The organism is Paenibacillus sp. JT22N15 (assembly GCF_059383755.1).
In genome coordinates this window covers 1-171,902 of the sequence record NZ_JBXENV010000017.1, presented here as the reverse complement: position 1 = coordinate 171,902, position 171,902 = coordinate 1, and the positions used below count along the sequence as shown (strand labels likewise).

The following is a 171,902-nucleotide window of genomic DNA, read 5'->3' as shown; positions in this document are numbered from 1 at the left end:
CGATACCATTCCGCCATAGCCGTAGCCTTGCGTCTCTGCCGGCGATACCATTCCGCCATAGCCGTAGCCTTGCGTCTCTGCCGGCGATACCATTCCGCCATAGCCGTAGCCTTGCGTCTCTGCTGGCGATACCATTCCGCCATAGCCGTAGCCTTGCGTCTCTGCCGGCGATACCATTCCGCCATAGCCGTAGCCTTGCGTCTCTGCCGGCGATACCATTCCGCCATAGCCGTAGCCACTGCTCATACCGCCTATCGGATACATCCCAGGAGGACACGGATTATAGCCTCCTCCTTGGCTCACAGGGCTGACCATAGTTGGCTGCTGCCAATGACCGTAACCGCCTGTTTGTGCAGGTGATACCGTTGTAGGCATGCTGTAGCCTCCGTATTGCGGCAAAGAAGGAGCCGTTGCAGCGGGCGATACAACTGTTGTCGGGTAAGTCGATGAAGCTTCTACCGCAGGTGTACCGTATTGCATAAACAAGTCAACGCTTTGCTGATGATGGGAATAAACCGGGTACGTCTTTTTCTCCACTGGCTTCTCAATCGGCAGCGGTTTTGGCTGCGGTACAGGTTTTGCCTCCGGTAGCGTAGGTGTCACAATAGGAGCAGTTGGTGTCTTCGTTATTGGCGCAGTTGGCGTCTTCGGAATCGGAGCGGTTGGCGTTTTTTCGGTTACTGGCGCAGTTGGCGTTTTGCCAGGAATTTGCCCTGTCGGCTTTTTACCGCCAACCCATTGCTGCACGCCTTGCATGACCGACAGCGGATGAAGAGCATGATGTCCTGTATGACCGCCTGTTCCCGCTGCCGTCGTCCCCATTCCTGCTGCAGTTCCCGTTCCTGTAGACGGTGTAGTCGTCATATGGCCCGCTTTAGGCACATTGACGATTTCGCCCGTCATGAGCACATTGGGATTTTTAAGTTGAGGATTCGCTTTGATCATATCGGCGAGTGGAACTCCCCATGCTTTGGACAGCTTCCACAGCGTATCCCCCTGCTTCACCACGTATTGGTGCATAATGTCCATTCCACCCGTTTCATGGGAAGAAGACGGGATTTTAATTTTCATCCCCACCTCAATGACGTCTGGATTCGTAATGGAAGGATTAAGCTTCAAAATCTCCTCAACCGTAACATGGTGCTTCTGACCGATTAAGTAGAGGGAATCGCCTTTCTTCACTACATAAATTTTCACTTGCCGACAACCTCCTGTCACGTTCTTTAAATAACTAGCATGATTGCTGCCGTGCATGCATGCTTGCTATCAATCTTTATATTCTATGCAGCACATGGGCAGGTGTCCCCAACTTTGAAAAAAAAATAGCGAGCCGCAGCCAGCTTACCAGAAGCTGTGCGTCTCGCTATTAGCAAAATACAATACCATCGGCCTAATCCTGCCGTTTAAACTAACCTTACAATCAGTATGACATGTGTTAATTTGCCGCATATCCATTAGTTACCCATTCGACTGCTGAAGCTGCTCGTACGTAAAGCTTGGATAACAACCAAGCACGCGCACCTGACAACCGATCGCTTCAATTTCAGCAATCGCTGCCGGCAGCAGCACCGTATCAAGCGACATCTCAATGTCGATATAAAAATAAGAATTGCCCAGCTTCTTCTTCGTCGGACGCGATTCAATCCGCGACAGATTGATGCGGCGCCATGCGAACGCTGACAACACCTGATGCAGCGCACCTGGATAGTCATCCGGCAAATTCACCAAAATACTCGTCTTCTTGAAATCAGAATGCCGCGCGGTATAAGGCTGCTCGCCAACGAGCAAAAACCGCGTATAGTTGTTGCTGTGGTCGGTAATGCTCGCCTGCAAAATATCCAGCTCATTGTTCGCCGCCGCTCTTGAAGTACCTATTGCCAGCCAGCCTGCTCCCGGGTTGTCGCGTACGATACGCACCGCTTCAGACGTACTGCCGACATGCTCCGTCTCAGCATGAGGGATTTCGCTTCTAAGAAACTGCAAGCACTGCGCCATAGCAACGGGATGGCTGATTACTTTTTTCACACGGGAATAATCTACGGTGCCATACTCATTCGTCAGCTCCGAACGCCGGCCGATTAAATTTTGTATCGAAGGATATACCCATTCGGCCTGAATCGGCAAGTCCACTTCATGAACCATCCAGTCCATATGCAGGCTAACCGAGCCTTCAATGGTGTTCTCGATCGGGATAATGCTATAGCCGCTTTCCCCTTTAACCGTCGATAGGAACACATCGGCAATGAGCCGATGATGCTTCCACACTACTTCTTCTCCTGCAAAAAGCTGCCGTGCCGCTTCATCTGATACAGAGCCTGCCGGCAGCAAAGCAACTGATTTTGTCGTACTCATACGGCCTCTCCTCTAATCCGCTCAAGCAAACCTAGCGATTTTGTGCCAGCCTTTGCCTGCTCTATAGTCACGCTCGGTCCTTCCGCACATGGCTTCAGCCATAGCGTCTGGGCCTCAATTCCTTCCTGCTTCAACGTCTCCAGCAGAAAATGCTCCAGCTCCTGCTTGCGAGGGCTGTCCGACTCTACAAAAGCGATCAGCGTCGGGCCTGCGCCGCTTAAAGCGGCCCCCAGCGCGCCATAATCGGCTGCTTTGTCCAAAATCTCAGCCATGCCGGGAATAAGCGCTGCCCGGTAGGGCTGATGCAGGCGATCCCGCATCGCATGGCGAATGAGCCCAAGCTCGCCGCTGGCAAGAGCCGCAACGAGCAGCGAGCTGCGGCTCACGTTAAAGACCGCATCCTGCATGCTGATTTGTTTCGGCAGCGCATGGCGCGCCTTCTCCGTAGACAGCTGGAAGGAAGGAATCGCAACGAGCGCCTCCAGCTTCTCATGCGGCTCCAGACGAACATAATCTGCCCGCTCTCCATCCCGCCAAGCGGATACGACAATGCCGCCGAACAGCGACGCGCCTACATTGTCCGGATGGCCCTCCAGCGCTGTTGCCATCTGAAACAGCTTATCATCCGACAGCGGACTGCCGATTAACGCATTGGCGGCAACCAGCGCACCAACGATAGCTGAAGCGCTGCTGCCAAGTCCGCGTGTAAGCGGAATATTGCTGTACATCGCAATGTCCAGTTCTGGTACTTGTACGCCCGCTTCCTTGAATACAAGCTGCGCCACTTTATAAATCAAGTTTGACTTATCCTCAGGGATACCTGTCATTTCGTCTCCGTACAAGCGAAAAACCGTATGCTCAGCAACCGACATTTCAACCCAAGCATACAGGGAAAGCGCCATGCCCAGCGTATCGAAGCCTGGACCCAAATTAGCAGTGCTCGCAGGCACCTTTACGATTACACGACGGTTATTCATAACGTTATAAAGCTCCTTCGATTGCTAGTGTTGGCTTAACCTTCAACGCGATACACGCTTTTCACCTTGCGGATAACATCCAGCTCTTCAAAGGTTTGCAATACCTTCTGCATCGCTGCTTTATTCGCATCATGCGTAATGACGATAATTTCCGCCTCTGGATTGACAGGATTCGGCTGTTGCAGAACCGATTCCAAGCTTACCTCAAAGTCTGCAAATACTTGAGTAATGCGCGCTAGCACGCCTGCGCGATCTGCTACATGGAGAAGCAGGAAATATTTTGAGGAGATTTGCTCATCGGTTTTGAGCTTCTTCTCCTTATAGGTCATAATATTTTGCTTGCCGTTAACGCCAAGCTTCAAGTTTTTCACAACGGCAACGAGATCGGCAACAATCGAGGTAGCCGTAGGCATGCCGCCAGCGCCCGGACCATAAAACATCGTTTCTCCAACCGCTTCGCCATGAACATATACGGCGTTGAATACGCCATTGACTGACGCGATAGGATGCGAATGCTTAACCATCGTTGGCTGTACGCTAATGCTGAATTCGTCATCTTGACGCTCTGCGATGCCAAGCAGCTTAAGCTCATAGCCCAGGCGCTTCGCATATTGGATGTCTTCACGGCTGACCGATGAAATCCCTTGAACGGATACATCATCCAAGGCCACATTGGCACGGAAGCCAAGCGTCGCCAAAATCGTCATTTTGCGCGCAGCATCCAGTCCCTCAACGTCAGAGGTCGGATCGGACTCCGCATAGCCGAGCGCTTGGGCTTCCTTAAGCACATCGGAGTACGAAGCGCCTTCCTGGCTCATCTTCGTCAAAATATAGTTCGTCGTGCCGTTAACGATACCCATAATTTTAGTTATCCGGTCGGAGGAGAAGCCTTCGATTAAAGTGCGGATAATCGGAATGCCGCCAGCTACGCTCGCTTCATAAAGCACATCGCAGCCGTACTCCTGAGCAACAGCCAGTATTTCCGTTCCATGCAGCGCCATCAAATCTTTATTGGCAGTCACTACATGCTTGCCGCGCGATAAAGCTTCAATAATATATTGCTTCGTCTGTTCAATTCCACCCATTACTTCGACGATCACATCAATGTCCGGATTGTGGATAATTTCCCAAGGGTCCTCTGTCAGCTTGGACGGGTCGATCGAAATGTCGCGCGCTTTGCTTTTGTTGCTGACCAGCACCTTCGCAATTTCAATTGCCGAACCGGTCTGGCTTTGCAGATCCTCCTGATGTCCTTCCACGATGCGGACGACACCTGTTCCTACTGTTCCAAGCCCTAACAAACCTACTTTAATTGGTTTCATATGATTCCCTCCATTTATCCTTCAATAATATAACGTTCTATTTCATCAGCCTTGCCCGATTACGGCGGCTTTACGTACGCCCTGCTGGCTGCGAATAACATCCATTAAAGAGTCCAAATCCCCGCTGAGCTGGGAAACGTCAACTGAAATGACCACATGGGCAAGTCCTTGCAGGGGAATGCTTTGGTTCATAGTCAGCACATTGCCTTCATGCGTCGCCACGAGCGACAGCACCTTTGACAGCACGCCCGAACGATGCTCCAGCTCCATAGAAATCGTCACCAGCCGCTCACGGTTAATCTGATGCATCGCATAAACGCCATCCTTATACTTATAAAAAGCGCTCCTGCTCAGGTTCGCCTTCTCGGCTGCCTCATGCACCGTTGCCGCTTCGCCTCTGGCAAGCATTTCCTTTACCTGCAATGTCTTGAGAATGGCTTCCGGCAGCATATCCTCCCGTACAGCAAAATACCGCTGCGTCACTTCCGTCCCCCCTAAAAAGACATTTGTTCTTCTATAAAGGACATTATAGCGGAATCATAAGGCTGGGGCAATAGGTTTAAATGATAATCCGCTTTTAAACGGGAATAGTATTCAAAAAAAAACGTTCCCTGCAAAGACAAGCTTCGCAGGGAACGGATTCAATTACATATAACGGGCCGTTATCACGGCAAAGCGTCTGGCTCGCATGCAGCGCGGTCTACTGCTCTGTCCAACTTACAGTCAGCTCGGAAACTCCTTCTTCTGAAGCTAGTTTACCGCCGATGATTGAAATAAATTCGGAGCCGGAAATCGTTCCTTGAATAATAATATTTTTATCATCGATCGTCTGGGCGCCGTCCTCCAGCCCTTTTTCATTTACATAATCTTTATAGGATTGGCCTAGCTTGGCGAAGTCTTCCTTCGTCTTGAAAACAAGCAAAACCGATTTTTTGCCGTTATCGATATTTTCAGTCGAATTTGTAATAACCGCATCATCGGGAATCGGGAAATCGGCAGGCAAATAATCGGGTCTTGCACTTGCAGACGATTCTCCGTCACCCTTTGTTTCTGTCTTTCCCTCATCTGAAGGAGCTGGTGATGCAGCAGCATCGCTTGGCGTCGCTTCCGCTCCAGGGCTTGCGCTTTCCGCTGTATTTCCCGGCGCTACGCTCGCTGTTTCCTGTGGAGCTGTATTGGTTCCACCAGCAGCATTATTGCCGCAGGCGCTTACGACACCCGCTATAATAACAACAGACAATAAAGAAAACCATCTATTTTTTTTCATGTTTTAACATCCTCTCATTTCATATGAAAATCTTCATGACAGCAGCAGCTTCCTGTTTAAAATAAGCATGACAATAAAATCGTTAAGCTCATTAATGGCGAGCAAAAGCAATATTACCACATAAAGCAGGAGACGGCCAGCATTCACCATTTCCAAATATATCAATGACGCGGTTTCAGCCAGTCCTCGTAGCTGAGGCTCAACGCAGTCAATTTTCCGACCAGGTCACCGTAATTTGTGAAACGCCGGCTTCTGAAAGTGTCGTACCCAACAGCCAAATGGAATCTGTTTTATCGATTGAGCCCTCAATCATAAGCTTCGAATCTGCAAACGTCACACTGCCGTCTTCCAGCTTTTTATCTATCGCATAAGCTTGATAAAGGTCAGCTAGCTCATCCATCGACTTTTTCGTCGTAAAATTGAACAATATCACTTTTTTTCCCTCATTTACCGATTTCGAGGAAGTCATGAAAACAGCATCATCGGGAATCGGAAAATCGCTTGGCAGATCAGCCGGTCTCGCAATAGCCGAAGACGGTTCACTGCTCGCTGGCAGCTCGTCTGCCTCCGGCTCCGAAAGCGCTTCTTGTGGAACGGCTGCTGCCATCTCGGGCCATGTCTGGTCCACTGAAGCTGGGGCACTGCTCCCTCCATCCCCCGCCTCCTCGCTGCAAGCTCCAAGCCATACGGAAATACTCACCATTGTAATTAAGGAGAGTACTTTGCTTCTTTTCATTACGTTTAACATCCCTTCAACTGCTATTTTCCTTGGCATCGCAGCTTCTGCTGCCTAAGCCATGCATTCTACTGATTCAGCATACCTCCCAACACTTTTCTCTACTTGCATATGCCTCATTTACGCCGAATCAATATGTTGCTCTGTATAGCTATTACACCTTTTTGAGCAGGTTGTAACAGCTTTAGCGCCAATTTCTGAAAATACAGCTCAATGTGCACAAAAAAAGACGGCTTGCGCCGTCTCCTTGTGCCAATATTCGATTAAGCCATATAGTCGCTGCCTTCGAAAAATTCAAAGGTGAAATCGCCGATTTGCACCGTGTCGCCATCTTTGGCGCCATGCTTGCGCAGCGCTGCATCCACACCCATTTTCCGCATAATTTGGGCAAAACGCATGACCGAGTCATACGAAGTGACCTTCATACGCTTCAAATATTTCTCGATGCTTTCGCTCTCGACAACGTACAGCTCGTTCTCCTTGCGAATCGTATAGCTGGATTCCTCGCGTTTCTCGAACGTAAACACCTTGCGCTCGGTAACATCCTTCACTTCTTCGATTTCCAGATCATCTGGAACCGACTCCAGCGTATCCATCGCCTTGTACAACAGCTCCTGAACACCCTGCTTCGTCAAAGAAGACATCGGCACAATAAGGTATTCCTTCTCGCCGCGCACTTCATCCAGCTGCTGCTTAAACATCTCCAAGTGCTCGGCCGCTTCCGGCATATCCATCTTGTTAGCCGCAATAATTTGCGGTCGGTCGGCCAGCTTCTCATTGTAGAGCACCAGCTCTTCATTGATTTGCAGCCAATCCTCAAACGGATCGCGCCCCTCAGAGCCGGACATATCCAGCACGTGGATGATTACGCGAGTACGCTCGACATGGCGTAAAAACTCATGCCCCAGACCTACGCCCTCATGCGCTCCTTCGATTAATCCCGGTAAATCCGCCATTACGAAGCTGCGGTCATCACCAACGTCTACAACCCCTAAATTCGGCGTTAGCGTTGTAAAATGATACGCGCCGATTTTCGGCTTGGCCCCGGATACGACCGACAGCAAGGTGGACTTGCCTACGCTTGGGAATCCGACCAGACCTACGTCTGCCATTACCTTAAGCTCAAGCACAATCCAGCGCTCTTGGCCTTCTTCACCCGTCTCGGCAATATCCGGAGCCGGGTTGTTAATCGTTGCAAACCTTGTATTGCCGCGTCCGCCGCGTCCGCCCTTTGCTACAATAATTTCCTGGCCATGGCGTGTCATGTCGGCAATGATTTCCTGCGAGTCATCGTCAATAATGATCGTGCCGGGAGGAATGCGTACGATCATATCATCCGCACCTGCACCATGCATGCTCTTCACTTTGCCGCGCTCGCCGCGCTCGCCTTTAAAATGCTTCTGATAGCGGAAATCCATCAGCGTGCGCAAGCCTTCATCTACACGGAAAATAATATTTCCGCCTTTACCGCCATCGCCACCGGCAGGTCCGCCCTCCGGTACGTATTTCTCACGACGATAGGAGACGATGCCGTCGCCGCCGTTGCCGCCTTTTACAAATATTTTCGCTTTATCGACAAACATGTTGTGCCCCCGTTCAAGCGCGCTTTTCCGCCTTAAGCCGTATTTCCTCCTGCGGATGTTCAATATCGACCGCCTGCAGAGTCGCGCCTTTCAACTGCTGTTTTATTTGATCCTTCAATTGTTGCTCGTCAATTAGCTCGCCTTCCAGATCGAAAGCAACGTGGAGCTGCTGCCCGTCCCAATCCAGTGCCAGCGTAAGTACGGCGACTTCGCCAAAACCAGGCTTAACCGCCAGACGATAGCCATTCATTATGCCAATTAATGCTTCGGAGATTTCGGTGCTGGCAAGCGGCAGCTCAACTAAATTCAAATCCTGCTCAATGTCCACCTTCAGCTCAAGCGAGCTTGTCAGTGTACGAAAGCCCTGGATGTAGCTGACGAGTGCTGGCTCCCCAAGCTTTGAAATTTGGCTCTCCGTAAGCATCTTTGCCCTTATTTTCTCCACATATTCCACCGTTTTATCCGGTTTCTGCATCCGTGTGTAGCCATATAGCACTTGCAGGTCGTTCATCCAGTCATGCCGATGATGGTTAAGCGTCCTCATCCCCGCGGCCTGCAGGCTGTGTATCGTAAGCGCGAGCTGCTTCGCGTGCTCACGCCGCTCCGAGCGAATCCAGATGGCTGCAACAGCCGCAAACCAAAGCATGAAAAGCACAAGCAGCCAGACTGACGAAGGCCATACAAGCATAGCCACAGCCGGAAGCACAATAGAAAAAGCCGCGATGTGCTTTGCCGATTTAATGCGATCCATTCATTGATCCCACTTTCTTCCGCATGTTTCCCAGCTAATTCAGTATAACATGTCGCTGCATTAGCCGATAGGTCTTTAAGCAGCAAATGCCCCGGCCTACACGCGAGGCCGGGGCATTTGCTGCTATTATGCTTCTACTGCTGCGGCTACTGGAGCCAGGTCCACTGGATACACGCTCACTTTTTTGCGATCGCGTCCCCAACGCTCAAACTTCACAACGCCTTCGACTTTCGCATAAAGCGTATCGTCTTTGCCGATGCCTACGTTAGTTCCTGGGTGAATTTTTGTTCCGCGTTGGCGGAACAAGATGCTTCCAGCAGATACGGTTTGACCGTCAGCACGTTTAGCGCCAAGACGCTTCGATTGACTGTCACGTCCGTTCTTTGTGGAACCTACACCTTTCTTCGAAGCGAAAAGCTGAAGATTCAGTTTCAACATGAGATTTCCCTCCCTCATTCAAGAGATTGTTGTTTAATCACAACATATTTTCCGTAGGACTCTGCAATCGTATTAAGCATCACGATCATCGACTCCAGCAGCAGCTGCACCTTAAGAGTGGTTTCCTGATCAGCTAAAACCGGAATATCCGATGATAGCCATCCATTGTCCATTGCATAAGGAAGCTTCACCTCTGCCAGAGCTTCAATCGAATTGACCGTACCGACTGATACAGCCGATACGCCAGCGCAGACAATGTCTTTGCCGAGCTTCGCATACTTCGCATGACCTTTAATCTTAAACGATGTAATCCGCTTGTCAGCATTTCGTACAATCGTAACCGTGATCATAATAATCCTCTTACGCTTGGATTTTGCCGATCGTTACTTTTGTGTACGGTTGACGATGACCTTGCTTACGACGGTAGTTCTTTTTGGCTTTGTATTTGTAAACGATGATCTTTTGGCCTCTGCCTTGTTTTTCAACAGTAGCAGAAACAGTAGCGCCGGAAATAACTGGAGTACCAGTTACAAGACCGTCAGCACCGGATACAGCCAACACGCGATCAAACGTTACGCTTTCGCCTGCATTGGCGTTCAGTTTTTCGATGAAAAGCACATCGCCTTCCTGAACTTTGTATTGCTTGCCGCCAGTTTCGATAATTGCGAACATTGTGAGTGCACCTCCTTATTGTCGAAGACTCGCCTAATCCAGGTGAATGGCAGCATGGGCTGCTATTGCTTGTACCCGATCGGAGCGGTATCTGCAAGTCCGCTGTATATAACAATCAGACATACTTGAACATTTTAGCATACAAAATAGAATCAAGCAACCTCCTTTCTCCGCAAATGTCTAGCAATAAAACGATTTCTCCCGCTTCATTGTCCCAATAATTTTAATTTTGTATAATGAGGCCAGTCTTATCGAACGCTTTTTATGCAAAAGCATCTGTCTGAGGCGAGCACGCAATGACAGGCAGACGGCTCATCGTTCATGCTACCATTTAAAAGCAAAGGAAGGTTTTGCGGCATGGATGCCATACTTCGAATGAAAGATGCGCTCGACCTCATGGAGCAAAAAATGGAGGAGCGCCTCGACATCGCCGAAATCGCCAAAGCCGCCTATGTATCGCCATTCCATTTTCAGCGGATGTTCCACATGCTGACGGGAATGACGGTAGCGGAATATATTCGCAGGCGCAAGCTAACACTCGCGGCACAGGAGCTGACGTCAAGCGCCATTAAAGTCGTAGATGTTGCTTTAAAATACGGCTATGATTCCCCAGAATCATTTTCCAAGGCGTTTCGCCGCATTCATGGCATTTCGCCGTCGGAAGCGAGAGCACTAGGCGTTTCATTGAAAGCCTTCCCCCGCATTTCATTCCAGCTATCATTGAAAGGAGACAAGGACATGGATTATCGGATCGTGGAAAAAGAAGCTTTTCAAATTGTCGGCTTGTCCTATGAAGTAAGCTGTAAGAACGGACAAAATTTCATCGACATCCCTAAACTATGGGAGGCATTCAACCATAGCGACGCGCCCGCCGAGCTGTACTCCAAAGGAGACGGGGCTATTATCGGTGTCTGCCTGGACGGCCAGCCCGATAAAGAAACCTTTACCTATATGATTGCCACTAAAGTGACGCCTGATGAAGCTGATTCTGAAAAGAAATATACTGCCCGCACCGTTCCTGCGGCTACATGGGCCATATTCACTTCGACCGGTCCTCTGCCGGATTCGCTTCAAAACGTATTCCGCCGGATATTCCAGGAATGGTTTCCCGCAACTGGCTATGAGCATTCTGGAGGCCCGGAGCTGGAGGTTTATTTCGAAGGCGATACTTGCGCCGAGGATTACCACTGCGAAGTGTGGATTCCGATTATGAAAAAATGATCCGCTCAAAATGAGCGAATCACTAGTTACCGCGTGTACTAGTCATTGCGCGTTATGCTTCCAGGTGAACAACCAAATTAGCTTCAGCCTGCTGAAATCAGCAAAAGCGACCACTGGAGGGGAGGCCCTCCTGTGGTCGCTTTCTTCATTTGCACATACCATCTTCATAATGTTATTTCATGCTTAAGCCTGCGACTTCCTGCCGCTTCCTCCGCAGCACGGGCAGCGCTCTGTCAGCTGGCCCGCCGCACCCTCCCGCGCCTTTTTGCGGGTCACTTCCATAAGCCCTAGCCTTGTCCAGCCAACGACCGAGCATTTTGTCCGGTCCCGCCTCGCCCATTCATTCAGGCGCGCCATAATCCGCTCACGGTTTGATTCATTTTCCATATCGATAAAATCAATAATAATGATGCCGCCCACATCACGAAGCCGCAGCAGCCGGGCAATCTCATCAGCCGCCTCTAGATTCGTGCGGAAAACCGTATCTTCTAAATTCGTAGCACCTGTAAATTTGCCCGTATTCACATCAATAACAGTTAAAGCTTCCGTCTCTCCCCATATGAGAGAGCCGCCGCTTGCGAGCCGAATATTCGGCTGGAATGCTTCATGGACCTGCCTAGTGACGTCAAAAGCGTCAAAAAGCGCAAGCGAGGCATTCTTGTCATACAGCTTGAGCCGTTTCTCGAGCTGGGGTGTCATTTCCCTCAGCAGCGCAGCTGCTTCCTGCAGACGGGATGCATCATCAATCCATACCTCTTCCACTTCCATATCCAGCGTATCGCGGACAATTCGCCGCAGCAGCCCGGCTTCCATATGAAGGCCCATTGGTGCTTTGGCTACCTCTGCCTGGGTTATTATACGTTCCCAGTTAGCGCGAAGCTGGGCAACATCAGCGGCAAGCGACTGCTCGGTTTCTCCCGAGGCCGCTGTCCTAAGGATGATGCCTTCCTCGCCTTGCAGCAGCTGTTCGCCAACATTGCGCAGTCTGGCACGCTCGCTGTCGGCAGCAATTTTTCTCGAAACGCCTACATATCCAGCCTGCGGCATGAGTACCAGCCAGCGCCCCGGCAATGTAAAATGGGTCGTCACCCTGGCCCCCTTGCCGCCAAGCGGCTCCTTCATCACCTGTACAATAAGCTCTTGACCTGGCCGAACGAGCTCTTCAATCGAGGGTTTCGTTTCTGGCTGCTTTTCCAAATTGGGATGCAATAAATCATCTATATAAAGAAAAGCATTTTTGCCAAGGCCAATATCTACGAATGCCGCCTGCATGCCAGGCAATACGTTAATGACACGCCCTTTGTAGACATTGCCTACGAGGCCGCTTTTCTCCGACCGTTCCATAAAAAATTCCATGAGCCGGCCATCCTGCAAAACAGCTGTTTGAAGCATTTCTCCGTCACTGTGCATCAACATTTGCTTCATCTCTCAAACATCACCCGCCAGCTCTCACGTTTTCTTTTATATTAACACAAGTCGCGGCGACAGTTCCTTATCTGTTTTTGGATTCCTTAAGGCAGCAGCTCAATAACAGGCCGGTTCGGGTTGCGCTCAAGCAAATAACGGTCCACAATACGCTGCTCCGGAGCCACCCTGGCTATGCTGGAGCCGCGCTCCATTATATAAAACAGGTGATACCGCTCGCGCCACAGCAAACGAACGGCATAAACCGCAGAGTGCCTGCCATCCACCACGATAGGGCTGGCAAGCACGCCTTGCGCCATTTTACGGATGGCTACCTGGTCCCGATGCATGAGAAAGCGAAGGAATAAATACGGGATGCTCCGATTATAGGTCCAGTTCGTCATAAACAGAAACGTTCCAATGACGAGCAGATTCATTTGAATACCGCCGCCGGGACGCAGCAGCCCCAGCAGTGAAACGCTGATCATCAAGCTGCTGAGCACAAGGCTGATGCGTGCCGTCCAGCGCATGACGCTGTAAAAGCTCAAGCTATAGCTAAGGGCAGCCTGCAGCAGCTTCCCGCCATCAAGCGGATAAATCGGCAATAAATTGAATAAGCCAATCATCATATTGGCATTAACGACATAGGCCGACCATTCGGAATCCCACAGCCCCAACTGGCCGAAACCCCAGGCAGCTAGTCCCATCCATACATTTTGCAGCGGTCCGGCTATCGCTACGAGTGCATCCTCTCCTGCTGGCAGGCTGCCCGCATCCTCCACTTCAGCCACACCGCCGAAAGGCAGCAGCTTAACTTCACGAATATGCCAGCCGAAATAACGCGCTACCAGCACATGACCAGCTTCATGGACAATAACGATTGAAAACAAGGTAAACAGCTCGACAAAATAACCTGTTAATACCGAGGCCGCCATTACCAGCACAAACAACGGATGCACCGACCAGCGAATGCCCCTCCATTTAACCAAGCGGGATCACGCTTACCGGATCAATATAGCGGTCGTTTTGCTTAATTGCAAAATAAAGCAGGCTCGGCTCCTCGCCGCTTGCTCTGCGCAGGCTCCCGACCTGGTCGCCCGCTTCCACCCAATCATTCACGCCAACCGATGCATATCCTAGCTTGCCATATACGCTGACTCGTTCATCCGCATGCTGAACTACGACGGTTACTCCATCATCCGATGGCTCCGAGACTACAAGCACTCTGCCCGTTTCCACCGCATTTACTGCTTCCTCCGATGACCCTGCAAGCTCAACACCATTCAGCAGCTCGGCAAATGTACGTACGATAGCACCGCCCTCAAGCGGAGCAACGATAGGCAGCTTGACAGTCCCTTCGGCAGCCGTTGCCTCCTTCTGCTCCTCTTGAAAAATCGGAATAAACGTCGGCGCTCCTGCAAACGTTTCTTTATACCATTTGGCCGCACTTGCAAAATCCAGCTCATCATGAAGCGCCTGTGCCACATATGTTCGGCTCTCCAATGCCCACTCCTCATCGGTCTGGTATAAGCCCCATATGCCGGCGAACAATACAGCAGCCGCAATCATTTTCCAGCGCAGCTCACGAAAAAATGGATGTGGTCGTCCCCCTTTTGGCGGTTCCGCATACGGCGGTTCTCCCGGCTCATTTCTGTATCGATAATCGATACGGCTCGTCCGGCTTCGCTGATCATCCTGTATCTGCGTCCAGCCATCCCAAGGATTTGGGCTCTCTTTCCACAATTTCTCCGGATCCCTCTCCTCCTCATCCAACACGGGATAGGACGGCGGCACAGCCGGCACACTGTATTCCACTCTTGAAAGCCGCTCTTGCATGAATCCATCCCGAACGGGCTGCTCCATCAATCGTCTAATTTTCTCTTCTCGGCGCTTACGCACCGCTTCCTTCGTATCCATCATCCGTTCCTCCCCCTCTCGCTTGTCAGAGAGCTTGTTTCCTTCTACATCCTTATGAGGAAACACGGACAAGTATGCAAATCCAGCAGGCAAAAAGAAAAAGAACGCCGCCTTCTCTTCACAGAGAATGGCAGCGCCCTTCCAAGCAGCAGCTTATGTGGTTATTCAGCCAGCTCATACACTTCCTGATGGGCCTTTATACTGAATACGATACCAATACAAATCATATTCAGCAGCAGTGAAGTGCCGCCGTAACTGATGAATGGCAGCGTGATGCCGGTAATCGGCATTAGGCCGATCATCATGCCGATGTTTTGGAAAATCTGGAATACGAACATCGACGCGATGCCTATCGTCATATAGGATGCCCGTAAATCATGACATTTGAAGGCGATTATTATAATTCGATAAATGAGCAGGAAATACAGCAGCAATAATACAGCTGCCCCCTGAAACCCAAACTCCTCGCCGATGACAGCAAAAATGGAATCCGAATACGGGTAAGGAATGAACTTCCCATTTTTCATCTCGCCCTGAAGATAGCCATCCCCCGTAAGCCCGCCGGAGCCTATTGCAATTTTAGCATTTTGGGATTGATAGCTTGCATCAGCAGATGCTTCCTCAGGATGCATAAACGTATTAATCCGATTATACCAGTGCGTTAATTCTTTTTCTTTCAAATAAGTATATATTTCCGTATTGAACATATTAAACAGCGTCATGAACAAGATCAAACCGCCGACAACGACAGCAAGCCCTACAAGAACATGCTTATATTTAACATTTCCAATCCAAAGCATTCCGAGCACAATAACCAAATAAATAATCGCATTTCCTAAATCGGGCTGCATCATTACAAGCGCAAACGGCAATAGGGAAAAGGCTGCTATCGGTAATAAATCTTGAGAAAAGCCTAATCTATCGCCTTTTCTTCTTCCCATAATGTAGGCAATACCGATAATCAAAAAGATTTTCATGATCTCTGCCGGTTGAAAGGAAAAACTGCCGAGCTTAAACCAGCCTTTCGCTCCATTGATGACAGAGCCGAAGAAATATACCATTATGAGCAATGTAACACCAAATCCGTACAATATATGCCAGGTTTTCAGTAAAATACGATAATCAAACAATGCGGCAAAAATAGCAATAAAAAAGCCTACTGCATAAAATATCATCATTTTATTTTCTGAACCAGCATAATTCGTATCATGAAAAGTTGCACTATGGATAACAAACAAACTAATAACCATCAGACAAACCAGGATTGCAATAATACCCCAGTCAATTTTTTTGAATTTATTTAGCACAAGGCAATCATCCTATTCCCAAAAACTTGCGGAACCGTTTGAAGGCGCCTGCCTTCTCGTCTAGCAGCATGAGCGGAACCATATCACCCAAAATGCGGCGGGCAATGTTGCGGTAAGCAATCGCCGCGCGCGAGGAAGGGTCCATTACGGTGGGCTCCCCCGTATTTGCGGATTTAATAACCTTCTCATCGTCCGGCACGATACCGAGCAAATCAACGGCAAGCACCTGACAAATTTCATCAATATCGAGCATCTCGCCGCTCTTCACCATGTTCTGGCGAATGCGGTTAATGATGATTTTAGCGGCAATGCCTTCTTTCTCAAGCAGGCCAATTACCCGGTCTGCATCGCGCACGGCAGCATTTTCTGGTGTTGTAATGACAATAGCGCGATCCGCACCAGCAATGGCATTACGGAAGCCCTGTTCAATTCCGGCTGGGCAATCAATAATGACATAATCAAATTCCTTCTTTAGCTCCAGCACCATGTCTTTGACCTGTTCGGGCGATACATCATTTTTGTCCTTCGTTTGGGCAGCTGGCAGCATGTACAGCTCGTCAAAGCGCTTGTCCTTGATCAGCGCTTGATTCAAGCGGCAGCGGCCTTCTGCCACATCGATAAGATCATAAATAATGCGGTTTTCCAGTCCCATAACAACATCCAAATTACGCAGTCCGATGTCGGTGTCAACCATACATACCTTCTTGCCAAGCAGAGCCAGTGCCGTTCCCAGATTAGCGGACGTAGTCGTCTTGCCAACGCCGCCTTTTCCAGATGTGACAACAATCGCTTCTCCCATAAGTTACACCCCTCTTAACATAATCGGATTATTGCGTAAACGGTATAATTGCGAAATTTTATCCATTTGCATCGTTCCCTCATTCAAAAAAGCAAATTCCATCGCCGGATCGCCCGACATCCATTCCTCCGGCGGCCTGCTAATAATATCTGCTATGCGCAATTGCGTCGGCCGCATCAGCGATGCCGCAATAATAACATCCGTTCGGCCGTTCACACCCGCATGAGCAACGCCGCGCAGCGCGCCCATCACATAAATATCGCCGGTGCTTATAATCGTTCCTCCCGGGTTTACATCCCCCGTCAGCAGCAAATCGCCTTCACGCTCCATCGTTTGGCCCGATCGAATAATTCCGCTAATGAGCTGAATACCCGGCGACGCTTGCGACGGCTGGCTGCCTGCCGCGGACTCCGATTCCACCGATTGTACAATCAGATTGCCCTGCGCGCGAATGACCGATCGAATCCGTTCTTTATCCTCATCGCCGAGCTGTCTAGTTCCCAGCTTGACATGGACGTGTACGAGCGGGCCGGTGAGCAGCTGCTGATGGGTTTTCTCAAGCTTGTAGTGCAGCTCATCAAGTAATAAATCAAGCTCACAACTATCGTCGAGAAGGAACACGAGACCTTCCTTGACGCCTTTAATCATAATATGCTGCTTTTCGGCCACGATTGTCCCTCCCCAACGTATTGCATTCTTTTCGAAACAATCGAATTCCTGCTTTTTCCTCCAATTTATTCCTCATCCTGGTCCTGATTAAGCTTCGCATCCTGCTCATACAGCTTTCGAACAGGCACATAAATAATCAAGGCAAAGGCAAGCTGCAAAAATAAGCTAGGCAAAATATGATCCAGCAGCGCGTATGCATACGACTCCTCCGTCAACCGGAAAAGCGAATAAATGAAATAAACGGCTGAATCGTATGCGATGCATGCAAAGCCAATGACGGACAGGCAAGTGAGCAGCGTGCTGCGGCGGCGATCGAACAGCAGTCCGGCAAAATAGCCGATCAGCCCCATCATAAACGTATGAACACCGAGCAAATGACCGTAATAGACGATATCCTGAATAAGTCCGATACCTAAACCAAACAGCAATGCGCGATGGCGGCCACTATACAGAGCAGCATATAAGATAAAGACAAAACTGAAATGCGGGATAATTTTACTCGAATAATCCGCCGGAATGATCCAGGGCATAACGCTGCCTTCTATAATAAAAAGCAGAAACAACAGCAGGATAAGCCGATTTGTGCTCATCATACTCATTTGCCCGCATCCTCCGATGCAGTGACCTCGACGACAAACACCTCTTTAAGCTGGTTAAAATTAGCTGCCATCTCAATAGAAGCCGTATATGTCAAGCCAAAGTTGCCTTCTTCCTTCGTCTCTACTGTTCCAATTACAAGACCACGCGGATAAACGCTGTCGCTCCCTGAAGTAACAACCAGGTCACCCACAATCATTTTGTCGTTCTCGGCGATTCTCGTCATAATTAACCGCTGCGTCTCATCATCATAGCTGGTAACCATGCCGAAAGAGTCGCTTTTGCCGAGAATAGTCGCCGCAATCGCATTGGAAGTCGGCGACTTGTCATCCAGCTCCGTAATCGGCATGACGGTTGCCGTATTCGGCCTTACTTGGCTGATGATACCGATAATGCCATCAATTGTCGTAACCGCCATATCCTGCTTTATGCCATTAAGCGAGCCTAAATTAATTTCCAGCGTCTTGCTGTATGGATTATTGTCAATGGCAATGACATGGGCAATCCGGTAGTTGTATTGGTTTATTTTTTTCTGCTGCTCTGTAAAATTCAGCTTTTTCTGCAAACTCTCATTTTCTTCCTGTAAAAAGTTATAGCCGATTTTGTCGCGGGCGTAAGCAGCTGCTGTCAGTCTCAGCTGTTCATTCTCCTCATAAATCGTCCGGAGTTTGCCAATATCCTCAAAGAAACCCGCTATTGAAGCAGCGGGCACATAAAACCATTGCTGAACGAATCCGACTGAATCTCCGATAAACTTCTCCGGCATACTCAGCTCCTTACGGTCACTTAGCGAGAAGCCGATGACCACAATGAACAGAATAAACCCGAACATAAGCATAAACATGCGCTTATTTCTAAACAGCTTAAACAGCTCGATCACCTGCCTGTTCTAATCACATTTTCATTTTTGCCTAATGGACGGAAAGCTCTCCTAGCGTCTCGAACGACCGCCTGAGCCACCTCTGCTCTTGAACAAATGAATATGGTCAAGCGAACGGCCGGTACCTATAGCTACGCAGTCAAGCGGGTTGTCCGCAACAATGACCGGCATGCCTGTCTCGCGCTGCAGCAGCTTGTCCAGATTGCGAAGCAGCGCTCCGCCGCCCGTCAGTACAATGCCGCGATCCATAATATCCGCAGATAGCTCTGGCGGGCATTTTTCAAGTGTAATTTTAACAGCATCTACGATAGCTGTCACCGTATCCGCAAGCGCTTCGCTTACTTCATCCGATGTTATCGCAAGCGTCTTAGGCAGGCCGGATACAAGATCACGGCCTCTAATTTCCACCGATTCCGGCGGATCAAGCGGCATTGCTGTACCCAGATCCATCTTAAGCTGCTCCGCCGTACGCTCCCCAATCATCAAATTGTAAAAGCGTTTAATATATTGGATAATCGACTCATCCATTTCATCCCCAGCGACGCGAATCGAACGGCTTGTTACAATGCCGCCAAGCGAGATTACTGCAACCTCTGTCGTTCCGCCCCCAATATCAACGACCATGCTGCCCGTCGGTTCCCAAACTGGCAGATCAGCGCCAATCGCTGCAGCGAACGGCTCTTCAATTGTATAGGCTTCGCGGGCACCTGCTTGCTTCGCAGCATCTTCAACAGCACGCTTCTCAACTGCAGTAATGCCAGACGGCACGCAAATCATGACGTTCGGATGGCGCGGAAACAAAGATTTCTGCTTTTGCGCTGAACGGATAAAATATTTAATCATCGTTGCTGTCGTTTCAAAGTCGGCAATTACGCCATCTTTCATTGGACGTACTGCGCGAATATTGCCCGGCGTTCTGCCGATCATTTTTTTCGCTTGCTCGCCAACTGCTTCTATCGTTTTCGTATCGGTACGCAGGGCTACCACAGACGGCTCCCTCACGACAATTCCTTTTCCTTTTACGTATACAAGAGTATTAGCTGTTCCCAAGTCAATGCCAAGATCTTTCGATAAACCACCAAACATGTTAGTGCTCCCTTCTGAAATGCCACAATCCTTCTTATTATATTACATGTAGCCTTGTTCCTTCAAACTAATAAACCTTCCATCACCAATCACCAAATGATCCAGCACTTCAATGCCTACCAGCTCGCCAGCAGAGACGAGCCGCTTCGTCAGCGCAATGTCTTCAGCACTGGGCGTAGGATCGCCGCTCGGATGGTTATGCACGCAAATGAGCGAGGCGCTGCTGCATTTAATAGCCGCACGAAATACTTCTCGCGGATGAACGAGCGACGCATTCAGCGTCCCCATCGATAGCGTCTCTTGGGCGATAATGTGATTTTTCGTATTTAGAAAAAGACAGACGAAATGCTCCTTTTTCAAATGACGAAGCTCATCCATGACATAATTCGCCGCATCCTCTGGCCTCCGCACCGTAACAACGTCGCCATTGCCTGTACGAGACACTCTGCGTCCGAGCTCAAGTCCTGCGCGCAATTGAATCGCTTTCGCCGGGCCAATGCCGCGAATCGCTGTCAGCTCTTCCAGACTCATATCCATCAAGTTGCGCAAATTGCCACATTCCTTCATGATATTACCCGCAAGATGGACAACTGATTCCTTTTTTGTACCCGTTCGCAAAAGAATGGCCAATAATTCCGTGTGACTGAGCGCTTCGGCCCCATATTTAATTAATCGCTCTCTTGGACGTTCTTCCTGTGGGACATCACGAATAAATTGGCGCTGCGACTCCATGCCCATCCCTGCTTTCGTAAGTTAGCTTGAAGTACGTGGATCAAAATACATGTATGCGATACGCCGCCAGCATATCTGACAGCAGTGACAACGGCAACCCGACAACGTTGAAATAACAGCCCTCGATCCGCTCAACAAGCGTAGCCCCATAACCTTGAATACCATAAGAACCGGCTTTGTCATGCGGCTCTCCAGTAGCTATATACCGATTAATCTGGTCTTCCTTAAGGGGCCTCATATGCACCTTCGTCATGCGATGAGCCGAGGATTGTTCACCATTATGCGTTAAAACACAAGCTACACCTGTATATACTTCATGAGCTCTGCCTTGTAGGCTGCTCAACATCGCAAAAGCATCTGCCTCATCTGCTGGCTTGCCCAGCACATGGCCATCCACAACGACAATCGTGTCCGCGCCAACGACGATAGAGGGTTCCGTATTCCCCTGCATCCGCAAAAGCTCAGCCGTTGCCCGCGCCTTGCGCAAGGAAAGCTGTTCTACAATTTGCTCGGGGCTCCAATCGGAGGGCACACTTTCGTCCGCTTCCGAGGACAAAATATAAACCGGCAAGGAAAGGTCAAGAGAGGCGACCAGTTCCTTCCGGCGCGGAGACGACGATGCCAGCACGAACTGGCTGATCGGATTCATAGGTATAGCGCTCCTTCGTTTAAACTTACAGTTTGCGATAAAGCCATATAGCCACTATAACACCAATAATACTGAATAAGCTAATTTGGAAGTTAATCGTCATTGTAAAGCTCAGTACATACAAATCAACGGCAGGAGACCACGAAGCCTCAATCGCTTTGGTCAAGAAAGTTATTCCCGGTATCGACTCCAGCCAGCGTGCCACCAAGGCCCCCGCAAGCAGACCGAGCACTAGGAAAAGCAATAACATCCAGCCGTTTTTCTTCATTGTTCAACGCCTCTCGCCAAGTAATGACAACTGCTCTCTATTATACCTTAGTATGATTTCCGTTTACAATGCGCGTATAGTCTCAAACCACGATTTTTGTGTCAGGATCGCTTCCATTAGAGCTCGCTGCACCGACCACAAGTGCGCCTGAGAAGGATTTTTATCATATTCCGTAAGCGACGAAGCCGCTGTATTTACCGCTTGAACAACCGCACCCATCGACGCTTTACCCGCCTCGTCTTGAATCCCAGACTCCATCGCCTTTATGCTGAGCGTCCATTTTTGATGCTCCGTCCGCCAAGCCTTCACCGCATTTTCGCCAAGCGGCGCAAGAACCGGCTGCTCCAGTTGGGCCAGCGCCAAATCATCCAGCATGCTTATCAAGGCATTCGTCTGCTCAAAAAAACTGCTTGCAGTTGCCGCCTTCCCCGTAAAAGGAAACTGCTCTGGTGCCTGAACAATAAGCTCTTTCACATATACCTCGGTACCAGGCAGCATTTTGCTCAGCGCATTTGCCCTGCTGCGATCGCCCGCCATCCCCGCATATACCCGAAAGTCGTCTGCTGTTGTCGCAGCAGCAGAAGCAAGTCCCCTGCTAGCCAGCTCCTCCATTGCGGCATCTCTGCCCTCTGAGTTGCTAAATACGCCATATTGCAGCAAATGGTAGGCCTGTGGCTGAATGGCCAGTTCCACCGTTTCAAGCGGCGCAGCTGAGCTTCCGCTATTTCCCGCACCTGCTCCCGTGCCCAAGCCATTTCCCGCATTTTGCGATGCTGGATTCCCGCTGACCGCGCTCGACTGCCCGCCCGCTGGATTAGAAGAGCTAAGCGAGGAGGAATCCAAAAATAAAGACAACAGCAAATAACCGAATAAGGCTCCCGTTGCCAGCGCCCCTGCTACCGATAAAAAAACATTGATCCAAGATGGCGAATGTCCAAGCCTGCGTATCGAGCGAACCGGACGGTTGCCTAAATCAAGCTCAGGCGAATGCCGCTGGCCGTCATCAGCCCATCCATAGCGGGTATTTTCTGGCCCATGCTCCATTGCATCGCTATTGCGTTTAGAACCGCCGAGAGAAGGCACCTGCTGTTGAAGGTCATTAAATACTCCCTTCTCCTCCACTCTTTGCTGCTCTTCAGAAACGAAAGCAGGCGGCTCATTGTCTGCGACATGTCTGGATGTTTTCGATGCTATGGACGAATCGGCAGGCGAATAGGTACGATTAACAGTCACTGTATTAGATTCGTCAGGCAAGTGATGATCCGACTCGCGAATCAACTGCTCCAGCTGATCCATCTCCTCATCGACCTGGGTGCTCCATGGACTGAACTGCGCATCTGAATAAGAGGCTGTATTTTTATATAAGGGGATGACTCTCGCAAAATCTCCCTGCTTCGAAGCACTAGGCTGCGCAGCAGCAGCTGGAACTTCCACAGCTGACTCCGCTGCGGCCATCTGCTTGTTTTCGGAGCGCGAAGCTTGTCCGGCTTGGTCGAAACGGTACGTAATGCGGTTTTTTGAGTTCATGTCATTCTCTCCTTGTCTCATTCTTCTATTCCTACTCTATGAGACAATTAAGAGATTTATGATTATGAACAAACGGATACGTAAATAACATTCGCAGCTTACCTCAAGTTTCGTACAGTCGACAACCTTTTTTGCTATAAAAATCTAAGGGAATTGTATCCAGCCCCTCAATGCTGCGCTAGCTCATTGGAAAACTTTATTTAAATGGCGTCAAAGACATTGCCATCGTTTGGGTGCAGCTCCTTCTTATTACGCAACAAAAAACGCTGGAAAACGATTTTCACGTTTTCCAGCGTTTAATGGAGCTGCCTCATGCAGTGGATACCTGCTTTATTTACGGCCTGCCTTTAACCATTTAGCCAAAGCATCCGCTGTTTTCCAAATATCGCCGGCTCCCATCGTGATGACAAGATCGCCAGCCGAAGCAGCTGTCTTCAAATACTCCAGCACTTCTTCCTTGGTTGCAATAAAAGTCGTATTCGCATTGCTGTTCGTCTTAATAAGCTCAACCAGCTTCTGCGAGTTGACGCCCTCAATTTGCTGCTCGCCAGCTGGCGAATAAATGTCGGTAATGATGACCTCGTCCGCTTCCGGAAACGCCCGGCTGAACTGGTCGAGAAGGAAATAGGTACGCGTGTAGCGCTGCGGCTGGAACACAGCTACAATCCGTTTGCCCGTCGCTTTGGCAGCACTGATCGTCGCGCTGATCTCGGTTGGATGATGGGCATAGTCGTCAATAACGAGAATGTCCTCTACTTCGCCGAGCACTTGGAAACGACGCTTGGCCCCAATGAATTCACGAATAGCGCCCGCAATTTGTGCAAATGGCAGCCCTGCTTCCAGACAGGTAATAATAGTAGCCATCGCATTATATACATTATGTTTACCTGGTACAGACAGTTCAACCTCGCCCAAGAGCTTCCCTAGATGGGTTAATTGGAACGATACTTTACGGTCACCCAGTACGACTTGCTCCGCTTTGTATTGGGCCTCGCCATCAATGCCGTAAGTAACGAGCTGAGATGGATCGAGCGATTGACTTGCATACAGCTTGCTAATGATCTCGTCAATATTGTCATCGTCAGCACATACGATAGCTTTGCCATCCGGCTTTACCTGCGACAGAAATTGAACGTAGGCATCTTTCAGCTTGCCAAAATCACCGTCATAATTTTCCAGATGATCCGGCTCAATATTGGTTACAATCGCAATCGACGGATGGTAATGCAGGAAAGAGCCATCGCTCTCATCTGCCTCCGCTACTACGTATTCGCCGCTTCCGGCTTTTGCATTCGTACCCACGTTTACGATCTCGCCGCCAATAATGTAGGTTGGATCCGTTCCGCAGTTTTCCATCACAAGGGCAATCATCGACGAGGTCGTCGTCTTGCCATGAGCGCCTGCAACGGCAACGCCTTTGCCTTCATTCATCAGCTGGGCAAGCATTTGGGAGCGATGCAGCACCGGAATATTTAGCGCCTCCGCTGCGCACCGCTCTACATTGTCTTTGGTCAGTGCTGTGGAGTAAACAACAAGCTCCGCACCTTTAATATTTTCCGGTTCATGACCGATATAGATTTTTGCGCCTTTCGCCACCAGCTTCTCTGTGAGTTCCTGACGAGCGACATCAGAACCAGTTACCGTATAGCCCTTCTCCAGCATGACGCGGGCGATAGCACTCATCCCGTAACCGCCTATTCCGATGAAATGAACATGTTTTGCTGTATTCAAAGACGGTTCACCAACCTTTTTCAGAATCCGAGTTGTACAATAAGCGGGCGCGAACGTCCGCTATTAAATAAAGCGTTCCGGTCACAACCCCAAGGTCTGTTTCCCCGGTCAAATGCTGCAGCTGCTGAAGCGCCGCTTTCCAGTCAGGCTCTACAATCAGCTCAAAAGCCTCTTTCCCCTGCACAGAACGTATGAGATCAGCCAGCGCCTGCGCATCTTTTTTGTTGCGAAAATCAGGCTCGGTCACAATTAGCGTATCTACTATTGGCAGTATATGCTTCATAACCTCACGATGATTCTTATTATCCAGCATACCCATCATTAGGATTAAACGATCATAGCGATAGGTTGTTTTTAGCGCAGCAGCAAGCGTCTCCGCCCCTTCAGGATTATGCGCTCCATCAATGAGAATACGCGGGGAATGCGACACCATTTCCAGACGTCCAGGCCATGCCGCAAGGCGCAGCCCCTCCTCCAGCGCATCATCCTCCACGATGAGAGCCGCATATTGGCGAAGCACCTCAAGCGCCATCACTGCAACCGCTGCATTCGTGCGCTGATGGGCGCCGTTCAGCGTGATCGTGAGCGGATGGATAGGGCGGAAAAGCCCATCGAAACGGAACGTTTGCTCATCCTCGCGAACCGAAAGCGCCGTCTCGCTGAACTGCTCGCCTAATAAATACAGCGAGCTTTTGCTATCAATCGCCTTTTGCCGAATAACTTCGATCACTTCTGGCTGCGTAACCGCACTCACGACAGGAACGCCAGGCTTAATAATGCCCGCCTTTTCCGCCGCTACCTTCTCCAGCGTATCGCCAAGGCGATCCATATGGTCATGCCCGACATTGGTAATGATGGAGAGAACGGGCGTCACAATATTTGTAACGTCCATTCGTCCGCCGAGCCCCGTTTCCCATACGACATAATCGGGATACGTTACCTTCGCGAAATACAAGATGGCCAGCGCCGTAGACACCTCGAACATCGTCGGAGAGCCCTGCTCGGTTGCCGCAATTTCCTCAACGACAGGCTTTAGCACATTCGACAGTTCAAGCAGTGTCTGCTCTTCAATATCAGCGTTATTATATTGAAAACGATTCGTAAACTTCGTAATGTATGGCGATGTAAACGTACCTACATCATAACCGCATTTAATAAGCGTGCTCGTCAAAAAAGCACAGGTAGAGCCTTTGCCGTTCGTTCCAGCCACATGGATAAATTTCAGTCTGCGATGTGGATTACCCAGCCGCTCCATTAAGAGCAGGACTCGCTCAAGACCAGGCCTTATCCCGAAAGGAATAAGACCATTTATCCAATCTACTGCTTCCTGGTACGACTGCAGCCCGCCGCTTTCCGGCTGGCCCGAGAGCTGATTCGTCATCGTAGAAACGCCTTCTTTCTTCCCGGTGTCTATCCGCGTAAATCCGCGATTCTTGCTTGAACCTTATCGCGTTTGTCCGCATAATCCTTCATTTTGGAGCGTTCCTCTTCGATGACCTTCGCAGGAGCCTTCGCTACAAAGCCCTCATTGCCGAGCTTCTTCTCAATGCGGGTTACTTCGCCGTTCAGCGTCGCAAGCTCTTTCTCAAGGCGGGCAATTTCCTGCGAAATATCAATCAGCCCTGCTAGCGGGAAGTACAGCTCTGCGCCCGTAACAATACTGCTCATCGCCTTATCCGGAGCTGCTAACGCAAGACCTGCCTCCAGCTTCGAGGTTCCGCAGAACCGGCGGACAAACTCATCATTGCGGGTCAAAATGATCGCCTCGGCTTCGCTCGTCGGCTTAATCATCAGTTCGATTTTTTTGCTCATCGGCACGTTTACTTCCGCGCGAACGTTACGCACCGAACGGATAATATCCATCAGCAGCTCCATTTCCTTCACCGCTTCAGGCGCTTCCAGCGCAGCATCGTATTCCGGCCATGCTGCAAGCGTAATCGTCTCGCCTTCATGCGGCAGATGCTGCCAAATTTCCTCACTGATGTAAGGCATAAACGGATGAATCAGACGCTGCGTGCGATCAAGCACATAAGCGAGTACCGATTTAGTCGCTTGTTTCGCTTCTTCATCGCTGCCATAAAGGTTAAGCTTCGCAAACTCGATGTACCAGTCGCATAGGTCATCCCAAATGAAGTTGTACAACTGGCGGCCCGTTTCTCCGAACTCGTAGTTGTCCATCAAGCGGGTTACTTCGCGAACGGTTTCGTTAAGACGGTGCAAAATCCAGCGATCCGCCGTACCCAGCTTGCCGGTAATATTAATGTCGCTTGCGGTGAAGCCTTCCAAATTCATCAGTGCAAAGCGCGACGCATTCCAAATTTTATTGGCAAAGTTGCGCGACTGCTCCACCTTTTCAAAGCGGAAGCGCAAATCCTGCCCCGGTGTACTGCCTGTCGATAGCATATAACGCATCGCATCTGCGCCGTACTGTTCAATGACTTCGAGCGGATCGACGCCGTTGCCAAGCGACTTGGACATTTTATTGCCGTTCGCATCGCGTACAAGACCATGAATCAGCACGTCCTTAAACGGCTTTTGATCTGTGAACTCCAGTGCAGTAAATATCATTCGAGATACCCAGAAAAAGATAATGTCATAGCCCGTCACCAAAACATTCGTCGGATAGAAGCGTTTTAAGTCCTCGGTTTGCTCTGGCCAGCCAAGCGTCGAGAATGGCCATAGACCCGAGCTGAACCATGTATCCAAAACATCCTCGTCCTGGCGCAGCTCCGTGCTGCCACAAGAAGAACAGCTCGTTACGTCTTCGTCGGAAACATGCATTTCACCGCAAGCGTCGCAATACCAAGCAGGGATACGGTGTCCCCACCACAGCTGGCGGGAAATACACCAGTCATGTACATTTTCAATCCATTGCAAATAAATTTTCTCAAAACGGTCTGGAACGAAGTTTACGCCTTCGCCGGATTTTTGCGCATTAATCGCCTGCTCCGCGAGCGGCTTCATTTCAACGAACCATTGCGTGGACAAATACGGCTCAACGACCGCACCGCTGCGCTCGCTGTGGCCAACCTGATGCACGTGATCCTCGATTTGAACGCACACGCCCTGCTCCTGCAAATCCTTCACGAGCTGCTTGCGGCAGTCGAAACGGTCCAGTCCCGCATAAGGGCCAGCTTCCGCATTCATCTTGCCGGACTCGTCCATAACGATAATTTGCGGCAAATCATGACGAAGGCCAACCTCGAAGTCATTCGGATCATGGGCAGGCGTAATTTTTACAGCGCCGGAGCCAAATTCCTTGTCAACGTATTCGTCGCCAATAATCGGAATCTCGCGTCCAATGACCGGCAATACGATCATTTGACCAATGAGGTGCTGGTATCGCTCATCTTCAGGATGAACGGCAACCGCGCTATCGCCCAGCATCGTTTCCGGACGCGTTGTCGCAACCGTAATATGCCCTGAGCCGTCCTTCAAAGGATATTGCAAATGATACAAATGACCGTTCAGCTCTTTATGCTCAACCTCAATATCGGACAAAGCCGTTCTAGCAGCCGGATCCCAGTTGATGATTTTTTTGCCGCGGTAAATGAGGCCCTTCTTGTAAAGCTGTACAAACACCTCGCGCACAGCCTTCGACAGCCCCTCATCAAGCGTGAATCGTTCGCGCGAATAATCAAGCGACAGCCCCATTTTTGCCCATTGGCCGCGAATCGTTCCCGCATATTGCTCCTTCCAATCCCAGACCTGCTCCAAAAAAGCCTCGCGTCCCAGATCGTAGCGGGATTGTCCTTGCTCGCGGAGCTTCTGCTCCACTTTCGTCTGTGTCGCAATGCCTGCGTGGTCCGTTCCTGGCAGCCACAAAGCATCAAAGCCCTGCATCCGCTTAAAGCGGATGAGAATATCCTGCAAAGTGAAATCGAGCGCATGCCCAATGTGCAAAATTCCCGTTACATTCGGCGGGGGAATAACGATCGTATAGGTCTTGGCTTCCGGGCGCTTGCCCGCTTCAAAAAATTTTCCATCCATCCAGAAGTCATACCACTTCAGTTCAGCAGCTTTCGGGTCGTAGGTCGTCGGCATCGCCGGCGTCGTTTGATTTTCAGACATAAGCTCCATCCTCCACATATCGCATAATGGCATCATTACTTTAATTTTGAATACAAAAAAACCTTCCGCCCTTATAGCAAAGGACGAAAGGTTAGCTTCCGTGGTACCACCTTTGTTCCGCGCGTCTTGCAGCTGCACGGCACTCAAACAGATAACGGCTGTGGCCGGCTTGAATTAACGAATAACAATCCGCTTGATTCAAGCAACTCCAGGGCGACTTGTACGAGTAAAATCCTGCGGAACTCTCAGCACTAACGGCTCCGCTCTCTGAAGGCTTGGCTGCGTACTCTTCCCCTTCAACGTCGTTCGTTGACTTTAAGACATATTTATTTAATAATACCCTCTTTGTGAAAAAAAGTCAAACAACAAGGCACATTCAAGCTCTTTTATACTTGCTGGGCACATAAAAAAGAGCTTTGACTGTTATTTCACAGGTCAAAGCTCCTTTTATTTAACAGCCTGCTGCTACGGAATATAAAGCAGCTGCCCTTCCGATACCGCCGACTCATTCAAGCCGTTGTACAGCAAAATCTCACGCGGGTTCAAGCTGTAGCGCACTGCAATGGACTCCAGCGTCTCGTCGCGCTGCACGATGCATACCCGGATTTTACGGAATTCATGCTCATCGGATTGCTTCAAAAATAAATTGCGCCACTCGATTTCATCGCCTGCCGGCTGCTGAGCCTTCGTCTGCTCAAGCGCATAATCCGCCGCCTCCTGCTCAGCCTGCCGCGCTAATTGCTCGCGCTTGCTCGTTTGCAGCAGCGTCACAAGCCCGACGCCTGATGCAGGAGCTCCAGTTGCTTCCGGCGCCTTGCTGCCAAAGGCAATGCGCATCTCCTGCTTCTCCGGCTCCGCTTGCTGCTCCGCACCAGCTTCCTCCGCCTCCTGCCATTCGTTCAAACGCTCCAGCTCGCTATCCTGCCACGGGGATGTGTCGTAGCTGCTTTGCTCTGCCCCCGCCGGAATGTAAGTTTCCTCTGCCTGCTGCGGTTGTCCCCCTGGGCTCCAGCCAAAGTCCTCCGCCTGTTGATAGGCAGAAGCTCCCTGCTGCCTTTCCTGCGCAATGCCATGACCAAGCCCAGTTACGGCTGGCTGCTGTGCAAAAGCAGGCGGTGGATTGAAATTAGCGTTAAAGTTCGGCTGTGCCCCGGAATGATCCTGCCCCTGAAACCACTCTGCTGCTGACCAGCCTGCGTCACGCGGCGAAGGCGAGATCGTAACGCCAGCCTTCGGCCCTTCTGCTTCCTCGCTTTCATCAGCCGCTTCATACGTCCGCTCATTATATGCATTACTAGCATTGTAAGCCTCAATCTCGGATTCAGACTCAGCGAACTGTTGAGCCCCAATAAACACTTGAGCCTCATTATACTCTTGTGCCTCATTATACTCTTGTGCCTCATTATAACCTTGATTCTGTTCCTGCTCCCCCCTGAAAGGCAATTGTCCTTCCTGTCCAGCAAAATAGGGTTCAGCTTGCAGCCCATAAGCGGCCTGGTCCGCCACCTGCGCCTCGTCAGCAGCAAATGGTTCGCCGCCGCTACGCTGAAGCTCCTCATCGTACGAAGCCTGGCTCGTATCTACGCGATCATGGACGACGGTGAATGGCTCCTCGCGCCACGCTTCCTCCACTTCCTGCTGCGGCTCCACAAGAATGCCGCGCAGCGACAACACACCGGTAATGTTAAGCGTTCGCGAGGAAAGCAAATCCACGTCAAAATTATCAATTTCCACCGTCACATCGTCCAGCCGTGAAATCCGGTTCATCGGCATCGTAATTTCGACGGGAATGAAATGCTCCAATGCCTGAAGCGGAGCGGCTTCGTTCGTACTGCGATATACCCCGCTTAGTAGCAGCTGGCCTTTCAAAACCGCATGGTCCCCCTGCTCAACAACCTGAATGCGAGGCACAAGCTCAATTTCTTCCAGTTCATCGATATCGGCAACTTCATCCGACAGATGCACGCGTTCATACACGTCAAAGCGCAAGCCTTTCGTTTGATCCGTCACGCTCAAGTCCTCCCTCCCTATACTGACCCATTTCGTCGCAGTCTCTTAGACAATGCTTGGGCTAAAAATGCTACTCTCACTAATTATCTATATGGGCAAAGGGGGGAGAGCATGACTATCTTTTGCAGAGGCTATAATTTAGCTCGCAATTCGGGAAGCCAAGCGGGCTCTGGCGCCGCAACTTCCACAGGCGAATCTGTCCACGGGTGGGCAAAAATAAGGCGTTCGCCATGCAGCGCCTGCGTCTTCAGCAGCTGCACAGAGCCGCCATAAAGCGAATCCCCAATCAGGGGATGGCCCAAGTGGCTCATATGGACGCGTATTTGATGCGTACGTCCCGTCTCCAGCTGCAAACGGACCAGCGTCGCTCCGGCATACATCTCGGCCGTTTCATAATGGGTAACAGCGGCATCGCCGCCCTGGGTCACACGCCGTCTGGAGCGATGATGGCGGTCCTTGCCAATCGGAGCGTCAACGGTTCCCGCAGGCGGACGCAGCCGTCCTTGAACAAACGCCATATAGCGGCGGTCGATCGCCTTGCGGCGCATCGCTTCGTCCAGCTTCCACTGGGCGAAATCATTTTTGGAATAAAGCACGGGGCCCGATGTATCATCATCGAGACGATGGATATGACGGACAGGCAGCGGATCTCCTTGCAGCAGCATATGACGAGCCGCCGCTTCATCCAGCGTTCCCGCCTGATTGGCACCTGTGCCATGCACAGGCATCCCTGCCTCCTTATAAAGCACGAGGCAAAAATCATCCTCGAAAAGAACGGTTGGAACGGGATTGCCTTGCGACAGCCTCGCTTGACGATACAAGGGATCGCTAAGCGGGTCCGCAGCGGGAAAGGCGAGCAAGCCCAGACGCTGCCCATCAAAGCGGATTCCGCCAACGGAGAACAGCCGATTGATCCATTTTTCTGGAAAAAGAGAACGGGCCAGCAGCCACTGCCGCACTTGATGCGGATGACTGCCGGCCTCTAATGTTCCGGTGCGTTCTCCAGGTTGCCCGTCATAATTTGGTGCAGACCATGAGCCTTCTGACAGCTGCTGCCAATCGAGCTCAAGCCACTCCCCCGCCCGCTTATAGTGAAGCATTGGCATGGAATGAAACCTCCTATTTTCGAATGCAATCGCCTAAATTGCTGCTTGCTAGAACTACAACCTGCTCAAAGCAGCCCTGTTTGCAGCAATCGTTGCATCAATATCTTCATCGGTATGGACAGCTGACACAAACATGCCTTCGAACTGCGATGGAGCGACGCTCACGCCAAGCTCCAGCATAGCGGCAAAATACACCTTGAAGCGCTCTAAATCCGCTGTTTTGGCTGTATCGTAATTAATGACATGCGTTTCGGTGAAAAACGGGCAAACCATCGAGCCGACACGGTTGATCGTGGAAGCAATGCCAGCCGCCTGCGCATTCGCTTCAAAGCCGCGCTGCAATCGGACCGCTTGGCGCTCCAGCAGCTCATACGTTTCCGGTGTCAGCAGCTTGAGCGTCGTATAACCAGCAGCCATCGCCAGCGGGTTGCCTGACAGCGTGCCCGCCTGATAAATCGGACCGCTCGGCGCCATAAGCTCCATCAGATCGCGTCTGCCGCCGTATGCGCCGACAGGCAGTCCGCCCCCAATCACCTTGCCGAAGCAAGTGATATCCGGCTTAATGCCATACAGACCTTGCGCACTGCTGTAGTGGACACGAAAGCCCGTCATCACTTCATCAAAAATAAGCAGGCTGCTGTATTGCTCCGTAATGTCGCGCAGTCCTTGCAGAAAGCCCGGAAGCGGCGGGACAACGCCCATGTTTCCGGCAATCGGCTCGACGATGACACAGGCAATTTCCTCGCCGTACTTTTCAAATACGAGCTTGATCGACTCGATATCATTGTAAGGCACCGTAATCGTCTGGGAGGCAATGCTTTCCGGAACGCCGGGACTGTCCGGCAAGCCAAGCGTCGCCACACCGGAACCCGCTTTAATGAGCAGGCTGTCGGCATGTCCGTGGTATGAGCCTTCAAACTTGACGATTTTGCTGCGCTTCGTAAACCCGCGAGCGAGACGCAAGGCGCTCATTGTCGCTTCCGTGCCGGAGTTGACCATCCGGACCACATCTACCGAAGGCACACGCTCGCACACAAGCTCCGCCATCAGCGTCTCCAGTTCCGTTGGCGCCCCAAAGCTGGTGCCTTTTTCCGCGGTACGCTTGATCGCTTCAACGACCTCTGGATGCGCATGGCCCATAATGAGCGGTCCCCATGAAGCAACATAATCGATGTAGCTGTTGCCGTCGATATCAAATACGCGGCTGCCTTGGCCGCGCTCCATATAAACCGGATTCAATCCTACGGATTTAAAAGCGCGAACCGGACTGTTCACGCCGCCCGGAATCACTTGCTTGGCCCGCGCAAATGCCTCGCGTGAGCGAATATCGCTTCTGCCTGAAGATGAATGACTCATCAACTATTCAGCCCCTTTCAACCAACGTGCAGCATCCTTCGCATGGTACGTAATCAAAATGTCCGCGCCCGCGCGCTTCATTCCGGTCAGCGTCTCCAATACGACAGCGCGCTCGTCAATCCAGCCATTTGCCGCTGCCGCTTTTACCATTGCATATTCGCCGCTCACATTGTACGCCGCCACTGGCAGATCAAAATGCTCCTTCAGCAGGCGAATAACGTCCATATACGCAAGCGCTGGCTTAACCATCAGCATATCCGCTCCTTCAACGACGTCGGACTCCGCTTCCCGCAGCGCTTCGCGCGCATTGGCAGGGTCCATCTGATACGTCTTGCGGTCGCCGAATTGCGGTGTTGAATGTGCCGCTTCGCGGAACGGGCCATAAAAAGCTGAAGCATATTTGACCGAGTAGGACAAAATCGGAATATGAGTAAAGCCCGCTTCATCCAAACCTTCGCGAATAGCGCCAACGAAGCCGTCCATCATGTTGGACGGAGCGATCATATCCGCGCCTGCCTCAGCTTGTGAAACCGCTGTGCGAACGAGCTGTACCAGCGAAGCATCGTTATCGACCTCTGCATTGCCTGTACGCTCATGCACATGGATAAGGCCGCAATGACCATGATCAGTAAATTGGCATAGGCAAGTATCTGCTACAACGAGCAGCTCAGGCGCCCAGCCCTTTACAGCACGAATAGCCTCTTGCACAATACCGTCAGGAGCAAATGCGGAAGTGCCTTCGCTATCCTTCGCAGCAGGAACGCCAAACAGCATGACGGATGGAATGCCTAGAGCAACAACTTCCCTGATCTCCTCTTCCAAGCGGTCTAATGAAAAATGATAAACGCCCGGCATCGATGTGATTTCTTCCTTCACGTTCGTGCCCACCGTCACAAAAATCGGATAAATAAAATCATTAGCAGAAAGCGCCGTTTCCCTCACCATACTGCGAAGAGCGGCGGATTGCCGCAATCTCCGATGTCTTACGACAGGAAATGCCATCTTCCATTCCTCCTCCAACTGTTTTGTGAAGCTTGTGTCGCGCCAATTACAGCTTGTGCCCTTGCCTCAACTTATAAATGCTTATATTAAAATAATAATGCCTTATCCCCGTTCCGCGCTGCGGAACTTAATCATCGCATCGATAAGCGATGGTATAGTCGCCTGCTCGGCCTCTGCGGCTACACGCAAGCCTGCTTCCTTCATCGTAGCTGACGTCAGCGGCCCTATGCTGATCGCCGGAATGTCCAATATCGCCTGTACAGGATCGCTAATGCCGCTGCGGCGCAGCTTCTCCAGCAGATTCGTTACGGTCGAGGAACTGGTGAACGTAATCATATGAATCTGCTTCTCGTCGATCCATTCCAGCACCTGATCATCCTGCGTATCGGCAAGTACCGTCTCGTACACGTCGATTTCCGTTGGCAGCAGCCCCTTGGCCGCCAATTCGCGCGGCAGCACCTCGCGTGCCAAATCACCGCGCGGCAGCAGTACCCGCTCGCCAGCTTGCAGCTCTCCTGCAAGCTGCTCCAGCAGCCCTTCTGCCTGAAACTTGGCCGGCAGCAGCTCGGCAGTCAGCCCGCGATTTTCCAGCGCTTCGGCTGTTCTCGGGCCAACGGCCGCGATTCTAGCCTTATGGAAGCGCCGAATATCGATTCCGAAACGCCGCAGCCAACGATAGAAATAGTCCACGCCGTTTACGCTCGTGAACATCAGCCAGCTATATTGCTCCGCTTCCGAAAGCGCAGCGCGCAGCGTAGCGACCGCTGCGGCCTCCTCAGGCTCGCGGATATCAATGACAGGGTATTCGCATGGCTCACCGCCCAGCTCATCTACCAGGTCAGCCAGCTCGCTTGCCTGTGCTCTCGCTCTCGTCACCAGTACGCGCGTACCGAACAGCGGCTTGCTTTCGTACCACTGCAATTGCTCGCGCTGCAGCACGACATCGCCAACGACAATGACAGCCGGCGGCTGAAAATTCGCCTCGCGCACAATTTGCTCGATCGTAGCAAGCGTGCCGACAACCGTCTGCTGCTCGACCCTCGTTCCCCAGCGCACCAGTGCAACTGGCGTTGTGTCAGGCTTGCCATGCTTCATGAGCTGATCGGCAATATAACCAATCTTGGCTACGCCCATCAGAAAAATAAGCGTTCCTGTCGCATTCGTTACTTTGTCCCAATAAATCGAGCGATCCAGCTTATCGGGGCTTTCGTGTCCCGTTATGATCGAAAGGGAGGATGCAAAATCACGATGCGTAACCGGAATGCCAGCATAAGCAGGCACAGCGATCGCCGAAGTAATGCCCGGCACGATTTCAAAACCTATGCCGTTTTCCTTAAGCAGTCCCGCTTCCTCGCCTACGCGGCCAAAAATCGTCGGATCGCCGCCCTTAAGCCGCGTCACCACCTTGCCTTGCAAAGCAAGGTCCACAAGCAGCTGGTTAATTTCCTCCTGCTTCATCGTGTGGCGATCGGGAAGCTTGCCTACGTATACTTTCTCGGCACCCGGCTTCATATGCGCAAGCAGCCTTGGGCTTGCCAAGCGGTCATAGACGACAACATCGCTTTTCTTCAAATATTCCAAGCCGCGCAGCGTAATCAGCTTGGCGTCACCCGGACCCGCCCCAACCAAATAAACGATACCTTTCCCCATCACTACGATCCCCCGATTTCCGCTAAAATGCGGTCCGCTCCTCTTGCTATGAGCGCTGCGGCCACTTCCTTGCCCAGCACCTCTGGATCGCTGCCTGTCTTGATTTCCTTCAGCAGCACTGCTCCATCCGCCGATCCTACAATTCCCGTCAGCTCCAGCTCAGCGCCTTCCAGCGTGCCGTCTGCCCCTTTATGCACAACCGCATGGGCGCCAATCGGAATTTGGCAGCCGCCATTGAGCGCGCCGAGAAAGCTCCGCTCGGCCCGAACCGCATAAGCGGTTTCGCTGTCATTAAATAAATCAAGCAGCTCACGAATCTGCCCGTCATTCCCCCGGCATTCAATGCCAAGCGCGCCTTGCCCAACAGCTGGCACAGACACCTTTTCCGGCAAAAAGGCAGATATGCGGTTTCCCCAGCCCATTCTGCTAAGCCCGGCTGCAGCTAGAACGATCGCATCGAAGCCTTCCGTTTCCAGCTTGCGAATCCGGGAATCAATGTTGCCTCTAATGGATTCCACGACTAGGTCAGGGCGCAAGTTTTTGAGCTGAGAGGAACGGCGCAGACTGCTCGTCCCAACCTTTGCGCCTTGCGGCAAATCAGCGAGACTTTCGCCCTGCTTCATAATGAGGCAATCCCGCGGATCCACGCGTTTCGGAATCGCACCATTCATTAATCCCTCAGGCAGCTCGTACGGCATATCCTTCATGCTGTGAACCGCCATATCGATTTCGCCATCCAGCAGCGCTTGCTCGATTTCCTTGACGAATAATCCTTTACCGCCAACCTTCGATAAGGTCACATCAAGAATTTGATCGCCTTTTGTGACGATTTTTCGAATTTCAAACGAATAGTCAAAGCCATGCTGCTCGCTGATTCGTTTCAGCTCGTCAATCACTTGTCCCGTTTGCGTAAGCGCGAGTGCGCTTTGGCGGGTTCCGACAATAATGGTACGCTTATCCTTATTGTTTGCTGCCATTTATGTATTCCTCCTGTCAGTTGCTGCGATGAGCCGCTCAATCCATACGTCTATATCGCCGTCTTCCTCGCTTTGTCTTGGAGCTTCGCACGCCGCAAGCTTCAGTACTTCGCTGCGCAGCCTGCGGTCGCCAATGGTGAGCTTCACCCGTTCACGAAGCTCTTTCAGCCTAGCTGTGCTGCCGATATATTCCGGACCATACTGCCGCGCCAGCTCCTCCCGAATACGTGAGGACAATGCCGGGCTAGCCCCGGATGCCGACACGGCAACGACCAGCTCGCCGCGCCGCACAACCGACGGATTAATAAAAGTTCCAGCCGAGGCCTCATCTGCCCGATTAACCCAAATGCCCGCCTGCTCGCCATCCAGCGCTATTTGGCAATTCAGCTCCGCCTGATCAGTAGCGGCAAACAGCAGCCGCGCCGCCTTCGCGTCCCCGCTCGCATAAGCTCTTGCTTTTGTCTCGATGTGGCCGCCACGTGCAAGCTCCTCCAGCTGAGGAGTGAAATCAAGCGCAATGACCGTCACCTGATCGGCTCCCGCTTCAAGCAGTCCTAGCACCTTGCGCTCGGCAATCGGGCCGCCGCCGACCACGATGCAGCGGCACCCCTGAAGCTTTAGCATGACCGGATAGTAGCCGTTCATAAACCTCACCTAACTTCTAATGAAAATTAGATACGTAGCTTGCCAGCAAATTGAGAACTAGAAAGCTGAACGCCACAATATGCAGCTTTGCAAGCTGTGTGCTCGTGCGATTAAGCAACGACCGATTTACAACAAAAATAATATATACAATTAGAGCGAGGAAAGAAGTAATAACTTTCCAATCCAGCAGCAGCATCGAACGCCCCTCAATGAGCAGCAGCGTCACTGCAAGCGACAGCGACAAAGCAAGCAGCGGAACGCCGATAATGACAGCGCGATCAGAATATCGCTCAATTTTATCAAGGCTGGGGAGCCTTCTTACATATTTGGACCAGCGTTTCTCCTTCAGCTCCCGATGCAGGAAAATGTACATCCCGGCGAAAAGAACGCCTATCGTCAGCGACACATAGGAAACAAGCACGAGGCTAATATGCACAATCAGCAGCTCTCTTGCTGTTGTGGAAATCGCGAACATCGCCTCATTGCCCGGCTTGCTGTAAAGATTAAGCGCCAGCACGGAAAATCCAATGACGTTTACGAGAAATACAATAAACTCTATTTTGAAAAAACGGCTGATTACAAGCGATATAGAGACCAAGAGCCAGCAAAAACCCAGCCAATATTCAAAGGTTGATATCGTCGCCACTTCAAAATGCGACACAATTCGCGAAATGAGAAACAACGTCTGTAATATCCATACAAAAATAAGTAGCCCTGTACCCATCCGTTTCGCTCTCCGGCTTGCGTCCATAAAATCGGAGAAATAAAACAGAAGGCTCAGGGCGTATACATAAAGTATCGCGTCATACAACCAGTTTAGCGTTGCCATAAATGCCTCCACATCGCCGCCCTATGCGTCTGTCAAGAGCGTGCTTCTACCGAAGGGCAGAAGCCAATGCTGCCGTAGCTGCAGGTGATTGCACATTTTTCATTTTTGCTGCAGCCGCCTCGGCAGCTTCCGCTTTAAGCTCAGCTTGCTGCGACTTGTCCAATTGCTCTTCCAGTGCAAAAAGCTTTACAAACATGTCCATCGCTTCTTCAGCACGTCTTTCTCCGGCCATTTCCTTAATCCGCAAAATAGGGTCCTGCATCATTTGATTGACAATGCTCTTCGTCAGCTTTCTGATTACTTTAAGCTCATGCTCGTCCAGATCCGGGAGCTTGTTCGTCAAGCTGTTGAACGTCTCCTCATGAATCTCTGCCGCTTTCGTCTGAAGCGCCCGAATAAGCGGCACGACTCCCAGCGTTTTGTACCATTGCTCAAACAGATCCATTTCCTGAGCGATCATTGTTTCGATTTTGGCGGCTTCCTTGCGGCGCTGTTCCAAGTTACTTTCCACAATGCCCTCCAAGTCGTCGATGTCATACAAAAAGACGTTGTCCACCGCAGCAATCGTTGGATCAAGATCCCTAGGAACCGCGATATCAATCATGAACAGCGGCTTTGATCTCCGGCGCTGCATGGCGCTTGCGACAACCTGACGCGTAAGCACGAAGTTGTCAGCTCCCGTCGAGCTAATGACAATATCAGCTTCATGCAGCCTATTCGCCGCTTCGTCCATCGAGCAAGCTATTCCGTTAAACTTGTCCGCTAATTGAACGGCACGTTCATACGTCCGGTTCACGACGATAACCCGGTCAGCCCCATTCGCATACAGATGCTTCGCTGTCAGCTCGCCGGTCTCGCCAGCCCCAATCAGCATAACCGTCTTTTTGGAAAATTGGCCGAATATACGCTTGCCCAGTTCAACGGCAGCATAGCTGACCGATACGGCAGATTCGCCAATCGTCGTCTCCGAATGCGCACGCTTCGCCATCGTAATCGCCTGCTTAAACAGCGTATTGAAAAGCGTTCCCGTCGTTCTTTGCTGCTGGGCTAGTGCGAAAGCATCCTTCACTTGTCCGAGAATTTGCGTCTCGCCGATAATCATGGAATCCAAACCGCTTGCAACGCGGAATAGATGCTCAATCGCCTTCTCATCCTCGTACATATATAAATGATTCGTAAATTCTTTCCTAGGCAGGTTGAACCACTGCTCCATAAAGCTGCGGATATAATGCCCGCACAAATGATGCCTGTCCACCACCGCATACAATTCTGTCCGATTGCAGGTCGCTACAATGACACATTCCATAATGCTGTCTGTATTCATAAGCTGTTTGACAGCTTCTGGCAGCTCTTTTTCCGAAAACGCAAAACGTTCTCTCACTTCTACTGGAGCTGTACGGTAGTTAAGACCTACTGTAATAATGTGCATATGTGTCACCTGCCTCCCTTATCAAATTGCCGCGTCTCATTCTTTCTACGCCATTATAGCACAGTTCGACATTCATACTTCCTTCATTTATGAATAAAGTTTGAACCACAAATCCATTATTCCCTAATCATACAAAGAAATAACCATGGAAGCTTCCATGGTTATTTCTGTATCATACATGTGAGAGCTTTAAACGAGCTCGATTTGTTTCATTTTCGGTTCTTCAACTTGCAATTCGCCCATACCGCGTATCAGCTTCTTTGCATGAGTTGTTGTTGGCTTCAGCACAGCAATCATATAATCGATAGCCACCTGTGGATCCACGGTTTCACCGCAAGTATAACAATCAAGCGCGGCGAATCCTCTCTCAGGATACGTGTGAATAGAGAGGTGACTCTCTGACAGCAACACGAGTACGGTTGCTCCTTGAGGCTCAAATTGTTTGGATTGCACCGACATTACAGTAGCGCCACAGCTTTCAGCAGCCTCCACCATTTGGGCTTGCAAAAATTCAGCGTTGTTCAGTAGATCGAAATCTACTCCCCAAGTATCAACAGCAACGTGTCTTCCGAAAGTTGAGTATTCCATCTTCCGGTTCCCCCTTCCTAGGAATAAAATGTTTAAAAATTTCATCCGCTAGGACCTACGTCATTCACTTCCCGAGGGAATAATCTCTCGCAACATAACCATGTCCTGAGTGAATCCTGGTTCCTATTATTGTGTTAAACGATGTTTTCAACGAGATTAAAAATAACATCTATCCGTCAGAATTGCAACCTTTTTTTTCAGCCGGCCATATTATTTTTTGCATCCTGCGGACTGAATACGGAAATATGGTCGACCTTTCCGGTTGCTTTCGGGATAATGAATTTGAGCTGGTATTGATCATTCACCTTGTACACATAAATCTGATCGTCGCCATTCGTCGCTGTTTCATCGGCTTTGCCCAGTGACTTCTCAATATCAACGTAAGACAACTGCTGCAAATTGGCCGCGTAGGAACGCATATCGAACACCTTCATGCCTTTGTTGAAGCCGATCGTAACGCCCCGTTTTGTATAGGCTGCGTAAATCCCTTTTCCCGCAGCCTCCGTGCTGTCAGCCTTACCCCAATCCTGCTCAATCTCGTCGAACAGCGCAATATGCGCTGCGTATTTCACCTCGGGAATTTTACCTTCCTTCGCCAAATCAACAAGCTGGCCTATGCTGGGTGTTTCGCTCGCTTGCCCTGCATGTGCCGTCTGACCTGCTTGTCCAGCATCAGACGAGCTTGCTGGCGCTGTTTCCTGACCGTTAGCGGATGTTTCCTGGCTATCTGATGTTTGTCCAGCCTGTTGCTGGCCATCAGGCGTGCTGCTTTGAACGGCAGAGGTAGCAGTCGGTGCAGTATTCCCCGCTCCGCTGCAAGCAGCCAGCAGCAGCATAGTTGCGGCTGCCGCCATACAGGCAAACGATTTGAATGCCGTTGTTTTTATCATGCTGTATACCTCCAGATTCACGTGAAGCTCCTGCTTCTTTTACTCGTAAAAGATTGTCCTTCGTTATTATGGACTGCTTCTATCCTCTAAATGTTGCAGTATGCAATCAAAACCAAAAATTACCACTTCATAGTTCTGCCTCAAGCAGCCCTTCCTGAAAATAAAAAAAAGAAACCGCAGCAGCGATTCCTATAAGCTTATGTTTACTGTCTGCAAGCCATGGCATCATTACGCCTCAAGCACAAACAGCTTCTGCGTATGCGAGGCCAAACGCTCATCAATTGCGGCGATTTCCGTCTGATTTTTCGTCTGATTCCGAAGATCAAGCAGCTCATTAATGGCATTATTCACCATCGAAATCTCGCGTTCAATCAAACGGCTGCGGAATACCCGCTCCAGTTGCCCGATCGTATCCTTGTATTCGAACACAACACGTGCGCCGCTCTTCGTTGTTTCAACGATTTTACGAACGGCTCCCTGTATATAGTGGTAGGTCATTGTATAATGGCTGTAAATGCGATTAACAACGGCGTCCCCATGGAAAGCTGAAACAGCTTTGCGCATAGCATTGGTTAGCTTCTGGTGAACAAGGCGGCAGGTGAGCACACAAACGTAACGGTCTTGTTGACGCTCAAAGATCAGTCTGATCTCTTCCCTCCCTGCTACGTCTTCGAGAACCAGCTCCTGATTGCCGTTATCGAGCACCATCACTTGTAGGTGAAGCTGCTGATCATCAAAAAAACGGACAAATTGGGTCATCTCTTCATTCGTTAACTGCAGTTTGGCATTTACATACTCTGTGGCTAGCCGCTGAGCCATAAAAATCTCCTCAATTCTTTAAACTTGCAATTGGATGCTACAATCAATTCTATTCTTCTATACCCGCTTTGCGTAAATTTGAAACGAATCCGTCGTCCAATGACCATTCGCCCTTTCACGCTTGCTTACCTATATTATACGTGATTGCATCCATTTATTCCTGCCGCTCAGTGCCGAAATTCTCGCATATTTCAGAAAAAACGGGAAAATTATGCGAGGAGACCCACATATCTTCCTGTATTCTCTTTCTTATGTGAAAAGTTGCCGCACTTGCTCCCTTATGTGGATATCGTCTCCGTAATAACGCTCCATAATTCATCGCGGCCTTGGCCGGTCTCCGAGGAATAGAGCACCACTTTATCACGAGGGTCTGCTTGCAGCGTCGTCTTGATCATTTTAATATGCTTGTCCCATTTGCCTTTAGGGATTTTGTCCGCTTTCGTTGCAACAATGCAGGTTGGAATATTGTAATGCTTGAGCCAATTGTACATAAGCTGGTCATCCTTCGATGGCTCATGGCGAATATCGATAATAAGCAGTTGCAGCTTAAGCTCCTTGCGATCGCGAATGTATCTTTCAATCATTTGACCAAAAGCTTCGCGCTGGGTTTTAGAAACTTTGGCATAGCCATAACCAGGAAAATCGACAAAATAGATGCTGTCATTGACGCGGTAATAGTTAAGCTGCTGGGTTTTACCAGGCTGCGAGCTTGTTCTTGCCAAGTTTTTACGCATAATCATTTTATTAATTAATGAGGACTTCCCGACATTCGAACGCCCTGCCAGAGCAATCTCTGGCAAGGCATCCTCCGGGTATTGGTGCGGCTGAACCGCGCTTATAATAAAATCTGCTTGTGTAATCTTCATAATATAGGTGTTCCTGCTTTCTCTTCTGTGTTGGCCGGAAGCAGCGCATGCAGGAGGACTTCATCAATATGCCCAACTGGGACAAACGTTATCTCGCTCCGCACACTGTCTGGAATGTCGCGCAGATCGCGTTCATTATCCTTCGGCAGCAATATTTTCTTAATGCCTGCGCGGTGGGCGGCAAGCGATTTCTCCTTGAGTCCGCCGATTGGCAGTACGCGTCCGCGAAGCGTGATTTCCCCTGTCATCGCGACCTCTTTGGACACATAACGTCCAGTCAAAGCCGATATGAGCGCAGTGGCTATCGTGATGCCTGCAGACGGTCCATCCTTCGGAATCGCACCTTCCGGAATATGAATATGAATATCGTTTTTCTCATGGAACTGCGGGTCAATGCCAAGCTCCAGCGCCTTCGAACGCGTATAGCTGAACGCAGCCTGCGCCGATTCCTTCATGACATCTCCGAGCTGCCCCGTGAGTGTCAGCTTTCCGCTGCCCGGCATAACGGTCACCTCAATAACGAGCGTATCGCCGCCAACCTCCGTCCAGGCCAGGCCTGTAACGGCACCGATCTGATTTTCAGCCTCAGCCATGCCGTAGCGGAACTTCGCAGGTCCAAGCCACTCCTTAAGCAGCTCCAGATCAACGTTGAGCGGCTTCACCTCAGCAGGCTGCTCTGTCTCTGATTGCGGCTCAGACTGCAAGGCAGCCTCTTGCTGCTTCTCTAGACGTCCAGATAGGGATGCAGCTTCTCCGCCCTCGCCAAATGCCGCTTCCAGCACATTCAGAGCAGGCTCATCTTGCTCAGCAGCTTCCTCTGCCTTGATCGGAACCGTGCCCGATGCGACAATTTGCTTCGCTGCCTTGCGGCAAATCGCAGCCATTTGCTGCTCCAAATTCCGCACGCCGGATTCGCGCGTGTAATCGCGAATAAGCTGAAGCAACGTTTCCTCGCTCACATGCAGCTGCTCATCAGTAAGGCCATGCTCCCGCTTCTGCTTCGGCAGCAAATAACGCTCAGCGATTTTCAGCTTCTCAAGCTCGGTATATCCGGGAATGTACAGCACTTCCATCCGGTCCAGAAGGGGACGCGGAATGTTATGCATGGCATTCGCCGTCGTTACGAACATGACGCTCGACAAGTCGAATGGAACCTCAACAAAATGATCGCTAAACGTATTATTTTGCTCCGGATCCAGCACCTCAAGCAATGCAGAGGCCGGATCGCCGCGGAAATCCATTGCCATCTTGTCGATTTCATCGAGCAAAAATACCGGGTTGCTTGAACCAGCCGTCTTCATGCCTTGAATAATGCGCCCTGGCATAGCACCTACGTATGTACGGCGATGCCCGCGAATTTCTGCCTCGTCCCGCACCCCGCCAAGCGATATGCGAACGAATTTGCGTCCGAGCGACTTCGCTATGGACCGGGCGAGCGACGTTTTACCAACGCCTGGAGGGCCGACTAGACACAGAATCGGTCCTTTAAGCTTTTTGACCAGTTGCTGGACCGCAAGGTATTCCAGTACCCGCTCCTTCGGCTTTTCAAGACCGTAATGATCCTGATTGAGAATGTCTTCCGCCTTGGATAGTCTGAGATCATCTTCAGTCTCCTTGTTCCATGGCAACGATAAAAGCCAATCGATATAATTGCGTATAACGCCGCCTTCAGCCGAGGTGGTCGGCATTTTTTCCAGACGGTCAATTTCTTTCTCAATCTTTTCTTTCACTTGGTCAGGAACGCCTGCCTGCTCAAGCTGGCTGCGCAGCTCCTCAACCTCGCCGGCGCGTCCTTCCTTCTCGCCAAGCTCCTTCTGGATCGCTTTCATCTGCTCACGCAAATAATATTCCTTCTGCGTTTTCTCCATCTGCTTCTTGACGCGCTGGCTGATTTTGCGCTCCAGCTCCAGCACTTCCCGCTCATTGTTCAAAATATCGAGCAGACGCTCAAGCCGCTGACGGACATCGATCGTCTCCAAAATATCCTGCTTGTCTTTAATCTTGAGCGACAGATGGCTCGTAATGACATCGGCCAGACGCCCTGGATCATCGATATCCGAGACCGCAGCATGCGTCTCTGGCGTGATTTTTTTGGATAAGGAAGTATAATGCTCGAATTGGCTGAGCACCGAGCGCATGAGCGCATCAACCTCAGGGTCGGTCGTTTCCTCTTCCGGAAATTCCTTAACCATAACCTCATAAAATTCTTCAGTCGGCAAATAATCCATAATTTCCGCGCGCAGGACGCCTTCCACCAGCACGCGGATCGTTCCGTTAGGCAGCTTAAGCATCTGCCGTACCTTCGCAATCGTACCGACTCTGTAAATATCTTCCTCGGTCGGCTCCTCTATGTTCACTTCCGATTGCGAACAAAGCAATATCATATGATCGTCAACCATCGCGCGCTCTAGCGCGCGAACCGATTTGTCCCTACCCACATCAAGGTGTAGCACCATGCTGGGATATACCAGTAGCCCCCTGAGCGGAAGCAAGGGCAGCCGACGGTTTTTCGTTTTTCCGGGTCCCACACCAGCACCTCCAAAAGTTCAAGTCTCCCTTATTTTATCATTCTGCGGAATCAGCCTGCAAATAGGGAACAGCCGCCCCCATATACCGTTCGTTTGGAACGTGGTTTTCCACTTCGTTTACGATCGTATTTCCTAGAGGGAACACCAGATTAAATACTTCATCTACACGTTCCACAGGAATGACCTTCAAACCTTTCAGATCAGCAAAAATGGCCTGCCAGTTTTCACGCGGAATAATGACCGTATCTGCCCCTGCCTGAAAAGCAGCCTCAACCTTCGCCAGCACGCCGCCTACAGGCTTGACGTCGCCATGGATGCCAACTTCCCCGGTCATCGCCAGCTTGTTGTCGATGGTCTCGTTTTTGATCGCTGAAGCAATTGCCGTCGCCATTGCAACCCCAGCAGACGGGCCATCAATCGGCGTTCCGCCAGGGAAGTTGATATGCAAGTCATAATCCTGCGGATTGAGACCATACCGGCGCAGCATCGTCAGAACGTTTTCGACAGAGCCTTTCGCCATGCTTTTGCGGCGCAGCGTACGCGAGCCTCCGCCAAGCTCTTCCTCCTCGACCACTCCAGTAATCGTATATTGCCCTTTGCCGCTGGCAGCTGGAATAGCACTGACCTCCACTTCGAGCAGCATGCCCATATTCGGGCCATAGACGGCAAGACCGTTGACAACGCCCACTTGCGGCGCCTCCGGCACCTTGCGCTCTGGACGCGGCGGAATTTGGCTGCTGTTCACAACCCATTCTACATCGGCTGCTGTAATGCAATCTCGTTTCTCGGACAAAGCAACGCCTGCGGCCAGCTGAATGACGTTTACCGCTTCACGGCCATTTGTCGCATAGCGCTGCACGACCTCTACTGCTTCAGGGCATGGGGAAAATCCAATTTTCCGAATCGCATTTTCGGCAATGGAGGAAATTTCACCAGCAAGCAGCGGACGAAAGAAAATTTCCATGCAGCGCGAGCGAATCGCGGGCGGCAGCTCCTGCGGCGAACGTGTCGTTGCACCGACAAGACGGAAATCGGCAGGCAGGCCATTTTGAAAAATATCATGGATATACGAAGGAATGTTAACGTCCTCGGAATTATAATAGGCGCTCTCCAAATACACTTTGCGATCTTCGAGCACTTTTAACAGCTTATTCATTTGGACGGGATGCAATTCTCCGATTTCGTCAATGAACAAAATACCGCCATGCGCCTTCGTTACAGCGCCAGCCTTCGGCTGAGGGATACCAGCAACGCCCATTGCCCCCGCGCCTTGATATATCGGATCGTGAACGGAACCAATCAAAGGATCTGCAATGCCGCGCTCATCAAATCTCGCAGTAGTTGCATCGATTTCCGTAAACTTCGCTTCAGGCAAAAACGGCGAGGACGCATTTTTCTTCGCTTCCTCCAGCACAACGCGAGCTGCCGCTGTTTTCCCGACGCCCGGCGGTCCATAAATAATGACATGCTGCGGATTTGCGCTGCACAGCGCGGCTTTGAGCGCGCGCAGGCCATCCAGCTGGCCAACGATATCCTGCATCGCCTGCGGCCTTGTCTTCTCGGCAAGCGGCTTCGTCAGCGAGATGGAACGCAGCTTGCGCAGCTTATCCATTTCCTTGCGGGACTCACGGTCAACCGCAGACCGATTCGTTTTTTGATTGCGCAGCAAATTCCAGAAATACAAACCGATAACCACTGCAAAAAACACTTGAATCAACATCAAAATAATACTTAAATTCATTTGTTACCCGCTCCTCTCAAAGGCACACTCCGGCAATAAAGTTCATAACTGGTAGTATTGCCTCATCAGGAGAAAAATAACCATCTATATAAGCGTAAACGGCGTTGCCTTCCGTTGGCGGCAACGCCCGTTTTGCTCAGATATAGAAGCTGATTCAAGATGAAACGGCTGTCGCCATCCTTTGGCGGCGCGGCGAGTTTCATTCCGAGAAATTAAGAGAAGGTATCGCGCAATGCTATACTTTCCTTTATTTTCAAAAAAAACCGTGCCGTCGTTCACATGAACAACAGCACGGCCATGTTTATAAGGCAGGCGTATGATGCTTGCGGCCAGGAATTTCTCCTGTTTCTTCAAAAGCGTGAACGATAATATCAATTTCCTTCTTCAGCTCGTTCAGCAGCTCAGCTTCCGGAACTTTGCGAACCAGCTCTCCGTAACGGAACAGCATCCCTTCGCCTCTAGCTCCTGCAATACCGATATCTGCTTCACGCGCTTCACCAGGACCATTGACGGCACAGCCTAGCACTGACACCTTGATCGGCACCTTGATTTTCGAAATATATTCCTCGACCTCATTGGCGATCGTGAACAAGTCAATATCAAGCCGTCCGCAAGTTGGACAGGATACGAGCGTTGCCGCATTCGTAATAAGTCCAAACGTTTTCAACAGCTCGCGAGCTACCTTTACTTCTTCCACTGGATCAGCACTTAGACTAATACGCAGCGTATTGCCGATGCCAAGCGTCAGCAGCGCGCCAATGCCGGCAGCACTTTTGATCGTGCCCGTATGCAGCGTGCCTGCTTCCGTAATGCCAAGGTGAAGCGGGTAACGGATCTTCTCCGCCGCCATCTTGTAAGCAGCAATAGCCATCGGAACGTCAGAAGCTTTGAGCGACACAATAATATCGTGGAAATCCAGCTCCTCCAAAATGCCAATGTGGAACAAAGCGCTCTCCACCATTGCTTCAGGCGTCGGATAGCCGTACTTCTCCAGCAAATGATTTTCTAAGGAGCCCGCATTTACACCGATACGAATCGGAATGCCTTTTTCCTTGCAAGCTTTCACGACCGCTTCAACACGCTCGCGGCGGCCGATATTGCCGGGATTGATTCTAACCTTGTCAATGCCGTTTTCAATTGCAGCAAGCGCGAGCCTATAATCAAAATGGATATCGGCAACAAGAGGAATATGAATCCGCTTCTTTATTTCCTTAATCGCTTCCGCCGCTTCCTTATTGTTGACGGTCACGCGAACGACCTGACAGCCCGCTTCCTCGAGCCGAAGTATTTCCGCAACAGTTGCCTCTACGTCTGCCGTTTTGGTCGTGCACATACTTTGAATGATGACTTCGTCGCTGCCGCCAATCGTCAAGTTGCCGACTTTGACAGGCACCGTATCTTTACGTGTGTACATACAGTGATCTCTCCCATGAACGTCAAAGTCCACCCTCTTGATGCGAGCTATGAAGCCGCCCAGCGGGTGGAACAGTGACGGTGATGAATATTATTTAGGCGCTTTCTTCCTTCTTCTTGCCCTTCTTCGCAGTCAGCTCAGGCATAATTTTGTCCCGAACAGCCTGCTCCGTAACGAGGCAAGTGTTGACATCATCGCGCGATGGAATTTCATACATCACATCAAGCATAATGCCCTCAATAATGGCACGAAGGCCGCGGGCACCTGTATTGCGCTTGATTGCTTCCTTAGCGATCGCTTCCAAAGCGCCTTCTTCGAAGTCCAATTTTACATTGTCCATCTCCAGCAGCTTCTGGTATTGCTTAACGAGCGCATTTTTAGGTTCGGACAAAATCCGTACCAAAGCCGGCTCATCAAGCGGCTCCAAAGTCGAGATAACAGGCAGACGGCCGACAAACTCGGGGATAAGACCGAATTTGAGCAAATCTTCCGGCAGTACCATCGACAAGTATTCGCCTGCTTTCAAATCCTTCTGTACTTCGCCAGTAGAATTGAAGCCGATCACTTTTTTGCCGATACGACGTTTGATTAGCTGCTCCAGCCCATCGAAGGCACCGCCGCAAATAAACAAAATGTTCGTCGTATCAATTTGGATGAACTCTTGATGTGGATGCTTGCGTCCGCCTTGTGGCGGTACAGAGGCTACCGTGCCTTCAAGAATTTTCAGCAGGGCTTGCTGAACGCCTTCACCCGATACATCGCGTGTAATTGAAGGGTTCTCGGATTTACGAGCAACCTTATCAATTTCATCGATATAAATAATGCCGCGCTCCGCTTTCTCAACGTCATAGTCTGCCGCCTGAATAAGCTTGAGCAAAATGTTCTCAACGTCCTCGCCCACATAACCCGCTTCAGTAAGCGAGGTTGCATCAGCAATTGCGAATGGAACGTTCAAAATTTTAGCCATTGTCTGCGCCAGCAGCGTTTTACCCGAGCCTGTAGGGCCAACGAGCAAAATGTTACTCTTTTGCAGTTCAACGTCTTCGATTTTGCTTTGAGAATTTACGCGCTTGTAGTGGTTGTAAACAGCAACTGCAAGCGACTTCTTAGCAAATTCCTGTCCGATCACATAGGAATCAAGAATACCGCGAATATCTTGCGGCTTCGGAATGTCTTTCAGGTCCAGCTCTTCTTCATGACCTAGCTCTTCCTCTACAATCTCCGTGCAGAGCTCGATACATTCATCGCATATATAGACGCCGGGACCGGCAACCAATTTACGCACTTGCTCCTGCGATTTGCCGCAGAATGAGCATTTCAACTGGCCCTTCTCATCGTTGAATTTAAACATGGAATCACCCCTTCATCAAAATCTTATATCGGCGTGGTAATAACCTTGTCGATCAAGCCGTATTCCAACGCTTCCTGCGCACTAAGAAAATAATCGCGATCTGTATCGCGGTCGATTTTATCATAGGGCTGACCGGTACGCTCCACATAAATATTATTCAGCTTATGCTTCGTTTTAAGAATCCAGTCGGCATGAATTTTAATATCCGTAGCCTGACCTCTTACGCCGCCAAGCGGCTGATGAATCATAACTTCGCTGTTAGGCAGCGCAAAACGCTTGCCCTTGGCTCCCGCTGTCAGCAGAAGGGAACCCATGCTCGCAGCCATACCTACACAAATCGTAGACACGTCCGGCTTAATATATTGCATCGTATCAAAAATGCCCATGCCAGCCGTTACAGAACCGCCAGGGGAATTGATGTACAGATGGATGTCTTTCTCAGGATCGTCGGCCGTTAGAAAAAGCAGCTGTGCAATGATGGAGTTTGCAACATCGTCATCAATCGCACTTCCGAGAAAAATAATTCTGTCCTTGAGCAAACGCGAGTAAATATCGTAAGACCTCTCCCCGCGATTCGTTTGTTCGACTACGATAGGTACCAGATTCATCCGACCAACCTCTTTTCGTTTATGGCTTAATTTCCAACTTTATTGTAACACGCCAAAAGCTCACTGTCATTTTTCACTACTACCTTATGCGAACGGCGATGCTTGATATGTACGGAGAACTGCCCCGCGCTTGGTTGTACCATTATGTAGTTTGAAAATAAGGCACGTGGGTAGACGTGCCTTATTCTCAAGTTAATGCTTATATTCAGTTGATTGATTAAGCTTCCTGAGCCGCTTCAACAATCTTGCTGTTGTCATTCAGGAACTTGATTGTTTTGCGAAGTTGAACATCTTGCTTCAGGCTGTCAATGTTGCCGTTCTTCGTGAAAAGTTCACGAAGCTCTTCAACTGGACGGTTGTAAGAAGTCGACAGCGTTTCAAGCTCAGCTGTCAAATCCTCGTCTGTAATCTCGATGTTTTCTGCTTTAGCAATCGCTTCAAGAACCAGGTTGTTGCGAACGCGTTTAGCTGCATCGCCTGCCATTTGCTCACGAAGCACGGACTCGTCTTGGCCAGAGAACTGGTAGTACAGGTCCAGCGTCATGCCTTGCATGCGAAGACGGTTTTCGAAATCGCGAAGCATGAAATCCACTTCCGTATCAACCATTGGCTGTGGAATTTCCACTTGCGCAGCTTCGCTTGCTTTTTCAACGAGTTGAACTTCAAGCAATTGCTCTGCATCTTTAGCTTTCTTTTCTTTCAGCTTGCCAGCAAGATCTTGCTTATACTCTTCAAGCGTATCAAATTCGCTGACATCTTTAGCGAACTCATCGTCAAGAGCAGGCAGGCTTTTGCGTTTGATTTCGTGCAGCTTCACTTTGAAAATCGCTTGCTTACCAGCAAGGTTCTCAGCGTGGTACGCTTCCGGGAAAGTCACTTCAACATCTTTGAAGTCGCCGATTTGCATGCCAACGACTTGATCTTCAAAGCCTGGAATGAACGAATTCGAGCCTAGCTCAAGCGAATAGCCTTCGCTTTTGCCGCCTTCGAACTGCTCGCCATCTACATAACCATCAAAATCAATTACAGTTGTATCGCCGTTCTCAGCTGGACCTTCTTCAAGAACAGTCAGCTCAGCATGACGCTGCTGCAGGCGCTCCAGTTCAGCAGCGATTTCTTCTTCGCTAACTTCTGTGCTTGCAGCTGTAACTTCAAGGCCTTTGTACTCGCCAAGCTCAACTTCTGGCTTAACGATAACTTTAGCTTTGAATTTGAACGTTTGGCCTTTGCCAAATTGTTCAACATCGATTTCAGGACGGTCAACCGGCTGAAGATCGTTTTCTTCGATTGCGTTTGTGTAAGCTTCAGGCAGCAAAATGTCGATTGCATCCTGATAAAGGCTCTCTACGCCAAAGCGCGATTCGAACATGCCCCGTGGAACTTTACCTTTACGGAATCCAGGAACGTTAACCTTTTGAACGACTTTCTTAAACGCCTCATCCAGTGCTACTGCTACTTTCTCAGCACCAACCTCAACATCGATGGATACGATGTTCTTGTCTATTTTTTCCCAAGTTGCTTTCATTTTATGCTTTCCCCTCCAAAAATACGCATACATCCGTAGATTTCACGTTTCATAAACCATTCTATTATAATAGTATTGAGCTTTTTTATCAAGGCTCGGGATCTTCATCCCCTGGCTGCGGTACAACGGCTACCTGACGAAGCGTCCGGCAAGCCTGTTCGTAACGGAATCTAAGTGCTTCTGTAATGCCGTATGTATCTCGAATATCATCATCATTGACGGTGCCATATACGGTAATTAACAAAGTCTGGTGCAGCGCTCCTGCGTAGCAATCCACCGTCTCCTCATCATCCCGCAGCATCCAAGTATAAGCGGTCGTGCCGTATAAAAATTGCAAGCTATCTTTCCACAACTCTCTTGCAAAATGTGGAAGCGATGGATCATCCGCCTCCGTAATGCTTTCCACGCGCTCCAAAATGCGATTGACAGGCTGCGGGAAATCATCCATTGCAAGCGGCGTTGCCTCAATCTCAAGCTCTACTTGCTCGCCTAGCCTGTCCATAACAAGCCGTCCGGTCGCTCCTCGCTTGCGCAAGCATTGCAGCGCCTTGAACTGCACGATAGGATGAACGTCTGACGCCGTAGTGAGCCACTGTGAAATGATGTCATCCACCTCGGTTGCCCGAATGAATACCGCCCGCTCCAGCGCCAAAATCTGCTGATCAATCATCGGGTGATGCTTCATAATGTAGAGCACCTGTTTCACATAGCCTTCATCCTGCTCAGCAGGATTGAGCAGATCTTCACGTATCGCTTGCTCATCCGCTTCCTGCTCTGCTGGATTCATCGCGTCCTCTTCACCTGGCACGCGATATTCCGGAAAAGCCATGTCTAGCCAGGAAAGCAAGCTTTCCCATTCCTCATAGTGGCGCTCGTCCTCACCTTTGCAGGAAAGCAGGAACTGCAGCAGCCGCTTGGCTTCACCGTATTGCTCGGCTTCAAGCATCCGGGTCAATTGAATTTGATACTGATCCAACATTCGCGGGAACAAATACACGTTTTTTCCTGTGCCTTCATTATGCGAGTCATTGGGAGTTGTAATGGTACCACCACCTTGTCGGTCAAACTCCAGCTTCGTCTGTCCATTGCTTGCGATAGATTATACCATGGAAGCGAGCAATATAAAAATATACGTTTATCCGGCAGCATAATTTCAAAAAAAGCTTGCCCTGCTCATTGAAAATGTGTATATTAATTCATGTGGCTTTTTTACCCAACTGATTTCAAACAGAAACATGAAATTGCCTATTGCGTAAATGCAGGCCGCCATGCTATACTCATTCTTACGTGTCCCAGTAGCTCAGCTGGATAGAGCAACGCCCTTCTAAGGCGTCGGTCGGGAGTTCGAATCTCTCCTGGGACGTACTTCAATTCCATTTATTTCAATTAGATAAAGCAACGAAAGCACACCGTTTTTCAAAAATGTGCGCTTTCGCTGCTTTTTTATTTGGAATTTAAACAAAAGAGTGGCTTCTCAATTTGAGAAGCCACTCTTTTGTTTTTAATACTTGTAGCTCTTACGAATACATTAAATCCGAATGCTTTCTAGATCTTCATCCCCGTAAATATCTAATGAGTAATACATTCTCTTTTCTTTATAATCGAACATTCCGAAAATAAAATTATGGAATACGCGGTACCCCGTTCCTTCTCTTTCAATGGATTCGACAGGGTAAGCGCTAGGATAGGTTTTTGAATACGTATCGAGGTATAAACCGACGGCTGCTTTTTCAACATTTAAGTTATCGTGCAGTTCTTCCGCAATATAATACATCAGATCCGGTATAACCATATCATCCTTTTTTTGCATTTTCATCAGGCTGGAATAATCAGCAGCATCCGTAATGATTCCACCAATTACAATGCCCTTGGTATCCTCAGAATACGAAACAAACCAAGTGAACTCAAGATCTAAACCATCCTGGGTCAAGTAGCTATACTCATCATTCAGAAAATTTTCAATTTGCTTTACCGTTGCAGCTTGAGCACTTCCAGACGTTGTTTCTCCTGGTGCTGCCGCAGTATAAGATTTAGATTGCTGAGGCTTCTTCAAAAATGTGCTTACATCAGTAGATGGAATTGCTAAATTAATGGCCGCAGAGCTTTCTACAAGCGCAGTTGTAATGCCCACCAGCTCGCCTCTCAAATTAAATAAAGCCCCGCCGCTGCTGCCATGATCGATAGGCGTAGAAATTTGAATATAATTTTGACCGTCGACCGTTCTGCTCTTCGAACTAACCACGCCGGAAGTAAGAGAATTAGTAAAGCCTAGCGGCGATCCGATCGCCACGACCGATTCGCCCAGTTTCAGCTTGGAGGAATCACCAATCGTAACGGTTGGCAAGTTCAAATTAGACGAATCTATTTTAATCAAAGCCAGATCTCTATCCTTATCAGCATTCAAAACAGTGCTGGATACATATTTTGCTTCATCACTTGTATAAATGACCGCTTTATGAGCACCTTCGATAACATGATAATTCGTTATAATTTCACCTTTTGCACCGACAATTACGCCGCTGCCGCTTGCGATTGCTTGATTATTTTGATCGACTACCTCAATATACACAACCCGGTCGGACAGCTCGCCTATTTGCTCAATCGTCATATCCCCCGTTTTCGCAGGATCGGTTGGGGTTGGGGTAGGTGCCGGCGTAGTGGTCGGAGCAGGCGTTTCCGTCGTTGGCGCCGTTGCATTTCCAGCATTCAAATATATTTTTTTGCTTTTCACTTCAATGCCATAGCCTAACGTTTCACTTACAAAACGAAGCGGCACATACGTTACACCCGATATCGCCTTAGGTGCCACATTTAATTTAAAGGATGCCCCATTTGAATAAGCTATCGGATTATTGATCGTTAAAATAATTTCTGTGCTATCTTTTTTGGCATTGATCGTTTTGGTTTTGCCATTGTAGCTAATCGTTGCCCCTAAAGCTTCAAATAAATTGCGGAAGGGCACTAGTGTCGTGCCTTCACTAACAAATGGAGAATTGCTGAATGTCAGCTCTGTACCATCCAAATATACTTTCCATTTCCCTTCTGCTGCATAACTTGTTGTAGCACTTGGAATAAATAACGAAATCATAAGGATAAAAAATACTATTTTCTTCACTTCAAACATCCCTTCAGTTTATATGCTTCCTGCTTATTGAAGTATATTACAACATAGCTATGTAAGTAAAAGATTAATTTTTAAAATAAAAATATTTTTACGAAATTATAGCATTCATTATCCACACGGAAAAAGAAAAGACACCACTTCTTCCCCAATTAACAGGAGAAATGGCGTCTTTAATTCCTAATCATTCAATTATAGCAACGATTTACTACTGTCTTTCAACGGTAAAGCCATCTTTCTCAAGCACCGTCACGATACCGTCAGGGCCCAACATATGCAATGCTCCTACTACTACAAAATAGGTCGATTTATCAGTGCCGTTCAAAAACCCTTTTACTTGATCCGTCATGCCTTTATTGCGGTCTTTAATCAAAGCATTGTAATATTCAGGCTCTTTGGCAACTTCTTCTGTCATTGAAACGAGTACATCATCGCTGCCACTTACCCACATATCCGTTAAAGCATCAATGCCTGTAGGCTCCGAAGGTGCTTGCTGGCTTACTGCATCTAAAGCTTCAACCAGCTGCTTCTCCTGCAATGCATCAGAAAAACGATCAAACATCGACAACTGGCCTTCTGCTGTCTCAAGGGAAATGACAGGGACATTCGCTTTATTCGCTTTTTCTGTAAAATAAAGATCTATGCCATTGCTAGTCTCATAGCCAGTACCCTGCATTTGCAGCGCAGTAATAGATTGTGTTACTGCCCAAGGCTTATAAGGATCAAATGCATTTTCTGGTAATTTATTAGCCTTCAACAAGGCAACGATTTTCGCATACGTTTCAGCCGAGACATGATCCTTCAGCGTCGTGCCATCCGAGTAAGTACCCAGTTTGTTTGCATAAGTTTGCAATGCAGTTGCATCCAGCTTAGTCAAGTCTACTTCTACCGCGAGATGCTGTGCGGTTTTGAATGCCTCTTCAATTTCCGGGCGAAGCGGATACATGCTGTCTTTCGCCACGTGAATCGAACCAAGCAAGTAAACGGTATTGCCGTTCTTTTCTACTTTCCACAGGAAGCCTTTGCTGCCTTCGGCATTGACCTTAACTGTGAAAGTAATCGTGCGAAGCGCTTTGCTCCAGTCTACTTGATAGCCAGCTGCCTCACCAATGAAACGAAGCGGAATGTACGTTACATTTTTAATTGTTTTTGGAGCCACTTCAAGCTGTTTTTTCTCGCCGTTGACCGTAGCCGTTTTGTTGCCAATTTGCAGCGACAGGTCTACGCCCTCTTTGGTAGCGGTTACCGTTTGCGTGCTTTTATTCCACACGACCTTCGCATCAAGCTCTTCCAAAATCGGACGCATTGGCACGAGCGTGCTGCCCTTCTCAATAACAGGCTCGAAATTGTCGAATTTGACTTCGCTGCCATTAATAACGACGCTTATTGGCTTCTCAGCCGCATGTACAGGAGTAAACAGGGAAAAAGCTACAAATAATGACATGATTAAAGCACTAATTTTTTTCATTTGGACTCCTTATAAAACCTTATTAGTAGAGAAGAATGCTGCTTGCCCGTTGTAAAAGCCTAAAAGCCCCCTTTCACACTTTTACATTCCATCCCTCTTGGTAAGTTTACCCTCTTCACCCACAGGTTTCAATACCCGCCACCGCTGCGTTTTTCAATTAAATCCATATTTAAAGCCTATGGTTTTCTTGAAAAATAAAAAGCGAATGCTTACCGCATTGTACACGCCTTAACCATTCGCTTATTGGCGAATCCGTAAGGAGAAGCAGTAAAGCATTCGCTATCAGGTTATTAAAATGTTCGCATACAGCTTTTGGCTAGCTAACGTCAAAAATAGCTTATCTTTGATTGCCGCGACGTTTGCCAGTCGGATTATTTTGCGCATCATGCTTAGGATTTTTATCGACGACCTGCTCGGCAAACTTTGGGTTTACGTCAAATTTCAAGCTTTTATCCTTAGGTGATTGACTCATCTTCTGCTCCCCCTCCCATTGTCGCCTCATGAAGCGGCAGTCCCATCTGCTCGATATGACGTTTCGTTGATTCTGTGCCATACTCATGCAGAAGCTGATAAATTTGGACAATTAAAGAATCGTAGCCGTAGTTCATTTCTTCATCACTAGCTGGGCTGAACGGCGTTTTGGCAAAATGGAACGTCTGCAATTCATCCATGCTCGAAAGCTCCTCAAATAGCTCCTGCAAGCGGATAAACTCCCGTTCGTTCGCCATAATCTCCAGCTCGTAGGCTGCTGCGCCTTGATCCTCAAGAATTTGCCCAGCCTGGACGGATACATAATATTTTCGGCGGGTTTGATCCAATCCATCGCCTTGTCTCATTTGCAAGCTGACACTCCCTTCCGAATTTATGCCGCAAACACAGCTGCTTGCCGCGCCGCCATCCCTAGCTTCCCCAGATGGACAGACATTTTATGCCTTTTTTCAGCATATGACTATTATTATCGCGACTGGAGTCCTGCAGAAGAGAGGGATGAGGGCAATGTGTGGAATAACCGGCTGGATTGATTGGACGCGCGATCTAACCCATGACAGCAGCACTTTGGAAAAAATGACAAAAACATTGGAGCTTCGCGGGCCTGACGCCTCAGGCACTTGGATATCAGCGCATTGTGCGCTTGGACACCGGCGGCTTAGTGTCATCGATCCGGAAAATGGCGCCCAGCCAATGATTCGGCGCACTGAAGACGATGATCTATTTGTCATCGTCTATAATGGCGAATTATACAACGCAGGTGAGCTGCGCAAGGAATTGGAGGCTGCTGGAAGCAAATTTACAACGACCTGCGATACAGAGGTGCTGCTCCTTGCTTTTATGCATTGGGGCAAAGCTTGCGTCGAACGGTTTAATGGCATATTCGCCTTCGCAATATGGAATGTGGAAGAGCAGGAGCTTTTTTTGGCTCGCGACAGACTTGGCGTCAAGCCCTTGTTCATTAGTCAAGCCAGCGGGCTGTTTTTATTCGGCTCAGAACCAAAGGCCATTTTAGCACATCCTGACGTGCTGCCGGAGGTCGGTGCAGAAGGGCTTGCTGAGCTGTTTATACTTGGTCCTGCACGAACGCCAGGCCATGGCGTCTATAAGCATATTACCGAGCTGCTGCCAGCCGAGTGCATGACCGTGTCACAGGCGGGCATCCGCAAAGCGAAATATTGGAGCCTTGAAAGCTCCCCACATACGGAAAACGTTCAAGAAACGGCCGAGCATGTCCGCGACCTGCTCCGTGATACGACCGAGCGCCAGCTCGTATCGGATGTCCCGGTGTGCACACTGCTGTCTGGCGGGCTGGATTCCAGCGCCTTGACGACGCTTGCCGTGCAATATTACGAGCAGACCGGGCAAGGGAACGTTCATACGTTTTCGGTCGATTATGCGGATAATGCCAAGCATTTTAAAGCTCATGCGTTTCAGCCAAACAGCGACGCCCCTTGGATCGAGCGTATGACCACCTACCTCGATACCGTCCATCATTCGGTGCAGTTTGATACGCCAGAGCTGGTAGCCGCTTTGCGGGATGCCACCTTCGCCCGTGACCTGCCAGGCATGGCAGACGTCGATGCTTCGCTGCTTTTGTTTTGCCGTGAAATTAAAAAAGAAGCGACCGTCGCCATTTCTGGTGAGGCGGCCGATGAAATTTTTGGCGGCTATCCATGGTTCCACCGCGAGGATGCGCTGAACGCGTCCACCTTCCCATGGTCGCTCGCCTCAGATATGCGTGCCAGCCTGCTCGCCCCGGATGTAGAAAAATGGATTAAGCCGCTCGATTATATCGGCGACCGCTATGCCCAAGCGGTAGCAGAGGTGCCCCATCTGGACGGCGAAAGCGAGGCTGTACGCAAAATGCGGCAAATGTCTTACCTCAACATTACCCGCTTTATGCCAACGCTGCTGGATCGGAAGGATCGGATGAGCATGGCTGCCGGACTGGAAGTCCGGGTGCCATTTTGCGACCATCGCCTCGTACAGTATGTATGGAACATTCCCTGGGATATTAAAACATCTGGGGACCGTGAAAAAGGCATTTTACGCAAGGCGCTCCGCGGCGTATTGCCAGATGATGTGCTCACTCGCAAAAAAAGTCCGTATCCGAAGACGCATAATCCGAATTATTTGGCCGCTGTCAAAGGGCTGCTGCTTGACCTATTAAACGACTCCTCCTCCCCGTTGCTCCCGCTCATTGATGTCAAAAAAGTGCGCGAGCTCGCCGAGTCTGCTGACGCCAGCTCCAATATCCCCTGGTTCGGCCAATTAATGTCTGGCCCCCAGTTGTTCGCTTACTTGTATCAAATGAATCTGTGGCTGAAGGAGTACAGCATTCGTATTAAATGATGCTACCATTGTCGAATGGCTGGTTTATTGTATAATTAGAGCAGCGAATGTTACAAAATGTGGAACCATTGTTGGCTGCATCCTTTCATTCGTGAATTCAAGCTGGAGGATTAATTCATGGGCGTATCGGCCGCAATGATCGTGAAAAACGGAGAAAGATCAATAGAACGTGCAATAAACAGCATTATGGATGCAGTAGATGAAATTATAGTCGTTGATACGGGTTCAACAGACGAAACTCTTCCCATTCTCAATCGGCTGGCTGGGGAACATGAAAAAGTACAGCTGCACCATTTTACGTGGATAAATGATTTTTCGGCGGCCCGAAACTACTCGCTTTCTCTCGTCATGCATAAATGGACATTCGTTGTAGATGATGATGATGTACTGCCGCTTGATCAAATTCATAAACTAAGACAATATACTTCTGAAATGGATCAGCAGGGACGCGAGGTCGGCATGTACGTCCGTTATAATAATACTGTAGATGGTGTCGTTAATACCGTTCATGAAAAAGCATATTTACGACTATTTCCAAGCAGATTGCGCTATAAAGATATGATTCATGAAATTGTTGATACACAGGGCATGGAGCTGCTGCAATCCGATATTGATATTTTGCATGACGGGTATGATAACAATGTAGTCGATATGAAGCAAAAGGCCGTTCGCAATCTCACCTTGCTGCAGCAAAATTTAAAAGTAGATCAAGGAAATGCCCGCCTCTGGATGCAGCTTGGAAGGGAAATGAAATCGTTTGACCCCGCCAAGGCGCTTCATTTTTTAAATCGCGCAGAGTCGCTTACAACAAATGAAGGTCTGCTGAAATGGATACGTGAAAGCAAGAACGGTCTATAAAAAAAGGAAGCGACACGCCGCGCAGCGTGCTCGCTTCCTTTTTAGTTATGAGTAGCCCTATTTTCGCCACTAGACCAGCTTCGGCAAAAGCTCCTTAAGCGCATGGCCGCGATGGCTGATCTGCTGCTTCTCTTCCTTGGACAGCTGCGCCATGCCGCGATTAAGCGTTGACAGCCAAAACAATGGATCGTAGCCGAAGCCGCCATCGCCGCGCGGCTTGTCCATAATAAAGCCGTCAACGGTTCCTTCGGCTTCCATAAACTCGCCCGTCGCTGGATCATACAGCGCCAGCACGCATACAAACTGCGCACGGCTCAGCAGCTTCGTGCCATCCTCCAGTGCCTCCGCCGCTTCAGGCAACGCCAAGCGGTTCAGCTCCGCAAGCAGCTTCGCATTATTCGAGCTGTCCGTAGCTCCTTCGCCAGAATATCTGGCCGAATATACGCCCGGAGCACCGGCAAGCGCTGCTACGCTCAAGCCGGAATCATCGGCGAGCACCGGCACCTGAAAGGCATCGCCCGCCGCCTTCGCTTTAATTCGCGCATTTGCCGAGAATGTATCGCCATCCTCCACAATATCTGCAAACTCTGGGTATGCGTTCAGGCTGACTACACGCTTTCCAAGCTTCGCGAAAGCGTGGGCAAATTCCTTGACCTTGCCCTCATTTTTCGTAGCAATCAGAATGATCTCGCTGCTTAGCTCCATTATTTCTCTGCTCCTCGTCCGATCAGACCTGCTGCTTCCCCAAGCACCTCGCGCTGCTTTGCAATCAGCTCAGCAATGCCGCCCTCCGCCAGTTCCAGAAGCTCATTCAGCTCCTTGCGGGAAAATGGCGCGTCCTCGCCTGTACCTTGAAGCTCCACAAATTGGCCGCTCCCTGTCATTACGACGTTCATGTCCACCTTGGCCTTGGAGTCCTCGTCATAGGCAAGGTCCAGCATCGGCTGATCTTGAATAACGCCCACGCTCACCGAAGCCAAATAATCCGTAATCGGATATTTCGTAAAGGTGACGTTCGTCGACAGCTTGTTCACTGCCAGACAAAGCGCGAGAAAAGCGCCAGTGATCGAGGTCGTGCGCGTACCTCCATCCGCTTGAATGACATCGCAATCGAGCGTAATCGTTCTTTCTCCAAGCGCCTGCAAATCTACGACAGATCGCAAAGCTCTGCCAATGAGACGTTGGATTTCCATCGTACGGCCCGTCAGCTTGCCCTTAGCCGCCTCCCGATGATTGCGCGAATGGGTTGCTCTGGGCAGCATCGAATATTCCGCTGTAATCCAGCCTTTGCCCTGATTTTTCATAAAAGGAGGCACACGCTCCTCCACGCTTGCTGTACAAATGACCTTTGTTTCTCCGACCTCAATTAGGACGGATCCTTCCGCATATTTATTTACGCCCGCCGTAATTGTAACCGGTCGCAGCTCATTGGTTTGACGTCCATCTGTTCTCATCGTAATGCAGCCTCCTAGCCTATGTTTCAACACAATACTACCCATTTTACCAAAGTAAAACTAGAAAAGCATCCGTAACCGCAAAAAGAGAGCGCCCATGCGCCCTCTCCCTGCCTCGAAGCCATCACGTCAGGCTCCATGCCTTGCTTAAATTTTACTTTTATGACTTCATCGCATTCACATGATGCGGTCTGCCGACTGGCTCGTTGTAAGAAGTATTTTGATCATCTACAACGTTCGCTTCACCGTTCAACCGGATTTGAACTTTCGCTGCTCCTGTATTTTCCGTCACAGATAAGACGACGGCCTGCAGCATTTCAGCAGGAGCATTTTGACCGCTCTCATAGGCGGTATCTTGAAGATCTACCGTTACGGTATCATCCTTCTGCTCAATACTTGTAACCTGAACATCATTGGTCATCACGCCATTCAGCTGCTTGCGGTTAAGCGGGCCGGCAATCAGCTCCTCCACCGCTGCCTTCACCGTCGACTCAGGCCTTGCGATCAGCCTTGTAACGGGAACATAATATTGCTCTTCATTGGATGTTTGGGAGGAGAAATACAGTGTAACTGGTGTTGAGTAAGCCGAGCTGACGCCATCCGCTGTTTCCAGGTTGATGCCGACTGAGCGAGTAAGCGGACGGTCCAGGGGGAAACCATCTACTGGCATTTCGCTCAGCTTGCTGCCCTCGTACCATAGCTCCACCTTTTCAATTCCGGTCATCGCCGTCAGCGTCCACGTAATGGCTTCAACGATTTCCCGCTCTTTCGTTGCCGTATAATCTGCAAAAGGAGCGGAAAACTCTACTGTAGCCATCTTCAACTGTGGATCAACATGGTAGGATTTAATTTGAGTACCTTGTGGAATCACAGCCTGAAAATCTTCCGGAAGCTGGCTCGCATAAGCGCCGCCATCGACCATCATTTCCAGCGCCTTCTGCCCGGCAGCTTCTTTGCCGCCAAGCGTCGTAAGCAGCGAGATTGGTGCAAGGTATCCATTTTTGTCCTCTAAGTATACGGTCAACTGCGTTTCTTCTCCCTGTGGATTTACGCTGCTTGTCTGTCCTGTATTCGTACCGTCAATGACGTTGGTTGATTCCGTCTGAGGCGGGTCAATCTCCTTGCTTGTCTCCGTTGAGAACAGCCCGCACCCTGCGGTCAGCAGAGGCACAACCATAACACCGCTTATCGCGGCAAGGCGAATCCATTTCGTTTGAACCATTTTGTTTTTTCCTCCTCTAGTGATTTTTGCCGCATGCGGCTTTGTACAACTCTCATTTTGTAGTAATATGTATACGAGCCCTTCCCCGTTTTAGACCAGTTTTGTCCACAAAATTACATCCAATAAGGGGGACACCAAGATGACAACACCACAACCATACAGCTTGAACAGCCGCAAGGTTGCCGAAGCGACGGAGGAGTGGCTTGTAAAGCGCGGCATTACGAAAATCGCCGTAGCCCAGCTCGTGCATTTTTTGCAAAAGGATTATTTCCCAGAGCTAACAATCGATGAATGCATCGTAAATGTTGACGCTGTTTTATCCAAGCGCGAGGTGCAAAATGCAGTGCTCACCGGCATCCAGCTCGACATGCTCGCCGAGGAAGGCAAGCTGCTGCCGCCGCTTCAGGAAATGATTAAAAACGATGAAGGGCTGTACGGCTGCGATGAAATTCTCGCCTTGTCCATCGTCAATGTATATGGAAGCATCGGCTTCACAAACTTCGGCTATATTGACAAGCTGAAGCCCGGCATTTTGAAAAAGCTTAACGATAAATCGAGCGGCGATGTACACACTTTCCTCGATGATATTATCGGTGCTATTGCAGCCTCAGCTGCAAGCCGCATTGCTCATCGAAAGCAAGCGGAGCGTGAAGGAGCAACTAATCCCCCGCTCGATTAAAAGTCGGATAGATAACGAACAGGCGCCGCGTCTTGCTAAAGATGCGGCGCCTGTTTGATGTCTAAACAAATAAAGGGATGCTTGCGCTTTTCACTAGCGCCTCCCGGTTCCCTCCCTCTGCCATCAACCACTCCGCCTTTCCTTTTTCCTTTAGGCATTCGGCATTCGGCTTTCGGCTTTCGGCTTTCGGCTTTCGGCACTCGGCACTCAGGTTTCGGGTTTCGGGTTTCGGGTTTTGGGTTTTGGGTTTTTGTTTTCTGTTTTCTGATTTGTGCTTTTTGCTTTTTGCTTTTTGATTTCTCGTTTGGCCATGCAAATTAGACACTATAATTTTTGCTTTATGCTGTTATCCCCTTAGCTCAGAAACCAGGTTTTCATTTGCAATTCCCCTTTTCTGAGCTAAGGGGATAACTCCCCAAAGCGAACAAAAGACAATATTTATTTCCCCTTCACGCTCAGCCATTCCTCACGCTTTCATTGCCCGGAATAGGCAATAATCATTCCTACCGCAAGCTACACCTCGCGCTGCTAAACAGCGTTCATTTGTAATCGCTTACATGATCAAAAGAGAACCTTTCCGCCTCTTTTCAGCTGAAAACGAGATTTTACAAAAAGCATGCCTGGGGACTATGATCATTGCACCTGCCTCAAACCGAGTCGCCTGCGGAGAGATCAAGTAGCTTTTTTTTCCATGGTGAAAAAACTTATAACAGGAGATAGTAGCAATAACGTGCTCTGCAAAAATGCTTTTCACTCTTACAACTAACTGCTGGCGGTGACCTGAAATGATGACTTTTTTAAAACGGCTTGTAATCGGACGGCCGCTCAAATCCAATGAACTTGGCGACCAGAAGCTGATCAAGCTGAAAGCGCTGGCCATTCTTTCGTCGGATGCTCTATCCTCCGTTGCCTATGGACCGGAACAAATTTTGATTGTATTAATAACGGTAAGTGCTGCTGCATTCTGGTATTCCGTACCGATTGCCGCGTTCGTGCTCATTTTGCTGCTGGCGCTTATTCTGTCTTATCGGCAAATTATTTTCGCCTATCCGCACGGCGGGGGCGCATATGTCGTATCCAAAGAAAATCTCGGCATTTTCCCCGGATTAATTTCAGGCGGCTCCTTGCTAGTGGACTACATATTGACGGTAGCGGTCAGCGTCTCCGCGGGAACCGACGCCATTACGTCGGCTTTTCCCAGCCTCCATGAGCATAATGTGTTGATTGCTGTTATTTTCGTCATTTTAATTACGATATTGAATTTGCGTGGCGTGACCGAGTCGGCATCCATTCTCGCCTACCCGGTGTATTTGTTCGTTCTTGCGCTGTTTATTTTAATCGGAGCAGGTATTTACAATATTGCAACCGGCCATGTGCCGCCTGAGCTGCATACGCCGATTGGGACGCCAGTTGCAGGCATCAGCTTGTTCCTGCTGCTGCGCGCCTTTGCTTCTGGCAGCTCCGCGCTCACAGGGGTAGAAGCCATTTCCAATGCGATACCAAACTTTCGCGACCCGGCTCCCCGAAATGCTGCGAAGACGCTCTCATCAATGGGCATTTTGCTGGCTATTCTCTTCTCTGGCATTGTGTTCCTGGCCTATTATTACGGCATTAAACCGGCGGTAGAAGTAACCGTCGTTTCCCAAATTGCTGAGCATACGTTTGGACGGCATTTTATGTATTTCTTCATTCAGGGCACTACGGCGCTGATTTTGATATTGGCAGCAAATACAGGCTATTCGGCTTTTCCGCTGCTCGCGGTGAATTTGGCTAAAGACAAGTTTATTCCGCGGATGTTTACGGTCAGGGGCGACCGCCTTGGCTATTCCAATGGCATTATCAGCCTTGGCGTGCTATCCATCCTTTTGATTATTGCTTTTGGCGGTCAGACCGAGCATTTGATTCCGCTTTATGCGGTCGGGGTATTCATTCCATTTACCTTGTCCCAGACGGGGATGATTGTGAAATGGGTCCGCCAGAAGCCGAAGGGCTGGGTCGTGAAGCTGCTTATAAACTCGGCAGGGGCGCTCATCAGCTTGATCGTCACAATGATGTTCTTTTTGACGAAGTTCGCGCAAGTATGGCCTGTGCTCGTGTTTCTGCCGATTATTATTTATGTGTTTCACCGGATTAAAAAGCATTACAACGCCGTCGGCGAACAGCTGCGGCTCACCACGTGCGAGCCTGCGATGCCCATCGAAGGCAATGTGCTGATTTTGCCTGTGGCCGGAATGACACATGTTGTTGATAATTCCATTGCCTATGCCAAGTCATTGTCCGTGAATCAAATTATTGCGGTGTATGTGCCATTTGAGCGAGAGGAAGGCGAGGCGTTCGAGGAAAAATGGAAGGATTGGCAGCCGGACGTGCGATTAGTCGTATTGCATTCGCCTTATCGTTCGGTCATGCAGCCGCTGCTGAAATTTATTGATACGGTGGAGCGCAAGGCCAGCCAGTCCAGCTACCGCGTGACGGTGATTATTCCGCAATTTATCCCGAAACGCGGCTGGCATAATATTTTGCACAACCAGACGAGCTTTATGATTCGCGCCCTGCTGCTCCACCGCAAAAACGTCGTAGTTACGACCGTTCCCTATCATCTCAAAAAATAAATAACGCCCGCACGCTCCGTTCGCGATATCCGGCCCGAATGCTCCAGCTCATACAAATGGGCGAGCGTCTCGGCCATTGCAAAACGGTGCTGATGCGGGCTTTGTTGTGCCCGTGCACCGAAAGATCGTCCACACACCTCAAAGCCTGTGAGCGGCTCCTGCAGCATCATCAGCATTTGCTCCAGCCGCTGCACATGATGCTGCTTAATTTCTGCGATTCGGCTGGCAAATGTCGTGAACGAATCATAATGCCCTGGAAAAGCGCGCTTAACCTCATATTCGCTTAAGCGATCCAGGCTTGCCAGAAAATCGCCAAGCGGATTCATCTCCTCGCCAGGAACGACGCTAATATTGGGAGTTATGCGCGGCAGCACCTGATCGCCGCATATCATCCATTGTTTATTGGCTTCATAGAAGCAGAGCTGGCCATAGGCATGTCCTGGCGCATCAAGCAGCTCCCACTGTGAACCGCCAAGCTCAAACGTCTCGCCAGCCTCTATATACATGATTTGATCTTGCTGGGGCTGCGGCGAAACTTTTTCCTGGAAACTGCTTAAGTTGCTGCTAATTTCATCAATGTAGTGCTGCGGCATGCCATGCAGAGCAAATAATTCAGCAAGCTCTTCTGTCATCGTGCTGCCCTCTCCCCATAAGTGCCTAACATAGCGATGGGCTCGCCGGGACATCAAGACCGGTGCGCCGCTTAGCTCGGCAAAATAGCCCGCGAGACCGTAATGATCGGGATGCTGATGCGTAAGGACGATGCGCGAAATTTGCTCTGGCGCAATCGAATGGTCCGCAAATACCGCTTCCCAGACCGCAAGCGTCTCCTCCGTTCGGAGACCAGGATCGATAAGCGTATATCCTCCCGCAGGCTCAGTAAATACGTAGCTGTTTACCGTTTTTAAGGCAAAGGGCAGCGGAAGCTTTACTTGCAGCAGCCCGTGCTCCCATTGCACCGCTTGAGCCGCCATTACGCATTAGCCCTTCCAAGCATAATAAGGCGCGGCGAGTTCAGCTCATCATAGGCTGAGCCATCGACGTTGCCAAATGTTTTCTCCAGCACAAGGCCTGCCTCGGCGAACGCCTGCTCAAACCATGTGAGCGAATACAGGCGAACCTGCTCATCATAATGGCGATTGTCTGCCTCATCGCCGCTTACGGCAATTTCTATATGCTTTTTGACCCAGCCATCTTCAATTTTACGCTGCTCGCGAATGACCCAGCCGGACTCTGCATCCATGCGCTCCGATGCCGGAACGAGATTACGCTCTACATAAGCCGGATTCAGAAAATCAATTAGAAATGGCGCACCTGGCTTCAGCATGCGGCGAATTTCCCGCAGCACCTGCACGTTCTCTTTTTCATCTGCAAAATAGCCAAACGACGTAAATAAATTAACCGTTCCCTCGAACGCCCCCGATTCGAAAGGGAGCTGGCGCATGTCGCCCTGCACCCAGGTTACGCGCTGCAACGCATCATGCTTCCTCGCTTCGTTAAGCAGCGGTTCCGACAAATCCATCCCCGTCACTTCATAGCCGCAGTCTGCCAGTGCCAGCGCATGGCGTCCCATACCGCAGCCGATGTCCAGCACCTTTGCCGTAGCCGGAAGCTGGAGCCACTGCGCCATCAGCTGTACCTCCTTGTAGGCGTTATCCCAATCCCGATGCTTATAAACAACCATATAATCGCTTCCAAAACTCTGCTCAAACCAGTTGGACATATGTATTCTCCTCTACCCTTGCAATTCACTTCTCATCCCTTCATTGTACTGCACTTTATGCTACTTAGGCAAAAGGATGCCCTGTAATGATTCACTCCAATGGGTATAATTACAGGTCGCCTGGCGCACCTTAAGCCCGTGAGCGACAAGCTGGAAGCTCACTTTGCCCATTTTGCTGCTAAGGAGGAAGCTCTATGATCGACCACATCCGCCTGCTGTTTGCCCAATCAGTTGATTTAAAGGTGCAACAGCTCAAAAATGACGATTTAATTATCGAAATTGCCTATATCTCCTCTTTATGCGACGAGCAAATGATCAGCAATTATGTGCTAGTACCTTTTATGAAGGAAGAGGTGCCTTACGATAAACAGCTGCGTACGATTAGCGACTATCTAGTCGTTGATGATCCAGCTACGTGGACCGATTTGCTGCTGAAAGGCAATATTTTAATAGAAGCTCAAGGCATCGTTTACTCGCTTTACACAGCGAAAATTATTAGTAATGAAAGTACCCAAACCCAAGTAGAAAGTGCAATTCAAGGACCGCAGCTTGCGTTGAACGAAGATTTGAAAAAATCGCTTAACCTCATCCGCAGCATGTACCACTCTCCTGAGCTGTGTGTAGAGGAACACACCGTTGGGTCGCTGTCGAAGACGGAAATTATTGTTCTGTTCGATCAGCGCCGCGTCGATCCGACTGTATTGAATCAGTTAAGGCAAAGACTGACGAAAGCGCAAACCGAGATGCTGCAGGCCGCAGGCGAGCTGGAAACGATTTTAACCGGAAAGCAGTGGCATCTGTTCCCTACTGTCCTGATTACCGAGCGCCCGGATCGCATTACGACTTCTATCTCCAATGGTAAAATCGCCATTCTCATAAAAGGAAATATGTTCGCTCTAGTGCTGCCTGTCACCTTTTTTGACTTTATGCATGCGGTCGAGGATAACTACGAAGCCTTTTGGATGACCCGCACGCTTATCTTACTGCGCTATGTTGCGGTTGTATTGACCATTACGCTGCCTGCCCTCTATGTATCCATTATCTCTTACAATCCAGAGCTCTTTCGGGTACAGCTGGCACTCTCCATCGCCGGAAGCCGCTCGGCTGTACCCTACCCGTCCTTTATTGAGGTAATGGTTATGCTATTTATGATCGAAGCGCTAATTGAGGCTAGTATTCGGCTGCCCCGCTACATTGGCTCAACGGCTACAACCGTCGGCGGTCTTATTTTGGGACAAGCAGCCCAGCAGGCCGGTCTCGTCAGCAGCATTATGATTATTGTGACCTCCGTCGTCGCCATTTCCAATTTTGTCGTTCCGGTCAATTCCTTGTCATTTGCTATCCGCTTTTTGAAATATCCACTCATTGTGATGGCTATCTTTTTCGGCATTACCGGAGTTACCGTCGGCTCATTCATGTACGTGGTCTATTTATGCAATTTGCGAAGCTTCGGCAAGCCTTATTTCCGCATGTTTGCAGGCACAAAATCACAGTCAGGGGACATTGGGCAGGTAAAGGTGGAATGACACGCTACTTCTTTTACAACTTTTTTCTGACCAGCTTCGTCAACTTGATGCTGTATGTGCCGCATATTCTAATCGAACACCGTTACAGTGGCGCCGTCTCCTCGATGCTGATTTCCGGGGCCACCGGAACTTTGCTCACCTATGCCTATACTGCTGCGCTAGCGCATTTTCCCGGCATGGGGCTGCCTGAAATTTTACGGGCCTATTGGCCGCGGTGGCTCGTCTCGCCCATTATGGTTTATGTAGCGATTATTTGCTTCGTATCGTCTACTATTGTCGTGGCCGCCTTTGCGATCATGATCAACCGCTTTTTCAATCCGGAGCTGAATCCGCTGGTCATTTTATGCCTGCTTGTTATTGCCTGCGGCTATGCGGCCTCACGCTCGACGTTATCCGTACAGCATATTATCGAGGTTGGGCTGCTGCTCAATGCGCCGATTATTTTTTTCGTGCTGTTCAAAATGGTGAGAAGCCCGCAGTTAAATTGGGATGCCATTCATACTGTCGCCAATTTTGTGATGGTGCGCCCAGAGCTTGGCTCTATTGCCGCCGGGGTATTTGTATTCACCGGATTTTTCAATCTGTCGATATTTAATCGTCTACTGCCGCCGAATTTCAGCTATACGTATCGCTGGCTCGTACCGATATTTGGCATGATTATTTTGAGCATTTCCTTCTTCGTGCCTATCGGATTCCATGGTACTGAAGCGGTAGATGAATACCTTTATGTATGGAGCATGACTGCTGACTCGATTACACTGCAATACGGTTTTATCGAACGGGTATTGTTTCTGTTCCTGATTGTGTATCTAAATCTATCGCTCATTTATACGATGAGCTGCTGGCATCAAGCGATGGAATTTATTAAAAGCTGCTTCCCCAAGCTGAAAATGGCAACCGACTTCGAGGAAACGCCCGTTATCAACTATATGATTTGCGGTGTGTTTGCTGTAGCTGCCGTAATTTATTTGTTTTTCAGCGATGAACGCTTAGAGTTTATGTTTACGCGCTATTGGCTGACGGCGATGCTGTTTTCTTATATAGCCATCGTGATTTCCGTGTTCATGCTTAGCCGAAAGGAGCGTAAATCCGCATGAAGATGCGCTCGTTAAAGCTCACGCTGCTAGCTTTGTGCATGCTGTTGGCCTGTACAGCATTAAGCGGCTGCGGCTTTAAAGATATTGACAAACGTTATTTTATCGTGGCGATGGGTATCGATTACAGTGGCAAAAAACAAAATCCTTTTCTCATTACGCTGCGCCTGGCCATTGCCTCACCGAAAATCGAGCCCGGCGCTGGCAAAGCGCAAGTAGAAACAATTGAAGCCGCAAGCATCGCCGAAGGTGTGCGCATGCTGAAAGCCCATGTGGACAAGGAATTGGACTTTGGCCATTGCAAAATTTTTCTCATCGGTGAGCGCGTTGCTTATAAGGATTATTCCCCTGTGCTGGATTGGATGAAAAGACGGCGGGATATACAAAGTATTGCGAATTTGGCGATTGGCAAGCCGGATGCCCGGACGATTTTGAAAATTAATCCCCAGGCGGAGCGCTATCCGGGAAATGCGCTGTTTCTAAGCTTCAGTGCAGATGGAACGGACAATCCCTATACGTATGTAGAAAATCTTTCGGATCTGACGAGGCGCGTCATGGAAAAAGGTTTGGACCCCATCATGCCGATTATTCGCAACGAAGGCAACAGCGGCTATGTTATTAACCACACGGCGCTGCTGGATAAAACGAAAATCAAGCTCGTCCTAAAGCCGGAAGAATCACAGCTATTTAACCAGTTGGCTCAAAACTACGAGAAGTCTTCGATTCAAGGAAGTTTCTCAAACAATCGGATTGTGGGAGCCATCAGCAAAATTAAAAGCCATTATCACTTTAGCGAGCATAATGGCAAGCTTCAATTAAACATGGACGTTCGCATAAAAGCGCTTATGGAGGAAGCACCTCCACATTTGTTTGACCAGGGCTGGGGACAGGTGGAGCAAAAGCTAAGCCAAGATTACTCCAAATTGACGGATAAGCTGCTGATAAAAATACAGCAGGCTGGCGTCGATCCTTTCGGCTTTGGCCTGCATTACCGGGCGACTCATGCTGGCGAAGCAGCCTGGCAGCAATGGCAAAATATTTACCCGACGCTGCAATTCGCCGTCAATGCCCGAATCAAAATCGAAGGGACCGGCCTGATTAAATAGGCTGCGGTCCCTTCGTTTGTTATGTAGGCTATGTCATGATTAGTCGGCTTTCGAAGCAAGCCGATCCGTCTGGCGAAGCTGCTCAATTGTGCGGACGCCAATGCCGAACATCGCCGCCTTTAATTCAAACTCAATTCGCTCAAACTGCTGGGTAAGCTGGCGAATTGACAGGTCGGTTGTCCCATGCACCGCTTGCGGCAATAAGACACGCCCAAAGCCAGCGAGATTCGCTCCAAGCGCAATCGCTTTAGCCGCATCAACACCATGCCTTAATCCGCCGCTCGCTATAACGCTCATATGCGGCAATGTGCTGCGAATCGCGCTAACGCTTTCCGCTGTCGGAATGCCCCAATCGGCGAATGCCTCCGCAGCTTGCCGGCGCAATCCATCACCCGCCCGGTATTTCTCGACCTGGCTCCAGGATGTGCCCCCCGCTCCAGCGGCATCAATAAAGGAAATGCCTGCATTCGCAAGCATTGCGGCGGTACCCGCATCAATGCCCCAGCCTACTTCCTTCACACCGACTGGCACAGGGAGGGCGCGGCATACTTGCTCAATTCGCGTCAGCAAGCCGCGAAAGTCCGTGTTGCCTTCCGGCTGAAAAACCTCCTGCATGCTGTTGACGTGAAGCACGAGGGCATTCGCCTCTGCTATGTCAACTGCACGCAAGCAATCATCGGTACCGAAGCCGTAATTCAGCTGTACCGCTCCGAGATTGGCGATGATCGGTACCGAAGGCGCCTCCATTCTGATATGAAAGGAGGCGGCCAAGTCCTCACGCTCAATAGCGGCCCGCATGGAGCCCAGACCAATCGCCCAGCCTCGTGCCTCGGCAGCCTCTGCCAGGCGGCGGTTAATAGCCCCAGCCTCCGAGGTGCCTCCGGTCATAGAGCTGACGAGCAGCGGCGCTTTCATCGGCGAATTGAACCACTCCGTCTTAAGTTCAATTTCCTCAAATGACAGCTCAGGCAGCGCATTATGACGGAACCGCAGTCGATCAAGCCCTGTATCGATATGCTGGCCGTTCACTTCCTCCTGCAAGCAAATGCGGATATGCTCATTTTTGCGTTTCGCGGTTTTCGCCGCTTCCTCCGCCTCCGTACGCTGCGTTGTCGTCATTGCCTTTACCTCCTGCAAATATTCTATCCGTCCATCATAACATACGCTGTGAGTACATGTTAAATTGATTGTAAAAATCATTAATATGAACTTTACAATCAAAATTATTGTTAAAAAGATATTTTTAGTTTAAAATAAAATCATAACCTGAAGGAGGCGCTTCATGATGCAAATCATTCACTTTAACGACTGGGAACTGCTTGACGCTTATGCGGCTCAAACCATTATTAATAAAATCCAAGAGAAGCCAAATGCGGTGCTAGGGCTCGCTACAGGCTCGACACCTCTAGGCATCTATGCCAAAATAATAGAAGCATATCGCAGCAAGGAAGTCTCGTTCGCCCAGACGACTACCGTCAATTTGGACGAATATGTAGGCCTGCCTGCCGAGCATGAACAAAGCTATGCTTATTATATGAAGCAGCAGTTATTTTCCCATATTGATATTGCAGACGATCATTATCATTTGCCTAATGGGCTGGCTGAAAATTTGAAAGCCGAATGCGACCGTTACGACCAGCTGCTGGAGCAAAATCCAATCGATATTCAGCTGCTTGGGCTTGGACATAACGGACATATCGGCTTTAATGAGCCTGATGCGAAGCTATCCGCGGGTACCCATGCCGTCCAGCTGAAGGCGGCAACGATGGAAGCAAATGCCCGGTTTTTCTCATCGGCCGCAGAAGTTCCGAAGATGGCGCTGACGATGGGTGTCGGCTCCATCCTGAAAGCACACACCATCATACTCGTGGTTCGCGGTGCAGATAAAGCGGAGATCGTAGAGCAAGCGTTGACTGGCCCTATTACAACCGATGTGCCAGCTTCGCTGCTCCAGACTCATCCCCGGGTTATCGTGCTTCTCGACCGCGAAGCCGGAAGGAAGCTGAAGTAATATGAAAAACTCGCCCTCCTCCTGGGTGATTCATCATGTCCATATCGTCTTGGAAGACCAGATCATTGCCGGCAGTGCTGTTATTAAAAATGGCCTCATTCATCGACTGCTGGAAAATGCTGCTGTTCTTAGCGCTGAAGAACAGGCGCTGCCCGCTATAGATGGAGCCGGCGGCTATTTATTGCCTGGCTTTATCGACGTCCATGTGCATGGCGGCTTTGGCGCCGACTTTATGGATGCCAGCCGCAGCAGCTACGACACGATTACCCGTTTCCACGCCTCCCAGGGCACAACGGGTATGCTGGCGACGACGATGACCGCTTCTAAAGAAGCGATCGAGTCGGTTCTGCATGCAGCAGCGGATTACAGAAGCGGCGACATGCCCTATGCCGCACTGCTTGGTGTCCATCTGGAAGGACCGTTTCTGAATGAAAAATGGATCGGTGCGCAAAATCCCGCTTACCTCTCGCCTCCTCGGCAGGACTGGCTGGAGGCATGGACTGCAGAGTTTCCCGATTTGATTCAAATTTTGACACTTGCGCCTGAACGGGAAGGCTCACTTCCGCTCATTGCCTGGCTTGCTGAAAATAATATCGTCGCCGCTTGCGGCCATACCGATGCCTCCTTCGCGGATATCGAAGCCGCAGCAGACGCTGGACTGTCCCACGCCGTCCATACGTATAATGCGATGCGTCCGCTGCATCACCGCGAGCCGGGAACCGTCGGCGCTGTTCTCAGCGATCCGCGGATATATGCCGAGCTCATAGCCGATGGCCATCATGTCCATCCGGGAGCGATCCGGCTGCTTGCAGCTGCCAAACCGGCAGACAAGCTTATTCTCATTACCGATGCCATGTCGGCAGCGGGCATGCCCGACGGGAATTACTCGCTTGGCGGCTTGGCCGTCGAGATGAAAGATCAGGTTGCCCGCCTGCAAGGCAGCGGCAGTCTCGCAGGCAGCAGTCTGACGATGCTGCGTGCCTTCCGGTACATGCTGGCCAACACTGCGCTGTCTGTCGCCGAAGTCAGCCGCTGCGCCAGCGGTAATGCGGCTAAGCAGCTCGGTATCTACGAGCAGACGGGCTCTATCGCATGCGGCAAGCAAGCAGATGTCATTTTGACGGATGCTGATTTCTCCGCAGTGAGCCATACTTGGGTAGGCGGCAAGCTTGTGTTCGATGCTTCCCGGAATTAAACTATCTTCTCTATTAATAAAGCCGTCCTTGCCTAACAGCAGGGGCGGCTTTATTCGTATGGAATATCCAGCATAAGCTTCGCTTTAATTAAGCTTATTTCCGGCAGATGAATCCAATTGCAGCTCACAGCTAGCCTCTTTAACCTATTTCGGATAAAATTGGATAAGTCATTCCGCTTAAAGAAAGGAGAAGCTATGCGCTTATTCCACTCATTCCAATCGATACGTTCTTTTTCTGCTCAAACGCTCACTTTTATAGGAGGCTTATTTTTCGTTGTCGTTTTCGCTGCTTCCTTTATGAATACAGCGCAGCTGCTCCAAAGTCCCTTGCTTGCCGCTAGCGGTGTTTTCCTTACGCTCATCCTTATATTTGCCGCCTCCTGGTTGCTTGGACGCCAAATATCGGATAAAAGCTATTTGCTCGCACTTATAGCGATCAGCCTGCTGTCCCGGCTCGGCTGGATTATTTGGATCGATACACCTCCCGATTCCGATTTCCTGTTTATGTATAATGCTGCCAAGCTAGCAGCAGCAGGCGATTTTTCATTTAATCAGGATGAATATTTTCTCAGCTGGGTGTACCAGTTTGGCTTTACGATGTATGAAGCAGGTATGATCAAGCTATTTGGCGGAGCAGCGCTGTTCATGCTTAAGCTAGTTAATGTGCTGTTCAGCGCAGCGACCGTGCTGCTCGTTTATTACGCTGCCCTAGAGCTGTTTAACGAGCATACGGCGCGAATTGCGGGGCTGCTGTATGCGCTCTATATTCCCAATATCATCATGTGCTCGGTACTGACGAATCAGCATTGGTCGACATTCTTTTTCACACTCGGCTGCCTGCTCATCATTAGTAAAAGCTTCGAAAACAAATATGGCTGGCTTCTAATCGGCCTCGCCTTCGGACTTGCGAACTTGATGAGACCGCTAAGCCTCGTGTATTTAGCTGGCTTTGCTGCCTTTCTACTGCTATTTCGCTTGTTCAAAGCTAAATCGGGCGATTACAGGCCTGCCGGGCTATCGATTGGAAAATCCACTACATTATTGCTTGCCCGTGCCGCCGGCGTGTTTATTATTTTTTATATGGTGCAAGCTTTAGCCAGCTATGCACTCGTGCAAAGCGAAGCCTCGCAATACCCGTTATCTAACCGGGAGCCTTATTGGAAATTCGTCGTAGGATTAAATGCGGAAACAGATGGCAGATGGTCGCTTGAGGATGGCAAGTACGTGCTGCAATTTAAGCTTGGCGAGGAGCGTGACGCAGCAGAGCTGGCATTGATCAAGGAGCGTCTCGCCGATCCGGCCGCAGTCGCCTCACTGTTTGCGCGCAAGCTCGCTATTTTTTGGGGCGAAGAGGATTCGGCGGTTATGTGGAGCTTGAAGGATATGAATCAGGAACAGCTTGCTGCCGTCCTAAAAATAGCGGAGCGCTTCCTCTTCACTGCCATGAGCGCAGCAGGAGTCTATTCGCTGTACAGCTTATGGCGCAGCCGGTTTGCCGAGCAGCATAAGGCCGGCCACATGCTTTTTCTGATTTTACTGCTGGGCTATGCGTTCGTGCAGCTTTGGATTGAAATACAAGCAAGATATCGGCTCGATCTGCTTCCATGCTTTATTTTATTGCAGAGCTACGGTATCTATATGATGCAAATGAAACGAATAGCGCTGCGAAAAATAAAGGCCGACTCCCTGAATTAAAGGCAGCCGACCTTTAAATATTGAGCTGAAGCAGTGGAAGTTGCCATTGTCCGTGTACTTATCGGCACGATTCCGCTGCTTTATATTTAATTAATGAATGATCATTCATTAAACTTAAAAAAATTTATCGTTTTATCGCTTTATCGCGTCCCAACTCATTTTAATCGCGCTATCCAGCTTTTCAGGCGTAAACTCAAAATCACCTTTAAACTGCTCTTTAACCAGCTCGGCTACCGGCAAAATGGAATACGTAATGAGCATATGATTATCTACATCCTTGAACAGCTGCTGCTGCTTGCCGCTCTCAAAAAACTCAAATATAGGCATATACAGCGCTGCGCTTTCTTCCAAGCACCAATTTTGCAGCAGTGGCGAGTTCGAGATTTGTTCCATAAACAAAAAATAAGATTTGTGCTCCTGCACAAATTGGATAAAATTGCGAATGTACAGATTAAAGCGCTGCTCGATCGGTGCCGAATGGTCTACCCCATTAAACAGCTTATCGCTCATTATTTTTTTCGCTTTTAAATACGTCTTGCCGAGCATATCCTCCTTATTCTCAAAATAAATGTAAATCGTAGCCGCAGACACATTCGCCCGCTTGGCGATTTTAGAAATGGACGTTTCCGAAATGCCAATTTCGTTAATCAACTGAATCGTAGCTTCAAAAATTAATTCTATTTTATTTTCATCTCTTAGTCTCATGCGTCAACAATAAACGATCGTTTATTTATTGTCAATACTAAACGACAGCTGGCAGATTGCCCCCCATTTTATGCGACAAAGGCTAGGAATGTAAAAAACAGGCAGCAGGAGCCACTTTCCATGCTCCTGCTGCCTTACCATTGCTAACTATTCGTTTCTGCTACGTAAACGTCAATATTGAGCTGCTGTGCCGCCAGCTTAAGCTCGCCTTCAATCGGCTGATCGGTAATGAAAGCTTGCAGCGCTGCAAGCGGCGAAATCGAGAACAGTGACATTTTGCCAACCTTCGTCTGATCGAACACCGCATACGTCTCAACGGATCGCCTAATCAGCGCTTTGGCAATTTGCGCTTCCTGTTCCGAATACGTCGTAATGCCCCCGCCTGCCGATACACCATCAACGCCAATGAACATTTTACCAATATTCAAATGATCGACCATGCCTTCTCCCAGCGGCCCGCAAAGCTCAAAGCTGTTGTGGCGCATAATGCCGCCCGTGACAACGACTTGAATCGGGCTCCCCGCCAGCTCCATCGCAATATTCACTGCATTCGTCACGACGGTAATGCCGCTTCTGAGTTTAAGCTGCTTGGCAATCAAATAATTGGTCGTGCCGCCGGACAGGCCGATGACATCGCCCTCCTGAATAAGCGATACCGCCTTCGCGGCAATTCTTTCTTTTTCCAGGTACGAAATATCCTGCTTTTCCGAAAAGCCCATATCACGAACGACGCTGAGCCCATCATACATCGCCCCGCCAATCGTGCGAATAATCGGATAGCTGGCTTCCATTTGCTCTAAGTCTCTTCTTGCGGTCGCTTCCGAACAATCGAATTGCTCCACAATCTCGGAAATCGTAACGCGCCCCTGCTGCTTAAGCAGCTGCAAAATCGCCTCGCGGCGGCGCTGTCCTTTAGACGACGGAACATTCGCTTCAGCCATAATTAACGCTCCACCCATGCTTTATCGCTCATTCGCTGCTCGACAACGCTCCATTCTGGAAGCGCCTCCCAATCTCCACGCATTTGAACGACGAGTGAGCCATTGATGCTCGCAAGCTTTACAGCTTCGACAGGCGTCATTCCCTTCATAATCCCTGCCAAAAAGCCAGCGCAAAAACCATCGCCCGCTCCGACCGTATCAATAACCTTGTCCGCCTTATAGAAAGGAACAGCCGTTTCCTCGCTGCCATCCAGCACGATCGTCGCATCATCTTTGCCTTTAATGATCTTCACCGCATCCAGTTCAAGCAGCTTTTGCTTTACAACATCATAGCTATCTGTGTTGTAAAGCAGCATCAGCTCATCCCAGCCCGGCAAAAAGTAATCCGCATCAGCCGCAAAGGGCAGCAGCACCTCCCGCGCTTCTTCGATCGACCAAAGCTTCAGCCGCAAATTGGGATCAAAGCTTACTTTGACGCCAGCATCCTTTGCAATGTCGATGGCTCTCCGCACCGTCCGGCGGCAATTCTCGCTAAGCGCCGCTGTAATTCCCGTTACATGCAGCAGCTTCGATCCTTGAATGTACGCCTCATCAAGATGCTCTGGCTCCATCCGGCTTGCAGCAGAATGCTTGCGGTAATAATGCACGGCCATGCGGCCTGCTACCGTCTCGCGGAACATCATGCCCGTTGGCGCTTCTTCGCTCAGCCTGACGCGGGATACATCTACCCCTTCCCCGCGAAGCGTTTTCAATATAATCCGCCCGAAAGGATCATTACCAAGAGCGCCGAACCAGCCTACCGAGCTTCCTAAGCGTGAAAGGCCAATGGCGACATTGCTTTCCGCCCCGCCGAAGCCCTGCTCCAGTGTAGTCGCCCGTTCAATCGCCTTATGCTCCTGCGGCATAAATAGCGCCATCGATTCTCCGAATGTAATGATGTCTGGTGATGCTTGTCCCACATTCTCCGCCCCCTGCAACGTTGATTTGAGTTCGCTTTCCTTCCATAATCAAACAAACACGGTGTTCACTTGCCGACTTGCTATACTGTAGCAAAAATCGGGAAACGCATAAAATAAATAACAACCAGGTACAGCACCAGCACGATTAGGCTCATGACGCGAGCTTTGCCGATATGTGCGGAAGCGCTTTGACCTTCACGAATAGAAGAAACGATGCGCTTCAGCGGCTTCGTAATAATACCGCCCAATGCGGCAATCCCCAAAAACAAAACCGTTACAATAATCATCCAGATTACGGCATAATCGCCTTTCGACATCATGTAGCCGCCTGTCAGCAGTTGGACAATGAGAAAATATTGTGCGACCCGGTTTGCCGACAGCAGGCCATCAGCCAGCCCTTCCTGTCCTACTCCTGCAAGCTTCGATGCCCGGCCAATCATAATCGGCAGCACAATATAAAAACCCATCCCTACAGCGCCCAATAAATGCAGCAAAACCATTACGTTATACATTCAGCTTTCCTCCTAAAAAAATTTGCGGGGCAGCAAGCGCAAGGCAAGCATCGGCTTAATTCTCACATGGCAAAGCTTGCGCTTAAATGCGCAAGCTTTATTGTAGCGATGCGATGAGTGCCCGCCAGCGCTGCATTAGCACCGTTTTTCTACTAAACACAGTATACTAAATGAACCTAGCAAATACAAAGAACTTCCATAAACCCATTAACTTACTCCGTTAAAAAACTAGCCTTCGCTCAATCCTCTGCCTTCAGGCCGTATTTAAAAATAACGGCATGGATCGCAAAATAATCGACATCGTCCGGCAGCGCATCTTTAATCGGACGCAGCTTCTCGGGACCCAGCTCCATAATGGCTGCTACAATTTCCTCTTCGCGATGGGCGGGAATAATTCGGCTAAAGTCCAGCTCATAGCCCTCCTCCGCACAGCGGATAATATGCCCTTCCACTGTTACCCGGCTGAGGCCGCGCTCTGCGGAAATGGCCTGCGGCGATTTGCCTTCATTAAACAGCTCTAAAGACAGCACATGGCTAGGCGTTTCATCATTCCCTCCCCTGCTGGAAGACTCTGCGGAAGCCGTCCTTGACTGCCCAACAGCAGATGCCTGCCCTGAAAAGGAAGCTGCCCCTCCTGCTGCACCGCCAGCTGCTTCGTTAGGCTTGCCTGCATGCTCGCCAATAATAGCCAGCACCTCGGCACCATATTTCCGCGCCTTGGCTGCGCCAATCCCTTTCGTTTGCAGCAGCTCATCTTCCGTTAGTGGTCTGGCATCAGCAAGTTCTTTGAGCGTTGCATCAAAAAACAGCATAAACGGCGGCACATTTTCGCGGGCTGCCGTCTCTTTGCGCCACTGCTTGAGCGCATCGAACAGCGGAGAAGCCATTCCGCCCTGCCCCGAATCTCTGCGTTTTACCGTTGTCCGCAGACGCTGCATGACCGTCTCCTTGCCTTCCAGAACAGGCAAAGCATTCGTCGTGAGCGAGACGGTCGGATATTGCCCATCACTCATCCGCAAGTAGCCCTCGGCGACAAGCCAATATAGCCAATCGGTAATTTCCTTCTCTGGCCAGCTGCTGAGCAGCCCATATGTAGTGAGCTCATCCAGCCTGAACTCCAGCAGCCGTTTGTCGCGTGAGCCTTTAAGAACTTTAGCTGCCATCGTCACGCCAAACCGACCGCGCATTCTGCCAACGCAGGAAAGGGCCTTCTGCGCTTCCGACGTTCGATCAACCAGCTCGCTTTTGTCGAGGCAATTGCCGCATTTTCCGCACGGCTCTACATTTTTCTCGCCAAAATAATCGACGATAAACTGCTGCAGGCAGCGATGCGTCCGGCTGTAGTTCATCATCGTATTCAGCTTGGACAGCTGAATCGACTTCCGTTCTGTATCGCCGACGCCCTGCTCGATAAGAAACCGCTGCACCTGCACATCCTGAGGCTCGAACAGCAAAATGCATTCGCTTTCCTCGCCGTCGCGTCCCGCCCGGCCCGCTTCCTGATAATACGACTCAACGTCGCCGGGCATTTGCCAGTGCAGCACATAACGCACGTTAGGCTTGTCAATGCCCATGCCAAACGCATTCGTGGCGACCATTACGCGCAGTTCATCGAAACGGAAGCGCTCCTGAGTCGTCGCTCGCTCCTCGTCGGACAAGCCGCCATGATATTTGCCTGCGGCAATCCCTTTGCGTACAAGCTGATCATGCACGGACTCGGCTTCTTTGCGCGTAGCCGTATAAATAATGCCCGACTGCTCTTCGCGCTCGGTTATAAACTTCTGCAAAAATTTCTTTTTGTCCGCCCCGCTAATGACCGACAACGATAAATTCGGCCTAGCAAAGCCGCTCACAAAAATATTCGGATCATGCATGCCCAGCATAGCCGATACATCCCGCGCCACCTCGTCCGTTGCCGTTGCGGTAAAGCCTGCAACTAGCGGACGGTTAGCGAGCTGTCCAATCCAGCCTGCCAGCTGGCGATAGCTTGGGCGGAAATCATGCCCCCACTGCGAGACACAGTGGGCCTCATCAATGGCGATCATCGGAATTTCCATCTGCTCGCTAAGTGAGCTGAACATTGGCGCATCAAGCCGCTCTGGCGCCACATACAGCAGCTTGTAATCGCCTCTGAACGCGCTTCGCAGTACTTCCCGGTATTCTACAGCTCCAAGCGAGCTGTTCAAAAATGCCGCTGGAATGCCGAGCCTGTTCAGCGCATCGACCTGATCCTTCATAAGCGATATGAGCGGAGAAACAACAAGCGTCGTTCCATTCAGCAGCAAGGACGGTATTTGGTAACAGACGGACTTGCCTCCGCCAGTCGGGAGAATGGCAAGCGTATCCCGGCCTTCCAGTATTCCTTGAATAATGGCTTCCTGTCCAGGTCGAAACGAGTCATAGCCGTACACCCGTTTCAGCTCGGCTCTAGCTTGCTCCAGCATGCTTCTTTCCCTCCCTTTGCACATTAAGCATCCTAAAAAATAGACCCATTACAAATATAAGCCCATTATAAGGGGGAACCTTACAACTTCTTATATTTCAAACGGAAAAACCCTGCCAGCAAAGTGTCAGGGTCCTCCCGTACTAAATCTTTTATATAAGCCAGCTTGCTTTAGCTAAGTCCATTAAGCAGTTACGATTTGGATAACATTTCGAACCGATTGCGCTGATTGATCAAGCGCAGCCTTTTCTTCTGCCGTCAAATCAAGCTCCAGCACTTTCTCAATGCCATCGCCGCCAATAACCGCGGGTACGCCCATGAACAGATCGTCATAGCCATATTCGCCTTCAAGGTAAGCGATAACTGGAATAATGCGTTTTTTGTCCTTCAAAATCGCTTCTGTCATTTGCACAAGCGCTGCAGCTGGCGCATAATATGCGCTGCCGTTGCCGAGCAAATTAACGATTTCGCCGCCGCCAACACGAGCGCGCTGTACAATCGCTTCAATGCGCTCAGCTGAGATCAGCTTCTCGATAGGAATACCGCCAGCGTTGGAATACCGAACAAGTGGAACCATATCATCGCCATGACCGCCAAGCACGAAGCCGCGAACATCTTCCACGGAAACGTTAAGCTCTTGCGCAATAAATGTGCAGTAACGAGCAGTGTCAAGAACGCCGGATTGGCCGATAACGCGATTTTTAGGGAAACCAAGCGCTTGGTAAGCAACGTAAGTCATAGCGTCAACCGGGTTGCTAAGAATAATGACATAAGCGTTAGGGCTTGTTGCCTTTACGTTCTCACAAACGGATTTCACGATACCCGCGTTGGTGTTAACAAGATCGTCACGGCTCATGCCGGGTTTACGGGCAATGCCCGCAGTAATTATAACGACATCGGAATCCTTCGTATCTGCATAGTCAGACGTCCCGATAATGTTAACATCAAGGCCTTGTACTGGTGTCGATTCAAGCATGTCAAGCGCTTTGCCCTTTGTCGGGTTTTCCAATTGTGGAATATCGACGAGCACAACGTCGCCTAGCTCTTTTTGTGCTGCCATCAGGGCAGTTGTAGCGCCTGTGAAGCCTGCTCCAACAACAGTAATTTTTCTGCGTTTGATTGCCATTGTCTCATTACCTCCAGCCATTGTTGGTTCTAGAAGTTGTTAATAACCTCGTCAGCGAACTCGGAGCATTTCACTTCTTTAGCGCCATCCATCAAGCGGGCAAAGTCATAAGTTACTGTTTTGTTGTTGATCGATGCTTCCAGACCTTTGTAGATCAGGTCAGCCGCTTCCTGCCAGCCAAGGTGCTCAAGCAGCATTACGCCGGAGAGAATAACCGAGCCTGGGTTAACAACGTCTTTATCTGCATATTTAGGAGCTGTACCATGCGTAGCTTCAAAAATAGCATGTCCAGTCAAGTAGTTGATGTTTGCTCCTGGAGCGATACCGATACCGCCAACTTGCGCTGCAAGTGCATCGGACAGGTAGTCGCCGTTCAGGTTCAGCGTTGCGATTACGTCAAAGTCAGTCGGACGAGTCAGAACTTGCTGCAAAGCGATGTCCGCAATAGCGTCCTTCACGATCAGCTTGCCTGCTGCTTCCGCAGCTGCTTGTGCTGCATTTGCAGCTTCTGTGCCTTCTGCTTCTTTAATTCGGTCATATTGACCCCAAGTGAAGGTTTGCTCTGCAAATTCTGTTTCAGCTACTTCGTAGCCCCAGTTTTTGAAAGCTCCTTCTGTAAATTTCATGATGTTGCCTTTGTGTACCAGTGTAAGCGACTTGCGGCCATGCTTAAGCGCATATTCAATTGCTGCGCGGGCAAGGCGCTGCGAACCTTCTTTGGAAACCGGCTTGATGCCGATACCGGAAGTTTCAGGGAAACGGATTTTGTTAACGCCCATTTCAGTTTGCAGGAAGTTGATCACTTTTTTCACTTCTGCGGAACCTTCTTGGTACTCGATACCTGCATAAATGTCCTCTGTGTTTTCACGGAAAATAACCATGTCAACCAGCTCAGGGCGTTTTACAGGGGAAGGAACGCCGTCGAAGTAACGAACAGGACGCAGACATACGTACAGGTCAAGCTCTTGGCGAAGCGCTACGTTCAGGGAACGGATGCCGCCGCCGATTGGCGTAGTCAAAGGACCTTTGATTGCTACGATATATTCACGAATCGCTGTCAGCGTATCAGCTGGCAACCACTCGCCGTATTCATTGAATGCTTTCTCGCCGGCAAAAACTTCGTACCAAGCGATCTTTTTGTCGCCGCCGTAAGCTTTCGCTACAGCTGCGTCAAGCACGCGTTTCGAAGCGCGCCAGATGTCGCGGCCTGTGCCGTCGCCTTCGATGAAAGGAATGATTGGATTGCTAGGAACGTTCAGCACACCGTTGTCGATAGTGATTTTGTCGCCTTCAGTAGGTAATGCGAATTTTTCGAATTGAGCCATTGTTTATAATTCCTCCTTTAATTTGTGTAACGGTACTAAAAGCAGCGCTTAGCGCTCGTCGATTGGAATATATTTCGCGTTGACTGGACCGATATAGTCGGCGCGAGGACGAATCAAGCGATTGTTCTCGTATTGCTCAAGAATATGAGCACTCCAGCCGGAAACGCGGCTAATCGCAAAAATTGGCGTAAATAGATCACGAGCAATGCCTAGTGTCGTATAGACGGAAGCAGAGTAGAAATCTACATTTGGCTTAAGGCCTTTTTGACCGGTAACGAGCTCTTCGATCTTGATCGACATTTCATAAAGCTCCAAATTTCCAGTCAGCTTGCCGAGCTCTTGCGACATCTTTTGCAGATGCTTGGCGCGTGGATCGCCGTTTTTGTAAACGCGGTGACCGAAGCCCATAATCTTCTGCTTGTTCGCAAGCGCATTGTTGATATATGGCTCAACATTGGCAAAGGAGCCGATTTCCTCCAGCATAACCATTACCGCTTCATTAGCGCCGCCATGCAGCGGGCCTTTGAGCGCGCCGATTGCCGAGGTAACACCGGAATAAATGTCAGATAAAGTCGCTACCGTTACACGTGCCGCAAATGTAGATGCGTTAAGCTCATGGTCAGCATGCAGCACAAGTGCCTGATCAAGCGCTTTCACTGCAACCTCTTCAGGATCTTTGCCCGTAAGCATGTACAGGAAATTATGGGCGATGGATACGCCTTTCTTCGGAGCAATTGGATCTTTGCCTTCACGAATGCGAGCGAACGCTGCTACAACGGCTGGCAATTGCGCCTGCAACTTAATCGCTTTCAGCTGATTAGCTTCAGCAGTCATTTCATTAGCCGACTCATCATATAGAGCAAGGCTTGAAATGGCTGTACGAAGTGCCGCCATCGAATTCGTGTCCTTCGGGTACAGCTTAATTTGCTGGATAACGCCTTCAGGAATTGCTGTGTATGCATCTAACTGCTCTTGCAGTTTTGCTAGCTCGGAACGATTAGGCAGTTTGCCATACCATAACAAATAGGCAACCTCTTCAAATGTCGCATTTTCTGCCAAATCATCAATATCTATACCGCGGTATGTCAACACTCCGTCAATAATCGAGCTGATTGACGAAGAAGCGGCGACAATTCCTTCCAGACCTTTAGTTGCTGTCATCGTTCTCTCTCCTTTAGCTTGGAAATTTCACATCGCAAAATATCATTCGAATCCATGTCGTCCGTATAATCATAAATGATTTTGACAACAAAGTGAACAAAAGCACATATAAAAATGCTTTATCAGTAAGAAAGAAAATTGTGATGGGGTTGCTGGCATGTGAAATAACCTCACCTTTCGACACCCTGACAGATCTGGTACCTGCTTATGTAGTTAGATGTAAACGCCTGTCTTCTATCTTAACAGAAAAACAGGCAGAGTACTAACCGATCACGATACAAGCTTTAATAATCGTTTGTAAATAGACGAAACGACCGCTCCCCGGCAAAATACCGGGAAACAGCCGCTGCTTCATTTTTGCTGTTATTGATTGATGCCGAAATGACAAGGGCCTGCTGCGCAGCAAGTTTTCTTCCCTATAATAGGCTAAAGAAACAAATGGCTTGAAGGTTAATGATTTAACTCTCCAAACGATGAGCCTTGGTACTGTGGCTGCTGATAAGCAAAGGATTGGTTCGCATTTGAACTGGAAATTTGATTGCAAATGCTAGAAATTTGCTGCATTTGCTGCATCGCCTTTTGGTGACCTTGCAATGAGGTTTGGATAATATGGGCCGCTTGATGCTCACGCTGAGCAATTTGCTCCAACTGGGCGGCATTCGCTTGTTCTTGCTTCAACAATTGCTGATACATGCCTGATGCTTGCTGTGTTTGCTGCATCAGCTGCTGTAGAAGATGCTCGCATTGTGAAAGCTGTTGGCTAATATTCGTTTGTGAAAACTGATTCATTCGTAAAACCTCCAGATTGTTTAATAAACTGCCTCCTTTAATATGTCTTACACATCCATTTTTATTCTTGATTCGACAAATCTCGAATATCGTGATTCGCAACCCTAGAAGCTTGCTTTGAATGTCGCCTTACGCATCTTAGGACATTCTTCATCTGCTATGTTAAAATAAATTATTGCAAAAAATCGGAGGTTCGCTATGAATGAACATCGCATTGGTATTATAGATATAGGCTCCAACTCGGTGAGGCTCGTTGTTTATGAGCGAACAGCACACGGAGCACACCGCGTCATTGATGGGAGCAAACGCCCGGCGCGTCTAAGTGAACGAATTGACGATCAGGGCAATCTATCAGCTGAGGCAATGAGCGAGCTGCTCGGCACACTCAGCCATTTCCGCTTAATTTGCGCCCATAACCGAACTGGAGAAATCCGCGCAGTGGCAACAGCGGCAATTCGCAACGCTTCGAACCGCGCGGTTATTTTGGAAGCGATAAAAGCCGAAACCGGCCTTGATATAGAACTGCTTAGCGGCGAGCAAGAGGCAGCCTTTGGCTTCCTTGGGATGATTAATGCGATGGACCTGGAGGATGGTCTATTAGTTGATATTGGCGGCGGCAGCACGGAGGTATCGCTGTTTCGCGGACGCAAGCTGCAGCACTCCGTCTCCTTTCCTTTTGGCTGCGTGAGCCTGAATCGGCGTTTCGCATCCAAAGGCATGCTCAGCGACGAGGCTTTGCGCGCGCTGGACAATGCAGCGCTTGAAGCCTTCAAGTCCGTTCCATGGCTCGCCAAAGCGCAGGGACTGCCCATGATTGGCGTCGGGGGCACCGCCAGAGCGCTGGGCAAAATCCATCAAGCGGCGACGAACTACCCTTTTCATCAAACACATAATTATGCGATACCCGGAGGGGACGCCGAAATGGTGTTTGATCAGCTGCGGGCCCTGCCGCTGGACAAGCGCAGCAAGTTTCCCGGCCTGTCCAAAGATCGGGTAGACGTTATTGTGCCCGGCTTAGCCGTGCTGCGCCAGCTTTACAAGCTGACTAAAGCTTCGGGCTATATCATTTGTGGTGCCGGATTGCGCGACGGCATTTTTCATGATACACGATTTTCGCAAGAGTCTACTCATCAGGATGTGCTGGGCTTCAGCCTGCATAACATCAGCATGCTTCATCCCGCTGCACCGATGCAGCATGTATCGCAGGTAAACCGGCTTGCTTTGCAGCTGTACGATGAGCTGAGGGAACTGCACCAAATGCCATCGCGAGCGCGGATTTTGCTTGATGCCGCTTCCAGCCTGTTTCGAATTGGCGCTTCCATTGACTACTACGACTACGCCAAGCATACGTTTTATTTAATCGTCAACTCGCATCTGAATGGATTGTCCCATAAGGAAATTTTGATTACGGCTTCGATCGCATCTTATAAAAGCAAAAGTCGGGCACGGCAGCAGCTCCGTCCCTACAAAGAGATGCTTGTCGAATCCGACTATGAGTTAATCTGCAGGCTGGGCACACTACTGCAGCTCGCCTCAGCGCTTGACCGCAGCGAGACACAGGCGCTAAGCAGGCTGGCCGTCTCTCTTACGCCTGAGCAGCTTAAGCTGCATGCCGTACGTCCTAGCAGCTCGCTGACCGTTGAGCGTCTGGAGGTAGGCGAGCTCGCTCCCGAGTTTTCCAAGCTGTGGAAGCTGACTCCTGTGCTCGAACTGCCTGATTATATTCAGGCATAGAAATCGTTGCTTTCCTTAAATATTTTCATAAAAAATAACGCGGTGAAAAAGGAATGGAGCATTCCTTTCTCACCGCGTTTTTCTTTTTTATACTTGTACTTTCCAGCCTGGGATATGTCTAGCCTCGAATTGACTGCGGAACGGTTTATTTTCATTTTCAACATGAACATAAGTGCCGTTTGACTGCAGTTTCCTAGCTTTGACATTGTCATTCAAATTCAAGTTCAGCATGTTGATGAGCGTCTGACGCAAATGCGCGTCGTACACTGGACACATCAGCTCCACCCGCTTCATCAGGTTGCGCGTCATCCAGTCGGCACTGGATAAATAAACTTCCTCTTCCCCGCCATTGTGGAAATACATGACTCTTGCATGCTCCAAATAACGGTCCACAATGCTGATTACCTGAATGTTCTCGCTTCGGCCAGCAACACCAGGACGCAAGCAGCATACGCCGCGGACAATCAAATCGATTTTCACGCCTGCCTGCGAAGCCTCGTACAGCTTATCGACCATCTCTTGATTGGAGAGCGAGTTCATCTTCGCAATGACACGGCCCTTCTTCCCAGCCGCCACATGGGCGATTTCCCGGTCAATAAGGCGGAACAGCTTCTGCTTGAGATCCGTTGGAGCTACGCCAAAAGCTTTCCAGTCATATGGATCGGAATAGCCCGTCACCTCATTGAACAGCGCCGATGCATCGCCGCCGATTGTCGGATGAGATGTAAACAGACCGATATCAGTATACAGCGTCGCTGTGCTGTCATTGTAATTGCCTGTGCCCACATGCACATAACGGCGCAGCGTGTCCTGCTCCCGGCGCACGACGAGCAATATTTTCGCATGGGTTTTCAATCCAATCAGACCGTAGACGACATGGCAGCCCGCTTTCTCCAGCTGGCGCGCCCAAGCAATATTGCGCTCCTCATCGAATCGCGCCTTCAGCTCGACAACAACGGTCACCTGCTTGCCAGATTCGGCTGCTTCAGCCAGCGCTTGAACGAGCGCTGACTTGCCGCTGACCCGATACATCGTCATTTTAATCGCAAGCACATCCGGATCGGTGGCCGCCTGAAGCACAAAATCATTAACCGCATCAAACGATTCATACGGATGGTACATGAGAACGTCCCGCTGGCGAATCACTTCAAACATGTCGTCAGTGTCGTCAAATTCCATCGGATAGACCGGCTCCATTTTGTCATAACGCAAATGGTCATAGCCTGGTATAGCCTGAGCGAACTTCATCATAAAGCTTAAATCGAGCGGTCCATCAATTTCGATCAGGTTATCCTCGATTTCCAGCTCATCCTTGAGAATATCCAGCGCATCCGGATGCATGCCGCGAGCAACCTCAAGCCGTACGGAGATACCCCAACGGCGTTTGCGCAGCTCCTTCTCAATTTCCTCCAGCAAATCCTCGGCATCTTCATTGAGCGTAAAATCAGCATTGCGCGTCAAACGAAACGCATGCACCGCATAAGCTCCATAGCCATTGAAAAGGGTATCGATAAATTGCTCAATCAGATCCTCCAGCAGCACATATTCGCGCTTCTTGCTATTCGGGCGTTCAGGCAGCGGGACAAATCTTGCTAAAATCGATGGTACCTGCACCATCGCGAATAGAGGGTCTTCATCAGGTGCGGCTTCCGGGTGGCGCAATAAAACAGCTAAATATAATTCCTTCGTATGTACAAGTGGAAAAGGCCTGCTCTGATCGACCGCCATCGGTGTCAGGACAGGAAATACAATTTCATGAAAATACTCCGATACGGCCTTGGACTGCGTCATATTCAGCTCGCTCATTGAACGGATGGCAATGCCTTCCCGTCCCAAGCCGCGCAGCACGTCCCGATAAGATTTATATTGATCATGCACCATTTGATTCGTGCGTTTAATTAATCGTTTCCATAAGCCCGCGGGCGTATAGCCTGTAAAATCAATTTTAGAATAGCCTGCTTTAATTTGCTCTTGAATGCCCGCTACACGCACACTCATAAATTCATCTAAATTACTGGATACAATGGCTAGAAACTTGGCCCGCTCAAGCAGCGGATTGTTTACATCCTGCGCCTCTTGAAGCACTCGGCAGTTAAATTCGGCCCAACTTAAATCTCTGTTAACATAGTGGGACAAATGTTTTGTCATTTTGTGCGCCTCCCTCATATATGCCCCTATTATGCGCTACAACTATTCGTGTCGTATTATTAATTTGTAAAGCTAATGTAAACATCTTAGAACTTGCGTATGGAAAAAGATCCTCCGCGTATCCGTTTCTCCAGCCAGTGCAGCATGATCTGCTGATAAAAAGAACGGGTAAACGGCAGCAGAAAGGTCAGACCGATGATATCGCTGAAAAAGCCGGGAATAAGCAGCAGCAAACCGCCAGCCAGCACACATAGACCCTCCAGCAGCTTGCGTCCGGGTATTTGGCCCTGCTGCAGCTGAAGCTGCGCTTCTGCCCACACTCTGCGTCCCTCCGCCAGCGTCAAATAAGCCCCGACCATACTGAACAAAACGATGAGCCCAAACGTCTTCCACCCGCCAAGCCAGCTGCCCACTTGCACGATGCCCCAAAACTCAATCAAAGGCAATATAATCAATGCTGCGATGAGCCATTTTTTCATTATAAATTCCTCCCGTCCAGTTTATGCTGGCAGCAGCCGTCACCAATCAGCTTGTTATCTGCCTCATTAAATCATACAGCGCGGGGAGCCCTTTGTCCAAACGCATAGGTCGCCACTCCTTATTTACCCACACATGCTTGGTTCCTCCCGTAACGAGCCGCTCCCCCGGAAGGCTTTCCTGCTGCTCGTAAAAAGCGGGCTTAAACGACGCCTCATCTACTTTGCGAATTTCCGATTCAAAGGATAAACGCACGGAAGTGAAATCCGAAATGCGCGTGCAAATAAGCAGTGTGTCGTCATAACGCGCCGGCAATGCATAATGGCAATGCAAATCGATGACAGGCAGCAGCATGCCGCTTTGTTCAATAGATTTGTAGTCAAAGCCTGCTGATCGTATCAGCTCGGTGCGCCCAATTTCAAACCAGTTCAAATAGTTCGTGTGAAACACGACCCCCATTTGATCCGTTTCCTGATAACGGACGCGCAGCGGATGCGCGAACCATCCAGACAACGGGCTGCTCATCATGTAAACCTCCCTTTAAGTTCAACAAAAGCGACGGTGAAATCACCATCGCTTGTTGTTGCTCTGTCTATACGAGCAGAGAATATGCAGTTAAGGTGAAACGGCCGAAAGCCGTCCTCTGGCGGCGCGCGGCGTTTCAGTCCGAGAAATATAGAGAAAGTATGACGAAATCATATACTTTCCTATATTTTTGAAAATTATACAGACTTGGATTGGCCGGAGTAAATAACGCCTGTTTCGCCGTAAAGCGTAACTTCCATGCCATCTTCCAAAATAGTTGTAGCATTAGAAATGCCCAGAATAACTGGAATTCCGAGGTTAATGCCGCAAACAGCCGCATGGCTAGTAATGCCGCCTTGCTCCGTTACGACAGCTGCCGCTTTCTCGAATGCAGGCATATATTCTTTATCGGTCGATACGGTTACCAGAATCGAACCTTGTTTTGTTTTTGCAATAGCTTCTTCAGGCGTGCGGGCAACGACTACTGTACCAGTAGCTGTTTGGCTGCCGATGCCTTGTCCATTTGCCAGAAGCTCGCCAATGTGGTGAATTTTGATTAGGTTTGTTGTTCCAGAGCGGCCTACTGGCACACCAGCCGTAATAACGATTGTATCGCCAAGAGCAAGCAAACCAGTGCTGAGTGCGCCGGTTACTGCATTTTCGAACAAACCGTCTGTGGAATCAACGAGTGCGCCTTTAACGGGAATAACGCCCCATACAAGTGCCAGGCGACGCATAACCGTCTCTTCTGTTGTTACCGCAATGATTGGCGCTTTCGGACGGTATTTGGATACCATACGGGAAGTGAAGCCGCTTTGCGTCGAAGTAACGATCGCTTTCGCTTTCAGGTCAAATGCGGAATTAGCTACCGCTTGGGAGATTGCTTCCGTTACGCTTGTTTGCTGTGCATTCGCTTGTTTCGTGAAAATTTCACGGTATTCAAGAGCCGATTCTGCACGCTCAGCGATACGAGCCATCGTTTGTACCGATTCAACTGGATATTTACCAGCAGCTGTTTCGCCGGAAAGCATGATCGCATCTGTACCGTCGAAAATCGCGTTCGCAACGTCGCTCGCCTCAGCACGAGTCGGACGCGGGTTGCGCTGCATCGAATCCAGCATTTGTGTTGCTGTAATAACGGGCTTGCCAGCGCGATTACATTTTTGAATCATCGATTTTTGTACGAGCGGTACTTCTTCTGCTGGAATTTCAACGCCAAGGTCGCCGCGGGCAACCATCAGGCCGTCGGAAACTTCCAAAATTTCATCAAGGTTGTCTACACCTTGCTGGTTCTCAATTTTAGAAATAATTTGGATATGACCCGCATTGTGACGCTCCAGAAGCTCGCGAATTTCCAAAACATCGCTTGCTTTACGCACGAAGGAAGCCGCGATGAAATCTACGCCTTGCTCAATGCCGAAGACGATGTCGTTCGCGTCTTTCTCAGTAATACCAGGAAGCGAGATGTTTACGCCTGGTACGTTAACGCCCTTCTTGCTTTTAATTTGACCGCTGTTGACGATGCGGCAAATGATTTCTGTTCCTTGCACCTCTTCAACCGTCAAGCCAATTAGGCCGTCATCGATCAAAATGGTCGAACCAACCGAAACGTCGTTAGGCAGATCCGTATAAGTAATCGGAATACGCGTTACGTCGCCAAGAATTTCTTCTGTTGTCAAAGCGATTTTCTCGCCTTGCACCAGTTCAATTGGCTCTTCTTTCAATTTGCCCAGACGAATTTCCGGGCCTTTCGTATCAAGGAGAATGGCAGTTGTTTTGCCGAGTTCGATATTTGCTTGACGAATATTCTTGATGCGGTTACCGTGCTCTTCAAAATCGCCGTGGGAGAAGTTCAGACGAGCGACGTTCATGCCCGCTTGAATAAGCTTCTTCGTGTTTTCAAGTGATTCGCTGGATGGTCCGATTGTACATACAATCTTTGTTTTACGCATGTTTAGTTTTCCTCCGTTATATTGCCTGCTTGAATGGTAGGCCTTGCTAGTTAATATTCTTTTAAAAATATAAGAATTTATAAGTTGTTCACATATAAATAGGCTTATATTTCTCGGACTGAAACGCGCTGTGCCGCCATAGGACGGCGAAAGCCGTTTCACCTTGACCACAACTTAAATTACACGATTACGAGCAGCTTGTACAGTATAAAATATTTGTAAACTATACCTGCGCCGATTCCGGCTGCGCTGCTTTCTCAGTGCTTGGTTCTCCGCCTACTGCTGCTGCCTCGGAAGGCTCGTCTGCCAGCTCAGCGGTTTGCTGCTCTTCTGCCAGCGCCTGCTGGGCAATCTGGAACTTGCCGATTTTGCGGAATTTGCAGTAGCGGTCCTCTTTCAGCTCTTCCGGCGTCATGGCGCGCAGCTCCTGCAAATGGCTCCACAGCTTGGTCTTCAAGTGCTCTGCTGTAAAAGCAAGATCACGATGCGCACCGCCCTGCGGCTCCTCTACAATGTCCTCGATGACTTCAAACGCGAGTAAATCTTTGGCTGTAATCTTCATCGCTTCCGCCGCCTGATCAGCTTTCGATGCATCCTTCCAGAGAATCGAAGCTGCTCCATTCGGCGAAATCGCAGAATAGATCGCATTTTCCAGCATCAGCACCCGGTTGCCTACGCCAAGCGCAAGTGCACCGCCGCTGCCGCCTTCGCCAATAACGACGCATATGATCGGCACGCCGAAACCAGCCATCTCCCGCAAATTACGGGCAATTGCTTCCGATTGGCCCCGTTCCTCAGCAGTATTGCCAGGATAAGCGCCTTTCGTATCAATAAAAGTAATAATGGGACGATTAAATTTATTAGCTTGCTGCATGAAGCGCAGCGCCTTGCGGAAACCTTCCGGGTGGGGACTTCCGAAGAAGCGGGCGATGTTGTCGCGCGTATCCTTGCCGCGTTGGTGTCCGACAACCGTTACCGGTACGCCGTTCAGCTTGGCAAGTCCGCCTACGATAGCCAAATCATCGGCAAACAGGCGGTCGCCATGCAGCTCGATGAAATCGGTAAACACCGCCTGAATGAAATCCAGTGTCGTCGGACGCTGATGGTGGCGCGCTACATGCATTTTTTGCGCAGGGGTCAGCTCCTGGTACATTTCCTGTTCCAGCTGCTTGCAGCGCTCCTCAAGACGGGCAATTTCCTCGGAAAAATCCATGCCATTGCCCGCCGCGAGCGTTTCCAGCGTCTTTATCTTTTCCCTTAAATCACTGAGCGGTTTCTCGAACGGAAGCTCACCCGCCATTAGACAATCCCTCCCCTGCGGTATGCATATCAAGCAGTTTGGTCAGCATTTGCTTCATGTCGTTACGGTGTACAACCATATCAAGCTGGCCATGCTGCAAATTGAATTCCGCCGTCTGGAAGTTGTCCGGCAGCTTCTGACGAATCGTCTGCTCGATTACAATGCGGCCTGCAAAGCCTACTAATGCGCCAGGCTCGGCCAAATTGTAGTCGCCAAGACTTGCGAAGCTCGCCGAGACGCCACCCATCGTTGGATCGGTGAATACCGAGATAAACAAGCCGCCCGCTTCATGAAGCTTGGAGAGCGCTGCGCTTGTTTTCGCCATTTGCATAAGGCTCAGAATGCTTTCCTGCATGCGTGCGCCACCCGATGTGGAAAAAATAATAAGCGGCAGGCGCTTGTCAAGCGCCGCTTCTACAGCCCGCGTTATCTTTTCACCTACGACCGAGCCCATGCTGCCGCTGAAAAAGTCAAAGCTCATGACAGCGACAACGACAGGAAGACCGCCGATAGTTCCTTCGCCGGTAACAACTGCTTCACGCAAATTCGGATTTTTAGCCAGTTGCTGCTCCAGCTTGCTTGCATAACCAGGGAAACCAAGCGGATCTTCCGATACAAGGTCCGTATCGTATTCCGTCAGCTGTCCTTCATCAAGCGTCATGGCAATGCGCTCCCAAGCCGAAAGGCGGAAGTGATAGCCACAGGAGGAGCAGACCTTCAGATTCTTCTCCAGCTCTTTGCTGTATTGAATCGTTCCGCACCGCGTACACTTATTCATCAGTCCTTCTGGAATGTCGCGTTTAGGGCGCTCCGAAGGTACTGTCGCGTATTTCTTCTTCGTAAACAAGTCCTTAATTTGCACGTATGACACCTCTCAAGGCGCAATCGAATAAGGGAATCCGTTACGGCTGAAACAAGGAGTTAAACACTTCTTGAACTTCCTCCAGCTCACCCGACGGCACCAATATTTCAAATTGCTGTTTAGACAGATTGACTGGACGGATCTTCACGAGAAATCCTTCTTCCGTAAGCCGTTTCTTGATATTCTCTGCGATTTTTGCTGTTGGCGCGATATAAATGACCGTCCACATTATGGTACCTCCTGAAAACTTTGCTACGGGCAAAGTTTACATCTTAAACATAGCTAAGTCCCGTTAACAGGTCATATGATCTTATAATAGTATCATAATCATGGGGAATCGGGCAAATGGTATTGCTGCGCTTTCGGGTCCTGATGTGCAATTCTTGCCGATGCGGCCGCCGCAAGTCCCGCAACGAGATCATCAAGGAACACATGAATATGCCGCCCTTTTATATTAAGCTGATTAATAATGCCAGGCTTCACTTTATCCAAATAACCAAAACTCGTCAAGCCGATCATCCCGTACACGTTCGTAATGCCAAGCGCCAGCGTCTCATCCACCCCATACAGCGACTCATCATTTTCCATAATCGCCTGCAGCGGTTCAGGCAATAGCTTGCGCTCCGCCAGCTCGTCTAAAGCGATGCCCGTATAAAGCACATACTGCACCTCGCGCTTGCCCAGTACAGCCCGAACGCTGTCCTCGCATTCCTTCATGCATAAGCTCGCATTGTAAGGACGCTGCAGCGTATACACAATCTCAGCAATATCATCGACCTTCACTCCGCGCTTGCCCAGCCACGCTTCAATCTTGGATGTCGAAGCCATGTCCATCCCTCCCATGCTTGTACGCTGTTATGCAGCGTAAGCAGCGGCAATGCGGCTTTCGGGGCCCTAATAACGATGCTGCCTTTCGCGGAAGCTGTATCCCCATAGCCCGCAAGCAACAGCTGACCTCCCGCATTTCTCCGCTTGTATCCCTAAATGTATGCGGATAAAGAAAGATATGTGCATCATTTTGAATTCGCTTGCGCAAGAGGTCGCAGGGTGAAAACTTAGAAAGCGGAGAGGACGAAATAAGAGAAGAAAGCCCGAAATGCGAGGAAAAGAGGTTAACGAAGTAAAAGAAATAAGAGAAGTAAGAGAAATGGGCAGCAATGGCTTGAAAATAGGGCTGGCCTTCGCTGTAGACAGCTAAGGCCAGCCCTATGAGAGATCGCTTTGCCATGTTTAAGCTTCGCGATTATTAAATAAAATCAAACGTTCTAACCTTTGCAGGAGTCCTGTCTACCTAGCTATGAACTCCAGTAATTTATGCTTGCGCCGTATGCTGCTTGCTCCTATTTGACGACGACAGCCCCTTCGCCGAACAGCTGCTCAATCTCGCCGAACAACTCCGGCGACGGCTTGACGCGGTAGCTGTCGCTAAGGGCGATCAGCTTCTGTTCACGCTCGTAGAACAGAACGGTGTCCAGCTGGCCGGGGTGCTCGGCCAGCAGCTGCTTGAGCCGCTCCAGCGCGGCAAGCTGCTCGCGCGCGGCTGCGAGCTTGATGTAAACCCGCTGGCGCTTACGCCCAGCGGGTTCCTGCCGCGGTGCCCGCGGAGGCAGCTGCTGCGCTTCGCCCGCAGCAGCAGCGCCGGGCCCGCGGCCCGCCGGGGCGGCTGGCGCTGCCGCCCCGCCCTTGCCCTGCCCGGACGGCTTCGCCCGCCCGGGACCGGGCCACGCGCCTCTCGCGGCGCGGGCTTGCGCTTGCCGTTGCAAGCGCTGCGCCTGCTCTGCGAGCGGCGCCCCTGCCGCAGCAGCTCCGCCTGCGAGCGGCACAACATCCTCCAGGATGAGCTTAAACTCCTCATCATGATGCTGCACGGTCGCCTGCACAATGGCGAGGCCGCCCTTTTCCAGCTTATCCGCGCAGCGTTTCCACACTGCCGGGAACACAACGGCTTCAACGCGGAGGATGCGATCCTCCAGCTCCAGAAACCCCATCGCATTGCCCTTCTTGTTCGTGAACGGCTTCAGCGACACAATATGCACCGCCGCTACCGCCGGCGCGCCTTCCGCGCTATCCGCCAGCTCAAACAGACGGTCGAGCCCGAGCGGCGCAAGCTGCTCCTCCACTGCATCGAGCGGATGCCCTGACAAATACATGCCGAGCAGCTCGCGTTCAAACTCCAGCTGCTCAGCTGTTGAGAACGGCCTGATGTCCGGCAGCTCCACATCCCAGTTCTGCACCTCATCGAAACCAAACAGCTCGATCTGCAGCTCGGCGCGCTCCTTGCGCCATTTCACCGCCGCTTCGACCGTCTCCTCCAGGGCACCGAGCAATTGCGCCCGGTGTCCAGGCAGCGAGTCGAAGGCGCCAGCCTGGATGAGCGACTCCAGCACGCGCTTGTTCACAACGCGCAAATCGACGCGGCGGCACAGGTCGAGCAAGCTTTCAAACGGCTTGTCCGCCCGTTCCTTGCGCAGCGCTTCAATCGCCTGCGTACCGACATTTTTCACCGTCGCCAGCCCAAAGCGCACGGCCCCTTCAACCGGCGTGAACGTCACGCCGCTCTCGTTGACATCGGGCGGCAGCACCTGAATGCCCATTCGGCGGCATTCATCGACGTATTCCGCCGTTTTCCGCTGGTTGCCGTTCACGGATGCCAGCATCGAAGCCATAAAGGGAACCGGATAATGCGCCTTCAGCCATGCCGTCTGAAAAGCCAGTACGCCATAAGCAGCCGCATGCGCCCGCGGGAATCCATAGTCTGCAAAACGCACGATCATATCGTAAACGAGATTCGCCTCGTCCTCGCTGTAGCCCTGCGTCACACTGCCCTTCACAAAATGCTCCCGCTGCTCATCCAGCACCTCGCGCTTTTTCTTCGAAACGGCACGGCGCAGCAAATCCGCTTCGCCCAGCGAGAAGCCGGCCATGCTGGAGGCAATCTGCATAATTTGCTCTTGGTACACGATAATCCCATACGTATCGGATAGAATCGGCTCAAGGGACGGATGAGGGTATTCCACCTGCACCTCGCCATGCTTGCCTTGAATATATTTCGGAATAAATTCCATCGGACCAGGGCGATACAAAGCAAGAACCGATACGATATCCTCGAACTCCGACGCCCTCAAATCCCGCAATACGCGGCGCACACCGGAAGACTCCAATTGAAAAATGCCCGTCGTCTCGCCGCGGCCGAGCATCGCATACGTTTCTGGGTCATTGTCGGGAATCGTGCGAAAATCAATCGTCTCGCCATACTGCTCCTTCACCCAATTCAGCGTTCGCTCCAAAATCGAAAGGGTACGCAGTCCCAGAAAGTCCATCTTGAGCAGCCCAATCGCTTCCAGATGCTCCATCGAATATTGGGTTAAAACAGCCCCTTCGCCGCCCGCTTGCAGCGGCACATACTCCGTCAGCGGCTCGCTGGCAATAACAACACCAGCTGCATGCGTAGAGGCATGGCGCGGCATACCCTCTACCTTAAGCGCCATATCCAGCATCGCCGCCGTCTTCGGCAGGCGCTCCGCCGCCTCGCGCAGCCCTTCAGTCGTCCGCAGCGCCTCGGCAAGCGTAATGCCGAGCTGGCGCGGAATGAGCTTCGCCGCGCGATCCACCTCGGCAAGCGGCACATTCATCGCGCGTCCGACGTCGCGGACCGCTGCTTTCGCCGCCATGGTGCCGAACGTAATAATTTGAGCAACATGCCCTTCGCCGTATTTTTGGGCGACATAGGCAATGACTTCATCCCGGCGCTCATCATTAAAGTCGATATCAATATCGGGCATTGATATGCGCTCCGGATTCAGAAACCGCTCAAAGAGCAGCTTGTATTTCAGCGGATCTACATCGGTGATCCGCAGTGTATAAGCAACTAGAGAGCCGGCTGAAGAGCCCCGTCCCGGGCCTGTACGAATGCCCTGCTCATGGGCAAAACGGATAAAATCCCAGACGATTAGAAAATAATCGCTAAAGCCCATTTTTTCAATAACAGACAGCTCATAGGCTAGCCGCTGCTCTGCCTGCTGGCGGAAGTCCGGCTCCTGCATCCACTCCGGCAGCTGGCTGTATCTTGCAAGCAGTCCTTCGCTGCATAGCTGCTGCAAATACCCTGCTGAGCTTGCTCCCTCTGGCACGGGATGAAATACCGGAAGCGGCGCCCGTCCAAAAGCCAGCTCAAGCGTGCATTTATCCGCGATGGCTGCCGTATTTGCAATAGCCTGCGGCACATGGCGGAATAGGGCCTCCATCTCCTCCCCGCTCTTTAAATACATTTGGTCCGTCTGCATTTTCATACGGTCCTCATCATCGACGGATTTGCCTGTCCCAATGCAAATGAGTACATCCTGCATTTCTGCGTCAGCCGCAGTAATATAATGGACATCGTTCGTAACCGCCAGCTGAATGCCGGTTTCCTGCGCCAGCTCAATCATCGCTAAATTCACTTTTTTCTGCTCCAGCAAATGATGATCCTGAAGCTCCAAATAAAAATCATCGCCGAAAATGTCTCGGTACCGCTGTGCCGCCTTGCGCGCTTCATCGGGCCTGTCATGCAGCAAATGCTGCGAAACTTCGCCTCCAAGGCAGGCACTCAGGCAGACGATGCCTTCCGCATGCTTAGCCAGCATTTCCGGATCGACGCGCGGACGATAATGAAAGCCTTCCAAATGGGCAATCGAGCTCAGCTTCATGAGATTGCGATAGCCTGCTTCATTTTTGGCAAGCAAAATTAAATGATAGATCGGGTTTTCTTTGCGCGAGCCCTTCTCAAACCGCGAGCTTGCGGTCATATACATCTCACAGCCTACAATCGGCTTAATACCATGCTGCTGGCAGGCACGGATGAACGGAATGGCTCCATACATGACGCCATGGTCCGTAAGCGCCAGCGCCTGCATTCCCAGCTCGGCAGCGCGGGCTGTCAAATCGCGAATCCGTGCCGCGCCATCAAGCAAGCTATATTCACTATGAACGTGCAAATGCACGAATGGCGACTCTTTAGCGGTCATTGCGCCTCGCCCCCTCAGGTGTTCCATCTCTATTTGTCTATTTTATCATAATCGCCAAGGCACCGCCCATACAATGATAATAGGAGCCGGACGGGCTCCACTTGGCGAAGAGAGCTGGTGAGCGAAGTGAATTATTTTTTGATGAAGGCAGGGCTCGATTTCTTTATTGCCTTTGGCGTCGTATTAGGCGGCTCAATGCTCGCTGGCATTGGATCGGTTTTTCTGCTGATGCCCCCCACCTCCATGATGGTCAATACAGCGGCAAATTTAAAAATATGGGCTATAGTAGCCGCAGTAGGCGGCTCCATTGATCCGATGCGCGTCATAGAAAGCAATATTATGGAGGGGCATCTGTCCCCAGCGGCACAGCAGGTTGGCTATATTATCGCTGCTTTTCTCGGGGCTCATATGGGCACGGAGCTTGTGAGGCTCATTTGCAAAGGGACGGGCTAAGCGATGCGGCTGCCACCGTTTGACAAATATATTAAAGGGCTGCAAATGTTCGGCATGCTCCTGCTCGGCATGGTTGTCGGCGCGGTCGTTTACAACTCCCTCTACCAAGCACAATTTGAGGCGCTTGTCAGTCTCAAAAGCGAGCTCGAAATTCAATTGGAGCAATATGAGCAGGACATTGGCAATCTTAAAGAGTTCAAGCATCAGCACACGGTTATCAAGAGCATTTTGCCGAGAATTGAGCTGGAAGCCGGGCAAAACGCAGGTCGTCCGCAGCTCGACAAAATGACAGAGGCTGAGCTGATTCGTCGAATCAAAGCCGATCTGTCCGTTTTTATCGGGCAAAGCATTTACGAGATTGATTCCAATGCGCAGTTTGCAAGGAAGCTGCTGAGCAAGAGAGTTTACAACGGGGTACTGGAGAAGGATTACGAGGTCGAGGTCAAAACGATGCTTGTCGTCGATAATGTGCTGCAGCTGTGGGTTAAAGTCCGCCTGCATGATCGCGGACCGAGCTAAAAGCGTGGTGAAAAAGAGGCTGCGCTTCTAGTAATTTATTAAAAAAAGCAGTGCAGCGTAAAGACACCCGCTGCGCTGCTTCTGTTTATGTCCCTATTCATGCTACAATAGCAGCAGAAATGCGGAATAGAGCACAATCATTCCGCTTGCAAAGGAGCTGCTTTAGAACGAATGGACTCACTGCTGCAATATTTATTCGCACCCGTCATCTTCCTCACCCTGCTGCTGACCGTTATTTTCAGCTACAGATCCCGCAGAGCAGCTGATGGTGCAAAGCGTATGCTGTACGGGGCCAGAATGAATATAAGCATGGGCGTCATGCTCATATTTATTGCCGGCGTTCAGCTGTTTTTGTCCAATGAATCCACTGTGCGCATCGTCATCGGGGCGCTATTCATGGTCATTGGCCTATTCAATCTTTTCGCAGGACTGCGCAATCTTAGTATGCTGCGCACGACGCGCCGCTAAAAAAAGGCAACGGCGAACGCAGCGCTTTTACAGCTTAGCTCCGTTCACTCCGCTTGCCTTTTTTTCAGAGCGACCGCCCTGGTTGCTTTATGTTTAAGGATCAATCATTTGGGCTGACATCATCGCTTTCGCTGCCAGCCCGCCCCGATCCCTCACTTCAATTTCCAGCTTCGTTGATTTGCGGCTCATCTCCATCGCCCGCGGTATAATCGTTATTTCACTGTCCATTTCTACTGGCTTCACAAAATAAGTCGTCATGCTTTCGAGCAAATAATCGCGTTTCCCCGTCTCGCGAATCATTCTCCTGCCAGCCTGCGTCATAAGCGTAACGAGCACGCCTTCCGATATCATGCCAAGCGAGCCTGACATTTGCGGCGTTACGACCCCTTTATAAACAAACTCGCCAGCCGCATCTTCACTAGCCATAAATCTTGACCACATTAAATCATCGAACGTTTCGCCCGATTCGGGCTGTTTGCCCGCAAACCGCAGCGCATCAATCACCTGCTGGCGGCTAATGACACCAAGCAGCTTGCGATGCCGATCAACGATAGGCAGCAAATCAATCCCTTCCGCCGCCATCGTATGAGCAGCGGATGTAACGGTAATATTCGGTGCTGCCGTAATCGGATGGCGGGTCATCAGCTTATCGACAGTCTGCTCATCCAGTGCGCCGGAGGCATCCTTTGCCGTCATCATGCCAATGACTTTGCCGCGGTCATCCACCACGGGAAAACGCGAATAACCTGTTCTGCGCCGCAGTTCCTTGAAGCTGCCTGCCGTATCTCCGGGATGCAGCACATCGGCTGGTCTGCTGAACGTAACCAAATCTTCAATCAACATCACTTTTCGCTTAATGAGACGGTCGTACATAGCGCGGTTGATCATGGACGCAACGGTAAACGTATCATATCGCGAAGAGAGAATAGGCAGCCCCTTCTCATCCGCAAGCGCTTTAACCTCTTCGCTCGTCTCGAAGCCGCCTGTAATGAGCACACCTGCTCCTTGCTCCAGCGCCCGCTTATGCGCACCGATCCGGTTACCGACAATAAGCAGGCTGTCTTCATCGATATAACGCAGCATAGCATCGAGCTCCATCGCGCCGATAACGAACTTATGCAGCGTTTTTTCAAGGCCAGATGCGCCACCAAACAGCTGGCCTTCTACAATTTCCGCTACTTCGCCAAACGTAAGCTGGTCGAGCGCCTCTTTTCTTTTACGGTCGATGCGCACCGTCCCAATTCGTTCCTTTGTGCTGACGAGTCCGGTTGCTTCCGCTTCTTTAATGGCTTTATAGGCTGTTCCTTCACTGACTCCCAACGTTTTTGCAATCACTCTGACCGAGATTTTCGTTCCGATCTTCAGCTCTTGAATATGTGCAAGAATCAGCTCATGCTTGGTGCTGGTCTCTGAACCGGAACCGACTTTAGACACACCTGTACCTCCCTCTGGCTTTCAACACTGCTGGCTAACTATTAATGTTCTCATTATACCAATCCACCATAACGGCGGCGACCTTAAGTTTCGCGTCTATTTCCTTGCCCTGCTTGTCCACAAAACGATATTTATCGAACACAGGCTGCAATACGCCTTTGCTTAAAGCTGTACTCATGCCTTCAATAATAAAAGCTTGCCAATCGTAAACAATCGGTACCGAATAACGTAATTGATAAGCAGGCACATCCGTCATCTTAACCGATTGCTGCGGAATTTCCTCGTAAATGGTGGAAAATAAAATCGTGGCCTTCTCGCTATAAGGACGCGATGCGACTTCCGATTCCAAGCTGATACGATATTCAACCAGTTGTGAATGAGGCTCAACCCGGCAGCGCAAAATACCATGCGCGAGCAGAAGTTTCTCTTTTTTATGAAAAATCGTATAGCTTAAACGCACGTGGAATCGCACTTGACGATAATGCAGCTGAACTTTGCGGAAAAACTCAAATTCTTCTACCATCTCCCAATCTCCTTGTAAAAAGAACCTTTTAAGTAAAAAGAAGTTTAATAAGGACCATTTTACATAATTATAATAAAGTCAGGTATTTCCGTCAATGACTTTAGTCATTATATTTAATAGGTTCTATAGAACGTTGTTGGTTGGCATCTAAAGCTCTATCTTTAGGCTGAGGTGAACAATTTGAGTAAATTTGCCCGATACATAGGAGATAACATCCGCACACTGCGCAAAATGAGAGGCCTTAGCCAGGAGCAGCTGGCGCTCAGAGCGGACATTAATGCTTCGTATATGGGGCAAGTCGAGCGAGGAGAGAAAAGTCCTACCGTCGATGTTCTCGGCAAAATTGCCGCAGCGCTCGACTCTCCGCTGGAACAGCTTGTTCATTTGGATGCTTCGCAGCAGACAAGCCCAGAAGACAATAGTTACGCCGACAAAATCGCCCATCAATTACATGGACTAACCGTCAAAGAACAAGAAGCGGTTTACAAATTCGTAAAGCAGCTCGTCCAGTTCAAAGAATTGGATTAATGTTTGAAAAACAAATAAGGCTCAGCGATCATCGCTGGGCCTTATTTGTTTTTGTTTCGCTTTTGCTAGCTAGCCCCGCGCGCGCCGCCCGGCAACAACCTGCTGCAGCTTGCGCTCCAGCGCCCGGCTTTTGGCACGTTTAATGCGCTGCATCTGCTGCCGCCTCGCTTCGCCTTGCATCAGCGCATCGATTTGCGCCGCCACAATGACAAGCGAGAACACCAGCCAGACGATGCCAAATAAGCTTGTCCCGCTCCAAGGAGCGCCCAAATCCAGTCTGGGCACCCCGTAGACTAGCATCGCTACCGCAGCTAGCAAATATAATACATGACGGCTCCTGCCTTTTCTCATATCCCTCAGCTCCTCTGGTAGCACTTCCTCACATTATATGAAGCAAGGACGAGGGTTATGACCGCCGGCGTTAATCAACGATGGATTTTAGCACATCGGACATAATGCGGTTTATGTCCTCAAAAACGATGGAGAAGCGGCGCTCAGCCTCCATCAAGCCGCTGACGAGCGGATTTAGCGAAATGACCTCATACAGCTTGTTCAGCGTATCCATATCGACCGCGGAAGGCTCCTCGCCCGCCATCATTTTCTGCTGAAGCTCGTTTTGGCGCTCGCGAAAATCATCAAGCATCCGTTTTGCATCTGGATCAGCATCTGCAGCCTGCTTTGCTTCTTTGAGCAAACGCGCTTCCTCGCTGTCCTTTAACGCTTTGGCCAGTTCATACGTTTTGTCGTAAACATTCATGGCTTTTCCCCTCCATTATTTGCGTGAACAGCTGTTAGTATCTAATCACCAAGGGATAGATGTCCTCATATGATGAATTAATTCGTGCAAAACACCCAGCGGCTGTTACCCGCTTGCCGGAATCCTCCTGCTTGGAAGGAGATTTACGATGCTCAAATCGAAAGTAGCCGTCCAGGTTATCAGCTCAGGCATGCTCGCCGAGGATACGCTCATGCTGGGCGAAGCCTATATGAAACAGTGGAAGATCCCTCAGGGCCAGCCTGTAGCGATGACCTTCGGCTCACTTAAGCAACATGTCAAAGTATTGCCCGTCACACGTTATGACGGTATTCGAATTAGCCAAAGTCTAGCACGCAAGATGGGCATTTCGAATGGCGCTGCCTTAAGAATCAACTATAAATCCGGATCAGCGACGCTTTCACTTGGCCCGCTTATCGGTATTCTGATCAGCAGGGATTATCCAGGGACGCCAGATAAGCCGTTTGGCTCGATCACCATGTTCTGCAAGGAGTTGGTTGACGGCTGCGCTGCACAGGGCGGGCATGTATGTTTTTTCACCCCCGGCCAACTATCTGGCGGGCAGCAAACCGTGGAAGGATGGATCTATGCGGGCGGCTGGCAAAGAGCGTCGCTTCCCATTCCAAATGTCATTAACAATCGACTAACTTCCCGAAAACTAGAGAACAAACCCAGCGTACAACATTTTTTCAAAGAAGTAAAATCCAGGTTTCAGACAACTGTTTTCAATGAAAAGTTCCTCGATAAAACGGAAGTTTTCGAAGCGCTCAAGAAGGACGAATCCGCCCTTCGCTATTTGCCAGAGTCTTATTCACTGCGCAGCTTTGCCACCTTTAAAGCCATGTGCAGCAAACACGCCAACATCTTTTTGAAGCCTGTCACAGGAAGTCTTGGCAAAGGGATCATTCGAGTATCAAAGACTGAAACGGGCGGCTATCAGGCCCAATTTACGACAACGACAGGTTCGCGCAAGCAGCTTTATCCAAACCAGCTCAAAGTCTATTCCGCCATCTCTGCAAAAATGAAAACCGTCCGCTACCAGGTGCAGCAAGGCCTCCAGTTGATTGAAATCCAGAAGCGGCCCGTCGACTTCCGGGCGCTCGTACAGAAAAATGTCAGCGGAAAATGGAAAATCACTTCGATTGTAGCCCGAACAGCTGGCGGACAGCATTTTGTTTCCAACCTCGCGCGGGGCGGCACATTAAGCACGGTTAGCGAGGCCATTTCTAAATCCAACTTGACGAGCGGCCGAGCGGATACTTCGAGCAGACTGCAGCATGCAGCGCTCCTCATTGCCAAAGGAATTGAGACGCATATTCCCGCCCACTTCGGTGAGCTCGGCATCGATCTGGCTATTGATACGAGCGGCAGGGTATGGCTGCTGGAGGTCAACTCCAAGCCTTCCAAAAATGACAATACGCCGCTGAATGACAACAAAATTCGTCCCTCAGTTCGCATGGTTATTCAATATTCCCGTTTTTTATCGGGCTTCTAGCGGAGGCGCCTATGACAGCAGAAGGCATGACGATCGGATTATATGTTGCTTCCATTGAGATGCATGCCACGCAGGAGGAGCCGCGGCTTCCAGAGCCCGCCTTTTACAAGCAGCTTGCGGAAACCGCTAGAAGGAAAAAAATTGATTTTTACGTCTTTTCTCCCTGCGAATTTAATGAAGTTAACGGTCAGCTCCAGGGCTATCGCTATCTGAATCAAAGATGGGAGAAGGGCCTCTGCAAGCTGCCCGATATTATTTACGATCGGCGCTTCTGCAAAAACACGGAAGAGCAGCTTGCTTGTCGCAGCGCCCTGCAAGCTATTGCAGCGTGCAAGCCGCATATCATTTTGAACGGCAGCCTCCCGTCCAAATGGGAGGTTTACGAAGCGCTGGCGAGCGATGAGCGTATCGAGCCGCTTCTGCCTACTACCCAGCGTTATAGCCATGGCGCTATGCTGCGCAGCCGTCTTTCAGCTCCAGGCGCAGGGCTGTTTCTCAAGCCCGCTTCAGGCATGCAGGGCAAAGGCGCCTTGCTGCTCAGGCGGCATACCGAAGGGTATTGGACCGTTTCAGGACGCAGCAAAAGCAATTTACCTTTTCAGAAGCAGCTCCTTAGCTTGAAAGAGCTGGAGCAATGGCTAGCCCAGTTTATCGGAAATGCCAGCTACATTATTCAGCCGTATTTGCAGCTACAGCTAAAAACAGGCGAACCTTTCGATATAAGGGCTTTGGTACAGAAAGATGCGCATGGACGCTGGCAAGTAACGGGCCTTGCAGCCCGCTGCGGACAGAGCGGCTCGATCACCTCCAACCTCCACGGAGGAGGCGGGGTCAGATCTGCGAAGGAACTGCTTATAGCGGAATACGGTGAAGCCATAAATGATCTTTTATTGAAGCAAATTCACGAAATAAGCCTGTATGCAGCCGAGCAGCTTGAACAGCGCTTCGGCAGACTAGCTGAGCTTGGACTTGATTTTGGCATTGAGCAGGGCAGACGATTATGGCTTCTGGAAGCGAACTCCAGACCAGGAAGATCGGCGTTTAGGCGACTTGGCCTTGAGAGATGTGCTGCACAATCTCTTGAGCGGCCAATAGGCTATGCCCAAATGCTGGCCCGCCGTCTCCATACGCCGTTAATTACTCCATCACCCGTATTAGACCGTTCTCGGTATGACAACGTTCAGGAGGTTCTTCCATGAGTTTGACAACTTGCAACGTACACTTTTCCCAACAAACCGATCGAGTCGTCTATCTGTCCAGTCCGCTTCTTAAAGAACTGAAGCTGTCAGGCAAAAAAACGATGCTCCTCAAGCTAGGCAGAGAAGTCATTACAGCTGCCATCCGCCCAGTCAAGCGCCAAGGCAACCATCTGTATTTATCGGCGGGTGTCCGCCAGTCTATCAAAGTACCGAAGACTGGCAATATTTATTTGCTTCAATCCGAAAATAATGAAATCCAGCTGGGGCCCTTGGTCGGTATCTTAAGCGATATTGGATCCCCTTCCTCCGATAGTGCGCCATTTGGCGCAAGAACCGGCTTCATTAAGCAAGTCATCCGGTCGGGAGAGCGCAAAGCATATTTGTTTGGCTTTACGCCAAACGACATCAACTGGCAGCAGGAAACCGTCAATGGCTACTTTTTGACCGCCCAAGGCAACTGGTATCGCAAAACGGTTCCGCTTCCTGACGTTGTCTACAATCGGCTTCCCAGCCGCAAAGCGGAAACCTCGACCATGATCAACTCGCTGCGCGAGCGGTTTGTAAGGAAGAAAATCCCGTTTTTCAATTGGAGCTTCTTCAATAAATCGGATGTCTACAAGCTGCTCGATAAAGACCCAGAGGCCCTGCAGCATTTGCCTGAATCGGTGTCAGGCCCTACGCCGGAGAAAATCAAGGAGATGCTGGAAGAGCATCATTTCTTATATTTCAAGCCTACAGCCGGAAGCCTTGGCATTGGCATTTATCGCTTGACCTATCACCCTAAGCGGGGCTATTTCGCAAGGTACCGCAAAGGGAATCAAAATGTGCTGCTGCGCTTTACGAACTTCCAGAGCATGATCCGCATGCTGCATGCGCGCCACGGCAGCTCGTTAAATAACTATGTCGTCCAACAGGGAATACGGCTCGCCGAAATTGACGGCTGTCCGCTTGATTTCCGTTTTCATATGCATAAAAACGGCCAGAACGAATGGGTGCCCGCAGGAATTGGCGCAAAAAAAGCCGGGCGGGGCAGCGTCACTACCCACGTCAAAAACGGCGGCTCCCTCATGACGCCGCAGCAGGCGCTAAGCCGGACCTTCGGCAGCGAGGCTGCCGATGTGCTCGACAAAGCGAAGCAGGTAGCCATCAACCTTTCGGAAGCCATTGAACGCAACTATCCGCACCGTCTTGGCGAGCTGGGGCTTGATATCGGTATCGATAAAAATAGCGAGATATGGATGTTTGAAGCTAATGCCAAACCTGGCCGCTCTATTTTCAAGCATCCTTCCTTAAAATCGGAAGGTCGCGCCTCACTGGATTATATCATTGAACATTGCCTGTACCTCAGCAAGTTCCAAGGGGGTGACAGCTGATGGAGCAGCTGGTTAAAGAACAGGAATCAACAGCGGAGATCCGGGCCGGAAGGCCCGTACTCGCTATTTTGACTATAGAGGATGATATTCAACTTTTTCGCGGCAACCGCAGCAATTTTGCTGATTTAATCCGTGTCGGCCGGCAGCAGGGCTTTATCGTTTACGTGCTCACTGCCAAAAATCTATTTTTAAGCCGGACCAGTCTGAAGGGCTTCATTTTTGACGAACAGCAGGAAATATGGCAGCAGCGCCTGCTCCCTTTTCCGGACATTATTTATAATCGTATCCCTCAACGGGAGGATGAGCTGCTGCCAGCCGTCAAAAACAAAATCAATGCCTGCATTAAAGATCCCAGAGTGACATTATTCAACCCCTTTTTTTTCAACAAGTGGCATTTATTCGAATGGCTTCGCCAATCCAAAACGACTAAGCCTTACATCCCTTTGACTCGCAAGTTAATGTCTCTCAACGGGCTGGGCAAAATGATGCAAAAACATTCCTTTTTATATTTGAAGCCAGAGAGCGGCAAAGCAGGCAAAGGCATTATGACGATTACCCTTAAAGCCGAGAAGCAGCTGCCCTATCGTTTAAAAATCCAGGAAGAGCGCAAAAGTGCTACCTATAATTGCGCCACGATAACGAAGCTGTGGAGCCGCATCCAAAAGCAAAGCTCAGGCGAGGCCTATATCGCTCAGCAGGGTATCCAGCTTGCTTCCTTCAATGACCGCCGCTTCGACCTCCGTGCCCTTGTCCAGAAGAACGGGGACGGCAGATGGGAAATGACAGGAATCGGCGCAAGGGTCGCCGGCTCCTCGAGCATTACGACTCATGTACCTCGCGGCGGAATGATTGAAGATCCGGAGAAACTGCTCATTAGTTCTTTTAATGCAGAGCAGGCGCGTAGAATACTTCTGAAAGCTAAACGTACCGCCTTGCTGATAGCGAGGCAGATCGAGCGCGGCTCTGGGCAAACGCTTGGCGAGATGTCGATGGACCTTGGAATAGACAGCTTGGGCAGCGTTTGGTTTTTCGAGGCCAATTCCAAGCCAATGAAATTCGACGAACCTCATATCCGTCAAAAATCGCTTGAGCGCATTTTTCAATACGGCTTATATTTAACAAATAAAAAAGCTGGCAAGGCAGGAGGCGTGTAATGATGGAAGTGCAGCTGCTCACTCCGAAACAATGGAACTGCTATCGCAATCGACTGGCTGATTTTGCTGTTCAGTATAGCGATAAGAGATTGACAGCTGCCTCCATTCAAGCCTTTCGCGCCTTGAATTCTGCCCAACTCGTCCCATCAGTTGATGCTGCATATTCCGAGGCGGCCGTTTCAATCGCCAGGCAAGGCTCACGTTTACTTGGCGTGGGCTTCGCAACAAATGGCAGCAAGCAGGAATGCTTTTTCGTCGTCCATCCAGAAGCCCGCGAGCTTGGCGTCGGAACGACTGTCGCTCGGAGTCTAATTAGCAGATTGGGCCAATTAACCTGTCATGTTGCGGTCGACAACATTCCGAGCATGGCACTATGCTTCCGCATTGGAATGAGCGCGGTATCTATGTTCACCGGACCGACCGGCAAGCCGACGCTCCGTTTTGAAAGGAGAACTTTTAATGACGCAGCCTGTACTCGGAATATTGACGTTATACCTCAATGAGAACGGTATGCTTGAAGAACGGGATATTTACCGTAAAATGACAACTGCTGGCCGCAAGCTGGGTCTCGACATTATTATTTTCACCCCTCAAGATGTCAACTACAAACAAAATCGCATTCATGCGTTAATTTATAATGAAACATCCAAAAAATGGTCGCGAAAATGGACCTCGTTTCCGCACATGATTTTTGACCGCTGCCGCATTCAACGTACTTATCGGTTCGATCAACTGCTGCAATTCCGATCCCGCTATAGCCATCTCAACTTCCTCAACCGTCCGCTTCGCAACAAATGGACGATACATCGAACATTGATAAAGGACGCCCGATTTAAAAGCTATCTTCCTGCAGCACGCATTGCAGAAAATGCCCAAGTCGTATCCGAGATGCTGCGCAAACATCCGCTTATTTACCTTAAACCGATTAACGGCACAGGTGGCAGAGGCATTTTGCGCATTGAGCGAAAACAAAGCGGAAACCTTCTCATTCAAGGCCGCGATCAAGCAAGACGAATTATTAGCCCGCAAAAAATAAACGCCGCCTCCTTAAGCGGCTATTTATCCGCATGGGATTTAAAAGGTACCCGTTATATAGCCCAGCAGGGCATCCACCTCAAGCTTCCGAGCGGACGCGTGCATGATTACCGCATGCTCGTCCAAAAAAACGGGGAAGGCGCTTGGAGCGTAACAGGCTGCGCGGGCAGAGTAGGACCTCTCGGCAGCGTAACCTCCAACCTTCACGGAGGAGGCCATGCTGTTCCCATGAATGAACTGCTGCAGCAATGGGTAAGCGATGCCTCACTCGTTAAAGAGATCGAAGCGGACGCCGAACAGTTCAGTATTAATGTCGCCAAACATCTCGAGCAGGTTTATGGACAGCTTTGTGAGCTTGCTCTCGATCTGGCTATTGACCGCAAGGGCCAAATCTGGCTGCTTGAAGTCAATCCCAAACCAGCAAGGGAAGTATTCGCCCAAGCGGGCGAGAAAGAGGCTTACAAACAGGCGATTATTAAACCTTTAGAATATGCCCTATGGCTTTATCGGCAGAAAAAAACTGGAAAAGCCAAAAATACCATTACAAATACCAACAACAGCAGCAGCAGCTTGACCCATATGGATGGCTTAAGCAAATCCTCGACCGATTCCGCCTAATGATTCACATAAAAAAGAACCTGGCTGTGTGACGTCATCTACGAGACGCCATCATAACCAGGTTCTTATTATTACAATTCGTTTAAGCCTCAGCCAACAGCTCTACGATATCCGGCAACTTGGCAATCAGCACATCTGCTCCAGCAAGTTCGGTATCTCGTCCATAGCTTGCATAAGCGCAGCCAATTACTTTAAGCCCGTTTGCTTTTCCCGCCTCCACATCAGAAGAACGGTCCCCAACCATCCATGCCGATGCAATTTGATGATCTTTCAATAATTGAGCAACCAAATCTACTTTCGTCGCCGTTTGGTACTCCCCTGCACTATACAATCCGTCAAACAAATCGTAAATGCCCTTGTAGCGAGCCACACCACGCACATATTCTTCCAGCCCGTTGCTGGCTACGAACAGCTTGATGCCTTGCTCCTTAAGCTTTCTCAGCACTTCTTCCGCTTGAGGATACAATCTGCCTTCCCCTGCTTCCAGCTGTTCCAGCTCATAACGCAGCATCAGCTCGTCAGCGCGTCTATGAGCCGCATCTGAAACGTCAGGCATAACTTTACGCCAAATATCTTCCAGCAACATGCCAAGGCAGCTGAGCAGCCGCTCAATAGGCGGTGTTGGCTGATTATACAGACCTTCTTCACGCAGCGTTTGAAACAACCGCTCGTGAACAGATACTAACAGTGTATCCGTCTCAAACAACGTTCCATCCATATCAAAAATAACCGCTTCCGGCTTCGTCCATTTCTCCCCCGCCATATGTAAGTGCCTCCTCGAATTATGTGTCCTTATCATACTAATTATGCTGAGCCCCCGCAAGTACCAACGCGTTAGGCCCTTACTCTGCTGCCTAAACACACCATACCTCTGACTCTTTCTAAACCCTTTTAAAAAACTATAACGCCGCATCAAGTAATGGTTATATTTCAAACTTAGAGTCATTCAAGAAAGCGGCTCTGTCCTAGAGAGACTCTGCTGTTTTTGTTGCTTACAGGCATTATCCCCTTAGCTCAGAAAATTTTTTCCATCTACCATCCTAACTAATTGACTTCCTATCATCATTTCGATAAAATAAGAACATAAGTTCCCATCGGAATGAGGTGTTAGCAATGCCTGCCATTTCTGAGTCTATTGCAAAGTTCGATAGTTGCTTTTCCACTAACGAAGCATGCTATTCTTTTTTCTATAGTATTAAATGGCCGGAAGGTTTTCGCTGCCCTCGTTGCAATCACCATGCAGCCTATAGGATCACTTCGCGATTCTCTGATTTATATCAATGCTATTCCTGCCGTCATCAGACGACACTAACAGCTGGAACTCTCATGGCAAAAAGCCGAACACCATTGCGCAAATGGTTGCTTGTGTTATTTCTAATCTCCCTGCACCAATTTCAGATTAACGCTGTTCAAATATCAATAACTCTACATGTAACTTATAAAACAGCCTGGGGCATGCTCCACAAAATTCGCCAATTTATAAGCCAAGCCGATGAACATGAAAAGTTATCTGGTGTTATTAAAGCTGCAGTGGAGTTATATGCTAGAAAGCAACATTCATCCAATCATGACTCACCTAAAGAGCGTTCAATTATTATAGCCTGCTCTTCCAGCTTTTGCTCTGCTTCATACTTTAAGTTCAAAGTTATCCCATCTGCTCATTTGAATGAAAGATGCTTATTACGTTCAGGTGTAGCTGCTTTTGCTCGCAACTGCGTTAGCGATTCATACGTTAATAATATAATTATTCAGCCATTGTACCGTATGGCAGATTCGAGATTACTTAGATCACAATATAAACGTTCCATCATTAAATTAAATGCTTGCTTTAAGGGAATTGGCGCTACTCATTTGCAGTCTTATCTGAACTACCTTTGCTTTTTCCTGAATCATCCGAGCCTAGACCCGCATTCTCTCTTGCACGAACTTACATCATTATGCTTGGGCAGACCCTTATCAAAAAACGCCCTATTGCCACTGGCACAGTAAACTCTCCAATTTTTTCATATTATACTATAACCATAAATCAGTTCCTCTTTAAAAATTGCAATCACAGTCTAACCAATTACACCTTTTTGTTAGGGCCCACTCTTTCTCAATGTTTTTGAATTCTTGAAACTTCAATATCACCAATAAAAGATTGAATTTGTCTTTTCTCGCAATCAAATATTACACAGATGTTTTGAGTTTAGTTATTCAGTCTCTCTCTGACCCAATAAAATATTAGATTTTGGCACAAGTTTTCTATTAAATTTTTGTCTTCACTAGTACTATTCTTTAGCATTCCCCTTTATTAATTCAAGGTTTGCATTGACAATAAGTTCAATTCATCCTACTTCCTCTGAAAAAACAAAACAGTTCCTCTCCTCAGTAGCACTTCCATTCCAAAAGTTCGGAACTCCCAAAGCACGAGCTTTCGAGCTTTTTCTATTTTTCTACGATATTTTATAATCTATTGATTTATCAATCGATGCTTGGATGGGCTAATGTTCTACGTTCTATGGTCCATGCTCGATGTTCTACGTCCACGATCTTGATCTACACCCTTTGTTCATGCTCTAGTTTAACGCTCTATGTTCACACTCTTGGTTCTACGCTACACGTTCATGCTCTATGTTCTACGCTCTATGTTCACACTCTAGATTCTACGCTACATGTTCACACTCTTGGTTCTACGCTCTATGTTCATGCTCTAGGTTCTACGCTCTATGTTCTGCGTTCTATGTTCTGCGCTCTATGTTCTGCGCTCTATGTTCTGCGCTCTAGGTTCTGCGTTCTATGTTCTGCGTTCTATGTTCTGCGCTCTATGTTCTGCGCTCTATGTTCTGCGTTCTATGTTCTGCGTTCTATGTTCTGCGCTCTATGTTCTGCGTTCTAGGTTCTGCGCTCTATGTTCTGCGTTCTAGGTTCTGCGCTCTATGTTCTGCGTTCTAGGTTCTGCGCTCTATGTTCTGCGCTCTATGTTCACACTCTAGGTTCTACGCTACATGTTTACACTCTAGGTTCTACGCTACATGCTCATGCTCTATGTTCTGCGCTCTATGTTCTGCGCTTATGTTCTGCGCTCTATAAGGCTATAGGTTTAGTGGTCGTTTTTCTGAGCTAAGGGGATAATGGGCTAAAGCAAAATTTATAGTGAAGGCATCATCCAAAAATCAGAGCTTTTGCAAACATTAATATTTCCTATATTTATGTGCAAGCACGCAAAAATGACTGGCACACGCAAAAGGGTGTCAGTCATTTTTGTTCGTTTTTTATTCATAGCAGCTTTAATCGAAGCGGGCCGTGCGTTGGTGGAAATCTACTTCTTTGTAGTACATGTCTTTTACCAGTAAGTTGGGGCCACAGCAAGAGGCAGCAGGGCAATAGCAGTTTACGTCTTGTGCTAACGGATGATCCAGCCATTTTGTGAACAAGTCATCTAGCTTAGAGCTCGCTATGTTTCCAAATGATGGAACATCTGAAAAGTCGGTGACGAATACTTCTCCCGTAAATAAATTGACGTTTAGACGGTTCCGTCCATCTGGGTCATTGCGTACTGTGACATTTGGCTCAGCGGCCAGACGGCTAAGCAGCGCACGTTCCTCTGCATGATTGCTGCACTGATAAAAAGGCAGCGTTCCAAACAACATCCAAACTGACGGGTCGCGGTTATCCAATAACCGCTCAATGGCTTGTCGCATTTGCAAACGAGTGATGACCGGCAAATCTTTAGCAAATGAACTTGGATACATAGGATGCACTTCATGACGCTCGCAGCCCATTTCTACAATGAGTCGGTGAATTTCATCGATTTTATCATGTGTGCGGAAATTAATCATGGACTCTGCAGATACTAATACGCCTGCTTTGCTTAAAAGACGTGCATTCTCAATCATTCGTTCATACAGCTTAACCGAAGCTTCGTAGGAAACATGATGACCAGCTTTAGCAAAGCCTACTTGGTGAAAATCATCCGCATTCGTATAGTTAAATGAAATGTGCATGACATCCAAATAAGGAATAATCGCCTCGTAGCGACTGAATGGTAAAGTTACATTAGAGTTGATTTGGGAACGAACACCACGATCTCTGGCATATTGAAGCAGCGGCAGCATATATTCCTTGACCGTTTTAGCCGAATAGGAGGGCTCTCCGCCAGTAATGCTTATCGTCTGCAAATGTTCAACTTCATCCAATCGTTTGAGCATATCCTTTAAAGGCAATTTGGCTGGCTCCGACATAACTAGCGTATCGCCAACCGCGCAATGCTCGCAGCGCATATTGCATAAGTTTGAAATCGTCATTTCCACGCTCGTCAATTGGTGCTTGCCGAACTTCTGGATTGAACGAATAGGATCCCATGGGTCGTTAACTGGGGTTAGCTGCGGCAAAGCCTTGAGGCTGCCACTCATAGCTAATGGATTTGTTACTATAGCATTCAATGTATTCATTTTATCAACACCTGATTTCTGCATCTTTCGATTGTATAATTTCTAGTACCATTGTAATGTTCGAATCCGAAAGAAGCAATAAAATAGACATGAAAAAGAATAAAGAGCCCCAAGTAGCAGGCTCCTCATGCTATTACCCATTTTTAGCTGATAGTACAGGCAAATCATTTTGTTCATCATTTACGCTTATAATCATAATGCTTAGCTGCTTCGACATGTCGATTTCATAGGGCACAGCGAGATCTTCCCCAACCTCGTTGCTTAATATACGAATAATCGGTCGATGTGGATAGGCATGATTAAAATCCACTACTACACCTGATTCGCCTGTATTGATTTTCACTGTAATACCAATAGGATAAATGGCTACCTTATCTCGAAATAATTGTACCATATGCTGTTCGTATAAGGTTCCAGTTCCTGCATACAGAAGCTCAATAGCATGATGCGGTAGCATCGGGGCGCGGTAAATCCGATTAGTCGTCATAGCGTCATATGAATCAACTAACCCGATCCACTTTGCATACTCATGGATTTCATTGCCTTTGATTCCTCTTGGATATCCGCTGCCATCCAGCCGTTCATGATGCTGATAGGCACAATGAGCCACAATTAGCGGCAGATTGGGCTCATCCTTTAATAGCTCAAAGCCAAAACGAGCGTGATTTTTCATCATGATGAATTCATCTGGAGTTAAAGCTCCTGGCTTTTGAAGGACATCAATTGGAATTTGTGTTTTTCCAATATCATGAAGCAGCGCCCCCATCCCGAGAGTCATTAGTTCTTCATGTGAATAATTGTAGGCTATGCCAAGAATGGTCGTGTAGACGCACACATTTAAAGAATGCTGATATAAATAATGATCTACCGTTCCCATATTCATCAGCATAATCATCGCATCCTTATGGGCGGACAAATCATCAATAATCAAATTCATCATTTGTTTGAAGGTTTGGCCAATATACGGATACGTAACGCCTTTTTTACGCTTTGGTCGATCCATCATATCACGAAAATTTGTACGGATTTCCTTTAAGGCAACTAGCAGCGTTTCCTCGCGAATGATCTCTGGCATCATAATATCATCGGTTTTCGGATCAAGAATATATATATACTGTATTCCACATTGTTTGAGCCGGGTAATAAGCCGACTGGTCAGCTCAACATTTTCCCCTAACAGCACTAAACCATCATGTGAGAAAATCTTTTTGGCCAATCGCATGCCGGGCTGAGTCTTTGTTATAGGCATCAAACGCATTTTCTCGATCCTTCCTTGACTGAGTGGTTTCTTCTTAATTAATACATCGGATAAAATTAATAAAAATGTTATATCGTTGATGCTATATTATTCCACCTAAGCAGCTTGCAATCCACAATATTTGCCTGTTCTTTCAATGCTTCAGCCAATACGTCTCGAATAAATTCCGGCAAAAAATAATCTATATTGACTCCTTGTCCTAATGACAAATAGCCGATATGGAACGTGAACATGTCAATGGAAGCTACATTATACCATTTATCTTCCATTAGAGTTTGTCCATTGACCAATATCTTAACAATTCGGTCCAGCGGAGGCCGCTCGGAATCAAAAATAATTTGGAGACCGTCTACTGCAAGTGTTCCTAATACTTCGCCGCGAAACCCATAACCTTTAATTCGCTTATCCATATACTCCGGCAGAAGGGATTGCTCAAGAGCCTCCTTGATATGCCTGCCAGTAAGCTGCATTTTGCAAGGGTTTATTGGAGACGGGCATAACGCATGCAACTGTCCAGCTGTCACTTCTCCCTGCTGCAAGCCGCCTAGCAATTGTCCGGTATTTACAATCGCGATTTCTGCTGCAGTATGTCTCTTTAGACCTGCTGCAAGCAAATTGGCGAGCGGCGATTCTCGCGCAATAGCCGTCGAAAGAGGCTCATCAATACATGCGACTGTACGATTGAGTCGTGCGAGCCCTTCTTCTTTATATTTTGCAATAATAGCTTCAGCTTCCGGTTGTTCCTCAAAAGCAGCAGTCGGTACACAAGCCGCCTTTACTTGCGGTTTGGCAGCAGCAGTCCCCAGTGTAATTTCGATACGCCCAATATGCTCGCCAAATTTCCCAGCTGCACAAATCGAAGTATGTTTTACTTGCAGTGCTTCCTCAAGCAAATGATGGGTATGAGCACCTAATACCAGGTCAACACCTGTCAATTCTTGCGCTATCCGCTCATCATTCGCCAGCCCTAGATGGGACAACACGATGATCAAATCCACTTCTTCACGCAATTGCTCTACTTGTTTTTGAATTGCCTCGAAAGGGTCCGTCGCATTCCAACCGAGCAAAACATAAAAATCCGTAAAATTTGCCGTAACACCAATTAAACCAATTTTTATATGGCCTTTATTTACAATAATATGAGGCAGTAGCCACGGCGGTTGCTTGTTCGTTGCCGCATCCAACATATTCGCCCCTAAAACGGCAAATTTGGCATGTTGGCCATATAATTCGGCCAGTCTTTCCTTGGAATACGTTAGCCCTTCATTATTTCCAATAGTTACCGCATCATAACCTGCTTCATTAAGCAGTGCAACATTCACCATGCCGTCACTGCCTTCTGTTTCACTTCTCATTCTGTCCATATGGTCGCCGATATCGAGGACTAACAAGTTGTCCTTACCGTGAACGCGACGTTGATCAGCTATATAGGAAGCAATTCGTGCAGCATTTTCCAAGCGACTATGAATATCATTGGTGTGTAAAATAACAATATTTTGCTCTAATCGTGGTTTGGAATCCATGCCTGCCTCCTCTAAATTTAAAAGTTATAAACGTCCGCCTAACTGTCTTAGGCTGTCTCTTTAGCATAACATTTTTCTATAGATTATGGTATGCTGTTATAGTACATCTATATCATTACGTGAGGTTAAATAACATGATTACGCAATGGAAAATTGATTTATTTGCAGGTTTGTCAGAGCGCTTTGGTGTGCGTTCTCTTATTATAGAGACTGCTGAGCAAAATATGACGGTGGCAGAGCTGAAGAAGCACTTGATTGCTTCGTATCCCGAGCAAGTTGATATTTTAAGCATCTCTTTTCTTGCCTGCAACCACGCTTACGCTCAAGCAGACAGCATCGTAAACGCCACTGATGAGCTTGCGCTTCTCCCCCCCGTTTCGGGAGGACAAGCTGAACACTCTAATGAAGATGAACAAAAATCTCCTCTAGAACAATTGTACATGCTAACTAATGAGAAAATTACGACAGAGGAGGTTTTAGCCAAAGTTATTGTTCCGGGGCATGGTGCTTCCATTGCTTTTGTCGGAACGACGCGAGAGTGGACGCAAGGGCAGCGTACCATTCGCTTGGAATATGAAGCTTATGAACCGATGGCTGTTAAAATGATGAAGCAAATCGGTGATGAACTTGAACAGCAATGGCCAGGAACATTGTGTGCCATTACACATCGGCTTGGCATTGTCGACATCGCAGAGACTAGTGTAGTCATTGCTATTTCTTCGCCGCATCGCGCTAGCTGTTATGACGCCAGCCGGTACGCGATCGAACGATTGAAGCAAATTGTTCCGATCTGGAAAAAAGAAATTTGGGAGGATGGTTCAGAATGGAAAGGCCATCAGCTTGGCCCTTGGAATCCTGATACACCGTTAGCAAACTCTCCAGATGAAGCCTAAAATAAAACGCTTATCAAATATTTCCATTCAAAAGCGTGAAAAATAGGTCTTAAGACTACTTAAAACATTATCAAGATAAAAAAAGAGCGTTTTTTGTCGAAATTGGTGGGTATTTAGACTCAAATTAAAGTTCCTCATATTGCCATACCCTCAAATCATTGCTACTATACTACTTAAGTGATCAACTATTCAATAGAGGTGCAGCGATGAAGGTTCACGTAACTGATTTAAAAACGGGAGACCGTTTATTAAAAGATACCTTTAATGGATACGGTCTGCATGTGCTTTCTAAAGGCACCTTGCTGGAAAATAAAGAAATATCAAAGCTGCTTCAACATCAAATCGATTATGTTGAAGTCGAATCTGTCCCTATTGTTAATTTACCGGATCGCACATTGGAGCAAACCGTTAGTCCCAAGTGGCTTCCTTCTGTACAACCGGATTATGATAATGCGATTCAAGGCTTTCATAATCTTTTTGCCAAAGCAAGCGAGGACCAGACCATTGATGAGCAAGAAGTCGAGGATGCCTTCCAGCCACTGATTAAGCATCTTAACATGGAGCGAGACGTCGTATCTATGCTGCTGCTGCTTAACACGAAAGACGACTACACGTACCAACACTCCGTACAAGTGGGCATGCTGGCCTATTATCTGGCTACCTGGCTCGGCTACTCCGTAAAAAAATCGGTGCAAATTGGTAAAGCCGGATTCCTTCATGATATCGGAAAAAGTCAAATTCCTGAATCCATTCTTAACAAGCCCGGCAAGCTTACAAAGGAAGAGTTCGATGAAATCAAAAACCATACGACATATGGCTATGACATTATAAAAAAATCCTTTGATGAACGCTACATAGCCTTAAGTGCGTTGGAGCATCATGAGCGTAATGACGGCAGCGGTTATCCGAAAGGTCTTAATGGCGACCAAATTGAGCCTGTTTCTAAGCTTATTTCAGTTGTCGATATTTACAGCGCTATGATTTCCGAACGGGTTTATCAGAAAAAACGCGATTTATTTTATGTATTGAAGGAACTTTATAAGCTGAGCTTCAGAGAGCTGGATCCACATATTGCACATACATTCATAAAGCATATGATCCCCAACTTCATTGGAAAAAAAGCTTATTTGGAAACTGGTGAGACAGGTATTATTGTCATGACTCATCCAACCGAATTTTTCAGGCCGTTGCTGCAAATTAATCATGAATTTATAGATTTGACTGTTGAACGCCATCTCAAAATCAAAGAAATTTTCGTATAACAAAATGCCTGTTCCCTTAGCTGATTGAAAGCAACCAGTGAGGGAACAGGCATTTTTGCCGTTTATCCGTCTAAATCGTCAAGCTTGTATGCTTAACCGATAGAACCTTCCATCTCAAACTTGATAAGACGGTTCATTTCTACCGCATATTCCATCGGCAGCTCTTTCGTGAATGGCTCGATAAAGCCCATAACGATCATTTGTGTTGCTTCCGCTTCCGACAAGCCACGGCTCATCAGATAGAACAATTGATCCTCGGAAACTTTGGATACTGTAGCTTCATGCTCCAAAGTGATGTTATCGTTCATGATCTCATTGTATGGAATTGTATCCGAAGTGGATTCATTATCCAAAATCAATGTATCACATTTAATGTTAGATTTCGCACCATCCGAATTACGACCGAATGAAGCAAGACCGCGGTACGTTACTTTACCGCCATGCTTACTGATCGACTTGGAAACAATCGTCGACGTCGTATCTGGAGCAAGGTGAATCATTTTCGCGCCTGCATCCTGGTGTTGGTTTTTACCGGCTACTGCGATTGATAATACCATACCTTTCGCACCGCGGCCACGAAGCACAACAGCCGGATATTTCATCGTCAATTTGGAGCCGATGTTGCCATCTACCCATTCCATTGTCGCGTTTTCATCAGCAACTGCACGTTTTGTAACGAGGTTGAAAATGTTTGGAGCCCAGTTTTGAATCGTCGTATAACGAACGCGGGCATTTTTCTTAACCAAGATTTCAACGACCGCACTGTGCAGCGAGTTTGTGCTGTAAACTGGAGCTGTACAGCCTTCAACGTAGTGAACGAAGCTATCTTCGTCAGCAACGATAAGCGTACGCTCAAATTGTCCCATGTTTTCGGAGTTAATCCGGAAATAGGCTTGCAGCGGAATTTCGCATTTTACGCCTTTTGGTACGTAAATAAAGCTGCCACCAGACCAAACCGCACTATTCAAAGCAGCGAATTTATTATCATTCGGTGGGATGATTGTGCTGAAATACTCACGCACGATTTCAGGATGTTCACGAAGCGCCGTATCCATATCAGTGAACAATACGCCTTGCTTTTCCAGATCCTCTTGCATGCTGTGATAAACAACCTCGGATTCATATTGTGCAGATACACCAGCAAGAAACTTTTGTTCCGCTTCAGGAATACCGAGCTTGTCGAACGTTTCTTTAATTTCAGCAGGAACCTCTTCCCACGTCTTGCCTTGCTTCTCAGAAGGTTTTACATAATACTGAATATCATTGAAATCCAGATCATCCATATTGCCGCCCCAATTAGGCATTGGCATTTTGTTGAACTGCTCCAGTGATTTCAGACGAAAATCGAGCATCCATTCCGGCTCGCCCTTCATTTCCGAAATAGTGCGAACGATTTCAGGCGTCAAGCCTTTTCCTGATTGGAAAATCGACTTATGCTCATCGCGGAAACCATACTTATACTCTTCCATTTCCGGCATTGTTTTAGCCATCGTATTCACTCTCCTCTTTCATAATGATGTTACTCGTGCTGTTGTTCGATACCTTTACGCAAAGCGTTCCACGAAAGGGTGGCACATTTGATGCGGGCTGGAAACTTGTTGACACCAGACAGCGCCTCAATGTCCTCATAATCTTCAAATTCGACTGGTTCGCCTTTCATTAGCGCAGAAAATTTATCCGCTAGCTCCAGCGCCTGATCGAATGTTTTGCCTTTAACGACTTCCGTCATCATGGAGGCGGAGCTCAAGCTGATGGAGCAGCCTTCTCCACTAAACTTCGCGTCCGTGACTAGACCGTTCTCCACTTGAAGCTGGAGCGCAATGCTGTCGCCGCAGGTCGGATTGTTCAGTTTAATCGTGACGGCATCGGCTTCCAATGTTCCATGGTTGCGTGGATTTTTATAGTGATCCATGATGACTCTACGGTATAAATCATCCAATTGCATGACCGAAGAACTCCTTTGTTTTGAGCAGTCCAGCAATAAGCTGATCAACGTCCTGCTCGGTATTATATAAATAAAAGCTTGCTCTTGCTGTCGAAGAAACGTTCAAAAAACGCATAAGCGGCTGGCAGCAATGATGTCCGGCCCGGACAGCAATGCCCTCCGAATCAAGAACTGTCGCCACATCATGTGGATGCACATCGCCCAGATTGAACGTAACGAGACCCGCACGATCTGCCTTAGGGCCATAAATTGTGACCCCTTCAAGCTCTGACAAGCGGTCATAAGCATATGCTGCCAGTTGACGCTGGTGCTTGTCAATCTCATCCATGCCAACCTCTTGCAGAAAATCGATTGCTGCGCCCAGCCCTACGGCGTTCGCAATAATCGGCGTCCCGCCTTCGAAGCGGTACGGAATGTCCTTCCATGTTGACTCATATAAGTCAACATAGTCGATCATTTCTCCGCCGAACTCAATCGGCTCCATCTTCGAGAGCAGCGCCTTCTTGCCATACAAGGCGCCAATTCCCGTCGGGCCGCACATTTTATGGCCCGAGAAAGCATAAAAGTCACAATCCAAATCACGAACGTCAACACGCATATGCGGCGTGCTTTGCGCGCCATCGACGACCATTACGGCGCCATTGCGATGTGCAATAGCCGCAACTTCCTTAATGGGGTTGACGATGCCCAGCACATTCGATACATAAGTCATCGCAACGACCTTCGTATTCGCTGTAATCGTCAGCTCAGCATCGGCTAGCGTGAATGAACCATCTGGCTGAAGCGGAATATATTTCAGCGTCGCGCCAGTTGCTTTCGCAACCTGCTGCCACGGGATGAGATTGCTGTGATGCTCCATTTGCGTAATAACGATTTCATCGCCAGGTTTACATGTATTTCTTGCATAGCTTGAAGCAACCAAATTCAGCGCGGTTGTCGTACCCCGCGTAAAAATAATTTCTTCCGGCAGTGCCGCATTCAGAAAAGAAGCCACTTTCTCCCTTGCGCCCTCATAAGCGTCAGTCGCCCGCGAACCAAGCGTATGAACACCTCTATGCACATTGGAGTGGTCCTTCTCGTAATAGCGATTAATCGCATCAATGACGGAGCGCGGCTTCTGGGAAGATGCCGCGCTGTCCAGATAAACGAGCGGATGCCCGTTTATCTCTTGATGCAGAATCGGGAACTGCTCCCGAATTGCTGCTATATTCATCCTTCGAGCTTCCGCACGAGCAATTTCTCAAGCTGTTCGCGTACCGCATCAATCGGAATTTCAGAAACAACAGGAGCAAGGAAGCCGTAGATTACAAGGCGTTCCGCATTCTGCTTGCTAATACCGCGGGACATTAGATAGTAAACCTGCTCAGGGTTAACTTGCCCAACACTCGCTGCATGGCCTGCAGTAACATCATCTTCATCAATTAGCAAAATCGGATTCGCGTCACCGCGTGCTTTCGGGCTCAGCATCAACACTTTTTCGGTTTGAACACCATTAGCTTTCGTAGCGCCCTTCTCGATTTTAGTGATACCGTTAATAATCGCCGAAGCAGAATCCTTCATAACTGCACGCGTAACCATGTTGCTGTCTGAGCGAAGGCCGAAATGTACAGCCTGCGTCGTCAAGCTCATTTGCTGAGCGTTTTTGCCAATGCTGATTACTTTAGCATCCGATTGCGAACCGTTGCCTTTCAGCACGGACTTCGTGTCCGACAGCGTAGAGCCATCGCTCAAATCGCCAAGTACCCACTCCATTACACCATCGTTATCAATGATAGCACGGCGAACTGTGAGGTCCACTCCGCTGCCACCAAGATGATGGATGGAGCCGAAACGAACGTGAGCGCCTGCTTTTACATAAACTTCGACTACCGAGTGGTAAACGAAAGGCTCCGTAACAGCGCCTGGTTCAGTAACGACATAATCGACATACGTAACGCGGCTGTTGCTTTCCGCTACGATCACGATATGCGGTGCAAAGGAGGCCTCTGCTTTTGTATTAAATAGAATAGCCTGCAGTGGAATTTCCACCTCTACATTGCGAGGAACGTATACGAATACGCCACCATTCCATAATGCAGCATGCAAAGCTGTTAATTTGTCTTCATCCTTGGCAACAGCTTGGAACAGGTACGGCTTAACAAGATCGCCATGCTCCTTGCAAGCTGTCTCCAAATCGGTAAAAATAACGCCCTTTGCTGCCAGTTCAGCAGATAGCTGCGTCCATACCGGGCTCGAATTTTGCTGAATAACGAGGTTTTCAGTACCTTCAGCAACCAATTCACGTACAACTTCTGGCAAATCGGTTAATGCATTTGCTGGAGCTACCTGATCGTAGCTGCCTACAGCTGTCAGGTTCCAGCGTTCAATTTTGACTTTCTCCGGCTTTGGCCATTCTAATGTACCAGCAAGCTCAGCCGCTTCGCCGCGCAAATCTACCAGCCAATTAGGCTCGTTTTTGCTACGGGACAAAGCTTCTGCAGATTGGCGGTCCGTCGGAGTCGATAGTTGTGTACTCATCCGTTATACCCCTTTCTCCGCTTAGGCCTGGCCAACCGTTTCGTCCACGATGCCCAGTTCTTCTTTAACCCAGTCATAACCTTCATTTTCCAAACGCTCAGCAAGTTCCGGACCACCGGATTTCACAATGCGACCTTGCATCATAACGTGTACAAAATCAGGTGTAATATAGTTCAGCAAACGCTGATAGTGAGTAATGATAAGGAAACCGCGATCTTCGGAGCGCATTTCGTTAACGCCTTTGGATACGATTTTCAGGGCATCGATGTCAAGACCCGAGTCAATCTCGTCAAGTACGACGATTTTCGGATCAAGCAGCGTCATTTGCAAAATCTCGTTACGCTTCTTCTCGCCGCCGGAGAAGCCTTCGTTCAGATAACGATGTGCGAACTCAGGGTTCATTTCCAAAGCTTTCATTTTGCCTTCCATTTGGCGAATAAATTTAATGAGGGAAATCTCGCTGCCTTCCTCACGACGAGCGTTAATCGCACTGCGCAAGAAATCGGAATTCGTTACGCCAGGAATTTCGCTCGGATATTGCATAGCAAGGAACAGGCCAGCGCGTGCTCTCTCATCTACATCCATTTCAAGCAGGTCTTCTCCATCCAAAAATGCGCTGCCTTCTGTCACTTCATATTTCGGGTGGCCCATTAGAGCGGAAGCAAGCGTACTTTTACCAGTACCGTTTGGTCCCATAATCGCGTGGATTTCTCCGCCTTTGATTTCAAGGTTAATGCCTTTCAAAATCTCTTTTCCTTCGATAGCCGCTTTCAGGCCATCAATGACAAAATGCGTTGCCATAATATGCTGATCCCTCCATGGTTGGTCTATTTACCTAATCACCTATAATCAAAAATGCTTCTATTATAATGTGATTCAATATTATTCTCAATGTCTTCTCAATAATCATTTTATTATAAGTTTTGTTATAAAGCAACGCCGAGACCACTCAATGTGCAAGAAACCGCCATAAATCGGGCTTAATCTCTATTCCTGATTCAGCGCAGCTTGAATTTGGGCAACTTGCGACGCGAATTCTTCATCAGAAAGAACAGGAACCATTGCTGCCTCTGATAGATCACTTTCAAGCTTTATCCAAGATTTGCAGCCGGTATAGGCTGGGAACATCTCAAGCTCAGCAGGCGCTGCAAGACGGTACACGCGGAGCAGAAGCAAATGCAGCGGCTTCGTCCGCTTCCATTTTAGCCTTTCTTCGGAAAATTTATCCGTCCAAATGTGAAATTCCCGCAGCCGGTCAAGCGTTTCCTGATCGTTGATCTCGATATCATGAACGGCCTCCGCATAGGCGCCAAGCGTAATGCTGTCCATATCAGGCGACCAGCCTTCCATTATCCTTTCGATTCGGCCTTGATACGGCGCCTTAAGCAGATGCTCCTTCTGATGCTCATATGCGGGCATTAAGTAGAAGCCTTTGCTTACCAATTGAAAATCACGTGTTTCCTCTTCGATTCCGCCTTTGCGCAAAACCATAATAAGCTCGCCATCACGCAATGCGTTAACGGTTACGGCCCACTCCTTCAGAGCGACCGGCTCCCGCATCATGCTGTTATTCATGCCAAATTCCTCCACTCCAGCAGATCCGCCTAGCCCCTCGTTGCCTTTCGAGCTTAGAGACTGCAACGAAATAAAGTACCGTAAATTTCCGCGCAGCTCCTAAGCGGACAAAAACCTTGCCTACTTTACGTAACATTATATCATTTGTTATCATTTGTAGGTATTCCAAGTCGAAATAATATTCGATATACTAAGCTTAAATGCTTATATTTTTAAAAATACAGTCGGAGGTGGACAAACTGTCTGCTTATCATCCTTTAATCGAGCAAGAAGCTATTGAATTTTCCCGCTCCATACCTGACTTTTTCCCTGCGGGAGCTGAGCTTTCGTCCCGTGAGATCGGCGATGGCAATTTGAATTTGGTCTTCCACATTACCGATCCAGCTAGCGGTAAAGGGCTCATTGTCAAACAAGCGCTCCCTTACGCTAAAGTTGTCGGAGAATCATGGCCGCTTACGCTTGACCGGGCACGCATTGAAAGCGAAGCGCTGATTTTGCAAAATGAGCTGGCTCCGGGACTTGTGCCAACCGTGTATCAATATGATGCGGAGCTTGCCCTCACGGTAATGGAAGATCTAAGCGATCATGTGATTATGCGCCAAGGCCTCGTGGACGGCAACAAATATCCGAAATTCGCTGAGGACATTTCCACCTTCATGGCGAATACACTCTTTTTCACTTCCGATCTGGGCATGAACCAGCAGGACAAGAAAGAACGCGTCAAAGAGTTTATTAACCCGGATTTGTGCAAAATAACCGAGGATTTGATTTTTGATGATCCGTATACAGATTCGCCAAACAATAACTTTGAAGCAGCGATTGCCGATGCTGCAGAAGCTCTTCGCAATGATGATGCCCTTCATCTTGAAGTCGCTATTTTGCGCAACAAGTTTTTAACGAATGCCCAGGCGCTTCTCCACGGCGATCTTCATACCGGCAGCGTATTTGTTACCGCACAATCGACGAAAGTGATCGATCCTGAATTTGCTTATTATGGCCCTATGGGCTTTGATGTAGGGGCAGTTATTGCCAATCTGCTGCTCAATTATGCTGGACAAGCCCACTGGATTAAAGACGAGGCAGAGCTGACCAATTTCCGCAGCTACCTGCTCGGCAGCGTACGCGAAATTTGGACCAAATTTGAGAACAAATTTGGCGCTTTGTGGGATGAACACAACGTGGATCGCCTGGCCTCAAGCGCTCCAGGCTACAAGCAATATTATTTGAACAAGCTGCTTCAAGACTCGATCGGCTTTGCTGGCTGCAAAATGGTACGGCGCATTGTAGGCCTTGCCCACGTTGCTGACATTGATCGTATTGAGGATGCTGCGGAGCGCGAGAAAGCACAGCGCTTGGCACTCGAAATCGGCACCTCGCTCATTCACCTGAACCGTCAGGCGATTTCAATAGAGCAAGCGATTGATATTGTTTTATCTGCAACGGCAAAACACGGTTAAAATAAATCCCAATGTTTCAAAAAGAAAGGAATTTGCATAATGACTAGCCAGAATGCCCCCTTGCAATCCGTGATTTGGGCGGAAGACCGCCTGGATTTGCTGGATCAACGGCTTTTACCTGAGGAAATCGTATATTTGCCGCTTGTTACTTCGGAGGATGTATGGGAAGCAATTCGCCATTTGAAAGTAAGAGGAGCTCCAGCAATCGGCATTTCCGCTGCATACGGCGTCGTGCTCGGCAGCCGAAATGAAACGACGCTTAAGCGCTGGCTTGAGGAAGTGCTGAATCAAGCTGAATATTTGGCAACCTCCAGGCCAACCGCTGTCAATTTGTTCTGGGCTCTGGATCGAATGAAAGCTCGTGCGGAGCAGCTTGCTGCAGCCGATTTATCGCTTGATGAAGTGAAGCAGGCTTTGCTTAATGAAGCGCTGGCGATTCACAGTGAAGATGAAGAAACTAACCGTTTAATCGGCGAGCATGCGCTAACGCTGTTTGAGGATGGCATGGGCGTGCTCACGCACTGCAACGCCGGCGGACTTGCAACTGCTAAATACGGTACCGCGCTGGCACCGTTTTATCTTGCGCTTGAGCGCGGCATGTCGCTCCGTGTATTCGCCGATGAGACGCGTCCTGTACTGCAAGGAGCCAGGCTAACCGCTTTTGAACTGCAGCAGGCTGGCGTCGATGTCACATTGATTTGCGATAATATGGCGGGCATGGTTATGTCCAAAGGCTGGATTCAGGCAGTCATTGTTGGGACTGACCGCGTAGCCGCTAATGGAGATGTCGCCAACAAAATCGGCACTTACAGCGTTGCTGTTCTAGCCAAGGCTCACGGCATTCCCGTATATGTAGCCTGCCCCTTGTCCACGATCGACCTCAATACGCCGACAGGCGCAGAAATTCCAATTGAGGAGCGCAGTGCCGAGGAAATTACCGAAGGGTTTGGCAAACGCACTGCGCCGCAAGGTGTGAAAGTGTACAACCCGGCCTTTGATATTACACCGAATGAATATGTAACAGCGATTATTACGGAAAAGGGCATCGTTCAAGCACCTTATGATGTCAATCTCAAAAAGCTTTTTAACGAATAAACCATAAATCAAGAGCCTCTATCCCATCCTTCCAGAAGATAAGGATAGAGGCTCTTCGTATTATGCCATTAAGGAAAGGGCATCTGTCCCCTTCATCCCGACATGAATTCCCATCGCTTCCGCAGTTGTTGTAACCGATTCCAGAGGTGCAACAAGCAGTTCCTCTAATGTGCGTACGCCAACGGCTCTCCCGGCGATAATCCCCCGATTTTGCAACCGTTCGTTCAGCAGGCCAACATCAAGCGCACCACACATGATATACCCTTTATCCGTCGACCAGGCAAGCAATGTCGTTTTAGGAAGCTTGACCTCAATTCCAAGCACGGTCAGCCCATTTTGCAGTGTGGCAGGAACCATCCGCATCATTTTACGCTCACCTCCTTTGCCATCAATTAGCTGCCAAAGCATTATATGCAAAAAAGTTTTTGTCGAATTGGACGATTAGCAAATTTTAGCACTATATATCTATTGTGATTAATGGTATAGTAATTATGCAAAAATTAACATTAGGTCGGAGGAACTATAGAACAGATGCAGAACACACAAAAACAGTCATACGTACTCCAAGTAGAATTGCTAGTAGAGAACATTAGCAACGCTGCTGCCTTGGAGCAGGTCATTCATGCCTTAAATGCTGGCGGATTTGTGGATTATCGGATTTTATCAGGTGTTCAGCTGGGACAAGTTATCGATCAACGCAAAGCTGATGCTGCTGTTCAAGTTCCTATGGAGATCGATTTTAAAGGGCCAACGCAAAATGAAAAACAAAGCAATAAATCTGCAGCAAATGGCAAGTCTGTACCGTCTGCTAAAGACAAAGACGTTCCATCTGCCAAAGCAGCTAAGCCTAAGGTTGTTGAACCTTCACTCTCCGATCCCTATGACGGATTTGCAGACATTCGCGGTTTTATGAAAAGCAATAAACTCATTCGTCTTATTGTAAATAAGGGGCTTGGCATTACGCTCAGCATTCCATGCCGTATTCTAAATGTGGATGATACAACGAATATGATTACGGTCTATCACGTAGATGAGAAGCAAGTCTACACATTCAAGCTTAATGAAATTGAAGACTATATCTCCTGATTATGAGGCAGCACAAATTGAAAAGGTCCGTTTGAATGAGCCGGAAGTGTTCCCAGCCATTCAAACAGACCTTTTTTCTACATGTAATAGCCGCCCAGCATTTGCTCAATATTGTCGCTTGGGACTGGCGCACTCCAGAAATACCCCTGCATTTCATCGCAGTTGTGCTTGCGCAAAAATTCAATTTGCTCCTGTGTCTCCACACCCTCTGCAATAACCTGGATGTTAAGATTATGTGCCATGGCAATAATAGCTGCTACAATTTCCGCATCGCTTGGGTCCTGTTGGATATCGCGAACGAAGGAACGGTCGATTTTGAGCCGATCGATCGGGAAGTTTTTCAAATAATGAAAGGAGCTGTAGCCTGTACCAAAATCGTCAATGCTTATGCCAACGCCAAGTGCCGTCAAATCCAGCAGGCAGCGCGATACATGGTTTACATCCATCGTCATGGACTCCGTAATTTCCAAATCCAAATATTGCGAATCTAGTCCGGTACGAGTCAGCACGTCTGCAACCTTGCTAGCCAAATCATGCTGGACGAACTGCCTAATAGAGAGGTTAACCGATACAGGCATAGGCGGCAAGCCTGACTCCTGCCAGCATTTATTTTGGCGGCAAGCCTCTTCCAGCACCCAATCGCCAATTTGCACAATCATGCCGCTCTCCTCAGCCAAAGGAATAAAATCGCCCGGAGGGATCATTCCCCGGATCGGATGCTTCCAGCGCACCAGCGCCTCGACGCCGATCATCCCGCCAGAAATCATATCATATTGCGGCTGATAATATAAAATGAACTCCTTGCGCTGAATAGCTCGATACATTTCATGCTGCATCGACAAATGCTCAAACGAATAATTGCTCCAGCTTTCGGAATAAAGCAGCGCATCGTTTCGACCATTCTGCTTCACCTTCATTAACGCCATATCCGCTTTATTAAGCAGCGCGTAATCATCGTCCTCGCCCAGACGGCTCGTGACCGCACCTATGCTCGCTGTAATTTGGATCGGAAAGCCTTTAAGCTCGTAAGGCTCCTCAATCGCTTGCAGCACCATGCGGGCGCGGCTCAGCAACTGCTCCTCCGACTCCAAATCCTTAAACAGCAGAGCGAACTCATCGCCTTCCATTCTGGCAGCAAAATCCTGCTCCGACATGACGCTTGTAAAACGCTCCGCCACCTGCATGAGCAGCATATCGCCAAATTCGCGGCCGAAGGAGGCGTTGACAAGCTTAAACCGATCCAAATCCATATAACACAGCCCTACAAGCTGGTTATGATCATGAGCATAAGCAAGGCTCTCATTCAATCTCATTTGAAAAAGCGTCCGATTCGGCAATCCCGTTCTATCATCGTAATAGGCCATATAACGAATCCGTTCGACATTTCGCTTGCGATCGCTCAAATCATGGCTGACCACCATCGTTCCGATGACCTTCTCATCCTGCACCATGGGGGCGCATACGAGATGCAGCTCAAGCGGATAGCCTGACCGGTGTATAATATGAATGTTACCCTGCTTTGGACAACCGGTAAGCGAATGCTCCAGCATCGTATGTAAGGCATCCCGGCTGCCTGCATCTACGAAAGAGGCCAGCCAATTTCCCATTAACTCCGCGCGTTCATAGCCAAAAGTGCGCTCTGCGCCTTCATTTAATTCCATAATGACGCCCTGTGGATCAATGATAGCGAGCGGGACCGCTTCCGAGCGAAGCAGCGCCTCGACCATTGGTTTATGATAGCTGAGCGTATTCGCCGCCTTGGACTGCCTGACCATTAGGACGAAGCTTCCTAGCAGGATTACCATAGTCAAACAAGAAGCCAGCCAAATGAAAAGCGAAGGTATTGCTGTAACTATCATCGCTGCCACCCATACTCCTATGATAATGAGCAGCAAACCGCCTTGCAGCCACGGAATCCACAACTTGGACAACCATTGTGTAAGCGCGTTACGTGGCGGTCTATCAGGCCGACCAAACGTTCGTTTCGTCACGCACTAACTTCCTTCCTACATTCGAATCCAATAAGGTTAGCCTTATTATAATCGAAACCACCGTTCCGGCATAGAAATATTATGCAAAATCAAACGGCTTTTTTTCGCGACTTGAGGGTCGCGACGATGACGCAAACCCAGCCCGCTAGAAAAGCTACGCCGCCGATTGGTGTAATGGCTCCCAGCACGCGAATATCGCTTAAAGCGAGGACGTAAAGGCTGCCGCTGAAAATAATCATGCCCGCAAGCAGCAGTCTTGCTCCGGACAGCAGCAATTTGCTCTCGCCCAAACGATCCGCAAGCAGAGCAACCAGCATAAGGCCAAGCGAATGATACATATGATAGCGTACGCCCGTTTCGAAAATAGCGAGCAAATCAGCTGGCAGCGTTTCCTTTAAACTATGAGCGCCAAAAGCTCCTAATGCGACTGCAAGAGCGGCACCAATAGCGCCGATTGTGAAATATTTTTGGAACATCCGTTTTCATTCCTTTCAAAATTGAGTATAATTTACTGTAATTGTGTTTTAAGATGAGTTACCTATACTGGAGGAGAATATTTTAATGGAAGAAAATAAAAACAATTCCACACCGATATCCTTTACGAAATCGGATACGGACCATACCCAGACACCGGATTATAATCCATACGGGTCTGCACCATCGACGGGATTTTCCGATCCCTCACCTTTTCAGCCCAGCCAGCCGCTTAAGCATTCCGGCCTTGGCATTGCTTCATTCATTATGGCCATTGCATCCATTATTATAGGCGTCATTAGCATCATAATGTTTTTTGCAGCCATTGGCAGTCTCATTTCTACCGGAAATGAATACTTAATTGAAGACCCTGCCTACCTTGAAGACATGATTACTGGAAGTGCTGGCTCCTTCATGGCAACAATTGTAGCGTTTGTTCTCAGCGTTGGCATTACGTTTGTCGGCCTGATTCTTGGTATTATTGGTGCCTGCTCCAAGCAGCGCCGCAAAGTTTTTGCCGTTATCGGCATTATACTGAACGGACTTGGCGTAATGGGCACTGCTCTCTTTTTTATTTTTGCCATTGCTGTAGCATCTGCTGGAGCAAGCGCATTATCCGGCTACTAGCATTCAGACAGATAGGCAGGAAGCAACGTACGCGTTGTTTCCTGCCTTTTTCTATTAACGGACCGTTACGGCCGTGCGGCTGTAGCCTTCCTTCGTCTTATGAACTTCAAGGCAGGCGGGAAAAGCCTGCTTGAGCTCCTGTACATGCGAAATGACGCCAATCATGCGGCCGGCGCGCTGCAAATCGACCAAAGCCTCAATCGCCTTGTTCAGCGCCTCCTCGTCCAATGAGCCAAATCCTTCGTCAATAAACATCATTTCTATCGAAATTCCGCCTTGATGTGCCTGAATAACATCAGTCATTCCCAAAGCAAGGCAGAGAGACGCATTAAACTTTTCCCCGCCGGACATCGTTTTCACATCGCGATTTTGCCCTGTATAAGCATCGTACACGTCCAGTCCAAGGCCGCTTTGCTTCCCTCTGACCTCCAAACGGTCGCTGCGCTGCAGCATAAACTGCCCGCCCGAGAGCCGCTGCAGACGTACATTTGCTGCCTGCAAAATTTGCTCCAAAAACTCAATCAATATATAACGTTCAAAGGAAATTTTAAGTGCATTGTCGCCTTTGAGCATCTGATAAATATCGAGCACCTGCTCCAGCTCCGCCTCAAGCTGCTTCACGCGCTCGCTCGTTGCAGTGAGCTGACGAATCAGACGAGCAGCCTCCTCGCCATGCCTTGCAGCGGTTTGCAGGGCTGCAACAATCGACTCCAGCTGCTGCTTAAGCTCCGCGCCCACCGCTTGCATCTGCTGAATATCCGCAGGCTGCTTTCCTGCCAGCTCCAGCTGCATATCTGTTACACGGCTCGACAGTGCCTGAACGGCAGACTTATACGCGTCCAGCTGTTCCTTAAGCGCTTGCCGCTCCTGCGGCGTTTTTGCGGCGGCGTGATAGGCCTCCAATGAATCAAATGCAGCTGTCCTTAGCTCGCTCAGCAGCCGTTCCTGCGCTTCTACCCTATTTCGCTGCGCTTCTTCCAATTGTTCGCGGGCCTGCACCGCATGAACGGAAGCTTCCGTCTCCTTAAGCTGCGCCTGCTGTAATTGCTTGACAGCAGCCTGCCAGGCATCTGCATGCTGGCGAACTTTCACCTGCTGGTCGGCCAGCGCCCGCTGCAATTGTTCGGGCTCGCGAAGCGACTCTGGAATGCGCTCCAGCTCTCGGGCGAGCAGCGACTCCTTCGCTCCCAGCTCAATTTGCACCTGCTGATACGCCGCTTGCCGCTGTTCTTTATCCCGGATGAGCCGCTCCAGCTCCGCTTCCCGCTTCTCCGCCTGCTCTTTAAGCAGGCGCATTTCTTCATTTTGCTGCAGCAGCCGCTCGGTCTCGTCCTTCAACTGCTTCCACTTCGTGCGCAGGTCAGCCTGCTGCTCAGCGAGATGCTCGGCAGAGGCGCCGTATTCCGCAAGCTCGGCGGCGCTGCTTTCCCAGCCGGAACGGGCTGCCGCTACTTGCAGCCTTGACGCATGCAGCTCGCGCTCGCAGGCAGCAAGCTGCTCCTTTGCCTGCGCGAGCTGCTCGCGTGAAGGCACGTCGGCGGCCGTTTGTATTTTGCCGGGATGCTCGACGCTGCCGCATACCGGGCAAGGCTTGCCGTCATGCAAATGGGCGGCGAGCAGGCCTGCTTGGCCTTCAATCCATTGCTGCTCCAGCCCGTCATGCCGGGCACGGACGGTCGAAAGCGCCTGTTCCTGGCTCGCTTCCAGCCGATTGAACTCCGCGAGCTCCTGCTCCAGCTTGATTAGCTTGGAGACATATTTGCCCTGCTGCTCGACGCGCCTGAGCTGCTCCTGCTTCGCTTGCAGCTGCTCGCCATCGCTCTCCATGAGCTTCAGCCGCGAAGCGCTAAGCTGCTTCGCTTCCTTCTCCGCCGCAATAGCCGCTTCTTCGCGCTCGAGCTGCGCCTGGCCCTGCTTCGCCCGTGCCCGCAGCTCCGTCACCGCCTGTCGCTGCTCGCCGATCTGCTGCACCGCTGGCGCCAGCTCCTCCAGCCGGCTCAGCTCACGCTCCGCCTCCCGCCGCTCGGGCTCACGCTGCTCCTCGCTCGCATGCCGCTGCTCAGCCGCAGCCAGCGCTTGCTTCGCCGCCTCCGCTTCGCGCTGCTTCGCCTCGCTGGCCTGCTGCTTCGCCTCCGCGTCCTTGCCAGCGCGGCTCGCTTGCTCCTCATAAGGCGTGAGCAGCGCTGCCCGCTCAGCCAATTGCAGCTCGCGCCCCTTCGCTTCCTGCGCGGCGCGGCCCAGCTCCAACTGCTCGAGCTTGCTTCGCTCCGCCGCAAGCTCTTCGAACCTTGCGTTCAGCGCGAGCGCAGCGCGCAGCCTCTCTTCCTGCGCATGCAGCTGCTCGCCCATCTGCTGCCGCTGCACATCGCCTTGCTGCACCAGCTCGCCGTAATAAGCAGCCTCCTGCTCCAAACTAGCAAGCAATTGCGCCGCGTTATACACCTCTTGGCTCAGCGTCGCAGCCAGCAAGCTCCCCTCGCGCTGAGGAAGAGCATCGCCCGATTGCTTCATATACATGTCATTGCGCAGCCGCGCTTCCTTGAGCGTTTCATTCAGCTCGCGGTTTTGCTGCTGAAACTTAAGCTCCAGCTTTTCATACAGCTCCGTGCGAAAAATCCGCCGCAAAATCTCTTCTTTATTATCGGTATCTGAAGTAAGCAGCTTGCGAAACTCTCCCTGCGGCAGCATTACGATTTGATTAAATTGCTCTTTCGTAAGGCCAATGATCGATTCCAGCTTGGCATCAACGTCGCGAACTTGGAATCGGTCGACAAGCGGCACAGCTTGTCCATCAACAAGCTCATACAGCTCTGCCTTGCCGCCCGTCTCGCTTTTGTTTGAGCCTTTTCGATGCGGAAGCTGGCGAAATACTTGGTATTCCCGCTGTGCAACGGCAAAATGAAACTCAACCGACGTATGCGTTTCATCTCCGGCAAAATGGCTCCGCAGCATGCGTGCCTCCGAGCGGTCCTCCCCGCTCGCCGCGCCATAAAGCGCAAAGCAAATCGCATCAAAAATCGAGGTTTTCCCCGCTCCCGTACTGCCGGAAATAACGAACAGCCGATGCTCGTCCAGCTGGGCAAAATCAATCGTTTCCGCATCCCGGTACGGGCCGAATGCGTTCATAATTAGCTTGAGCGGTCTCATGCGCCTCCTCCTTCCTCATGCAGCAGCCGCCCGAACACATCGGCGAAGCGCTGACGTTTACTCTCACTGAGCGGGCTGCCCTTGACCTCCTGATAGAAGGAAGCAAATAAAGCTACCGGATCAGCCTCCCTGCGGCCAGCCGCCTCGATTGCACCTTCAGCGAAAGCCTCTGCTTCTGCCAGCAGCACCGCTTCAGGCCTGCGCTCGACATGCAGCGCATTCGGATAAATCGCCCGTACCTTCTCCATCGGAAACAGCACTGGATTTTCATTCAGCAGCGTAACAAATACATAATCCTCGCTCATTGCATGCTGCTCAATTTCCTCAATCGTTCCGGAAACGCGGCGCAAATCGCGCAGCGGCTGGAATAACCGTTTTTCCACAGCTACCGCGCCTTTGTCATCCATCTCCACTACATAATAGCCTTTGGCGTGATGCTCCTCGGAAACGGAATATTTAAGCGGCGAACCCGCATATCTGATTTTATCGTCGCTGACATTATGCGCCTGATGCAGGTGGCCGAGCGCCGTATAATGAAATGGCGCAAAATAACCGGCACGCACATGCTCCGCCCCGCCAATCGCCAGCGGACGCTCCGAATCGCTCGTATTCGGCTCCGCCTCGCCAGTTGCCGTAACAAAGGCATGACCGACAAAAACATGGCGCGCAGCAGGATCAAGCTGATCTCGCAGCCGGTCCGTCAAAGCTTTCATCGCATCATCATGCGTACGAATACTCTCATCGTCCAGCACGTAACGCACATATGCAGGATCGGCATAAGGCACGAGGTGAAAATGCACCTCGCCATGCTCATCGCGGAGAATGACAGGCTTCTGCTCCCGCTTCATTCTTCCCGCAATATGCAGCCCCCGGCTCGCCATCATCGCTGTGCCAAAATCAATCCGATCCGGACTGTCGTGATTGCCAGACACAGCAAGCACCGGCGTTTCAAGCTTAATAACAATATGCTGCAGCACCTCATCGAGCAGCTCTACTGCATCAATGGGCGGAATGGCCCGATCATACAAATCACCAGCAATAATAACGGCATCCGGGCGTTCGCGTTCAATATCAGCAATCAATTGCTCCAGCACATAACGCTGGTCTTCTGTCATATAAACACCTTGAACCAGCTTGCCTAAATGCCAGTCTGCGGTATGGAACCATTTCATAATGGCGAAACATCCTTTCTTGCCCTTGACCTTCACGCAGCGTCAACGATTATCCTCCTAAGTATACCAAGGAGGGGACAAGGATGAGAACACTAATTCAAAACGTTCATATTTTAACAATGAAAAAAGGAGAAAAGCTTTTTCAAGGCGAGCTGCTGATCGAAAATGACCGCATTGCGGCCATTGGCACAATTTTGCCTGAGGATAAGGCTCAAGCAAGCAAAATCATCGACGGCAAAGGCATGCTGGCAATGCCTGGCCTCATTAATGCTCACCAGCATACGCCAATGAGCTTGCTGAAAGGTTTTTCCGATGATTGCAAGCTGATGGAGTGGCTGGAGCATAAAATGCTTCCTGCCGAGGCGCGGATGACGCCTGAGGATATTTATTGGGGAGCCAAGCTGGCCATGGCGGAAATGATCAAATCCGGCACCACGGCATTTGCCGATATGTATGTGCATATGAACGAAATTGCCGCTGCTGCCTTGGAAACAGGGATGCGCGCCTCCTTAACACGGGGACTTGTATTTATGCAAAATGACGGCGGCAAACGGCTAACCGAAGCGCTCGATCTCATTGACCGCTGGCATGGCCAGGCCGACGGGCGAATTACGACGATGTTTGGCCCCCACGCCCCCTATACTTGCCCGCCAGAACCGCTGGCAGAAATCATTAAGCTCGCCGCCGAAAAGGATTTGCCTATCCATATTCATTTGGCGGAAACGGTAGAGGAAGTCGCCAAGATCAAAGCCAAATACAGCTGCTCGCCAACCGTTTATTTGCACAATCTCGGGTTATTCACCGAGGCCCATGCTTTGCTTGCCCATGGTGTCCATCTTACACATGAAGATATTCAGCTGCTTAGAGGCATGAAAGGCGGCGTTGCCCACAATCCGGTCAGCAATTTGAAGCTGGGCTGCGGCATTGCTCCGGTGGCAGCGCTTATCGAGGCTGGCGTTACGGTTGGGCTGGGCACGGACGGATCAGGCAGCGCTTCGACCGTTGACATGTTTGAGGGGATTAAGGCGGCGGCCTGGATGCAAAAAATGGCGGCAGGCGACCCGTCCGTTTTCCCGGCCCATCAGGTGCTGGAAATGGCGACGGCTGAAAGCGCCAAGCTGCTGCGCCTTGATCAGGAGATAGGAACGCTTGAGGCTGGCAAAAAAGCCGACCTTATTTTAGTCAATATGAATAAGCCCCATTTGCAGCCGGTCCATAATCGGGAATCTCTGCTCGCCTACGCCGTGAATGGCAGCGATGTCGATACGACCATCGTCAATGGCAAGCTCTTGATGCAAGGGCGCGAGCTGCTGACCATAGACGAGGAGGAACTGCTTAAGCAGGCGGCGATTCGGGCTCGGAGAATCGTGGACGGTATTTAGAGCAGCAAGCATGCGGCAGCGCGGCTGCTTTTTTCGCAATCTGCCGCGCATGCGCATGCCTGCTGCCGCAGAATGGCCGCTCTATTTTTCAACTATGGCTTGTATTTGTTATTCGTCACTGTGTTCAATATGGCTAATCTGCCACTCGGGTTGTGCGGTTCCTGCTCCTTATGTCCGTTATCCCCTTTGCTCAGAAAAGCCGCTTAAACGGCCGCATCCGGCATCAGGCCTGATCAAACCGTCCAAACAGCTCCCTTTAGCTTCCCTCGAACAAAAGGGTTACTTATTACTTTTCTTTACGCTGCTATTCTATAAAATGTTTTGGACAGACTCCGATCCCCCTGTTTCTGAGCTAAGGGGATAATACCCCAAGCGCTATAAAATAGGAGCAGCTTGTCCAAGCAGAGCGCGCATTGCTGCACCTGAAGCAGCTTGAGCGGCTGCACTTGGATCAGCCGGGCCCGTTGGCACACTATTGTCTGGCTGCTGCTCAGGAGCGGGCGTCGTTTCCGGCTCTGTCTGAGGGTCTGTTTCCGGCCCCGTTTGCGGAGCTGGCTCCTGCTCAGGGGCAGCCGCTGCTTCTTCCATAGCAGCCTGCTCTGCAAGCAAAGTATTGGCAGTGCTTACTTCTGTAAACGATGCCTGTGGCAGCGTCGTGTACATGCTTGGCGCAGGTGGCGTGCTCATGCCATCTCCGAGGAAATAGCTCGTATGCGGCGGCTGGTTGTAAGCTACATTTTGCCAGGCCACACCAAGGCGATATACTGCATCATGCATCAGCGTGTAGAGACGATATGCCGTGACATCTGTCGTCGTATACAAGCGCAGCTTGGTGCTGTCCTCTGTGCGCCACAATACTTCCTCACGCCAGTCGCCAATCAGATCGGCCTGCAAGCTTGGCGTACCTTTTGTCGAATTGTTTGAGTAAGTTCCTGTTGCCGTCAGCAGGCGGCTTACTGCACCGGTATTGTAATTCCATTTTTCAATTTTGCCGACGCCAACCCCAGCGCTTCCTGACCATACATGATCAAGCAGCTCGCGCAGCAGGTCGCCGTCCCACCAAATGCCGAAATTTTGCGAGGATGGAGGCGTGCTGGAAATGAGCTGCCCCGTAATCGTCCTCAGCCCTACACCACTGCCAGCCCAAACCTCAGCTCCCGGGTAACGGGGATCGATGTCGGCCGCCATGCCGCGTCCCGTATCAGCCCCCGTATACACACCCCATAAAATTTGACCAGTAGCAGCATCATGCACTTGGGCGCCATAAGGCTTGCTCGTATCCTCATTTACCTTGAACACCTCAAAGCCAGCGCGATTCGGATTCAAATCGCTGACATGCATCGCATCGCCATGCCCCATATTTGTGTTATAGAGCTTCTGGCCATTATCATCAACCGTCATCGCGCCGAAAACAATTTCATCCTTGCCGTCATTGTCTACATCCGCCACACTAAGGCTGTGATTGCCTTGCCCCGCGTAAGCAGAATTGCCGGAACTGTTCGTATCAAACGTCCATCGGCTCGTTAGCGAGCCGTTCCGGAAGTCAAACGCAGCAATGACCGTTCTCGTATAATAGCCGCGCGACATAACAATGCTTGGCCTAACGCCGTCCAAATAAGCAACGCCAGCTAGGAAGCGGTCGACACGGTTGCCATAGCTATCTCCCCAGCTTGATACAGTGCCCCTTGCCGGCACATAGTTGGTTGTCGCAAGCGCTGCTCCGGTCTGCCCTGAAAAAACAGTCAAATATTCCGGGCCAGACAGCACATAACCTGAAGAATTGCGGTAATCGGCAGTCGAGCTGCCTATCACTTGTCCTGTTCCGTCCACGGTGCCGTCCGCAGTTTTGATGACCACCTCGCCTTTGCCGTCGCCGTCAAAATCATAGACGAGAAATTGCGAATAATGGGCGCCTGCACGAATATTTTTTCCCATATTAATGCGCCACAGCTTCTGGCCGTTCATTTTGTAAGCATCAAAAATTACATTGCCGGTATACCCCGATAGGGAGTTATCCTTAGAGTTCGACGGGTCCCATTTGAGGACGATTTCGTATTCGCCATCTCCGTCAAGGTCGGCTACGCTCGCATCATTTGCGCTATAGGTGTAGCTTTCACCGCTCGGTGTTGTTCCGCCAGCAGGCTTGTCCAGCGGAATATCTTTATAATTGCTCGCCCATACGGTTGCCGTATTGGAGGCCGGGCGTTCAACGCCATTAACAACGGCGCGGACATAATAGGTAGAGGAGCTGCTTCCACTAGCATCAAGTAGATTCGTACTTGTCGTAATGACACTGCTGTTGACCTTCGTCCCGTTGCGATAAACGTTAAAGCCCGTATTAGCTGCCTCGCCGCCGAGTAGCCGCCAGCTGACAAATACGCCTCCGCTTACTTTTACCGCAACGACTCCTCTCGTTAAAGCCTCCATCTGCCTTGGGGCAGCAGCACTGACCTTCGGATCAACAACAATAGCCGGAATGACCAGCAAAGCAGCAACAGCGAGCATAATCGTTTTGCGAAATACGTTTTTAAAGTTCATCTCTTCTTATTCAGCTCCTTTTCGCAAATGATATTTTATCAACACCCACAAATGAAAGCGCTACCAAATTATTCGAAAAATAAGTCTGCTTCATGCCTTGAATTCCCAGAATCACGAACCATTAACCATTCGGGCAGGCATCCACCTCCTTGATAAATCATACGTTTTTATGAATCAAAACCATAATTTGGAACCGCTTTCATTGTCGATGATAGACTGTGTTCCGACATTTTACTACTTAAAAAACAGAGTTTTTTGTTTAAAAAACCGAGATTCATTCGATTAATTAGCTAGAATCAGATCGCTTTTGACTCACATATCCGCCCCAGACTTGAATATATTGAATAACAAGGTGAAACGGCTATCGCCGTCCTTTGGCGGCAAGGCGCGTTTCACTCCGAGAAATATAAGCCTAATGATAAGTATGAAACTTATAAATTCTTATATTTCAACGAAAAATTAGATCCCCTGGCCCTGATCCAGCTATTATTGATGAAAGATGGGAGTGTAACGCTCATGGCAGAACCGTTATTTATCGTGTCACAAGAGGATTGGTCCTTGCATCGCAAAGGTTACGAAGATCAAGCCCGGCACCAGGAAAAAGTAAGAGAAGCTGTTCGGCAAAATCTCCCCGATATTGTAACCGATGAAAGCATTGTATTATCCGATGGCAAGCAGACGGTGAAAATACCGATTAAAAGCATTGATGAATCCCATTTCGTCTACAACTACAACAAGAAGCAGCATGTTGGACAAGGCGATGGCGATTCACAGGTAGGGGATGTGCTCGGCGTTGATCCTGGGGCGGCCAAAGGTTCTGGCAAAGGACAGGGTGCAGGCGATCAGCCGGGCGAAGACTATGTGGAGGCGGAAATTAGCATTGACCAGCTGGAGGATATGCTCTTCGAGGAGCTGGAGCTTCCTAATCTGGAGCAAAAACAGAAGGATGTTATGGAAACAACCGAGGTCGTCTTTCACGACATCCGTAAAAAAGGCATCATGTCCAACATCGACAAAAAACGGACGCTCATTCAAAATTTAAAGCGCAATGCCAATGAAGGACGTTCAGGAATTGGCGGCATCTCGCCGGATGATTTGCGTTTTAAAACGTGGAATGAAGTTGTGAAGCCCCAATCCAATGCCGTCGTATTGGCGCTCATGGATACTTCAGGCTCTATGGGGTCTTTCGAAAAATATTGCGCCAGAAGCTTCTTCTTCTGGATGACTCGTTTTCTGCGCCGGAAATACCAGCATGTCGAGATGGTATTCGTAGCACATCATACGGAAGCGAAGGAAGTGACTGAGGAGGAATTTTTCACTCGGGGCGAAAGCGGCGGCACCATCTGCTCCTCTGCCTATCAGAAGGCGCTTGATATTATCGACAGCCGTTATCCATCTGCCAACTGGAACATTTATCCTTTCCATTTTTCCGATGGCGATAATTTGACCTCCGATAACGAGAAATGCGTGAAGCTAATCGACAAGCTTCTGGAACGGGCCAATCTGTTCGGCTACGGCGAGGTTAATCAATATAATCGCAGCAGCACCTTAATGTCGGCATATAAAAACATAAACAATAAAAAATTTATGTATTCGATTATAAAAGATAAAGGCGAAGTGTATAAGGCGCTGAAAACCTTTTTCTCCAAGCCCGCAAGCGGCGCTTAGCAGCAGACATTAGTAAAAAGCTTCCTCTTCGAGCGTTCCCGAAGAAGAAGCTTTTTTCACATCATTTTATATCATGTGTTGATGTTGCATTAGTATAAGCTGTCGCTTGCCATTTGCCGGTTACTAAACCTGTTTGGCAATAATACCGCGCTGCTGCAAGCAGCGGATAACGGCCTCAGCCGCTGTCTCCGCATCTCCTTCGCCTGAAAACAGCTCCAGCTCTGGAGCTAGCGGCTTCTCATATGGAGCAGATATGCCCGTGAACAGCGGAATTTCTCCTCGCCGCGCCTTGCTGTACAGCCCCTTCGGATCACGCTGCTCGCATATCGCAAGCGGACAATTCACATATACCTCCACATAGGGAAGCGGAGCTGCTATCGCTCGCGCCAGTGCGCGGTCCGCCTCAAGCGGCGAGACGAGCGCCGCAATGGCAATGCTTCCACTGCCGGCAAACAGCCCCGCCACCTCTGCGGTGCGCCGCACATTTTCGCGGCGATCCTCTGAGCTAAAGCCAAGATCGCGGTTTAGTCCATGCCGCAAATTATCGCCATCCAGCACCGTCGTTCGCACACCGCCAGCTTGAAGCTGCCTGTGAAGCGAGGCAGCAATAGACGACTTTCCCGAGGCAGGCAGCCCTGTTAGCCATACGATACAGCCGGAATAGTCCCATTGGCCAGACTGCTGCAATCCGCCAAGCTCATACGAATGCCACTTTACATTCGGGGATTTTTGATCCATCCGGCACCCCCTATTTTAGTGGCTCATTTAGAAAAAGTACCGTCAGCCGAAGCGCTTCCTCCAAATCCGCAGTCGTGCCGATAAATGGATGCTTCGCGCCAAAGGTATGGTCCGCTCCTGCCAGTGTAACGAACGTATGCTGCGGTGCAGCCTCGCGCATTTGTTCGTAGCCTGATACAAGACGCTCTGAATCTTGATCCCCCTGTATGAGCAGTACCGGAACCGCGAGGGAGCCCAGCACCTTCTTAATATTAAAAGCTTCTGCATTGTGCTCCAGATCTTCAAAAAATACTGGCGATATCGGCATTTGCTGCTTCGTACGCATATTTGGCACATAACCGACGCCATGGCTCAGTACCTCCTGCCGAAATGCCTCCGTAAAGAGATTCACGTCAGCTATGCCGTTCCATGTTACAACTGCCTTCAGCTGCGGGTATCTCGCAGCAGTCAAAATCATATTTCCGCCGCCACGGCTATGTCCAAGCAGGGCAATCCGGCTCGTATCCAGTTCCTCGGCAAAGGGAAGCTTCTCTTCCAGCAGATGGGCGATGATTGTATTAAGATCCAGCTGCTCACGGGAATACGTGTTCACCGCGAATTTATCCAGCTCGTCAAAGTCCGTCTCCGCTACGCCATTGCAGCTGAAATTAAAGGAAATGACAGCAAAGCCATGCCTTGCAAGCTGCTCGCAGGCATAGGGCATAAATCCCCAATCTTTAAACCCTTTGAAGCCATGGGCCACGATAACAACCGGCTTCTTCCCCGGTTCGCCTGACACTCGAACGTCCCCTCGCAGCGTCAGGTTTGATTCCAAATCAATGGTAAAAGGTTTGCTATTTACGGCTTCCACCTACAAACTCCCCCGTTTCTCCAAATAGATTCGTCCTGCTTTCTATTATAAGGGAAGAAACAGGGGAATGAATAGCCGGGCTGTTTCGGCGCAAGCTTGCTAGTTCAAGAAACCTTCCAATGCAATCGTCGGCTGGCCGTTTGCCTGCCAAGCTCCTTTATTGTAGCCGCCATTGTAGCCTGGAGGCGCCTCCGGCTCCCAATAGAAGACACCTAGCCCCTTGCCGCCAGAAATGTTGCGAACCTTCGTTTTAATCGCGGCAACAAAGCTCTTAGTAGCGGCTGGCTGGTTATATTCAAGGCCAATTTCGGAAATGATTACCGGCTTGCCGTAACGGGCAATCATATCATTGGCATTGCTAATCGTCTGGTCAACCTTGGCAGACCAATCCGTAGCCGATGGATACAGCGACATGCCGATAATATCAAAGGTAGCGCCATTGCTGATCAGCCCCCCGATATTCCAAACGAATAAAGCATTATCATTGCCGCCTGCCAAATGAACAATCGTCTTCGTACCGGAAGAGATTGATTTTACTGCATTGTTGCCGGTATTAACCAGCCATGCATAGTTCTGCATGCTGACAGTGGCTTTGCCGTCATTCCACAGCATGCCGTTGTTCGTCTCATTGCCGATCTGCACCCAATCCGGCGTCACACCCTTCGCCTGCATCGCCGTCATTACCGCCCGCGTATGGTTCCATACCGCGTCCATCAACTGCTGGAACGTGTAACTATTCCACGCAGCAGGCTTTGTCTGTTGGCCTGGATCAGCCCACGAATCGCTGTAATGCAGCGTCAGCATAATGCTCATGCCTGCATTTTTCGCCCGCTGCGCCAGAGCTGCGGCACGGTTCATATCCAGGTAACCGTTTGCATAATTGCTCGAAGGATTTACGAATACGCGAATCCGCACCGAATTAATCTGATAGTCATCCTTTAAAATTTGAATGATATCCTTGGTCGTGCCGTTTTTGTCCTTCCAGGTGTAGCCTTGCGCTTCAAGACCGGGAACCCAGCTTATGTCCGTCCCTTTCGCAAAGGCAGGAGCCGCCTCCGCCTGATTAAGCGGCAGCTGTACGGTAATAAGGGCGACAATCATCATAGCAAAAACGAGCAGCCTTAGTCTTTTTTTCATTTTCAACATTCCCTCTTCCTTTAATAGTTTGCCAGACTTAGCGCCGATTGGACGCACCACCAATGATGTATCCGCTTACATAAATGGGTTTCAACAAACGTCCCCTAGCAGCGACAGGCTTTCAAGCCTATGGTGAAGAAGCATCAGCAGCGTGTGCAAATGGGGGGACTGCCGATTCCTTCACCACATCTTTTCCATCGGTTACTACGGGATACGCTTATGATTATAAATTCCCTTCACACAGAAAAACAGGATACAATGTGAATATATTGGATGATTTTACAACATTTCCTCTTCTCTTCCCTTCTGATCACTGTGCGTTAGCCTGATGCGTTTCACTACCAAAATGTATTATAATAGAGCCATTCATGCCAAACTGGCGAGCAGGAGGAAACGAATTGACGAATAGCGAGCTTAAACATATGCAAACCCTGCTGCCCGAATGGGTAGAAACGTCCCGCCAGCAGGCTCTTCATGGCAAAGTGGCCTCCTACATACCTGAGCTTGCAAAATCCCCCAAGGACGCCTTGGGCATTCATATTGTGGGTGCAGAAGGTCAAGTAGCATCTGCTGGAGATTGCGGCATATCCTTTACTATGCAAAGCATTTCCAAAGTCTTCACGCTCATTCTGGCGTTAATGGATAATGGCGAGGAAGCGGTTTTCGCCAAGGTTGGCATGGAGCCGACCGGGGACAGCTTCAACTCCATGCTCAAGCTGGAGCTTGTGCAGCCCGGCATTCCCTTCAATCCGCTGATCAATGCTGGAGCGATTGCGATTTCTTCGCTGATTGCCGGAAGCAGCCGGGAGGAGAAATCGGCCCGCGTGCTCGATTTTTTCCGCAATCTCTCAGGCAATGTTACGCTGGATTATGATAACGAGGTATATTTGTCAGAAGCCAAAACGGCAAATTTGAATCGGTCGATGGCTTATTTTCTAAAGGATAAGCAGGTGCTGCAGGGGGAAGTCGAGGAAGTGCTCGACGTGTATTTCCGGCACTGCTCGATCAGCGTCACCTGTGCGGATTTGGCTCGCATGGCGCTTGTGATGGCGCATAACGGAACCGACCCCGTTACCGGAACCCGGCTGATCCCACGGCGTTATGTGCAGATCGCCAAAACCTTTATGATTACTTGCGGCATGTACAACGCCTCAGGCGAATTCGCAATTCAAGTTGGTTTGCCGGCCAAAAGCGGCGTATCTGGCGGCATTTTGGCAATCGTTCCCGGTCGTTACGGCATCGGCGTCGTCGGGCCATCCCTGCATCGCAAGGGCAACAGCATTGCAGGTGTCCATTTGCTGGAAACGTTGTCGCGAACGTTTGACCTAAGCTTATTTTAACGAAGAAGGTGCCCATTATGAATCCATCTGTTGAGCTTGGCATTTCCTTTCATTCCTCCGGGCAGGAGATTGAAATGCTCAAGGTAACGCCGATTGACGATCAGCGCTACCGCATTGAAGAAAATCCATTATTTACGGAAATGGTATCATTCGGTGATATTGTCAAGCTGGAGCAGCAAGGCAACATTTATTTTTATAAAGAGACCGTCCGCAAATCCCGCTTAAGAAGATATTCCTGGCTGCTCAGTCAGGACGTTGCTTCATCCGAGGAGCTTGCCGATTTCAAAAATCGCGTCGCCGACAGCGGCGGCAACTGGGAAACGATTTTTGGAGGCATGCTCATAATCAATGTGCCGAGCCATATTGATTTTGATCCCGATGTGGAAATAAATAATATTACGGTGAGCAAGGACCGATAAGATCCTTTTCAATACCATTACCCTATGGCATCCAATATCGATTTGGATGCTTTTTTTGTTTTTCTGGCTCTATTGTGAAAGGAAAAGGCGCAGCCTGTCCATTCCATCCTCCTATGGCAACCCTATAGTTTTTTCCAATTAGCTATTGAAATTATCTATATGCGTTTACATTGACGGTAGAGAACGAGTAATGCTATTGTTTTCAACAAGTTAAAACATACTAATCACATCAGATTTATCAAGTTAATGTTTCGAGTGAGGGGAGAACACATCTAATGTTTCGCATCGAACCAAGAGTACAAGGAGTAACGGCTGAGTTGCTTGAGCTTTATGAACACATCAGCCCTTCAACGATTGGCCATTTGACGGATTTCGGGTTTCTCACCGGCCTGCAGCCGCTGTTTCGCCCGATTCGCCTCTTAGGCAACGCAGTCACCGTACGGATTCCTCATATTGACGCTTCCGCCATTCGGCATGCTTTCGAGCTCGCGCAGCCAGGCGATATTATCGTGGTCGATATGTCCGGTGATGAACAGCGTGCCTGCTGGGGAGAATTTGTGACGTATGCTGCACTGGACAAAAAGATTGCTGGAGCCATTATATCCGGCTGCGTCACCGACGTACGGCCGATCACACAGCTTCGTTTTCCGGTCTATTCCAAGGGTATTAGCGCGCTGACTACCCGCTCGCTCCAGCTCGAAGGCGAAGTCAATACACCTGTCAGCGTCAGCGGCGTCAGCATTCAGCCAGGCGACCTCATCGTCGGCGATGATGATGGCGTATTCGTCATCAATCCGCTTCATGCCAAGGAGCTTGGGCTCATCGCCCAAGAAAAGCAGCTCAAGGAACAACAGCGCCGGAAGGAACTCGGCTACGATAAACGGCTCGCTGGATGTACAGACCAGCTAGCGGCAACCGACAATCAAGGGGGAAACAACTAGATGAGAAGGAATCTTTTCAAAAACAAGCTGGGCCTTGCCCTTATAGCCTTATCCCTGTTCGCTGCTGGCTGCGGCAATGGCGGCGGAGCAAACAGCACTGCAAATACGAATACCGCAGCGCCGAATACAGCGTCAAGCAGCACAGGCGCAGCTTCCGATACAGCGGCAGCGAAAAGCCTGACGATCGCCTTGACGGGCGATGCCATTGGATTTGATCCACAAAATGCGACTGACTCTATCTCCAGCTTTATTAATTATCAAATCTATGATCGTCTTGTCACCTTCAACGATAAGCTTGAAATCGTTCCTCAGCTTGCAGAAAGCTGGAAAGCCTCGGCAGACGGCAAAACATGGACCTTCCAGCTGCGTCAAAACGTGACTTTCCAAGATGGCGCCCCTTTTAATAGCGAAGCGGTTAAAACTAATTTTGAACGCCTGATCAACCCGGATAAAAAGCTGTCCCAATATGCGACCTTGGGCCAATTCATTGAATCCGTCAGCACGAACGGCGATTCCGAAGTCATTTTTCAGCTCAAAGAGCCGCAGGGCGCTTTCCTTAACAATATTGCCGTCACTTCCGGGAGCATCATTAGTCCTAAATCAATTCAGGAAGATGAAGCAGGCATTGCTAAAAAGCCAGTCGGCACAGGCCCCTTTAAGCTCAAAAGCTGGAGCTCCGGCAACGAGATTGTACTGGAGGCAAACGATCAATATTGGGGCGGCAAGCCGGGCGTAAGCAGCATTACGTTCAAAACGGTAACCGAAAATGCGGCTCGCGTTATTATGCTTGAATCCGGCGAAGCGGATCTCATTGACAAAGTGCCGGGGACAGACGTTGAACGCTTGTCAAATGACAGTAAGTTTACCGTCAATACTCGCTCTACCAATCGCGTTGGCTATATCGGCATCAATACGAAGCATGCTCCTCTGGATAATGTGTTGGTACGCAATGCGCTCAATCTGGCGATCAATCGTGAAACGCTGGTCAACAAGCTTTATGAAGGCAGAGTTGAGGTTGCCACTTCGTTTATTTCAAAAAATTCATTTGGCTACACCGATGTGGGCGCATACGCCTATGATGTGGAAGCGGCGAAAAAGCTGCTGCAGGAAGCTGGCGTGAAGGAAGGAACGACGCTGCGAATTGTGCTTGCGGCAAATGCCGTGCAGGATCGCCCGGCCGCCGAATTTGTGCAAAACAGCTTGCAGCAGTTGGGCTTCAAAGCAGAGCTGCAGGTGCTGGAGCTTGCTTCTTATCTCGATGTGCTGAAAAATCCGGACAGCTATGATTTATTCGTCCGGGGCGCGTCTTCCGTTACAGGTGACGGCGATGCTCTGCTGCGCGACAGCTTCCTTTCGACGAGCAAGTCCAATTATGCCTTCTATGCCAATCCCAAAGTAGACGAGCTCATTCTTGCGGGAGGCCAAGCGCTTGACAAGGCGGAACGCCAGAAAAATTACAACGAAGCTTTACAGCTCATAAAAGCGGACGCGCCTTGGATTCCTTTGTATGAGGATACCGTCCAAATTGCATATTCCAGCAAAATTGAAGGCATCACCTTTCTGCCTTCCTTGCTCTGGGACCTGCGCGGCGTGAAATTCAAGTAAGCATGATGGTGCTGCGCGAGCGGCACCATTCGCATGGAAAGCCCGTTTTTTCAAAAAATTGGATACAGGAGTGAAAGCATCTATGACCTTTCAAATCGTAATGGCACAGTTCGGTTCTTCAAGCAGCAAGCAGGAAAATTTGGACAAGGCGGAAAAGGCGCTGCAGGACGCGACCTCGCTGCACCAGGCCGATCTGGTCGTTTTCCCGGAAGCCTTTATGAGCTTCTATCAAATCGGCACGCCAAGAGAACGCAAGCTGGAGGATGCCGAGCCGCTGGAAGGGCATTTCGTTGCGACGATGCAGTCGCTGGCCAAGCATTATGGCGTATGGGTCATTTTCGGTACGCGGGAGACTACGGAGGATTCCGCGGATGACCGCGTATACAACTCCACGGTCATTATTGACTCGGACGGCCAAATCGTCGGCCATTATCGCAAAACGCATTTATATGATGCATTCGGCGCGCAGGAATCACGCGATATTAAACCCGGCACGGCGCTCTTCGAGCCGATTGATACGCCATTCGGCAAGCTGGGACTTTTCGTCTGCTATGAGCTGCGCTTCCCGGAAATCGCCCGCTACCAGGCGCTGCATGGGGCCGACGTGATTATTGTGCCATCCGGCTGGGTACGCGGTCCGGTGAAGGAACGCCACTGGGAAAATCTCGTTACGACGCGGGCGCTGGAAAATACCGCTTATGTCGTTGCCGTTAATCAGGTCAACGAGTTTTACATCGGCCAGAGCCTGATCGTTGATCCGATGGGCGTTGTCGTAGCACGCGGTGCAGAAACGGAGACGCTTATTCCCTACCGGATTGATCTGGCGCGCGTGCGCGAAGTCCGCACCAAGCTCCCGTCGCATATTCATCGGCAGGCGCATTTGTACGGCTAATCGCTTGGCCGCTTCATTTTAGTGGTCAGGAAGGAGTTTTCCCCTTGTTTAACTATGTACTAAAACGATTGCTGCAAATGATCCCGACGCTAATCGGCGTTTCCCTGCTCTCTTTTATCATTTTGCAGCTCGTGCCTGGCGATCCCGCTGAATTAGTTGCTGGTCTAGACGCCAGTCCCGAGGAAGTGCAAATCATCCGGGAGCGGCTCGGAACCGACCGTCCGCTCTACGAGCAATATATCGATTATAATTGGCAGCTGCTGCAAGGCGATTTCGGCACTTCGCTGCGATCGGACAATCCGGTGCTGCAGGAAATTATGGAGCGGTTCCCGAGCACGGTGAAGCTGACGATTTTGGCTACGCTGGTTACCGTTGTCATCGGGCTATTTTCCGGTATTATCGCTGCAACCAAACCCGGCAGTGCCCGCGATCATGCGGCCATGGCTTTCTCTTTGTTCGGCATATCGATGCCCGTTTTTTGGCTGGGCATAATTCTCATTCTTATTTTTGCCTATTATATTCCCATATTGCCTTCCGGAGGCAGCAGCGAGCTGAAGCATTTTGTGCTTCCGGCACTCGTTCTCGGCATTTCCTCTGCCGCTGTGCTCGCACGGCTTACACGCTCCAGCATTCTTGAGGTCATTAATCAAGACTATATTCGTACTGCAAAAGCCAAAGGGGTCCGTCAATGGCTCATCATTTACAAACACGCGCTTAAAAATGCCTTCGTTCCGATTATTACCGTCATCGGCATGGAAATCGGCAATCTGCTCGGCGGCGCAGTGCTTACGGAGACCGTCTTCTCCATGAATGGTCTGGGCCGCTATATCATTCAATCGATTCAGTTTAGAGATTATTCGGCTGTGCAGGGCAGCATTTTATTCGTTGCGTTTATTTTCGTCATCGTCAATCTGCTCGTTGATTTGTGTTATGCCGCTGTCGATCCGCGAATCCGTTATGACCGGAAGGAGGCCTAACGATGAGTGAACCCAAAGCTGCATCCCTGCTTGCCCAAAGCATTCCATCGGCTTATGACGATGGGCCTGCCAAACGAGAGGCCCTTTACAAGCAAGTGCTCAAGCGGCTCATAAGCAACAAACGCTCTCTGCTGGGCCTATGGATCGTTGGCCTCTTTATTTTTATTGCCATACTGGCACCTTGGATCTCCCCTTATGATCCACTCGAGCAAAACATGGATATGCTGCTGCAAGCGCCATCCCTTAGCCACCCATTCGGAACGGACGAATATGGGCGGGATATTTTGTCACGGATATTTTATGGGTCGCGCATCTCGCTCATGGTAGGTATTGTCGGCGTCGTCATTTCTGTCGTTTTTGGCGTAGCCTTCGGCACAATAGCGGGTTATTTTGGCGGCAAAATCGAATCGGTCATTATGCGGATCACCGATATTTTCATGGCCTTTCCCGGCTTTCTGCTGGCTCTTGCCATTGTAAGCGTGCTTGGTCCTGGAATGGTGAATCTCATGATTGCCATCGGCATTTTTTCCGTGCCGTCGTTCATCTGGATTACCCGCAGTGCTGTACTGTCGGTTAAAAACAAAGAATATATTGAAGCCTCGCGCTCCATGGGCGCCAAGCACAGACGCATTATTTTGAAGCATATTATTCCGAACAGCATTGCTCCCATTATTGTGCTTTCGGCGCTGCGCGTAGCTACCGCCATTTTATCGGCATCAGGGTTAAGCTTCCTTGGAATGGGCGCACAACCGCCATCTCCGGAATGGGGGGCCATGCTGAGCGCAGGCCGGGAATTTCTTCGCACCGCGCCCCATCTGTCCATCGTGCCGGGCATCGCTATTATGCTCGTTGTCCTTGGGTTCAATCTGCTCGGCGATGGGCTGCGCGATGCCCTTGATCCAAAAATGAAGGTTTAGCTAAGGAGGGCCCGCATTGAAACGCAAGCTACTGGAAATAAAGACGCTCAAAACGTATTTTCATACAAGCGATGGCGTCATTCCCGCTGTAGACGGCATTGATATTACGATTTATGAAGGCGAGACGGTCGGTATTGTCGGAGAATCCGGCTCAGGCAAAAGCGTGACATCGCTGACCGCCATGCGTTTAACGCCAGGCAAAGTCGTCGAAGGCTCCGTCACCTTCGATGGCCGGGATATTCTTGCGCTTTCCGAGAAGGAAATGCGCAGCGTGCGCGGCAATGACATGGCGATGATTTTTCAAGAACCGATGACCGCGCTTAATCCCGTGTTTACGATCGGCGAACAGCTGCTTGAAGCCATTCGCATTCATATGAAGCTCAGCCGCTCTGAGACGAAAGCAAGGGCAATTGAAATGCTGCGTCTGGTTGGCATTCCTCGCCCCGAGCAAATGCTGCGGGAGTACCCCCACCGCTTGTCCGGCGGCATGCGGCAACGGGTTATGATCGCCATCGCGATGGCCTGCAATCCCAAGCTGCTCATTGCCGATGAACCGACGACCGCACTAGACGTTACGATACAGGCCCAAATTCTGGAGCTAATGCAGCAGCTAAAAACGAGCCATGGCACCTCCATCTTGCTTATTACGCATGATCTTGGCGTCGTTGCGGAAATGTGCGACCGCGTAGCCGTTATGTATGGGGGACAAATTGTCGAGGAATGCGACGTGCTTACCCTTTTCACAAGTCCCAAGCATCCCTATACACAAGGCTTAATGAAGTCGATGCCCACGCTTGAAACGGATGAGCGCAGACTATATTCCATTCCGGGCAGCGTTCCGCCGCCCGGAAGCTTGCGGGAAGGCTGCCGTTTCAGCCCCCGCTGTGAATTTGCGCAAGCGATTTGCCATGAGCAGCATCCGCAGCTCGAAGCAGTAGGGGCTGGGCATTCAGCCAGATGCTGGCTCCATGCATCCGAAGCAAAGGAGGCGTTCCAATGAATGAACCGCTGCTTGAGGTAAGCCATTTAACCAAATATTTTCCGATCAAAAAAGGGCTGTTCAATCGGACGGTAGGACATGTGAAGGCGGTCGATGGCCTGCGATTTACGATTTTCAAAGGCGAAACGCTGGGCCTTGTGGGTGAAAGCGGCTGCGGCAAATCTACAACAGGCCGTACGCTGCTGCAATTGCTTCGTCCAACGGCAGGCGAAATTAAGTATGAGGGCCGCAATTTGGTCGGCCTTCCGGTGGAGGAGCTGCGCAAGCTGCGGAAGGATATGCAGATGGTGTTCCAGGACCCATACGCCTCGCTTGATCCCCGTATGACGGTGGGCGAGCTCATTGCCGAGCCGCTCGACATTCATCAAGCAGCAACCGGCAAGGAAAGGACTAGACGGATCGATGAGCTGCTGGAAACCGTCGGCTTAAACAGCCGTTATGCGGATCGCTATGGCCATGAGTTCAGCGGCGGGCAGCGGCAGCGGATCGGCATTGCCCGCGCACTTGCGCTGAACCCCAAGCTGATCGTCGCAGATGAGCCCGTCTCCGCTCTCGACGTTTCCATTCAATCGCAAATTATTAATTTGCTTCAGGATTTGCAGGAGCAGTTCAAGCTTACCTATTTATTTATCGCCCATGATTTAAGCGTAGTCAAGCATATAAGCGATCGGATCGGCGTAATGTATTTGGGCGGAATTGTAGAGCTGGCAGGCAAACGCGAATTGTTTGCAGAGCCGCTGCATCCCTATACGCAGGCGTTATTGTCCGCCGTACCCACCCCTGATCCGCTTGCCAAAAAGAGCCGCATTGTGCTGCCGGGCGATGTGCCGAGCCCGGCGAGCCCGCCTCCCGGCTGTGCTTTTCATACGCGCTGCCATGCCTGCATGGCCGTTTGCCGTACCGACAAGCCTGAGCTGCGGGATGTCGGCGGAAGGCAGGTCGCCTGCCATTTGTACAACCAAGCTTAGACAGGCCCATCTTTGATGGAGCGAGATTCATCAGTTATATTTTAAAATTCATACAATTGGGAGAGCGCATTATGACGAAAAGCCGCAAATTAAGAGACATCAGCTGGACCGTCTTCGAGGAATACAAAAAACAAACGGAGCTGGTCATTGTTCCTGTAGGCGCAATCGAGGTATATGGCCCTCATCTGCCTCTTGGCTCGGATGGGCTGCTGGCAGCCAAATTGGCAGAGCTCGTTGCCGAGTGTGTTGGCGCACTGATCGGACCAAACGTAGAGGCTGGAGATTCCACCGTACTAAATGATTTTCCCGGAACCATTACGATTCGCCCCGAAAGCTTAAAAGCTTATCTCGGCGACATAGTAACCAGCTTGTTAAAATGGGGCTTCAAACGTATACTCTTCATTAACGGCCACGCTGGAAATGTATCGGTTATTAATCAAATCGTGCATCAGATCAAGGAACAGCATAGCGATGTATTGGCCGCCCAAATCGATTGCTGGCGGTTCATCAAGGCGCAGGATGACGGCATTTCCGAATCTGGAAAATTTTCAAACGGCCATGCTGGTGAAATCGGCACCTCCGTCCTGCTTCATCTTTACCCTCAGCTTGTAAACCAGTCCATTATCATCGATGAACAGCCCGCGTTTGAAGATCCTTTTCCCGAAATCATCAAATACAACCGTCTGTCTTCCATTTCCAAATCAGGCGTCGTTGGACATCCATCTTTTGCGACAGCCGGGAAAGGCGAAGCCTTAGTGCAGCGCTCTGTTGACCGTATTCTCGCTTTCCTAAGCGAAGCTTGGGACATTAAACCGCTGTAAATGCCGGTGAAAGGAGTTTTAAATGAACATTATCGATTTGCATTGCGATGCTTTAATGAAGCTGGGGGAGAAGAAAGGCAGCCTTTCCTTCAACGATGCACCTGAGCTGGATACGAACAAGCAGCGCCTGCTTACTGGGGGCGTCAAGGTACAAGGCTTCGCCATTTTCGTCATGCCGAACTTGACTGATCAAGAGAAGTTTCAATCGGCGCTCGACCAGGTGCATTATTTTTACGAGGAAGTATTAGGGAAAAATCCGGACATGAAGCACATCAAGGAATGGAAGGATATCGGCAAGCTGGCCGAGCACGAGATTGGCGCTTTTCTGACGCTTGAAGGCGTTGATCCGGTCGGTAATGACTTGCATAAGCTGAATATTTTTCACCGCCTTGGCGTGTTGTCGGTCGGCCTGACCTGGAATTTCGCCAATCTTGCTGCTGATGGGGTGCTGGAGCCTCGCGGAGCGGGACTTTCCTCCCTCGGCCGCAAAATGGTACAGTTCCACAATGAGCACCGGATTTTGACCGATGTGAGCCACTTGAATGAGCAGAGCTTCTGGGACGTCGTGGAAACAGCCGATTATTTGATCGCCAGCCACTCGAACGCCAAGGCCGTATTCGATCATCCGCGAGGGTTGTCTGATGAGCAAGCGCAAGCGCTGTTCGCCAAAAATGCAACCGTTCATGTCGTCTATTATCCTGAGTTTATTAAGCCCGAATCGGACGGAATTACGACAATCTCCGATCTAATTAAGCATATTGACCATTACTGTGCCATTGGCGGCGTTCATCATGTTGGCCTTGGCTCCGATTTTGACGGCATCAACGCTTACGTGCATAATCTCGAAAACGCCGCAAAAAGCCAAAACCTGATTAATGAGCTGCTTAAGCATTACTCTGAGGAGCAGGTGCGGGGCTTTGCCCATAATAATTTTCTGCGCCGGGTTTCCTCCCTTTAATGCAAAAGACACTTTTCGAAAATATTATAGTTCTCTGATTAAAAGAGCGTAGCAAGCCCCCACCTTTCACTGGTGGGGGCTTGCTCGGTGTTTAGTATAGTATATTTGCCACTTTCTCTGCGTCTTGAATACCTCGTTCCGAAAGAGGTCTCCCCAACTCATCAGGGTTATAGACTGAATGAGCATGACGAACAAAATATATGTTTGTATCCATTTCTACACGCTAACCTGCCTTTCTACAAGCCCGTTTAGAACTTCGTGCGGAATGACCTGTTGCCCCGTTCACTTTATGAATCCTCAAAACCAAACATAGATGCGCCTAGCATCATTATTTTAGAAATCAGTAAAAAAAGACGCCGCAGCGCTGCTTTCCTCCCTTGCGGGCAGGCGATACAAACGCTGCGGCTTTTTCTTTTTCTTTATCCGGCTTAACCTTCTGCTTGTTTGTTCAATTATTATTTACGTTTCCAGACAGAGCCGTCGGAGTATGCAACCCGATCAATTTGAATATTTTTGAGCTTGGTTGTGTCGCTGTAGGAGTAGAGATCCCATGTGAATATGTGACTATAACCGCTCAATACTTTAACATTGGCACCTTTTCCGTAGAAACGGTTTGTGTACGGATAACCACCCTTTACCGGGTCGCCGTAAGCGTCATAGGTGCTAAAAGAAAGCTCGAATGAAACTATCGTTTTAGCTGTCAAATTCCATAGCTCTATATTCGCTTCCGGATATCCTAATGAATCATAAGTAATGCTAGAATCAACAACTTTAAAAGGAACATTATTATTTTTCTTAAGCTCCTCTTTCAGCTTCTTCTTGTAGTCCTCTTCCTTCTGTTTGTAGAGAGCTCTCATCTGCTTTTCAATCGTGCCGCCATTGCCATAAAGCTGTTTAGCCAGCTTGTAGCTTTTGCTTACCGTTTCTTCTTCTCCCACCACTATGCTATAAACGGTTCTGCCGAAAAAGGTATAGTTCGTGCCATTCGAATCAAAATTTTCGCCTGGCTTTACGGTCGCATTGTTAAAAGCGGCTTTGCCGCGCGCATTCAACGATGCTGTAAAATCATAGGCCTGCACAGCGCCACCGGCATAATAATATTCCACATAATTAACAACGATTTTTTCCGTGCCTAGATTTTTCACAGCGGAATTCGTAATTTGCAGCGGCAGGCCTGTATAATATTTGCTTTTGCTTGGGTCTACCGTTTTAATGCTGATTTGGTTGCCTTTCGTTTCCATAGAAGCGCCTAGACCATCTGTCAACAGGCGAAGCGGAACCATGGTGCGGCCATTTCGTTCTACAGCGGGCGTTCCCAAAAATATAGAAATGCCATTAACCGTAGCAACGGGCTCATTCAAAATAATCGAAATCGTCATTTCGCCGCTTGAAGCGATGATCCGCTTGTTGCCCTTGTCCCAGCTGAAGGCGAGGCCAAGTGCTTCAATCGTTTCTTTTGCCGATACAAGCGTTGTGCCGTTCTCGCTTATTGGTGCCTGCGCGTAAGCGATTTTCTTGCCGTTTACAAAAACGCTCTGGCTCTCCGCCTTAGCGGCCGAAAGCCCCGTTGGGATTGCCAGCAGCATGACCATAGCCAGCAAAACTGTAATTACTTTCTGTTTCATATTTCATTCTCCCTCTATTTATATATTTCGCGAAGCGGCTATTCGCTGCGCAACGAGTAGACGTATTCCTTGCCTTCAATCGTAACGATAATATCAATCGGCTTTTTGTCTTTGGCCGCTTCCTTAGGCAGCTCAGCGATAAAGTGAAGAACTCCCGTTTTTAATGGTTCAATATTCGTTATGTTTGTATAGGTAAAGTTGCCTCCACCCGACTCTTCAATTGCAGAAAAGCTTTCGTACTCGTATTTGCTATCATATTTCACTTGTACATTGGCAAATTCATCTGCGCCTTTGGACGAGCTGAGCAAGCTTTTGAACTTAAGAACGATGTCCAAATAAATATTTTCGGCATCCTTTATCTCGTAGTAATTGTAGAAGCTGTCAGGCTTCGGCGGAACGACTTTGGACGTAAACTCTGTCTTCGTGAGCGTAACCTCTGCAAAGTCGGCAATAACGAGCGCTTTTTTCAATTCTAGTACACTGCCTGCGTCAGCGGATGGCTCCGGTGCCGGCTCCGAAGACGCCTCGCTTACCGCAGCAGTATTAGCGGCCTCGGCAAGCTCTGCCTTCAGCTTCTCATTTTCAGCACTCAACTGGCTTACTTGCTCCTTTAATTGACTTACCTCTGTGGAAAAATCCTCCGTTTGGCCGGCGCAGCCAGCCATGACGAGCATAGCGGCAACTGCAAAAATAGCTTTTTTCATAATGGTAAATACCCCCTATCATCTTTAGCTATTAAATTTTCTACATAAAGTGCTAAAATCCTCTAAAATCATTTCATTTTACTGAAAATTCATCATTTATTTTTTCGATCTCTGTCATATTTTATCGAACTTCAATCATTAACTGCTCCAATTATGATTTCAAACCGCCATAACAAATTTACCAAAATAACGGACAGGGGCTTTTGCAAACAAATAAAAAACGTTGCTTCCGCAAGGGGAAACAACGTTTAAGCAACATATCATCACTCATTATGCTTATCAATTTACAAGATCAAATCACCGAACAGGCCAAACAACAATAAGTAAGCACAAACCGAAAGAACGATATACGACCACAGCTTCTCCTTCGTCACCTGGCTGGCCACCGATGCGCCGACCAAGGAAATGCCAAGAGTAGACAGCAGTGCCGCCGCCATTACCAAAAGGCCCAGCTTAAAGCTAATGAGCGAAACGACGCCCGCTATTAAAAATCCAGCTCCAGAAACGAGCTGCATCGCTCCAATCGATGTAATGAAAGCTCTGAGTGTTAGACGCTGCGTCGCTCTCCACAAGCTGATTCCCCATAAAGAACCGAGGAAGGCAATCGTCGATATTAGCGACAGCAGCAAGATTTTGCCGAATAGCGCTGCGCTCATGCCGCTTCCCTCACGCAATAGATCGGATACCCCATAGCCGAAAAATAGCTGGATGGCACTGCCTGTAAGCAGCCAGAACAAGAGGAAACCTATTATCGCACTGACAATCCCGATTATACCGTAGCTCAAATCTTTGGCCGGGTTTAAATTCAGCCCCTCCAGCGGATTTTTCAGCAGCTTCAGCAATATTTGCATATCGATCTGCTTAACCGAGCCGGATATATTTTGCAGCAGCTTGTTTGCAGCCCCTGCTGCTCCGCTTTTGGCTCCTGCTCCTGCACTTGCGCCAGCACCAGCGCCCGCAGCGCCTGCCATTCCGGCAGCTTCATTTCTCACTGATGCAGCCGTTCCAGCTGCCTCATTTCTTGCTGTCGCCGCCGTAACAGCTGGCTCAGCATCATCTGCATCGTATTCGCTATTGTCATCGCCGTATGCGTCATATTCCCCATACTCGCCGTAACGTTCCCGTTGTCCCGGCTCTTCCTCCAAATCCTCGCGCTTCTGCAAAGCGGCTTGCTCCCGCGTCGCCTCAAGCAAGCGCGCATCTTCCTCTTGGCGCGCCAGTTCCTCCTGCCGTGCTGCTTCCGCACGCCGCAAAATCTCTTCCTGCCTCGCCGCCTCTGACTGGCGGGCAACCTCCACCTGCCTTGCCGCTTCCGCTAGGCGGGCTGCCTCGGCCCGCTGCGCCGCTTCTTCCCGCGCAGCCTGGGCTGCTGCTTGCGCTGCCGCCAGTGACTGCTGCGACTCCCGCGGCTGGCGGAACACATGCACCGCCTGGCTAGCTGGCTCGCTCTTTTCTAAATCAAACGGCCGCACCTTTTCCGAATGCTGCTCTTGCTGCTTTTTATCATCCTGATCATCCATCTCTGCATCCTCCTCTTGCTGTCAAGAACCGCCCTAACGAGAGGCAGCCTTATTATGCTAGTCCATATCCCGATAATTCGCCTCATCCGCAATGCTCTGAATATCATCCGAGCTGATGCTGATGTAGCGATAACCATCGGCCTGCTGCCGGCGGAGCGCACGCTCCTTGAAGTAGCGCGGACTTCCTTCCCCCGCATCCTCATCGTACACGAGCAAAATACCCTCGGTTTTGCGAAACAGCAGCTCATCCCTCGCCTGCAGCTGCCAAATGCCGTCATAAGGCTTGTCGCTGACCGACGCATAATAATCGACGCCCTTCAGCACCTGCTCATAATATTCCTTCTTGTCATCCTTCCACTTCTCTTCCGGATTGCTATACGCCGTAATAATAGAAAGCCTGAGCTGCGGGTATTGCGGCTTAAGCGCGATGACGGCTTCACATGCCCATAGATCAACGCCATATTGGCCCGGCGTAATGACCCATTGCAAGCCATCATCAATGAGCGGCAGCAGCTTATTCGTAATCGCCTGCTTAATATAGGCAATGCCTTCATGCTTTTGATTAAAAATGTTCAGCTCATGCGCGCGGTAGCCCGACACTAGCAAATTGTTCATGCCTTCGGCGCATTTCTAAAGGTTCGTTCGTAATCCTCGAACCGGATTTTACGAATCATTTTGCGATCAGCCGTTCGTGCAATAATTCCTTCTGACTTTCCGGATGCATCCATTCCTACACGCGTGGCCGCAAAATCGCTGAGAAAACGGCTCGTCTCCTCCAGCCCGACCGGAAACGCAGCTCCACCCAGCTCAGCCAGCAGCGGCGCAGCGTCGAGGCTCCAGCGCTCGATAAATGCTGCTTTCTCCGCCTCTTTATAAAAAGGCTGGCCGCCATGATCGCGCCACTTGGCAATTTGGTCAATCGGCAGTTCCAGCAAATGCTTAAGCTCCTCATGCGTCAGCGAAAACAGATCGAATACCCGGTAGCCTTGGCTGCCGCTGGACGTATAATTTTTGGCCGCCTTTGTTTTACCGCCATAGCTCTCCTGATAAATAACGGTAAGTCCAAGCTTACCATCCGCCAAGCTGGCCTGCATCCGCTCCGCAATCGGGGTTAGCAAAGCCGCCATATTGCCATAGGGATTGCCAATTCGGTCCCCCTTGGCAAACAGCAGCTCCTCTCGTGAGCCAATAAAATAGTCCGTCCCGGCTTCATTATGAAGCAAAATTATGCGCGCATTTTCCCCGTCTACTTTTTCATAAACATAAACGGGCTTATCCGAATCGAAGGCCTCACCTTCGGTTAATGTGTCGTTTAAACGGCCGCGTTCCCCAAGCTGGTGATAGGTGAGGATACTCGGATATTTCGTTAAGGAATTCAGTTTTGTAAAATCCATTATTCATCTCCTGCATCTTAATAAGTCTGTTCTCCCATCATAATACCATCGTTTCCCGCTCTTGGTTAGTCCGAAGGCAAGTTTGGGTAAGTAAAGAATAAGCGAGAGGAGGGTATATGATGTCTATTCATAACGAAAAGCCGATCGATTTACCAGAGCCGAATCCAGACAAATCGCCGGAACTCATACCGCCGAACCCACCTGAGATTTTGCCCGAGCAGCCCGCGCCCGAAATGAATCCCAGCACTCCAACACCCGAGATTGAGCCTGTGCCTGCACCGAATGTCGAAACGGACTTCCCAACCGAAATGCCGCCTGACCACTTTTAAAATAGCGTAAAGCAAAGGAGCGTTTGCCGACCTGCACAGCAGCGGCGAATGCTCCTTTACTTTGGTTAGCCATGCATTACTGTACCTTGCAATTATCTTGCAATGCTTTGCGGGTACGCTCGCCTCCTGCCTGATCGTTATGCGCCGCAAGAAGCCAGCCTCCACAGACTGTGAGGGCTGGCTTCTTGATGAACGATGCGGCTATAGCCAAGCTTGCAGCCGCCATCTACCTGCTGATTTTATTTTTGAGCTCGCCGATTTTTTCTTGGGCGATACCTTTGGCTTTATCCAGCTTGCCTTCTCCTTGCAGCGATTCATTGTTCGTCGCTTTGCCGATCTGGTCTTTAATCTCGCCTTTTACTTGATTGACTTTGCCTTTTATTTTATCGCCTAAACCGTTATTTGAAGCTGTCATATGATCATCTCCTCTTTGGTTATATGTCTCTTTACCTCTTAAAAGAGATTATGAAACATAGCGATGCAAGTATCAGCTTTCATCAAGCTTATTTCCCTCTCGTAATGGGATGCTCCAAATCGGCATGTCCCATTAAGCTTTCCAGTTGCTCCCCGTCGACGAGCAAATCAATTGTTTTCACTTCTACGAATTGAAATAGCGTCCATGTTAAAGCATCCAAAGCGAATATTTCACTGCCAGATCCGAGACGCGCCGTGTCAGGCATATGAATGTCGAGCGTGAGCGCTCCGTTTTTAAAATGGACGGATTTCAGTTCGATCTCCTTCGACCAGAGTGGTATCAGCTCGGCATTGTCGCTTTGCTGCAAAGCTTTAAAGGCTTCTGTATATTTTACTACAGGTGTGGAAAAAGAAATCTGCACACCCGCTTTATCAAGCTTTTCCCCCTGCGGGTCTGAGAAAAAAACTTCAATTGTCCGCTTCTTCACTTCCGCAGCAGATACCGGAGCCTCAGCCGTTTGCTGCGGCTCCACGACTGTGGCTGCTGTGACCGTCTTGGATTGGGTAGCATCTAGAGTAACCTCTTGCGCCGGATGGGCTGATGACTTGTCCGCGCAGCCGGCTGTCGTCATAACGATTAATAGGAGCGCCGCAATAGCAATCTTTGTGTTCATTCAAACTCCACCTCCCTCAGGAATTGAAAGAAACAAGCTGTACTATTTAATACCCAAATATTCTTTAATTCCCTCAACGATGCCTTTTGCCATACGCATTTCCACCGTTTCATTCGTAATAACCGCCAAATCCGACGCATTGCTCATAAAGCCTGTCTCGAGCAGAACCGCCGGCATCGTTGTCTCTCGTATGACGTGATAGTTGCCATATTTCACTCCGCGATCTCTCAGACCAGTCGCTTCCACCAAATAGCGATGAATCGTCTTAGCTAATGGTATGCTCGAATCCCGCGCATAATACGTCTCTGTGCCTGAAGCTGTGGTTGTCGTGTAGCCGTTGGCATGCAGGGAGACGAACAAATCGGCATTCAGTGCATTTGCCAGCTTCGCACGATTCGAAAGACTAAGTGTAGTATCATCCTTTCGCGTCATCACCACATTAATGGCAGACACCTGCTTCAGCAGCTGCTCGACCTTCAAGGAAAGCTTCAGATTGATTATTTTTTCCTGCAGCCCTGTCAGCGCCACCTTGCCTGGCTCAACACCGCCGTGGCCGGGATCAATGACGACGATTTTTTTGCCGTCTGAACTGATTGGCGGCACAATCGGCGGACCGCCTACGTCGCCGTCCACATTAAGGTCTACGACATAAAGGCCAGAATCATCGCTGACAAGCTGATAGGAGGTCGCCTGTCTCAAATCCAAAACGATGCGAATAGCCGACGGCTCGCGGGTAAACAAAGAATAACGCACCTTCGTAACATCTGAGCTGTCCGTAATGACAAGCTCGCCCATCTGGCTGCCATTCAAAGCTTGTCCATCGCCAAACGACGGTGCAAAAGCCGAATTTGGCAAATCGATGACGAGGCGATCCGGCGCCTTCATCGCGAAAATTTTCGGCCCTACTTTGCCGCTTGTCGTGACGATAAGGCGGTTGTCATTAAAGCTGATAGCGCTTACTGTTGACACGCCACTCGGGATAGCTCCATCAATAATGGTGCCTCCCGTGCCGGAAGAGGGCGGAATAACCGGGTCCGTTTCCCCCTCATCGATGACCACTTCTGGAATCGGGCTCGTTAAAGTGACCGTCTTCGTCGTATTGTTCCAGCCAACCTTGAGATTCATCTGCTCGCCTACGAAGCGCAGTGGAACGAGCGTTGTTCCTTTTTTAATCACAGGAGGAGCATCTATTTCTATGGCAGCCGTATTGATCTTTGCCGCTTTCTGGCCTACCGTCATTTCAATGAGCGTGCCTTCCTTGCTAATCGTGACCGTCTGTGCCTGCTTATCCCAGAGCACGTCGTAGCCCAAGCTTTCCGATACGATCCGAATTGGGATCATGACTTTTTTGTCAATGATTTCGGCTTTCGTATTTTCCGGCTGCACAAGCTCTGTTCCGTCCAAAATCACCTTCGTATCCACCGCTGCTGCAAAGCTATCGTTTGGGAACGCCACTAAAAACATAAATAATACCATTAAAAACCCTAGCTTCTTCATCCTACTCTCCTGCCATTGTGTCTTTTTTTGAATCATTGCAACCTCTCTTCTCTGTACAATTTCAATTTTTCCCATAAAAAATTAGACGAACTAATATGGAAAAAGTTGCAGGAATCTAGCATTTATGATGAGATTTCTTTTATGATTAAAATAAGGGAATATATTGACCAAATAATAAGAACGAGTTATGTTTGTCACTGTGTTCGTCCTTTATGTTAGATTATGGATCAGCTAAAGTGAATTGAACATCTCGATTTTATACATAATCAGGGGGAAAACAGATGAAAAAATGGTTTAGCAGTTTATCACTGAGTCTATTTGTTATTTGCTTTATTTGTTCAAATACTATATTCGCTCAAGGCTTGGTGGATCATTCAAGATTGAGTACAACCCCAGTCCCCTTCTCTTTGGAAGGATCGTACGAATACTATGTAAAATTTGACTCCAATCGGGTTGTAACGGTCGAAGGGATCATCATCAATAGCGCAAATTTAACCGTGGACTTAGAATTTATTGATCCAAGCAGCGGATATACCTTAATCAAAACGTTGCAAACCCCACTCAATGCTAAAGGCTACTTTAAAGTTGTAACTGAACCACTCGATATCAGTGTAAGGCCCATTGTTGAAATCCAAAGTCCTACAGGTGCCCGCTATGGAACAGTGGATACAGAACCTGGCACTCTGCTAAAAAAATATGAAAGCAGCTTGGAATATGATCAAACAAAATCCAGCATTGACAGCACAAAAACGAGAGAAGAAATACAGGATTTAAAAAACCGTCTGGCTCTCGGAGATAGAGTTACTTACTCTGTTGATTCTAATGGACAGTTATGGGCATGGGGCAGCATTCCGCAGGCACTATGCGATTCATCTAAAGTCTGCAATTCGACTGCTCCGAAAAAAATAACGAAGTTTAAAAATGTCAAACAAATAGCTGCCAACTATTCAACTGCAGCAGTATTGACAACAAAAGGCGAAGTCTATTTATGGCGTCATAATATTTCTTCTCCTATTTTAATGAAAGAGCTCCAGGGAGCTGTTCAAGTACAAGTAGGTGGACAAGGGCATGGGATGGTTTTAAAAAAAGATGGAACGGTAACCGAATGGGTTTTACCTTTCAATGAACCCTACCATGATGTTTATGAAACGGAAATAACGAAAGCACAAATTAAAACCAATCAGGTAAAGGGCCTGAAAAGCGTCACAAAAATTTTGATCGGCCTATCCTTCTATGGCGATTCCTATCTCGCATTAAAAAATGATGGGTCTGTCTGGGCATGGAAGGATGTAAGTGTAGCACTTAGTTATAAACAAAAAGGAAAATCAACAGATACAGGCATCTTACAGCATGTATTAGCAAGCACAGATAACCCACAAGAGCTAAAGGGCTTTCCCAAAGTAATGGATATTGGCTCACAGGATGCTGGGCCGCTGCTGCTTACGGAAGCCTATGATTTATGGGGTTATACAGATACGAAGGATAAGAAGGTTAGCCTACCTGAAAAAGTCGCCAGCGGTGTCATTAGCACTTTTCAAAATATGAGATATGTGATGAAGGAAGATGGACGGTATTATCAGTATGAAGCTGCCGGCAAACAAATATCGAATGACCCTTTCACCCCCTTTAATGACTACAAAATAATTGCTAGCGGTACGACATGGATTAATAATAGTTTGCATTATGCTGGAGTTAAAATAGATGGAACCTTAATGAGCTGGGGTGGAAATAATGGCGGTCAACTGGGAATTGGAAAAACGGCTGCCCTCAGTTTTGCTGTAAATCACATTCAAAGCATAAAAGACCCAATCGCTTTATCTGCAAATAGCAGTCATGTGCTTGCGCTAAATAAACAAGGTGATATCTATGGCTGGGGAAGCAATAAAGAGCATGAAGTTAAAAGCGGCAGTACGGAGGATGTTCTTGCCCCTTTTAAAATTACGACTATTAAATCTGCGATACAAGTAGCTGCTGGGAATGAATTTTCTCTCGCATTAACCAAAGAGGGCAAGCTTTACGGCTGGGGTAAACTAACGCGTTTAGGGGCAGCAGCCGATTCGGATAAGCCACTTCCTTTAGACCTGATCCAAGAGCCTATCAAAGAAATCGCTGCATATAATAAGAGTGTCGTTATTTGGACATCGAGTGGAAAAGTATACCACCTCGGGGAGTGGGGCTCCAGCAACGTCACGAAAAATAAAAAGCTAGTGTGGCAGGTTAATATTAGCGATGTTATATCTGTAGGTGTTAGCAACGATCGGGGATTTGCAGCCAAAAAAGATGGCTCTGTGTGGTACTGGTCAGGTCCAAAAAAAGAAGGCACTATTACCGCTTCAAAAATCTCCGGCTTTTCAGGTATTACTAAAGTGTTTGCAGGCGGAGATTCATTTAATGGAGATACGTTAATCGGAATCGATAAAAACAAAGGGCTATGGCGCTGGAATAGTTCGCAAAGCTTGGTTAGCAATATTAGGCAGAAGCCTTATCGAGCGACCAATACCTATGTTGGACCCGTAAAAGAAAAATTAGATTATAGTACAGTTTCAACTACTGGACGATTAAGCCTTTATATAACGACACAAAAAGAATTATTATACGAAGGAAAGTCAATGGGTCGTTTGCTAGAGCAGGACGGGGGGAATAAAAACGTTACAGCGATTGCAGCTTATGGAGAGAATTATTACTGGGTGTCTAAAGGCCGGTTATTGACCTATGGTTCAAGCAATAATGCTGGAGAGCTGGGTATTGGCACAAAAGGCTGGTATGAAGAGCCGCAAAAAGTAGTGGCTGCAACCAAGTTATTTTAAATGTACAGTGAGCAGGGCATGATGATTTATCGAATACATGAATACGAAAAGTGAGATTCATAGTAGCTCTTCAAAGTGAAGTTCATCGAGTCTACCGAATAGGTAGGCTCTTTTATTTCAGAGCTTACATCACACAAAATGTTGCCATGACAGTCGTATCGCACAGCATTGCTTATGACTTTGACACCTTATCCCATTTTGAAAATGGAACCGAGATAAATTGGGGGGGTGGTCACTGCCCCCATCGATCCCGCTAATCCAGAGTATTCTTCTTCCTACTCCATATATGATATTTTTGGCGTTTCAACAAACACACAGCATCACGACGAAGCGGCATTATTAATGGATTTTATTGCTCATGATTCATCAAACAGCCGATTAATTGCAAAAAACAAAACGAATTATGGCTTACCCGCAGTAACCGACTATATGAACCCTATAGGCGATCATGACCTGTCTCCTTTCTATGAACTCAAGCCCATTCCTAATCAGAAATTTCGGATGATTTAACGATTGAGGAAGCTTTAAATGAGTTAGATGTAACAGGTCAGATGGCCATCGATGATGCCTTGCTCAAATTGAACATAGAAAAGTAGCTTAAAGTATTTATTCGAAAAGCATTACGTCACGGCTCAGACTCCATGCGCTGGGCCTCTTCTTTTCCAAGCCATTGCCGCATAATCTAGGGTTAAAATTATACCCTGGGGGGGGTGCTGTCGTGAACAGCCAACCGCTCTCAAGAAAAAAGCCTAATTTTCTTGTCATTCTCGTCGATGAGGAGCGCTATCCTCCCATCTATGAGAACGCGGAAATTAAGCAATGGAGCAAGGAAAATCTCGTTGACCAGCAATTTCTGAGAAAAGCGCACAGCATGGAATTTCACAGGCATTATATCGGAAGTGCTGCTTGCTGTCCGAGCCGAGCTACGTTAATGACCGGGCAATATCCTTCGCTCCACGGGGTCAGCCAAACAACAGGGATTGCCAAGGATCCGTTTGACTCGGATATGTTTTGGCTGGGCAGCAATACGGTGCCTACGCATGGGAACTATTTTCGCGAGGCAGGTTACCAAACCTATTATAAGGGAAAATGGCATTTTTCCTACCAAGATATCATTATTCCTGGCACGCATCAAAGCGTCCTCAGCTATTCCCCCGATAACGGTATTCCAGATCGAGCACGGGAGGAGCTGTATTTGCATGCCAATCGAATGGACGATTTCGGATTTTCCGGCTGGATTGGCCCAGAGCCTCACGGTAGAGACCCGCGAAACTCCGGCTCGTCTGCTGCTAAAGGGCTGAGCGGCCGAGATATCGTCTATGCCTCCGAAGTGGTTTCACTGATTCAGGCTATTGCCCATGAGAAAGAGCGAAATGATGCGGCAAAGCCATGGCTCGTTGTGTCTTCATTTGTGAACCCGCATGATATTGTTTTATACGGGGCTCTCGCTGCACAGCTGCCTGCCTTCAATTTCGACATAGGGCCAATGCCTCCGGTCGCGCCAGCGCCGACCCAAAATGAACCTTTAGATACGAAACCGCGCTGCCAAAAAAGCTACCAGCAAATTTACCCGCGCGCGCTGCAGCCCATTATTAATGAGCCTCATTACCGCAAGCTTTATTACCATCTGCAAAAACAAGCCGATATGCAAATGCAGAAAGTGCTTGAAGCGCTTGTCCAATCCTCTGCCTATGAAGAAATGCTCCATGTCCCTTTAGTCATTCACAGCAAGCAGCTGTTTCCGAAGCCAGAGTCAAAGCCTTTCAATACCCTTACAAGCCATGTTGATCTGCTCCCGACTATGCTTGGGCTGGCCCAGGCTAACGTAGGAGACATCCAAAGCCGCTTGCAAAAAAAATTCAGCGAGGCCCATCCCTTTGTCGGCCGTGACCTGTCCAGCTTTATTTTAGGGCAAAACACATCCGAGCCCGTAGAATCACCGATTTATTTTATGATCGACGACGACGTTACGCGGGGCCAGCACCAAGTTAACCCAATCGGAATACCATTTCCTTCCGTTGATCAGCCCAATCATATTGAAACGGTAATTGCCCCTCTCTATAACGATAACAACAAACAATTATGGAAGTATTCCCGCTATTATGATAACGAGCAGTTTTGGAGCGAGCCGGGAGCTAGAGACGTAACTTTTCAGCCGACCGCTCAGCATATCGGTAGTGCAGCCTCCGTGTCACTCTCTGCCTCTAATATCTGCTATGTTGCAGCTATCAAAACCGTTCCTGTTGCTGAGGAATACGAGCTGTATAATTTGACCGCTGACCCGCTTGAAACACGCAATCTCGCCCATCCTGCCTTCGCGACCGAGCAGACGAAACGCGTCCAACAACAGATGGCACAGCTGCTTGACGAACAACGGCATCAAAAAAGGATAAAGCCTTACCTTACTGGCTTATCGCCAGACGAATTATAAATTCGGCAGCCTGAAATTCCTTTCCCTGCCGAACATAAAAAGAGTATGGAGGCTATTAAAACCTTCATACTCTTTTTGATTTGTTTGAAAAACGCAGTCTGACGAGATGCAACAGATGTTTCAGTCATTTGTTGTTGCCTTATTGTGCGACCATAAAAATGTTTTTCTCGTAGCACTCCATACGGAGTGCGACAAATAATGAGGAGCAAGCGACATGATCATGATTGATTTCAATCCACGCACTCCATACGGAGTGCGACATTCATAATTGCAACCTCCTAAATTTGGTAATGATTTCAATCCACGCACTCCATACGGAGTGCGACTCCGTCAAGCATGCACGGGCCGATTCGTAGTGTATCTCTGTCAATAGAGTAGACACAAGAAACCGAGATTTTTAAGCTGCCTTTCGGTACCTGCGTTCGCATTCATTGGGAGTGAGATACCCGATGGTCGAGTGAATGCGT

At 49.4% G+C, this 171,902-nt stretch carries 153 protein-coding genes, 1 tRNA gene, 1 pseudogene and 1 other annotated feature; of the genes and pseudogenes, 48 read left to right on the top strand and 107 right to left on the bottom strand.

From position 1 onward, the window contains the following. From AC50X8_RS27810 to rplU, 12 genes are all read right to left on the bottom strand, one after another. Positions 1 to 1,197 (bottom strand): LysM peptidoglycan-binding domain-containing protein (locus AC50X8_RS27810; RefSeq protein WP_494882791.1); only part of this gene is annotated, 1,197 nt, incomplete at its 3' end. A gap of 261 nt (positions 1,198 to 1,458) precedes the next feature. Beyond that, positions 1,459 to 2,352: a prephenate dehydratase gene (gene pheA, locus AC50X8_RS27805; RefSeq protein WP_056039941.1), complete on the bottom strand. Its 894-nt coding sequence runs from the start codon at positions 2,350 to 2,352 to the stop codon at positions 1,459 to 1,461. Then, positions 2,349 to 3,329, bottom strand: coding sequence for a homoserine kinase (thrB, locus tag AC50X8_RS27800; RefSeq protein WP_494864022.1), 981 nt, complete (start codon positions 3,327 to 3,329; stop codon positions 2,349 to 2,351). Before thrB ends, pheA begins: the two co-directional genes overlap by 4 nt. A gap of 35 nt (positions 3,330 to 3,364) precedes the next feature. Next, entirely contained in the window at positions 3,365 to 4,651 is a 1,287-nt protein-coding gene (locus AC50X8_RS27795) for a homoserine dehydrogenase (protein ID WP_494882789.1), read from the bottom strand. Positions 4,652 to 4,696: 45 nt separating this feature from the next. Then, positions 4,697 to 5,134 (bottom strand): ACT domain-containing protein, encoded by a 438-nt coding sequence (locus AC50X8_RS27790; RefSeq protein WP_056039935.1) that lies wholly within the window; start codon positions 5,132 to 5,134, stop codon positions 4,697 to 4,699. Positions 5,135 to 5,351: 217 nt separating this feature from the next. Next, positions 5,352 to 5,918 (bottom strand): hypothetical protein, encoded by a 567-nt coding sequence (locus AC50X8_RS27785; RefSeq protein WP_494882787.1) that lies wholly within the window; start codon positions 5,916 to 5,918, stop codon positions 5,352 to 5,354. Between the two features lie 208 nt (positions 5,919 to 6,126). Then, positions 6,127 to 6,654: a hypothetical protein gene (locus AC50X8_RS27780; protein WP_494864024.1), complete on the bottom strand. Its 528-nt coding sequence runs from the start codon at positions 6,652 to 6,654 to the stop codon at positions 6,127 to 6,129. A gap of 263 nt (positions 6,655 to 6,917) precedes the next feature. After that, entirely contained in the window at positions 6,918 to 8,237 is a 1,320-nt protein-coding gene (gene obgE, locus AC50X8_RS27775; protein WP_494882785.1) for a GTPase ObgE, read from the bottom strand. Positions 8,238 to 8,250: 13 nt separating this feature from the next. Continuing rightward, positions 8,251 to 8,988: a Spo0B domain-containing protein gene (locus tag AC50X8_RS27770; protein ID WP_494882783.1), complete on the bottom strand. Its 738-nt coding sequence runs from the start codon at positions 8,986 to 8,988 to the stop codon at positions 8,251 to 8,253. Between the two features lie 126 nt (positions 8,989 to 9,114). After that, the gene (rpmA, locus tag AC50X8_RS27765) at positions 9,115 to 9,426 is read right to left on the bottom strand and encodes a 50S ribosomal protein L27 (RefSeq protein WP_046229372.1); all 312 of its coding nucleotides are present in this window, start codon (positions 9,424 to 9,426) and stop codon (positions 9,115 to 9,117) included. 14 nt (positions 9,427 to 9,440) lie between these two features. Next, complete coding sequence (locus AC50X8_RS27760) at positions 9,441 to 9,776, bottom strand: ribosomal-processing cysteine protease Prp (protein ID WP_494882781.1); 336 nt, start codon at positions 9,774 to 9,776, stop codon at positions 9,441 to 9,443. A 10-nt stretch (positions 9,777 to 9,786) separates the two neighbouring features. Further along, complete coding sequence (gene rplU / locus AC50X8_RS27755) at positions 9,787 to 10,098, bottom strand: 50S ribosomal protein L21 (protein ID WP_056039921.1); 312 nt, start codon at positions 10,096 to 10,098, stop codon at positions 9,787 to 9,789. Positions 10,099 to 10,455: 357 nt separating this feature from the next. On the opposite strand from rplU, the gene AC50X8_RS27750 reads away from it, so the two are divergent. Continuing rightward, positions 10,456 to 11,319, top strand: a complete 864-nt coding sequence (locus AC50X8_RS27750; RefSeq protein ID WP_056039919.1) for an AraC family transcriptional regulator — start codon at positions 10,456 to 10,458, stop codon at positions 11,317 to 11,319. 183 nt (positions 11,320 to 11,502) lie between these two features. Here AC50X8_RS27750 and AC50X8_RS27745 read toward each other — a convergent pair whose 3' ends face one another. The 36 genes from AC50X8_RS27745 to AC50X8_RS27570 all read right to left on the bottom strand — a co-directional run bounded on the left by AC50X8_RS27745 (position 11,503) and on the right by AC50X8_RS27570 (position 53,269). Next, entirely contained in the window at positions 11,503 to 12,744 is a 1,242-nt protein-coding gene (locus AC50X8_RS27745; protein ID WP_056039917.1) for an Rne/Rng family ribonuclease, read from the bottom strand. 86 nt (positions 12,745 to 12,830) lie between these two features. Then, positions 12,831 to 13,712, bottom strand: a complete 882-nt coding sequence (locus tag AC50X8_RS27740) for a M50 family metallopeptidase (protein WP_056039915.1) — start codon at positions 13,710 to 13,712, stop codon at positions 12,831 to 12,833. Further along, entirely contained in the window at positions 13,705 to 14,706 is a 1,002-nt protein-coding gene (locus AC50X8_RS27735; RefSeq protein ID WP_494882801.1) for a peptidoglycan DD-metalloendopeptidase family protein, read from the bottom strand. Before AC50X8_RS27735 ends, AC50X8_RS27740 begins: the two co-directional genes overlap by 8 nt. 95 nt (positions 14,707 to 14,801) lie before the next feature. Next, the gene (locus AC50X8_RS27730; RefSeq protein ID WP_056039911.1) at positions 14,802 to 15,947 is read right to left on the bottom strand and encodes an FtsW/RodA/SpoVE family cell cycle protein; all 1,146 of its coding nucleotides are present in this window, start codon (positions 15,945 to 15,947) and stop codon (positions 14,802 to 14,804) included. Between the two features lie 7 nt (positions 15,948 to 15,954). Then, positions 15,955 to 16,746: a septum site-determining protein MinD gene (minD, locus tag AC50X8_RS27725; protein ID WP_046229380.1), complete on the bottom strand. Its 792-nt coding sequence runs from the start codon at positions 16,744 to 16,746 to the stop codon at positions 15,955 to 15,957. Between the two features lie 3 nt (positions 16,747 to 16,749). Next, positions 16,750 to 17,418 carry a septum site-determining protein MinC gene (locus tag AC50X8_RS27720; protein ID WP_494864143.1) on the bottom strand — a complete coding sequence of 223 codons (669 nt, stop codon included), beginning with the start codon at positions 17,416 to 17,418 and terminating at the stop codon, positions 16,750 to 16,752. Positions 17,419 to 17,480: 62 nt separating this feature from the next. After that, a complete protein-coding gene (gene mreD, locus AC50X8_RS27715) occupies positions 17,481 to 18,014 on the bottom strand; it encodes a rod shape-determining protein MreD (RefSeq protein WP_081418971.1) in 534 nt (177 codons plus the stop codon). Beyond that, positions 18,011 to 18,892 carry a rod shape-determining protein MreC gene (mreC, locus tag AC50X8_RS27710; protein ID WP_494882778.1) on the bottom strand — a complete coding sequence of 294 codons (882 nt, stop codon included), beginning with the start codon at positions 18,890 to 18,892 and terminating at the stop codon, positions 18,011 to 18,013. The genes mreD and mreC overlap by 4 nt, the downstream gene beginning before the upstream one ends. 51 nt (positions 18,893 to 18,943) lie before the next feature. Then, positions 18,944 to 19,978, bottom strand: a complete 1,035-nt coding sequence (locus AC50X8_RS27705) for a rod shape-determining protein (protein WP_056039909.1) — start codon at positions 19,976 to 19,978, stop codon at positions 18,944 to 18,946. 42 nt (positions 19,979 to 20,020) lie between these two features. Then, entirely contained in the window at positions 20,021 to 20,710 is a 690-nt protein-coding gene (gene radC, locus AC50X8_RS27700) for a RadC family protein (protein WP_056039907.1), read from the bottom strand. 40 nt (positions 20,711 to 20,750) lie between these two features. Beyond that, positions 20,751 to 21,359: a Maf family protein gene (locus tag AC50X8_RS27695; protein WP_494882776.1), complete on the bottom strand. Its 609-nt coding sequence runs from the start codon at positions 21,357 to 21,359 to the stop codon at positions 20,751 to 20,753. A 25-nt stretch (positions 21,360 to 21,384) separates the two neighbouring features. Further along, complete coding sequence (locus AC50X8_RS27690; RefSeq protein ID WP_056039903.1) at positions 21,385 to 21,627, bottom strand: DUF4321 domain-containing protein; 243 nt, start codon at positions 21,625 to 21,627, stop codon at positions 21,385 to 21,387. Positions 21,628 to 21,690: 63 nt separating this feature from the next. Then, positions 21,691 to 23,154 carry a hypothetical protein gene (locus AC50X8_RS27685; RefSeq protein ID WP_494882774.1) on the bottom strand — a complete coding sequence of 488 codons (1,464 nt, stop codon included), beginning with the start codon at positions 23,152 to 23,154 and terminating at the stop codon, positions 21,691 to 21,693. Between the two features lie 330 nt (positions 23,155 to 23,484). After that, positions 23,485 to 24,885: a UDP-N-acetylmuramate--L-alanine ligase gene (gene murC, locus AC50X8_RS27680; protein WP_056039899.1), complete on the bottom strand. Its 1,401-nt coding sequence runs from the start codon at positions 24,883 to 24,885 to the stop codon at positions 23,485 to 23,487. 7 nt (positions 24,886 to 24,892) lie between these two features. Continuing rightward, on the bottom strand, positions 24,893 to 26,266 hold the full coding sequence (locus AC50X8_RS27675) for a bifunctional folylpolyglutamate synthase/dihydrofolate synthase (protein WP_494864033.1): 1,374 nt from the start codon (positions 26,264 to 26,266) through the stop codon (positions 24,893 to 24,895). A gap of 29 nt (positions 26,267 to 26,295) precedes the next feature. Continuing rightward, positions 26,296 to 28,956: a valine--tRNA ligase gene (locus AC50X8_RS27670; protein WP_056039896.1), complete on the bottom strand. Its 2,661-nt coding sequence runs from the start codon at positions 28,954 to 28,956 to the stop codon at positions 26,296 to 26,298. 76 nt (positions 28,957 to 29,032) lie between these two features. Continuing rightward, positions 29,033 to 29,265: a binding site (T-box leader), on the bottom strand. Positions 29,266 to 29,421: 156 nt separating this feature from the next. Further along, on the bottom strand, positions 29,422 to 30,966 hold the full coding sequence (locus AC50X8_RS27665) for a LysM peptidoglycan-binding domain-containing protein (protein WP_494882772.1): 1,545 nt from the start codon (positions 30,964 to 30,966) through the stop codon (positions 29,422 to 29,424). Between the two features lie 131 nt (positions 30,967 to 31,097). Next, positions 31,098 to 32,072: an RluA family pseudouridine synthase gene (locus tag AC50X8_RS27660; protein WP_056039892.1), complete on the bottom strand. Its 975-nt coding sequence runs from the start codon at positions 32,070 to 32,072 to the stop codon at positions 31,098 to 31,100. Positions 32,073 to 32,126: 54 nt separating this feature from the next. After that, positions 32,127 to 33,428, bottom strand: a complete 1,302-nt coding sequence (gene hemL, locus AC50X8_RS27655) for a glutamate-1-semialdehyde 2,1-aminomutase (RefSeq protein ID WP_056039891.1) — start codon at positions 33,426 to 33,428, stop codon at positions 32,127 to 32,129. Positions 33,429 to 33,431: 3 nt separating this feature from the next. After that, a complete protein-coding gene (gene hemB / locus AC50X8_RS27650; protein WP_056039889.1) occupies positions 33,432 to 34,430 on the bottom strand; it encodes a porphobilinogen synthase in 999 nt (332 codons plus the stop codon). Positions 34,431 to 34,532: 102 nt separating this feature from the next. Beyond that, positions 34,533 to 36,080, bottom strand: a complete 1,548-nt coding sequence (cobA, locus tag AC50X8_RS27645) for a uroporphyrinogen-III C-methyltransferase (protein WP_200931659.1) — start codon at positions 36,078 to 36,080, stop codon at positions 34,533 to 34,535. A 2-nt stretch (positions 36,081 to 36,082) separates the two neighbouring features. Then, positions 36,083 to 37,057, bottom strand: coding sequence for a hydroxymethylbilane synthase (gene hemC / locus AC50X8_RS27640; RefSeq protein WP_056039885.1), 975 nt, complete (start codon positions 37,055 to 37,057; stop codon positions 36,083 to 36,085). Then, positions 37,058 to 37,702 (bottom strand): precorrin-2 dehydrogenase/sirohydrochlorin ferrochelatase family protein, encoded by a 645-nt coding sequence (locus tag AC50X8_RS27635; protein ID WP_056039884.1) that lies wholly within the window; start codon positions 37,700 to 37,702, stop codon positions 37,058 to 37,060. Positions 37,703 to 37,718: 16 nt separating this feature from the next. Continuing rightward, on the bottom strand, positions 37,719 to 38,531 hold the full coding sequence (gene ccsA / locus AC50X8_RS27630) for a cytochrome c biogenesis protein CcsA (protein WP_056039882.1): 813 nt from the start codon (positions 38,529 to 38,531) through the stop codon (positions 37,719 to 37,721). Between the two features lie 46 nt (positions 38,532 to 38,577). Then, complete coding sequence (gene hemA / locus AC50X8_RS27625; RefSeq protein WP_056039880.1) at positions 38,578 to 39,960, bottom strand: glutamyl-tRNA reductase; 1,383 nt, start codon at positions 39,958 to 39,960, stop codon at positions 38,578 to 38,580. A 189-nt stretch (positions 39,961 to 40,149) separates the two neighbouring features. Next, positions 40,150 to 40,548: an adenosylmethionine decarboxylase gene (speD, locus tag AC50X8_RS27620; protein WP_056039878.1), complete on the bottom strand. Its 399-nt coding sequence runs from the start codon at positions 40,546 to 40,548 to the stop codon at positions 40,150 to 40,152. A 197-nt stretch (positions 40,549 to 40,745) separates the two neighbouring features. Then, complete coding sequence (locus tag AC50X8_RS27615) at positions 40,746 to 41,438, bottom strand: YjgB family protein (RefSeq protein WP_494882768.1); 693 nt, start codon at positions 41,436 to 41,438, stop codon at positions 40,746 to 40,748. 228 nt (positions 41,439 to 41,666) lie between these two features. Further along, positions 41,667 to 42,257 carry a hypothetical protein gene (locus tag AC50X8_RS27610; RefSeq protein WP_056039874.1) on the bottom strand — a complete coding sequence of 197 codons (591 nt, stop codon included), beginning with the start codon at positions 42,255 to 42,257 and terminating at the stop codon, positions 41,667 to 41,669. A 278-nt stretch (positions 42,258 to 42,535) separates the two neighbouring features. Next, entirely contained in the window at positions 42,536 to 43,123 is a 588-nt protein-coding gene (yihA, locus tag AC50X8_RS27605; RefSeq protein WP_046229401.1) for a ribosome biogenesis GTP-binding protein YihA/YsxC, read from the bottom strand. Then, on the bottom strand, positions 43,120 to 45,651 hold the full coding sequence (lon, locus tag AC50X8_RS27600) for an endopeptidase La (RefSeq protein WP_494882766.1): 2,532 nt from the start codon (positions 45,649 to 45,651) through the stop codon (positions 43,120 to 43,122). Before lon ends, yihA begins: the two co-directional genes overlap by 4 nt. Positions 45,652 to 45,688: 37 nt before the next feature. Continuing rightward, the gene (gene lonB, locus AC50X8_RS27595; protein ID WP_494882764.1) at positions 45,689 to 47,392 is read right to left on the bottom strand and encodes an ATP-dependent protease LonB; all 1,704 of its coding nucleotides are present in this window, start codon (positions 47,390 to 47,392) and stop codon (positions 45,689 to 45,691) included. Between the two features lie 301 nt (positions 47,393 to 47,693). Next, complete coding sequence (gene ispG, locus AC50X8_RS27590; protein WP_056039869.1) at positions 47,694 to 48,806, bottom strand: flavodoxin-dependent (E)-4-hydroxy-3-methylbut-2-enyl-diphosphate synthase; 1,113 nt, start codon at positions 48,804 to 48,806, stop codon at positions 47,694 to 47,696. A gap of 94 nt (positions 48,807 to 48,900) precedes the next feature. Next, positions 48,901 to 50,157 (bottom strand): ATP-dependent protease ATP-binding subunit ClpX, encoded by a 1,257-nt coding sequence (gene clpX, locus AC50X8_RS27585; RefSeq protein WP_046229405.1) that lies wholly within the window; start codon positions 50,155 to 50,157, stop codon positions 48,901 to 48,903. Between the two features lie 23 nt (positions 50,158 to 50,180). Further along, a complete protein-coding gene (gene clpP, locus AC50X8_RS27580) occupies positions 50,181 to 50,765 on the bottom strand; it encodes an ATP-dependent Clp endopeptidase proteolytic subunit ClpP (protein ID WP_056039867.1) in 585 nt (194 codons plus the stop codon). Positions 50,766 to 50,982: 217 nt separating this feature from the next. Then, positions 50,983 to 52,290, bottom strand: coding sequence for a trigger factor (gene tig / locus AC50X8_RS27575; RefSeq protein ID WP_056039866.1), 1,308 nt, complete (start codon positions 52,288 to 52,290; stop codon positions 50,983 to 50,985). 88 nt (positions 52,291 to 52,378) lie between these two features. Further along, complete coding sequence (locus AC50X8_RS27570) at positions 52,379 to 53,269, bottom strand: hypothetical protein (RefSeq protein WP_056039864.1); 891 nt, start codon at positions 53,267 to 53,269, stop codon at positions 52,379 to 52,381. A 310-nt stretch (positions 53,270 to 53,579) separates the two neighbouring features. Between AC50X8_RS27570 and AC50X8_RS27565 the strand changes: the two genes are divergently transcribed. Beyond that, positions 53,580 to 53,653: transfer RNA gene (locus AC50X8_RS27565), tRNA-Arg, on the top strand. Positions 53,654 to 53,818: 165 nt separating this feature from the next. Here AC50X8_RS27565 and AC50X8_RS27560 read toward each other — a convergent pair. The 4 genes from AC50X8_RS27560 to AC50X8_RS27545 all read right to left on the bottom strand — a co-directional run bounded on the left by AC50X8_RS27560 (position 53,819) and on the right by AC50X8_RS27545 (position 57,715). After that, positions 53,819 to 55,405, bottom strand: coding sequence for a trypsin-like peptidase domain-containing protein (locus AC50X8_RS27560; RefSeq protein ID WP_494882761.1), 1,587 nt, complete (start codon positions 55,403 to 55,405; stop codon positions 53,819 to 53,821). 214 nt (positions 55,406 to 55,619) lie between these two features. Beyond that, a complete protein-coding gene (locus tag AC50X8_RS27555) occupies positions 55,620 to 56,879 on the bottom strand; it encodes a TraB/GumN family protein (protein WP_056039858.1) in 1,260 nt (419 codons plus the stop codon). A gap of 337 nt (positions 56,880 to 57,216) precedes the next feature. After that, a complete protein-coding gene (locus AC50X8_RS27550) occupies positions 57,217 to 57,351 on the bottom strand; it encodes a hypothetical protein (protein WP_257790761.1) in 135 nt (44 codons plus the stop codon). Further along, positions 57,335 to 57,715, bottom strand: coding sequence for a hypothetical protein (locus AC50X8_RS27545; RefSeq protein ID WP_056039857.1), 381 nt, complete (start codon positions 57,713 to 57,715; stop codon positions 57,335 to 57,337). The genes AC50X8_RS27550 and AC50X8_RS27545 overlap by 17 nt, the downstream gene beginning before the upstream one ends. A 160-nt stretch (positions 57,716 to 57,875) precedes the next feature. Here AC50X8_RS27545 and asnB point away from each other — a divergent pair, with 160 nt between their 5' ends. Together asnB and AC50X8_RS27535 are read left to right on the top strand one after the other, a co-directional pair. Next, positions 57,876 to 59,723 carry an asparagine synthase (glutamine-hydrolyzing) gene (gene asnB / locus AC50X8_RS27540; RefSeq protein WP_494882799.1) on the top strand — a complete coding sequence of 616 codons (1,848 nt, stop codon included), beginning with the start codon at positions 57,876 to 57,878 and terminating at the stop codon, positions 59,721 to 59,723. 117 nt (positions 59,724 to 59,840) lie between these two features. Then, positions 59,841 to 60,581, top strand: a complete 741-nt coding sequence (locus AC50X8_RS27535; RefSeq protein WP_494882759.1) for a glycosyltransferase — start codon at positions 59,841 to 59,843, stop codon at positions 60,579 to 60,581. Between the two features lie 69 nt (positions 60,582 to 60,650). Here AC50X8_RS27535 and rdgB read toward each other — a convergent pair whose 3' ends face one another. The 3 genes from rdgB to AC50X8_RS27520 all read right to left on the bottom strand — a co-directional run bounded on the left by rdgB (position 60,651) and on the right by AC50X8_RS27520 (position 63,257). Beyond that, positions 60,651 to 61,286 (bottom strand): RdgB/HAM1 family non-canonical purine NTP pyrophosphatase, encoded by a 636-nt coding sequence (gene rdgB, locus AC50X8_RS27530; RefSeq protein WP_494882754.1) that lies wholly within the window; start codon positions 61,284 to 61,286, stop codon positions 60,651 to 60,653. Then, complete coding sequence (gene rph, locus AC50X8_RS27525) at positions 61,286 to 62,035, bottom strand: ribonuclease PH (protein ID WP_056039848.1); 750 nt, start codon at positions 62,033 to 62,035, stop codon at positions 61,286 to 61,288. The genes rdgB and rph overlap by 1 nt, the downstream gene beginning before the upstream one ends. Before the next feature lie 160 nt (positions 62,036 to 62,195). After that, on the bottom strand, positions 62,196 to 63,257 hold the full coding sequence (locus AC50X8_RS27520) for a GerMN domain-containing protein (protein ID WP_494882749.1): 1,062 nt from the start codon (positions 63,255 to 63,257) through the stop codon (positions 62,196 to 62,198). A 139-nt stretch (positions 63,258 to 63,396) separates the two neighbouring features. Between AC50X8_RS27520 and AC50X8_RS27515 the strand changes: the two genes are divergently transcribed. Together AC50X8_RS27515 and AC50X8_RS27510 are read left to right on the top strand one after the other, a co-directional pair. Beyond that, entirely contained in the window at positions 63,397 to 63,936 is a 540-nt protein-coding gene (locus AC50X8_RS27515) for a phosphatidylglycerophosphatase A family protein (protein ID WP_056039845.1), read from the top strand. A gap of 785 nt (positions 63,937 to 64,721) precedes the next feature. Continuing rightward, complete coding sequence (locus tag AC50X8_RS27510; protein WP_056039843.1) at positions 64,722 to 66,548, top strand: APC family permease; 1,827 nt, start codon at positions 64,722 to 64,724, stop codon at positions 66,546 to 66,548. Here AC50X8_RS27510 and AC50X8_RS27505 read toward each other — a convergent pair. Both AC50X8_RS27505 and AC50X8_RS27500 read right to left on the bottom strand, forming a co-directional pair. After that, a complete protein-coding gene (locus AC50X8_RS27505; protein ID WP_494882747.1) occupies positions 66,533 to 67,522 on the bottom strand; it encodes an MBL fold metallo-hydrolase in 990 nt (329 codons plus the stop codon). The two genes, AC50X8_RS27510 and AC50X8_RS27505, sit on opposite strands and share 16 nt — an antisense overlap. Then, positions 67,522 to 68,271: a class I SAM-dependent methyltransferase gene (locus tag AC50X8_RS27500; RefSeq protein WP_494882745.1), complete on the bottom strand. Its 750-nt coding sequence runs from the start codon at positions 68,269 to 68,271 to the stop codon at positions 67,522 to 67,524. The genes AC50X8_RS27505 and AC50X8_RS27500 overlap by 1 nt, the downstream gene beginning before the upstream one ends. 194 nt (positions 68,272 to 68,465) lie before the next feature. On the opposite strand from AC50X8_RS27500, the gene AC50X8_RS27495 reads away from it, so the two are divergent. Genes AC50X8_RS27495 through AC50X8_RS27485 form a run of 3 tightly spaced genes read left to right on the top strand, consistent with a single transcriptional unit; the run spans position 68,466 to position 71,997 of the window. After that, positions 68,466 to 69,797 carry a spore germination protein gene (locus AC50X8_RS27495; protein ID WP_494882743.1) on the top strand — a complete coding sequence of 444 codons (1,332 nt, stop codon included), beginning with the start codon at positions 68,466 to 68,468 and terminating at the stop codon, positions 69,795 to 69,797. Next, positions 69,794 to 70,894, top strand: a complete 1,101-nt coding sequence (locus AC50X8_RS27490) for a GerAB/ArcD/ProY family transporter (protein ID WP_056039834.1) — start codon at positions 69,794 to 69,796, stop codon at positions 70,892 to 70,894. The genes AC50X8_RS27495 and AC50X8_RS27490 overlap by 4 nt, the downstream gene beginning before the upstream one ends. Continuing rightward, positions 70,891 to 71,997, top strand: coding sequence for a Ger(x)C family spore germination protein (locus AC50X8_RS27485; RefSeq protein ID WP_494882741.1), 1,107 nt, complete (start codon positions 70,891 to 70,893; stop codon positions 71,995 to 71,997). Before AC50X8_RS27490 ends, AC50X8_RS27485 begins: the two co-directional genes overlap by 4 nt. Positions 71,998 to 72,036: 39 nt before the next feature. Here the strand turns inward: AC50X8_RS27485 and fni are convergent, their stop codons facing one another. After that, positions 72,037 to 73,116 carry a type 2 isopentenyl-diphosphate Delta-isomerase gene (gene fni, locus AC50X8_RS27480; protein WP_494882739.1) on the bottom strand — a complete coding sequence of 360 codons (1,080 nt, stop codon included), beginning with the start codon at positions 73,114 to 73,116 and terminating at the stop codon, positions 72,037 to 72,039. 166 nt (positions 73,117 to 73,282) lie between these two features. Here fni and nagB point away from each other — a divergent pair, with 166 nt between their 5' ends. The 3 genes from nagB (at position 73,283) to AC50X8_RS27465 (ending at position 76,898) form a co-directional block, all read left to right on the top strand. Further along, a complete protein-coding gene (gene nagB, locus AC50X8_RS27475; RefSeq protein ID WP_494882797.1) occupies positions 73,283 to 74,008 on the top strand; it encodes a glucosamine-6-phosphate deaminase in 726 nt (241 codons plus the stop codon). 25 nt (positions 74,009 to 74,033) lie between these two features. Further along, positions 74,034 to 75,203, top strand: coding sequence for an N-acetylglucosamine-6-phosphate deacetylase (gene nagA, locus AC50X8_RS27470; RefSeq protein WP_494882737.1), 1,170 nt, complete (start codon positions 74,034 to 74,036; stop codon positions 75,201 to 75,203). A 297-nt stretch (positions 75,204 to 75,500) separates the two neighbouring features. Beyond that, on the top strand, positions 75,501 to 76,898 hold the full coding sequence (locus AC50X8_RS27465) for an ArnT family glycosyltransferase (RefSeq protein WP_494882735.1): 1,398 nt from the start codon (positions 75,501 to 75,503) through the stop codon (positions 76,896 to 76,898). 132 nt (positions 76,899 to 77,030) lie between these two features. On the opposite strand, the gene AC50X8_RS27460 is transcribed toward AC50X8_RS27465, so the two are convergent. The 9 genes from AC50X8_RS27460 to AC50X8_RS27420 all read right to left on the bottom strand — a co-directional run bounded on the left by AC50X8_RS27460 (position 77,031) and on the right by AC50X8_RS27420 (position 86,859). Further along, positions 77,031 to 77,603: a TetR/AcrR family transcriptional regulator gene (locus tag AC50X8_RS27460; RefSeq protein ID WP_056039824.1), complete on the bottom strand. Its 573-nt coding sequence runs from the start codon at positions 77,601 to 77,603 to the stop codon at positions 77,031 to 77,033. A 143-nt stretch (positions 77,604 to 77,746) separates the two neighbouring features. Further along, positions 77,747 to 78,544, bottom strand: coding sequence for a DeoR/GlpR family DNA-binding transcription regulator (locus AC50X8_RS27455; RefSeq protein ID WP_056039822.1), 798 nt, complete (start codon positions 78,542 to 78,544; stop codon positions 77,747 to 77,749). A gap of 2 nt (positions 78,545 to 78,546) precedes the next feature. Beyond that, positions 78,547 to 79,503 carry a sugar kinase gene (locus AC50X8_RS27450; protein WP_056039820.1) on the bottom strand — a complete coding sequence of 319 codons (957 nt, stop codon included), beginning with the start codon at positions 79,501 to 79,503 and terminating at the stop codon, positions 78,547 to 78,549. Between the two features lie 80 nt (positions 79,504 to 79,583). Beyond that, positions 79,584 to 80,015: a hypothetical protein gene (locus tag AC50X8_RS27445; RefSeq protein ID WP_056039818.1), complete on the bottom strand. Its 432-nt coding sequence runs from the start codon at positions 80,013 to 80,015 to the stop codon at positions 79,584 to 79,586. A 239-nt stretch (positions 80,016 to 80,254) separates the two neighbouring features. Continuing rightward, positions 80,255 to 82,459 carry a DNA helicase RecQ gene (recQ, locus tag AC50X8_RS27440; RefSeq protein WP_494882733.1) on the bottom strand — a complete coding sequence of 735 codons (2,205 nt, stop codon included), beginning with the start codon at positions 82,457 to 82,459 and terminating at the stop codon, positions 80,255 to 80,257. Positions 82,460 to 82,642: 183 nt separating this feature from the next. Next, complete coding sequence (gene mdh, locus AC50X8_RS27435) at positions 82,643 to 83,584, bottom strand: malate dehydrogenase (RefSeq protein WP_494882727.1); 942 nt, start codon at positions 83,582 to 83,584, stop codon at positions 82,643 to 82,645. Between the two features lie 29 nt (positions 83,585 to 83,613). After that, positions 83,614 to 84,909 carry an NADP-dependent isocitrate dehydrogenase gene (gene icd, locus AC50X8_RS27430; protein ID WP_056039812.1) on the bottom strand — a complete coding sequence of 432 codons (1,296 nt, stop codon included), beginning with the start codon at positions 84,907 to 84,909 and terminating at the stop codon, positions 83,614 to 83,616. 48 nt (positions 84,910 to 84,957) lie between these two features. Then, positions 84,958 to 86,070, bottom strand: coding sequence for a citrate synthase (gene citZ / locus AC50X8_RS27425; protein WP_046229430.1), 1,113 nt, complete (start codon positions 86,068 to 86,070; stop codon positions 84,958 to 84,960). Positions 86,071 to 86,520: 450 nt separating this feature from the next. Continuing rightward, the gene (locus AC50X8_RS27420) at positions 86,521 to 86,859 is read right to left on the bottom strand and encodes a hypothetical protein (RefSeq protein ID WP_056039810.1); all 339 of its coding nucleotides are present in this window, start codon (positions 86,857 to 86,859) and stop codon (positions 86,521 to 86,523) included. 198 nt (positions 86,860 to 87,057) lie between these two features. Here AC50X8_RS27420 and ppx point away from each other — a divergent pair, with 198 nt between their 5' ends. Further along, positions 87,058 to 88,593: an exopolyphosphatase gene (gene ppx / locus AC50X8_RS27415; RefSeq protein ID WP_056039809.1), complete on the top strand. Its 1,536-nt coding sequence runs from the start codon at positions 87,058 to 87,060 to the stop codon at positions 88,591 to 88,593. Between the two features lie 87 nt (positions 88,594 to 88,680). On the opposite strand, the gene ppk1 is transcribed toward ppx, so the two are convergent. From ppk1 to AC50X8_RS27370, 9 genes are all read right to left on the bottom strand, one after another. Further along, positions 88,681 to 90,741 carry a polyphosphate kinase 1 gene (ppk1, locus tag AC50X8_RS27410; protein ID WP_155973388.1) on the bottom strand — a complete coding sequence of 687 codons (2,061 nt, stop codon included), beginning with the start codon at positions 90,739 to 90,741 and terminating at the stop codon, positions 88,681 to 88,683. Positions 90,742 to 90,827: 86 nt separating this feature from the next. After that, the gene (locus AC50X8_RS27405) at positions 90,828 to 91,220 is read right to left on the bottom strand and encodes an FxsA family protein (RefSeq protein WP_056039805.1); all 393 of its coding nucleotides are present in this window, start codon (positions 91,218 to 91,220) and stop codon (positions 90,828 to 90,830) included. Between the two features lie 46 nt (positions 91,221 to 91,266). Next, on the bottom strand, positions 91,267 to 91,743 hold the full coding sequence (locus AC50X8_RS27400; protein ID WP_056039803.1) for an acyl-CoA thioesterase: 477 nt from the start codon (positions 91,741 to 91,743) through the stop codon (positions 91,267 to 91,269). A gap of 197 nt (positions 91,744 to 91,940) precedes the next feature. Continuing rightward, positions 91,941 to 93,695: a pyruvate kinase gene (gene pyk, locus AC50X8_RS27395; protein ID WP_056039801.1), complete on the bottom strand. Its 1,755-nt coding sequence runs from the start codon at positions 93,693 to 93,695 to the stop codon at positions 91,941 to 91,943. Positions 93,696 to 93,918: 223 nt separating this feature from the next. Next, on the bottom strand, positions 93,919 to 94,995 hold the full coding sequence (locus AC50X8_RS27390; protein WP_056039799.1) for an acetyl-CoA carboxylase carboxyltransferase subunit alpha: 1,077 nt from the start codon (positions 94,993 to 94,995) through the stop codon (positions 93,919 to 93,921). Further along, on the bottom strand, positions 94,985 to 95,857 hold the full coding sequence (gene accD, locus AC50X8_RS27385) for an acetyl-CoA carboxylase, carboxyltransferase subunit beta (RefSeq protein WP_056039797.1): 873 nt from the start codon (positions 95,855 to 95,857) through the stop codon (positions 94,985 to 94,987). The genes AC50X8_RS27390 and accD overlap by 11 nt, the downstream gene beginning before the upstream one ends. Positions 95,858 to 95,897: 40 nt before the next feature. Continuing rightward, positions 95,898 to 96,086 carry a hypothetical protein gene (locus AC50X8_RS27380; RefSeq protein WP_046229439.1) on the bottom strand — a complete coding sequence of 63 codons (189 nt, stop codon included), beginning with the start codon at positions 96,084 to 96,086 and terminating at the stop codon, positions 95,898 to 95,900. Positions 96,087 to 96,184: 98 nt separating this feature from the next. Beyond that, the gene (locus AC50X8_RS27375; RefSeq protein ID WP_081418968.1) at positions 96,185 to 96,685 is read right to left on the bottom strand and encodes a phosphatidylglycerophosphatase A family protein; all 501 of its coding nucleotides are present in this window, start codon (positions 96,683 to 96,685) and stop codon (positions 96,185 to 96,187) included. Positions 96,686 to 97,197: 512 nt separating this feature from the next. Continuing rightward, entirely contained in the window at positions 97,198 to 100,860 is a 3,663-nt protein-coding gene (locus AC50X8_RS27370; protein WP_494882723.1) for a DNA polymerase III subunit alpha, read from the bottom strand. 126 nt (positions 100,861 to 100,986) lie between these two features. Between AC50X8_RS27370 and AC50X8_RS27365 the strand changes: the two genes are divergently transcribed. From AC50X8_RS27365 to AC50X8_RS27355, 3 genes are all read left to right on the top strand, one after another. Beyond that, entirely contained in the window at positions 100,987 to 101,313 is a 327-nt protein-coding gene (locus AC50X8_RS27365) for a YtrH family sporulation protein (protein ID WP_056040129.1), read from the top strand. Positions 101,314 to 101,316: 3 nt separating this feature from the next. After that, a complete protein-coding gene (locus AC50X8_RS27360) occupies positions 101,317 to 101,832 on the top strand; it encodes a sporulation membrane protein YtrI (protein WP_056039790.1) in 516 nt (171 codons plus the stop codon). 171 nt (positions 101,833 to 102,003) lie between these two features. Then, on the top strand, positions 102,004 to 102,300 hold the full coding sequence (locus tag AC50X8_RS27355) for a YtpI family protein (protein WP_056039788.1): 297 nt from the start codon (positions 102,004 to 102,006) through the stop codon (positions 102,298 to 102,300). Positions 102,301 to 102,393: 93 nt separating this feature from the next. On the opposite strand, the gene AC50X8_RS27350 is transcribed toward AC50X8_RS27355, so the two are convergent. Next, positions 102,394 to 103,734, bottom strand: a complete 1,341-nt coding sequence (locus AC50X8_RS27350; RefSeq protein ID WP_056039787.1) for a DRTGG domain-containing protein — start codon at positions 103,732 to 103,734, stop codon at positions 102,394 to 102,396. Between the two features lie 34 nt (positions 103,735 to 103,768). Then, complete coding sequence (locus AC50X8_RS27345) at positions 103,769 to 104,257, bottom strand: hypothetical protein (RefSeq protein ID WP_056039785.1); 489 nt, start codon at positions 104,255 to 104,257, stop codon at positions 103,769 to 103,771. 180 nt (positions 104,258 to 104,437) lie between these two features. Between AC50X8_RS27345 and AC50X8_RS27340 the strand changes: the two genes are divergently transcribed. Continuing rightward, positions 104,438 to 104,785 carry a helix-turn-helix domain-containing protein gene (locus AC50X8_RS27340; RefSeq protein ID WP_046228758.1) on the top strand — a complete coding sequence of 116 codons (348 nt, stop codon included), beginning with the start codon at positions 104,438 to 104,440 and terminating at the stop codon, positions 104,783 to 104,785. Between the two features lie 69 nt (positions 104,786 to 104,854). Here AC50X8_RS27340 and AC50X8_RS27335 read toward each other — a convergent pair whose 3' ends face one another. Both AC50X8_RS27335 and AC50X8_RS27330 read right to left on the bottom strand, forming a co-directional pair. Next, positions 104,855 to 105,136: a hypothetical protein gene (locus AC50X8_RS27335; protein WP_056039781.1), complete on the bottom strand. Its 282-nt coding sequence runs from the start codon at positions 105,134 to 105,136 to the stop codon at positions 104,855 to 104,857. Between the two features lie 70 nt (positions 105,137 to 105,206). Then, positions 105,207 to 105,542, bottom strand: a complete 336-nt coding sequence (locus tag AC50X8_RS27330; RefSeq protein ID WP_056039779.1) for a YlbF/YmcA family competence regulator — start codon at positions 105,540 to 105,542, stop codon at positions 105,207 to 105,209. Between the two features lie 148 nt (positions 105,543 to 105,690). On the opposite strand from AC50X8_RS27330, the gene AC50X8_RS27325 reads away from it, so the two are divergent. From AC50X8_RS27325 to AC50X8_RS27300, 6 genes are read left to right on the top strand one after another with little or no spacing between them, the layout of a single operon-like run. Next, a complete protein-coding gene (locus tag AC50X8_RS27325; protein WP_056039777.1) occupies positions 105,691 to 107,055 on the top strand; it encodes a YheC/YheD family endospore coat-associated protein in 1,365 nt (454 codons plus the stop codon). Positions 107,056 to 107,066: 11 nt separating this feature from the next. Further along, on the top strand, positions 107,067 to 108,254 hold the full coding sequence (locus AC50X8_RS27320; protein ID WP_494882713.1) for a YheC/YheD family endospore coat-associated protein: 1,188 nt from the start codon (positions 107,067 to 107,069) through the stop codon (positions 108,252 to 108,254). After that, positions 108,251 to 109,627 carry a YheC/YheD family endospore coat-associated protein gene (locus AC50X8_RS27315; RefSeq protein WP_056039773.1) on the top strand — a complete coding sequence of 459 codons (1,377 nt, stop codon included), beginning with the start codon at positions 108,251 to 108,253 and terminating at the stop codon, positions 109,625 to 109,627. The genes AC50X8_RS27320 and AC50X8_RS27315 overlap by 4 nt, the downstream gene beginning before the upstream one ends. Continuing rightward, entirely contained in the window at positions 109,627 to 110,781 is a 1,155-nt protein-coding gene (locus AC50X8_RS27310) for a YheC/YheD family endospore coat-associated protein (protein WP_056039771.1), read from the top strand. Before AC50X8_RS27315 ends, AC50X8_RS27310 begins: the two co-directional genes overlap by 1 nt. Then, positions 110,781 to 111,284, top strand: a complete 504-nt coding sequence (locus AC50X8_RS27305; protein ID WP_155973386.1) for a GNAT family N-acetyltransferase — start codon at positions 110,781 to 110,783, stop codon at positions 111,282 to 111,284. Before AC50X8_RS27310 ends, AC50X8_RS27305 begins: the two co-directional genes overlap by 1 nt. Then, entirely contained in the window at positions 111,241 to 112,434 is a 1,194-nt protein-coding gene (locus tag AC50X8_RS27300; RefSeq protein ID WP_063892628.1) for a YheC/YheD family endospore coat-associated protein, read from the top strand. The genes AC50X8_RS27305 and AC50X8_RS27300 overlap by 44 nt, the downstream gene beginning before the upstream one ends. An 82-nt stretch (positions 112,435 to 112,516) precedes the next feature. Here AC50X8_RS27300 and AC50X8_RS27295 read toward each other — a convergent pair whose 3' ends face one another. Further along, positions 112,517 to 113,197, bottom strand: a complete 681-nt coding sequence (locus AC50X8_RS27295) for an HAD family hydrolase (protein WP_494882711.1) — start codon at positions 113,195 to 113,197, stop codon at positions 112,517 to 112,519. A 350-nt stretch (positions 113,198 to 113,547) separates the two neighbouring features. Between AC50X8_RS27295 and AC50X8_RS27290 the strand changes: the two are divergent. Both AC50X8_RS27290 and AC50X8_RS27285 read left to right on the top strand, forming a co-directional pair. Then, a pseudogene (locus tag AC50X8_RS27290) lies at positions 113,548 to 113,724 on the top strand (transposase family protein); the annotation flags it as partial. Positions 113,725 to 113,760: 36 nt separating this feature from the next. Beyond that, complete coding sequence (locus AC50X8_RS27285; RefSeq protein ID WP_494882804.1) at positions 113,761 to 114,423, top strand: hypothetical protein; 663 nt, start codon at positions 113,761 to 113,763, stop codon at positions 114,421 to 114,423. Between the two features lie 1,280 nt (positions 114,424 to 115,703). On the opposite strand, the gene yfkAB is transcribed toward AC50X8_RS27285, so the two are convergent. The 3 genes from yfkAB to AC50X8_RS27270 form a co-directional block, all read right to left on the bottom strand. After that, the gene (yfkAB, locus tag AC50X8_RS27280; RefSeq protein ID WP_081418966.1) at positions 115,704 to 116,867 is read right to left on the bottom strand and encodes a radical SAM/CxCxxxxC motif protein YfkAB; all 1,164 of its coding nucleotides are present in this window, start codon (positions 116,865 to 116,867) and stop codon (positions 115,704 to 115,706) included. Between the two features lie 133 nt (positions 116,868 to 117,000). Beyond that, positions 117,001 to 118,125: an HD-GYP domain-containing protein gene (locus AC50X8_RS27275; protein ID WP_056039766.1), complete on the bottom strand. Its 1,125-nt coding sequence runs from the start codon at positions 118,123 to 118,125 to the stop codon at positions 117,001 to 117,003. 68 nt (positions 118,126 to 118,193) lie between these two features. Further along, entirely contained in the window at positions 118,194 to 119,648 is a 1,455-nt protein-coding gene (locus tag AC50X8_RS27270; protein WP_494882709.1) for a bifunctional metallophosphatase/5'-nucleotidase, read from the bottom strand. Positions 119,649 to 119,782: 134 nt separating this feature from the next. Here AC50X8_RS27270 and AC50X8_RS27265 point away from each other — a divergent pair, with 134 nt between their 5' ends. Continuing rightward, positions 119,783 to 120,541 (top strand): molybdenum cofactor biosynthesis protein, encoded by a 759-nt coding sequence (locus tag AC50X8_RS27265; RefSeq protein WP_099516517.1) that lies wholly within the window; start codon positions 119,783 to 119,785, stop codon positions 120,539 to 120,541. A gap of 206 nt (positions 120,542 to 120,747) precedes the next feature. Next, entirely contained in the window at positions 120,748 to 121,803 is a 1,056-nt protein-coding gene (locus AC50X8_RS27260) for an HD-GYP domain-containing protein (RefSeq protein WP_056039761.1), read from the top strand. A gap of 92 nt (positions 121,804 to 121,895) precedes the next feature. On the opposite strand, the gene sufB is transcribed toward AC50X8_RS27260, so the two are convergent. The 6 genes from sufB to AC50X8_RS27230 all read right to left on the bottom strand — a co-directional run bounded on the left by sufB (position 121,896) and on the right by AC50X8_RS27230 (position 127,840). Then, on the bottom strand, positions 121,896 to 123,293 hold the full coding sequence (sufB, locus tag AC50X8_RS27255; protein WP_056039758.1) for a Fe-S cluster assembly protein SufB: 1,398 nt from the start codon (positions 123,291 to 123,293) through the stop codon (positions 121,896 to 121,898). A 29-nt stretch (positions 123,294 to 123,322) separates the two neighbouring features. Next, positions 123,323 to 123,748, bottom strand: a complete 426-nt coding sequence (sufU, locus tag AC50X8_RS27250; RefSeq protein WP_056039756.1) for a Fe-S cluster assembly sulfur transfer protein SufU — start codon at positions 123,746 to 123,748, stop codon at positions 123,323 to 123,325. Further along, complete coding sequence (locus AC50X8_RS27245; protein ID WP_056039755.1) at positions 123,735 to 124,961, bottom strand: cysteine desulfurase; 1,227 nt, start codon at positions 124,959 to 124,961, stop codon at positions 123,735 to 123,737. Before AC50X8_RS27245 ends, sufU begins: the two co-directional genes overlap by 14 nt. After that, positions 124,958 to 126,265, bottom strand: a complete 1,308-nt coding sequence (sufD, locus tag AC50X8_RS27240; RefSeq protein ID WP_494882706.1) for a Fe-S cluster assembly protein SufD — start codon at positions 126,263 to 126,265, stop codon at positions 124,958 to 124,960. Before sufD ends, AC50X8_RS27245 begins: the two co-directional genes overlap by 4 nt. A gap of 21 nt (positions 126,266 to 126,286) precedes the next feature. After that, the gene (sufC, locus tag AC50X8_RS27235; protein ID WP_056039751.1) at positions 126,287 to 127,066 is read right to left on the bottom strand and encodes a Fe-S cluster assembly ATPase SufC; all 780 of its coding nucleotides are present in this window, start codon (positions 127,064 to 127,066) and stop codon (positions 126,287 to 126,289) included. 186 nt (positions 127,067 to 127,252) lie between these two features. Continuing rightward, positions 127,253 to 127,840, bottom strand: a complete 588-nt coding sequence (locus tag AC50X8_RS27230) for a DUF1802 family protein (RefSeq protein WP_494882704.1) — start codon at positions 127,838 to 127,840, stop codon at positions 127,253 to 127,255. A gap of 239 nt (positions 127,841 to 128,079) precedes the next feature. Here AC50X8_RS27230 and mtnK point away from each other — a divergent pair, with 239 nt between their 5' ends. Both mtnK and mtnA read left to right on the top strand, forming a co-directional pair. Further along, on the top strand, positions 128,080 to 129,297 hold the full coding sequence (gene mtnK / locus AC50X8_RS27225) for an S-methyl-5-thioribose kinase (RefSeq protein WP_494882795.1): 1,218 nt from the start codon (positions 128,080 to 128,082) through the stop codon (positions 129,295 to 129,297). Between the two features lie 39 nt (positions 129,298 to 129,336). Next, positions 129,337 to 130,392 (top strand): S-methyl-5-thioribose-1-phosphate isomerase, encoded by a 1,056-nt coding sequence (gene mtnA / locus AC50X8_RS27220; RefSeq protein WP_056039749.1) that lies wholly within the window; start codon positions 129,337 to 129,339, stop codon positions 130,390 to 130,392. Between the two features lie 60 nt (positions 130,393 to 130,452). Here the strand turns inward: mtnA and AC50X8_RS27215 are convergent, their stop codons facing one another. Beyond that, positions 130,453 to 130,758, bottom strand: a complete 306-nt coding sequence (locus AC50X8_RS27215; protein ID WP_056039747.1) for a YunC family protein — start codon at positions 130,756 to 130,758, stop codon at positions 130,453 to 130,455. A gap of 165 nt (positions 130,759 to 130,923) precedes the next feature. Here AC50X8_RS27215 and AC50X8_RS27210 point away from each other — a divergent pair, with 165 nt between their 5' ends. After that, entirely contained in the window at positions 130,924 to 131,478 is a 555-nt protein-coding gene (locus AC50X8_RS27210; RefSeq protein ID WP_494882702.1) for a hypothetical protein, read from the top strand. 77 nt (positions 131,479 to 131,555) lie between these two features. Here the strand turns inward: AC50X8_RS27210 and AC50X8_RS27205 are convergent, their stop codons facing one another. After that, positions 131,556 to 133,469: a putative bifunctional diguanylate cyclase/phosphodiesterase gene (locus AC50X8_RS27205; RefSeq protein ID WP_056039742.1), complete on the bottom strand. Its 1,914-nt coding sequence runs from the start codon at positions 133,467 to 133,469 to the stop codon at positions 131,556 to 131,558. Between the two features lie 89 nt (positions 133,470 to 133,558). Beyond that, positions 133,559 to 133,945, bottom strand: coding sequence for a DUF423 domain-containing protein (locus AC50X8_RS27200; RefSeq protein ID WP_494864062.1), 387 nt, complete (start codon positions 133,943 to 133,945; stop codon positions 133,559 to 133,561). 85 nt (positions 133,946 to 134,030) lie between these two features. On the opposite strand from AC50X8_RS27200, the gene AC50X8_RS27195 reads away from it, so the two are divergent. Beyond that, positions 134,031 to 134,570: a hypothetical protein gene (locus tag AC50X8_RS27195; protein ID WP_494882700.1), complete on the top strand. Its 540-nt coding sequence runs from the start codon at positions 134,031 to 134,033 to the stop codon at positions 134,568 to 134,570. Positions 134,571 to 134,624: 54 nt separating this feature from the next. On the opposite strand, the gene AC50X8_RS27190 is transcribed toward AC50X8_RS27195, so the two are convergent. Then, the gene (locus tag AC50X8_RS27190; RefSeq protein ID WP_494882698.1) at positions 134,625 to 137,717 is read right to left on the bottom strand and encodes an AAA family ATPase; all 3,093 of its coding nucleotides are present in this window, start codon (positions 137,715 to 137,717) and stop codon (positions 134,625 to 134,627) included. After that, positions 137,714 to 138,889, bottom strand: a complete 1,176-nt coding sequence (locus tag AC50X8_RS27185) for an exonuclease SbcCD subunit D (protein WP_494882696.1) — start codon at positions 138,887 to 138,889, stop codon at positions 137,714 to 137,716. Before AC50X8_RS27185 ends, AC50X8_RS27190 begins: the two co-directional genes overlap by 4 nt. Positions 138,890 to 138,972: 83 nt before the next feature. On the opposite strand from AC50X8_RS27185, the gene AC50X8_RS27180 reads away from it, so the two are divergent. Beyond that, positions 138,973 to 140,271 carry an amidohydrolase gene (locus AC50X8_RS27180; protein WP_494882694.1) on the top strand — a complete coding sequence of 433 codons (1,299 nt, stop codon included), beginning with the start codon at positions 138,973 to 138,975 and terminating at the stop codon, positions 140,269 to 140,271. A gap of 375 nt (positions 140,272 to 140,646) precedes the next feature. Here AC50X8_RS27180 and AC50X8_RS27175 read toward each other — a convergent pair whose 3' ends face one another. Beyond that, entirely contained in the window at positions 140,647 to 142,809 is a 2,163-nt protein-coding gene (locus AC50X8_RS27175; RefSeq protein WP_162241925.1) for a rhamnogalacturonan lyase, read from the bottom strand. Positions 142,810 to 143,325: 516 nt separating this feature from the next. Between AC50X8_RS27175 and yhbH the strand changes: the two genes are divergently transcribed. Further along, positions 143,326 to 144,477, top strand: a complete 1,152-nt coding sequence (yhbH, locus tag AC50X8_RS27170; protein WP_056039733.1) for a sporulation protein YhbH — start codon at positions 143,326 to 143,328, stop codon at positions 144,475 to 144,477. 123 nt (positions 144,478 to 144,600) lie between these two features. Here the strand turns inward: yhbH and cysC are convergent, their stop codons facing one another. From cysC to AC50X8_RS27155, 3 genes are all read right to left on the bottom strand, one after another. Beyond that, positions 144,601 to 145,215 (bottom strand): adenylyl-sulfate kinase, encoded by a 615-nt coding sequence (cysC, locus tag AC50X8_RS27165; protein WP_056039732.1) that lies wholly within the window; start codon positions 145,213 to 145,215, stop codon positions 144,601 to 144,603. 10 nt (positions 145,216 to 145,225) lie between these two features. Beyond that, a complete protein-coding gene (locus AC50X8_RS27160) occupies positions 145,226 to 146,065 on the bottom strand; it encodes an alpha/beta hydrolase family protein (RefSeq protein ID WP_494882691.1) in 840 nt (279 codons plus the stop codon). Positions 146,066 to 146,164: 99 nt separating this feature from the next. Next, positions 146,165 to 147,202, bottom strand: coding sequence for a glycoside hydrolase family 53 protein (locus AC50X8_RS27155; RefSeq protein ID WP_056039728.1), 1,038 nt, complete (start codon positions 147,200 to 147,202; stop codon positions 146,165 to 146,167). Positions 147,203 to 147,624: 422 nt separating this feature from the next. Between AC50X8_RS27155 and glsA the strand changes: the two genes are divergently transcribed. From glsA to AC50X8_RS27100, 11 genes are all read left to right on the top strand, one after another. Further along, entirely contained in the window at positions 147,625 to 148,542 is a 918-nt protein-coding gene (glsA, locus tag AC50X8_RS27150; protein ID WP_494882793.1) for a glutaminase A, read from the top strand. Positions 148,543 to 148,559: 17 nt separating this feature from the next. Continuing rightward, positions 148,560 to 148,961: a DUF4265 domain-containing protein gene (locus AC50X8_RS27145; protein ID WP_056039724.1), complete on the top strand. Its 402-nt coding sequence runs from the start codon at positions 148,560 to 148,562 to the stop codon at positions 148,959 to 148,961. A gap of 275 nt (positions 148,962 to 149,236) precedes the next feature. Next, on the top strand, positions 149,237 to 149,902 hold the full coding sequence (locus AC50X8_RS27140; protein ID WP_056039722.1) for an RraA family protein: 666 nt from the start codon (positions 149,237 to 149,239) through the stop codon (positions 149,900 to 149,902). Continuing rightward, a complete protein-coding gene (locus AC50X8_RS27135) occupies positions 149,903 to 151,507 on the top strand; it encodes an ABC transporter substrate-binding protein (protein ID WP_494864070.1) in 1,605 nt (534 codons plus the stop codon). An 82-nt stretch (positions 151,508 to 151,589) separates the two neighbouring features. Continuing rightward, positions 151,590 to 152,399 (top strand): carbon-nitrogen hydrolase family protein, encoded by an 810-nt coding sequence (locus tag AC50X8_RS27130; RefSeq protein WP_494864071.1) that lies wholly within the window; start codon positions 151,590 to 151,592, stop codon positions 152,397 to 152,399. A gap of 44 nt (positions 152,400 to 152,443) precedes the next feature. Beyond that, on the top strand, positions 152,444 to 153,376 hold the full coding sequence (locus AC50X8_RS27125) for an ABC transporter permease (RefSeq protein WP_494882689.1): 933 nt from the start codon (positions 152,444 to 152,446) through the stop codon (positions 153,374 to 153,376). Positions 153,377 to 153,378: 2 nt separating this feature from the next. Continuing rightward, positions 153,379 to 154,293 (top strand): nickel transporter permease, encoded by a 915-nt coding sequence (nikC, locus tag AC50X8_RS27120; protein WP_081418965.1) that lies wholly within the window; start codon positions 153,379 to 153,381, stop codon positions 154,291 to 154,293. 16 nt (positions 154,294 to 154,309) lie between these two features. After that, positions 154,310 to 155,293, top strand: a complete 984-nt coding sequence (locus AC50X8_RS27115; protein WP_494882687.1) for an ABC transporter ATP-binding protein — start codon at positions 154,310 to 154,312, stop codon at positions 155,291 to 155,293. Beyond that, entirely contained in the window at positions 155,290 to 156,261 is a 972-nt protein-coding gene (locus AC50X8_RS27110; protein ID WP_056039715.1) for an ABC transporter ATP-binding protein, read from the top strand. The genes AC50X8_RS27115 and AC50X8_RS27110 overlap by 4 nt, the downstream gene beginning before the upstream one ends. A gap of 71 nt (positions 156,262 to 156,332) precedes the next feature. After that, positions 156,333 to 157,082, top strand: a complete 750-nt coding sequence (locus AC50X8_RS27105) for a creatininase family protein (RefSeq protein WP_056039714.1) — start codon at positions 156,333 to 156,335, stop codon at positions 157,080 to 157,082. Between the two features lie 22 nt (positions 157,083 to 157,104). Beyond that, the gene (locus AC50X8_RS27100; protein ID WP_494882685.1) at positions 157,105 to 158,040 is read left to right on the top strand and encodes a dipeptidase; all 936 of its coding nucleotides are present in this window, start codon (positions 157,105 to 157,107) and stop codon (positions 158,038 to 158,040) included. 455 nt (positions 158,041 to 158,495) lie between these two features. Here the strand turns inward: AC50X8_RS27100 and AC50X8_RS27095 are convergent, their stop codons facing one another. From AC50X8_RS27095 to AC50X8_RS27075, 5 genes are all read right to left on the bottom strand, one after another. Next, a complete protein-coding gene (locus tag AC50X8_RS27095; protein ID WP_056039710.1) occupies positions 158,496 to 159,665 on the bottom strand; it encodes a stalk domain-containing protein in 1,170 nt (389 codons plus the stop codon). 38 nt (positions 159,666 to 159,703) lie between these two features. Then, a complete protein-coding gene (locus tag AC50X8_RS27090) occupies positions 159,704 to 160,369 on the bottom strand; it encodes a hypothetical protein (protein WP_235533251.1) in 666 nt (221 codons plus the stop codon). 284 nt (positions 160,370 to 160,653) lie between these two features. After that, positions 160,654 to 161,889, bottom strand: coding sequence for a hypothetical protein (locus AC50X8_RS27085; protein ID WP_494882683.1), 1,236 nt, complete (start codon positions 161,887 to 161,889; stop codon positions 160,654 to 160,656). A gap of 57 nt (positions 161,890 to 161,946) precedes the next feature. Continuing rightward, a complete protein-coding gene (locus AC50X8_RS27080) occupies positions 161,947 to 162,504 on the bottom strand; it encodes an SLOG family protein (RefSeq protein ID WP_056039706.1) in 558 nt (185 codons plus the stop codon). Further along, on the bottom strand, positions 162,501 to 163,283 hold the full coding sequence (locus AC50X8_RS27075) for an RNA ligase family protein (RefSeq protein ID WP_056039704.1): 783 nt from the start codon (positions 163,281 to 163,283) through the stop codon (positions 162,501 to 162,503). Before AC50X8_RS27075 ends, AC50X8_RS27080 begins: the two co-directional genes overlap by 4 nt. 119 nt (positions 163,284 to 163,402) lie before the next feature. Here AC50X8_RS27075 and AC50X8_RS27070 point away from each other — a divergent pair, with 119 nt between their 5' ends. Beyond that, on the top strand, positions 163,403 to 163,612 hold the full coding sequence (locus AC50X8_RS27070; protein ID WP_494864075.1) for a hypothetical protein: 210 nt from the start codon (positions 163,403 to 163,405) through the stop codon (positions 163,610 to 163,612). 226 nt (positions 163,613 to 163,838) lie between these two features. On the opposite strand, the gene AC50X8_RS27065 is transcribed toward AC50X8_RS27070, so the two are convergent. From AC50X8_RS27065 to AC50X8_RS27055, 3 genes are all read right to left on the bottom strand, one after another. After that, the gene (locus tag AC50X8_RS27065) at positions 163,839 to 164,027 is read right to left on the bottom strand and encodes a CsbD family protein (protein ID WP_056039699.1); all 189 of its coding nucleotides are present in this window, start codon (positions 164,025 to 164,027) and stop codon (positions 163,839 to 163,841) included. 88 nt (positions 164,028 to 164,115) lie between these two features. Continuing rightward, positions 164,116 to 164,700 (bottom strand): GerMN domain-containing protein, encoded by a 585-nt coding sequence (locus tag AC50X8_RS27060; protein WP_494882681.1) that lies wholly within the window; start codon positions 164,698 to 164,700, stop codon positions 164,116 to 164,118. Between the two features lie 42 nt (positions 164,701 to 164,742). Next, the gene (locus tag AC50X8_RS27055) at positions 164,743 to 166,197 is read right to left on the bottom strand and encodes an N-acetylmuramoyl-L-alanine amidase family protein (protein ID WP_494882679.1); all 1,455 of its coding nucleotides are present in this window, start codon (positions 166,195 to 166,197) and stop codon (positions 164,743 to 164,745) included. Positions 166,198 to 166,478: 281 nt separating this feature from the next. Between AC50X8_RS27055 and AC50X8_RS27050 the strand changes: the two genes are divergently transcribed. From AC50X8_RS27050 to AC50X8_RS27040, 3 genes are all read left to right on the top strand, one after another. Further along, on the top strand, positions 166,479 to 169,004 hold the full coding sequence (locus tag AC50X8_RS27050; protein WP_494864077.1) for an RCC1 domain-containing protein: 2,526 nt from the start codon (positions 166,479 to 166,481) through the stop codon (positions 169,002 to 169,004). A gap of 228 nt (positions 169,005 to 169,232) precedes the next feature. Continuing rightward, the gene (locus tag AC50X8_RS27045) at positions 169,233 to 169,514 is read left to right on the top strand and encodes a hypothetical protein (protein ID WP_494882677.1); all 282 of its coding nucleotides are present in this window, start codon (positions 169,233 to 169,235) and stop codon (positions 169,512 to 169,514) included. Positions 169,515 to 169,722: 208 nt separating this feature from the next. Beyond that, positions 169,723 to 171,435 (top strand): sulfatase-like hydrolase/transferase, encoded by a 1,713-nt coding sequence (locus tag AC50X8_RS27040; protein WP_494882675.1) that lies wholly within the window; start codon positions 169,723 to 169,725, stop codon positions 171,433 to 171,435. Positions 171,436 to 171,902 lie beyond the last annotated feature (467 nt).

Excerpts from the sequence above, each read along its gene's own strand:
- pheA (WP_056039941.1), bottom strand. The coding sequence starts at position 2,352 with ATGAGTACGACAAAATCAGTTGCTTTGCTGCCGGCAGGCTCTGTATCA.
- thrB (WP_494864022.1), bottom strand. The coding sequence starts at position 3,329 with ATGAATAACCGTCGTGTAATCGTAAAGGTGCCTGCGAGCACTGCTAAT.
- AC50X8_RS27795 (WP_494882789.1), bottom strand. The coding sequence starts at position 4,651 with ATGAAACCAATTAAAGTAGGTTTGTTAGGGCTTGGAACAGTAGGAACA.
- AC50X8_RS27785 (WP_494882787.1), bottom strand. The coding sequence starts at position 5,918 with ATGAAAAAAAATAGATGGTTTTCTTTATTGTCTGTTGTTATTATAGCG.
- AC50X8_RS27780 (WP_494864024.1), bottom strand. The coding sequence starts at position 6,654 with ATGAAAAGAAGCAAAGTACTCTCCTTAATTACAATGGTGAGTATTTCC.
- obgE (WP_494882785.1), bottom strand. The coding sequence starts at position 8,237 with ATGTTTGTCGATAAAGCGAAAATATTTGTAAAAGGCGGCAACGGCGGC.
- AC50X8_RS27770 (WP_494882783.1), bottom strand. The coding sequence starts at position 8,988 with ATGGATCGCATTAAATCGGCAAAGCACATCGCGGCTTTTTCTATTGTG.
- rpmA (WP_046229372.1), bottom strand. The coding sequence starts at position 9,426 with ATGTTGAAACTGAATCTTCAGCTTTTCGCTTCGAAGAAAGGTGTAGGT.
- AC50X8_RS27760 (WP_494882781.1), bottom strand. The coding sequence starts at position 9,776 with ATGATCACGGTTACGATTGTACGAAATGCTGACAAGCGGATTACATCG.
- rplU (WP_056039921.1), bottom strand. The coding sequence starts at position 10,098 with ATGTTCGCAATTATCGAAACTGGCGGCAAGCAATACAAAGTTCAGGAA.
- AC50X8_RS27750 (WP_056039919.1), top strand. The coding sequence starts at position 10,456 with ATGGATGCCATACTTCGAATGAAAGATGCGCTCGACCTCATGGAGCAA.
- AC50X8_RS27745 (WP_056039917.1), bottom strand. The coding sequence starts at position 12,744 with ATGAAGCAAATGTTGATGCACAGTGACGGAGAAATGCTTCAAACAGCT.
- minD (WP_046229380.1), bottom strand. The coding sequence starts at position 16,746 with ATGGGAGAAGCGATTGTTGTCACATCTGGAAAAGGCGGCGTTGGCAAG.
- mreD (WP_081418971.1), bottom strand. The coding sequence starts at position 18,014 with ATGAGTATGATGAGCACAAATCGGCTTATCCTGCTGTTGTTTCTGCTT.
- AC50X8_RS27705 (WP_056039909.1), bottom strand. The coding sequence starts at position 19,978 with ATGTTTGGTGGTTTATCGAAAGATCTTGGCATTGACTTGGGAACAGCT.
- radC (WP_056039907.1), bottom strand. The coding sequence starts at position 20,710 with ATGGAGTCGCAGCGCCAATTTATTCGTGATGTCCCACAGGAAGAACGT.
- AC50X8_RS27695 (WP_494882776.1), bottom strand. The coding sequence starts at position 21,359 with ATGAATCCGATCAGCCAGTTCGTGCTGGCATCGTCGTCTCCGCGCCGG.
- AC50X8_RS27690 (WP_056039903.1), bottom strand. The coding sequence starts at position 21,627 with ATGAAGAAAAACGGCTGGATGTTATTGCTTTTCCTAGTGCTCGGTCTG.
- AC50X8_RS27685 (WP_494882774.1), bottom strand. The coding sequence starts at position 23,154 with ATGAACTCAAAAAACCGCATTACGTACCGTTTCGACCAAGCCGGACAA.
- AC50X8_RS27675 (WP_494864033.1), bottom strand. The coding sequence starts at position 26,266 with ATGACGAATCAGCTCTCGGGCCAGCCGGAAAGCGGCGGGCTGCAGTCG.
- AC50X8_RS27670 (WP_056039896.1), bottom strand. The coding sequence starts at position 28,956 with ATGTCTGAAAATCAAACGACGCCGGCGATGCCGACGACCTACGACCCG.
- AC50X8_RS27660 (WP_056039892.1), bottom strand. The coding sequence starts at position 32,072 with ATGCCAATGCTTCACTATAAGCGGGCGGGGGAGTGGCTTGAGCTCGAT.
- hemL (WP_056039891.1), bottom strand. The coding sequence starts at position 33,428 with ATGAGTCATTCATCTTCAGGCAGAAGCGATATTCGCTCACGCGAGGCA.
- hemB (WP_056039889.1), bottom strand. The coding sequence starts at position 34,430 with ATGGCATTTCCTGTCGTAAGACATCGGAGATTGCGGCAATCCGCCGCT.
- cobA (WP_200931659.1), bottom strand. The coding sequence starts at position 36,080 with ATGGGGAAAGGTATCGTTTATTTGGTTGGGGCGGGTCCGGGTGACGCC.
- hemC (WP_056039885.1), bottom strand. The coding sequence starts at position 37,057 with ATGGCAGCAAACAATAAGGATAAGCGTACCATTATTGTCGGAACCCGC.
- AC50X8_RS27635 (WP_056039884.1), bottom strand. The coding sequence starts at position 37,702 with ATGAACGGCTACTATCCGGTCATGCTAAAGCTTCAGGGGTGCCGCTGC.
- ccsA (WP_056039882.1), bottom strand. The coding sequence starts at position 38,531 with ATGGCAACGCTAAACTGGTTGTATGACGCGATACTTTATGTATACGCC.
- hemA (WP_056039880.1), bottom strand. The coding sequence starts at position 39,960 with ATGCACATTATTACAGTAGGTCTTAACTACCGTACAGCTCCAGTAGAA.
- speD (WP_056039878.1), bottom strand. The coding sequence starts at position 40,548 with ATGGAATACTCAACTTTCGGAAGACACGTTGCTGTTGATACTTGGGGA.
- AC50X8_RS27615 (WP_494882768.1), bottom strand. The coding sequence starts at position 41,438 with ATGATAAAAACAACGGCATTCAAATCGTTTGCCTGTATGGCGGCAGCC.
- AC50X8_RS27610 (WP_056039874.1), bottom strand. The coding sequence starts at position 42,257 with ATGGCTCAGCGGCTAGCCACAGAGTATGTAAATGCCAAACTGCAGTTA.
- yihA (WP_046229401.1), bottom strand. The coding sequence starts at position 43,123 with ATGAAGATTACACAAGCAGATTTTATTATAAGCGCGGTTCAGCCGCAC.
- lonB (WP_494882764.1), bottom strand. The coding sequence starts at position 47,392 with ATGAATTTAAGTATTATTTTGATGTTGATTCAAGTGTTTTTTGCAGTG.
- ispG (WP_056039869.1), bottom strand. The coding sequence starts at position 48,806 with ATGTACACACGTAAAGATACGGTGCCTGTCAAAGTCGGCAACTTGACG.
- clpX (WP_046229405.1), bottom strand. The coding sequence starts at position 50,157 with ATGTTTAAATTCAACGATGAGAAGGGCCAGTTGAAATGCTCATTCTGC.
- clpP (WP_056039867.1), bottom strand. The coding sequence starts at position 50,765 with ATGAATCTGGTACCTATCGTAGTCGAACAAACGAATCGCGGGGAGAGG.
- tig (WP_056039866.1), bottom strand. The coding sequence starts at position 52,290 with ATGAAAGCAACTTGGGAAAAAATAGACAAGAACATCGTATCCATCGAT.
- AC50X8_RS27570 (WP_056039864.1), bottom strand. The coding sequence starts at position 53,269 with ATGTTGGATCAGTATCAAATTCAATTGACCCGGATGCTTGAAGCCGAG.
- AC50X8_RS27555 (WP_056039858.1), bottom strand. The coding sequence starts at position 56,879 with ATGAAAAAAATTAGTGCTTTAATCATGTCATTATTTGTAGCTTTTTCC.
- AC50X8_RS27550 (WP_257790761.1), bottom strand. The coding sequence starts at position 57,351 with ATGAGTCAATCACCTAAGGATAAAAGCTTGAAATTTGACGTAAACCCA.
- AC50X8_RS27545 (WP_056039857.1), bottom strand. The coding sequence starts at position 57,715 with ATGAGACAAGGCGATGGATTGGATCAAACCCGCCGAAAATATTATGTA.
- asnB (WP_494882799.1), top strand. The coding sequence starts at position 57,876 with ATGTGTGGAATAACCGGCTGGATTGATTGGACGCGCGATCTAACCCAT.
- AC50X8_RS27535 (WP_494882759.1), top strand. The coding sequence starts at position 59,841 with ATGGGCGTATCGGCCGCAATGATCGTGAAAAACGGAGAAAGATCAATA.
- rdgB (WP_494882754.1), bottom strand. The coding sequence starts at position 61,286 with ATGGAGCTAAGCAGCGAGATCATTCTGATTGCTACGAAAAATGAGGGC.
- rph (WP_056039848.1), bottom strand. The coding sequence starts at position 62,035 with ATGAGAACAGATGGACGTCAAACCAATGAGCTGCGACCGGTTACAATT.
- AC50X8_RS27520 (WP_494882749.1), bottom strand. The coding sequence starts at position 63,257 with ATGGTTCAAACGAAATGGATTCGCCTTGCCGCGATAAGCGGTGTTATG.
- AC50X8_RS27515 (WP_056039845.1), top strand. The coding sequence starts at position 63,397 with ATGACAACACCACAACCATACAGCTTGAACAGCCGCAAGGTTGCCGAA.
- AC50X8_RS27510 (WP_056039843.1), top strand. The coding sequence starts at position 64,722 with ATGATGACTTTTTTAAAACGGCTTGTAATCGGACGGCCGCTCAAATCC.
- AC50X8_RS27505 (WP_494882747.1), bottom strand. The coding sequence starts at position 67,522 with ATGGCGGCTCAAGCGGTGCAATGGGAGCACGGGCTGCTGCAAGTAAAG.
- AC50X8_RS27500 (WP_494882745.1), bottom strand. The coding sequence starts at position 68,271 with ATGTCCAACTGGTTTGAGCAGAGTTTTGGAAGCGATTATATGGTTGTT.
- AC50X8_RS27495 (WP_494882743.1), top strand. The coding sequence starts at position 68,466 with ATGATCGACCACATCCGCCTGCTGTTTGCCCAATCAGTTGATTTAAAG.
- AC50X8_RS27490 (WP_056039834.1), top strand. The coding sequence starts at position 69,794 with ATGACACGCTACTTCTTTTACAACTTTTTTCTGACCAGCTTCGTCAAC.
- AC50X8_RS27485 (WP_494882741.1), top strand. The coding sequence starts at position 70,891 with ATGAAGATGCGCTCGTTAAAGCTCACGCTGCTAGCTTTGTGCATGCTG.
- fni (WP_494882739.1), bottom strand. The coding sequence starts at position 73,116 with ATGACGACAACGCAGCGTACGGAGGCGGAGGAAGCGGCGAAAACCGCG.
- nagB (WP_494882797.1), top strand. The coding sequence starts at position 73,283 with ATGCAAATCATTCACTTTAACGACTGGGAACTGCTTGACGCTTATGCG.
- AC50X8_RS27465 (WP_494882735.1), top strand. The coding sequence starts at position 75,501 with ATGAATACAGCGCAGCTGCTCCAAAGTCCCTTGCTTGCCGCTAGCGGT.
- AC50X8_RS27460 (WP_056039824.1), bottom strand. The coding sequence starts at position 77,603 with ATGAGACTAAGAGATGAAAATAAAATAGAATTAATTTTTGAAGCTACG.
- AC50X8_RS27455 (WP_056039822.1), bottom strand. The coding sequence starts at position 78,544 with ATGGCTGAAGCGAATGTTCCGTCGTCTAAAGGACAGCGCCGCCGCGAG.
- AC50X8_RS27445 (WP_056039818.1), bottom strand. The coding sequence starts at position 80,015 with ATGTATAACGTAATGGTTTTGCTGCATTTATTGGGCGCTGTAGGGATG.
- recQ (WP_494882733.1), bottom strand. The coding sequence starts at position 82,459 with ATGCTGGAGCAAGCTAGAGCCGAGCTGAAACGGGTGTACGGCTATGAC.
- mdh (WP_494882727.1), bottom strand. The coding sequence starts at position 83,584 with ATGGCAATCAAACGCAGAAAAATTACTGTTGTTGGAGCAGGCTTCACA.
- icd (WP_056039812.1), bottom strand. The coding sequence starts at position 84,909 with ATGGCTCAATTCGAAAAATTCGCATTACCTACTGAAGGCGACAAAATC.
- citZ (WP_046229430.1), bottom strand. The coding sequence starts at position 86,070 with ATGACAGCAACTAAAGGTCTGGAAGGAATTGTCGCCGCTTCTTCGTCA.
- AC50X8_RS27420 (WP_056039810.1), bottom strand. The coding sequence starts at position 86,859 with ATGAATCAGTTTTCACAAACGAATATTAGCCAACAGCTTTCACAATGC.
- ppx (WP_056039809.1), top strand. The coding sequence starts at position 87,058 with ATGAATGAACATCGCATTGGTATTATAGATATAGGCTCCAACTCGGTG.
- ppk1 (WP_155973388.1), bottom strand. The coding sequence starts at position 90,741 with ATGACAAAACATTTGTCCCACTATGTTAACAGAGATTTAAGTTGGGCC.
- AC50X8_RS27405 (WP_056039805.1), bottom strand. The coding sequence starts at position 91,220 with ATGAAAAAATGGCTCATCGCAGCATTGATTATATTGCCTTTGATTGAG.
- AC50X8_RS27400 (WP_056039803.1), bottom strand. The coding sequence starts at position 91,743 with ATGAGCAGCCCGTTGTCTGGATGGTTCGCGCATCCGCTGCGCGTCCGT.
- pyk (WP_056039801.1), bottom strand. The coding sequence starts at position 93,695 with ATGCGTAAAACAAAGATTGTATGTACAATCGGACCATCCAGCGAATCA.
- AC50X8_RS27390 (WP_056039799.1), bottom strand. The coding sequence starts at position 94,995 with ATGGCGGGTGAGCTTCCGTTCGAGAAACCGCTCAGTGATTTAAGGGAA.
- AC50X8_RS27380 (WP_046229439.1), bottom strand. The coding sequence starts at position 96,086 with ATGTGGACGGTCATTTATATCGCGCCAACAGCAAAAATCGCAGAGAAT.
- AC50X8_RS27375 (WP_081418968.1), bottom strand. The coding sequence starts at position 96,685 with ATGGCTTCGACATCCAAGATTGAAGCGTGGCTGGGCAAGCGCGGAGTG.
- AC50X8_RS27370 (WP_494882723.1), bottom strand. The coding sequence starts at position 100,860 with ATGACCGCTAAAGAGTCGCCATTCGTGCATTTGCACGTTCATAGTGAA.
- AC50X8_RS27360 (WP_056039790.1), top strand. The coding sequence starts at position 101,317 with ATGCGGCTGCCACCGTTTGACAAATATATTAAAGGGCTGCAAATGTTC.
- AC50X8_RS27355 (WP_056039788.1), top strand. The coding sequence starts at position 102,004 with ATGGACTCACTGCTGCAATATTTATTCGCACCCGTCATCTTCCTCACC.
- AC50X8_RS27345 (WP_056039785.1), bottom strand. The coding sequence starts at position 104,257 with ATGGTAGAAGAATTTGAGTTTTTCCGCAAAGTTCAGCTGCATTATCGT.
- AC50X8_RS27335 (WP_056039781.1), bottom strand. The coding sequence starts at position 105,136 with ATGAGAAAAGGCAGGAGCCGTCATGTATTATATTTGCTAGCTGCGGTA.
- AC50X8_RS27330 (WP_056039779.1), bottom strand. The coding sequence starts at position 105,542 with ATGAATGTTTACGACAAAACGTATGAACTGGCCAAAGCGTTAAAGGAC.
- AC50X8_RS27325 (WP_056039777.1), top strand. The coding sequence starts at position 105,691 with ATGCTCAAATCGAAAGTAGCCGTCCAGGTTATCAGCTCAGGCATGCTC.
- AC50X8_RS27320 (WP_494882713.1), top strand. The coding sequence starts at position 107,067 with ATGACAGCAGAAGGCATGACGATCGGATTATATGTTGCTTCCATTGAG.
- AC50X8_RS27315 (WP_056039773.1), top strand. The coding sequence starts at position 108,251 with ATGAGTTTGACAACTTGCAACGTACACTTTTCCCAACAAACCGATCGA.
- AC50X8_RS27310 (WP_056039771.1), top strand. The coding sequence starts at position 109,627 with ATGGAGCAGCTGGTTAAAGAACAGGAATCAACAGCGGAGATCCGGGCC.
- AC50X8_RS27305 (WP_155973386.1), top strand. The coding sequence starts at position 110,781 with ATGATGGAAGTGCAGCTGCTCACTCCGAAACAATGGAACTGCTATCGC.
- AC50X8_RS27300 (WP_063892628.1), top strand. The coding sequence starts at position 111,241 with ATGACGCAGCCTGTACTCGGAATATTGACGTTATACCTCAATGAGAAC.
- AC50X8_RS27295 (WP_494882711.1), bottom strand. The coding sequence starts at position 113,197 with ATGGCGGGGGAGAAATGGACGAAGCCGGAAGCGGTTATTTTTGATATG.
- AC50X8_RS27285 (WP_494882804.1), top strand. The coding sequence starts at position 113,761 with ATGGCAAAAAGCCGAACACCATTGCGCAAATGGTTGCTTGTGTTATTT.
- yfkAB (WP_081418966.1), bottom strand. The coding sequence starts at position 116,867 with ATGAATACATTGAATGCTATAGTAACAAATCCATTAGCTATGAGTGGC.
- AC50X8_RS27275 (WP_056039766.1), bottom strand. The coding sequence starts at position 118,125 with ATGCGTTTGATGCCTATAACAAAGACTCAGCCCGGCATGCGATTGGCC.
- AC50X8_RS27270 (WP_494882709.1), bottom strand. The coding sequence starts at position 119,648 with ATGGATTCCAAACCACGATTAGAGCAAAATATTGTTATTTTACACACC.
- AC50X8_RS27265 (WP_099516517.1), top strand. The coding sequence starts at position 119,783 with ATGATTACGCAATGGAAAATTGATTTATTTGCAGGTTTGTCAGAGCGC.
- AC50X8_RS27260 (WP_056039761.1), top strand. The coding sequence starts at position 120,748 with ATGAAGGTTCACGTAACTGATTTAAAAACGGGAGACCGTTTATTAAAA.
- sufB (WP_056039758.1), bottom strand. The coding sequence starts at position 123,293 with ATGGCTAAAACAATGCCGGAAATGGAAGAGTATAAGTATGGTTTCCGC.
- sufU (WP_056039756.1), bottom strand. The coding sequence starts at position 123,748 with ATGCAATTGGATGATTTATACCGTAGAGTCATCATGGATCACTATAAA.
- AC50X8_RS27245 (WP_056039755.1), bottom strand. The coding sequence starts at position 124,961 with ATGAATATAGCAGCAATTCGGGAGCAGTTCCCGATTCTGCATCAAGAG.
- sufD (WP_494882706.1), bottom strand. The coding sequence starts at position 126,265 with ATGAGTACACAACTATCGACTCCGACGGACCGCCAATCTGCAGAAGCT.
- sufC (WP_056039751.1), bottom strand. The coding sequence starts at position 127,066 with ATGGCAACGCATTTTGTCATTGATGGCCTGAAAGCGGCTATCGAAGGA.
- AC50X8_RS27230 (WP_494882704.1), bottom strand. The coding sequence starts at position 127,840 with ATGAATAACAGCATGATGCGGGAGCCGGTCGCTCTGAAGGAGTGGGCC.
- mtnA (WP_056039749.1), top strand. The coding sequence starts at position 129,337 with ATGACTAGCCAGAATGCCCCCTTGCAATCCGTGATTTGGGCGGAAGAC.
- AC50X8_RS27215 (WP_056039747.1), bottom strand. The coding sequence starts at position 130,758 with ATGATGCGGATGGTTCCTGCCACACTGCAAAATGGGCTGACCGTGCTT.
- AC50X8_RS27210 (WP_494882702.1), top strand. The coding sequence starts at position 130,924 with ATGCAGAACACACAAAAACAGTCATACGTACTCCAAGTAGAATTGCTA.
- AC50X8_RS27200 (WP_494864062.1), bottom strand. The coding sequence starts at position 133,945 with ATGTTCCAAAAATATTTCACAATCGGCGCTATTGGTGCCGCTCTTGCA.
- AC50X8_RS27195 (WP_494882700.1), top strand. The coding sequence starts at position 134,031 with ATGGAAGAAAATAAAAACAATTCCACACCGATATCCTTTACGAAATCG.
- AC50X8_RS27190 (WP_494882698.1), bottom strand. The coding sequence starts at position 137,717 with ATGAGACCGCTCAAGCTAATTATGAACGCATTCGGCCCGTACCGGGAT.
- AC50X8_RS27185 (WP_494882696.1), bottom strand. The coding sequence starts at position 138,889 with ATGAAATGGTTCCATACCGCAGACTGGCATTTAGGCAAGCTGGTTCAA.
- AC50X8_RS27180 (WP_494882694.1), top strand. The coding sequence starts at position 138,973 with ATGAGAACACTAATTCAAAACGTTCATATTTTAACAATGAAAAAAGGA.
- AC50X8_RS27175 (WP_162241925.1), bottom strand. The coding sequence starts at position 142,809 with ATGAACTTTAAAAACGTATTTCGCAAAACGATTATGCTCGCTGTTGCT.
- yhbH (WP_056039733.1), top strand. The coding sequence starts at position 143,326 with ATGGCAGAACCGTTATTTATCGTGTCACAAGAGGATTGGTCCTTGCAT.
- cysC (WP_056039732.1), bottom strand. The coding sequence starts at position 145,215 with ATGGATCAAAAATCCCCGAATGTAAAGTGGCATTCGTATGAGCTTGGC.
- AC50X8_RS27155 (WP_056039728.1), bottom strand. The coding sequence starts at position 147,202 with ATGAAAAAAAGACTAAGGCTGCTCGTTTTTGCTATGATGATTGTCGCC.
- glsA (WP_494882793.1), top strand. The coding sequence starts at position 147,625 with ATGCAAACCCTGCTGCCCGAATGGGTAGAAACGTCCCGCCAGCAGGCT.
- AC50X8_RS27145 (WP_056039724.1), top strand. The coding sequence starts at position 148,560 with ATGAATCCATCTGTTGAGCTTGGCATTTCCTTTCATTCCTCCGGGCAG.
- AC50X8_RS27140 (WP_056039722.1), top strand. The coding sequence starts at position 149,237 with ATGTTTCGCATCGAACCAAGAGTACAAGGAGTAACGGCTGAGTTGCTT.
- AC50X8_RS27135 (WP_494864070.1), top strand. The coding sequence starts at position 149,903 with ATGAGAAGGAATCTTTTCAAAAACAAGCTGGGCCTTGCCCTTATAGCC.
- AC50X8_RS27130 (WP_494864071.1), top strand. The coding sequence starts at position 151,590 with ATGACCTTTCAAATCGTAATGGCACAGTTCGGTTCTTCAAGCAGCAAG.
- nikC (WP_081418965.1), top strand. The coding sequence starts at position 153,379 with ATGAGTGAACCCAAAGCTGCATCCCTGCTTGCCCAAAGCATTCCATCG.
- AC50X8_RS27110 (WP_056039715.1), top strand. The coding sequence starts at position 155,290 with ATGAATGAACCGCTGCTTGAGGTAAGCCATTTAACCAAATATTTTCCG.
- AC50X8_RS27105 (WP_056039714.1), top strand. The coding sequence starts at position 156,333 with ATGACGAAAAGCCGCAAATTAAGAGACATCAGCTGGACCGTCTTCGAG.
- AC50X8_RS27100 (WP_494882685.1), top strand. The coding sequence starts at position 157,105 with ATGAACATTATCGATTTGCATTGCGATGCTTTAATGAAGCTGGGGGAG.
- AC50X8_RS27095 (WP_056039710.1), bottom strand. The coding sequence starts at position 159,665 with ATGAAACAGAAAGTAATTACAGTTTTGCTGGCTATGGTCATGCTGCTG.
- AC50X8_RS27090 (WP_235533251.1), bottom strand. The coding sequence starts at position 160,369 with ATGAAAAAAGCTATTTTTGCAGTTGCCGCTATGCTCGTCATGGCTGGC.
- AC50X8_RS27085 (WP_494882683.1), bottom strand. The coding sequence starts at position 161,889 with ATGGATGATCAGGATGATAAAAAGCAGCAAGAGCAGCATTCGGAAAAG.
- AC50X8_RS27080 (WP_056039706.1), bottom strand. The coding sequence starts at position 162,504 with ATGAACAATTTGCTAGTGTCGGGCTACCGCGCGCATGAGCTGAACATT.
- AC50X8_RS27075 (WP_056039704.1), bottom strand. The coding sequence starts at position 163,283 with ATGGATTTTACAAAACTGAATTCCTTAACGAAATATCCGAGTATCCTC.
- AC50X8_RS27070 (WP_494864075.1), top strand. The coding sequence starts at position 163,403 with ATGTCTATTCATAACGAAAAGCCGATCGATTTACCAGAGCCGAATCCA.
- AC50X8_RS27065 (WP_056039699.1), bottom strand. The coding sequence starts at position 164,027 with ATGACAGCTTCAAATAACGGTTTAGGCGATAAAATAAAAGGCAAAGTC.
- AC50X8_RS27060 (WP_494882681.1), bottom strand. The coding sequence starts at position 164,700 with ATGAACACAAAGATTGCTATTGCGGCGCTCCTATTAATCGTTATGACG.
- AC50X8_RS27055 (WP_494882679.1), bottom strand. The coding sequence starts at position 166,197 with ATGAAGAAGCTAGGGTTTTTAATGGTATTATTTATGTTTTTAGTGGCG.
- AC50X8_RS27050 (WP_494864077.1), top strand. The coding sequence starts at position 166,479 with ATGAAAAAATGGTTTAGCAGTTTATCACTGAGTCTATTTGTTATTTGC.